This is a genomic window from Xylanimonas ulmi, from assembly GCF_004216535.1.
In the GTDB taxonomy this organism is placed as follows: Bacteria; Actinomycetota; Actinomycetes; order Actinomycetales; family Cellulomonadaceae; genus Xylanimonas; species Xylanimonas ulmi.
Window position 1 is genome coordinate 576088 of sequence record NZ_SGWX01000001.1, and the last position, 227305, is coordinate 803392.

The window sequence follows — 227305 nt, forward strand, 5'->3', positions numbered from 1 at the left end:
TGTCCGGGTCGCCGATCTCGGGCAGCTCCTGGAAGAGATCGGCCAACAGCCACATGAGGAACGTCGAGAACAGCGCGGGCCGGTCCCGCAGTTCGGGCAGCTCGAGCGCCGAGATGACGCCGCGCCCGTCCGCTGCGGTGCGCAGCAGGTCCGCCGTCGCGAACGCGGGCTCGCCGAAGAACACGTCGCCGCCCTGCGCCTCGAGCGCGACGATCTCGCGCAGGATGACGCCCGCCGTCGCCGCGGACAGGCCGCCGATGCCCTTGAGGTGCGCCTTGCCCTCGTCCGAGACGAGGTAGGCGATGGTGGCGCGCAGGTCCTTGAGGTCGAGCAGCGCGAGGCCCTGCTGGTCGGCCCAGTGGAAGACGAGGCCGAGCGAGCTCTCCTGCGTGTCGTTGAGGCCCAGCACCTTGCTCAGCAGGAGCGGTCCGAAGTCCGTGACGGTAGTGCGGATCGGCACGCCAGACCCCAGCCCGCCCAACGAGTAGAACTCGACCGGGAACGACGTCGCCGCCCATGCCTGCCCGACGCTGCGCGCGCGATCGACGACGGCGTCGCTCACCGCGCCCGGGACCGCGAGCCCCGACAGGTCGCCCTTGACATCGGCGAGGAACACCGGCACGCCGGCGAGCGAGAGGCCCTCCGCCATGGCCTGAAGCGTCTTGGTCTTGCCCGTGCCGGTGGCGCCTGCGACCAGGCCGTGGCGGTTGAGCGTCGACAGCGCGAAGCCCACCTGGACGTCAGGGTGCGGCGTGGGCGCGGCGCCGGGTTCGCCGTCGAGCAGGGCGCCGAGCGGGAGCGCGCCGCCCGGGGCGGCGTAGGCCGCGGCGACCTGCGCGGCGTAGCCGTCGAGAGCGGCGGCGGTCGGTTGCGTCGCTTCGGCGGCCTCGGCCGCATCGGCCGCATCGGCGGCCTCGGCGGCCTCGGCCGCGGCGAGCGCGGCCTGCGCCGCCGCCGCTCTCGCCTCCGCCGCATCAGCGGCCGCCTGCGCGGCGGCCGCGCGCAGCGCCGCGATCTCAGCGCTCGTCGAGACCTTGTCCTCGTGTGGCTCCGGCATGCGCGCAACCTAGCGCGCAGGTGCGGGCGCTGCCTGGTGGAGACTCGTTAGGGTGGCCGTGCCATGCGTCTCACCCAGCTCTTTCCGCACACGTCCCCGCGACGCGCCCAGGCGCCCGCGCCGGTCGCGCCGGTCGCGCCGTCGCCTGCCGTCCGCGTCGTCACCGACTCCACCGCCTGCCTGCCGCCGTCGGCCGACGAGCCCGACGGCGCGGCGGGCGGCCCCGTCGTCGTGCCGCTGCGCGTGCTGACGCCCGACAGCGAACTGCGCGAGGGGATCGACATCACGCCGGCGCAGGTCGCGGACCTCATCGCGTCAGGCGCCCGCCTGACGACGTCGCAGCCGCCCCCCGCGGACTTCGCCGACGTCTACCGCCGCCTGGCACAGGACGGCGCGCGGGCGGTCGTCTCGGTGCACCTGTCCGGCAGGATCTCGGGAACGGTCGACGCCGCCGCGCGCGCCGGTCAGCGGGCCATGCTCGCCGTGCGCACCGTCGACACCCAGACGGTGGCGATGGGCCTCGGGTTCGCGGCGCAGGCCGCCGCCGAGTGCGCCGCGCAGGGGCAGGACGCCGAGCACGTGGCCGCGCGGGCGGCGCAGGTCGCCGCGTCGAGCCGGACCCTCTTCCTCGTCGACTCACTCGACCACCTGCGGCGCGGGGGGCGCCTGTCGGCGGGCGCTGCCGCGCTCGGCACGGCGCTCGGGGTCCGGCCGATTCTCACGATCGAGGGCGGTGAGGTGCGCCTTGCGCAACGCGTGCGCACCCGCGCCGCGGCGCTCGAACGCATGCTGGACCTCGCCGTCCAGCACGCCGCCGGGATGGACCGCCCTGGCGTGGCCGTGCACCACCTCGGCGCGGCGCAGCGCGCTGGCGCGGCCGCGGCGAGCCTGCGCGAACGGCTCGGCGTGGAGCCCGTCGTGACGCCCGTGAGCGCGGTGCTCGGCACGCACGCAGGCCCGGGAGCCGTCGCCGTCGTCGTGGTGGAGCTCGGCGGCCACACGCACTGAGGCGGTCCCCAGGCCGTTCTGGGCCGACGTCGTCCACAGGCGCCGTGGCGCCGGCCGACGGGGCGGCGGGGTCGGCCTAGCGTCGCGGCCGTGAGCGAGTGGGACGAGGGACCGTACGGGGCGGCGCTCGGGCGGCTGCGGGCCGCGCGGCAGACCGGCCAGGACACCGACATCAGCCGCCGGGACGCGCCGGAGCCCGACCCCGGCGGCGCTGCGCCCGATCTCGCCGATGTCCGCGCCGATCTCGCCGAGGCCCCGCGCGCCGATCTGGCCGACGACCTGCGTGCCCGCCTCGCCGACCGCCGCGCGGTCACGGCCTCGGCGCGCCAGGCGGCGGCCGCGTATGCGGCGCTTCAGGGTCACGTGCCTGGAGGGGCCGAGTCCGAGTTGGAGCACGCCGGCGCGAGGCGATGGGCGCTGCGTCCACGGACGGCGATTGTCGCGGTCTGCGCGGTTCTCCTCCTGGGCGTCGGCGCCGCCGTCGTCTCGTGGCCGCGATCCGGCGTCGAGACACTGGGGACGGCAGGAGGCCAGACCACCGCGGAGCCCGATGCGCCAGGGGACGCCGCGTACCCGGCCCCGTCCACCGCGTTCCCCTCGCCGGACGCCGCATCTCCCGGCGACGCGCCCGCGGCGAGCGTCGTCGTCGACGTCGTCGGGCAAGTGCGCGAGCCGTGCGTCGTGACCCTGCCCGCAGGGTCGCGCGTCGCCGACGCCGTCGCGGCCGCGGGAGGGGCCAGCGACAACGCCGACCTCGCCGCCGTCAACCTCGCCCGGCCCCTCGTCGACGGCGAGCAGGTGCGGGTGCCCGCGCCGGGCGAGATGCTCGCGCCGCCCACGTCGGGACCTCCGTCCGACGGGGGCGGCCTCGCGCCATCAGACGGGGGACTCGTCAACCTCAACACGGCCGATGAGGCGACGCTCGACACGCTGCCCGGCATCGGCCCCGCGCTCGCGGCCCGGATCATCGCGTGGCGCGAGCAGAACGGAGCGTTCGCCTCGGTGGACGAGCTCGACGAGGTCTCCGGCATCGGACCCGCCCTGCTGGCTGGGCTCCGCGACCAGGTGACCGTGTGAAGGTCGACCTCCGCCTGGCCCCGACGGCGCTCGGGGCCTGGGCCACCGCATGGGCGCTGACCGGGATCGCGCGCGCCGACCCCGGCGCAGCCCTGCGAACGGTCGTGGTCGCGGCGTCCCTCGTCGCGGCGCTCGCGCTCGGACTCACGGCGGCCACCGAGCTGGTGAGGGCTCGTCGGGCGGAGCCGGGAGCGAGGGCGCATCGGCTGGTGCCGGGAGCGAGGGTGCGTCGAGTGGCGCCGTCAAGCGGGGCGCTCGGGCCGTGCCGTGCGCGGACGGCGTCCGCGCACCTGCTCCTGATCCTCGCGGCCGTCACGGCGGTCGCTCTCTCGGTCCACGTCCGCGCTGCGGGCGCGGCAACCCTTGAGGCGCTCGCGGCGGACCGCTGCGACGTCGTGCTGACGGGACGGGTCGTCGCCGACGGGAGCCCGGCGGCGTTCGGCCGTGGACAGACGTGGGCGCTCGCCGCCGACACGCTCACCGCGCGCGCCGTGACCTCGGCCGCGCGGGGCCGGGTGGCCGTGACGACATCGCAGGACGCGCCGCCGTACGGCGCGCGAGTCGTCGTCCGGGCACGACTCGCGCCTGCGCCGGTGGGCGCCGCGGAGGCCGCGCGGGCCACGGCCCAGGTCGCGGAGGTGACCCGGTCGCCGCCCGCCGTGGTGCGGGCGACCAACGCGATGCGCGCGGGGCTGCTCGACGTCACCGAGGGCCTGTCGGCGCAAGCGCGGGGGCTCGTGCCGGGCATGGCCGTGGGAGACACCTCGCGCCTGCCCACAGACCTCGCGGACGCCTTCCGGACCACCGGGCTCACGCACCTGACTGCGGTGTCCGGCGGCCACTTCGCGATCGTGCTCACCCTCGTCACGGCCTGCGCAGGGGCGGCGCGTGCCCCGCGGTCGGTCCGGATCGCCGTCGTCGCGCTCGTCGGGGCGGGGTTTGTGCTGCTGGTGCGGCCCGAGCCGAGCGTGCAGCGTGCCGCGGCCATGTGCGCGGTGACGCTCATCGGCCTCGTGCTGCGCCGGCCCGCGAGCTCCGTTCCGGCGCTCGCGGCATGCGTCGCCGTGCTGCTGTGCGCCGATCCGTGGCTCGCGCGCTCGTTCGGCTTCGCGCTCTCGTGCGCGGCGACCGCCGGGCTCGTGCTGCTCGCGCCGCCACTCCTGCGGCGACTGGAGCCGTGGCTGGGCAGAGCGTTCGCGTTCGCGCTCGCCGTGCCGATCGCGGCACAGGTCGCGTGCGGGCCCGTGCTCGTCCTGCTGTCGCCCGCGCTGCCGACGACGTCGGCGCTCGCCAACCTGCTCGCTGCGCCGGCTGTGGCGCCCGCGACCCTGCTCGGGCTCGCCGCGACGCTGGCCGCGCCGTGGTGGGCATGGGGCGCGCACGCGCTCGCATGGCTGGCCAGTGGCGCGACCTGGTGGATCGCAGGTGTGGCTCAGTGGTGCGCCGCCCTGCCCGGCGCGCTGCTGCCGTGGCCTGGGGGCGTGCCCGGCGCGCTCGGCCTGCTCGCGGCGAGCGCCGCCGTGCTGGCTCCGGTGCTGGCCCGCGCACCCGCCGAGGGCTGGCCACGGTCCTGGTCCGACGGGGTCGTGCGTGCGCGGCGCGGCGCGCACAGGCGTGGTCGCGCGACGCTCGCGCGGCTGCGCCACGGCGCGCTGACCCGCGGGGACCGGCGGCTGCTGGCGGCGCTCGCCACGGTGGCGCTCGTGGTCGCCGGCGCGACGACGGCGGTGGTGCGCGTCGGCGTGGGCGGAGGCGGCCTTCCGGCGGGCTGGCAGGTCGTGGCCTGCGACGTCGGGCAGGGCGACGCGCTCGTGGTGCGCACCGGACCGACGGCGGCCATCGTCGTCGACGTCGGACCCGAGGGCGACGCGGCGGGGCGCTGCCTCGACCGGCTCGGGGTGACGCGAGTCGACCTGCTGGCGCTGACGCACCACCACCTCGACCACGTCGGGGGCCTCGCCGGCGTGCTCGCGGGGCGTGAGGTGGGCGCCGCATGGGTGTCCCCGCTCGACGAGCCGGCCGCGAACGCGCGCCACTCTCAGCGCCTCTTGGATCGCGCCGGCGTTCCGCGCCGGGTCCCGGACCAGGGTGAGGCCCAGACCTGGGGCGAGGGGGAGTGGCGCGTCGAGGTCAGCGTCCTGTCCGCGGGCGTCGGCGCGGGCGGCCCGCCCGCCGCGGTCGCGGGCGAATCAGCGGAGGGCGACGGCGCCAACGACGCCAGCCTCGTCCTCGGGCTCACGGCGCAGGGCCCGGGCGGGAGCCTTGAGGTCATCGCGCTCGGCGACCTGGAGGAGCACGGCCAGCAGACGCTGCTCACCTCGCTGCGGGCCGCGGGGAGCATCGGGCCGGCTGACGGCGTCGATGTCGTCAAGGTCGCCCACCACGGCTCGGCGTCACAGTCAGCCGGGCTCGCGCGGCTGCTGCGTCCGCGCGTCGCGCTCGTGAGCGTGGGCGCGGACAACGCCTACGGGCACCCGACCGACCGGATGCTCGACCTGTACGCGAGCGTCGGGGCGAGGGCCGTGCGCACTGACCGGTGTGGCACGGCGGCGCTGGTCGTGCGCGGGGGCGAGATCGGTCTGGCGTGCGGCTGAGCGGCGCATGGACGCCCGGGCGCGTCGGTGGTCCGTGGCAGAGTGGGCCCGTGCCTCCCGCATCCCGTGCTCGTGCCCGCTCGGGCGCCCGTCCGCCCGCCGGCAACGTCCGCTCGTGGGACGAGCCCACGCTCGCGCCCGTGGTGCTTGTGCGCGGCCCCGAGGAGCTGCTGCGCGAGCGGGCCGTCGACGGACTCGTCGCGCTCGCCCGGGAGCGCGACCCGCAGACGGAGAAGGTCGTGCTGGACGGCGCCGCCTACGGCGTCGGCCAACTCCAGGTCGCGGCGAGTCCGTCGCTGTTCGGTGAGGCGAAGGTCGTCGTGATCACCGCGGCCGACGCCGGCGCCGACGACCTGTACGCCGACCTGATCGACCATGTCGCGCACCCCGATCCGGAGACGACCGTCGTCGTCGTCCACGGCAGCGGCCAGCGGGGCAAGAGGATGCTCGACGCCGTCATCGGGTCGGGCGCGCCCGTGCTGCAGTGCGACGCCCTCACACGCGACGCGGACAAGGCTGAGTTCGTCGCCCGCGAGTTGCGCGCCGCCCGGCGGCGGGCAGAGCCCGAGGCGGTGCGCGCCCTGCTCGACGCGCTCGGCGCCGACCTGCGCGAACTCGCGTCCGCGGTCGCGCAGCTCATCGCGGACACGACGGGGACCATCTCGGTGGGCGTCGTCGACCGCTACTACGGTGGACGCGTCGAGGCCACGGGGTTCAAGGTGGCCGACGCCGCCGTCGCCGGGGACGCGGGCGGCGCCGTCGCGCTGCTGCGCCACGCCCTGGCGACCGGGGCGGACCCGGTGCCGCTGGTCGCGGCGCTCGCGCTGCGTCTGCGCACCCTGGCCAAGGTCGCCGCGCTGCGCGGAGGCTCCGTCACTGCCCGCGAGCTGGGCTTGCAGGACTGGCAGGTGCGCAACGCGCAGAAGGACCTGCAGCGATGGACGCCCGAGGGGCTGGCCGGCGCCATCACCGCCGTCGCGCAGGCCGACGCCGACGTCAAGGGCGCGGGCCGCGACCCGGTCTATGCGGTCGAGACCGCGGTCCTCACGATCGCCCGCGCCGCGCGCCCCTCCCGCCCCACGAGATAGCCGTTCCCTCCGGGCCCACCCGCGCCCCCTCCCCGTGCGCGGGGGCGGGTACCCCGGGGACAGCGATGGGCGCCACCCCCAGGGGAGCGGCGCCCATGCGTGGTGTGCCCGGGCGGGCGTCAGGTCAGGCTCAGAGCGCGTTGACCAGCTTCGCGATGGCCGACTTGCGGTTCGCGGCCTGGTTCGCGTGGATGACGCCCTTCGAGACGGCCTTGTCGAGCTTGCGCGACGCGGCGGCGACGGCCGTGGTCGCGGCCTCCTTGTCGCCAGCGGCGACGGCGTCGCGCACGCGGCGCACGTACGTCTTCAGCTCCGACTTGACGGCCTTGTTGCGCAGACGAGCCTTCTCGTTCGTCTTGATGCGCTTGATCTGGGACTTGATGTTTGCCACTGGTGGACTTCCTGGTGTGTTCGCCTGCCAACCACGTGACAGAACGAGCGGATAGGTCGTAGAGGGCGGCCATAACTCCGGGACTGGGGGTGGGGAACCCTTGGAGAGGAGTTGTGGCTGTGCCCGCCGACCTGGGCGGACACGCAGCCACCCACAATACCAGAGGGGTGCGCGCCCGCCGGCGCCATCCCCGGACTCGCCGCATGGCGGTGCGCAGCCGTCAGCCGCGCGCCTTGGCCATCGCGGCCACGACCTGCTGGAACAGGGCGCGGGGCATGACGGCGCCCTCGCGCCGCACGCCGTCGGGGTCGACGCGGATCACTCGGTTGAGGCGGACCTCGCTCGGGCGTCCCTGCCGGTCCCACGGGCCTGAGCCGATGTCGATCCAGTACCGCCCTGCGCGCGCCTCCTGCGCGGCGTCGCGGTCGTGGTCCTTGCTGGTCAACTGCAGCGCGAGCAGCCACGGCCCGTCGTGTCCGACCAGCAGCACCGGCCGGTCTTTGCCCTGGGTGTGATTCTCCTCGTACGGCACGAAGGTCCAGACGATCTCGCCCGGGTCCGGGGCGCCGTCCGGGTGCGGGGCGTACTCGGCGCGGACGGCGCCTGTGTAGTCGCCCGGGTAGGCGCCCGGGGCGGAGGGGGAGGCGGAGGCCGCGGAGTTCGCGCCCGGCCGCGAGGCGGCGGACGCCCGCCGCGGGCCGGGGCGAGCCGACGTCGTCGCCCCTTTTCTGTCAGCGCGCCCGTCGGAGCGCCCTTCAGCAGAGCGCCCGTCAGCCCGTCGGTCAGCGCGCGTGCGGTTCGACACAACGGCGCGCGCCACGTCCGCCAGAAGATTCACCCATCGACTCGCCACGGCGCACAGCCTACGGTCCGCGCGCAGCGCCGGATCACGCCGCCACCAGGGCGCGCGCCCGCGCGCGCCCGGAACGCCGACGACGACGGAGCGGCGCCGCGACAGCCCCCTCAACTCCGGTCGCAGTCCCTGACATGAGACGGAAACACGACGGGAACCCGCCTGCCACATTCCAGGCCTTAGCGTGCGCCCATGGCGGACCTGTTCGACGATTACCCGCTCTCGGCGGCCTACGACGAGATGCTCGACCGTGACAACGGCGTGCGCCCTCGGTATGCGCCCGTGCACGGCACGCTGGCGAGCCTCACGGCCTCCGAGGTGGCGGCGCGCGCCGACGCGCTCGCCCGGTCCTACCTGGCTCAGGGCGTGACCTTCGACTTCGCGGGCGAGGAGCGGCCCTTCCCGCTCGACGTCGTGCCCCGCGTCATCGAGCCGGGCGAGTGGGACACCGTGGCCCGCGGCGTCGCGCAGCGGGTCCGCGCCCTGGAGGCGTTCCTCGCCGACGTGTACGGCCCGCAGCAGGCCGTCAAGGACGGCGTGGTGCCGTTGCGCCTGATCCTGTCGAGCGCCGAGTTCAAGCGGGCGGCGCACGGCATCGAGCCGCCCAACGGGGTGCGCTGTCACGTCTCAGGCATCGACATCGTGCGCGACGCGGCGGGCGAGTACCGCGTGCTGGAGGACAACGTGCGTGTCCCCTCGGGCGTGAGCTACGTGGTCTCCAACCGCCAGGCCATGGTGCGCACGTTCCCCGAGCTGTTCTCCTCGATGCGCGTGCGCCCCGTCGTCGACTACCCGCGGCGCCTGCTGGCCGCGCTGGCGGCAGCGGCGCCCGAGGGCGTGCCGGACCCGACCGTCGTCGTGCTGACGCCCGGCGTGTACAACTCGGCCTACTACGAGCACGCGCTGCTGGCGCGACTCATGGGCGTCGAGCTCGTCGAGGGCCGCGACCTGTTCTGCTCGGCCGGTCGCGTGTTCATGCGCACCACCGAGGGCCCACGTCGCGTCGACGTCATCTACCGGCGGGTCGACGACGACTTCCTCGACCCGCTGCAGTTCCGGGCCGACTCGGCGCTGGGTGTGCCCGGCCTGGTGGGCTGCGCGCGGCGGGGGCAGGTCACGCTCGCCAACGCGATCGGCAACGGAGTCGCCGACGACAAACTCGTCTACACCTACGTGCCCGACCTCGTGCGCTACTACCTCGGCGAGGAGCCTCTCATCAAGAACGTCGACACGTGGCGGCTGCAGGAGCCCGAGGCGCTCGCCGAGGTGCTCGACCGGCTCGACGAGCTGGTCGTCAAGCCCGTGGACGGCTCAGGCGGCAAGGGCATCGTCGTGGGGCCCGACGCGAGCCGCGCCGAGCTCGACGCGCTGCGGGCGCGACTGGTCGCCGACCCGCGGGGATGGATCGCCCAACCGGTGATCCAGCTCTCGACCGCCCCGACGTTCGTCGACGGCGGGTTCCGTCCGCGGCACATCGACCTGCGGCCTTTCGCCGTCAACGACGGCGAGGACGTGTGGGTGCTGCCCGGCGGGCTCACGCGCGTCGCGCTGCCCGAGGGCCAGTTGGTCGTCAACAGCTCGCAGGGCGGCGGCTCCAAGGACACCTGGGTGCTTGAGGGGCGTCCTCGCCGCGGACGCGCCGCCGCGCACCCCGCGACGTCGGAGAGCGGCCGTGGCGCGCACCCGGCCGGCGTCACGGCGGCGGGCGTGCCCCTGACCACCAACCCGGCCGACGTCCGCACGAGCCAACAGCAGCAACAGCAGCAATCCACGATTGACCTGAGGGGAGCCGTCCCGTGCTGAGCCGTATCGCCGAGTCGTTGTTCTGGATCGGACGGTACGTCGAGCGCGCCGACGACACCGCGCGCATCCTCGACGTCCATGTGCAGCGTCTGTCGGAGGACCCGTTCGCCGAGGAGCAGCTCGCGTGCCGCTCACTCCTGGCGATCATGGACCACCCCGCTCCGCCGACCGAGGAGCTCCTCGACCGCGAACTGGTGGTGCGGTTGCTCGCGCGCGACCTGGCCAACCCGTCGTCGATCGCCGGGTCGCTGGTCTCGGCGCGCGAGAACGCCCGGCGCGCCCGCGAGATCGTCTCGACCGAGTTGTGGGAGTGCCTCAACACCACGCGCAACGAGGTCTCGACCATGGCGCTGGCGCTCATCCCGCACGACTTCTTCGCCTGGGTGCGCCAGCGCGCCGCCGTCGTCGCAGGGATCATGGACTCCGCAACGAGCCGTGACGCGACGTGGCACTTCATGATCCTGGGCCGGTCGATCGAGCGCGCCGACATGACGGCCCGCCTGGTCACCACGCAGGCGCGCCTCGGGGTGGCCGGTCCCGGCTGGACGACGTTGCTGCGCTCGTGCGGCGCCCACGAGGCGTTCCTGCGCGCCTACCGCGGGCGCGCCGACGACGACCGCGCCGCCGGGTTCCTGCTGCGCGACCGGCTGTTCCCGCGCTCGATCGTCGCCGCGCTCACGCAGGCCGACGCGGCGCTGCGCGACCTGGAGCCGGCCGAGGCCGGCCGCGGCGCCGGCGACGAGGCGCGCCGGGAGCTCGGCATCGTGCGCACCGAACTGGAGTACGCGCGCCTCGACGACCTGCTCGAGCGGCTGCCTGAGGTCATGGAGCGCGTCCAGCACGCGTGCTCCCGGGCCAGCGACGCCGTCAAGGAGAGGTACTTCCTGGCCGCCGCGACGACGTCCTGGGTGGGGGAGGCGCTGTGAGCGTGCTGCGGGTGGTCCACACGACCTCGTTCGACTACGGCGGCCCGGTGCGCGCCTCCTACAACGAGGCGCGCATGCGGCCGGTCGACGACGAGGACCAGCATGTGCGCAGCGCGCGCGTCGACGTGCGCCCCCACACGTGGTTCGACGAGTACGTCGACTACTGGGGCACCGCGGTCACCGCGTTCGAGCTGCTCAGCGAGCACGAGCGGCTGACCATCGTCGCCGAGTCCGTCGTCGAGCGCCGTCCGGCCTCCGCGCCCGCGCTGACGTGGTCGTGGTCCGACCTGGGCGGCGAGGCCGTGCTGGACGCCCACGCCGCGTTCCTCTCGCCGACCTCGACCACCGAGGCGCCCGACGACGTCGCGGCGCTCGCGCTCGAGGCGGCGGGCGGCTTGGCCCCGACCGAGGCCGCTGAGGCGGTGTGCCTGGCGGTGCGCGACCAGCTTGAGTACGTCCCCGGCGTGACCGCGGTGCACACTCCGGCCGCTGAGGCGTGGGCCGCGCGCAAGGGCGTCTGCCAGGACATGGCGCACCTGGCGATCGGGGCGCTGCGCAGCGTCGGGATCCCGGCCCGGTATGTGTCGGGGTACCTGCACCCCAACAGTGACGCGCCGCTCGGGGAGACCGTGCGGGGGGACTCGCACGCGTGGGTCGAGTTCTGGACGGGCGCGTGGGTCGGGTACGACCCCACCAACCGCCGGTTCGTCAGCACCGACCACATCGTGGTCGCGCGCGGGCGCGAGTACGGTGACGTGCCGCCGCTCAAGGGCGTCTACGCCGGACGCGGCCCGGCGGCGCCGCAGGTCGAGGTGCGCATCACGCGCGTCGCCTGACGCGTCACGGGGTGACGCCCGCGGCGAGCGCGGCGGCGAGCGCGTCCTTGTCGCCGTCGACGACGACGCCGGCGTCCGCGGGCGTGACCCGGCGCCACAGCACCAGGTCGAGGGCGCGCGCGTCGCCGGTGGCGGTCGCCGCGGGCGTCTCGTCGGGCGACCGACCGGCCTCGTGCCCGCCGAGCGTCCAGGACGCCCCGGTCGCGGCGTCGCGCAGCGTGACCAGCCGCGCCAGCGGCGCCATCCGGCCGAGCCGCACCTGGCGTGGCTCGAACACCGTCACGACCTCTTCGACCCCGTCGGCCCACAGCCTGGGGTCGACGTCCGCCTCGGACGCGACGGCGTCGTACACCTCGGGCGTCCAGGCGCCCGCGCGCGCCGCGGCCAGGTCCCCCAGGTGGATGAGCGTCTCGTGCGTCTGGCGGCGGAACCAGAACGACGCCGTTCCCGGCCCGGTGAGCGTGCGCGCGGCGGCGTCGGGTCCGGCCGCGGCGAGCGTCGCGCGCAGCGCGTCGGCGTGCCCGGCGTAGAGCGCGGCGAGGGCGGCGGCGTCGAGCGCGGGATCACGCGTGCGGTCGCCGACGGCCATGCCCGCGGCCCAGTGGTGGATCCCGGCCAGGTGCGCCACGAGGTCGCGCACCCGCCACCCGCCCAGCCCGGGAACGGTGGCGTCGGGGTCGACCTCGGAGGTGAGCGCGGCGAAGGCGCCCTGGAGGCGTGCGAGCTGGGCGAGGAACGCGGCGGGCGTCATGGCGGCACGCTAGCGGCGGCCACGCGCGACGCGCAGCATGGGAGAATGTCGAGGCCCATCCCGCCGAGAACCTCGAAGAAGCGAGTACGCGTTGCCCATCCCCGGACCTGATCTCCGTGCGCGCATCGAGCCGAACGCCACCGCGCCCGAGCTGATCCGCAACTTCTGCATCATCGCGCACATCGACCACGGCAAGTCCACGTTGGCCGACCGCATGCTGCAGGCCACGGGCGTCGTGGAGGCGCGCGCGATGCGCGCGCAGTACCTCGACCGCATGGACATCGAGCGTGAGCGCGGCATCACCATCAAGTCGCAGGCTGTGCGCATGCCCTGGCAGGTCGGCGAGACCCCGTACGCGCTCAACATGATCGACACGCCCGGGCACGTCGACTTCACCTACGAGGTCTCACGGTCGCTGGCCGCGTGCGAGGGCGCCGTGCTGCTGGTCGACGCCGCGCAGGGCATCGAGGCGCAGACGCTCGCCAACCTGTACCTGGCGATGGAGAACGACCTGGAGATCATCCCGGTCCTCAACAAGATCGACCTGCCCGCCGCGCAGCCCGAGAAGTACGCCGAGGAGATCGGCGGCCTGGTCGGCGTCGACCCGGACTCGGTGATGCGCGTGAGCGGCAAGACGGGCGAGGGCGTCGAGGCGCTGCTCGACCGGATCGTCGAGCGCATCCCGTCGCCCGAGGGCGACGCCGGAGCCGCCGCGCGCGCCATGATCTTCGACTCCGTCTACGACATCTACCGCGGCGTCGTGACGTACGTGCGCGTGGTGGACGGCAACCTCAACCCGCGCGAGCGCATCGCGATGATGTCGACCGGCGCCACGCACGAGCTGCTCGAGATCGGCGTCATCTCGCCTGAGCCGATCCCGACCAAGGGCATCGGCGTCGGCGAGGTGGGCTACCTGATCACGGGTGTCAAGGACGTGCGCCAGTCCAAGGTGGGCGACACCGTCACGACCCAGAGCAAGCCGGCGACCACGGCGCTCGGCGGGTACGAGGACCCCAAGCCCATGGTGTTCTCGGGCCTGTACCCGATCGACGGCAGCGACTACCCGGCGCTGCGCGAGGCCCTGGACAAGCTCAAGCTCAACGACGCGGCGCTCAACTACGAGCCCGAGACGTCGGTCGCGCTGGGCTTCGGCTTCCGCGTCGGGTTCCTGGGGCTGCTGCACCTGGAGATCGTGCGCGAGCGCCTGGAGCGCGAGTTCAACCTCGACCTGATCTCGACGGCGCCCAACGTCATCTACGACGTCGACCTCGAGGACCGCACCACGGTGGTGGTGACCAACCCGAGCGAGTTCCCCGGCGGCAAGATCCGTGAGGTGCGCGAGCCCGTGGTGCGCGCGACCATCCTCACTCCGAGCGAGTTCGTGGGCACCGTCATGGGCCTGTGCACCGACCGCCGCGGGTCGATGCAGGGCATGGACTACCTGTCCGAGGACCGTGTCGAGCTGCGCTACACGCTCCCGCTCGCCGAGATCGTCTTCGACTTCTTCGACCAGCTCAAGTCGCGCACGCGCGGGTACGCCTCGCTCGACTACGAGCCCACCGGCGACCAGGCGGCCGACCTCGTCAAGGTCGACATCCTGTTGCAGGGCGACAAGGTCGACGCGTTCTCCGCCATCGTGCACAAGGACAAGGCGTACGACTATGGCGTGCAGATGACGGCGAAGCTCAAGGAGCTCATTCCGCGCCAGCAGTACGAGGTGCCCATCCAGGCCGCCGTCGGCGCGCGCGTCATCGCCCGCGAGACCATCCGCGCGATGCGCAAGGACGTGCTCGCCAAGTGCTACGGCGGCGACATCTCGCGCAAGCGCAAGCTGCTCGAGAAGCAGAAGGAGGGCAAGAAGCGCATGAAGACCATCGGGTCCGTCGAGGTCCCGAAGGACGCCTTCATCGCCGCCTTGTCGAGCGACGCGGGCGGCGGCAAGGACGCCAAGGCGAAGAAGTAGGCGCGGCGCGTGCCCCAGCTTCCCGAGGGCGTCCCGCTGCCCGACGACGGCGCCCTGCCGCCCTGGGTCGCCGACCGCCCCACCGCGCCGTCGCCCCTGCGCGGCCGCTTTGGCGTCTACGTCCACGTCCCGTTCTGCTCGGTGCGCTGCGGGTACTGCGACTTCAACACCTACACCGCGACCGAGCTCGGCGGCGGCGCCTCGCAGCACTCCTACGCGAGCACGGCGCTGCGCGAGGTCGCGCTCGCGCGCCGCGTCCTGGACGCCTCGGGGGTGACGCCGCGTCCGGTCTCGACGGTGTTCTTCGGCGGCGGCACGCCGACGATGCTCCCGGCCTCGGACCTCGTGCGGATCCTGCACGGCGTCCGCGACGCCTGGGGCCTGGCCGAGGCGTCGGGCGACGGCGAGGGCGCCGAGGTGACCACCGAGGCCAATCCCGACTCGGTGACCCCCGCCTCGCTGCGCGAGCTGGCCGACGGGGGCTTCACGCGCGTCTCGTTCGGCATGCAGTCGGCGGTTCCCTCGGTGCTGGCCACGCTCGACCGCACGCACGACCCGCGCCGCATCCCCGACGTCGTGGCGTGGGCGCGCGACGCCGGGCTCGAGGTGAGCCTCGACCTGATCTACGGCACGCCGGGGGAGACCCTGGACGACTGGCGGGCCTCGCTTGAGGCGGTCCTCGCCACGGGGGTCGAGCACGTGTCGGCGTACGCGCTCGTCGTCGAGCCGGGCACCAAGATGGGCGCCCAGGTGCGTCGCGGCCTGCTGCCGCTGCCCGACGAGGACGACCAGGCCACCAAGTACGAGCTCGCCGACGAGCTGCTCGGTGAGGCGGGGCTTGAGTGGTACGAGGTGAGCAACTGGTCCAAGCCCGGGCACGAGTGCCGGCACAACCTGGCCTATTGGCGCGGTGACGACTGGTGGGGCGTGGGGCCGGGCGCGCACAGCTACGTCGCGGCGCCGCGGCGGTCCGGCGACGCGCGGGGGGTCTCGACAGGCTCGACCGGCGGGATGGGTGCGACCGGCGGGATGGGTGTGACCGGCGAGCCCGCGTATGCCGGCGTGCGCTGGTGGAACGTCAAGCATCCGCGCCGCTACGCCGCGCTCTTGGAGCAGGGCCGCACGCCGGGCGCGGCGCGCGAGCTGCTGACCGCGCAGGACGACGCGCTCGAACGCGTGATGCTCGGCATTCGGCTGCGCGAGGGCCTGCCGCTCGACGCGCTCACGCGCACGGGCCGCGCCGCCGTCGCCGCAATGGTCGCGCGCGGACTGCTGGACGGGCCCGCGGCGTTGGGCGCCGACGGCGGCGTGCGTCGCGCGCTGCTGACGCTGCGCGGTCGGCTGCTGGCCGACGCCGTGGTGCGTGACCTGACCGACTGACGGACCGACTGCGAACCATGTGGCGGGCCGGAACCTGGCGGGCTGGGATCTCAGGCGAGCCGGCCGGGGCGGCCCCGCTCAGCGCACGAAGCGGATCGAGAGCGGGTACCGGTACAGGTCGCCGCGTGAGGCGGCGATCGCGCCCAGGATGCCGAAGACGATCGACAGCACCCACGCCGCGAGCATGATGACGGCGCCGACGAGCAGCACCAGCGTGATCAGCCCGACGACGTAGGCGATCGTCAGCGTGATCTGAAAGTTGAGCGACTCCTTGGCCTGGTCGTCGACGAGCGGGCTGCGGTGGCGGAACACCAGCCAGATCACGAGCGGCGCGAGCACCGGGGCGAGGCCCGCGCTGATCGGGGCGAGCAGGATGGGCGCCAAGTGGGCGGCCATCGACCAGTTGCGCGCCTCGTTCTCGGGCAAAGGCGGAGGCGGCGGCGCGGCGTACTGAGTCGGGCTCACAAAGCCCAGGTTAGGTCCGGACAGCGCCGCTGTCTGCGCCAACGTGGCGACACGCGACAGCGCGCGCCGCCCGTGTGGTGGCCATACGGCCCAGGACGCGCCAGGCTGGGCCCATGAGCGACCCCTTCGGAACCACGCCGACGCCCGACCCGAACGAGCCGCGGCCGCCAGCGCCGCCCACCGGGCCGCCCTCCGCGGCCGCGCCGCCGCCCTACGGCCAGGCGGCCCCACCGCCCTACGGTCCGCCAGCACCACCGCAGTACCCCCAGCCGGGTGGCTTCCCGACCGCCCCACCCGCCACTCCGTACGGCGAGTTCGCCGGCCCGCTGCTGCGCGTCGGCGACGCGCTGCGCTTCGCGTGGGCGAAGTTCCAGCAGAACGCGCTCGCGTGGGTCCTGTTCATGATCATCACAGCCATCGTGACGGCAGTCCTCAACGGGCCGAGTGTGAGCGCGTCGCTGCGTCAGGTGCAAAGCGCCTTCGACGGGGACGTCATCACCGGTGCGGGACCCGGCGCGGGTGCGCTGCTGCTGCAGTTGGTGGCCCTGATCGTCGGCGCGGCGGTGCAGGTGTTCGCGATGAGCACCGCGTTGCGCGAGGCCGACGGCTCGCGGCCGAGGCTCGGAGCGTTCTTCTCCGCCAGCCGTCTCGGCCCCGCGATCGTGGTAGCGGTCCTGGTGTCGATCGCCGCCTCGATCGCCGGGGCGCTGATCTTACTGGTCGGCGGGCTCGTGCTCTACCTCTTCGCGGCGTTCGCCGTGCCATTCGTGCTCGACCGGGGCCTGCCGGTGTTCGGCGCCATCGGCGAGAGCTTCCGCGTGGTCGGGCGCAACTTCGGCCCGATGCTTCTGCTCCTGCTGGCGCTGATCGGCATCAACATCCTCGGCGCCATCCCCCTCGGCCTGGGGCTGCTCGTCACGCTGCCGCTGTCCGCCCTCGCGCTGGCCTACGCCTTCCGGAGGCTGACGGGCGGCACGATCGTCTGACCGTCACGCCAGCCGCGTGCTGTGGCGCCGGGGGTGCAGAAGGCCGTGCAGGCGGTCTCGCAGTCCCGGCGCCGTGCGGGTGGGGATACCGTTCGCGGCGGCGTGCTGCCGGCGCTCCGCGCGGATCTCGCGAGCCATCCGCACCTGCTCCAGGTGGCGGCGCAGCGCCTCGTCCTCGGCCTGGCGGATGAGGCTCATGACGATCGGGTCCATGGTGGGGCTCCCTGCGTGTGTCGACTGGCTGATGCCAAGAGCCTCGTCGCTGAGGTGGCCCGCGGGCATCGGGCAGGCGCCCTATTTCTGCGGCCCGCCTCCGGCCCGGGGTGCGGCGCCCACCTCAGACGCCGCCGAGCCCGCCTCAGACGCGCGCCCCATCACGCTCACGCGGTCACGAAGTCGATGAGCTCCTCGACCCGGCCCAGCAGCGCCGGGTCGAGGTCGCGGTAGTCGCGGACCGAGCGCAGGATGCGCTGCCACGCCCGCGCGACGTCCTCCTGGGACGAGGCGGGCCAGCCCAAGGAGCGCAGGATGCCGCGCTTCCACTCGACGCCCCGTTCGATGACGGGCCAGGCGTCCAGACCCAGGCGCTGTGCGCGCACCGCCTGCCAGACGTCGACGTAGGGGTGTCCGAGCACCAGCGTCGTGCCGGCGGGGACGGTGCGCAGCGCCTCGTCGGCCAGCCGCCGCTCCTTGGAGCCGGGGACCAGGTGGTCCACCAGCACGCCCACGCGCCGCTGCGGCGTGGGGCGGAAGTCGGCGAGCGCCGCGGCGAGGTTGTCGACGCCGTCGAGCATCTCGACGACGACGCCCTCGACGCGCAGGTCGTCGCCCCAGACCTTCTCGACGAGCTCCGCGTCATGCTTGCCCTCGACCCAGATGCGCGAGCCCCGCGCGACGCGCGCCCGCCCCCCGTGGACGGCCACCGAGCCCGACGCCGTCCGGGTGGGCGGCGTCGGGGCTCGGGAGGTCATGGGCGCGGTCAGGACGACGGGACGCCCGTCGACCCAGAAGCCGGGTCCGAGGGGGAACGACCGGGTGCGCCCTGCGCGGTCCTCCAGCACCACCAGGTGCATGCCGCCGGACTTCTCGACACGGACCACGGCCCCCACCCACCCGGTCTGGACCTCCTCGACGACGAGGCCGCGCTCTGCTGCGCGGGGTTGCGACGCGGGTCTGCGGTGTGGGGCCGAGGTCAGGGCGTCAAGGCCGTAGCGGTCATGCACGACCGAGACTGTAGGGGCGCCTCAGCGCGCGCGGCGCACTGCCACGCCGAACCTGAGGTGCTTGCTGGGGCTCCAGTGGCGGCGGATCTGCTGCTCGGGCCGCTCGGCGGCCTGGCGGCGGTGCTCGGCCTCGATGGCGCGGAGCGTTTCGGCGGCGCGCCAGCTGGTGACGTACGACTGTGGATCCATGGGGGCTCCTTCACTCCCGGGCGAGCCGGGGTGTGGCCCGCCGTGCATCCGGCGATCCGTGGTGGCGTCATCGCCGGGCCGACGACCTGGCGTCGGCACCTCTATTGTGCCGTGGACGGGTGGCCCGAGCGGGGCGCGTGGCGCGGGGTGTCGGCGCGGTGACGGCCCCTGTCGGACGCTGGGGTGGCTCCCGCGCGTAGAATGGCACTCAGTGTCTGAGAGTGCTAAACGCGGCGGGCGAGAGCGGGAGGGGGCGTCTTGAGCGAGGAACGCCAACTTGACGTGCTGCGCGCGATCGTCGAGGACTACGTGGCGACGCGTGAGCCCGTCGGCTCGCGCGTGCTGACGGAGCGGCATGGCTTCGGCGTCTCACCGGCGACCATCCGCAACGACATGGCGACGCTGGAGGAGGCCGGGTACATCGCGCAGCCGCACACCTCGGCGGGGCGCGTGCCGACCGACAAGGGCTACCGCCTGTTCGTCGACCGGCTCGCCGAGGTCCGGCCGCTATCGGCGCCGCAGAAGCGCGCGATCGAGACGTTCCTGTCGCGCGCGGTGGACCTCGACGACGTCCTGGTGCGCGCTGGGCGGCTCATCGCCCAGCTCACGGGCCAGGTCGCCATCGTCCAGTACCCGTCGCTGCGGCTGTCCGGCCTGCGGCACCTGGAGCTCGTCCCCGTGGGCGAGACGCGGCTGCTCGTGGTCGTGATCACCGACACGGGCCGCGTCGAGCAGCGGTTCCTCGACGTCCCGGCGCCCGACGGCGGTGACGACGCGCCCGTCATCGACGAGGCGACCCTGGGCGAGCTGCGGGTGCGGTTGAACGCCGCGGCCGCGGGTATGCGCCTGTCCAGCCTTGCCGACGCGTTCGAGCGTGTGGTCGACGGAGTCGACCCGCGGTTGCGGCCGCTCGCGCGAGCCATCGCCGACCTGGTCGTCGAGACCCTGGACGAGGAGCGCGAGGAGCGTCTCGTCATGGTCGGCACGGCGAACCTCGCCCGCGCCGAGATGCGCTTCGAGCAGGGCCTGAGCCCCGTCTTGGAGGCCCTTGAGGAGCAGGTCGTGCTGCTCGGTCTGCTGACCGAGATGTCGACCAACCCCCGCAGCCCGCGCGACGGCCGGGACGACGAGCGCGAGCCGGAGTCCTGGGCCAGGGGCGGCGTCGCCGTGCGCATCGGGCACGAGAACCGCCTCGACGGCTTCACCGAGGTGTCGGTGGTCGCCTCCGGATACGGCTCGGACGGCGACACCGTCGCGACGCTCGGCTCCGTCGGCCCCACGCGCATGGACTACCCCGGAACGATCACCGCGGTCCGTGCCGTCGCCCGCTACCTGTCCCGCGTCCTTCCGAACTGAGCCCGCCTCGGCGGGCCCGCCCTGACCCCACCTGTCATGCCGTCATCGAAGAGAGACCTGTGACCGACTACTACGAGATCCTCGGCGTCGAGCGCGACGCCTCGCCCGAGCAGATCAAGAAGGCGTACCGCCGCCTCGCGCGTGAGCTGCACCCCGACGTCGCCGGCGAGGCCGGCGAGGAGCGCTTCAAGGACGTCGCACGCGCGTATGAGGTGCTGTCCAACCCCGACAAGCGTCGGCAGTACGACCAGGGCGTCGACCCGACCGCCCCGGGCGGCGGCGCCGGTGGCGGGTTCGGCGCGGGCTTCGGCTTCCAGGACATCTTCGAGACGTTCTTCGGCGGCGGCCAGGCCGCCCAAGGCCCCATCCCGCGCGCGCGGCGCGGCCAGGACGCCCTGGTGCGCATGGACGTCGACCTGGCCGAGGCCACGTTCGGCGCCAAGCGCGAGCTGCAGGTCGACACCGCCGTGGCGTGCTCGACGTGTGGCGGCAACGGCGCCCGGCCGGGCACGTCGCTGCGCACGTGTGAGGTCTGCGCCGGGCGCGGCAATGTGCAGCGTGTCGCGCGCTCGTTCCTCGGCCAGGTCATGACGACCGCGCCGTGCACCGCGTGCGGCGGCTACGGCACCGTCATCCCCGAGGCCTGCGCGGACTGCGCGGGCGAGGGCCGGGTGCGCTCGCGGCGCACCCTGACGGTCAACGTGCCCGCGGGCGTCGACACCGGCACGCGCATCAAGCTCACCGCGCAGGGCGAGGTCGGCCCGGGCGGTGGCCCGGCGGGCGACCTGTACGTCGAGATCCGTGAGCGGCCGCACGAGACGTTCGTGCGCCGTGGCGACGACCTGCACTGCACGCTGCCCGTGCCCATGACCGCCGCCGCGCTCGGCACGGTGCTCGAGCTCGACACGCTCGACGGCGCCCAGGAGATCGACCTGCGCCCGGGCACACAGCCGGGCCAGATCGTCACCCTCAAGGGGCTCGGTGTGGGTCACCTGCACGCGGGCGGCCGCGGCGACCTGCACGTGCACGTCGAGGTCGAGGTGCCCACCGGGCTCGACGACGCGCAGACCGAGCTGCTGCGCTCGCTGGCGACCCTGCGCGGCGAGGAGCGGCCCGAGCCGCGCCTGGCCTCGACGCACTCGGGCATGTTCGGGCGCCTGCGCGACAAGCTCAGCGGCCGATGACCCCGCCCGTGGCCGGGGGGTGACGTGAGCGCGCCCGTGTTCCTGGCTGAGACGTCGTTGGCCGCCTACCACGCGGGCGGCTCCTACCTCCTGGACGGCGCCGAGGGCCGGCACGCCGCCGTCGTGCAGCGCAAGCGCATCGGCGAGCGTGTCGACGTCGTCGACGGCGCCGGCGTGCGGCTGCGCTGCGCGGTCGCCGCGGTCGAGGGCAGCCAGGTGCGCCTGACGGTCACCGAGGCCGTCGCGGAGCCCGCCCCGGACGTCGTGGTGACGCTCGTGCAGGCGTTGGCCAAGGGTGACCGCGACGAGCTCGCGATCGAGGCGGCGGTCGAGACGGGTGTCGACGCCGTCGTTCCCTGGCAGGCGGAGCGCTCCATCGTCGTGTGGCGGGGCGAGCGCGCCGCCAAGTCGCGCGCGCGCTGGGCCGCGACGGTGCGCACCGCCGTCAAGCAGTCGCGCCGCGCCTGGCTGCCGCCGGTCGCCGACGCCGTGACGACGGCGCAGCTGGCCGCGCGCGTGCGCGAGGTCGTCGCGGCCGGGGGCGCCGTGCTCGTGCTGCACGAGGAGGCGACGACGGCGCTGGCCGACGCCCCGACACCGACCCCCGGCTCCGGCGAGCCCGCGCCCGAGCTGCTCGTCGTCGTCGGGCCCGAGGGTGGCATCGGCGACGGCGAGGTGCGCGCGCTGACCGACGCGGGCGCCGTCGCCGTCCGGCTCGGGCCGCACGTGCTGCGCACCTCGACCGCGGGGCCCATCGCGGTGGCGCTGCTGAGCCAGCGCCTCGGGCGTTGGGCGCGGAGCGATAGCCTGCCGTCATGACGAGCGACATTGCTGCCGACTGCCTGTTCTGCAAGATCGTCGCCGGGCAGGTCCCCGCCGACGTCGTCGCGACCTCGAAGCGTGCGATCGCCTTCCGCGACATCGCCCCCCAGGCCCCCCTGCACGTGCTCGTGGCGCCCAAGGAGCACCACGGCGACGTCGCCCAGCTCGCCGCGGTCGACCCGGCGCTGTTGGCGGACGTCGTGGCGCTCGCCGACCAGGTCGCCGGCGAGCAGGCCGACGGACAGTTCCGCCTGATCTTCAACAGCGGGCCGCGCGCGGGGCAGAGCGTCTTCCACGTGCACGGCCACGTCATCGGTGGGGCGCGGCTGGGGTGGACGCCCGCGTAAAATGGTCACTCCATGACTGCGACCAATCCCGATGCCCGCACCGAGCGTCCTGCCGAGCACCTCATCGTGGTGCCGGCGCACCTTCCGATGGTCGCGCTGCTGGGCAGCCGCGACTCGGTGCTGCGGGCCGTCGAGGACGGGTTCCCGCGCGTCGACGTCCACGCGCGCGGCAACGAGATCGCCGTGTCGGGACCCGAGGGCGACGTCGCCATCGTCTCCCGGCTCCTGGACGAGCTCATCGAGGTCGCGCAGGCCGGCACGCAGCTGACGCCCGACGTCGTGCGCCGCTCGGTCGCCATGCTGACCTCGCCCGCCGATCAGCGCCCGGCCGAGGTGCTGACCTTCAACATCCTGTCGAGCCGCGGGCGCACCATCCGGCCCAAGACGGTCGGCCAGAAGCGCTACGTCGACGCGATCGACGCCAACACGATCACGTTCGGCGTCGGCCCGGCCGGCACCGGCAAGACGTACCTGGCCATGGCCAAGGCCGTCCAGGCGCTGCAGTCGCACCAGGTCAACCGCATCATCCTGTCGCGGCCCGCGGTCGAGGCGGGCGAGCGGTTGGGCTTCCTGCCCGGATCGCTGTCGGAGAAGATCGACCCCTACCTGCGCCCGCTGTACGACGCGCTGCACGACATGGTCGACCCGGACTCGATCCCCAAGCTCATCGACGCCGGCACCATCGAGGTCGCGCCGCTCGCGTTCCTGCGCGGGCGCTCGCTCAACGACGCGTTCATCATCCTCGACGAGGCGCAGAACACCACGTCGGAGCAGATGAAGATGTTCCTCACGCGCCTGGGCTTCGGCTCGAAGATGGTCATCACCGGCGACGCGACCCAGATCGACCTGCCGGGCGGGACGCCGTCGGGCCTGCGCGTGGTGCAGGACGTGCTGACGGGGGTCGACGACGTCGAGTTCTGCAGCCTGACCTCGTCCGACGTCGTGCGCCACCGCTTGGTGGGCGACATCATCGACGCCTACGCTCGCTGGGAGCCACGGGCGCGCGCCAACCAGCGGCAGAACCGGAAATGAGCAGCGGTGTCCATTGAAGTCAACAACGAGTCCGGCTACGACGTCGACGGGCTCGACGAGGCTGAGTTCGCCGAGCTCGGCAGGTTCGTGCTCGACGCGATGCACGTGCACCCGCAGGCCGAGCTGTCGATCCTGTTCGTCGACACGGCGGTCATGACGGACCTGCACGTGCGGTGGATGGATGAGCCGGGGCCGACGGACGTGCTCAGCTTCCCGATGGACGAGCTGCGCCCGGGACGCGAGGGCGATCTGACGCCGCCCGGCACGCTCGGCGACATCGTGCTGTGCCCCGAGGTCGCGGCCAAGCAGGCCCTCGCCGCCGGGCACTCGACTGTCGAGGAGATGCTGCTGCTGACGACGCACGGCATCTTGCACCTGCTCGGGTACGACCACGCGGAGCCCGAGGAGGAGCGGGAGATGTTCGGCCTGCAGCGCCGCCTCCTGCTCACGTTCCTCGCTGGGCGGTGAGGCGCGGGTGACCGGAGTCCTGGTCCTCGTCGCCGTCGTCGGCCTGGCGCTGGCGGGCCTGCTGTCCGCGGGCGAGGCGGCCGTGCTGCGCGTGACCCGCACGGCGCTGGCCGACGCGCTCGCCGAGGCCCAGCAGGGTGAGGGGCTGCGGGCCGAGACGCGCGCCGACCGGGCGCGTGCGGCCCAGGCGCTCGTCGTCGACCCCACCGCCACGGTCGCGGCGGTCGCGACCGTGCGCGTCGCGGCTGAGCTGCTCGCGCTCGGCTCGGTCGCGCTGCTGCTGGAGGACCTGCTGCGCGACGGGTGGGAGGTGCTCGTCGCCCTCGGGGTGGTGGGCCTGCTCGCCGGCGTCGTCATGGTGCGCCTGAGCCCCCGCCAGTTCGGCTTCCGCCAGCCGCTGCGCGTCGTGCTCGCGCTCTCGGCGCTGCTGACCGCGACCCGCCGCCTGACGGGGTGGGCGGCGCCCCGCGGCGCCGGGAGCCAGGGCGAGACGCCCCCCACCGAGGCCGACCTGCGCGACCTCGTCGACCGGGTCGGGGAGTCCGACGTCATCGAGGAGGACGAGCGCGAGCTCATCCGCAGCGTGTTCGAGCTGGGCGGCACCCTCACGCGCGAGGTCATGGTGCCGCGCACCGACATGGTCACGGTCGACGCCGACACCCCGCTGAGCAAGGTCATGCGGCTGTATGTGCGCTCGGGGTTCTCGCGTGTGCCCGTCGTGGGGGAGTCGGTCGACGACCTGCTCGGCGTCGCCTACCTCAAGGACGTCGCGCGGATCCTCGACGCCGACCCGCGCAGCGCCGACCGGCCCGTGTCGTCGGTCGCGCGTCCGCCCGTCTTCGTGCCCGAGTCCAAACCGGCCGACGACCTGCTGCGCGAGATGCAGCAGAAGGCCACGCACATCGCCGTCGTGATCGACGAGTACGGCGGCGTCGCGGGCCTGGTGACCGTCGAGGACGTGCTGGAGGAGCTCGTGGGCGAGCTCGTCGACGAGCACGACCACGTGATCGAGGGCGAGCCTGAGCCCGTCACCCAAGGCGTGTTCCGCGTCCCGGCGCGACTGCCCGTCGACGAGCTCGGCGACCTGTTCGACCTGCGTTTCGACGACGACGACGTGGACACCGCGGGCGGCCTGCTCGCCAAGGCGATCGGCAAGGTGCCCCTGGCGGGGTCGGCGGCCGACGTCGGAGGGCTGCGCCTGGTGGCCGAGCGCGTCGAGGGCCGCCGCAAGCAGGTCTCGACCATCCTCGTCAGCCGCGCGCAGGCCGACACCCCGGCGCGCGCCGAGGCCGCGGCGCGCCAGGGCGGGCCCGACCGGACGACCGACCGCCAGACGCATGACAAGGACGTGACCGCATGACCGAGACCGCACCCCCGACCGAGCACCGCTCAGGCTTCGCCTGCCTGGTCGGGCGCCCCAACGCGGGCAAGTCGACCCTGACGAACGCCCTGGTGGGGGAGAAGGTCGCCATCATGTCGGCGCGGCCCCAGACGACGCGGCACACCATCCGCGGCATCGTCCACCGGCCCGACGCGCAGCTCGTGCTGGTCGACACCCCCGGGCTGCACCGGCCCCGCACGCTGCTCGGCCAGCGGCTCAACGACCTGGTCAAGGAGACGCTCGGCGAGGTCGACGTCATCGCGTTCTGCCTGCCCGCCGACCAGAAGGTGGGCCCGGGCGACCGGTTCATCGCCGCGCAGCTCGCGCCGCTCATGACGGGGCGGCGCGCGGTGCCGGTGGTCGCCGTCGTGACCAAGGCCGACCTTGTGGACCGCCAGACGCTCATGGAGCACCTGCTCGCCGTCGACGCGCTCGCGACCGAGCACGAGCGTGAGTGGGCGGCGATCGTGCCCGTCTCGGCCAAGGACGGCTACCAGGTCGACGAGCTCGAGGACGTGCTGGTCTCCCATCTGCCCGAGGGCCCCGAGCTGTACCCGGGCGGGGAGCTGACCGACGAGCCCGAGCACGTCATGGTCGCCGAGCTCGTGCGTGAGGCGGCGCTCGAAGGGGTGCGCGACGAGCTGCCGCACTCGCTCGCGGTCGTGGTCGAGGAGATCGTCGAGCGCGAGGGGTCGGGCGACTCCGCCAAGGGGCGCCCGCCGCTGCTCGACGTGCGCGTCAACCTCTACGTCGAGCGTGAGTCACAGAAGGCCATCGTCATCGGCCGTGGTGGCTCTCGCCTGCGCGACGTCGGCACGCGGGCGCGCCAAGGGATCGAGCGGCTGCTCGGCGCCCGGGTCTACCTCGACCTGCACGTCAAGGTCGCGCGCGACTGGCAGCGCGACCCCAAGCAACTGCGCAAGCTCGGCTTCTGAGGGTGCGCGCGCGGGCCGACTCCCGAGCGCAACCTCCCGGCGGGGCTCAAGAAGCGAGGTAGCCTCCCGACGTGGTGTTGCGGACCATAGCCTCAAGCGCGTCGATCCTGGTCGGCCTCGCGGTGGCCGGCGCCTTGGCCGGCCCCGCGTGGGACCCGGTGCCTGTTGTCGACCACCTGCGCCCGACGTCGTCGTCGACCGAGATCGGCGGGATCGAGGCCGGCGTCGCGGACGGGCGCGTGCACGAGGTGCGCACCTTCCCGGTGCGCTCGAGCGAGGTCGTCATCGAGCTCGACGGCGCCGAGGTCTCGGCCATCCTGCGTGAGCCGGTCGGGGCGGGTGGCGGACTGTCGGGCATGGTGTTCGTGCACGGCGCGGGCACGGGCCTGGCGAGCGAGGCGTTTCTGGAGCAGGCCGACCAGCTCGCGTCCGCCGGTGTCGTCACCCTCGTGCCCGACAAGCGACTCGACACCTACACGACCTGGCACCGCGACTACGAGGCCATGGCCGACGACTACCTGCGATCGGTCGACTACCTGCGGGGCGTGCCCGGCGTGGACCCCGATCGGGTCGGGGTCTACGGCGAGTCCGAGGGCACGTGGGTCGTGCCGATCATGCAGGTCAAGGACCCCCGCATCGCGTTCACCATCCTGGTCTCGGCGCCCGTCGTCGAGCCGCGCCAGCAGGCCGCGTTCGCCGTCGACAACTACCTGCGCAACACCAATGTGCCGCAGCAGGTGTTCCGCGCGATCCCGCGCGCGGTGGGCATCCAGCTGCCGACGGGCCTGCTCGACTACGCCGACTTCGACGTGCGTCCGTGGCTGGAGCGTCAGACGGCGCCCGTGCTGGTCGTCTACGGCACGGGCGACCCCTCGATGCCGATCGAGCAGGGCTCGCGCCAGATCATCGCCGACACCGCGGTGGGCGGCGGGGCGCCGGTGACCGTCAGGTTCTACGACGGCGCCAACCACGGCCTGCGGGTCGGGGAGACCCTTGTGGCGCAGTTCCCGCGCGACATGGCGGCCTGGGTCCAGGGACTGCCCGAGACGGCCACCGCCGAGCCGCGGATCGCCGGCGCGCAGCCCGAGCAGCTCTACCTCGCCTCGCCCGTGCCGCACCCGCGCTGGTGGGGCAACGGCGACATCATCATCGGCACCGCGCTCGGCGGGGTCGGCCTGCTGGTCGTCGGGCCGCTCGTGTGGGGCGCCGTCACCGTGGTGCTCCGACTCGCGGCCGTGGGGCGCGGATCGCTGCGGGCCCGGATCACGCCACGCCTGGCCCGCGGCGTCTGGCCCCTGCTGTTCGGCCTCGCCGCCGGCGCCGTGGCGACCACCGCGGCGCTCGTCGTCTACCTCATGGCGGTCGCGCGCCTCGCGCTCAACTACAAGCAGGACGACCTTGTCGTGCAGGGCGGATGGATCGGCGTGCGGCTGCTGGGCTTGGTGACCGTGGTGTGCGCCGCACTGCTCATCGGCCGGGCGCGCGATCTGCGCCAGGCGCGCCGCGCGGGCGACCGCGACGCCGTCGTCGCCGCGGGCTGGCCCGCCTGGCTGGCGCTGTCGACCATGCTGGCGGGAGCGATCTCGCTGCTGCTGTGGCAGACCTACTGGGGCGTTTTCCAACTCGGGATCTGAGCCACCGATCTGACACGAGCGGGTGACAGAGGGTAGAAACGACCGCGGGCGTCCGGCTGGGACGCCACGAGCACCGGAGGCATTGCCCATGACCGACGCCGTCACGACCACCGAGCGCACCCCGCGCGAGCCCTTCGCGGGCGTACCCGTGCGCGACCTGGTGCGCGACGTCGTCGCGGCGATCGCGCTGCTGGTTGGTGCGGTGCTGCCGTGGACCGTCGGCGCGCGAGGCAGCGACCGTGTCGAGGTCGTCCTGGCGACCCTTGTGGCCCTGGTGGCCGTCGCACTGCCCTACGCGCGCCGGGCCGGCCTCGTGACCGCGTCCTGGGCGACGGACGAGCGGCGCACTCGGGCGCTGGGCGCCGTGCCGATCGTCGTCGTCGCCCTGGTGCACATCGCGCTCGACGTCGTCCCTGGCGGCGAGTTCGGCGTGGGCGCCGGCCTGGGGCTCAGCCTCGCGGGGGCGGTCCTGGCCGCGGAGGTCGCCTGGTCGCGCCTGACGATCGCGATCGCGGGCGTGCTCGCGCTCGGGGCCGTCCTGGCGCCCGTCCTGGTCGTCGCCGACGGGGGACTCTCGGTGTGGCAGGTCGTCGCGGTCGCGCTCACGGCCGTGCTGGCGCTCGGGGTGTTGTGGCTGACCGCCTGGCGGTTCGAGCAGGGCGACGCCGCCGCGGGCGTGCTGCTGGTGGGCGTCGGGATCGCCGTCGCGCTCGGCGGCGCCTTCCTCGGCGGTCAGACGACGACGCCGTGGGTCGAGAGCGTCCGTGGCGCCTGGCTCGGGCTGGTGGTGCTGCCTGCGCTGGCCGCCGCGGCCGCGCCGCGCGTCGTCGGCCAGGCGGTCGAGGGGCACGAGCAGCCGCGCGTGTGGGCGCACACGGCCGTGCACGCGCTCGGGCTGGCGCTCGGACTGGGCGGGTACATCGCGCTCGTCGCGCTGGTGACGCTCATCGACGCGGGCCCCTCGTTGTCCTCGGTGTTGCGGCTCGTCTTCGGCGTCCTGATCGCCGTCGTGGCCTACTTCGCGCACCGCGCTCTGCGGCGCGACGTCGCCTCGGGGCATGCGACCGCCGTGGGCGCCGCGATCGTCATCGCCGTGCTCGGCACCGTGCTGGTCGTGGCGCGCGCGGGCGCGAGCACGCGGACCGGCTCGGTCGACATCCTGGTTGCTTACGGGCTGCCGGCCCTCGTGCTGTCGGTGCTGCTGGTGCCTCGGTCGCTGCGCGAGCTGCGGGAGCAGCCGCCCGCCGAGACGGACGCCGCGGCCGCGCCCGCCGTCGGGCAGGAGCCGGGCGCCGCGGCGACTGTGGAGACGCCGACCGGGGAGACGGTCGAGGTCGCCAGGCCTGTCGCGCCCGCGCGCCCCGCCCCCGTCTCGTACACGCCGGGGGGGACGGGCGCCGGGGCCGGGGCCGGCGCGGGGGCCTTGGGCGGTGGCGACGCGACGACGGTCATGGCGCCGGTCGGCGCGCACGCGACGGCGGCGCACGCGGCCGCGCCCGCCGACCCTCGTGGCGCAGCCGAGCCCGCAGGGCAGGCCGAGTCCACGGGGCAGGCCGAGTCAACGGGGGCAGCTGACGTGGCGGCCGCCGCGGTGGCGGCGGACGAGCCGGCCGCGGAGCCGCGCAGCGCCGCCGGCCCGTTCGGCGACGTCGGCTCGACGCAGGTGCTTCCGCTGGTCGCCGACGTCCCCGGGTCGCGGTGGTCCGCCGCGCAGGCCATCGACCCGGCGACGCCACTGGCCGACCTCGCGCTCATCGTGCAGGAGTCGCCCCACCTGCGCCCGCTCGTCGCGGCGAACCCGTCGACCTACCCCGCGCTGCTCGACTGGCTCGGCGCGCTGGGCGACCCCGAGATCGACGCGGCGCTGCGCAGCCGTGGGTGACCTGGCCGGCGAGCGTGGCGCGGCGCCGCGTCGGCGCGCTGGGCGGGCCGACGGCCAGATGGCGGCCCCGCGTGCGGCCGCGGGCCACGGCGGGAGTATGGTGACGGGGTGCGGCGCACGGTGAGCCTCCTCCTTGCGTGCCGCGGCGGGGCCCTTTGAGGCCGGTCCCTCGCCGCGGCTGACGTGGTGTGCCGGCTGACCACACCGAGCCCGAAGGAACCCCCGCATGATTCACGAGTCCACCCGCGGCATCGCCGCCCGCAACCCGCAGACGCCGTCGTCGATGCCGGTGCACAAATACGTCCCGTTCCACGAGCAGATCAAGGTCTCGCTCCCGGACCGCACCTGGCCCGACACCCGGATCACCAGGGCGCCGCGCTGGTGCGCCGTCGACCTGCGTGATGGCAACCAGGCCCTCATCGAGCCCATGAACGCCGAGCGCAAGCTGCGCATGTTCGAGCTGCTGGTGTCGCTGGGCTACAAGGAGATCGAGGTCGGCTTCCCGTCCGCCTCGCAGACCGACTACGACTTCGTGCGCCTGCTCATCGAGTCCGGTCGCATCCCTGACGACGTCGTCATCCAGGTGCTGACCCAGTGCCGCGACCACCTCATCGAGCGCACCTACGACGCGATCCGCGGCGCCAAGCAGGCGATCGTGCACATCTATAACTCGACGTCGATCCTGCAGCGCGAGGTGGTCTTCCGCTCCGGGATGGACGGCGTCGTCGACATCGCGCTGCAGGGCGCGCGGCTGTGCCGCAAGCTCGAGGAGACGGTGCCCGAGACGACGGTCTACTACGAGTACTCGCCCGAGTCGTACACCGGCACCGAGCTGGAGTTCGCGGCGCGCATCTGCAACGAGGTGCTCGACGTCCTGGAGCCGACGCCGGACCGCCCCGTCATCGTCAACCTGCCGGCGACCGTCGAGATGGCGACGCCCAACGTCTACGCCGACTCGATCGAGTGGATGAGCCGCCACCTCAACCACCGCGAGAACGTCGTGCTGTCGCTGCACCCGCACAATGACCGCGGCACCGCGGTCGCGGCGGCCGAGCTCGGCTACCAGGCCGGCGCCGACCGCATCGAGGGCTGCCTGTTCGGCAACGGCGAGCGCACGGGGAACGTCGACCTGGTGACGCTCGGCATGAACCTGTTCAGCCAGGGCATCGACCCGCAGATCGACTTCAGCGACATCGACGGCATCCGCCGCGCCGTGGAGTACTGCAACCAGCTGCCGGTGCACGAGCGTCACCCGTACGTGGGCGATCTGGTCTTCACCGCGTTCTCCGGATCGCACCAGGACGCCATCAAGAAGGGCTTCGAGCACATGGCGGGCCGTGCGGAGGCCGCCGGCGTCGACGTCGACGAGCTCACCTGGGGTGTGCCCTACCTGCCGATCGACCCGCGCGACGTCGGACGGTCCTATGAGGCCGTCATCCGCGTCAACTCGCAGTCGGGCAAGGGCGGGGTGTCCTACCTGCTCAAGACCGAGCACGCGCTCGACCTGCCACGCCGCCTGCAGATCGAGTTCTCGGGCGTGGTGCAGCGCGTCACCGACGCCGAGGGCACCGAGGTCACGGGCGACGACATCTGGCGCATCTTCACCGACGAGTACCTGCCCGTCGAGGCGGGAAACGCGGCGGGTCTTGAGCCGTGGGGCCGGCTCAAACTGCGCGAGACGCGCACCGTCTCGGCCGAGGACGGCGCCACGACCCTGTCGATCGACGTCCTGGACCGCGGCGAGGAGCTGACGCTCGAGGGCGTCGGCAACGGCCCGGTGGCGGCGTTCGTCGACGCGATCGCGCGCGTGGGCGTGCAGGTGCGCGTGCTCGACTACGCCGAGCACGCGCTGTCCGAGGGCGGCGACGCCTCCGCGGCTGCCTACGTCGAGGCGCTGGTCGGCGACGACGTCCTGTGGGGCGTGGGCGTCGACCCGTCGATCACGACGGCGTCGCTCAAGGCGATCGTCTCGGCGGTCAACCGCGCGGCGCGCGCCTGACGCTCTGGTTTCGACAGGCTCAACCACCGGCGGTTGAGCCACCCCCGGCGGTTGACCCGCCCCCGGCGGTTGAGCCACCCCGGGTGGTTGACCCGCCCCGGGTGGTTGAGCCTGTCGAAACCCCCGCGCCTTCTGCTGTCAGCGCAGACGCCTTCCCCGCCCGGGGCGTCGCGCGTACTGTCCAGGCATGACCACCGACGCTCAGGACCCGTTGTTGCGGCACGCGCTGGGGCAAGAGTTGCGCCGACTGCGCCACCGCAGCGGACGCACCCTGCATGAGGTCGCACGCCGCGCGGGGGTGTCGCCTCAGTACCTCTCCGAGATGGAGCGGGGGGTCAAGGAGCCGTCGAGCGAGATGATCGCGGCGGTCTGCGGCGCCCTGGAGGTGCGGCTCGTGGACCTGACGCTCGGCGTCGCAGCCGCGCTCGGCGCCGCGCGGCACGAGGCGGCGCAGCAGGAGGTGGCGCGCGGCCCGGTCGCCCTGTCGGCGCGTCGCCCCGCCGGTCCGACGGCGCTGGCGCTCGCCGCGTAAGCCTCCCGCCGCGCAGGGCCTGCCGTCGCTGCGCCCGGGCGTCGCCGCGTGACGCGGGCCGTGGACGCGCTCACCGCACCTCGATGACGTGGTCGACGATGCCGTAGTCGCGAGCCTGGGCGGCGGTGAGCACGCGGTCGTGGTCGGTGTCGGCGCGCAGTCTCGCGACCGCCTGCCCCGTGTGCCGCGCGAGCGCGTCCTCGAAGTCGGAGCGGATCCGCAGCACCTCGTCGGCCTGAAGGATCAGGTCGGGGATCGGGCCGCGCCCCTGCGCCGCGGGTTGGTGCAGCACGACGCGCGCATGGGGGAGAGCGGCGCGCTTGCCCGGCGCCCCGGCGGCCAGCAGCACCGCGCCCACCGCGACCGCCTGGCCGACGCAGGTGGTGGCGACCGCGGGCCGCACGTAGCTCATCGTGTCGTAGACGGCCAGGCCCGCGCTCGGGTCCCCGCCCTCGCAGTTGACGTAGAGCTGGATGTCGGCGCCGGGGTCGGCGGACTCGAGGAACAGCAGCTGGGCGATGAGCGCGTTGGCCACCCCGGCGTCGATCGCGGTGCCGAGGTAGACGATCCGCTCGGTGAGCAGTTGGGAGTAGACGTCCAGCACACGCTCGCCGCGCGGGTGGGCTGCGATGACGTTCGGGATCGTGTAGGAGCTCATCAGTGCGCCTCCCCGCCCTCGACAGGCGCCGACGGCTGCCCGAACCCGGCCCGGTCGCGCCGGGGCGGGGCGATGTCCGCGAACGATGCGACGACGGCGTCGACGAACCCGTACTCGCGCGCCTCGTCCGCGGTGAACCAGTGGTCGTGGAGCGAGTCCTCGAAGACCCGCTCGACGCTCTGGCCCGTGTCATCGGCGATGAGGCGCAGCACGGTGTCGCGGGTGTGGCGCAGGTCGTCGGCCTGCAGCGCGATGTCGACGGCCGCGCCGCCGATGCCGGCCGAGCCCTGGTGCATGAGGACGCGCGCGTGTGGCAGCGCCCGTCGCTTGCCGCGCGCTCCGGCCGAGAGCAGGAACTGGCCAGCGCTGCACGCGAGCCCGAGCGCGAGGGTCGACACGTCGTTGGGGATCGCGCGCATGAGGTCGCGGATGGCCAGCATCGCCGCCACCGAGCCGCCCGGCGAGTGGATCCACAGCGCGATGTCGGCCGGGTCCTCGGTGGCCAGCGTGACGAGCTGCGTGGCCAGCAGCGTGCCGTTGTCGTCGTCGAGCGCGCCGTCGAGGACCAGGACGCGGCGCTCGTACAGCTCGCGCCGAGCGCGGGCGTCGAATGCGGGTGTGGGTGTCTCGCTCATGCCTCCACCCTGCGCGACGCGTCGCGCGGAGAGACCCCGACGCCGCCCAGGGCGGATCTGCCCAGGGCGGCGTCGCGCCGGGGGAGAATGGTCCCCGTGCCCCTGTACCGAGACGACGCCATCGTGCTGCGCACGCAGAAGCTGGGCGAGGCCGACCGCATCGTCACGCTGCTGACGCGCGAGCACGGCAAGGTGCGCGCCGTCGGCAAGGGGGTGCGCCGCACGTCGTCGCGTTTCGGGGCCCGGCTGGAGCCGTTCATGGTGGTCGATGCGCAGTTGCATGTGGGCCGCTCGCTCGACACCGTCACGCAGGTCGAGACGGTGGGCGCGTACGCGCGCGCGATCTGCGAGGACTACGCGCTGTACACCGCGGGCGCCGCGATGCTTGAGGCGGCCGACCGGTTGGTCGAGGCCGAGCGCGAGCCCGCCGTCCAGCAGTTCTGGCTGCTGGCCGGGGCGCTGCGCGCGCTCGCCCAGCGCGACCACGCGCCATCGCTCGTGCTGGACTCCTACCTGCTGCGCGCGTTCGCCGTCGCGGGCTGGGCGCCGTCGTTCACCGACTGTGCGCGGTGCGGCGAGCCCGGCCCACACCACGCGTTCTCGGTGGCCACGGGCGGCGCGGTGTGCTCGCGCTGCCGCCCACCCGGCTCGACGGCGCCCGCCCCGGAGACGTTCGCGCTGCTCGCCGCGCTGTTGAGCGGCGACTGGGCGGCGGCCGACGCGTCCGATGAGCGACCCCGCAAGGAGGCCTCTGGCCTCGTCGCCGCGTACACGCAGTACTACCTGGAGCGCACCCTGCGCGCGTTGCGGCACGTGGACCGCGCCCCGCACCCGGCGGTCGAGCCTGTCGCGACCGCCCGACCGTCACGCCCCGGTGGTCTCGACAGGCCCGACCACCGCCACCAGGAGGCCTGATGCCCCGCACGTACGCCGAGCCCTACCCGCACCTGTCGGGCGCCACGCCACCGCCCATCCCGGCGGACCTGCTGCCCAAGCACGTCGCCGTCGTCATGGACGGCAACGGCCGGTGGGCCAACCAGCGCGGCCTGAGCCGGATCGAGGGGCACAAACAGGGTGAGAAGTCGCTGCTCGACGTCGTCGCCGGCGCGGTTCAGCTCGGCGTCAAGCACATCAGCGCGTACGCGTTCAGCACCGAGAACTGGAAGCGCTCGCCCGAGGAGGTCAGGTTCCTGCTGGGCTTCAACCGTGACGTCATCCGCTCTCGGCGCGATGAGATGGGGTCGTGGGGTGTGCGCATCCGGTGGGCGGGGCGTACCCCGCGCCTGTGGGGCTCGGTCATCAAGGAGTTGCAGGTCGCCGAGGAGATGACCAAGGAGAATGACCGCTGCACGCTGACGATGTGCGTCAACTACGGCGGACGGGCCGAGCTCGCCGACGCCGCCGCGGCCATCGCGCGCGACGCCGCGGCGGGTCGGCTCAACCCGGACAAGGTCAATGAGAAGACCGTCCAGAAGTACCTCGACGAGCCCGACCTGCCCGACGTCGACCTGTTCCTGCGCTCGTCGGGCGAGCAGCGGATCTCGAACTTCATGATCTGGCAGGCCGCGTACGCCGAGCTGATGTTCATCCCCGAGCTATGGCCCGACGTCGACCGCCGGCACCTGTGGCGCGCGTGCGAGGACTTCGCCCGGCGCGACCGCCGCTACGGCGGGGCGGTCGACAAGCCGACCGCCTGACAGAACCCGGTGGTTGAGCCTGTAGAAACCTCCGGTGGTTGAGCCTGTCGAAACCACTGAGTTGAGGGGTTTCGACAGGCTCAACCACCGGGGGGCTCAACCACCGGGGGCGGGGTTGGCTGGTGGGTCAGTTCCCCAGGGTCGTGGCGATCGAGTCGATCAGCGCCGGAAGGCCGCCCGACCACTCGAAGGTGAGCGCCGTGGGCGGGGACACCGACGAGACCGTCACCGGGTCGACGACCTTGACCACGTGGCCCGCGGCGACGGCGGGGATCGCCTGCAGCGCGGGCTTGGCGAGCGACGCGTCGACCTCCTCCTGGCTCGATCCGTACACGATGACGAAGTCGGCCGTGAGCTGGTCGAGCTTCTCGTACGACAGGTCGAAGTAGAACCCGCCGTCTGAGGTGTCGAGCTGCGAGACCGACGGCGCGATCTTCAGCCCGAGCTCCTCGAGGATCGCGACGCGCGCGTCGGCGGGCGTGTAGATCGAGACCGAGCCGTCGCCGTCCCAGATCCCGGCGAAGGTCTTGCCCGCGAAGTCGGGGTGGTCGGCGGCCTGCTGGGAGAGGAACGAGTCGATCCCGTCGAGCACCTCGTCTCCGGCCGCGGTGCGCCCGAGCGCCTTCGCGGTGATGCGGATGACGTCGTCCCAGCTCGTGGTCCAGGGGCCCTCGGGGAAGGCGACGACGGGCGCGATGTCGCTGAGCGTGTCGAACTGCTCCTGCGTGAGGCCCGAGTACGGGGCGAGGATCAGGTCGGGGTGCGCCGCGATGATCTCCTCGTAGGGCACCGAGGAGCCCGAGCCGTCGTCGGTCAGGAGGGCGGGGTGCTCGACTCCCGCCTTGTCGAACGCGTCCTCGACCCACGGGAGCAGGTTGCCGGCGCCCACGGTCCAGCGCTGCTCGCCGACTGCGACGGGGTAGACGCCCAGGGCGATGGCGGCCTCGGTCGAGCCCCAGCCCCAGGTGGCGACGCGCTCCGGCGCCTGGTCGATGGTGGCGTCGCCGAGCGCCGAGGTCACGGTGACGGGGAACGCGTCGGTCGCGCCGCTCGTGTCACCGCCGGCGGCGCCGGTCGGCGAGGGGGACGGGCTGGCGTCGTCGGACGACGAGCAGCCGGACAGGGCAAGGGCCGCCGCGGCCGCGAGCGCGACCAGGGCGGACAGGGGTCGGCGAGAACGCACGCACACTCCTAGGGAGACGCTCACGGCGGACCGCCGCGAGAGTGATGGATTGAGGTAAGGCTAACCTGACGCGAGGGGGTTCTGTCACGCCGGTGTGCGTTATCTCTCGACGGGCTCCACGGACGCCGCGCCCTGCCGCGTCCGGCCCAGGGGCACCACGAGCGGCGTCCCGGACACCGGATCGGGCACCACGCGCGCGGCCAGGCCGAACGCGTCGAGCACGGCGCCCTCCGTCAGCACGGCGCCCGGCTCGCCCTGCGCCACGACGCGCCCGCCCCGCATCACCACGAGGTGGTCGGCGTAGCGGGCGGCGAGGTTGAGCTCGTGCAGCACCATGACGACGGTCGTGCCGCGCTCGGCGTTGAGGTCGGCGAGCAGGTCGAGCAGGTCGACCTGGTGGGCGACGTCGAGGAACGTCGTCGGCTCGTCGAGCAGCACCACGTCCGTCTCCTGGGCCAGCACCATGGCGATCCACACACGCTGGCGCTGCCCTCCCGAGAGCTCGGCGACCGGGCGGTCGGCGAGGTCCGCGACGCCGGTGGACGACAGTGCGCGGGCCACGACGGCGTCGTCGGTCGAGGAGTGCCGCCCGAACCACCCCTGGTGCGGGTAGCGCCCGCGTGCGACGAGCTCGGCGACCCGCACGCCGTCGGGGGCGATCGAGCTCTGCGGCAGCACGCCCAGCAGGCGGGCGAGCTCGCGGCGCGGCATCGCGGCGACGTCGCGCCCGCCCAGCAGCACCCGCCCGGCGTCGAGCGGGTGCAGGCGCGCCATGCCCTTGAGCAGCGTCGACTTGCCGCAGGCGTTGGGCCCGACGATCGCGGTGACCTGACCGGCGGGCAGGTCCAGGTCGAGGCCGTCGATGACGGTGCGCCCGTCATAGCCGATGCGCACCCCCTCGGCGCGCAGCGCCGGGGCGGTCTGGGTGGTGGTCACGCGGGCGAGGTCCTTCGGTCGGAGCGGCCGCTGAGCAGCCACAGGAGGTAGGGGGCGCCGACCAGTCCGGTCACGACGCCCGCGGGCACGGAGACGGTGGGCACGGCGTGCTGCCCGAGCACGTCGGCGGTGAGCACGAGCAGGGCCCCGACGGCGCTCGACGCGGCCAGCGCGGCGCCGCCGTCGTCGAGCAGGCGCCGCGCGATCGCGGGGGAGACGAGCGCGACGAACGCGATGGGCCCGCACGCCGCCGTCGCGACCGCGACGAGCCCCACGGCGACGAGCAGCGCCGCGGGGCGCGCCGCGTGCACGCGCACCCCGAGCGCGGCGGCGTTCTCGTCGCCCAGCGCGAGCGGGCCGTGGGTGCGTACGAGCAGCGCGGCCGCGGCGCCGAGCACGCCGACGCCGATCGCGAGGATGGTCAGAGGGGCGCCGCGCACGTCGGCCACCGAGCCGATGGTCCACGTCAGCGCGGTCTGCGCCTCGCGCACGTCGGCGCGCGCCATGAGCCAGGCGAGCGTCGAGCCGCAGACGTACGAGACGCCGACGCCCACGAGCACGAAGCGGATCGAGTGCAGTCCGCGACGCCACGCCAGCAGCCAGATCGCGGACGCCGCGGCCAGCGCGCCGCCGAACGCCCACCCGGCCACGGTGACGCCCGTCGCGCCCAGCCCGAGCAAGGCCCAGACCGCGCCGAGGCTTGCGCCCGTCGAGACGCCGAGGATGTCGGGGCTGGCCAGCGGGTTGCGCAGCGTCGACTGGAACAGCGCACCCGCGAGCGCGAACGCGGCGCCGCCCAGCAGCGCGGCCAGGACGCGCGGCAGGCGCAGGCGCCGCACCACGAACACGTCGGTCGGGTCGCCCTGGCCGACGACGCCCGCGAGCGCCCGCCCGGGCGACAACCCCGCGGCGCCCAGCGTGAGCGCGAGGATCGCGAGCGCGAGCGCCGCGACCAGCGTGACGCCGAGCACGAGCGCGCGGCGACGGCGTCGGGCGTGGCGCAGGGTGGTGACGGCGAGCAGGGCGGTCGACGCGGTCATCTCACACCTCCGCCACGAGGCGTCCGCGGGCGACGGCCACGAGCACGGGCGCCCCGACGAACGCGGCGACGACGCCGGCCTCGAGTTCGGCGTTGGGCACGATCAGGCGCCCGACGACGTCGGCGCCCAGCAGCACCACCGGACCGAGCAGCGCGGCCACCGGGGCCAGGCGCCGGTAGTCGGGGCCCACGAGGCGCCGCGCGGCGTGCGGCACCACCAGTCCGACGAGCGCGATGGGGCCGGCGAACGCCGTCGCGACCCCGGCGAGCACCACGATCGCGACGGCGGCCATGGCGCGCGTGACCCGCACGTCCTGGCCGAGTGCCGCCGCGACGTCGTCGCCCATCGACAGCAGGGTCAGGCGTGGGGCGAGCAGCGCTGTCAGAGCCACCCCCACCGCGAGGAAGGGCCACAGCGCGCTGACGGTGTCGAGGCCGCGCGCCGCGAGCGACCCGACCGCCCAGAACCGGTACTGGTTGAACGCCTGCACATCGCTGAGCAGCAGCAGAGCGATGACCGGGGTGATGAACGCCGTGAGCGCGGCGCCCACGAGCGCGAGGCGCACGGGTTGTGCGCGGCCGATGGCGAACACGACGACCGCGGCCAGCGCGGCGCCCGCGAACGCGAACCAGACGAAGCCGAGCGGCGTCACCACCCCGAAGAAGGACACCCCGACGACGACGGCGAGCGACGCCCCAGGCGTGATCCCCAGCAGGCCGGGGTCGGCCAGGGGGTTGCGGGTGACGCCCTGGATGACCGTGCCGACGCAGCCCAGCGCGAGGCCGGCCAGCAGCCCGAGCACCGTGCGCGGCACGCGCAGCTGCAGCACGACGGCCTGGTCGGCGTTGGCCGGGGAGCGGCCCGCGGCGCCGGCCCCCAGCGCGGCCCAGACCTCGCCCGGGGCCACAGTCCGCACGCCGAGCAGCAGGCTGGCGACGACGACGAGCGCGAGCAGCGCGACGGCGGTCCCGAGGACGGCGAGGAAGCGCGCGCGCCTGCGGCGGACGGCGGCGGTGGGCGGGGTCGGCGCGGCTGCGGCGATCGGCGGGTCGTCCGCCGATGAGGTAAGCACAGCCTTACTTTCTCACGCCTCGCGGCAGTCCTGACACGTGCCCCACAACTCGACGGTGTGCTCGATCTCTGCGAACCCGTGCTCGGCGCCCACCTTGGCGGCCCACGACTCGACCGTAGGCCCGTCGATCTCGACCGTCTTGCCGCACACGCGGCACACCAGGTGGTGGTGGTGCTCGCGGCGCGCGCACCACCGGTAGAGCGACTCACCGTCGTCGGTGCGCAGCACGTCGACGTCGCCGCCCTCGACCAGCGCCTGCAGCGTGCGGTACACCGTGGCGAGCCCGACGGCGTCGCCCCGGGCGCGCAACACCTCGTGCAACTGCTGCGCGCTGCGGAACTCGTCGACGGTCTGGAGCGCGGCCGCGACCGCGGCGCGCTGGCGCGTCATGCGGACGGGGCCGGGCTGCGCCGTCCGTCCGGCGGCGCTCACGCGCACTCCTGCGCGCGCTCGGCAACGTCGACGTCGTCAGGGATGTCGGGGTGCGGGTCGTGCGGGGCGTCCGCCTGGCGGCGGTGGAGGATCGGGCGCACCAGCGACGCCACGAGGTACACGACGATCGCGAGCACCACGATGGTCGCGCCGGGGGAGACGTTGTGCCAGTAGGTGATGCTCAGCCCGATGACGCACACCAGGACGCCCACGACCGAGGCCACGGCCATGGTGCGGCGGAACGAGTGCGTCAACTGCTGGGCGACGGCGACGGGCACGATCATGAGCGCCGAGACCAGCAGCAGCCCCACCACGCGCATCGCGACGGTCACGGTCAGCGCCGAGACGACCGCGACCGCCATGTTCAGCAGCCACACCGGCATGCCGGAGGCGATCGCGAACTCCTCGTCGTGGCTCACGGCGAACAGCGCGGTGCGCAGCCCGATCCCGACCGCCAGGATGATGAGCGAGAGCACCACCGTGAGCCACAGGTCGGTCGTGGAGACCGTCGAGATCGACCCGAACAGGTAGGCCATGAGGTTGCCCGACGTGCCGCCCGCGATGCCAATGATGAGCACGCCGCCCGCGACACCGCCGTAGAACATCAGCGCGAGCGCCAGGTCACCCGAGGTGCGCCCGCGGCGGCGGACGACCTCGATCAGCACCGATCCGATGATGGCCGTGACCACGGCGCCGGGCACGGTGAGCACGTCATGGGGCCGCAGCCCCAGCAGTGAGCCGATGAGCCAGCCGAGCGCCACGCCGGTCAGGGCGATGTGGCCGATGCCGTCGCCGAGCAGTGACAGGCGCCGCTGCACCAGGTAGGTGCCGACGACGGGGGCGGCGGCGCCCACGAGCAGCGCCGCGATGAGCGCGCGCTGCATGAGCGGGTCGCCCAGCATGAGTTGCAGGTCCGCGAGCACGTCAGGCCTCCCTGAGCGGGGTGTGGTCGGTGAAGGCGCCGGTCGCGTCCTCGATGCCCGTGAAGCCGGACTCGCCGCTGCCGAGCGGCACCATGTCCTCGCCCGCGTGCGGGTGCACGTGGTCGTGGTCGGCGTCCGCGTGCCCGGCGCGCGGGCGCGGCGCGGCGCCGTCGTGCACCACGCGCCCGTGCCGCAGCACGACGGCGCGTGTGACGAGCGAGGCGAGCTCGCCCAGCTCGTGCAGCACCACGAGCACCGTGATGCCGCTGGCCACCAGGCGCGTCATGGTCGCGGCGAACTGCTCCTGCGACGGGTGGTCGACGCCCGCCACGGGCTCGTCGAGCACCAGCACCTCGGGCCGACGCACCAGCGCGCGGGCGATGAGCACGCGCTGCTGCTGGCCGCCCGACAGGTGGATCGTGGCCGTGTCGCCCCGATCGGCCAGGCCGACCAGGTCCAACGCCTCGGCCGTGCGCGCACGCCAGCCGCGCGGCAGGCGCAGGCGGCCCGGCAGCAGCAGGCCCGAGGAGACGACCTCGGTGGCCGTGGCGGGCAGGCCGCCGGCGGCCGCGACACGCTGCGGCACGTAGCCGACGCGCGCGGCGTCGGGCATGTGGACCACGCCGGCCGCGGGCTGGAGCACCCCCACGAGCGTGCGCACGAGCGTCGACTTGCCCGAGCCGTTGGCGCCGAGCAGCGCGACGACCTCGCCGCGGCGCACCCGCAGGTCGACGCCGCGCAGCACGTGGCTGGTGCCGAGGCGCACATGCACGCCCTCGGCGGTGATGACGACGTCGTCGGGGACGTCGGCGAGGTCGCCCGAGGGCCCGGCCGCCTGTCGGCGGTCGGGCCCTGGGGTCTGCGGAGAGGTGGCGCTCATAGGGTCACGAGTCGCCGGGCCGTGGGTCACGGGGCCACGAGTCCTTCCTGGAGCGTCTGGAGGTTGCGCCGCATGATGGAGATGTAGTCGTCGCCCGCCTTGTCGTGCTCGGGGTCGAGGCCTTCGAGCGTGTCGATCACGGCGGACTGCAGCCCCTGGTCGGTGGCGAGGGTCTGCACCACGCGCGGGCTCACCAGCGTCTCGTAGAACAGGGTCGAGACGTGGTGGTCACGGGCGATCTGGCCGATCTCGCGCAGGCGGGCCGGGGACGGCTCGGTGTCATGGTCGAGGCCGGTGATGCCGACCTGCTCTAGACCATAACGCTGCGCGAGGTAGCCGAACGCGGTGTGGTTCGTGATGAGCGTGGCTCCGGCGAACGAAGCGAGCCCGGCGGCCATCTCCTGGTCGAGCGCGCCGAGGCGCTCGACGAGGTCGGCGGCGTTCGCGTGGAACGTCTCGGCGTTGTCGGGGTCGGCCTTGGCCAGCGCGTCCGCCACGGGGTCGGCGACCTGGGCCAGCAGCGTCGGGTCGAGCCAGAAGTGCGGGTCGTTGCCGCCCATGTCGTGGTCGTGCTCGTCCGCGTCGGCGTCGGCGTCGTCGGCGTGGTCGTGCCCGTCGGCGTCGTCCGCGTGATCGGCGTCGTGCGCGTCCTCGTGGTCGTGCTCTTCGGCCTGGTCGCCGCCGGTGACCGACGCCGACAGGAGTTTGACGTGGTCGGCGGCGTCGACGAGGTTCGCCGGGGCGCGCTGCGCGATGGCGTCGTCGACGGCGGGCTGCAGGCCCGACAGGTACACCACGACGTCGGCGCTGCCGATCTCGCGGGCGCGGGCCGGGGAGAGCTCCAGGTCGTGGGGGTCGGCCGCGGCGGGCGTGAGGTTCTCGACGTCGACGAGGTCGCCGCCGACCTGCTCGGCGACGAACTGCAGCGGGTAGAACGAGGCGAGCACCTGGACGTGGCCGTCCGCGCCGCCCCCGCCGCCCGGACTCCCGCAGGCGGTCAGGGCGAGGGGGGTCAGCAGGGCGGCAGAGGTCACGACGGCGAGTCGTCTCAGTTGCATGAGAATGATTATCAGAAGGTGTGAGAATGATTGTCAAACCGGTCGGGGTCTGACGCCGCGTGCTCCACGCCGGGTGGGCCGCCCGGTGGCCAGGCGCGACGTAGGCTGGGACGCCGACGCCGACCGGCGTCGACGCACCGTCCGCCGGAGCCACCGGCGGCCGACCCCCAGGAGTGATCAGTGGCCGCTGCGCCGTCCGCCACCGCCCGTCTTGACGCCGTCGTCTCCCTCGCCAAGCGCCGAGGCTTCGTCTTCCCCTCGGGCGAGATCTACGGAGGCACACGCTCCGCGTGGGACTACGGTCCCCTCGGTGTCGAGCTCAAGGAGAACATCAAGCGCCAGTGGTGGAAGGCCATGACGCGGCGCGACGACGTCGTCGGCCTCGACTCGTCGGTGATCCTGCCCCGGCAGGTGTGGGTCGCCTCGGGGCACGTGGGCGTGTTCACCGACCCGCTGACCGAGTGCCTGAGCTGCCACAAGCGCTTCCGCGTCGACCAGATGCAGGAGGCGGTGTTCGAGAAGGAGGGCGAGAAGCGGGGCCTTGCGTCGCCCGACGACGTCGCGCTCGACACCATCGCCTGTCCGCACTGCGGCACCCGCGGCCAGTGGACCGAGCCGCGCGACTTCAACATGATGCTCAAGACGCACCTCGGCCCGGTCGAGGACGAGTCCGGCCTGCACTACCTGCGACCCGAGACCGCACAGGGCATCTTCGTGAACTTCGCCAACGTGGCCGCGGCCGCGCGTCAGAAGCCGCCGTTCGGCATCGCGCAGATCGGCAAGTCGTTCCGCAACGAGATCACGCCGGGCAACTTCATCTTCCGCACGCGCGAGTTCGAGCAGATGGAGATGGAGTTCTTCGTCGTGCCGGGCACCGACGAGGAGTGGCACCAGTACTGGATCGACCAGCGCACCGCCTGGTACACGGGTCTGGGCATCGCCGCGGACAACCTGCGCCACTACGAGCACCCGCAGGAGAAGCTGTCGCACTACTCGAAGCGCACAGTCGACATCGAGTACCGCTTCGGGTTCCAGGGCAGCGAGTGGGGCGAGCTCGAGGGCATCGCGAACCGCACCGACTTCGACCTGTCGACGCACACCCAGCACTCGGGCAAGGACCTGATGTACCGCGACCCGGTCTCGGGCGAGAAGTACTTCCCGTACGTCATCGAGCCCGCCGCGGGCCTGACGCGCTCGCTCATGGCGTTCCTGGTCGAGGCGTACGACGAGGACGAGGCGCCCAACACCAAGGGCGGCGTCGACAAGCGCACGGTGCTGCACCTCGACCCGCGCCTGGCGCCGGTCAAGGCGGCGGTGCTGCCGCTGTCAAAGTCGGCCGACCTGCTGCCGACGGCGGAGCGGCTCGCGACCGAGCTGCGCGAGCACTGGAACGTCGACTACGACGTCACGCAGGCCATCGGCAAGCGCTACCGCCGTCAGGACGAGATCGGCACGCCGTTCTGCGTCACCGTCGACTTCGACACGCTCGACGACCACGCCGTCACGGTGCGCCACCGCGACACGATGGCGCAGGAGCGCATCGCGCTCGACAAGGTCGCCGAGTACCTGGGAGCCCGACTGCTGGGCGCCTGACGTCGTCCCGATCTGAGGCGAGGGGGCGGGCTCACGTGGTGAGCCCGCCCCCTCGCGGCGTCAGTGCTCGACCTGGCGGGGGAGCGCGAAGACCAGGGCGAAGGCCAGGACGGCCAGGGCCGCCGAGACGGCCATCGCCATCGCCGCCGCGTGCGCGAACGTGTCGGCGAGCGCCGCGGGCGTCGGCTGCCCGGGCGGCAGGTCGATCGCTCCGAACAGCACCGAGCCGATGACGGCGATGCCCGCCGCCGATCCGATGCGCTGCGCCGTCCCGACCACGCCCGAAGCCGCGCCCGCCTCCGACCGGTCCACGGTCGCCACGATGAACTGCGCGTTGGGGGCGATGAACATGCCCGAGCCGATGCCGGCGACCAGCAGCGGGGGCAGCAGGATCCAGTGGGTGAGGTCGGCGGGGGCGACCGCCGCCAGGATGACCCACACCGCGACGAGCCCGAGCGCCACCAGTCCGGTGCCCACGATCAGGACGGTGCGGCCCAGGCGCGCGGCGAGGCGCGCGCTCTGCGAGGCGCCGAGGATCGAGCCGATCGCGAACGGGATCGAGACGAGGCCCGACTCGAGGGCGGTGTGGCCGAGCCCGGCCTGCCACAGGATCGAGATGGTGAAGAAGATGCTGGTGAACGCCGCGAAGTAGACCATCGCGAGGATGACGCCGCCGGTGAAGTGCCCGTGCGCGAACAGGCGAGGCGGCACGAGCGGAGTCTGTCCGCGGCGCACGACGGCGACCTCCCAAGCCCCGAACAGCGCCATGAGCGCCACGCCCCCGACGATCGACAGCCAGGTCCACAGCGGCCAGCCGGCGTCCTCGCCCTGGATGAGCGGCACGAGGATCGCGACGAGGCTGGCGGCCAACAGGCCCAGGCCGAGCGCGTCGACGCCGCGCGCATCGGAGCCGGCGACCAGGCGCGGCAGCAGCACGATCGCCGCGGTGACGGCGATGACGCCGAGCGGTAGGTTGACGAAGAAGATGCTGCGCCAGCCGTCACCGGCGCCGAACGCCTCGATCAGCAGGCCGCCCACGATGGGCCCGAGCGCCGTCGAGAAGCCGATCGTCGCGCCCATGACGGCGAACGCGCGCCCGCGCAACGGTCCGGGGAAGAGCAGTTGGATGAGAGCGGTCACGGCGGGGAAGAACGCGCCGCCCGCCAGGCCTTGGACCACACGCGCGACGATGAGCTCGGTCGGCCCGGTCGCCAGGCCGCACCACATGCTCGCGAGCGTGAACCCGGCCAGGCCCGCGATGAACACCCACGTGTGCCCGAACCGGTCGCCGATGCGCCCGGCGGGGATGAGCGCGAGGCCGAACGCGAGCGCGTAGCCCGAGATGATCCACGACAGCGTCGACTCGGACGCGTCGAGGCTGGTGCGGATCGTGGGCAGGGCGACGTTGACGACCGTCGTGTCGAGCAGCGCCATCGCGACGCCGAGCAGCAGCACCGACAGTGAGATCCAGGTGCGGCGGGGCACGGCGAACGGAGACGCCGTGGCGAAGTCAGTCATGGGGGTCCTTCCGGGAGAGCTCGTCGGCGACGATCTCGGGGACAGCGGCCAGCAGCCGCTCGTGGAAGACGATCTCGGCCTGGAGCCGGTCGGTCGTGTGGCTCAGCGTGACGCGCTCGGCGACGGTGAGGTACTGGTCGATGGCCAGCATCTGGCGCTCGTGCGCCGCGGCGAGTGCGCGCAGTTGGGTGAGGCGGTCGTTGACGACCGCCTCCAGGTCCGCGAGGCGGTCGGGCTGGGGTCGGGCCAGGGGGTAGTCGGCGGGGTCGGGGCGGAGCCCGACGGCGGTGAGCGCCTGCGCGTGCAGCTCGGCCAGGGCGGCGCGTCCGGCGTCGGTGACGTCGAGCACCCGCCGCCGCGGGTAGTTGCCCTCACGCTCGGTGCGCACGGCCCGCACAAGGCCCTCGGCCTCAAGGCGCTTGAGCGCGCCGTACAGCCCGCCGACGGTGATGTCAGTCCACTCGTCGATGTGCTCCTGCTCGGCCAGCGCGCGCATCTGGTGGCCGTGCATGGGGCCGTGGCGGGCGAGCGAGTCGAGGATGAAGAGTCTGATGGTTGACACGCGACTACTCTCGCACGAGTAGTGGCCTCAAACAACCACCCCGCCCCCGGTGGTTGAGCTTGTCGAAACCAGCCCGGCGAGACGAGCCCGCGGCGAACGGGGCACAACTCGCGCGCCCGCGCCCTCTGAGTCGTCAGCAGGTGGTGTCCCCGTTGAGGGTGTCGCAGTACAGGTGGGTGCGGGCCTCGGTGAGGGTGTAGGTCCCGGCGGGGCTGGTGGTGGTGAGGGTGTCGGGGATGGTGGTCCAGGTGGGGGCGCCGAGGATGCGGTATTGGCCTTGCCAGGTGGTGGTCAGGGTGATGGTGACGTTGGTGCGGTATTTGGCGCCGTTGGCGGCGCGGTGGGTTTCGGCGTTCTTGCCGGTGGGGGTGTGGGGGTCGCCTAGGCGGGTCCAGGCGTGCGCGATCCAGGTGTGGTCGACGTCGTCGTCGCCGGGGGTCCACGCCCTGCCGGGGTCGGTGGTGGTCAGGGTGGGTCCAGTGGGGGAGAACGGGTCGTCGAAGTCCCACACGAACTCGACCGGGACCGCGCGGACTTGGACGGGCACGCCGAGCAGGGTGGTCTCGCGCGTGATGGGGGTGGCGGTGGTGTGGGCGGGGTACCAGGCGTTGATCAGCAGGGTCGGGGACGCGGTCTGCAAGGTCAAGTCGGGGGTGGGCACGTGCAGGGTCGCGAACTCCCGACGGGCCTCGGCCCGCAGGTCCGCGACGGTCACGCACTGACGTCCCGAGACCAGCTCGGCCGATCCGTACGTCCCGTCCGGCCGCAGGCGTTGGACCCACAAGGGGGCGAGCTCGTAGGACCCGTCCGGGCAGGGCGGAAGCGTGAACTCATACAAGGCGTCCTCGCCACACGGGCCGCTCGGGGACGACTCGATCCAGTCCGACCCCGCAGAGGCGAGCGCGCAATAGGTCGCGTCCGCCCGGAAGAACACCTCCGACGCCAACTCCTGCTCCTTCTCCGTGCGACCACCGCCCGACGACTCCCACGCAGAACCCTCCGCCGAGACCGTGATTGACTTTGCCTCGTCGTCTGCCTGCGAGCCGTAGTCTCGGTCGCTGTGAGGTGCCGCGGACAGCGACAACGCGGCAGAGAGTCCCAGGCCGAGTTGAAGTAATGCTCTCATTGACCCGGAGCATTCGCGACGTTGATGACAACCCAGCGTCCTTCTCGTCGCGCCACTTCGACCCGTGCGAGATTTGTCCCCGCATCGTTCTCGAACGCCAGCACGCCGTCAGGCGTCATAATCGTCGAGCGTTCCTCTCTCACCTCAATGTCGATCGGCCAGATTCCGGTCGGAACGTCCTGTCGGTACGTGTGCAGAATATCGACGACGATCTCTCCTCCAGTGAATACGTCGCCCATCTCCATGATCATCTTGGCCTGATCAATCCGCGCAGAACAAAAGGTGCACACGTCATGGGACATCGCCTCGAACTCGGCGGTATCTCCGGTCGCCTGCATGTAGGGGTCCAACGCCAAGAAGTACACGGCCGCCGCCTCGGCGCCTGCGGGCCCGTCGTCGTCCATCGCGTCGGGGCGCGTGGGCTTGACCACGACTCGTGACGGCGTCGGGCTCGGCTCCGGCGCGGACGCCGATGCGGGGGCGCTGGAGTGCGGTCCCGCGAGGGGCGTGCCGGCGTCGGAGGTGCAACCCGCCGCGACCATCATCGCGACTGCCGCGAGCATGGCGGCTCCTGGAGGCGTGCGGTGAGGCATTCGCGTAGTCCCCTCGTCGACCGGCCGAAACAGGCGCCAAGGTAGCGGCCCGGGTGCGCGTCGGGAACAAGCCTGTGGATAACCCCGGAGGCCGTGCGGGCGCCTTGAGCGAGAGGGCGGCTTGGGGTGGTTTCGACGGGGCTCAACCACCGGGTGGGGATGACGGATGTCATGGTGAGGCGGTGACAGGCGGCGGCGCCGTCGCGCGGGCCGGACGGGGAAGATCGCCGGTATGCACACGTCAGCAGTCCCCGCGCTCGAACTGCGCGGGCTGGTCAAGGAGTTCGGCGCCCCCGCGGCGCCCATCCGCGCGGTCGACGGGCTCGACCTGAGGATCGAGCCAGGCGAGGTCGTCGCGTTCCTCGGCCCCAACGGCGCCGGCAAGACCACCACCATCGACATGGTCCTGGGGCTGACCGCCCCGACGTCCGGGACCGTCCAGGTGCTCGGCTCCACGCCCGAGGCCGCCGTGGCCGCCGGCCGCGTCGCGGCCGTGATGCAGACCGGCGGTCTGCTGCGCGACCTCACCGTCGCTGAGACCGTGGGCCTGACGGGAGCGCTGTTCGGCCGCGACGTCGACCCCACCGCCTACCTGGAGCGGGCCGGCATCGCCGACCTCGCCGACCGCCTCGTCGCCAAGTGCTCGGGCGGCCAGCAGCAGCGCCTACGGTTCGCGATGGCGCTGGTGCCCGACCCCGACCTGCTGGTCCTCGACGAGCCCACGACGGGCATGGACGTCGAGGGTCGCCGCGAGTTCTGGGCGGCGATCCGCGCCGACGCCGCGCGCGGGCGCACCGTCGTGTTCGCCACGCACTATCTCGACGAGGCCGACGCGTACGCCGACCGCGTCGTCATGGTCAGCCGCGGGCGTGTCGTCCCCGACGGCTCGGCCGCCGAGGTCAAGGCGCTCGCCTCGGGCCGCATGGTCTCGGCCCTGCTCGACGACGACGCCGCGCGCGCCGCCGCCGCGACCCAGGTCGCCGCGCTGGCCGGCGTCGAGGCGGTCGAACAGCGCGGCGCGCGCCTGCTCGTGCGCGCCACGGACTCCGACGCCGTCGCGCGCCACCTGCTCAACCACACCGCCGCGCGGGACGTCGAGATCGCCGCGCACAACCTGGAGGACGCGTTTGTCGCCCTCACGTCCGAAGGGAGCGCGCGATGAGCGCCACCACGAGCACGGCCGCCCCGGCCGCCGTCGAAACGGCGCGGCCGGCCCGCCCGGTCCCGCCACGCGGGCCGGGATCCCTCGTCAACGTCCGGTACCTGCGCGTCGAGTTGCGCCGCCTGGTCCGCAACCGGCGCACGATGGTCTTCTCGCTGGTCATGCCGCCGGTGTTCTTCCTCATCTTCGGAACCAACGCGGACTACCGCGCGCAGATGGTCGGCCCGCACGCGAACGTCACGGCGTACGTCGCCGTCTCGATGGCGCTGTACGGGGCCATGCTCGCGGCCGTCTCGGGCGGCGCGAGCGTGTCGGTCGAGCGCGCCCAGGGCTGGACACGGCAGTTGCGTGTGACCCCGCTGCGGCCCGCCGCGTACCTGGTGACCAAGGTGGGCAGCGCGATGGCGCTGGGCGCCGTGTCGGTCGCCGTCACGCTCGCCGTCGCGGCGTTCGCGCACGCGCAGATGAGCGCCGGGGCGTGGGCCGGATGCGCGCTGCTCGCGTGGGGCGGGTCGGTCGTGTTCGCCGCGTTCGGCCTGTTCATGGGCTACCTGCTGCCGACCGAGAACGTCATGCAGGTGCTCGGGCCGATCACGGCGCTCCTGGCCTTCGCGGGCGGCCTGTTCGTGCCGATCGACGACGGCTCGGTCTTCCACGCCATCGCCCAGCTCACCCCGACGTACGGGATGGCCGAGCTGGTGCGCTGGCCGCTCGGCGGCGACTTCTCCTGGGTGGCCGTCGTCAACGTCGTCGGCTGGGCCGCCGTGTTCGGCGCCGGCGCCGCGTGGCGGTTCCGGCGCGACACGGCGCGTGTCTGACGCGCTGACCGGACTGTGCGAGCGTGTGCACGTGACGAACCAGGCCCTCGCCAGCGCCCGCCCCGGACCGTGGCGGCGGTTCGGGCCGCTGCTCGGGTTGGTGTGGGTCGTGTTCCTCGCCGAGCCGCTGACCGCCTCGCTCGACGCGCCGTCGCCCGGGGCGCGCGTGGTCGGCGTCGCCGGGGTGCTCGGGGTGGGCGTGCTGTACGGCGTGTCCATCTTCGCGCTGCGCTTCCGGGACGCGCCGACCCGCGTCGTCGTGGGCGTCCTGGCGGTGCAGACGGCGCTCGTGGCCCTGACCACGCTCGCCGCCCAGCAGCACGGACTGGTCGGGCTGGTCTTCGTGGGTGTCACGTCGGTGTTCCTGCTGCGCCGTCAGGCCGCGCTCATCGTGGTCGGCGCCATCGTCGTGGCGCTCCTGGCCGTGCCGCGGTTGGTCCCCGGGTGGCAGGCCGAGGACTCGACCGCGCTGTCGGCCGTGCTGGCCGGGCTCGCCGTCTTCGGCTTCACCCAGCTCGTCGCGCGCAACCGCCAGCTCGTCGTCGCCCAGGAGGAGGTCGCCACGCTCGCCGCAGGCCAGGAGCGCGAGCGCCTGGCCCGCGACGTGCACGACGTCGTCGGGCACTCGCTCACCGTCGTCTCCGTCAAGGCCGAGCTCGCCGCGCGCCTGCTGCGGGAGGACACAGACCGCGCGGCCCACGAGCTCGCCGACATCCAGCGGCTGACACGGTCGGCGCTCGCGGACGTGCGCGGCATGGTCGCGGGCGCACGGGCCGTGACGCTGCCCGGTGAGCTGGCCGCCGCCCGTGCGGCGTTCGACGCGGCGGGCATCGAGGCGCGGCTGCCCGGCGCGGTGGACGCCGTGGCGCCCGAGCGGCAGACGCTGTTCGCGTGGGCGCTGCGCGAGGCGGCCACCAACGTGCTGCGGCACGCTGCCGCCCGCCAGGTCGTCGTCACGCTTGAGAACACGGGCGTCACGGTGGACGACGACGGACGGGGCCCGGACGCGGCGACTGGTGGGGGAGACGACGGCAACGGCCTGCGCGGCCTGGCCGAACGCGCCCGCGCGGCCGGCGCGACGCTCACCACGGGCCGCAGCCCGCTCGGCGGCTTCCGCCTCGCCGTCACGTTCGCAGGCGATGGCAGGATCGCCTCGTGATCCGCCTGCTGCTGGCCGACGACCAGGCCCTCGTGCGCGGCGCTCTCGCCGCGCTGCTCGACCTGGAGTCCGACCTGACGGTCGTCGCGCAGGTGGGCCGCGGAGACGAGGTCGTCGCCGCGGCGCTCGCCTCACGCGCCGACGTCGCGCTGCTCGACGTCGAGATGCCCGGCCTCGACGGCATCGCGGCCGCCGCCGCGCTGCGCGCGCAGGCGCCCGGGTGCCGCTCGCTCATCGTCACGACGTTCGGGCGTCCCGGCTACCTGCGCCGCGCGCTCGACGCCGGCGCGGCCGGGTTCGTGGTCAAGGACACCCCGGCCGAGCAGCTCGCCGACGCGGTGCGGCGCGTGCACGCGGGCCTGCGCGTCGTCGACCCGGACCTCGCGGTGCAGTCGCTCACGGTCGGCGACAGCCCGCTGACCGACCGTGAGCGCGACGTGCTGCGGCTGGCCGAGGGCGGTGACACGGTCGCCCAGATCGCGCGATCGGCGTTCCTGTCGGAGGGGACGGTGCGCAACTACCTGTCTGCGGCCATCGGCAAGACCGGGGCCCGTACCCGGGCCGAGGCCGTGCGCCTCGCACGCGACAACGGCTGGCTGTGAGGGTTCCCGCGCCGATGGGACAATAGGGGTCATGAACCCCACCGCCTCCGCGACGCTCCAGCGCGTCCTGCCGCCGCTGCGGCTCGGGCCGATCACGGTGGACACGCCCGTGGTGCTGGCGCCCATGGCGGGCGTCACCAACCGGGCGTTCCGCTCGCTGTGCCGCGAGGCCGGCGCCTCGACCGGCCACCACCCCGGCCTGTACGTCGCCGAGATGGTCACCTCGCGCGCGCTCGTCGAGCGCAACACCGAGGCGCTGCGCATCGTGACGTTCGGCGACGACGAGACGCCGCGCTCGGCGCAGGTCTACGGCGTCGACCCGGCGACCGTCGGCGCCGCCGTGCGGATCATCGCGAGCGAGGATCGCGCCGACCACGTCGACCTCAACTTCGGCTGCCCGGTGCCCAAGGTGACGCGCAAGGGCGGCGGCGGCGCGCTGCCGTGGAAGCGGACGCTGTTCACCGACATCGTGCGCGCCGCCGTCGAGGCGGCGACGCCGTACGGGGTGCCGGTGACGGTCAAGATGCGCGAGGGCATCGACGACGATCACCTGACGTACCTGGAGGCGGGGGCGATCGCCGAGGGGCTGGGCGTCGCGGCCGTCGCGCTGCACGCGCGCACCGTCGCCCAGCACTACTCGGGCGCGGCCCGCTGGCCGTCGATCGCGCGTCTGAAGGAGACGGTGACCTCCATCCCCGTGCTGGGCAACGGCGACATCTGGTCCGGCGACGACGCGCTGCGCATGGTGCGCGAGACCGGGGCGGACGGCGTCGTCGTCGGGCGCGGCTGCCAGGGGCGGCCGTGGCTGTTCGCCGACCTGGCCGCCGCATTCCACGGGGAGACCGTGCGCGTGCGCCCCACGCTGGCGCAGGTCGCCCAGACCGTCTACCGGCACGGCGAGCTGATGATCGACTACTACCGGGACGGCGACACGGCCGCGCACGCGGCCGAGGCCGAGGGCAAGGCCATGCGCGACCTGCGCAAGCACATGGCCTGGTACCTCAAGGGCTACGCCGTCGGCGGTGAGGCGAGGCACGCGCTCGCGCTGGTCTCGACGCTGGCGCAGCTGCGTGAGCGGCTCGACGCGCTGGGCGACGCCCCCTACCCGGGCGAGGCCGCCGAGGGGCAGCGCGGGCGGGCCGGGACGCCGAAGACGCCGCACCTACCCTACGGGTGGCTGGACTCGCGCGAGCTCGACGCCGCGTGGGAGGCCAAGCTGCGAGAGGCCGAGCTGAGCGTCTCGGGCGGCTGACGCGAGGCGCCGTGGCGGCACTGGCGGCGCCCGACACGAAGGGCGCGCAGGACTCGCCGCCAGAGCGGGACACGGGCGGCGCGCCGCGCGGGACGCGGCTGCGGGCGGCGCTCCTCGGTGGTGGCGCAGTGACGTCCGCAGGGCTGCGCCGGGAGCGGTGCGGGCGCGGGTTGCTCGGGCAGGTGCCGCCCGAATGGGCGACGCGGGGGCGGGGTCTGCATGGGTGCGGGCTGCGGGGGTGCGGGCTGCGCGAGCGGGGGCTGCGTGGGTGCGGGCGGCGCGGGCGTGTGCTGCGCGACTCGGTGTGGTGCGGGCTGGCGCGGTGGGCGCGACGAGCGCCGCGGGCGGAGCGCGAGGGCGAACGCCGACGGCACGCCGACGATGATCACGGCCCACCACGGGAAGCCCGGACGCTGGCCTGCCTCGGGGACGGCGAGCGACCCGCTGGCGGCGGCATTGGTCGCGATGCGCTCGCCGCGCACGAGCACCCGGTGGGAGTTGACGCCGATGGGCGTGCAGGTGACGAGGGTGATGTAGTCGCGCTCCGCTTCGGCGCGCAGCGCTTCGGTGTCGTTGGGGGTGACGACGAGGATCTGGTCGACCTCATAGGTCAGGATCTCGCCGAGGACGATGACGGTGAAGCGGTCGCCGGTCTGGAGCTTGTGCAGGTCGTCGAACATCTTGGCGTTCACGAGCCCGGAGTGCGCGGCGAGGACGGCGTGGGTTCCCGCGCCACCGACGGGCAGCGACGAGCCGAACATGTGGCCGACGCCGTGTGAGAGCGCCTCGTCGCCGGTGCCGTGGTAGATCGGCAGGTCGACGCCGATCGTCGGGATGCGCAGGCGGGCCATCGCCGAGGTCGAGGCGAGCGTGTCGAAGTACTGCGCGACGCCCTCGACGGAGGGGTTCGCCTCGGGACCGGGGTTGTAGGGGTCGCCCAGGGGCGAGCCGGGCAGGTGAGAGTTGTACTCCACCGCATCGGAGAGCTCAGCCTCTCTCACGGCGAGCGGGAGCCGGTCGACCTCCTCGCTGTAGCCGGTGACCTGTGACGCCTGGACGTGGGCGGTGAACCAGCTCACCGCGCTCGGGTACTGCAGCACGCCGACGCCCAGGACCGCGAGGATCAGCACGAACGCACGGTGGGTGCGCCCGCGGCGCCGGGTCCGCGGAGGGGTAGGCGGCGCGGATCGAGGCTGCGCGCGACGGGTGTGCGACGGTGGGCGGGGCTTGCGGAGGACATGTGCTGCCACGTTGCGCTCCCGGTCGGGGTGCGGCGGTGCGGGGGACGGGTGGGCCCGTCCCCCGCACCGGGGGAGTGACCGAGCGACGGGGCCCGGTCGGGACGAGAACGTCAGCTCTCGACGGTCTCGCGGCGGCGACGGCGGATCACCTGGAGCACGGCCGCGGAGATCAGCAGCGCGCCCGCGGCGGTCAGCGCGAGGGTGCCCGCGCCACCGGTCTTCGGGAGCACGAACTTCTTGGCGTTGTCCATCGTGACGTCGTACTTGGCGTCTGCGTCGTCGACCTCGACCTCGACCGGCGTCGCGTTGAGCGAGTACCCGTCCGGCGCTGCGATCTCAGCGATCCAGTACGTCTGCTTCGCGGTCGTCTCGGCGCCGTCGGCCCACCCGGAGTAGCGCAGGACCGTGAAGTGGGCGAGGCCGTCGTCGCCCGTCTTCTGGGTGTCGATGCGGCGCTGGTCGTTCTCCGCGTCGTCCTTCGTGGCGTAGATCGCGAACGTCGCACCCGGAAGGGCGGTCTGCTCCTCTGCGTCCTGCTTCAGGATGGAGACGTTGCCCCACTTCGTCACGACCTTCTCGGTGGTCACCGGCTCCACCTCGCCCTCGATGGCGGCGGCGTTCGGGTAGATGGACGCCTGGTTGCTGATGATGCCGCTGGCGGTGGGGTCAGTGACGTCGTCACCGGAGGCGTTGACGAAGGTCGTGATGACGACCTTGACCTGCCTGTCGGTGTTCTGCTCCAGCTTCTCGAGCCCGGCCGGGGTGAAGGTCACCTGGACCTTGGTGGCCTTAGAGTCCGTGTCGTCCGCCTCCACCGAGAGCGTGTAGTCGACGCCCGCTGACAGCACCGTCTCGGGGTCCGTGGTGAGCGAGACCGTCGTGGCGTCGGTGTCGTCGACGCTGGGAGTCTCCCCCGGGACATACGTGCCGTAGGTGAGCCGGGAGTCCAGAACGTCGACGATCCGGTAGCCGTCGATCTTGGCGCCCTCTGCGACGGTGTTGGTCTCCGGAATGTCGCCGAGGATGGTCCAGACGACAGCGTCGCCCTTCTTGGCGCTGTCGGCGTCAGACACGGTCTTGGAGGCGTTGGTCTGCGGGTTCTTCGGGTAGACGTGGACGTCGTACACCCACTTCGCGGGGGTTCCCGGCGTGTCGGGCGTGGCGGCTGTGCCCGGGTCCGTCACCGGCACGGTGACGATGAAGGGCGGCAGCGGTGTGGTCCCAGACGGGTACTCGGTCTCGGTGATCAGATACGCGCCGACAGGAAGATTCGCGATCTTCGCCCAGCCTTCCGAGTTGGTCTCGGCGCTTGAGACGGGAGCCTCGAGAGGGATCTGGTCATTCGCGATCTTCTGTGGCGTGAGGCCCGCGACCGCGGACCAGCCTGCGTTGGTCTTCAGGTCGTACGTCGCCGGGTCGATCTGTTCGGCGGTGAACACGACGCCTTCCAACGGCAGGGCGCCGGTCGGCGGGGCGAACGGGTCGATCTCCAACCCCGAACCGGGATCGCCGATCTCGCCGCCTGGGTGCGTGTACTTGTGGATCGTGAGCGACCCGGAGTCCTGGTTGATCAGGTTCACCGCGGGCGTCGCGCGCCCTTGAGGGCCGCCGCCCTCCGCCGGGTCGGCGAGGGCCGGTCCTCCGGACGCGCCGAGCGCGATGAGCGCGGCCGTCAAGGTGATGCCAGCGGCGCGGATGCCGCCTCGTGCTGTGCTTTTCACTTCCTGCTCCATCTGTGTGGTGGGACGAGCGGATGGGGGACGCGTCCTCGCGTCGTTCTCCTACATGTGCGCCTCCCTGTGCCTGTCTCGGTCGCCCACGCATTCCGGCGCGGGGAGAACGCAGCGCAAAGCGAACCGGCCGAAATCGCGCGGCTCCTTTGACCGCGGCAATGTCGGCGCGATATGTCGACGACCGCCGATGACCTGGCGTCCAGTGCGCTTTGCCTATTCCCGAGTTGATCGTGCGGTATGGCGTTCAGAAGCCTCGGGGAGAGGCGGGAGAGTTCACCTGTCGATTCACCCCAGCCCCGCCGTGTGGGGGCATGAGAAAACCGCGTGCGGCCGACATCGTCGGCCGCACGCGGTGGTGGGTGGTCAGGTCAGGCGGGGCGCTCGGCCTCGATCCAGGCGGTCGTGTCGGCGGGGAGCGCGCCATCGGCCGCCAGAGGCGCCGACGACAGCACGACGCGCGCCCCCGCGGGCAGCGGCGTGGCCGTCGAGCCCAGGTTGGCCACCACGACGAGGCCGCGCCCGTCGGCCCCCAGGGTGCGGAACGCGACGACGTCAGGCCCGGAGCCGTCGACCCACGCCAGGCCGTTGCCGCCGAGCCCACGCTCGCGGCGCTCGCGTAGCGCGGCACGGTAGAACTCGAGCGTCGATCCGGGGACGCCGCTCTGCGCGTCGGCCGCGTAGGCGGCCCAGCCGGAGGGCTGGGGCAGCCACGTCGCGCCGGTGGCGGAGAAGCCGAAGCCGGGCGCGCCGGCCTCCCACGGCAGCGGCACGCGGCAGCCGTCGCGCCCGGCCTCGGCGTGCTCGGTGCGGAAGTACGCCGGGTCCTCGCGGACGTCGTCGGGCAGCGTCGTATGCTCGGGCAGGCCGAGCTCCTCACCCTGGTAGACGTACGCCGATCCGGGCAGCGCCAGCATGAGCAGCGTCGCGGCCCGCGCGCGGCGCAGGCCCAGCGCCTCGTCGGGCTGCGGGTCGGTCGCGAACAGGCCGTTGGGCCGTGAGCCCGGCTCGGCCAGCCCGAGCCGGGACGTGTGGCGCACGACGTCGTGGTTGGACAGCACCCACGTGGCGGGCGCGCCGACGGCGTCGAGGGCCGTGAGCGACTCGGTGATCACGGCGCGGTACTGGGCCGCGTCCCACTTCGAGGTGAGGAACGAGAAGTTGAACGCCTGCTGCATCTCGTCGTCGCGCACGTACCGCGCGAGGCGTGAGAGCGGCTCGACCCACGCCTCGGCGACGAGCGCGCGCGCGTGCCGCTCGCCGTCGTCGAACTCGTCGAGCACCCGGCGCCAGGCGCGGTAGATGTCGTGCACGCCGTCCTGGTCGAACATCGGACCGCTGTCGGTCGCGGCGGTGGCGCCGTCCTCGGGGGCGCCCGGGTCGGCGCCGTCGACCATCGCGACCTGTCCGTCCCAATCGGGCAGACCCTCGGCCTTGACCAGACCGTGCGCGACGTCGACCCGGAAGCCGTCGACGCCGCGGCGCAGCCAGAACCGCAGCACGTCCTCGAACTCGGCGCGCACCTGCGGGTTGGTCCAGTCGAGGTCGGGTTGGGAGGAGTCGAACAGGTGCAGGTACCACTGGCCGGTCTGCGCGCCTGTGCGCGGGTCCGCGACGCGTGTCCACGCCCGCCCGCCGAAGATCGACGCCCAGTTGTTGGGCGGCAGCTCTCCGTGCTCGCCGCGCCCGTCGCGGAAGATGTAGCGCGCGCGCTCGGGCGATCCGGGCGCGGCGGCGAGCGCCTCCTGGAACCAGGCGTGCTGGGATGAGGTGTGGTTCGGCACCAGATCAACCAGCACCCGCAGGCCGAGCGCGTGCGCGCGCGCGATGAGGGCGTCGGCGTCGGCGAGCGTGCCGAACAGGGGATCGACGTCGCGGTAGTCGGCGACGTCGTATCCGGCGTCGCGCTGCGGCGAGCGGTAGAACGGGCTGAGCCAGACGGCGTCGACGCCGAGCGCGGCGAGGTGGTCGAGCCGCGCGGTGATGCCGGGCAGGTCCCCGACGCCGTCGCCGTTCCCATCGGCGAACGACCGCGGGTAGATCTGGTAGATCACGGCCGTTCGCCACCACTCGGCGGTGGGGAACGGAGCGTGGACGATCGTCATGGCTCTCCTTGCGGGACGTGCGGTGGGGTGGCGACCGCGCCGGTGGACGCGCGGACCACCAGTTCGGGCTCGACGAGCAGCTCGTCGCGCGTGACGCGCTCGCCGCGGATCTCGGACAGCAGCATGGACACCGCGACACGGGTGAGGGTCGCGACGGGCTGACGCACCGTCGTCAGCGGCGGATCGGTGAAGGCCATGAGCGGCGAGTCGTCGTAGCCCACCACCGAGACGTCGGCCGGCACACGCAGCCCGCGCGAGCGCGCGGCCCGCATGGCGCCGAGCGCCATGAGGTCGGAGGCGCACACGAGCGCCGTGTGCCCGCCGGAGAACAGCTCGTTCGCGGCCACCTGGCCACCCTCGACGGTGTAGAGCGTCGAGACCACATGCGTCGCCGCATCGTCGGCGTCGCGCGCGAGCCCCGCCTCGACCAGGCCGCCGACGAAGCCGGCGCGCTTACGCTGCGAGGGGACGAACCGCCGCGGACCGAGCGCGAGCCCGATCCTGCGGTGGCCCTGGGCGACCAGGTGGCGCACGGCCAGCCGGGTCGCGGTGGCCTCGTCGGTGGCGACCTGGGGGGCGTCGACGTCACGCGCGTAGCCGCCGACCAGGACGACCGGCAGGCCGCGCTCGCGCAGGCTTTGGTACCGCGTGGTGGTCGCGGTGGTGTCGGCGTGCAGTCCGGAGACGAACACGATGCCGTCGACGCCGTGCTCGACGAGGGTCTCGATGTACTCGTCCTCGGTCGTGCCGCCGGGCGACTGGGTGCACAGCAGCGGGGTGTAGCCGGCCTTGACGAGCTGGGACTCGGCGGCCTGGGCGATCGCCGGGAAGATCGGGTTGGTGAGCTCCGGGACCACCAGACCCACCAGCCCGGCGGATCGCGATGTCGAGGTGCGCGGGCGCTCGTAGCCGAGCACGTCGAGCGCGGCCAACACGGACTGGCGGGTGTCGCTCGACACGGTGCTCTTGCCGTTGAGCACGCGCGAGACGGTCGCCGTCGAGACGCCTGCGTACGCGGCGACGTCGGCGAGTCGGGGGCGCCCAGGGGCGTCGGCGATCGGGGCGTGGCCGGAGGCGTCAGTGGACACGGGACCTCCTTGTTCCGTGGTGGTCGGGCAGGTTGGTACCGGTCGATCCTGCCTCGCTGGCGCGATGTGTGCAACGGCGTCTGCAATTTTGCATCTCATGTTGCACCGCCCGATGGCCGGACCTAGCGTTGTTCGAGTCAACACCGAACCCCACCATCTGGAGTACCGATGCGACGTGGCATCCTTTTGACCGCCGCCGCCGCCGCGACGCTCGCCCTGACCGCCTGTGGAGGCGGCAACGGCGACGCCGGAGACGCGACCCCCACCCCCGACGACACCGCCGCGGAGACGCCGGCCGCGGCCGGCGCACTGACCGTCTGGGTCGACGAGACCCGCCTCGGCCCCGTCCAGGACGCCGCGAACGCCTTCACGGCCGAGACCGGCACCCAGGTCGAGATCGTCCAGAAGAACTTCGAGGACATCCGCACCGACTTCATCGCCCAGGTCCCCACGGGCGAGGGCCCCGACATCACCGTCGGCGCACACGACTGGCTCGGCGAGCTCACCCAGAACGGCGTGGTCGCGCCGATCGAGCTCGGCGACAAGGCCGGCGACTTCGAGGACGTCGCCATCGCGGCGTTCACGCAGGACGGCCAGGTCTTCGGCCTGCCGTACGCGATCGAGAACATCGCCCTGATCCGCAACACCGACCTCGCGCCCGAGGCTCCGGCGACGTGGGACGACGCGATCGCCGTGGCCACCGCCGCGGGCACCGAGTTCAAGGTGCTGGTCCAGACCGGCACCGAGGGCGACCCGTTCCACTACTACCCGCTGCAGACGTCGTTCGGCGCCCCGGTGTTCGAGCAGAACGAGGACGGCTCCTACAACCCCGTCCTCAAGCTCGGCGGCGAGCCCGGCCACAACTTCGCCAACTGGCTGGCCGAGCAGGGCCAGGCGGGCAACCTGTCGGTCGACATCACGTCGGACATCGCCAACGAGGCGTTCGCCGACGGCAAGGCGCCGTTCCTCATCGGCGGCCCGTGGACCCTGTCGAACTTCGAGGGCCTGAACATCTCGGTCGACCCGATCCCGTCGGCCGGTGGCGAGACCGCCGCTCCGTTCGTCGGCGTGCAGGGCTTCTACCTGTCCGCCCAGTCGCAGAACGCGCTCGTCGCCAACGACTTCCTCGTCAACTTCCTGGCGACCGAGGACGTCCAGACCGCGCTGTACGAGGCCGGCGGCCGTCCGCCGGCGCTGACCGCGGCCGCTGAGGCCGCCTCGGCCGACCCGATCGTGGCCGGCTTCCGCGCCGTCGGCGCCGAGGGCGTCCCGATGCCGTCGATCCCGCAGATGGCGTCCGTGTGGGCCTTCTGGGGCGTCACCCAGGCGCAGATCATCTCCGGCCAGGCCGCCGACCCGGCCGCCGCTTGGGACCAGATGGTCTCGGACATCCAGGGCGCGATCGACTGACATCGCCCGACCGACGGTGGCCCGCAGCCCGTGGGCTGCGGGCCACCGCTCGTGACAGCCACCCCCACCCGACCCCACACCCCAGGACCTCCTGGACCACGCGGAGGCACAGATGCCAACGACGGCACCCCAGCTCGACAAGGCGGAGCGCAAGCGGCTCAGGACGTCGCACGCCCGCGACTACGGACCCGGCTTCATCGTCAAGCTCGTCCTCATGGCGGCGATCAACGCCCTCGGCGTCTTCGGTCTGCTCGCCACCTGGAACTCCGGCGCCATGGGCCTGTTCTGGGGTCTGCTCGCGCTGCTCGTCGCCGCCGACTATGTCTACTTCTCCAAGCGCGCGCTGCCGCTGAAGTACATCTACCCGGGGCTCGCCTTCCTGTTGGTCTTCCAGATCTTCGTGGTCGGCTACACGGTCTATGTGTCCTTCACCAACTACGGCGACGGCCACAACGGGACCAAGGAGCAGGCCGTCACCGCCCTGCTCGCCCAGAACGAGCGGCGCGTCGAGGGTTCGGCGGCCTATCCGATCGCCGTCGTCGAGCGTGACGGCGAGCTCGGCTTCGCCGTCGTCGCGCAGGACGTGTCGATCTGCGAGGGCGCCCAGCCCGGCGACGTGTGCGTCGGCACCTCCGAGGACCCCCTGGCGCGCGTCGACGACGCCACGCACGACGGCGGCGCCGTCACGTCGGTGCCCGGCTGGAGCGTCCTGACCTTCCAGCAGATCGTCACCGAGCACCAGGCCGAGGTGACCTCGCTGCGGGTGCCCGTCTCGGACAACCCCGAGGACGGCTCGATCCGCACCACCGACGGCCGCAACGCCTTCGCCTTCAAGTCCTCCCTGGAGTGGGACGAGGACGCGGGCACCATGACCGACGTGACCACCGGCACAGTGTTCTCCGCCAACGACCGCGGTCTGTTCGAGGCTGAGGACGGCACGACGCTCAACGTCGGCTGGCGGGTCTCCGTCGGGTTCGAGAACTACATCACGGCGTTCACCGACGCGCGCTACTCGGGCCCGTTCGTGCGGATCCTGGTGTGGACGATCGCGTTCGCGTTCCTCTCGGTCGCCACGACGTTCCTGCTCGGCCTGTTCCTGGCGATCGTCTTCAACGACGCACGGCTCAAGGGCCGCAAGATCTACCGCACGCTCATGATCTTCCCGTACGCCATCCCGGGCTTCCTCGCGGCGCTGATCTGGTCGGGCATGCTCAACCGGTCCTTCGGCTTCATCAACCAGGTGTTGTTGGGCGGAGCCTCGATCGGATGGCTGACCGACCCCTGGCTGGCGCGGCTCTCGGTGCTCGGAGTCAACCTGTGGCTCGGGTTCCCGTACATGTTCCTCATCTGCACCGGCGCGCTGCAGTCGCTGCCCGGTGATGTGATGGAGGCCGCGAAGGTCGACGGCGCCGGCAAGTGGCGCCAGTGGCGCTCGATCACCATGCCGCTGCTGCTGGTCTCGACCGCGCCGCTGCTGATCAGCTCGTTCGCCTTCAACTTCAACAACTTCACGCTGATCTACATGCTCACACGCGGTGGGCCACGGTTCACCGACGTGTCGGTGCCGCTCGGCCACACCGACATCCTCATCTCGATGGTCTACTCGGTCTCCGGCCTGGACGGCACCGCGCCACGCAACTTCGGCCTCGCGAGCGCCTTGTCGATCGTCGTGTTCATCATCGTCGGCACGATCTCCGCGATCGGGTTCCGGCAGACGCGCAAGCTTGAGGAGGTCATGTGATGACCACACAGGTCACGACGCAGGGCGTCACCGCCCCGCCGCCCCAGGAGCTGCGCTCCCGGATGAGGCCGGGCCGCTGGGCCCGCGAGCTGGGCTGGCGCCACCTGGTCGGCGTCATCGCGGTCGTCTACGCGATGTTCCCGATCGTGTTCATCTTCTCCGCCTCGCTCTCCGAGCGCGGCACCATGACCGGGTCGAACCAGCTCTTCCGCACGATCAGCACGCACAACTTCGTCGCGCTGGCCGACACGCGGTTCTGGTCGTGGTTCGGCAACACGCTGATCGTCTCGATCACGACGGCGGTCGGCACGGTGCTCATGGGCGCCGCGGCCTCCTATGCGTTCTCGCGGTTCCGGTTCAAGGGCCGCCGCACGAGCCTCACGGCGCTGCTGGTCATCCAGATGTTCCCGCAGATGCTCGCGTTCGTGGCCGTGTTCCTGCTGGTCATGACCCTCGGCAACGTGTTCCCAGTTCTCGGGCTCAACAGCAAGCTCGCGCTGATCTGCGTGTACCTGGGCGGCGCGCTGGGCGTCAACACGTTCCTCATGTACGGGTTCTTCAACACGATCCCGATCGAGCTCGACGAGGCCGCGAAGATCGACGGCGCCACGCACTCGCAGATCTACTGGACCATCGTGCTGCGCCTGGTCGCGCCGATCCTGGCCGTCGTGGGCCTGCTGAGCTTCATCGCCTCGTTCGGTGAGTTCATCCTGGCGCGCATCATCCTGCAGTCGCAGGGCAACTGGACACTCGCGGTCGGCCTGTTCGGCTGGGTGTCCGACCAGCTCAACGCCAACTGGGGCCTGTTCGCGGCCGGCGCCGTGGTCGCGGCGCTGCCCGTCCTGGTGCTGTTCCTGATCCTGCAGAAGTACATCGTCGGCGGCCTCACCGCTGGGTCGGTCAAGGGATGAGCCTGCTCGACCAGCCGCACCACGACGGCTCGGCCGGCTATGTGCCGGCCGGGCCCGTCGCGGTCGGCGACCGCGTCCCGGTGCGCGTGCGCGTCCCGCACGCCTCCGCGGTCCGCGGCGTGTGGCTGCGCACCGTGCGCGACGGCGAGCCACGCGTCGCACCCGCCCGCCTCGACCACTCGGGCGAGCACGAGGACACCTACGTCGCCGACGTCGTCGTGCACAACCAGCCGACGCCCTACCGGTTCCTGCTCGACGCGCCCGACGCGCCCGCCGGGTACCGGTGGCTCAACGCGGCGGGCACACAGGACCACGACGTCCCGGACACGGGCGACTTCCGGCTCACGACGGCGCCGCCCGCCCCGGCCTGGCTCGGCGCGGGCGCCGTCTACCAGGTGTTCCCCGACCGGTTCGCGCGCTCGGCGCGCGCCGACGGGCGCGAGACGCCGGACTGGGCCGTGCCGACGGCGTGGGACACCGAGCCCGCGCCGCACGCCCCGCTCACGGCGCGGCAGCTGTACGGCGGCGACCTCGACGGCGTCGCCGAGCACCTCGACCACCTTCAGGATCTGGGCGTCACGACGCTCTACCTGACCCCGATCTTCCCTGGCCGCTCGAACCACCGGTACGACGCCTCGACGTTCGACGCCGTCGACCCGGTGCTGGGCGGTGACGCGGCGCTCGCGCGCCTGTCGGCCGCGGCGCACGCGCGCGGGCTGCGCGTCATGGGCGACGTCACCACCAACCACACGGGCGCGGGCCACGACTGGTTCACACGCGCAGCGACGGACCCGGGCTCGCCCGAGCACGACATGTTCCTGTGGGCCGGGTCGGGCGACGTGCCCGCCGTCGGCGCCGACATCGACCCGCACCCGCCGGCCTACGTGTCCTGGCTGGGCCACCGGTCGCTGCCCAAGCTCGACTGGTCGAGCCACGAGGTGTGGCGCCGCATGGTCGACGCCGACGACTCGGTCATCGCGCGATGGCTCCAAGCGCCGTACGACCTGGACGGCTGGCGCGTCGACGTCGCGAACATGACGGGCCGCTACGCCACCGCCGACCGCACGCACGAGGTGGCGCGGCGCCTGCGCGAGCGCATCACCGGCCTGCGGGCCGACGGGGCGCTGATCGCCGAGCACTTCCACGACTACACGGGCGACCTACCGGGCGACGGCTGGCACGCCTCGATGAACTACTCCGGGTTCTCCCGCCCCGTGTGGGGCTGGCTCGCCGACCCGCAGGCCGGTTACGACCAGTTCGGCCTGCCCGTGCCCTACGGGCGCGGCCCGGGCCGCGGCATGGTCGCGGCCATGCGCGACTTCGCCTCGCGTGTGCCGTGGCAGGTCGCCGCCGCGCAGTGGAACATCCTCGGCTCGCACGACACCCCGCGCGTGCGCACGCTGCTCGGCTCGGCGGCGACCGTCGAGGTCGCCGCGACGATGCTGTTCGCCTACCCGGGCACGCCCATGCTGTTCGCGGGCGACGAGACCGGCGCCGTCGGCTCCAACGGCGAGCACGCGCGCACCACCATGGCGTGGGACCAGGCCGCCACGGGCGGCCCGCGTTGGGACCTGGGGACCTACCAGGTCTTCCGCACGCTGGCGCGCCTGCGCCGCGACAGCGCCGCACTGCGTGACGGCGGCCTGCGCTGGGCCGTGGTCGACGACGACGCCGTCGCCTTCCTGCGCGAGTCGGCGCACGAGCGCCTGCTCGTGGTCGTCGCCCGCGGTCCGTGGGCCGGGGCCACGCTGCCGCCGTCCGTGCTGGGGCAACAGGCGCCCGAGCTGGTCTACGGCGGCTCGCTCGTCGGCACGCCGTCGCTCACCGTCGGGTCCGACGGCGTCCGGATCGGCGGCGACGGTCCGGCCGTGGGCGTGTGGCGCCTGGCCTGACCGAGGCTCACTCCGTCTCGGGCGACTCCGGGGCCGGCTGCGGCGTCGGCGCGGGAGCCGCAGGCGCGGGCTCCTCGGGCGCCGCAGGCGGCGCGGGCTCCTCGGGGGCGGGTGTCGCCGGCGCCACGGGAGCCGGGGGCGGCGCCTGGACGACACGCGGCGTGCCCACCATCGCCGGATCCGGCGCGGGGAACGTGAGCAGGGGCTCGTCGGCCAGCGCCCGGTCCATGAAGGACTGCCACATGGGCGCGGCGATCGTCGAGCCGAAGAGCGTGCGGATGAAGCGCCCGTTGACCGTGATGTTGAAGTTGGTCGTCTCACCCGAGGCCTCGCCGACCCACGCGGCCGTCGCGAGCTGCGGGGTGTAGCCGACGAACCAGGTCTGCGACGAGCCCTGCGTCGTGCCGGTCTTGCCGGCCGAGACGCGTCCGCCCGCCAGGCGGCTGTTGCGGCCGGTGCCGTCGGTCATGACGTGCTCCAGGGCGTAGGTGACGGTCGCAGCCACCTCGGGCTCCAGCGCGTCGGGGTCGCACCGCGGCGCCGGGACCGGCAGGTCCGCGCCGTCGGGGCCGACCACCCGGGTGATCGCGATGGGCTCGCAGAAGACGCCGCCCGAGGCGAGCGTCGCGTAGGCCGCCGCGAGCTGGAGGGGAGAGGTCGTCTGCGTGCCCATGATCATGGCCGGGGTGATCTCGATGTCCGCCGGCGTGGGGTCGAACAGCGTGACCGGCCCTTGGGGACCAGGCCGCGTCGTGGGGCGAAAGCCCATGTCCCACATCGTGTCGCGCAGCCCGCAAAGGTCGATCTCGGTCGACATCGTCGCGAACGCGGTGTTGACCGAGGCGTAGATCCCGCGCAGCACCGAGATGTTGCCGTGCGCGCGCCCCTCCGCGTTCCCGGGCCCCCACGGCGCCCCACCGAACTGCGCGCACGAGGCCGTCCACGCGCTCTGCGGGCGGCGCACCTGGGTGGCGTTGACGGTGTCGTGCAGCGTGCCGCCCTGCCGCAGCCACTCGGCGAGCTGGAACGGCTTGAACGTCGAGCCCGGCTGGAACCCGCGGGAGGATCCGTGCGCGGGACCGGCGGAGAAGTTCACCGCGGTGGTCCCGGGCGCGGGGTCGAGCGCGGCGTCGAACGGGGTGTTCTGCGCCATCGCGCGGATCTTGCCCGTGCCCGGCTCGACGGAGACGATCGCCGCCTCAAGCCCTGCGGAGTTGCCCGTGGGCACGTGCGCGACGACCTCCTCGACGGCGGCCGCCTGCATGTCCATGTCGAGGGTCGTGGTGATCCGCAGCCCGCCGCGGTGCAGCAGGTCGAGGCGGTCGGCCTGAGTCTCGCCGAACTCCGGGCTGTTGCGGATCGTCGCGACGACGAAGTCGCAGAAGAACGCCGCGCCGCCCGCCGCCTGGCAGCCCACCGGCACCGGCGTCACGTCGAGAGTGTCCTCGATCGGCGTCATGCGGGCCTCGTCGTGCTCCTCGTCGGTGAGGAAGCCCTGGGCCCACATGCGGTTGAGCACCAGGTTGCGGCGCTGCTCCGACAGGCGCGGGTTGACCGTCGGGTCGAACCGGCTCGGGGCGTTGGTGATGCCCGCGATCGTCGCGGCCTGGACGGGCGTGAGCTCGTACGCGGTGGTGTTGAAGAAGAACCGCGCGGCGGTCTCGACGCCGAAGATGCTGCGGCGCCCGAACTGCGCGATGTTGAGGTACCCCTCAAGGATCTCCTCCTTGGACAGGGTGTTCTCCAGCTCGATGGCCAGCCGCGCCTCGCGCGCCTTGCGCGCCATGCTCTGGTCGCGGGCCGCGTCGACGCCCTCGCGGTCGCCGGCCTGATAGGCGACGTCGATGAGCACGTTCTTGACGTACTGCTGCGTGATGGTCGACCCGCCCTGCGTGGGTCGGCCGAGCGTGTTGTTGACCGCGGCGCGCAGCAGCGCGCGCGTGTCGACCCCGTTGTGCTCGAAGAACCGCTCGTCCTCGATCGCGACGACCGCGTTGCGCATATGCGGGGAGATCTCCTCCAGCGGCACCACGATGCGGTTCTGGGCGAAGAACGTCGCCAGATGCCGCCCGTCGGCCGCGTACACCGTCGACGCCTGCGCCAACGGCGTGCGCTCCAGCACCGTGGGCATCTCGTCGAAGATCTCGCGCGACGTGTGGGTCACGGTCCTCAGCGCGTGCGCGGCGGGCAGCATGAGGCCCGCGGTGAGCACGCCACCGGTTCCGGCCAGGAGCAGCAGGGCCAGCAGGAGCGCGATGAGTTGGGTGGCGGACATGCGACGCGTGAGTCGCCGCGGCGCGGGGGCGTCGGACGGCTGAGGGGGCATGCGGCCACGCTAGGAGGACGACGAGGCCCGCAGCGCCGTCGGACGCGAATCGAGGCCGCCCCTGGCCGATCGGCGTCGCGACCAGCGCCCACGGCTCGCCCGGGCGGCGCGGCGTGTCGCGCGACGCCCGTAGCATTTGGGCGTGCAGACCTTCGAGCAGGGCGCCTTCGACCCCGACGTCGTCGGTGGCGTGCCGCGGCCCGCCGAGGGGGAGGAGGGCACACCGTCCTACGGCGACGCCGACGTCGAGCGCTACGTCAAGGAGCCGCCCAAGCAGAAGTCACGCACCCCGTTCGAGCGCGACCGGGCGCGCGTGGTGCACTCCTCGGCCATGCGCCGCCTGGGCGCCAAGACGCAGGTGCTCACCCCCGGCACCGACGACTTCGTGCGCACCCGCCTGACGCACTCGCTCGAGGTCGCCCAGATCGGGCGCGAGATGGGCCGCGCGCTGGGCTGCGACCCCGACCTCGTGGACACCGCGTGCCTCACCCACGACCTGGGGCACCCGCCGTTCGGGCACAACGGCGAGCGGGCGCTGGCGGAGGTGGCCGCCGACATCGGCGGGTTCGAGGGCAACGCCCAGACGTTGCGCCTGCTCGCGCGCCTGGAGCCCAAGGTCGACGGCGCCGGGCTCAACCTCACGCGCGCCTCGCTCGACGCGTCGGTCAAATACCCGTGGGCGCTCGGCGAGGGGCCGCGGCGCCCCGACGGCAGCACCACGCCCAAGTTCGGCGTCTACCCCGACGACGCGCCCGTGTTCGCCTGGCTGCGGCAGGGCGCCCCGGCCGGAGTCCGCTCGATCGAGGCCCAGGTCATGGACCTGGCCGACGACATCGCCTACTCGGTGCACGACGTCGAGGACGCCGTCGTCGGCGGGCGCCTGGACCTGGCCGTGCTCGATTCGGCCGACGAGCGGGCGCGGGTCGTCGCGGCCGTGCAGTCCTGGTACGGCGCCTGGCACACGGCCGACGCCGTCGAGGCGGCGCTGACCCGACTGCGCGAGTCGGAGCTGCTGGTCTCGGGCTTCGACGGGTCGCGGCGTGACCTGGCCCGGCTCAAGGACCTCACGAGCTCGCTCATCGGGCGGTTCAGCGGCGCGGCCCAGGCCGCGACGCGCGCCGAGTACGGGCCCGGCCCGCACACCCGGTACGGCGCGCGCCTCATCGTCCCGGACGAGACCGCGCTGGAGATCCTCGCGCTCAAGGGCGTCGCGGTCGCCTACGTCATGGCGCCGCGCGAGCGCGAGCCGGTCTATCTGGCCCAGCGCGAGATCGTCGCCGACCTGGTCGAGGTGCTCTTCGAGCGCGCGCCCGTCGCGCTCGAGGCGCCGTTCGCGGCCGACTGGCGGGCCGCGGGCGACGACGCCGCCCGGCTGCGCGTCGTCGTCGACCAGGTCGCCTCGCTCACCGACGTGTCGGCCACGCAGTGGCATGCGCGGATCGTGGGACGCTGACCGCGCGAGGGAGTGCGGACGCGGCCGTTCGCCCCGGGGTGAGCCCTAGACTCAGGGGGTGGCGGGGCTGATCAAGCGCGAGGACGTGGAGGCGGTCCGCGAACGCGCCCGGATCGAGGAGATCGTCTCGGCGCACGTCACGCTCAAGCCCGCGGGCGTCGGCTCGCTCAAGGGCTTGTGCCCCTTCCACGACGAGCGCTCGCCGTCGTTCCATGTGCGGCCCGGCGTCGGGCGCTACCACTGCTTCGGGTGCGGCGAGTCGGGGGACGTCATCGCGTTCGTGCAGAAGATCGACGGCATGAGCTTCACCGAGGCCGTCGAGCACCTCGCCGATCGCGTCGGCGTGGTGCTGCGGTACGAGGACTCGCGCGGTGGCGCGGTCGCGGCGGGGCGACGCGAGGAGCCCGGACGGCGCCAGCGCCTGGTCGAGGCCAACCGGGTCGCCGCCGAGTTCTACGCCTCCCAGCTCTTCGGCCCCGGGGCCGCTGCGGCCCGCAAGTTCCTCGCCGAGCGCAGCTTCGACCGCGCCGACGCCGAGCGGTTCGGCCTCGGGTACGCGCCCACCGGATGGGATGCGCTGCTGCGGCACCTTCAGGGCAAGGGCTACACGCGCGACGAGCTCGTCGCGGCCGGGCTCGTCTCCCAGGGGCAGCGCGGGATCTACGACCGGTTCCGCGGCCGGCTCGTGTGGCCGATCCGCGACACCACGGGCGCCGTCGTCGGCTTCGGCGCGCGGCGGCTGTACGACGAGGACCAGGGCCCCAAGTACCTCAACACCCCCGAGACCGTCCTGTACAAGAAGTCGCAGGTGCTCTACGGCATCGACCTGGCCAAGAAGGCGATCGCACAGTCCAAGCGCGTCGTGGTCGTCGAGGGGTACACCGACGTCATGGCGGCGCACCTGAGCGGCGTCGAGGTCGCCGTGGCGACGTGCGGCACCGCGTTCGGGCCTGACCACGCCAAGATCGTGCGGCGCCTGCTGGGCGACTTCGCGGCCGGGGGAGGGCTGCAGCTCGCGTCCGGGCAGTCGCTGGGCGGTGAGGTCATCTTCACGTTCGACGGCGACGCCGCGGGGCAGAAGGCGGCCGTGCGGGCGTTCGGCGAGGACCAGCGGTTCCACGCGCAGACCTTTGTGGCCGTCGCCGCTGGGGGCATGGACCCGTGCGAGCTGCGGCTCGCCCAGGGGCCCCAGGCGGTGCGCGCGCTGGTCGACTCGCGCATGCCGCTGTTCGAGTTCGTGATCCGCAAGGGCGTCGAGGGGCACGACCTGGACACCGTCGAGGGGCGCGTCGGCGCGCTGCGCGAGGCCGCGCCGCTCGTGGCGGGCATCCGCGACCGGGCGATGCAGCTCGGATACTCGCGCTCGCTCGCGCGCTGGATCGGCATCGACCCCGAGGATGTGCGGCGCGAGGTCGCGCGCGCCGCCGAGCGGCCCAGCCCGGCGCAGCGCCCAGCCCAGCGTCCCGTGGCGGGGCTCGACTCGGCTGAGAACGCCGGGCCCCCGGCCATGCCGATGCCCGACCCGCGCGACCCGGTCGCGCGCACCGAGCGCATGGCGCTGGTCGCCGCGCTCCAGTACCCCCAGCACGTCCCGCCCGCGTTCGACGCCCTGGGTGAGGACGCGTTCGGCGTGCCCGCGTGGCGGGCCGTGCACGCGGCGATCCGGGCGGCGGGGGGAGTCAGCGCGGGGCGGGGCCTGTCGGGCGCCGCGTGGGTGGGCGCCGTCGCGCAGCAGGCGGGCCAGACCGTCGCGCGGCTGGTCGACGAGCTCGCCGTGGCGCCGCTGCCCGAGGACCGCGAGGACGCCATCGGACGGTTCGTCGCCGACGTCGTGCGGGCGCTGGTGGACCTGGGCCTGACGCGGCGCATCGCCGACGCCAAGAGCCGACTGCTGCGCCTCGACCCCGACGGCGACGCCGCGGGGCACCGGCAGGCCCTTCACGCGGTGCTCGCGATGGAGCAGGAGCGCCGGGCGCTGCGCGAGAACGCGTAGGCGCCGGGCTCAGGCCCGGCGACGCCCGTAGCGGTGCACCAACAGCACCGTGAGCAGGCCGGCCGCCGCGCCCAGGGCGGTGTCGAGCGCGCGGTCGCGCGCAAGGGTGGCCGGGTCGGCCGCCTGGCCCAGCGTCGTCATCAGCAGCGCCATGGGCGCGATCGTCATCTGGGCCACGCCGTAGTTGCGGCCAACGACGACCTCCGTGGCCACCGTGAGCACGACGACGATGGCCGCCGTCGGCCAGAAGCCCGGGTGCGCCGACAACAGCGGGTACGCGAGCAGGAGAGCGCCCGCGGCGGTCCCGGCGGCGCGCTGCACCGCGCGCACGGCCGCATGTCGCGCGCTCGCGCCCTGGAGCACGGCGGTCGAGCCCATCACGGCCCACGCGGTGTGCCCGACGCCCAGACCCGAGGCGACCGCTGACGCCGTGAGACCCCCGATCAGCACACGCGCCGCCGCGAGGCGCCACCCTGGCCGAGAGGCGCCGGAGCGGAGTTGGTCGAGCAGGGACAGTCGATCCGGGAGCGGGGCGTCGACGGACGGGCGCTCGACGCCGGCCGCCTCGTCGAGCGCGCCCTGGAGCAGGCGGACGTTCTCGGCGAGCACCAGCGCGTCGGGGCGGGCGCGGGCCCAGGTGGCGTCGTCGGCGAGCGTGCGGCGTGCGCCGTCGAGCAGGTTCGCGGCGACGGCGCGGGTGTGCGCGTCACCCGCCCGCAGCGCGACGCGCACGGCGTCGGCCGCACGGCGCACCGCGAGGCGGGCCGGAGCCGTCGGGCGCACGACGGCGCCGGCCATGCACACGACCCAGGCGAGCAGCGCGCCGCTCGCGCCCGCGAGCGTGCGCGGCAGGACATCGGAGAGGCCCGGGGCGACGGCCATGCCGCCGCCGGCGCAGAAGATGAGGATCGTCGCGCCGGGCGCGCCCATGCGCAGCACCATCACCAGGGCGGTCGCGGCCGCGGCGAGCGCGGCCATGAGCGCGAACGCGGCGGCATCCGGCACGCCGAGCGCGGTGATCAGGCTGAACACTGCGATCGACCCGACGAGGACACCCGCGACCGCGGTCAGCAGCGTCGCGCGGCGGCGGTACGGGTCGTCGCGGCAATAGAGCGAGGTCAGCGCCCCGAGCGCGGCGAACGCCGAGGCCTCGCGATGGCCGACGAGCGCCGGGAGCGCGATCGCCAGGCCCGAGGCGAGTCCGACGCGCAGGGCCGGAGCGACCGTGCCGCGCAGACGTGCGAAGCGCACCGAGTCGCGCACGACGTCATGGTGGAGCACCTCACGCGCGGCGGCGCGGACGGGTGCGGGGGTGAACGAGCGGGGGAGGGAGAGCGACATGCTTGCCTCAGTCTACCGGCCGCTCGGGCGGCGGCCCCGTGCTCAGACGGTGACCTCGCTCGGCTCGGCCTCCTGCTCCGCGAGGCGCGCCCTGCGCGCCACGGCGGCTTGGCGATCGTGCGGCATGAGCGCGCTCGAGGCGAGCAACAGCGCGGCCGCGACGGCGATCGCGCCGAACACCAGGCGCATGGCGTTCATGATGCCCGGGCCGTGCGGCGCGCCGTCGGGGCCCAGTGTCGTGTGGGCGTTGACCACCGCGCCGAGCACCGCCACGCCCAGGGCCGAGCCGATCGAGCGGGCGAACATGTTGGTCCCCGTCACTGCGCCGCGCTCGGTGACCCCGGCTGAGGCCTGCGCCGCGATGAGCGTCGGCACCGCCGTCAGGCCCATGCCGGCGCCGATCACGAAGCAGAACACCCCGACCAGGACGAGCGGTGTGCTCCCGTTGAGGGCGAGCAGGAGCAGCCCGCCGACCAGCACGAGCGATGAGCCGATGACGGCGGTGAGGCGGAACCCGATGCGCAGGTAGAGGCGGCCCGCTTGGGCGGCCGACAGCGGCCAACCGAGCGTGAGCGCTGCGAGCGCGAATCCCGCCAGGAGCGCGCCGAAGCCCAGCACCTCCTGGGCGTAGATGGGCACGTAGGTCGACAGCCCCACGACCACGACTCCGACCAGCAGCGACACCGTGGTCGAGGCGCCCACCACGCGGCGGCGCAGGATCGACAGGTCGACGATGGGGTAGCGGACGCGGCGCGTGTGGCCGACGAACGCCGCCAACAGCACGACCGCCGAGGCCAGGACGCCGACCGTGGCGGGGGAGTCCCACGCCCACCGCGTGCCGCCCTGCAACAACCCGAGCAGCAGCAGCGTGCTGCCCGCCGTCAGGAGCGCCGCGCCGAGGTAGTCGATCGGCTCGCGCCGCGTGACCTGGCGCGACTCGCGGTAGCGCAGCGCGAGCATGATCGCGGCGACGACGGCGAGCGGCAGGTTGACCCAGAAGATCCAGCGCCAGGAGACGAACTGGCTGAACACGCCACCGAGCGTCGGCCCAACGACCGAGGAGATGCCCCACACCGAGGCGAGGTAACCCTGAACCTTGGCGCGCTCCTCCAGCGTGTACAGGTCGCTCGTGATGGTCATGGACACCGGCATGACCGCGCCGGCGCCCAGGCCCTGCACGGCGCGACCGACGATCAACACCGCCATCGACGGCGCGGCGCCGGCGAGGGCCGAGCCCACGAAGAACAGCCCGATGCCCACCAGCATGAGCCGCTTGCGGCCCACGATGTCCGCGAGGCGCCCGTACACGGGTGTGCTTACCGCCTGCGCGAGCAGGTAGGCGGAGAACAGCCAGGGAAGTTGGTCGAACCTGCCGAGCTCGCGCGCGATGGTCGACGACGCGGTGGCGATGATCGTCGCGTCAAGCGCGACCAGCGCCGTGGAGAGCATCAGGGACAGCAGGATCGGTCCGCGGTCGGACCGCAGTCCGACGGCGTGGGGGCGACGGGAGGGCACGAGTGGTGCAAGCGTCGCACGCCTCGCAAGATTCCCGGTGGAGTCCGGCCGGGTGTGACAGAGGGCGACGCGATGACGGGCGACGGCGGTGTCGTGGCCGAGAGGCGCGCGATTGTCTGCGCATTGTTTGATCGGACGAGAGCTCGCGAAGCGTGAGCCGCTCGAAAAAGGGTCTCCTATGTTGCGGCGGATCGACTCCCACTCGTGTCTCGAAGACTCCGCCGGCGGACTCGTTCGGTGACCCTACTTCGGCTTGCGGGCTGCCCGCCACATCAGGGCTGCGACGGCAATGAAGCCGACGATGATCAGGGCGACGGTGAAGTGCCAGGGTTGCACATCTTCCTCCAGGCGCGGGCAGGGTAATCGCTGTCCCACAACAGACGGGACCCTTGAGGTCGAAGCCGAGGTTACACGTCATGACACGTCACGCCGAGGCCTGCGATCGCTATTGACGGCTTCATGGTCATCGGCGCGCAGGTTGGCGTGTTGTCGATCCCGGGCTTGTCGGCGCGCACATTCTTGCCCGAAACGCTGGCGCCGCATTGGACGGGACTCGTGCGGACCCTTCGACGTCGGGTCGGGTCGGCGCCGCCGACGATGCTGTCGGCGGTGGGCCGAGCACCCACGCGGCCCGGGCGACGCAGGTCGATGGAGCAGCGCCGCTGTCGCGGTGGGGTGCGAGCGGCGCGGCCCCCAGCGACCCGAAGGCCCATAGCGGCCGAGAACGAGACAGCCCCTCGCCCGCATTGGTGCAGGTGAGGGGCTGTTTTTGCTCCCGCGGTAGGACTTGAACCTACGACCGTCCGATTAACAGTCGGATGCTCTGCCAGCTGAGCTACGCGGGATCGCTGACCCGTTTTGGGCCGGGCAGAAGACTACCAGGTGCCGAGGGGTGGTCGTGACACCCGGGTTGCGGTCCGCGCACGGTCGCGGCGCTCGCCGTCGTCGCGGCGCGACGCGTCCGACGGGCGGCGCCGTTCCCAGTCGCTACGGTGGCTCTCATGTGGTTGCGACGTCCTTCGCTGCCCGACGACGTGCGCGTGTCACTCGGGCTCACGCGCGCCGATCGGGTGCTGAGCGCCGCGGCGCTCGACGACGGCAGGTGGGCGGTTGCGACGAACGCCGGGCTGCTGGTGTCCGCGCCCGCAGCGGGCGGTGACGGTGTGGTCCGCCGTCAGTGGTCCGACGTCGACCGCGCCGCCTACGACCCCGCCCACGGCGCGGTGACCGTCCGGTGGGTTGACGCCGCGCCTGCGTTGCGGATGCGTCTCGCCGACCCTCGGCGCACGCGGCTGGCGCGAGTGATCCGCGAGCGCGTGGAGTGGTCCGTCGTGCTCAGCGAGCAGGTGCCGTTGCCCGATGGTCGCGCGGCGTCGGTGGCGGTGAGGCGAACAGTCGACGGGGACTTGTTCTCCCAGGTGATCGCCGAACCCGGGGCGGACCTCCGCGATCCGCAGATCGCTCGCGTCCTCGGCGACGCGGAGCGGAGGGTGCGTTCCGCGGCGGGCCTGTGACGACGCGCGCCGACGCTTGAGTGGTGCCCCGTGCAGGACTTGAACCCGCGACCGAGAGATTATGAGTCTCCTGCTCTGACCAGCTGAGCTAACGGGGCGCGGCGCGCAGTCTACCGGAGCGCCCCCGCGTCGCTGGGATGATCAGGCCTGGGCCCCGGCGTCGGACTTCGCCCATGGAGCGCGTGGCCCGCGGACGATTCGTCGCGCATGTGGCACGTTTGACCCCGTGTGGTGGCTGATCGTCGGGGGGACGTTGTTCGTTGTGGGGCTTGCGGTCGCCGTGCGTGTCGCTGTGAACGCCGTTGGCGAGCGGTCGGGCGCCGCAGGCGGACTCGCGCTCGCGATCGGCGCGAGCCTGGCGTTTTGGGGCCTGGCCGCGGTCGTCGTCGGGCTGGTGGTCACCCACCGCTGAGGCGCGGCGGGCATGGAAGAATGCCGGTCATGGCGATGCGAGAGATCCGGGTGATCCCCGACCCCGTGCTGCGGACCGTGTGCGACGAGATCACCACGATCGACGACGGCGTGCGTGGCCTGGTCGCGGATCTGCTCGAGACCGTCGACGCCGAGGGCCGCGCCGGCCTTGCCGCGAACCAGATCGGCGTCAACCTGCGCGCGTTCTCCTGGAACATCGACGACGAGGTCGGCTACGTCCTGAACCCACGCATCGTCGAGCTCTCCGACGAGCTGCAAGACGGTGACGAGGGCTGCCTGTCGGTTCCCGGGCTCTGGTTCCCGACGGCGCGGGCCTGGTATGCGCGTGTCGAGGGCATCGATCTGGACGGCGAGTCGGTGGTGGTCGAGGGCACGGGGCTCATGGCCCGCTGCCTGCAGCACGAGTGCGACCACCTCGACGGCAAGCTGTACCTGGACCGGCTTGAGCGCAGTGTCCGTTCGAAGGCGATGCGGGAGCTGCGCGCGCGTCTGTAGCGACGTGCCCTCGCGCTGGCACGCGCGATCGGGCATCATGGCGCAAGACAAAGCCACGCCGCAGGTGACACACCGCACATGCTGACCTGATCCGAGGACGTAGGGGAAGACGGACCTCGACTCAGGGAGGAACAATGTCCGGCGCCATCACACGCGGTGTCCTTTTCGTGCATTCGGCGCCCCGCGCGCTGTGCCCCCACGTCGAGTGGGCGGCCGGCAACGTGCTGGGCTCGCGCGTCTCGCTCGAGTGGACGGCGCAGCCTGCCGCGCGCGGGCTGCATCGTGCGGAGTACTCGTGGCAGGGCCTGCAGGGCACGGGCGCGCGCCTGGCGTCCGCCCTGCGCGGGTGGGACCACCTGCGCTATGAGGTCACGGAGGAGGCCAGCCACGGGGCCGACGGCGCCCGCTGGTCACACACGCCCGACCTCGGGATCTTCCACGCCATGACCGACGTGCACGGCAACGTCGTCATCCCGGAGGATCGGGTGCGCGCTGCGCTCGACCTCGCGCACGACCCGCGTGCGATGCAGGACGCGCTCGACCTCGCCCTCGGCACGGCCTGGGACGACGAGTTGGAGGCCTTCCGGTACGCGGGCGCGGGCGCGCCGGTTCGCTGGCTGCACCGCGTGGGGTGAGCGACCAGTCCCCATCTCAGATTGTGAGATGGGGACTGCCGGAGACCGCTCTCGTTCATCAGGATGAGCCCAACCGATGGCCAGCGAGACGCGGAGGCGACGATGCCCAAAGTCCTGATCGTGACCGGCGACTTCGGAGAGACCCTCGAGGTGCTCTACCCGTATGAGCGGCTGCGGGAGGAGGGATACGAGCCGGTCATCGCGGCGCCGACCAAGAAGCGACTCCAGTTCGTCGTCCACGACTTCGAGGGATACGACACGTTCACCGAGAAGTTGGGGCACGGGTGGCCGGCCGACATCGCGCTGGCCGACGTCGACCCCGCCGACTACGTCGCCCTCATCATCCCCGGCGGCCGAGCCCCCGAGTACCTGCGCAACAACGAGGACGTCAAGCGCATCGTCCGGCACTTCTTCGGCGCGTCAGCGCCGGTCGCCTCGCTGTGCCACGGCCCGATCGTCCTGGCCAGCGCGGGCGTGCTGGCCGGCAGGACCAGCTCCGGGTTCCCGGACATCGCGCCCGACGTCGCGGCCGGCGGCGGGACCTACCAGGAGTCTCAGGCCCTCGTCGACGGCAACCTGGTGACCGCGCGGGCGTGGAATGACAACGGCCCGTGGTTCGGAGCCTTCATGGCCCTCCTGAGGCAGGCCGCCCCGCTCGACGCACAAGCGGACGCGCACGCGTGAGCGGCGCCGGCCCCGCAGATCGTGTGGCCACCCGCCGATCGTGAGGTGTGCCAGTGTCGGTCCTGGGGCGCGCCATCTCGGCACGCCCCGGGAGCGAGGCCCACTGTTACGGCAACGGAAGCGAGCACCTATGGTCCAGCGGCAGCTACCCCGTCCCGCCGCGCTGTTCGAGCTGCTGCGGTCGCAGCCGACGCCGCGCGGCGCCATGCCCCGACGGCTCGAGGCGGCGCTGACGATCGAGGACCTGCGCGCCGTCGCGAAGCGGCGCACCCCCAAGGCGGCGTTCGACTACACCGACGGCGCGGCGGAGGGCGAACTGTCGATGGCGCGCGCCCGCCAGGCGTTCCGCGATGTGGAGTTCCACCCGTCGATCCTGCGTGACGCGTCATCCACCGACACGAGCGTGACGGTCTTCGGCGGGCCGTCCGCACTGCCCTTCGGCATCGCGCCCACCGGCTTCACCCGGCTCATGCACACCGAGGGCGAGGTCGCGGGCGCCGCCGCAGCGGGCGCCGCGGGCATCCCGTTCACGCTCTCGACCCTGGGCACCACCTCGATCGAGGACGTCAAGGCCGCCAACCCCGCGGGCCGCAACTGGTTCCAGCTCTACGTCATGCGGCAGCGGGAGGTCTCCTACGGGCTCGTGGAGCGCGCCGCCGCCGCGGGCTTCGACACGCTGTTCTTCACCGTCGACACCCCGATCGCCGGAGCCCGGCTGCGCGACCGGCGCAACGGCATGTCGATCCCCCCGCGGCTGACCGTCTCGACCATCCTCGACGCGATCCCGCGCCCCTGGTGGTGGTTCGACTTCCTCACGACCGCGCCGCTGGAGTTCGCCTCGCTGACCTCGACGGGCGGCACCGTCGGTGAGCTTCTCGACTCGGCGATGGACCCGACGATCAGCTACGACGACCTCGCCGTGATCCGTGAGATGTTCCCAGGCCGCATCGTGGTCAAGGGTGTGCAGACGCTCGACGACGCCCGCACGCTCGTCGAGCACGGCGTGGACGGCATCGTCCTGTCCAACCACGGCGGGCGCCAGCTCGACCGCGCGCCCGTGCCCTTCCACCTCTTGCCCACTGTGGTGCGCGAGGTCGGGGCCCACACCGAGGTGGCGCTGGACACCGGAGTCATGAACGGCGCCGACATCGTCGCCGCGCTCGCGCTCGGCGCGCGCTTCACGCTCGTCGGCCGCGCCTACCTGTACGGCCTCATGGCTGGGGGGCGCGCGGGCGTCGACCGCGCGATCGCGATCCTCGCTGAGCAGGTCACCCGCACCATGCGGCTGCTGGAGGTCGGCTCGGTCGCCGAGCTCACGCCGCAGCACGTCACGCAACTGCGTCGGCTCGCGCCGCGGCCTGAGGGCTGAGTGGGCGGTGGGCTGAGCGGGCGTCGCCAGGCGCCGCGCGGCCTCAGGCGTTGGTGACCGCGAGGGCCACGTTGTGCCCGCCGAACCCGAACGAGTTGTTGAGCGCGAGTACGTCGCCCGCGGGCAGCGCGGCCGGCGTGTCGCGCACCAGCGGCACCTGGAGCTCGGGGTCGGGGTGGGCGACGTTGATGGTCGGGGGAGCGAGACGCTCGTGCACCGCCTTGACGGCGAACAGCGTCTCCAGGGCGCCCGCGCCGCCGAGCAGGTGCCCGGTCATGGACTTGGTGGCCGACAGCAGCACGTGGTCCGCCTCGCCGCCCAGCAGCGTGCGGATGGACGCCGTCTCGGTCAGGTCGCCGACCTTGGTCGAGGTGGCGTGCGCGTTGACGTGCACGACGTCGCGGCCGGTGGCGCCCGCGTCGGCGAGCGCCCGGCGCATCGCGGAGACCTGGCCGCGGCCCTCGGGGTCGGGCGAGGTGATGTGGTAGGCGTCCGAGGAGAGGCCGACGCCGGCGATCCTCGCGTAGACCCGGGCGCCGCGGGCCGCGGCGTGCTCGGCCGACTCCAGCACGAGCACGGCCGACCCCTCGCCGATGACGAACCCGTCGCGGTCGACGTCGTACGGGCGCGAGGCTCCCTGCGGGTCGTCGTTGCGCAGCGACAGGGTGCGCGAGGCGGCGAACGCGGCGATGGGCATGGGGTGGATCGTGGCCTCGGTGCCGCCCGCGACGACGACGTCGGCGCGCCCGGTGCGGATCATCTCGACGCCGTAGCCGATGGCCTCGGCGCCCGACGCACAGGCCGACACCATGGCGTGCGCCCCCGCGCGCGCGCCGATCTCGAGCTCGACGTAGGCGACGGGGGAGTTGGGCATGAGCATCGGCACGGTCATCGGGAGCATGCGGCGCGCGCCGCGCTCACGCAGGGTGTCCCAGCCGTCGAGCGTCGTCCAGATGCCGCCGATGCCGGAGGAGACCACGGCGCCCAGGCGTTCGCCGTCGACCTCGGGGGAACCGGCGTCGGCCCACGCCTCGCGCGTGGCGATGATGGCGTACTGCGCCGAGGGGTCCATGCGCTTGATCTCGGGCCGCGCGAGGACCTCTTCGGGCTTGACCTTGATCGTCGCGGCGAAGGTCACCGGCAGGCCGTACTTCTGCGCCCAGTCGTTGTCGAGCGTGCGCGCGCCCGACTCGCCCGCCAGCGCGGCCGCCCACGTGGATGCGGCGTCACCGCCGAGCGGCGTGGTGGCGCCGAGTCCGGTGACGACGACCTCGGGGGTGCCGGTGCGTGGTGCGGTCATGGCGGGGGCTCCTGGGTGGGGGTCGGGGGCTGTCGCGGCGGTCGCGACGGGCCGGGCCCCCTAGTGGAGCCCTGGCCCGTCGCGACCGGCGGGAGGGTGATCAGGCCTGCGCGCCGACGATGAACGAGACGGCGTCGCCGACGGTCGCGAGGTTCTTGACCTCCTCGTCCGGGATGCGGACGGAGAACTTGTCCTCAGCGTGCGTGACGATGGTCATCATCGACAGCGAGTCGATGTCGAGGTCGTCGGTGAACGACTTGCCGAGCTGGACGGCGTCGGTGGGAAGGCCGGTCTCCTCGGCGACGATCTCGGCGAGGCCTTCGAGGATCTCGGTGTCGGTGTAAGCCATGGGTGTGTTCCTTCTGTGTGAGGTGGGTCCGGGCCGACGGCGCCGGGAGGGAGGACAGGGCGAGGCTACGGGAGCACGACGACCTGGGCGGCGTACACCAGCCCCGCGCCGAAGCCGATCTGGAGCGCGACATCGCCCGACTTGGCCTGGCCCTCGGCCAGGAGGCGGTCGAGGGCCAGCGGCACCGACGCGGCCGAGGTGTTGCCGGTCTCGGCGATGTCGCGGGCGATGACGACGTCCTGCGGCAGCTTGAGCTGCTTGGCCATCTGGTCGATGATCCGCATGTTGGCCTGGTGCGGGGCGAACACGTCGATGTCCGCCGGGCCCACGCCCGCGGCGTCCATGGCCGCCTGGGCGAACTTGCCGACCTGGAAGGACGCCCACTTGAAGACGGTTGGGCCGTCCTGGCGCAGCGTCGGCCAGCCGAGCGAGGCGTCGGCGCGCAGGTCCGTCCACGAGTGCGTCTGGCGGATGGTCGCGGCGCGCGAGCCGTCCGAGCCCCACACGGTCGGGCCGATGCCGGGGGTGTCGGAGCGCCCGACGACGGCGGCGCCCGCGCCGTCGCCCAGCAGGAACGAGATGGAGCGGTCGGTGGGGTCGATGAGCTCCGAGAGCTTCTCGGCGCCGACGACCAGCACGTTGCGCGCGACACCCGAGCGCACCAGCGCGTCGGCCTGGCCGATGGCGTAGCAGTAGCCCGCGCAGGCCGCCGAGATGTCGTAGGCGGCGGCCGGGTTGGCGCCGACGCGGTCGGCGAGGATGGCGGCGGCGGACGGCGTCTGCACAAAGTGCGAGACGGTCGAGACGATGACGGCGTCGATCTCGTCGGGCGCGACGCCCGCGGCCGCGATCGCCTTGGTCGAGGCGACCTCGGCGAGGTCGAGCACGTCGCGGTCGGCGCCCGCGCGCCGGCGGGTGACGATGCCGGTGCGCTGTCGGATCCACTCGTCCGAGGAGTCGATGGGGCCCGCGATGTCGTCGTTGGTCACGACGAGCTCACCACGCTCGGCCCCGATGCCGAGGATGCGCGAGTGCGCGACCGGCTGGGCCTGCTTGAGGACGGTCATGCTCGGGCTCCGTTCGTGCTGGCGGCTGCGCCGCGGAGGGACTCGCTGTGGCGCGCGACCAGGTCGCGTGCGGCCTCGACGTCGTCGGGCGACTTGACCGCGACCAGTTCGACGCCCTTGAGCGCACGCTTGGCCAGCCCGGTCAGGACGCCTCCGGGCGCCAGTTCGAGGATCGCGGTGACGCCGCGCGCGGCGAGGGTCTCCATGATCAGGTCCCAGCGCACGGGCGCGGTGACCTGCGCGGCGATGCGGGCGAGCGTCTCGGCGCCGGTGCGGTGCGCGGCGCCGTCGGCGTCGGCGAGGAACGGCACACGCGGGTCCGCGGCGCTGGCCCCGGCCGCCTGGGCGACCGGCTCGAACGCCTCACGCGCCGTGTCCATGAACGGGGTGTGGAACGCGCCGGCGACCTGCAGCGGGATGACCCGCGCGCGGCCGGGCGGGTTCGCGGCGAGCGTCGCGAGGCCCTGCGCCGACCCTCCGGCGACGACCTGGCCGGCTCCGTTGACGTTCGCGGGCCACAGACCCGCCGTCTCGATCGCGGCGAGCACCTCGTCCGGGTCGCCGCCGACGACGGCGCTCATGCCTGACGGCGCGGCCGCCGCGGCCTGGGCCATGGCCTGCGCGCGGCGGGTCACGAGGGCGACGGCCCCGGCGTCGTCGAGCACGCCCGCGACGGCCGCCGCGGTCACCTCGCCGACCGAGTGGCCGGCGGTGACGTCGACGACCTCGGCCACATCCCGCCCGGCCAGGGCACCGCCGTCGAGCACGACGCGCAGCGCGAGCAGCGAGGTGGCGACGATGAGCGGTTGGGCCACGGCGGTGTCCCGGATGGTCTCGGCGTCCGACGTCGTGCCGTGGGCGGCCAGATCGAGGCCAGCGGCCTCGCTGAGGGAGGCGAGACGCTCAGCGACGCCGGGCAGGTCGAGCCACGGCGTGAGCATCCCGGGGGTTTGAGAGCCCTGTCCAGGGCAGACGACGGCGAGCACGGGTCCACGGTGTCAGACGGCCGCACGCGCGGCGCGTACCGACGGGCACGAACCTGCCCGAGGCGTCTTGTGGGAATCCCACAAGACGCCTGTCGGCACGCGGCCCATGGACGCGGCGACGCCGGCTCAGGCGAGCTGGCCCAGGGCCAGGGCGACCTGGAGCACGAACGACTCACGCGCGTCCAGCGGGTCCCAGCCGGTGATCTCCGAGACCTTGCGCAGCCGGTAGCGGACCGTGTTGGGGTGCACGTAGAGCTGGCGCGCCGCCGCCTCAAGCGACCGTCCGGCGCCGAGGTAGGCCGACAGCGTCTCAAGCACCGCGCCCGACGCCGCCTCAAGCGGACGGTAGGCCACGTCGACGAGCGTGCGGCGGGCGGCGTCGTCGCCGATGAGCACCCGCTCGGGCAGCAGGTCGTCGGCCAGCACGGGGCGCGGCGCCTGGGGCCACGCGGGCGCCGCGGCAAGGCCGGCGAGCGCCGACGCCGCCGAGCGTGAGGCGTCGGCGATCGACGCGACGACCTCGCCGATGACGACGCTTCCGGGGCCGAAGCGGGGCAGCAGGCTCGTGGCGGCCGTGACCAGGTCGCCCTCGCCGCCGAGCACCAGCACGACGCGGTCGCCGTGGATGCCGACCAGCGCGTCGCCGGCGGCACGGCGGGCCGCGCGTCGCAGGTCGGCGGTGTGCAGCTCGTCGAGCCCGCCCGGCGTCGAACCGACCATGACGAGCGCCTGACCGCGGCTGGTCCAGCCCAGCGCCGAGACGCGCGAGCGGATCGAGTCGTCGCTCTCGGCCTCGCGGTCGCCGCGCACCAGGGCGTCGACGACCAGCGCCTCCAGGCGGGCGTCCCACGCGCCGCGCAGCTCGGCGGCCCGCGCGTAGACCTCGGCGGCCGAGAACGCGACCTCGCGCGAGTAGCGCAGCACGGCCTCGCGCACCTCGCGCTCGGCGCCCGGGCCCGCGATCTGGTCGGAGTGCGTCTCGACGACGTCGACCATGAGGCGCACAAGCTGCAGCGCCTGTTGCAGCGAGATCGACTGCGTCAGCTCGCGGGGCGCGGCGGCGAACATCTCCCCGACACCGCTGGGCGGCGCCGACGGGTCCGCGAACCAGGTGACGAACGACGCGATGCCCGACTGCGCGACGAGCCCGACGTAGGAGCGGTCCTCGGCCTGCAGCTCGCGGTACCAGGCCAGCTCCTCGTCGAGGCGACGCAGCGCGGCGGCGACCAGGAACCCGGTGCCCTCGCGCACGCGACGCACTGTCGCGGCGCGATGCTCAAGACTGCGATCGGAGTGTGTCGTGGGGTGGGGCACCCGACCGAGGATACGTGGGTCGGGGCGCTGAGGACCAGGCCGGGTTGTGGGGAAGGCACAAAGCGGTCGCCGCGTCGATCAGACGCCGCCGCCTGGCTGCCGCGCGCGCCGAAGCCCCCTCCGGACGTCCAGTTGGCTCCCTTGCGGGGCCCCGTTGTGGTTATGGTCATGGCATGGCTCTGATGCCCAGGCTCCGTGCTCTACTCCGTCGGCCGTTCTCGGCCTCGACCGTCGGCGCTCGCCGGCCGACGTCGTCGGCGCGGCGTCGTGGCGACACGGTCCAGGAGGACGCACTGCGCGCGATGCTCTTGGACGACCCCAACGACATGCAGGCGTTCAACGCGCTCGCCGAGGTGGTGCGGCGCAGGGCGGCCGAGTCGACCAACCCCGAGGACCCGCTGACCGCGACCGCCGATGAGGAGACGGCCGCCGCTCAGCGCGCGCGGGCCGCCGACCTGGCCGTCTGGTCGCTCGCCGAGGAGTTGGCCGGCCACCCGCGCGGTTGGTACCCGCTGCTCGAACTCGGCCGGCTGTCGCTGGCATCCGACCCCGAGGGCGCCGTGCGGCGCCTGGCGACCGCCGCGGAGCGTGACCCTGAGGGGCGCGCGCTCGCCGGGGGCATGGAGATCCTGCGCGGGGCTGGGATGCCCGTGGAGGCGCTGGGCCTCGGCGTCGGGCACTGGCGGGCGCGCGAGCACACCCCGGTCGTGGGCCAGCACCTGGTGCTCGCCGCGCTTGAGGCGGATCGCGCGCTGGAGGCCCGCCAGCACCTGGCCAACCTCGACGCGCACCCCGACCAGGCCGAGGTCGCCCGCATCCGGCCGGACCTGGAGCAGGCGATCGCCGCGTATGAGGCCACCCAGCAGCGCACGCCCTGACCCATCGCCTCGCCCGAGCTCGGCTCCGGCGAGGTGGATGACACGAAGGCCTCCGCCCCCGGTGAGGGAGCGGAGGCCTTCGCCGTGCGAGCGGCTTGTCAGCTCTCGCCGCCCGCGTTGCCCGAGGCGCCCGCGGTGACGTCCAGCAGGCGGTACTTCTCGATCGCGTGGCCGACGACGTCGGGCGAGATCTCGCCGCGGCGGGCCAGCGCCTGCAGCGTCTTGACCACCATCGACGGGCCGTCGATGAGGAAGAAGCGGCGGGCGGCGGCGCGCGTGTCGGAGAAGCCGAAGCCGTCCGCGCCCAGCACCTCGTAGTCGCCCGGGACCCACTTGCGGATCTGGTCGGGGACCAGGTGGTCGTAGTCGCTCGTGGCGATGAACGGGCCCGGGGCGCCCTGGAGCCGTTCGGTCACGAACGGCGTGCGCACCGGCGCCGACGGGTCGGTGAACGCCGCCCGCTCCGCGGCGAGCGCGTCGCGGCGCAGCTCGTTCCAGCTCGTCACCGACCAGACGTCGGCCGACACGCCCCAGTCGTCACGCAGGAGCTGCTGGGCCTCCAGAGCCCACGGCACACCCACGCCCGAGGCGAGCAGTTGGGCCTTGGGGCCCGGAACGTCGGAGACCGCGATGCGGTGGATGCCGCGCTTGATGCCCTCGACGTCGACGTCCTGCGGCTCGGCCGGCTGGACCATCGGCTCGTTGTACACCGTCAGGTAGTACATGACGTTCTGGTCGCGGCCCTGCTCGTCGTGCGCGCCGTCGGCCGACGGGCCGAACATGCGCTCGATGCCGTCGCGCACGATGTGGCGGATCTCGTACCCGTACGCGGGGTCGTAGGCGACCATCGCCGTGTTGGTGCCCGCGATGAGCGGCGAGTGGCCGTCGGCGTGCTGCAGGCCCTCGCCCGTGAGCGTGGTGCGGCCTGCCGTCGCGCCGATGATGAACCCGCGTGTCATCTGGTCGCCCGCGGCCCAGAACTGGTCGCCCGTGCGCTGGAACCCGAACATCGAGTAGAAGATGTAGACGGGCACCATGTGCTCGCCGTGTGTCGAGTACGACGTCCCCACCGCCTGGAACGCGGCGGCCGAGCCGGCCTCGTTGATGCCGGTGTGCATGATCTGCCCGGCCTCGGACTCCTTGTAGGAGAGCATGAGGTCGCGGTCCACGGCGAGGTAGTGCTGGCCGCCGGTGTTGAAGATCTTCGCGCTCGGGAAGATCGAGTCCAGGCCGAACGTGCGCGCCTCGTCGGGGATGATCGGCACGATGCGCTTGCCGAACTCCTTGTCCTTGATGAGGTCCTTGAGCAGGCGCACGAAGGCCATCGTGGTGGCGATCTCCTGGTGGCCCGAGCCCTTCTTGAGCAGCTCGTATGCCTTGGGCTCCGGCAGCGTGATCGCCTTCGGGGCGTGTCGCCGCTCGGGCACGAACCCGCCGAGCTGACGGCGGCGCTCGAGCATGTACGCGATCGCCGGGTCCTCGACGCCCGGGTGGTAGTACGGGGCGCTGTACGGGTCGTCGAGCTGCTCGTCGGGGATCGGGATGCGCAGCGAGTCGCGCAGCGTCTTGAGCTCGTCCGACTTGAGCTTCTTCATCTGGTGCGTGGCGTTGCGGCCCGCGAAGCCCGAGCCGAGGCCGTAGCCCTTGACGGTCTGGGCGAGGATGACGGTCGGCTGGCCCTGGTGGGCGCGGGCCGCGGCGTAGGCGGCGTAGATCTTGCGGTAGTCGTGGCCACCGCGCTTCATGTTCCAGATGTCCTCGTCGGTCATGTTCTCGACGAGGGCCTTGGTGCGCGGGTCGCGGCCGAAGAAGTGCTCGCGGATGAACGCGCCCGACTCGGCGCGGTAGGTCTGGTAGTCACCGTCAGGGGTGACGTTCATCAGGTTGACCAGCGCGCGGTCCTTGTCGGCGTTGAGCAGGGCGTCCCACTCGCGGCCCCAGATGACCTTGATGACGTTCCAGCCCGCGCCCTTGAACTGGGCCTCGAGCTCCTGGATGATCTTGCCGTTTCCGCGCACCGGGCCGTCGAGGCGCTGCAGGTTGCAGTTGACGACGAACGTCAGGTTGTCGAGGTTCTGGTGGGCCGCGAGCTGCAGCATGCCGCGCGACTCGGGCTCGTCCATCTCGCCGTCGCCCAGGAACGCCCAGACGTCCTGCTGCGAGGTGTCCTTGATGCCGCGGTTGTGCAGGTACTTGTTGGTCCACGCCTGGTAGATCGCCGACGCCGGGCCCAGGCCCATCGAGACGGTCGGGAACTCCCAGAACTCGGGCAGCAGCCGCGGGTGCGGGTAGGACGGCAGGCCGTGGCCGGCCTTCGACTTCTCCTGACGGAAGCCGTCGAGGTCCTCGGCCGCCAGGCGCCCCTCCAGGTAGGCGCGGGCGTACATGCCGGGGGAGGAGTGCCCCTGGAAGTACACCTGGTCGCCGCCGCCCGGGTGGTCCTTGCCGCGGAAGAAGTGGTTGAGGCCCACCTCGGTCAGTGTCGCGACCGAGGCGTAGGAGGAGATGTGCCCGCCCACGCCGATGCCCGGCTTCTGTGCGCGGGTCACCAGCACGGCCGCGTTCCAGCGGATCCACGAGCGGTACTTGCGCTCGAGCGACTCGTCGCCCGGGAAGTACGGCTCGTCGTGCACGCCGATCGTGTTGACGTACGGCGTCGCGAACGACGCCGGGATCGACACGTTGCGCTCGCGCGCGCGCCGCAGCAGGTTGAGCATGACGTAGCGCGCGCGGGGCCCGCCCTTGTCGTCGATCAGGCCGTCGAAGGACTCGACCCACTCGGCGGTCTCGCCGGGATCGATGTCGGGGACCGAGCTGAGCAGACCGTTGATCAGTGGTCCGGTCTCGTCGTACGAAGCCACCAGCACCCTCTCTCTGTTCGTGACTGGGGGTGAGTGCGCACACCGCAGTCACGCCTGTCGTCGATTCACCCCCATTGTGTCCCCTGGTGAACGCCACGCACACTGGTTCTCACCGCCTGGCCCCGTGACGTCGGTCATGCTGTTGCGGGATCAACAACGCTCGATAGGCGGCTTGCGGCGTCGGCTGTGGACGCGTTGACCGCCGTCGTCGTGCCCCAGACAAGGCGTAGGACGCCACGGTGGACTACGTTGACCACCAACCCGGGCCGCGCCGCGGACCGGGTCGACTTTGCCGAAGAAGGGAACGGACAGACCACGTGGGTACGCAGATGGATCCCCAGGCCAACCGCCTCGGGTTCACGCCCGGCCAGGTGGTACAGGAGTTCGGCTGGGACGACGACGTCGACGACGCGCTGCGCGTCGCGATCGAGGAGATCACCGGCGCCGAGCTCGTGGACGAGGACTATGACGACGTCACCGACGGCGTGATCGTCTGGTGGCGCGAGAGCGACGGCGACCTGACCGACATGCTCGTCGACGCGCTCACCGTGCTCGACGACGGCGGCCCCGTGTGGCTGTTCACCCGCAAGCCCGGACGCTCCGGGCACGTCGGCCACGACGAGATCCAGGAGGCCGCGACGACGGCGGGGTTGCACGCCATGACGACATTCGCCGTCGCGGACGACTGGTCGGCGACCCAGCTCGCAAACCGCGGACGCGGACGCTGACACCGCCGACGGCCCGATTCGGGCACGATGGGGCCATGACGCTGCGACCCGGTGACCCGGCCCCCGACTTCACGCTGCCCGACACGCACGGCACGCCGGTGCACCTGGCCGACCTGCGCGGGGAGCCGGCGCTCGTCGTGTTCTTCCCGTTCGCGTTCTCCGGCATCTGCACCGGCGAGCTGTGCGAGCTGCGCGACAACATCGAGGAGTTCGAGTCCGCCGGGGTGAGGCTGCTCGCCATCTCGACCGATCCGGTCTTCGCGCTCAAGGCCTGGCAGCAGCAGGAGGGCTACGGCTTCGACCTGCTCAGTGACTTCTGGCCGCACGGCCAGGTCGCCCGCGCCTACGGCGTGCTCGACGAGGAGCGCGGCCACGCGCTGCGCGGCTCGTTCCTCATCGACGCCGACGGCGTGGTGCGCTGGGCCGTGGTCAACCCCCGCGGCCAGCGGCGCGATCTTGAGGCGTACCGGACCGCGCTCGCACAGATCTGACTCCCGTACCCTGGGGGGTCGCACCCCCAGGGTGCGCAGGGGCCTGTAGCTCAGTTGGTAGAGCGCCACGCTTACACCGTGGATGTCGTCGGTTCGAGTCCGGCCGGGCCCACCACCATGGCAATGGGGACCGGCATCGCCCACGAGACGACGTGCGGTTTCGGCGATGATCAGCACGCCGGCGCGAATGGCCTGACTGCGGTCACGACTGTGGTGGGCAACGACGCCAACGGGCTCCACGACCTCGCCGCGTTCGTCGAGTCGCTCGCGATGGATTGGCGAGGCTGGTCGGGGACGCGGCGGTGGGCGGAAGTGATCGCGCGTGCTTGTCTCGGGGTGGAGGCCTACGACGTCGGCTCGGCGCAGATGATCGCGACGCCTGAGTCCAGGTCGATCTCACCGTTGGGGCCCCCGGTCGCCGGATGCTGGACGATGTCCAGGCGCTGCCGTTCGCGCTCCGCGGTGAGGTGTTGCTGTGACGGCTGGAACGGGTCGATGAGCTGGCCGAAGGCGCCCGCAGCACCACCGCCGCCGGCGCCCAGGTACTCGCCGTTCGGTCCGTACGCCGACTTGTCCACGCCCACGCATCCAGAGTAACGACGGCGCGCCCCGGGGCGAACGCGCGAGCCGGCGCCGCCGACGCCGATGCTCCGCCGTCCGGCGCCGCGCCCTTGCCGCGTCGCCGGCCAGCGCCTCTGCCGTGTGATGGGATGCGAGCATGGCGATTCTGCACCAGGCGACGCTGACCCCGACGAAGACCGAGCTGATCGCGGCGTGGCTGCCCGGCCAGCCCTGGTTCGACGGCGACGCCCCCCTGGTGACGCCGGTGGGCGCCTACCGGTTCGACGACCCGGCCGGAGAGGTCGGCATCGAGTCGCACATTGTCGACGTCGGCGGTCGCACGGTCCATGTCCCGCTGACCTATCGCGGGGCCGAGCTCGATGGCGCGGACTCGTTCCTGGTCGGCACGATGGAGCACTCGGTGCTCGGAGCCCGTTGGGTCTATGACGCCGTCGGCGACCCGGTCTACCGGGCCGAGCTGGTGCGGGTCGTTGCGGAGGCGGACACGCAGGTCGAGTTGGTCGTCCAAACGCCGGACGGTCCCGTGCTCCGCGACCCGAACATGCAGGTTCGCGGCAGCGGAGGGACCGTGCCCGACGACGCCGAGATCGTCGTCGTCAGGGAGCCCCTACGCGACCAGGCGCCGTTGTCGGGCCTGACGTTGACCGGGATCTGGGCGGGCGCCCCGGCGCCGGCCGTCCTGGCGTACATCACGTGAGCGACCGCTCGTGGGAGACATGGCCTAGCCTCCGGAGGTGAGTTCGCCCCATCGGGCCAGAGCGGTCGGGCTGGTGATCTCGTCGACGCCGAGGCTGAGGGCGCCCAGAACCGGACCTTCGTCTCCGTGAAGGCCATCCAGGATGGCTGGCGTCTCGCGGCGGTGGAAGGTCATGAGCCCGTTCTGGTATCCGCGATCGAACGCCTCCGGGGCCGCGTGGCGGATGAGCGGCGCGACACCGGCGATCGTGATCAGCTCCGGATCGTGGAGGTTCACGAGCCCGGCAATGCCTGCGCCCAGATCGTGCGCGACGAGCTCGATCGCGTGCCGCGCCGCGGGATCACTGATGACGCCGCGGGTCAGGTCACCGAGCAGCCTGGTCGCGTAGGCGACGGGGTCGTCCGGAGGCGGGTCGCCGCGGTGTCGCGCGAGCGCTCGCCCGTCGACCATGAGGTCCCAGCATCCGCGCGCGCCGCACGGGCACACGAGCTCGGGGTCTCCGAACGGGAGATGCCCATACTCTCCGCCCGCTCCTCGGGCGCCGGTCATCGGCTGCTCGTCGACCAGGAGAACGCCTCCGACTCCGACTGCGACAAGGATGTGAAGGGCCACGCGCGCCCCGCGTGCCGCGCCGGTGCGGGCTTCGGCCAGGCCGCCCAGAGTGGCGTCGTTGCCGGCGAGCAGTCGGAGCGGGGAGCTGGCGGGAAGGCCTTCGGTCAGCATGCCGAGGTCGGCCTCGCTCCATCCACGCGTCGCGAACTGCAGCAGTCGGCTGCCCGTCACCGTGCCCGCGACGACGACGGCGACCGCGCGCGCTCGTCCGCGGCTCTGCTCGGCGGCGCGAGTGACGCTCCGGGCGATCCTCGGCAGGAATTGCGCGGGCTGCTCGTCTCCGTAGAAGCCGGCCTCCACCTCGGAGGTCTCTCCGGCGAGGTCGCCGAGCAGCACCCGCCAGCCAGCGGTCCGCAGGTCGACGACGATCACGAGTGGCCCGAGCGGGTGGGCATGAAGGCTCGTCGTGGGGCGCCCTGGGCCGGACCGCGGCGCCGGATGCTCTCCGAGCAGTCGGGCGCCGCGCAGACGCTCGATCAGCTCCGTTGTCGCACCGCTCGCAAGAGACAGCCGATCCGAGGCCTCTGTCCGTGTGATCCCCGGCTCGGAGTGGACGAGGCGCAACAGTTCGGAGCCCGTAGACCAGCGTAGGCGCGCCGAGCGCGACACGGGTGAGCGAGGCGCAGCTTTCGATCGGGCCATCATTCGAATATACTCGGCAAGCGAGGAAACGGCGAGAGGCTCGCATCACGCCAGGAGTTGTCCATGACATCACAGCCACCCCTGCCAGGCTCTGTCGACGTCGACGCGGTGCTCTTCGACATGGACGGCACTCTCGTCGACTCGACGCGTGTGGTCGAGCGCCTGTGGCAGCAGTTCGCGACCCGGTTTGGCGTCGACGTCGCCGAACTCCTCGCGTACGCGCACGGGAGGCAGACCCAAGACACCATCGCGCGCTTCCTGCCTGCCGGCCATGACCCGGCATCCGTGACTGCGGACTTCCTGCGCGGGGAGTTGGTCGAGACGCGGGGGATCGTGGAGGTGGCCGGGGCTCGCCAACTGCTACGCGCCTTGGCTCACGCCCGTGTCGCGCTCGTGACATCGGCGCCGCGTGCGCTCGCGGAGGTGCGGATGAGCGCTGCGGGCATCCCGACTCCGGCGGTCATGGTCTGCGGTGACGATGTGGGTCGGGGCAAACCCGACCCGGAGGGATATGAGACGGCCGCCCGCCGACTCGGCACGCAACCTCGGCGGTGCCTGGTGGTCGAGGATGCCGAGGCGGGCATCCTCGCCGGGCTCGCGGCGGGTGCGCAGGTGGTGGTCGTCGGCGACCACGCCTCGCCGACGACGACGGCACTGCCGCGGGTGCGCGACCTGACGGCTATCGCCGTCACCACGCGTGGCGGCCGCGTCCAGGTCCGCTGGAACCACCCGACTACAAGCGCGAGGACGCACGCCTGACCGAGGTCCGCCTGGCAACCGAGTGAACCGTCACTGCGGCGCCGTGGTCCTCGTCGTCAGGTCTGCGTCGGTGATCGCCCTGAGCACGCGGGCGGGGACGCCGACGGCGACCACCATCGGTGGCACGTCGCGGCTGACGACGCTGCCGGCGCCGATGACCGACCCGTAACCGATGCGCACCCCCGGGAGCACGACGACGTTGCTGCCGATCCAGACCTTGTCCTCGATCACGATCGGCTCGGAGAAGCGAGCGAAGTCCACCCGGCGCGCCGGGTGCACCGGATGCCCCGTGGTCGTCAAGGTGACATTCGGGGCGATCATCACGCCGTCGCCGATCCGGATCTCCACGTCGTCGACGAAAGTGACGTTCACATTTCCGTAGAAGTCGTCGCCGATGTGCACGTTGCCTCCGAACGCCGCGCTGAACGGCGAGTTCAGGATCGTGCGCTCGCCGACTGAGGCGAAGATCGACTCCAGCAGCCCCCGCCTGCGAGCGCCATCGCTAGGAGGCGTCTGGTTGTATGCGAACACCAGGTCTGCCCGGCGTAACGGCGCCTGGAACGCCGCCTCGGACTCCGAGTAGATCAGCCCGCGCCCGATCCGCTCCAGGACCTCACGCTCATCGGCAGTGCTCACTTCTCGCCCTCCTGCTCATCAGAAGCTCGGCGGCAGCGTCGACCGTCTGACGGCGACTCAACCTCGTGTCCCTTCACGGCGCCCTCCGACGAACCAGGGAACTCGCTACGGTGTCCGGCGCGGACCCGCAACGCTCGAACTCCTCACGGGACCGTGTGCAGGGCGCCGGGGCCGCGTACGCGCCGTTTTCTCGTTGGGCGAGTATATAGGTCCGGCGAGTGTGTCGCCAGATGCGCGGCGGGCCCCGCGAGGCCGTGTGCTCGCGCGGCAGGTTCACCCTTGACCGCCTCGGCACGGGCGAGCGAACCTGAGGGTGAGGATCGGGGGGACGATGCTTCTCGCCCTTGTTGCCGCAATGGCCCTGCTGAACCGCGTGACCCCGCGTTTCGGGTGGGAGGAGGCCTCGCTGGAGGAGATGCACGACGACGTCTACGTGCATCAGAACCTCACCAACCGCGCCTACCGCGAGTACGCGGCCGGACGGCCGGGTTACAACGCGTCACTGGCGCTGGAGTGGCACACCGACTACATCGACAGCTATCTGTACAACCCCTTGTTCTGGGCGGGCGGGTTCGGGTCTGGGGACGGTCTGGATCGCCTGAAGGTCGCCACCGCATTGACGCATGAGCTGGAGTCGCTGCATTTCGACGACCTGACGTCGGGCGAGCAGGTCGCGAGCATGTGGACGCGCTACCTGAGCGGGTGCGTGGCGGGGCTGTACTGGGCCGCGGAGAACGACGACGTGGCGGCGGCGCACAACATCCTCGGCGCGGCGTTCCACGCGATGCAGGACTTCTACTCGCACTCGAACTGGGTCGACAACGCCGACCGCCGGACGGTGACCTGGCACGGCGCGACGGCGCAGGTGCGGGGCGCGGGGCCGCTGTACACCGGGTCCTACGAGACGCCGAAGCACCTGACGCAGAAGCCGCACGGGCGCGTGTCGTTCGAGTGCTCACTGCTGCAGGCGTCGGGCGTCGGGCCGCTGGTCGACCTGGTCTGCGGGCCGCTGTCGCCGCTGTACCGGCAGTCGCCGTGCCAGGTGTACGAGCGGTGCGGTGACGCGGCCGCGGTGCGCACGAGCGTGCTGGGCGTTGAGCTGCCGCGCGGCCTGGTCTACCTCGACCCGCCGGGGATCGCGCTGGACAGCTCCTGGCAGGCGGAGATCGGACGCCAACTGCGCGACATCCCCCAGGGCGACCCGATCACGGCGCGCGAGCTGTTCGCGCGGGCGAAGGATCTGGCGGTGGAGTCCACCGTGTGGTGGCTGCGCAGCCTGGAGGGGGAGCTGGGCCGCGACCCGGTGACCAAGGCGTTCTGGCAGCGGGTGGTCACGGCGGACACCTACGGATCGCGCCGAGCGCAGTTCGAGGACTTCTCCCGGCTGCCGCTCCTGTTCGTGGGTCACGGCGAGTACCCGCCCTCCGGGCGCGGCTCGGACTGGGATTGGTATCTGCGCCTGCAGATCCGCACGAGCAGCGAGACGGACTCGGGCACCAACGGATCGGTCAAGGTCCACGCCGACGGGCAAACATTTCTGCTCGACTACGCCAAGAACTCCCAGGCGATCGTCGAGTACAACGACTTCTCCACCGGAGACGTGCAGAGTTACGTCGTCGGGCCGCTGCGGCGCCTGCCGTCGTCGATCACGTTCGAGGTGGAGGGCAATGACGTCGGCGACATCCTCGGGGTGATCTGGGATGGTTTCGTCGGGGCGCTGGAGACCGTCGTCGACGCCGTGGGCGACCTGCTGCTCACCCTCATCGGCGGCCACGCCGACCACGTCGCCACGCGCAAGCTGCTGTGGGGCCCGGACGAGCTCGCCGGGATCGGGCCCGAGCCACGGCCGTTCTCCGTGTTCCTCGACGGCGATAGCGAGGGCCAGTACAACGTCTACGGGACGATCCGGCGCGGGCCCGACGACGGGCTGCCGCACCGCCATCACCGGTACGTCGTGCGCCTGGACGAGCTGGAGTGCTGGGAGGAGTCGTTCCTGCACCTGGGCCAGGGCGCGAGCGAGGAGCCGTTCCTCCTCGCCGCGCTCGTCAACCTCGCCGACCCCGACCCGCAGACCCGCGTGAACGCGTTCCGCACCCAGCCATACCCCGGCGTCGGCCGCCGTGATCGCGTGGCCATCGGCCACGAGTTCACGGCTGTGGTGCCCGACGCGGTCGGCATGCTCGCTCTGCCGATGTCGGTGTGGGAGTCCGACCACGAGACGGCGGCCGAGCGCGACCGGATCCTGCGTGAGTTCGCCGGACACACCGAGCAGGACACGCGCTCGTGGAGCGACCGGCTGATCGAGACCGTGGGCGCCACGTTCGGGTCCGACTGGAAGCTCGGCGGGCTCCGCGCTTTCGCGTTCACCCGTGCGCCCTTCGGGTCGCGAGCCGCCACCGTGTACCCGCCACCGGGCGACGCCGAACCCATCGAGCGGTGGGTCGACGCCGGGTCACGGCTGGAGATCGCGCTCAACACCACCCCGCAGTGGCGCACCTGGGACCTGCCCGACGGCGCGCAGACGATCCTGGACTTCTCCGCACTGGCCGAATCGGCCTTCGCGGCCGGGGACCTGGACGATGCCACCGGCCTGGTCCAGGCGGGCGCCGACCGCCTGCGCGACATCTGGGCGCGGCACCCCGACGTGCCGTTCACGCCGGTTCTGGCGGCGGTCGCCGCGTGGCGCGGACATGCGTCACGACACCACCCGCACGACGTGCCGGGGCAGGTGGCCGCCGCCCGCAACGCATGGCTGCTCGCCGAACTCGTCGGGAGGCACCTGGTGAGCCAGCCCACACCACCGCAGGCCGAGTTGACCGCGCTGGCCGCGTCGCTGGGGCCGATCGCCTCGCTGCTGACGTTCGGCACGCCCGACGCCGAGCCCAGCGCGGTGGCCACCCGGCTCTTGTGCGACGTCTATGACCGGATGGACGGCGATCACCGGATCGACATCGGCGTGGCGTGGGCCACACTGTCCCTGCGCCGCCACGAGACCGCGTTCCACCCCGCCGTGGCTGACCGGGACGCCGAGCTGCGCCGGCAGCGCGAGGCCGCAGGCGAGGCGCTGGCCGTCCTGCGGCCGGTCGTGACCGGGCCCGGGCTCGCATCCCATCCCGCACCGCAGTTACGCAGCGCGGCCCGTTCACTGCGCCTCCTGGTCGGCACCGCAACCTTCGGCAGTGGCGACTCCACCGACTCGGTCGAGGCCAACGACCTGGCCCAGGCGGTGTGGCCGCTGCTCGACGGCGACTTGCGGGTCGAGGCGGCCGAGACCTGGATGGGGCTCGCCCTGCGCCACCACGAGGTCTCCTTCCACCCCGCGTGCCCCGACGCGAAGGCCGAACAGGCCCGCCAGCGGGCGGCCGCCGCCCGGTCGTTGGCCATTCTCGAGCCCGTCGTCGAGCACCTGCCCAACCCCGCGATCAGCGACGCCCAGGTCCTGCAAGCCGCCGCCACGCTGAGGCGACTGATCGGCCTGGCCACCTTCGGCGCTCCGACGTCGGAGCCGAGCGAGCGAGCCAACGCGCGCGCACAGCAAGCCTGGCGCCTCGTCGCCGGCGACCGCCGCATCGACCGCGGCGCCACCTGGACCGACCTCGCGCTGCGCCACCACGAGATCTCCGTGCACCCCGACTGCCCCGACCCGCGAGCCGAACAGCGCAAACAGCGCGAGTCCGCCGCACACGCCGTGACCCTCCTGCTCGACGTCGCCGCCGACGCCGCCGTCACCGCCGACGCCGCCGTGGCGACCGCGCAGCGGCGCAGGCTCGACGACGAGCTCCGGCGCGTCCAGGGACTGCTGATCTGGGGCCTTGCCGACGGGGACCCGGACGCGGCACGGCTGCGTCGGCTGCACGAGCGGGTCGGCGCGCACCTGGCGGCCCCAGGAGGCCCGCAGGGCTGACGCGCGCAACCGCCGTCCGTCCTCGGATGCGAGGAGGCGCTTGCTGGACGTCGCAGGGATGGCTTGCGAACGCCGCCCGGGGGCGAGCAGGACTCGTACTGTTGCCCGAGAGAACAGTTCGTGTCGTTCTGACGAACTCTCAGGAAACTTGCCCGGGGCAGCGTTATCGCCGTCGTAACTTCTCTCCGGCGCGGCCTTGAGGCCCGCAGGCGAGGGGAGACGGACACGATGAGGGCACGCGCAGCGCGAAGCCGACCCGGACTCCCGCGCACCGTGATCGTCCTGTCCGCCTCGGCCGCGGCCCTCTGCCTCGGCGCGTGCGGCGGGCCCGACGACGCCGCCGCGGTCGCCACCAGCGCCCCCGCCGTGGCGGGCACGCCCGTCGCCGCGGGCCCGGACAACTGCGGCGAGGGCTGGACCGGCGGCGCCGCCGGCGATCAGACGTTCGCCATCACGAACACGGCGACGACCAGCATGGCGGTGTACCTCCAAGACGCCCCGGCCGGCGACGCCGACGCCCGCACGTACCTCGTGGTCGACGCGATCGGCGCGGGCGCGACGACCTCCGCGTCAGTGCGACTCAACGGCGGCGCCTACCGGTTCGTGTGCCTGCAGGTGGACGAGGACATGGTCGCAGGCAAGCCCGTGACGGTCACCGGCGGCAAGGTCGCCGCAGCGACGCCCAGCATCGTGCTGCTCAGCCAGCAGGACCTCATCCCGCCCACGCAGGCCTACTCGGCGTGGGCGCTGGGCCGCGCGAGGACCCTCGCGCAGCAGGTCGCCGCTCTCGACGCCGACGCCGCGGCCGGCGACCTGGCGGCGGCCCGCCGCGACTGGCTCACCGCCCACACGACCTACGGCACGCTCGGCGCCGCCTACGGCGCGTTCGGCGACCTGGGCGACGCCATCGACGCGCTCCCGCCGCGCGGCGCGAGCGCAGCGCAGGACGAGGACCTGACCGGCTTCCGCAAGATCGAGGCGCTGCTGTGGCCGGAGCCCGGCGTGGGCTCGGGCACCGACGTCGCCCGGGCCGCGCGCCCCGCGACCCGGCAGCTCGTGGCCGACGTCGCGAGCCTGGTCACCCTGCTCCAGGACCCGCGCATGGACCCGCTGGAGCTGGGCCTACGCGCCCACGAGATCCTCGAGGACGTCCAGCGGATCACGCTCTCCGGCCGTGCCGACGGCCCATCGGGCACCACGCTCGCCGAGGTCGCCGCCGCGGTCGACGGCTCGCGGGCCGCGCTCGAGCAACTGCGCCCGCTGCTGACGGCGCAGGGCTTCGACCTCGCGCCCGACGACGACGCCCTGAACGGGCTCGCCGACACCGTCACGACCTTCGAGCACGACGACGCGGACGGTCCCGTGTGGACCTCGCGCGCCGACCTCACCCCGGCGCAGCGCGAACAGCTCGACGCGCGCCTCGACGCCGCCTTGGAGCCGCTGGCCCGGGTGGCTGCCACCACGGAGCCCAGGAGGCACTCATGACCAGCGAGAACGACGGCGCCTCGGGCTGTCCGGCGCACGTCGGGCGGCGCGGGTTCCTGCGCGGCCTGATGGGCGCGGCCGGGGCGATCGGCGTCGGCGCCGTCGTGGGCGCAGCGCCCGCCGCGGCGTCCGGCGCCGCCCCGGCCGGAGCCGTGGGCGCGGCGACCGACGACACCGCCGAGCGCGCCACGCGCCCGCGCGCCGTCGTCCCGTTCCACGGGGAGCACCAGGCCGGCATCGTCACGCCGTCGCAGCGCGCCGCGCAGTTCGTCGCCCTCGACGTCGCCGCACCCGGGCGCGACGGCCTGGAGGCGACGCTGCGCACGCTCACCGAGAGGGCGCGGACGCTGGCGGCCGCGACCCCGGCGCCGTCCGCCGGGCCCGGGGCGCCGCCGTCGGACGACGGGATCCTCGGTGCCGAGGCGAGCGGTGGCGCCGACTCCCTGACGATCACACTCTCCGTCGGCGTCTCGCTGTTCGACGACCGGTTCGGCCTCGCGGACCGCCGACCCGCCCGGCTGCGGGTCATGGACACGTTCCCCGACGACAACCTCGACCGGGCCATCTGCGACGGCGACCTGCTCGTGCAAGTCTGCGCCGACGAGCGCGACACCGTGCTGCACGCCGTGCGCGAGCTGCTGCGCGCGACCCGCGGCGACCTGGTGGTGCGCTGGCGGCAGGACGGGTTCCTGCCCCCGGCCCGCCCCGGCGGCGCGCCGCGCAACCTGCTCGGCTTCAAGGACGGGACCGCCAACCCGCCCACCGCCCAGGCCGACCAGATGGACGCGATCGTCTGGACGCACGCCGGCCCCACCCCCAAGGTCGACGACCAGGCCGCCCGCGCGTTCGGCCTCACGCTTCCCGACGACCTGCCCGACGCCGTCGAGCCCGCGTGGGTCGAGGGCGGCAGCTACCACGTGGTGCGCACGACCCGCATGTACGTCGAGTTCTGGGACCGCGTGACCCTCGACGAGCAGGAGCAGATGATCGGCCGCCGCCGCGACTCGGGCGCCCCGCTCACCGGCGCCCACGAGGACGACGTCCCGGACTTCGCCTCCGACCCGACCGGTGACGCCATCAAGCTCGACGCGCACATCCGCCTCGCCGGTCCGCGCACCCCCGGCGCTGAGGCGATGCGCATGCTGCGCCGCCCGTTCTCCTACGACAACGGCACGGACCCCGCCGGGACGCTCGACGTCGGGCTGGTGTTCGTGTGCTTCGTCCAGGACCTCGACAGGCAGTTCGTCGCCGTCCAGCGGCGCCTGACCGGCGAGCCGCTGGTCGACTACATCTCCCCGGTCGGGGGCGGGTACTTCTTCGCCCTCCCCGGGGTGCGGGACAAGGACGACTGGTACGCCAGCGCCCTGTTCGCCTGACAACCATGCCGCTCCCACGCCACGGCGGCCGCGGCACAAACGAACAGAAAGGCACACCCATGCAGGGTCTGCTCTCCACGCCTCGCGGGCGTTCCCTGTCCGCGGGGACGGCGGTCGTCGCGGGCATCGCCCTCACCGCCGGCGGTCTCTTCGGCACGGGCCTCCCGGGCCACGGCTTCGGCCACGATCAGGGTCACCCGGGCCAGACGCAGGTCGTCAAGCCGCCCCAGGCCACCACCCCGATCCAGCACGTCGTCGTCCTCTTCGATGAGAACGTCTCGTTCGACCACTACTTCGGGACGTACCCGAACGCCGCCAACACCGACGGCACGCGGTTCACCGCCGCCAAGGGGACGCCGAAGGCCAACACCATGGCCGCCGCGAACCTCATCACGGCCAACCCGAACTCCTACACGCCACAGCGCCTCGATCGCTCGTCGGCGGTCACCTGCGACCAGAACCACGGCTACACGGCGGAGCAGAACGCGGTCAACGGCGGCGCCATGGACAAGTTCGTCCAGTACGTCAACGTCGACGCCTGTTCGGGCCTCTTCGGCGAGCCGGGCCTGGTCATGGACTACTACGACGGCAACACCGTGACCGCCATGTGGAACTACGCCCAGCACTTCGCGATGAGCGACAACAGCTGGGACGCGACGTTCGGCCCCTCCACCCCCGGCGCCCTCAACGTGATCTCGGGCCAGACGCACGGCGCCATCGCCTACAACCCGAAGACGGGCGAACAGGTCGCCGACTCCTACGCCGACGTCGACCCCGACGCCAAGGGCGTGGGCACCGTGACCGGCGACCCGGACCCGGTCTACGACGACTGCTCGGACAACGACCACACCTCGGCCTCGGCGCTCGTGGGCATGCAGGGCAAGAACATCGGCGACCTGCTCAACGCGAAGGGCCTGACCTGGGGCTGGTTCCAGGGCGGCTTCACCCCGTCGACGACGGCCGCCAACTCCGCCACGGGCTACGCCCTGTGCGACACGACCCACGTGAACGTGGTCGGCGGCGCCTCGAAGGACTACTCACCGCACCACAACCCGTTCGCGTACTACAAGTCGACGTCGAACCCGCACCACCTGCCCCCGACGTCGGCCGCGAACGTCGGCAAGACGGACCAGGCCAACCACCAGTACGACCTGTCGTACTTCGAGCAGGCCGCCACGTCGGGCAACCTGCCCGCCGTGTCCTACGTCAAGGCCGCCGAGTACCAGGACGGCCACGCCGCCTACTCCGACCCGCTGGACGAGCAGGACTTCCTGATCCGCGAGATCAACCTGCTCCAGCAGTCGCCCCAGTGGTCCTCGACCGCCGTCGTGATCGCCTACGACGACTCGGACGGCTGGTACGACCATGTCGCCCCGAAGATCTCCAACGGCGGCGACGGCTCGGCGGACACGACGGTCTGCTCCTCGGTCAAGACCGAGCTCGGTGGCTACGCCGACCGCTGCGGCCCGTCCCAGCGCCTCCCGCTGCTCGTGATCTCGCCCTACGCCAAGACGAACTTCATCGACCACACCGAGACCAACCAGGCCTCGATCGTGGGGTTCATCGAGCAGAACTGGCGCTTGGGCGGCATCGGCGACGCCTCGTTCGACAAGACCGCGGGCTCACTGAACAACCTGTTCGACTTCTCGCAGAGCGAGAAGAAGCTCGCCCCACAGGTCATCCTCAACGCGGACGGCTCGGTCAAGTCGGTCAAGGCCATCGAGGCGGACCACGGCAACGGCAAGGGCAACGGCCACCAGAAGTAGCCGGTCTCCATCCGACCAGGCGAGGGGGCGCCGTCGCGCGAGCGGCGGCGCCCCTACGCGCGCGCGTCGCGGCGCCAGCGTTGCGGCGTCGTGCCGTGCCAGGCGCCGAACCGGCGCGCGAGGTAGGCCGCGTCGCGGAACCCGGTCCGCGCGGCGATCGCGGCCAGCGGCAGATCGGTCTCGGCGAGCAGGCGGCGAGCCTCGGCCATGCGGCGCTCGGTCAGCCAGTCGAGCACCGTCCGCCCGGTGCGCTCGCGCATCACCGTGGTCAGGTGCCCACCCGTGTAGCCGAGCTCGCGGGCCACCGACGCCGTCGAGACCGGCTCCGCGAAGCGCGCCTCGACGACGGCGAGCACACGCCGCACCAGCGGGTCCGTCGTCGGAGTCTCGCCGTCCTGCCCGACGGCGCGGGCCAGCTCCACGAGCATCCGCGTCAGCAGCGCCCGCGTCGCGTCCCCCGCGCCGACGCGATCCGGATGCGCGGTCTCCTCCCGCAGCTCCGCCAGCCAGCCCACCCACGCAGCGCGCCGCTCGGCGGGCGCCGGCACGCGCCGGACGCCGTCGAACGCGGCCAGCAGCGGGTGCCCCGCCCACGCAAGAGGCGGCAGGCCCGCGAGAGCCGGGACGGCGTCGGGCGTGAAGGACACCGCCCATGCTCGGCTGTCCGGAGGCTGCGGCTCGCCGGCGCCGATGACGCGCCCGGGCGGGACGGTGACGAGCTCGCCCGCTCGCAGCGGCTCGGTGGCGCCGTCGAGGCGGACCTCGCCGCCGCCGTCCTCGGCATAGACGAGCACGTGGAAGTCGTGCGCGTGCCGCTGGTCGGCGGGCAGGACGCCCTCGGCGTGGGCGCCGTCGAACCGGGTCACCCACACTGGCGGCACGCCCGGCGGGCCGTCGAACCGGTAGACGGGCGTGCCGTCCGCCCGCACCGCACGCAGGCGCGCACGCGGGCCGGGCACGTGTGATCGCACCGGTCCCGCTCCTGCCGACGAACGTGCCATCCTCACCGACTTCCGTCCTGCCCGGGCGTCGACGCGCGCCGCAGGCTGATCCATGGACACCCCTCCCGGGTATATCACCTGGAGGCCCGACCGGAAAGGACGGCCCATGACCGACACCCGCGAGACTGGCCTGCTCGACGACGTGGCAGGCGAGCGCGACTTCATCCCCGGCGCGGGCAAGGCCGGGCTCATGTGGAGCTACGACCTCATGACCGCGGCGATGGGGATCGGCAAGCACCTCGACCGGCAGGTCGCCGTCGCCGGCATCCGCCCCGGCCAGCAGGTCCTGGAGATCGGCTGCGGCACCGGGAACCTGACACTGCGCGCGGCGGCGGCGGGCGGCGTCGTCACGGGGCTCGACCCCGACCGCGGAGCCCTGGAGCGCGCCGCCCGCAAGGCGCGCCGACGCCGCCTCGGCGTCACTCTGGTGCGCGGGTACGCCGACCACCTCCCGGCACAGGACGCGAGCGTCGACCACGTGATCAGCTCGTTCGCGCTCCACCACGTCCCCACCGACCAGAAGGCCGCGATGGCGACCGAGTTGCTGCGCGTCCTGCGCCCGGGCGGCCAGGTGACGATCCTCGACTTCACCGGATCGCACACCGACCACGACGAGCACCAGCACCCGCACCAGCATGCCCGGCACGGGGGAGGGGGCGGCTGGCTCGCGCGGCGGCAGGGCTCGATGGCCTACGTCGCCGACAACGTCGACCACGGCGTCGCACACCTGCTGGAGGGCGCCGGGCTCGTCGACGTGCGCGAGACCGCCGCCCGCGCCGTGCTGCGCCGGGTTCCCGTCGCCTTCGTGCAGGCCCGGCGACCGTAGTGCGACGCGGTCGGGCTCGCGACGGTACTCATCGAGCAGTCCTTGGCGAGCACACCAGACGGCTCACCGAACGGCGTCGGGGCTAAACCTCGAACCGGTACCCAGCTCCCGGGTGCGTGAGGATGTGACGCGGGTGGGCGGGGTCCGCTTCGAGCTTGCGCCTCAGTTGGGCGGAGTAGACGCGCAGGTAGTGCGTCTCGGACTCGTACGCGGGGCCCCACACCTCGTGCAGCAGCTGGATCCGCCCGACCATCCGGCCGCGGTTGCGGACGAGCACCTCGAGCATGGCCCACTCGGTGGGGCTGAGGCGAACCTCGGCCCCCGCCCGTTCGACGACGCGGCGGGCCAGGTCGATGCGCAGCTGCCCGGCCTCGACGATCGCGTCGCCGTCCTGCGCGACCGGCGCCGCGCGTCGCACCGCGGCGCGCAGCCGCGCGAGCAACTCGTTCATCGCGAAGGGCTTGGTGACGTAGTCATCGGCGCCGGCGTCGAGGGCGTCGACCTTGTCCTCGCCGAGCTGGCGTGCCGAGAGCACGACGATGGGAACGTGGCTCCAGCCGCGGATCCCGGCGATGACGTCGAGCCCGGGCAGGTCGGGCAGGCCGAGGTCGAGGAGCACGACGTCGGGGTGGGTGGCCGCGGCGGCGTCGAGTGCCGCGGCGCCGGTGGCTGCGGTCGTGACGTCCCACCCGTGGGCGCGCAGGTTGATCGCGAGCGCGCGGGCCAGGCCGGCGTCGTCGTCGACGACGAGGACGCGGTTGCCGGTCACGACCTCGCTCCGGATGGCTCGGCGTTCGCCGTGGACGCGCGCGGCATGGTCACGACCATGGTCAGGCCACCGCCGGGGGTGTCCTGCGCGGCGACGGTCGCGCCGACGGCGCGCGCGAGGCCGTCGGCGACGGCCAGACCGAGGCCGAGGCCGTCGCCGGTGGTGTCTCCGAGCCTCTGGAACGGGGCGAACATGGTCGGCTTGCGCTCGTCGGGCACGCCGGGGCCGGTGTCGACGATGCGCAGCTCGACGTCGTCGTGACCGGCCGTCGCGGCCAGGAGCACGCGGGGCCTGCCTGGCGCGTGGCGCACGGCGTTCGAGACGAGGTTCGCGACGACGCGTTCGAGCAGTCCGGGGTCGGTGTGGACGAGCGGCAGGTCCTCGGGAACGTCGAGCACGACGCTCGCCAGCCACGGCTCGACGGCGAGGGGCACGACCTCCTCCAGGGAGGCGTCGCGCAGGATCGGCCGCACGGCGCCGGTCTGCAGCCGAGACAGGTCGAGCAGGTTGTCGATGAGCCGTTCGAGCCGTCGGGTCGACTCGGCGATGGTGCGCTGAAGGGCCTCGGTGTCCTGGGCGTCCAGCGTCACCTCGGGCGCGGTGAGGCCGTCCACTGCGGCGCGGATGGAGGCGAGCGGGGTGCGCAGATCGTGGGAGACGGCGGCGAGCAGGGCCGTGCGGGTCGCCTCGGCCTGCTCGAGCGTGTCCGCCTGCGCCGCGGCTTCGCGCAGGCGGCGGTGCTCGAGCACGATCCCGGCCTGGGCGCCGAACGCCTCGACGGCCCACCGGTCGCTGGCGGGCAGGGCGCGGCCGCGCAGTATGAGCCGATGGCGGTCGTCGACGCTGATCAGCGTCTCGTCGCCGGGGCGGGCGGTCGCCGCGGCCGCGGGGGTGCGGTGGGCTGCGGCGACAGTCTCCCAGTCGCGCTGCTCACCCGCGCGCACCTCCAGGAGGACGGCGTCGAGTCCGAACGACTCGGCCAGGCGCTCCACGATGGCCTGCGCGGTGTCGTCGCCCGACAGCACGGAGCGCGACAGCGCCGCGAGGGTGGAGGCCTCGGCTCGGGCCCGGTAGGCCTCGACGGTGCGTCTCGCCGCCACGTCGACGACCGACGCGACGGCGACGGCGACCACCACGAACACGCCGAGCGCGAGCAGCTCGCTCGGGCGGGCGACGGTGAACCGTCCGGTGGGCTCGGTGAAGAACCAGTTCAGGCACGCGAACGAGATCACTGATGCGGCCAGCGCCGGCCACAGCCCACCCACGATCGCGACGCCGACCACGAGCGCGAGGAAGAACATCAGCGGGCTCGACAGGTCCTGCGGCGCTCGGTCGACCGCCACCAGCAGTGCCGTCAGCGCGCACGGCGCGGCGAGCGACCCGGCCCAGCCGAGCGCTCGGCGCGCGGGGGACAGGGTCGACCAGGAACGGGAGCGCCGGCCCGCGCCAGCGGTCTCGTGGTCGACGAGGTGAACGTCGATGCCGTCCGAGAGCCGGGCGATCTCGGCGCTCGTGGAGCCGAGGAACGCCTGGCGCCAGCGTGAGTGCCGCGAGACTCCGACGACGATCATGGTCGCGTTGACCGCCCGCGCGAATTCGGCGACGGCGGTGGCGACGTCCTCTCCCACGACTGTGTGGAACGTGCCGTCGAGGGACTCGGCGATCTCGCGTTGGCGGGCGACCGCGGCGGGGGTGGCCGAGGGCAGGCCGTCGGTCGGCAGCACGTAGACGGCCAGGAGTTGCGACCCGGCCGCCCGCTGCGCGATGCGCGCGCCGCGGCGCAGCAGCGTCTCGCCCTCCGGGCCGCCGGTGACGGCGACGACGACGCGCTCGCGCGTGGGCCAGGCGCCGGTGATCGCATGGTCGGAGCGGTAGCGGGTCAGGGCGTCGTCGACCCGGTCGGCGAGCCACAGTAGGGCCAGTTCGCGCAGCGCCGTGAGGTTGCCCTCCCGGAAGTAGGAGCGCAGCGAGGCGTCGATCTGCTCGGGCCGGTAGACGTTGCCGTGCGCCAGCCGTCGGCGCAGTTGCTGGGGGGACAGGTCGACCAGTTGGATCTGGTCGGCGTCGCGCACCACTTGGTCAGGGACGGTCTCCTGCTGTCGCACGCCGGTGATCGCCTCGACGTCGTCGACCAACGACGCCAGATGCTGCACGTTGACGGTGGTGATGACGTCGACGCCCGCGTCGAGCAGGTCGTGCACGTCCTGCCAACGCTTGGCGTGGCGCGACCCGGGCGCGTTGGTGTGGGCGAGCTCGTCGACGAGCGCGACCTGCGGCGCGCGCGCGAGCACCGCCGCGATATCCATCTCAGTCAAGGTGGCGCCGCGGTAGGCGACCTCGCACCGCGGTACGACCTCCAGGCTCCCGACCTTGGCCGCGGTGGCCGCGCGCTGGTGGGTCTCGACGAGGCCGACGACGACGTCGGTGCCGCGGGCTCTGCGCCGCTCGGCCTCGTCGAGCATCGCGTAGGTCTTTCCGACGCCGGGAGCGGCGCCGAGGTAGACCGTCAGCCGCCCGCGTCTCGCGCGCGGTGGCGTCGCCTGCCCTGGTCCGTCCGCGCTCGTGCCGTGCCCCGCCGGGCTCTCGGGCGGCGCGTCGTTCGTGCCCACGGTGTGATCGTGCCTCACCCGAGCCCGCGCAGGGCGAGGTTGACGGCCAGCACGTCGACCCGCGGCTCGCCGAGGACGCCGAGCGTGCGTCCCTGGGTGTGCTGTTCGACGACCCGCCGCACGACCTGCGGGTCCAGGCCGCGCGCAGCGGCGACCCGCGCCACCTGCAGTTGCGCGTACGCGGGCGAGATGTCGGGATCGAGGCCTGACGCGGAGGCCGTGACGGCGTCGGCGGGCACGTCCTGCGGCGCCACGCCGTTCTCCGCGGCGACGGCGGCTTGGCGCTGCGCGATCGCGCTGACCAGGTCGGGGTTGTTCGGTCCCAGGTTGGAGCCGCCGGAGGCGAGGGTGTCGTAGCCGTCGCCCGCGGCGGAGGGGCGGGCGTGGAGCCACTCAGGGCCGGTGAACCTCTGCCCGACAAGTGCCGAGCCGACGGCGCCGGCGGGGGTTGTGGTGCGCTGGCCCGAGGCGTCGAGCAGGGAGCCGTGGGCCTGCCACGGGAAGACGGCCTGCGCGACGCCGGTCACGGCCAGCGGATACGCCAGGCCGAGCACGACGGTGAACGCGAGCAGCACGCGCGCTCCGGCCAGCGAGTGCCGCCACAGAGCGGCGAGGCCAGAGGCGACGGTGGGGGTGGGCGTGGTGGTCATGGGTCAGACTCCGGGGATCAGGGAGACGAGCAGATCGAGGAGCTTGATCCCGACGAACGGGGCGATCAGGCCGCCGACGCCGTAGATCAGCAGGTTGCGGCGCAACAGCACGTCAGCCGCCGCGGGTCGGTAGCGCACGCCGCGCAGGGACAGCGGGATGAGCGCGACGATGATCAGCGCGTTGAAGATGACGGCCGAGAGGATCGCCGACTGCGGCGAGGACAGTCGCATCACGTTGAGCGCGTCGAGCTGCGGGAACAGGCCCACGAACATCGCGGGCAGGATCGCAAAGTACTTGGCGACGTCGTTGGCCACCGAGAAGGTCGTCAGGGCGCCGCGGGTGATGAGCAGCTGTTTGCCGATCTCGACGATCTCGATGAGCTTGGTCGGGTCGGAGTCGAGGTCGACCATGTTGCCGGCCTCCTTGGCTGCCGACGTGCCGGTGTTCATGGCCACGCCCACGTCCGACTGCGCGAGGGCGGGCGCGTCGTTCGTGCCGTCGCCGGCCATGGCGACCAGTCGCCCGCCGGTCTGCTCGCTCCTGATGTACGCGAGCTTGTCCTCGGGAGTCGCCTCGGAGAGGAAGTCGTCGACACCCGCCTCGGCCGCGATCGCCTGCGCCGTGAGCCGGTTGTCGCCCGTGACCATCACCGTGCGGATGCCCATCGCGCGCAGCGCGTCGAACCGCTCGCGCATGCCCTCCTTGACCACGTCCTTCAGGTGCACGACTCCCAGGACCCGGGCTGGGTGCTGGCCGCTCTGCTCGGCGACCACGAGCGGGGTGCCCCCGCTGCGCGAGACCTCCTCGACGAGCTCGTCGAGCCGCGCCCGCGTGTCCTGGGGCAGGATCGCGCCGGTCGAGCGCAGCCATCCCCGCACCGCCGAGCCGGCGCCCTTGCGCAGCCGATACGGCTCACCGTCGAGGTCGAGGTCCACGCCGGACATGCGGGTGTGGGCGCTGAACGGGACGAACACGGCGTCGGCGGGCAACGCGGCCCCGGGGCCGACGGCGTCCTCGACCAGGTCGACGATCGATCGGCCCTCCGGGGTGGCGTCGGCGAGCGACGCGAGCCGCGCCGCGGCGGCGAGCTCAGACTGCGTCACCCCGCCGACCGGCTCGAGCCTCGCGGCACGCCGGTTGCCGTAGGTGATGGTGCCCGTCTTGTCGAGCAGCAGGATGTCCACGTCTCCGGCGGCCTCGACCGCGCGCCCCGACATCGCGAGCACGTTGCGCTGCACGAGCCGGTCCATGCCTGCGATGCCGATCGCGCTCAGCAGTGCGCCGATCGTCGTCGGGATGAGGCACACGAGGAGGGCGACGAGCACCAGCACGGGCTGTCTCTGCCCCGAGTACACGGCGAACGGCTGCAGCGTGGCCACGGCCAGCAGGAACACGATCGTCAACGTGGTCAGCAGCACATTGAGCGCGATCTCGTTGGGTGTGCGCTGCCGCTCGCTGCCCTCGACCAGCGCGATCATCTTGTCCACGAAGGTGGACCCGGCTGCCGCGGTGATGCGCACGACGATCCGGTCCGAGAGCACCACGGTGCCGCCGGTCACGGCGGACCGGTCGCCGCCGGACTCGCGGATCACCGGCGCGGACTCCCCGGTCACGGCGGACTCGTCCACGGACGCGACACCCTCGATGACGTCGCCGTCCCCCGGGATCGTCTCGCCGGCCTCGACCACGACGACGTCCCCTACCCGCAGCGACGCCGACGGCACGACGGCGGTCTCCAGCAGGTCCAGGCGGCTGCTCGCAGTCAGGGTGTCCTGCCCGGCCAGCACCTTGCGCGCCGTCGTCTGCCGCTGCGTGGCACGCAGGCTCGACGCCTGCGCCTTGCCGCGCGCCTCGGCGACGGACTCGGCGAGCGTGGCGAACAGGACGGTGAACCACAGCCAGACCGTGACCCACCAGGCGAAGACCGCCGGCTGGAGGACGGCCAGCACGGTTGTGAACAGCGCCCCGACCTCGACGACGAACATCACCGGCTGATGGCGCAGCGCGCGTGGATCGAGCTTGCGCACCGCGCCTGGAAGGGCGGCGCGCACCTGCGTCCAGCTCAGGGCGCGGCCCGCGCGCGCCCGCGGTGAGCGCTGGCGGGCGCCGACGTCGGCGCGGCCGGCGAGGGCTGGTGTGGTCTGGGCGGCGATGGCGGTGCGGTTCACGACAGCGACTCCACGACGGGACCGAGGGACAGGACGGGGACGAAGGTCAGGCCCACCACGACGAGCGTCACGGCGCCGACCAGCCCCATGAACAGCGGCCGGTGGGTGGGCAAGGTGCCGGCGCTCGGGGGGACGGCTCGCTGGCTGGCGAGCCGTCCCGCCAGGGCGAGCACCAGCGTGATCGGCACAAACCGGCCGACGAGCATGGCCAGGCCGAGCAGCGTGTTGTAGAACGTGGAGTTCGCCGCCAGGCCGGCGAAGGCCGAGCCATTGTTGTTGCCCGCCGACGCGAAGGCGTAGACCACCTCGGACAGACCGTGCGGGCCGGGGTCCTGAACGCCGGCCAACCCCTGCGGCGCCAGCACAGCCAACGCGCTGCCGACGAGCACTACTGCTGGCGTGGCCAGCACATACAGGGCGACGAGGGTGATCTCGCCCTGCCCGATCTTCTTGCCCAGGTACTCAGGAGTGCGGCCCACCATGAGCCCTGCGACGAACACCGCGAGGATCGCGAGCACGAGCATCCCGTAGAGCCCGGAGCCCACACCTCCGGGCGCGACCTCGCCCAGCAGCATGGTGAACAGCGCCACACCTCCGCCAGGCGCGGTCATCGAGTCGTGCATGGCGTTGACCGCGCCGGTCGAGGTGCCTGTGGTCGACGCCGCGAACAGCGCGGAGGCCGCGAGACCAAACCGGGTCTCCTTGCCCTCCATCGCGGCCCCGGCGACGGTGGGCGCCAGGCCCGGTCCGGCGAGCTCGGCCCAGGTCGCCAGGCCCACGGCCGTGGCCCAGAGCCCACCCATCACGCCGAGGATCGCCCAGCCCTGGCGCCGGTCGCCGACCAGCAGCCCGAAGGTGCGCGGCAGTGCTGACGGAATGAGCAGGATCAGGAAGATCTCCACGAGGTTGGTCAGCGGGTTGGGGTTCTCCAGCGGGTGGGCGGAGTTCGCGTTGAAGAACCCGCCGCCGTTGGTGCCCAGCTCTTTGATGGCCTCCTGTGAGGCGACGGGCCCGCCCAGCGCGTGCTGCGTCCCGCCGCTGAGGGTGGTGATCGCCGTGTGGGGGTCGAGGGACTGGATGACGCCGTTCGCCACCAGCACGAGTGCGGCCACTGCGGCGACCGGCAGCAGAATGCGCACGACGCCGCGCGTCAGGTCGCTCCAGAAGTTGCCGATGCGCCCGTCGGCGCCCGACCGCGCGAACCCGCGCACCAGCGCGATCGCGACCGCCATGCCGACTCCGGCCGAGACGAAGTTCTGCACGGTCAGGCCGGCCATCTGCAGCAGATGTCCCGCTGTCGACTCTCCCGAGTACCACTGCCAGTTGGTGTTGGTGGTGAAGCTCACCGCGGTGTTCCACGCGCCAGCCGGGTCCAGGCCCGTGAACCCGAGGTTCCACGGCAGGTGTGCCTGAAGGCGGCCCAAGGCGTACAGCAGGAGCACCGAGGCGAGGGAGAAGCCGAGCAGGGACAGCAGGTAGGCGCTCCAGCGCTGCTCGGCGTCGGGGTCCACCCGCAACAGTCGGTACCAGACGCGCTCCGCGCGGGTGTGGCGGGGGGAGGAATAGACGCGGGCCATGTAGGCGCCGAACGGGACGTGCGCAGCGCCCAGCGCGATCAGCAGGATGCCTACCTGTCCGACGGCGGCCCAGAGGGTCGTGGTCATCGGCGATCACCGGACCTTGTCGCTGTGCAGCAACGCCCACAGCAGGTAGCCGAGAAGGGTCAGGGTCACCACCAGGGCCGCGAGGTCGAGGCCGCTCATGAACGGCTCCCCTCGTGGCGGCGGGCGATCACGGCGATCGCGGCGAAGAACGCCACGGTCAGCGCGGTGTATGCCAGGTCGGTCATGCCTCTGGTCTACGCGCCCGGCCAGCCCTGTCCCGCCGCTCTGACGGAACCTTGACGCCGCCCGCCGCGTCGCTGACGGGACTCTGACGGCGCCCGCGTGGTCGGGTTCGAGGCGATCCGGACCAGTGGCAGCGACGGCCTCGAACGCGTGGTGCTCAACCTCCGTCGCCGCTGGGTCGCCGTGTAGGCGGCGCGAGACGCCGTGGTCCGTAGACTTGACCGCGCCCCACGTCAGAGGGCGCCCGTCCGGGTGAAAGGCCCCGTGTGACCGTCGTCGCGATCCAGGACCAGGTGGAGGCGGCCGTCAGGGCCGCCCTGACTCGGGTGCTGCCGGCCGAGCTGGCCGGCGCCGACCCGGTGGTCCGACGATCCGACCGCGCCGACTTCCAGGCGAACGGTCCACTCGCCGTCGCGAAGCGGGCTGGCCGGTCTCCGCGTGACATCGCCCAGGACGTCGTCGCGGGCCTGCGCGAATACCGAGCCGAGGTCTCCGGGCCGGGGTTCGTCAACGTGACTGTGCCCGACGATGTCGTGTGGCTCGCCGTGGCCGCGCGAGCTGCGGACGATCGGTTGGGCGTCGCCACACCCCGCTCGGGTGAGCGTGTGGTGGTGGACTACTCGGCCCCGAACGTGGCCAAGGAGATGCATGTCGGCCACTTGCGCAGCTCCGTGATCGGTGACGCGTTGGCGCGCGTGTTCGCGCACCTTGGCTCGGATGTGATCCGCCAGAACCACATCGGTGACTGGGGCACGCAGTTCGGGATGCTGATCCAGTACCTCGACGAGCACCGCGAGGTGAGCTGGCGCGGCCAGGGTGCGCAGACGATGTCGGCTCTCGACGCGCTCTACAAGTCGGCCCGCGCGCAGTTCGAGGCTGACCCCGCGTTCGCGGACCGGTCGCGCGCCCGCGTCGTGGACCTGCAGGCGAGCGAGCCCCGTACCGTCGCCGCGTGGCGCGACCTGGTCGCTCAGTCGCAGAGGGCGTTCGAGGCGATCTACGCCCGCCTCGGCGTCCTGCTGGACGACGGCGACTTCGATGGCGAGTCGCGCTACAACGACGCCCTGCCCGCCGTGGTCGACGAGCTGCTCGCAGCCGGGATCGCCACCGAGTCCGACGGCGCCGTGGTCACCTTCACCGACGGCGTCGACGGACCGGACGGATCGCCGGTCCCGCTGATCGTGCGGAAGAAGGACGGCGGCTACGGCTACGCGGCAACCGACCTCGCCACGATTCGCCTGCGCGTCGAGGCCTACCAGGCGGATCGCATCCTCTACGTCGTCGACGCCCGCCAGGGCCTGCACTTCCGCATGGTGTTCGACGTCGCGCGCCGGGCCGGCTGGCTGCCCGACGCCGTGCGCGCGCAGCACGTCCAGTTCGGCACCGTGCTCGGCGCCGACGGACGCCCGTTCAAGACCCGCTCCGGCAAGACGGTGCGCCTCGCGGACCTGCTCGACGACGCCGAGGCGGCCGTGCGCGGTGTCCTCGGGGAGCGCGATCACGGCTTCACCGCGGCCGAGCTCGACTCCGTGGCGCACGCCGCGGGGATCGCGGCGGTCAAGTACGCGGACCTCAGCAACACGCGCACGAAGGACTACGTGTTCGACGTCGACCAGATGGTCGCGACGACGGGGAACACCGGCGTCTACCTGCAGTACGCGCACGCACGCGTGTGCTCGATTCTGCGGAGGGCGACGGATGGCTCCACGCCGCCGATCGCCGACGCAGCTGGCCACGTTGACGGCAGCCTCCCGCTGCACCCAGCGGAGCGGGCGCTTGCGTTGGCGCTCGACGCCTTTGAGCGGGCCCTGCGCGATGTGGCCGACACCCTCGAGCCGCACCGCTTGTGCGGCTATCTCTACGACCTGGCCACGGCGTTCACCCGGTTCTACGACGCGTGCCCCGTGGTGAGGGCGGACGGCGCGACACGCGCCAACCGGATCGTGCTGTGTGCCCTGACGGGCCGCACTCTCGCCGCTGGACTCGGCCTCCTGGGCATCGCGGCGCCTGAGCGCATGTGAGCGATCCGGTCGCCGGAGGCGACGGGCACGGGGCGCAAAGCGCCACGCGGTGGCGCGCCTCGCCCTTCCTCTTGCGCGCGCGCCCACTTCAGTGGTTCATTAGTCGAGTAACGAACCACTGAACGACGCAGATGCGGTGGTGGGAAGGAGTCCCGTGTTCGACGGTCCCGAGCCGATCTACGTCCAGATCGCCCAGATGGTGCGCGCCCAGATCCTGGCCGGCGAGCTCAAGGAGGAAGACCAGGTCATGTCCACCACGCAGTTCGCCACGCAGTTCCGCATCAACCCGGCCACCGCTCAGAAGGCGTTCTCGAACCTGGTCGATGAGGGCGTCCTCTACAAGCGCCGGGGGCTGGGGATGTTCGTCGCTCCGGGGGCGCGGGAGCGCCTGCTCACGGCGCACCGCAAGGACTACTTCCAGCAGGTGCTGGCCCCTGCCCTCGCCCAGGCCGGCCTGCTCGGCATCCCGACCGACGACATCGTCGCCTACGTGCTCGGCTCCGGCAGGACCGCAGCCGCCGGCGGCGGGACGGAGACCCGATGACCACGCTGCCGCCCTTCGCCGCCCGGCTCGACGCCGTCACCGTGCGCTACGGCCGCGCCCGCGCCGTCACGACACGCCTCGGCGTCCCGGGCCTCGACGCCCGCACGCAGGCGGTCGACGCCCTCGACGACGCCACGCTGACCATCCGGCCCGGCGCGATCACCGGCGTGCTGGGCCGCAACGGCGCCGGCAAGACGACGATGCTGCAGCTGCTCGCCGGGTACGCCCGGCCCACCTCCGGCAGCGTCGTCGTCGGCCCGGACGGTCAGGAGGAGAACCCCTGGGAGAACCCCTGGATCACCTCGGCCACACAGCTCGTGCGCGAGTCGGGCGACCTCATGAACGACGAGCGCGTCAAGGTCAGCCTGTGCCATGTCGCGGACCTACGCCCGGACTGGGACGCCGACCTGGCGGGGCGACTGCTCGACCTGTTCGAGATCGACACCCGCCGCAAGCCGCAGGCGCTGTCCCGCGGCAAGCGTTCGGCGCTCGGCGCCACCATCGGGCTCGCCTCGCGGGCCCCGCTGACCATCTTCGACGAGGTCTACCTCGGCATGGACGCGCCCACGCGGTACGCGTTCTACGACGCGATCCTCGCCGACTACGCCGAGCACCCGCGCACGATCCTGCTGTCCAGCCACCTGGTCGAGGAGGTCGAGCGCCTCTTCGAGGACGTCGTCGTGCTGCACCGTGGCCGCGTGCTGCTCGCCGAGCCCGCCGACACGATGCGTGAGCGCGGCCACAGCCTCACAGGCCCCGCGCCCGCCGTCGAGCGGCTCGCCGCCGGACACCGGGTGCTGCACCGCCAGCAGCTCGGCGGCACCGCCCAGGTCACCCTCGAAGGACCGCCCGACGTCGCCGCGGCCCGGGCGGAGGGCGTCGACGTCGGCGCCGTCCCCCTCCAGGACCTCTTCGTCCACCTGACCGCGAACGACCACGCCGCCCCGAAGGGAGCCGCGCGATGAGCGCCACCGTCACCGCCGCGGAGCGCGCCGAGCGGACAGCCCGAGCGCGGCGCACCGCGACGCGGGCCGCGGCACGCTACGCCGGCACCGGCCACCTGATCTTCGCGGCCGCGTTCTGGGTGCTGTTCGGCCTCGTCGTGGTCCTGGTCCCGGTTCTCATCCACGCGGCAGGCGGGCAGATGCGCGGCGGCGTGACGCACGCCGTCGGGTATAGCGCCCGCTGGACCGCGTTCTCCCTCGCCATCGGCACCACCTACAACCTCGCCGCGCCGCACCTGGCCGCGGGCGGCACCCGCCGCACCCTGTGCCGGGGCGTGGTCGCCGGCGCCGTCGTCGCAGGGCTCGCCTACGGACTCCTGGCAGGCGCCGCCCGGCTGGGCGAGCGGGCGCTCTTCCACAGCCTCGGGTGGGGCTGGCAGTCCCCGGACGGGCACTCCACCGCAGGCAGCCTCGGCGGGGACGCGCTCGCCGCCCTCAGCGAGGGGATCGCCATCACCGGCTACGCCCTCATCGGAGCGGGCGTCGTCGCGGCGTTCCTCGGCCTGCGGCGGCTGGGCCCGGCCGTCCTCGCGATCCTCGTGGCCCTGCTGACCGCGGCCGCCGTCGAGACCCTCACCCGCACCGGCACGGGCGGGCAGACCCTGGGCCGGTGGGTCGCCCAGCACGCGCTGCCCGCCGGGGCGGCCGGAGTCACGGTCAGCCTCCTCGCCGCGCTCGCCGTCGTCGCCCTCGCCGCGGGCTGGCTGTGGCTGCGACTGCGCCACGTCCAACTGCGCCCACCCGCCTGACCGGCGCCACCACCATCCACCGGAAGGAAGAGCCATGACCACCCCCGTCGTCGAGGTCCGCGACCTCCGCAAGGCGTACGGCGCCGCCCCCTCCGCCCCGGGGAGCGGCGAGGGCCCCGGGGTGCACGGCGTCAGCTTCGCCGTCACACCCGGCGAGATCTTCGGGATCCTCGGCCCCAACGGCGCCGGCAAGACCACCACCGTGGAGTGCCTCGCCGGCCTGCGCGACACCGACGGCGGCGCCTTGATGGTGCTCGGCGTCGACCCGCAGACCCACCCCGAGCGGGTCCGCGAGGACCTGGGCATCCAGCTCCAGGAGTCGCACCTGCACGACAAGATCACGGTCGAGGAGGCGCTGCGCCTGTACGCCGCGTTCTACTCCGACCCCGCCGACGTCGAGGAGCTCCTCACCCTGCTCGACCTCCAGGACAAGCGCCGCACGCAGTTCGCGAAGCTGTCCGGCGGGCAGAAGCAGCGCCTGTCGATCGCGCTCGCCCTGGTCGGCAGGCCTAAGGTCGCCATCCTCGACGAGCTCACCACCGGCCTCGACCCGGCCGCACGCCGCGCCACCTGGGACCTCGTCGAACGGGTTCGCGCCACCGGCGTCACCATCCTGCTCGTCACCCACTTCATGGACGAGGCCGAACGGCTCTGCGACCGCCTCGTCATCATCGACCGCGGCCGCGTCGTCGCCACCGGCACCCCCGGCGAGCTCATCGACCGGCTCGACGACGCTCGCGCCGTGCGCCTGCGCGTGGCGCCCGACGCCCGCCGGCGCGCCCTCGCGGCGCTCACCCCGCTCGTCGGCACGCCCGACGTCGCCGCCGTCGAGACCGACGGCGACGAGATCGAGGTGCGCGGCACCCGCCGCGTCCTGTTCGCCGTCGTGCCGGCGCTCGCGGCCGCCGACGTCGTCCCCGACGACGTGCGGACCGTCTCACGCACACTCGAGGACGTGTTCGTGGCCGTGACCGGCCGGGCCTACGACCCCGACGCCGCCCCGGGCGCGACCGATCCGGACCTGAGCCTCACGAACACCATGGATGGAGCAGACCGATGAGCGCCTCGACCCTCGCACCGACCCGGGCCAGCGGCTGGCGCGGGTTCCCCACCCTGCTGCGCACCGAGACGAAGGTGTGGCTGCGCGACGGCGCCGGGGTGTTCTTCGGCCTGATCTTCCCCACGGTGCTGCTCGTCGGCGTCGGCCTGGTCATCCCCGGCATGCGCGACGTCATCACCGACGCCCCGCCGTCGTCGCCCTGGTTCGGGCTCACCCCCGTGGCGCTGTACGTCCCCACCGTGCTGGCGATGGCCCTGGCCACCGCGGCGCTGACGATCCTGCCCGCCACCTTCGGCGCCATGCGCGAGAAGGGCGTGCTGCGCCGCCTGGCCACCACACCGATGCGGCCGCAGGGCCTCATCGCCACGCACTACCTCATCAACCTCGGCGCGACGATCGCGTCCTCGGTCATCGCGCTGGTCGCCGGGCAACTCGTGTTCGGCATCGTGGCTCCCCGCCAGGTCGGCGTCGTCGTGCTGGCGTTCGTGCTGGGGCTGGCGGCGATGTTCGCCGTCGGCACCGCGATCGCCGCGCGGGTGCCGCGCGCGCAGACGGCGTCGGCGATCTCGATGCCGGTCTACTTCCCGATGCTGCTGCTCGCCGGCATGTGGACGCCGGGCCCGATCATGCCCGAGGTGCTGCGCGTGGTCGGCCGGTTCACCCCCCTGGGCGCCGCCTCGCAGGCCATGACCATCGGCTGGTTCGAGCAGGGCTTCCCGCTGCTGCAGATGGTCGTCATGGCGGCCTGGACAGCCGTGCTGCTGCCCGTCGGGATCAAGCTGTTCCGCTGGGTCTGACCGGCGTCAGGCGGCCGCTGGCCGGTAGCGCAGGGCGAGTGCGCCCGACGGCAGCTCGCGGCGATCCACGAGTTCGAGCTGGACGCGTTCGCGCAGGCCGGCGAGCAGCGTCGGCCCGTGTCCCGCGAGGACCGGCTGCACCAGGAACTCGTACTCGTCGATCAGCCCCAGATCCGCCAGGGCACGGGGGAGCGTGACGCCGCCGACCCAGAGGCCCTCGCCGGGCTCCCGCTTGAGTCGGCGAACCGCCTGCCCCAGGTCGCCGCGCACCAGTTCGGCGTTCCAGTCGACCGCGCGCAGGGTGCCCGACACGACGTGCTTGCGTGCCCGGTCGATGGCCTCGGCGAACGGGATCTGCCACCGGGCCATCCAGTCGGGCCATGCGCCCGTGGTCGGCCTGCGCCACACCGACTCCATCATCTCGAAGGTCACGCGGCCGAACAGCAGGGCGTCGGCCCGCGCCATCTGGTCTGTCCAGTAGCGCATGGACTCCTCGTCGGGAGCGAGTCCCGCCTCGTGATGGACGCAGCCGTCGAGCGTGACGTTGATCGAGTACCGAAGCGGTCTCATCGTGTCGCCTGCGGCGGGAGTGTTCGGCTCATGGGCCGACCGTGATCGGCGCCGAGCGGCCCCCGGCGACCTCGATCACGACGCTCGTTCCGGCGGCGACGTCGTCCGGCAGCGCGAGCCCGAGTGACAGGGTGCCGTCGTCGTCCGCGTCGAGCGGCTCGACGTGGTCGAAGGTGTGCTCCACGCCGTCCACGATGACCTTCGGGATCACGCCGGTCAGTGGTCGTGCGACGAAGTCGGTCTGTCCGGTGTCGTTGCAGTCGGCGAAGAGGTGGCGGACGCTCACCTCGACGACGCCACCCGCCGGGGCCGCGGTCGGCGCGGTGACCTCGGGCGCGGCGCATGACGCCGCGCCCGTCGAGTGACCGGAACAGCCGACCACGACTGCGACCACGAGTGCGACCGCGCCGACGCAGACCGCGCCCTTCGCGAGTCTCATACGGCCAGGTATACCGCGAGCGCGGGGGACGGGCACGTGGCGCCCCGTCGCCCCGCTGCGCGACGGCTACGACTGCGCCGCCTTGATGATGAGGTTCGCGACAGGTGCGGGGTGGCTCATCATCACGACGTGGGAGCTGTTCACCTCGATGGTTTGGGCGCCGGCCCGCGCGGCCATGGCGCGCTCCGCCTCGGGCGGAATGATCCGGTCCTTCTTGGCGACGACGTACCAGCTCGGGATGTCGGCCCACGCGGGCGCCGCGGAGGGTGTGAACAGCGCCGCGAGCGCGCCAGGGCGTTGGGACGCCGCCATGAACCTCGCCGTGTCGGAGGGCAGGTCCTGGGCGAAGAGTCGGTGGAACCACGCCGGGTCGATAAAGGCGTCCGCATCGCCCTCGGCGGCGCCGGGGAAGGGCCGCAGCACGAGGTGGTCGGTCACGTCGGTGTGTCCGCCGCCGAGGGCGTTCATCGCGACGACGTTCTCGCCCTCGGCCGGCGCGTAGGCGGCGACGTACACGAGCGCCTTGACGTCCGGGTCGCCGGTGGCGGCGTTGGTGATGACGGCGCCGCCGTAGGAGTGCCCGACGAGCACGACGGGCCCGGTGATCGTGTCGAGGAACTGCCGCAGGGAGGCGGCGTCGTGGTCGGGGCCGCGCAGCGGGTTGGAGAACGCCAGGACGGGGTATCCACGGTCGGCGAGCCGGTCGGCGACGTCGGCCCAGCCGCTGGAGTCGGCGAACGCGCCGTGGACCAGGACGATCGTCGGCTGTGGGTCCGGGGCGGGCCGGGGGCGCCCATGGGCGGTGGCGGGGCCGGTCGCCGGCGTGAGCGCGATCAGGGCTGCCACGGCGGCTGTCACCACGGCGGACGGACGGAACCTGTTCACTGGAGTGCCTTCCTTCGGGGAGCATGACGCTCGATCGTCGGACGGGTGGCGGCGTCGGCGAACCACGTGCGGTGCGTAGTTCCCCACGTTGACCGCGGGCCCCGCCCGAGCGAGGTCGGTACTGTCGGCGCCATGGGCGGGTTCCTCGGTCGCCACGCCGAGCAGGAGCGGGTGCGGGCCCTGGCCGGGCGCGCGCGGAACGGGCGAGGAGGCGCGCTGCTGATCGTCGGGGAGCCGGGGATCGGCAAGACGGCGTTGCTGGACGTGACGACGACAGGCCTGGCCGGGCTTCGAGTGCTGCGCGTGGACGGCTATGAGGCGGAGTCCACGATCCCCTTCGCCGGCGTCCAGCGGCTCGGTCTGCCGCTCGTCGAGTACCTCGACGACCTGCCCCGGCGGCACCGGCGGGCGCTCGCGGTCGCCGCCGGTGTTGCGGAGGGCACACCATCGGACAGATTCCTGGTCGGCCTCGGGGTGCTGGGGCTGTTGGCCAGGGCCGGCGAGTCGACGCCCCTTCTGTGCGTGGTCGATGACGCGCACCTCCTGGACCCCGAGTCGCTCGACGTCCTCGCCTTCGTCGGCCGGCGGCTCCAGGCGGAGTCGGTCTCCCTGGTCCTCGCTGGCCGGAGCGCGCAGGGGATCGAGGCGCGGGCGGCGGGCATCGAGACGCTCCGCCTGGGCGGACTGGATCAAGAGTGGGCGGTGCGGCTGCTCAAGGGATCCGTCCCGGACATCGACCCGTCTGCCGCGGTGCGGATCGTCGCCGCGGCAGGCGGGAACCCGCTCGCCCTGATCGATCTCGCCACGGAGCTCACCGGCCGGCAGCTCGCCGAGTCGACCTTCAGCGACGAACCGCTGCCCGTCGGCCACCACCTCGAGGCCCACTACGTGCGCCAGGTGCGCCAGCTTCCGCCGGACGCGCAACTCTGGCTGCTGGTCGCTGCGGCGGACTCCACGGGGAACCTCGCGCTCGTCCTGGCGGCGGGTCAGGCGCTGGGGCTCAGCGCGGAGCGTCCAGTCGACGCTGCCGAGGCCGCCGGGCTCGTGCAGGCCGGCCCGCAGATTCGGTTTCGCCATCCGCTGGTGAAGTCGGCGGTGTACGGGGCCGCGCACGGCGCGGCACGACGCCAGGTGCACCGCGCCCTGTCCGCAGCGGCGGACCGGCTCGGGCTTGTCGAGTTGGAGGCGTGGCACGCCGCGAAGGCGACCCTCGGCGTCGACGCCGCCGTCGCCGACCGGCTGGAACGGGTCGCCGACATCGCCGGGCGTCGGGGTGGGTTCTCCTCCCGGGCGGGTGTGCTCGCCCAGTCCTCGGCCCTGACCCCACCTGGTCCGTTGCGGTTCGCGCGGCTCGTGTCCGCGGCGGAGGCGGCCCTCGCCGCGGGAGTCGCACAACTCGCCACCACGTATCTCGACGACGTCGATGAGGGGGCGCTCGACCCGGTCGCGCGCGGGCGGCTGATCTCGACTCGGGCCAGCATCGCGATGTTCATCGGCGACCCGGCTCTGGTGGGCGCCGGCGCCGACATGCTGGCCGCGGCCGAGGCGTTCCACGGGCACGACGCCGCTCTGGAGCAGCACGCGTTGATCAGGGCCTTCGAATGCACTCTGTCGTCGGAGCGGCTGGCGCGCGGAGTGACCTTGGCCGAGATCGGCGCGCGGCTGCGCCAGGGGTCGCAGGTCGGGCAGGGGCTGGCGTCGACCATCTTGCGCGGGCTGAGCGCCCACATCCTGCTCCCGTACGCGAAAGCCGTCCCCGAGATGCGCGCGGCGCTGGAGGCCATCCGTGGGCTCGGCACGGAGGACCTGCTGCGCTACGGGGCGACGAGCGTCGCCCTGAGCACCGCGCTGTGGGATGCGCAGGCGCGCAAGGAGTGCTTGGAGCGCACCGTCGAGGCGGCCCGGGACACCGGTTCCCTCCAGGTCCTCGACACGTCGTTGTGGATCCTGTCTCTGGCCGAGCTCTCCGGCGGCACGCCCCGGCGCTCGGCGCAGTACGTCGAGCAGGTGCGCGAACTGCGGCGCGCCATCGGGTACGACGCCGAGAACGTGATCAACGTCGCCCTGCTGGCGTGGATCGGCGCGCCTCGCGCCCAGGTCGAGATGATCGCGGACGGCGCCGCGGCGATGGGATTCGGCGGGGTGCACGCCTCGGGCGTCGCCGCGCTCGGCATCCGCGACCTTGCCGAGGGGCTGTACGCCGACGCCTACCGGCGCCTCAAGACCCTGGTCGACGACCCGTTCCTCCAGGTGACTCCCTTGGAGCTGCCCAGCTTTGTGGAGGCGGCCACGCGCAGCGGCCACGCCGAGGAGGCGGTCGCCCACGTCGAGCGGCTTGAGGAGCTCGCCGACGCGAACGGCTCGGCGTGGGCTCGCGGCGTCGCCCAACGCTCTCGGGCGCTGATCGCGGACGAGCCGCAGGAGCACTTCGTGGCCGCGGTCCGAACGCTCGCCCAGGGCGTCGGGTACCCCATCGAGCTCGCCCGTGCCCACCTCCTCTACGGGGAGTGGCTGCGCCGCGTTCGACGACGTCGGGAGGCGCGCGAGCACCTGTACGCCGCCTTGGAGATCTTCGAGCGTGAGCTCGCGCCGGTGTTCGCCCAGCGTGCCCGGAACGAGTTGGCCGCCCTCGGCGAGCAGTCGCCGCAGGTCGGCGGGCGCGGTGACCTGGGTCTGACCCCGCAGCAGATGACGGTGGCGGAGATGGCGGCCGCGGGCCAGACCAACGCGGAGATCGCGGCCGCCCTGTTCCTCAGCGCGAACACCGTGGACTACCACCTGCGCAAGGTGTTCCAGCGGCTCGGGATCTCCTCTCGCCGGCAACTCGCGGAGCGGCTCGTCGCCGGCTGACCGCGGCGGGCCCCGTCGGGCGTCATGACGGACCACGTGGACCACGTGGTCCGGCCGCGAGGCGCCCACAGGCAGGCTCGGGACTGCCAGGTCCCACCCGACCACGGAGGTCACGATGCCCTTCATCACCACCGACGACGGCGCCCAGATCTTCTACAAGGACTGGGGAGGCGGCGGCGCCCCCGTCGTCCTGAGCCATGGCTGGCCGCTGAACTCCGACGCGTGGGAGGCGGCGGCGCTGTTCCTCGCCGAGCACGGCCACCGCGCGATCGCCCACGACCGTCGCGGGCACGGCCGGTCCACCCAGACGTGGGACGGCAACGAGATGGACACCTACGCCGACGACCTCGCGTGCCTGATCGAGACGCTCGACCTGCACGACGCCACGCTCGTGGGGCACTCGACCGGTGGAGGCGAAGTCGTCCGCTACGTCGGCCGGCACGGGACGGCGCGGGTGGCCAAGCTCGCGCTCGTCTCGGCCGTGCCGCCGCTCATGCTGCGCATCGACGACAACCCGGACGGCCTCCCGATCGAGGTGTTCGACCAGATCCGCGCGGGGGAGCTCGCCAACCGCTCCCAGCTGTACCGCGACCTCGCCGACGGACCGTTCTTCGGGCACAACCGCAACCAGGACGTGCCACAGGGCTTCCGCGACGCATTCTGGCTGCAGAGCATGGCGTGCGGCCACCGCGCCGCATTCGAGTGCATCGCCGCGTTCTCGGCGACCGACTTTCGCGCCGACCTCGCCAAGGTCGACGTCCCCACGATCGTCATCCACGGGGACGACGACCAGATCGTCCCGTTCCCGGTCGGTGGCGAGCGCTCCGTGAGCCTCATCGACGGCGCCGTGCTCAAGGTCTACGAGGGCAGCGGCCACGCGCTGCCCGACACGGACCGCGCGCGGCTCCACGCCGACCTGCTCGCATTCATCGACGGATGACCGCCCGAACCGCACCCTTGAGAGGAATCGCACGATGAGCACTCCGGACACCATCGTCCTGATCCACGGCTTCTGGGTCACGCCGCGCTCGTGGGAGGGCTGGAGGGCCCGCTTCGAGTCGCAGGGCTACACCGTCCACACGCCGGGCTACCCGGGTTTCGAGGGCGAGGTCGAGGCCCTGCGCGCCGACCCGACCCCGATCGCCGATCTGACCGTCGAGTCGATCGTCAGCACCCTGGAGGCATTCTTGGACACGCTCGACACCGTGCCCATCCTCATGGGTCACTCCGCTGGCGGCGCCTTCATGCAGGTCGCACTGGACCACGGATACGGGTGCGCGGGGGTCGCGCTCAACTCGGCCCCGACCGAGGGCGTCCGGGTCACGCCCTGGAGCCAGCTCCGGTCCGTGTTCCCGGCGCTGAAGAACCCTCTCAACCACCATCGCGCGGTGGGGCTCGACGAGCAGCAGTGGAAGTACGCGTTCACCAACACCTACACCGACGAGCAGTCTCGCGACTTCTACGAGCGGTACCACGTCCCGGCGTCGGGCCGCGTGCTGTTCGACTCGGTCTTGGCGAACTACCAGCCCGGCCACCAGGATGCGTGGGTCGACTTCAACAATGCGAGGCGGGCGCCCCTGCTGTTCCTGTCCGGCTCGGAGGACCACATCATGCCCCCGTCCGTCCAGGCGTCGAACGCCAAGCACTACAAGGCGGTGGGCACCGTGACCGAGCACGAGACGTACGACAGGCGCCCCCACCTCATGGTCGCGGGCCCTGGCTGGGAGGAGATCGCCGACCACGCCCTGGCGTGGGCGCTGGCCCACGCCGCTGTTCGAGACACGATCGGATGACCACGCCCGGCATCGGGGACGGCTCGCCCACGCTGCGCGTCACACACGTGGGCGGGCCCACCGTCCTGATCGAGGCGGCGGGCTGGCGCATCCTCACCGACCCCACCTTTGACCCGCCGGGTCGCGCTTACGGGTTCGGGCTGGGCGCCAGCTCAACCAAGACCGCCGGCCCGGCGCTCACGCCTGAGCAGATCGGTCCGATCGACGTGGTGCTCCTCAGCCACGACCAACACGCCGACAACCTCGACGACCGAGGCCGGGCGCTTCTGCCCTCTGCGGGCACAGTCGTCACCACGGTTCCGGGAGCCCGCCGGCTGCGCGCGGCCAACGTCCGGGGACTTCGCCCCGGGCAGAGCACCGTGGTGTCTGATCAAGGCCGCTCGGCGCTCACCATCCGTGCGACGCCGGCGAGGCACGGGCCCTGGGGCTCGCGCCCACTCGTCGGCGCCACGATCGGCTTTGCGCTCTCCGCGACTCCCGGCGCACGTGCCGCCGTCTGGATCACCGGCGACACGGTCCTGCACCGGCCACTGCTGCGGACCGCGCGCGCCCTCGACGTCGACGTGCTCATCCTCCATCTCGGCGCCGTCCGGCTCGCGCCCACCAGGCGGGTGCGCTACACGATGGACGCGGCCGAGGGCGCCGTCTTGGCCGAGGTGGCCGGTGCGCGGGTCGTCGTCCCCGTCCACTACGAGGGCTGGTCGCACTTCTCCGAACCCGAACAGAAGGCTCGCGACGTCCTGGGGACCACCCGCGTGGCGCCCTCGGCCACCATCACGTGGCTGCAGCGCGGCTGGCGGACACCGATCGGCTGATCCCACCCTGAGATGATGTGCGCCGTGACTGTGCGACTGAATGGACTGCTCGTCTGCGCCGACGATGTCCAGGCCCACGTGGTCCGAGCCCACCTGGCGCAGCATGTCGAGCTGACCCGAGCGGAGTCGGGCTGTGTGTCGTTCGCCGTCGAGCCGACCGCCGACCCGCTCATCTGGACGGTCGACGAGGAGTTCGCGGACGCCGACGCCTTCGCCGCGCACCAGGCCCGCGTCGCCGCGAGTGCGTGGGGCATCGCCACAACAGGTATCGAGCGCCGCTACGTGACCGAAGGACTCGACGAGCGACCGGCCCCGTTCGCCGTCTAGAGGTCTCGCGCGGCGTACAGCCGGATCGACAGGGCCGCGGACGCTCCCAGGAGAAGGACGGCGCCGATCGCGGCGCTGGCCAGGACGGGCCAGGTGGCGAGGCGGTCGAGCGCCGTCAGGGTGAGTTCGCTCCTGCCGCCGAAGGCGAAGAAGAGCGCCGCGAGGCCGACGAGCGGGGCGATGAACGCGAAGGGGCGTGCGCGGGAGAAGCCCAGCGAGAAGAAGAACGGGAGTTGCACGGCCGTGAAGAGGCAGAAGGCTGCGAACCCGCCGAGGGTGAGCATGCCGAGCGTGCCGGCGTCGGGGCTCTCACCCAGGAAGGGCGCGGCGGCGAGCGTGACGAGCACTGAGGCCGCCGCGAGGATGAGGGCGACGGCGACCATGGTGGCGTAGCGGCCCAGGACGACGGACCGCCTGCTCAGCGGCAGCGTGGCGTACAAGGTGTCGAGGTGGGAGCGCTCGTCGAGGTTGAACGGGTACTGCGGCCCGATCGTCGCGGCGAAGAAGAACGTCGCGGTCAGCACGCCGTAGACACTGCGCGAGGGCAGGACGATGGCGACGGCGGCGATGGCCAACGACAGGAGCGCCGGTCGGGCGTAGGGGCGCAGGGCGCGAAGGTCCAGGGCGGTGAAGGCAAGAGGGTTCATGCGGCGGCGCTCCTGTGCTGCGGGTCTGCGAGGGCCGTGGAGTGGCGTGTCGGTCCGCGCCCGAGTCGCGCGACGACGTCGTCGATGGTGGGTGTCTCCATGACGACGCCGGGGCCGAACGCGGCCGTGTCGGTGGTCGCAATGAGCGCCTCGAAGCCGGTCGGCGTGCGGCGCAGGCCGTGGGTCAGGCGCTCGCTGGCTGGTGTGAGGTCGTCGGGGCCGCCGCGTGCCATGGCGTAGGACTCCACCAGGTCGTCGCGAGCGCCGGTGAAGTGAATGACGCCGTCGTGGATCACCACAACCTGGTCGGCGAAGGTCTCCAGGTCGGTGGTGATGTGGGTCGAGAACACGACGCTGTGGCGTTCGTCGAGCATGAACTCGCGCAGCAGGTCGATCAGGTCCAGGCGCGCTGCGGGGTCGAGCCCGGCGGTGGGCTCGTCGAGGATGAGCAGGTCGGGGTCGTGGGCGAGGGCCAGGGCGACCATGAGCTTGGTGCTCTCGCCGCGCGAGAGGTCCTTGACCTTCTGGTGGGGGCGCAGCCCGAACCGGTCGGTGAGCGCGGCGAACTGGCGCTCGTCCCATCGTGAGTACAGCGGCCGCAGCGCGCGTGCGGCCTCGGTGACCCGCCAGTCGGGCACGAGGAAAGGCGCGTCGAGGACGACGCCGATCCGGTCGCGGTCCGGGACGCGGACGGTCCCAGCGTCGGGCCGGACCATGCCGAGCATCGCCTTGATCGTCGTCGTCTTGCCGGCGCCGTTCGCGCCGACGAACCCGGTGACGAAGCCGACCGGGACCCGCAGGTCGAGCGGGCCGAGGTGAAAGGCTCCGCGGCGCTTGACCAGGCCGCGGACCTCTACCGCGGATGGGGTGTGCGCCGCTGGGGCGGTTGGCTCTGGGCGGTCACTCATGCTCGTGCCACTTCCTCGTGAGGAGTTCGTGGAGCGCCTCGAGCGAGACGACTCCGGTCTCGCGGGCCGAGGCTGTCGCGCGTTCGAGGTCGGACTCGATCGCGCTGAGCACCCGTTCCCGCACGAGCGCAGGGTCGACGTCGGCGACGAAGCTCCCCTTGCCCTGGACGTTGACGATCAGGCCTGCGGCGGCCAGATCGTTGTACGCCCGCGTGGTGGTGATGAGGCTGACCCGCAGGTCATGCGCCAGCCGCCGCAGCGACGGCAGCGCCTCGCCCGGCGCGAGCCGCCTCGACAGGATCGCGGCGCGCACCTGCTCGACGATCTGCTCGTAGAGCGGGACACCGGAGCCCTCTGACACAACGATCCGCACGGCACACCTCCTGCGCATACTGTACATGCGCAGCATGTACACCGCTCGGGTGGCGTCGAACGCACGGCGGGGAACGTTGTCGTCGGCCCCGGCGCCCGTCCCCGCCTCGCCTGGCCGCGCCGGGCGAGAGCTCGCGTCAGCGCTCTACCGGCAGCCATAGTTCGCAGGTTGCGGTGGTGAAGTCGGGTGTGTGGTCGAGGATGGCGACGATGGAGGGTCCGGGGCGCAGCCTCCAGGGGTTGGACGGGAGCCACTCGGTGGCGGTGGCGGCCCAGGCGGCCTGGAGTGTGGCGGGGTGGGGGCCGCAGGTGCGGAAGATGGCCCATTGCCCGGCGGGCACGTCGATCACGTCCAGGTCCTCGGGCGCGGGGGTGTGGGCGTTGACGGCGACCGCGTGCAGGTAGGTCACCTCGGAGCCCTGCGTGTAGTCGGGGTCGACGTCGGCGCTGACCTGCAGCAGTCCGGCGGGCTCGGTGTCGCTGAGGGCTTTGAGGCGTTGGTGCTCGCTGGCGGGCAGGGACGCGATGTGCGCCTGGATGTGGGGGTTGACGCCCTGGTGGATCAGCGGGACGCGGGCGGCGTGGCCGATGAGGCGGAAGGCGGGGCGGTCGATGACGCGGGTGTCCATGGGGGTGCTTCCTTCGACGGTCAGGCGGAACCTGAGCGGGGCTTGAGGGGTGAAGGGGGCCGCCGTCGCGTCGCACGTCGCTGAGGGCGGCGCCTTGCGCACCGTCCTGAAACTCCGACGCGTGGGACTCTCACTACCCGAGGTGATCGCCGCGATGGCGCCGAAGAAGTCACCGGCCCATGCGATCGTGACGGCCAAGATCGCGGCCCTCGAGGTTGAGATCCTCCGCCGGCAAGAGGCGATCACCTTCCTGCAGCACACTGCGGACTGCCGCCACCGGTATCTTGACGACTGTCCAGATTGCGCGAGCTTCGTACGCGAAACCCCAAGAGATCCAGAGGACGCCGCCAGCGTCAAAGGTCACCTCCCCGGGGCCGCGGAGGTCTTGAAGCATCCGAACCCGATTCTGGCGCGCCTCAGAATCGGTCAGTTCTGGAGCGTCAGACCCCGTTGTCGATGACCGACAGGTGTGCGCCCTCCGACAAAAGTACGGCTCGAAAACCTGTAGTCACCAGGCGCGTGCTGGATGCCAGAATGTCTGCGTGAGCAACTACATGATCCGCCCGGTCCGGGCGCACGAATGGCGTGAGATCCGCGCGCTCCGCCTGGAAGGCGTACAGGGTGACGTCGACAGGCTCGCCTTCGCCGAGACGTTCGAGCAGGAGGCTGCGAAGCCGGACGAGTTCTGGCAGGAGCGAGCTGCCGGATCGTCGCTCGACGCCGGGGCCGACGCCGGCGCACGTCAGTTCGTCGCGATCGCCGATGACGGCACCTGGGTCGGATCGTCCGTCGTGCTCATCGAGTCGGCCGGCGGCGAGGACTACGAGGACCGAACCATCGAGCAATCCGGCGGCCACATCGTAGGCGTGTACGTGAACTCGGAGCATCGCGGGACCGGCCTGGTCGAGGAGCTGTTCAACGCGTGCCTGGAGTGGGCACGTGAGCGGGGCCTCGGCCGCGTTCGGCTCTACGTCCACCAGGACAACGCTCGCGCTCAAGGCGCCTACAGGAAATGCGGCTTCGAGCCGACGGGCGTCCTCATCGAAGGGGATTCGCTGGGCTGTGAGGTAGAGATGGCGCGAGCGGTTTAGCTCCCGGTCACCCCGAACAACCGCGGCCCGGGGCGCCTAGCCCCGGGCCGTGCCCTCGTTCGTCCTGAGGCGCCTGGCATCCGGTACTCGTACGGGGACACTGTCGAGGTCAGCGTCCCGACCAGACCGTCTGGCGAGGCGAGGTCGACGCGCATCAGCGGGTGGTTGTGGGGCGAGTCAAGCGGCTGGGGCACCGAGCACCGACCAGGGTGAGTTGTTCGATGTCGACCGCCACCACGCCTTCATCACCAACACCACTCTGGACAAGGTGGGGGCCAACGCCTGGCATCGCCGCCAACGACCGCCAACGATCGTCGACCGCGGATGAGGGATGAGCCAGTGCAGCCTCACGCCCTCGCGTGTCCATCTGCGACGAGAGTGTTCTGGCGACGCAGGATCCACCAGCGGCCCTCACGACGTACGAAGGTGTAGTGGGCGTTCATCTCGGGCGACGCACCTCGGCGCGCGTCCTCGGCGCTCGACCACGCGCTCTTGTGCGCGACGATCACATCGGGGGCGACGAGCGCGATGTCGCTCAGGCGGTAGTGGGCCGTCGCGGTCTGGAGCGGCCCTCGGGCAAGCCCTTCTCTCGTGGCGGACTCGACGGCGTCGCGCCCGCGAAGGACGATGCCGACGGCGTTCACGATCACCGCATCCGGTGCGACATGACGCAGAAGCAGATCCGCGTCGTTCTCGTTGAACCCGCGTTCGGCATCCGCTATCACGCGGTGAACCGCCTCCGCGTCCTCCCGAGCCAACTCTGGTTGGCCAAGGTCGCCTGCGGGTTCTGGGGAGGGCATGGACTTGTTGGTCATGCGATGAAGTCCACTTCATCAAGTGCACTTGATGTCAAGATGCGCGGTGACACGCGTTCGGCCGTGCCGAGAGGCGTCGTCCTCGCTCGCCTCCACCGCCGTGCTCCCGTCTACCATCGGCTCCGTGGTGATGATCGAGCTCGACGCGGCGCAGTTGTCCCGGGTGAGGTTCGCGGTGTCGCCGCTGTGGGAGGTCGGACTCGCCGCGCTGGTGCTGCGCCGTGCCGATCCGGGGGCGCTCTTCCGGCGCTGGGCCGAGCAGGCGCGCCAACGGGTCGACGCGACGGCGCTGGACGGAATGCTGACGTTGACCGCTGGTCGCGACTTCGTGCCCGACATCTTCAGCGCCCTGCCGGGTAACGACCAGCCCGACGTCTCCGACGTGCAGGCTCACCTGCGCGGGCTGCCGGATGAGCTGCTGGCGCGTGATCTCGCCCGGCTCGACCGCGCGCATCGCGGCGGCCACGGCTGGATCCGGGCGTTGATGGACGACCACGCCCGCGCGCGTGAGGAGATCGCGGACGTCGTCGCTGAGTTCTGGCGTGGGGCGATCGCACCGCACTGGCGGGCGTTTCGGAGGCTGGCGCGCGCCGACATCGCGCGCCATGCGATGAGCGCCGCAGACGAGGGACAGGGGGCGATGCTCGACGAGTTGCACCCTGGCGTGGCCTGGAGTGGCGCGGCGCTGAGCATCGTCGGGGCATGCGAGACGAGCTTCGGTCCCACGCCGGCACAGGACGGCGTCCTGCTGACGCCATCGGCGTTCGCATGGCCGCGCGCGCACGTCATGTCAAACGCGCCGTTTCAGCCCGCCATCGCCTACGGGGTGCGGGGATTCGCCACGTTGTGGGAGAGCCCGAACGAGGACGCGCCATCGCCCGCAATAGAGAGGCTCGTCGGAGCAGGCCGGGCCCGGGTGGCTGCCGCGATTGCGACACCGGCCACGACGACGGAGCTCGCGCACGCGCTCGGCGTCGCCCCGGCCACGGTGAACGAGCATCTGCGCACGCTGACGGACGCGCGGCTCGCGAGCGCAGTGCGGGACGGGCGCGTCGTCGTGTACACGTTGACGGACCTCGGACGCGGGTTGCTGTTCGCGCAGGCGCGCTAGGCGATGGATTCGGCGGTGGCCGAATCCGCGCACGACTCGTCCCGTGGCGCCGAGACTACGGCTGTCCTTGAGGAGGCCCCATGTCCGCACGCTCACGTCAGCTTCATCTCGTCCGGAGGCCTCACGGCCTGCCCGTGCTACGGGACTTCGACATCGTCGAGGTCCCGCTCGCTGCCCCGGATGCGGGGGAGGTCCTGGTGGAGAACCTCTGGGTCTCCGTCGATCCGTACCACCGTGAGGTCTTCGACAGCGTCACGCTCGGCACGGCGCTCGAGGGCCGCGCATTGGGCCGCGTGCTCTCCTCGCGGAATCCCGAGATCGCGGTGGACGACCTGGTCATCCACCGCGACGGGCTGCGCACACATACGGTCACCGCGCAGGCACGGGTCATCCGCCCGCCGGCAGGTGTGCCACCCGAGGCCTACCTCGGAATCCTGGGTGGCACGGGGCTGAGCGCCTGGGTCGGACTGACGACGATCGGTCGGCTCGAAGCAGGTGAGTCCGTGCTGATCACGGCCGCAGCCGGGGGCGTGGGCACCGCAGCAGGTCACATCGCCAAGGCGCTCGGCGCCGCTCCGATCATCGGCGTGACCAGCACTCAGGCCAAGGCGGACCGTCTCCTCGCGGGCCCGTTCGACGAGGTGATCGCGTACCGCGACACCACGCTGCTCGGCCAGCTTGCTGGCCGCGACATCCCGCTCGCTCTTGAAGGCGTCGGGGGCTCCCACCTGGAGGCCGTGATCGGAGGGATGGCCGAAGGTGGGCGAATCGCTTGGGTCGGCGGCATCTCCGGCTACAACGCGCACACGCCCCCGGGTGCGCCGGGGAACCTCTTCGATCTGGTGCACCGCGAGATCAGGCTGCACGGGTTCCTCGTGCGCAATCACATGGATGAGCGCGACGGCTACGAGGCATTCATGACTCCCCGCGTCGCCGACGGGATCGTGCCCGTGGAGCAGACCGTCGTCGACGGCCTCGACGCGGCCCCCTCTGCGCTGATCGGAGTGCTCACCGGCGCCAACTTCGGCAAGCACCTGGTGCGCGTCGCCGAGTGATCGGTGGGCAGCCAGCAGCGCGGCGCGCCGTGCCGGATGCCCAAGAGCCGTCCGGGGAACCCCGCCATCCGGGTCCCCTCTTGTCCGAGCCTGCGTCAAAGCCCACTCGATCCGCGCGAAGGCGCCTGCGCGATCAGCGCTGCGATGTGCGCCCCCCACGCCGTCGCCTGCAACGCCTCACCCGGCGGACACCGCGACCGCGCGCCTTGACCCGCCCGACCAGGTCGGTACGGTCGAGGCAATCGCGATCGGCTGAGGGGACGACGAGATGACGGGACGACGCAGCCTGCGCTCCGTGGCGTTGCTGGCCGGGCTGACGCTGGCCCTGGGGGCGTGTACCTCTGGCGACGGGTCGACGGGCGCCGACGACACCCCCTCGGCCTCGTCGGAGGCCGTGCCCACGGCGGACCCGGAGGCCGTCGTCGAGTCGTTCGGCGTCGTCGTCGGCGGCGGCGAGGCCACCGTCGACGTCCACCCACTGGTGCGCTCCGGAGAGCATCTCGTCCTGACGTTCGACCTGCGCCCCGTGACGCTCCCGGACGGCGACGACGACCTGGCGATCCTCGGCCTCCTCGTCGCCGACGTCACGTCGCGTCCCGCGGCCGGGGGCGCGGTGCGACTGGTCGATCTCGGCGACCGATCGGTGTTCCTCCCGGGTGTCGACAGCGAGGGGTGGGCGGTTGGCGAGCCGAGCGACCTCTGGACCGTTCCTGCCGAAGGCCTGCGCGTGCAGCGCGCGTACGCCGCGCCGCCTGACGACGTCGAGGCGCTCGGCCTGCTCTTCCCCGGCCACTACGTGCCCATCATGCCGATCATCGACGCCGAGGCGCCGGCGCCGGCGCTCACCGACGACGGCGCGTCGCCCCTCGACCTCGCGTCCGTCGCCGACGCACCCCAGCTCGCCCTCCACCGGTACACCACCGAGCTCGACGACGCGGTCCGGGTGCTCGAGTCGACCGAGAGCGTCGAGGTGAGCCTCGGCGGTGACGTCCTGTTCGCCTCGGACTCCGCGGACCTGGGCCCGCAGGGCCAGGCGGCGCTCACCGCCGCCGTCGCGCACCTCGACGGGCGCGCGGGCGGGGTGATCGACGTCGTGGGGCACACCGACGACGTCGGCGACGACGCGTCCAACCAGGACCTGTCCGAGCGGCGCGCGGCCGCCGCCGTCGAGGCGCTGGCGGGCCTGGTCGACACGGACAGGTTCGAGCTGAGGCCAGCGGGCCGCGGTGAGTCCCAGCCGCTCGTGGCCAACGACAGCGCCGAGAGCCGGCAGCTCAACCGCCGGGTGGTGCTCACCCTGACGTCCCAGGTCACGACCAGGACACAGGTCCCCTCCGACGGCGAGCTGCCGCCGTTCGAGGGCGGCCCGACCGCCACGGGCGCCGAGGGTGTCGAGGTGGACGGGCCCCGTCCGTTCCGCATCACCGCCCCCGAGGCGGTCCGCGTGGGCGACTGCCTGCTGGTCACCGTCGAGGCCGAGGCGCTGGACACCGAGGTCGACTCCAGCTTCGGCGTCGGCGGCCTGTCCGCGGTCGGCTCGTATCGGGGCGACAGAACCGTCCTGCCCCAGCATGCGCTGAGCGTCGCGGTCGTCAGCGGGACGACGGCGGTCTACCCCTACGACTACCCGCTCGGGGACGGCTCGTCGGGCCTGCAGGCGTGGCGTCCGCTCGCGGACCTCGACACGCTGCGCCGGATCGACGGCGGCCAGACGCTCACCTTCGTCGGCCTCTACCCGGCGATCGCCGACACGGACACCATCGCCGTCCAGGTGCGTCAGGCACTGGGCGCCTTCGCGTTCCGGCTCACCGACATCCCCGTCGCCGCGGAGTTGGAGACCCGTGAGCGCTCCGGAGCTGCGTCGTGACGACGCACAGGGTTCCGCTGCGGGCGTCGGGCTGGCTCGCACTGGTCGGGGTGGTCCTGTTCGCGACCGTCGGCACGGTGATGATCACGGTCGGCGACACGCCCCAGGGCCCCGTCCCGGCCGCCCTCGTCGCGGCGGGGGCCGGCGACTCGGTCCCCGCCGGCGTTCAGAGGGTCGTGTGGGGGACGGGGGCCGCGCTGGTCCCGGCCGAGGTGTCCTGCGCCGTCGTTCTGGAGTCTGGCGACAGGCGCGAGGTCGACACGGCGTCGGGCGTCGAGGGCTCCACCGCGCAGGTCGCGGGCGTGGGCCGCGCCGTCGTGCTGGGCGTGACGCCGCGGACGCAGGCCGGTGAGGTCGTCTGCTCGGGCGGCGGGCTCGAGCGGTTCGCCACGACCGGTCAGCGCGGCGGTCCGCCCGGCGCCGTCGTGGGGGTCTTCTTCTATGTCGGCGCGGCGGTGGCGGCGGTCTGGGCGCTGGCCACCCTCACCCGGCGCCGGCCCGCGGCATGAGGCCTGACGCCCCGCTGGGTCGCCAGGTTGCGGCCACCGTCGGCATCGCGGCCGCCTGTGCCGCGATCCCTTCGCGATCCTCATCGGGGTGGAGGTCTCGGCCCGCCCGAGGACGGCCAGCCTCGGCGGCCGCCGGAATGCTGACCGGCCTCGCGTGGTCAGGGGCGCGCCGCGGCTCTGGCAGGATCGGGCCATGCTTCGATTCCCGGCGCCGCTGCGACCAGGCGACACCATCGCGGTGACCTCACCATCGGCGGGCGTCAGCGGCCTGGGCGCCGAGCGAGTCGCCTTCTGCGTGGACTGGCTCCGCCAGGCGGGATACGAGGTGGTCGTCGGCGAGTGCATGGACGGGTCCGGCATCACGGCCGGGCCGGCCGAGCGGCGTGCCGCCGAGCTCACGGCGATGCTGTGCGACCCCAAGATCCGATGCGTCCTGCCGCCGTGGGGCGGGGAGACGGCCATCGACCTGGTCGACCTGCTCGACTGGGACGCGCTGGCCCAGGCTGAGCCCACCTGGCTGGTCGGCTACTCCGACATGTCGACCGTCCTGCTGCCCCTCACGACGAGGCTCGGCTGGGCGACGATGCACGGCGACAACCTGGCCGACACCCCCTACGCGCAGCCCGCCGGCCTGCTGCCGTGGACCGAGCTCGCCTCCGGCCCGGGACCGCACGTGCAGCGCGACTCCGGCCGTATCGCCACCTGGGCGCGCTTGGACGAGGACACGCGCGCGGTGCGGTGGCGGGACGTCGGCGAGGGGACGTGGCGGCTGCACGGCGCCGACTCGCTCCACGCGCGCGGCCGCCTGATCGGCGGCTGCGTCGAGACGGTGACCAACCTGGCCGGGACGCCGTATGGAGACGTGGCCGCGTTCGGGCGCCGACACGCCGACGACGGCCTGATCGTCTACCTCGAAGCGGCGGAGGATGAGGCGGCGACCATCTGCCGCAACCTCCACGCGCTGCGGTTGGCCGGGTGGTTCGAGCACGCGACGGCGATCCTCATCGGACGGACCAACGCGGCGGACAACGCGAAGATGACCCAGGAGCAGGCGGTGCTCGACGCGCTGGGCCGCCTCGGGCTGCCCCTCGTGTTCGACGTCGAGATCGGACACGTGCCGCCGCATCTGCCACTCGTCAACGGCGCCATGGCGACCGTGACGGTCACCGCGGACGTCCGGCAGATCACCCAGGAGTTGCGGTGAGCTGATCGCGGCGCGCGGGAAGGGTGAGGCGAGCGCGCAGACCGCCGCCAGGTCGTGCGGCCAGGCTCAGGGCGCCGCCCGACGCGGTCGCCACGGTGTCGACCAGAGCGAGCCCAAGGCCGAGCCCCTCGCCCGCCAGTCGCGAGGCCGTGCCGCGGTGGAACGGCTCGGTCAGCGCCTCGACGTCGGCGCCGGTGAGGTCGGCGCCGTCGTTGACGACCTCGACCCAGACGCGCCCGGCGGGCTCGTCGCGGCCGGTGCGCACCGCGAGGGCTCCGCCGTCGGCGTTGTGCCGGATGGCGTTGTCGAACAGGTTGCCGAGGGCGAGCAGCGTGAGGTCGGGGGCGACGGCGGCGATCGCGTCGTCGCCCGCGGGCGGGCTCACGCGCAGCCCACGCGCCTCGGCGGCGTCGGACCTCTCGGCGAGGATGCGTGCGGCGAGCGCGCCGAGGTCCGTCTCCCCGGCGGCGAGGGACGCCGGGGTGCGCGATCGCGCGAGCGTGAGCAGGGCGCCGACGAGGCGCTCGGAGCGTTCGTTGGCGTCCAGAGCGCCGCGCACGGACGGCACGAGGTCCGCTGGGACGCGGCCCTGCGTCAGGGGGATCTCCAGCAGCGTGCGGGTCGTGGTCAGCGGGGTGCGCAGCTCGTGCGAGGCCCCGGCGATGAAGCGGTCCTGACGTTCGAAGGCGTCCTCCAGGCGGTCGAGCATCGAGTCGATCGTGTCGCCGAGCTCGCGGATCTCGTCGCGCGGCCCGGCGAGGGCGAGGCGCCGGTCGAGGCCCTCGACGCCGATCGCGCGCGTGGTCGCGGTGATGCGGGCGACGCGTCCGAGCGAGCGGCGCGAGAGCCAGCGGGCGGCGAGCACGGCCAGTCCGGTGAACGCCGCGAGGATGACGACGGACCACACGACGAGGCCGCGCAGCACCTCGCGCGAGACCCGGGTGGTGGTGAGCGTCGTCGACTCGTGGATGAGCTGCTGGACGGTGGCGGCCCGCTCCTGAGGGCTCGCGTCGGGGTCGACCGCGCCGCGCAGCACCGTCGCGCCGTCAGCGGAGACGCACTCGATCCACCACCACCCGTCGTGCGTGTCGATCAGGTGACCAGTGGTCGCCGGGGGGCAGTGCCACGCCGTGATCGCCTCGGACGACGACGACGGCGCGGTCGGCGCCGGCGCCGTCGTGATCTCCACGGGCGTGGTCACCACCCTCTCATCGACCTGCTGCTCCAGCAGGTGCTGGACGAGCAGGAACTGCACGCCGAGCAGTGCGGCGCCGCCCAGCACGAACACGCTGGCGATGAGCGCGGTCAGGCGCGCGCGGAAGCTCATGCCCGAGGCCCGATCCGGTAGCCGAACCCGGGCGCCGACTCGATGGGGTCGGGCACGCCGAGCTTGCGCCGCAGCGTGTGCACCGTGGCCTTGACGACGGTGCGGCGGCGCTCGTCGGGCTGCTCCCAGACGTCCTCGACGATCTCGTCCACGCTCACCCAGGCGCCGTCGGCCGCGAGCAGCACCTCCAGGACGCCGTGCTCCTTGGGGGTCAGTGCGAGCGGCGTGCCGTCGCGCTCGGCTGTGCGCCGCACGGTGTCGAGGCGTATGCCGCCGGCCTCGAACACCGCCATTGGGCCCGACGGCGTCAGGCGGCGCCCGAGTGCGCGCAGCCGGGCGAGCAGCTCGACGTAGGCGAAGGGCTTGGTCAGGTAGTCGTCGGCGCCGAGGTCGAGGCCCGCCACGCGGTCGTCGAGGGCGCCGGCCGCGGTGAGCATGAGGATGCGCACCGGGTGACCCTGCGCGCGCAGCGTGCGGCACACGGCGTCCCCGCTGAGCACGGGCAGGTCGCGGTCCAGGACGAGCACGTCGGTGTCGGCGGCGCCGAGCGCGACGAGGGCGGCCGCGCCGTCGTAGGCGACGTCCACGAGGTAGCCCTCGCGGCGCAGGCCGTCGGCCAGCCCGTCCGCGAGCGCCCGCTCGTCCTCGGCCAACAGGATGCGCATGCGTGGGACCTCTCTCGTGTCGGTGTCCTCCAGCATGGCGGTCCTCGGTTCGATTCCGGTTCGGTCGGCGTGAACCCGCCCCGGACCAGGCGCCCACGAGGGTGGTCGCCATGAGAGCCTCGCACCCCTCACCCGCCTCCGCTCCACCCGCCGGGCGCGCACGCCACGGCGCCGTGGCCGCCTTCATCGCCGTCGCGGGCGCCGCCGCGCTGACCGGCTGCGGCGCCGACGCCGCCCTCGGCGGCGCCACCACTAGCGCCGGCGTCTCCGGTGCGACCGGGCCCGCGGCGCCCGCGGACGGGCAGGCCACCGCGTCCGACGCCGCCACCTCACGCTTCCTCGCGTGCCTGGCCGCAGGAGGGGTGACCGCGCGCAACGGCATCCCCGGGGATCCGACGTCGGACGGGCTGGTGTTCGTCCAGGTCGATCCCGTCCCGCTCGTCGAGGGCATGGAGGGCGGCGTCATCACGTCGAGCGCCGCCGCAGGCGTCGACCCCGCCGAGCTGCCCGAGGAGCTGCGCCACCTCGTCCTGACGACGTCCGACGAGTCCGGGACCTGGCACGCCGCCGTCGGCGCCGAGCACTTTGAGGCCACCGGGCGCCTGAGCATCGCCGACGTCTACGCGGCGTGCCTGGCCGACCACCCGGACTTCGCGCAGGCCGAGTGGGAGACCATGGACGAGGCCCAGTGGCAGGCGTTCATCGCCCGCACGATGGCGGCCGGCCTCGACCTCGCTCGCGCGGCCCGCGCCGAGGGCCTCGCGTGGGTGGCCGACCCCACCCCGGACGACGCCGGAGCCATCACCCTGCCCCAGCACGTCACGGAGGCCGACCTGCGCGCCCTGCTCACCCTGGCCGTCGAGGGCGGCCACGACGGCGTCTGGCTGCGGATGGCCCATGACCGTGACACCGGGTTCGACGTGGCCGCGGTGTTCGGCCAGGTCGTCGGCGACGACCCGGGCATCACGCTCAGCTTCGGCTGACCGCTCCAAGGAGTCCTTCGATGAGTCACGCCCGTCCGCCTCGCGCGCCTGCCGCCGTCGCCGTCACACTCGCCCTCGCGGCGACACTCGCCGCGTGCTCCCCGGAGGGCACGCGCGCGGGGGAGGAGTCGCCCCTCAGCCTTCCACCGTCACCGTCACCGCCCGCCGTGGACGTCGACGTACCAGCGGGTGCCGACGACGACACGGCGCGCTTCGTCGCCTGCCTGGTCGCGCGCGACGTCGCGGCGAACGTCGACGAGCGCGGCTTCGTCGTCGTGCGCGACGTGTCGCTCGACGGCGGCGCGCGGCCCGCCGACGCGGTCGCCCACGCGCGTTTCGCCGACGATCTGGTCCACGCCTCGGTGGACGCGCCGGGGCGCGGCTGGGTCGCGCCGCTGCGCGCCGCCTTCTTCACCGACCCCCACACAGCCCAGGCCTGGGAGTCCTGCCACGCCGAGCACCCGGGCTTCAGCCCGCTCACCTGGGACGACGTCGCCGCCCGCGACCCGATCCTGAGCGGCGACGCCGCGGTGGCCCAGCAGGCGGCGGTCGACTTCGCCCGGCGCGCCCGGAACGACGGGTTCGGCTGGGTCGTCGACCCGGGCGCCGACGGGGTCGTCGAGCTGCCCGCGTGGCTCCGTGAGGCCGAGCTGCGCGACCTGCTCGCCGCGGCGCTCGACCCGGGTGGCCCCGTGGTCACCTTCGACGCCGCCTCCGAGCCCGCCTTCGACTGGAGGGCCGTGGTCGGCGAGTTCGCCGGCGGCGGCCTCGGCTGACCCTCACCCCTGACTGGAGTCCCATGCACCCCCACACCCACCCGCGCCGCCCCGACCGCAGCCACCGGCGCCGCCGTCGCGTGCGGGCCGGCCTCACCCTGACCCTCGCCGTCGGCCTGCTCGCCGGGTGCGCCGGCGCGCCCGGCGGGACGCCTGTTGACCCGGGCCCGAGCGCGCAGCCCGTCACCGCGCCGGCCGTCCACACGACGCTTGTCGACGAGCTGCGCCTGGCGGGCCAGCTCACCTTCGGCGAGGCCACGCCGCTGCCCCCCGTCGAGGGCATGCTCACCGCGCTGCCGGTCGCGGGCGCGGTCGTCTCCGTCGGCGAGCAGGTCTTCGAGGCGGACGGCGAGCCCGTGGTGCTGCTGGCCGGCGAGCGTCCGTTCTGGCGCGACCTGTCCGTCGACTCGATCCCGGGCGCCGACGTGCGCCAGCTCGAGGAGAACCTGGCGGCGCTCGGGTTCCTGCCGCGCCCGCCCGGCGAGCGCTTCGACTGGCGCACCCGGCAGGCCGTGCGCGACTGGCAGCGCGCCCTCGGGCTCGCGCGCACAGGTGAGTTCGCCGCGGCCTCCGCCGTCGTCGCCGCCACGGCGAGCGTCCGTGTCGACCAGGTGACCGCGCGCCTCGGCGACACCGGGGTCTCTCCCGCGACCGTGGGCGCCACGACCCTGCACGCCACCGCGAACCTCACTCAGGCGCAGGCCCGCGAGCTCGCCCCCGGCGCGCCCGTGACGGTGACCCTGCGCGACGGCGCCCACGTCGAGGCGACCCTCACCACGGTGGACCCGGGCGGCCTGCCCACCGACGACGGCGGCCTCACCCCACCGCAGGTGACCATCGGGTTCGACGACCCGGAGGCGGCGGCGCTGCTCGCCGCCGTCGGTCCGTCGCCGGTGCGCATCACCACGCGCGACGCCGGTGCGGGCGAGGCCGCGACCCTCGTCGTCCCCGCAACGGCGCTGCTCGCCACGCCGGGCGGCGGCTACGCCGTCGAGGTGTGGGACGGCGCGGCCATCACCACGGTGCCGGTCGAGATCGGCCTGGCGGCCGACGCGCGCGTGCAGATCCTCGGCGGCGACCTCGCCGAGGGCGACCTGGTGGTGCTCGCCCGATGACCGCCGTCCTGACCGCGCCTGTCCCGACCGCTCCCGTGCTCGAGGTCCGGGACGTGACCAAGACCTACCCGGGCTCCCCGCCGCTGACCGTGCTGCATCCCACGACGCTCGCGATCGCGTCTGGCGACCAGGTCGCCGTCGTCGGCCAGTCCGGGTCGGGCAAGTCCACGCTGCTGTCCATCCTCGGCACGCTCGACGCGCCGACGTCGGGGCAGGTGCTGGTCGACGGCGTCGACGTCACCGCGCTGCGCGAGCGCCAGCGCTCCGCGATCCGCGCGGAGCGCATCGGGTTCGTGTTCCAGCAGTTCCACCTCATGCCCACGCTCACCGCGCTCGACAATGTCGCGACCGGACTGCTCTACTCCGGGGTCCGCCACGCCGAGCGCCGCGCCCGGGCCGCCGCGGCGCTCGACGCCGTGGGCCTCGGGCCGCGGCTGCGGCATCGGCCCGGACAGCTCTCGGGCGGCGAGCAGCAGCGCGTGGCCATCGCCCGTGCCCTGGTGCGCGCCCCGGGGGTGCTCCTCGCCGACGAGCCGACTGGCGCGCTCGACTCGGCCACGGGCGCCGCGATCGTCACGCTCCTGGCCGACGTCGCCGCGCGCGGCACCGCCGTCGTCGTCGTGACGCACGACCAGGACATCGCCGCACGCTTCGCGCGGCGCGTCCACCTGCGCGACGGCGTCGCGACCCCCGCCCTCACGACACCCCAGGAGGCCTCGTGCCCCGCCGCCTGACCCCCGCCGACCTGCTGCGCACCGCCGGACTCGGCGTGACCGGGCGCCCGCAACGCACGGGGCTCGCCGCGCTCGGCGTCGCGCTCGGCATCGCCTCGCTCGTCGCGCTCACCGGCGCCGCCGCGTCGAACCACGCCGAGCTCCTGCGCGCATTCGACGCCCTGGGCGCCGACCTGGCCGTGGTGCGCCCGGGCGTGGGCCCCGACCGCGAGCCGGTGCCGCTGCCCGACGCCGCCCCCGAGGCCATCGCGCGGCACGACGGTGTCGACCTCGTCGGCGTGTTCGAGACCGCCCCGCCCGGCGCCGACGTGCGTCGCACCGACCTCGTGCCCGCCACCGAGACCGGCGGGCTCACCGTGGCGGTCGCCCGCCCGGACGTCCTGGCCGCCGTCGGCGCCGAACTCGACTCGGGCCGCTGGTTCGACGACGCCACCAGGGCGATGCCCGTCACCGTGCTCGGCTCGACCGCGGCGTCACGCCTCGGCGTTGAGCAGGCCGGCGGGCGTGTGTGGATCGCCGGGCAGTGGCACGGCGTCCTCGGCGTGCTCGCGGACTCCGGCCTCGCCGGGGGCGTCATCGACACCGCCGCGATCCTCGGAGACCGGTGGGTGCGCGACGCGTTCGGTGACGAGGACGGCGTCGGGCAGATCGCCGAGGTCTATGTGCGCGCCGAGCCGGGGCGCGTCGAGGAGGTGCGCGAGGTCCTCGCGTCCGCCGCGCGGCCGGGCGCCCCGCACCTGGTCAGCGTCACCGGGCTGTCCGACCTGGTCACCGCGCGCGAGACCACCGACGACGCGCTCGCCGCGCTCGGCCTCGCGCTGGGCGGGATCGCGCTCCTCGTCGGCGGGGTGGGGATCGCCAACACCATGGTCGTCGCGGTCCTCGAACGCCGCGGCGAGATCGGCCTGCGCCGCGCGCTCGGCGCCCGGCCCGGGCAGATCGCGGCCCAGTTCGTCACCGAGGCCGTCGCCCTGTCCGCGCTGGGCGGCGCGGCCGGCCTCGCGCTCGGGGTCGCCGCCGCCGCGGTCATCGCCTGGTCGTCCGGGCAGTCGGTCGTCATCCCACAGGCGGCCCTGCTCGCCGGCCCGGCGGCCTCGATCGCGGTGGGGGCGCTGGCGGGACTGCACCCCGCCGTCCGCGCCGCCCGCGTCCCGCCGACAACGGCGCTGCGGGCGACCTGAGCCTGCGGCCCTACGACGCGGGCCGCCGCCGGACCTGATAGCGCAGGTGCAGGACCCGGTCGCCGCGGATCACCGCGTCGGGGTCCTCCAGCAGGTGTTGCCCGTCGAGGCTCCCGAAGTAGCGCTTGCCGGTCCCCAGCACGACGGGCACCACGTCCATGCGCACCTCGTCGACGAGCCCCGCCGCCAGCGCCTGGCCGCCGACGTCGCCCGCGGCGACCTCCACGATCCGGTCGCCCGCCAGGTCCCGCGCCAGCGCCACGGCCGCCGCGACGTCGTCGACGAAGTGGAACGGCGTGGTGCGGTCCCAGCCCTCGGGAGGCTGCCGGTGCGTCACGACGATGACGTGGTCGACGCCGCTGGGAGGCTGCCCCTCCCAGCCGTCGGTCAGGTCGAAGACGTGGCGTCCGACGACGGTGGCCCCGATCCGATCCCAGTACGGCCGGGTGTACTCGTAGGACGGCTGTGACACTCGGAGCGCGCCGCTGGCGTCCAGCGGGACGTCGCCGTTGGTCAGCCAGTCGAACAGCGGTCCGGGCTGGTCGGCGGCGTCTGCGATGAAGCCGTCCACCGACACTGAGGCGTACATGACGACGGCGCCCACGAGGTCCTCCTTACCTCTTGGGCCCTGACCGTTGCGCTCGGCGCGCGCGGTCGGTCAGGGCGCGATGATGCGCGTGACGGACCGGCGTACGTCGGCGGCGGTCTGCTCGACGTCGGTCCCGCTGGCGAGCAGACCGAAGGCGGCCCCGTGGACGACGGCGAGGACCTGGCCGAGCAGCCGCCCGGCGGGCTGCGTCCGGTCGAGGTCGTCTCGGCGCGCTTGAGCGGCGGTGAGCGCCGTGACCTTGGCGGCGGTCGAGGTCGCGCCGGGTTCGCGCGTGCCGAGCAGGGTGGGCCGTTCGAGCACGTGCCACAGCAGCAGACGGGTCAGGTCGGCGCGCTCGACGGTGAAGCGGAACAGGCGCTCGGCGTAGCCGGGCAGGTCGTCGGCGTCGAACGGGACGGTGTCGAGCAGTTCGGCGATGCGGGCGGCGAGCACCGTGTCGAACAGCGCGTCCTTGGCGCCGTAGTAGGCGTAGATGCGCTCCTTGTTGGCGCCGGCGCGAGCGGCGATGCGGTCGACGCGCGCCCCGGCGAGGCCGTGCTCGGCGAATTCGTCGCTGGCCGCGCTCAGGATGCGTTCGGCGGTCGGGCGTGCGTCGGCGAGCATGCTCTCACCTTAGGACGCTGGGAGCGCCGTCCCGGTGATCTCCTCGGCCGCGGCCCACAGGCGGGCGGCGGCGCTCTCGTCACGCATGCGGCGGCTCAGGCGCGCGGGCGCGGGGTCGCCGACCAGGCCGAAGCGTCCGCCAGGTCCGTAGTAGGCGCCGGTGACGGCGTCGGGGTCGGCCGCGGCGAGCAGGATCGACCCGGCGCCTTCGGGCGGCTGCATCGAGGGCATGACGCGCATGCCCTGCAGGGGGCTCCAGCGCGGCTTGTCGCGCCCGAGGTTCGGGCCGACGCTCTGCAGGTTGGTGCGCGTGAAGCCGGGGTGGGCGGCGGTCGAGACGAGCGCCCACCGGCGCTGTCCGGCCACGTGGGCGAGGTGGCGGGCGAGGTGCAGGTCGGCGAGCTTGGAGGCGGCGTAGGCGCCCGACGGCGAGTAGCGCCGCCTGGTCCAGTCGAGGTCGGAGAGGTCGATCCGGCCCCAGCTGGCCGTACCGGAGCTCATCGTCGCCACGCGCGGGGCGGGGGAGGTGAGCAGCAGCGGCAGCAACCGGGTGGTCAGCGCGAACGGGCCGAGGAAGTTGGTGCCCCACTGCAGTTCGTGCCCGTCGATGGTCTCGTGCCGGTGCGGCACCGCCATGACGCCCGCGTTGTTGACGAGCGTGTCGAGGCGGTCGAGGTCGCGTGCGAGGTCATCGGCGAAGGCGGTCACTGACCCGAGGTCGGCGAGGTCGAGGATCCGCACTTCGGCGGCGGCGCCCGGGTGGGCCTCTCGCAGGCGCGTGAGAGCGGCGTCGCCGCGGCTTTGGTCGCGCACCGCGAGGACGACGTGGGCGCCGGCGCCCGCGAGGCGGATCGCGGCCTCACGTCCGGTGCCGGAGCTGGCTCCGGTGACGACGACGGTGCGCCCGGTCTGGTCGGGGACGGTGTACATGGCTCCTCCTGGGCTCGTGGGACGACCACATCGAGCAAACCAACTAGTTGGTTTGTTGCCCCATCGTGCGTCCTCGACCCGCGGAGCGCAAGGGCGCGTCGTCTCGACACCGGGCGCCCGGGCGTGACCCTCACATGGCGGGCGCCTGCGCGGCGACGTCGTCGAGCACCGAACGCAGGATGGCCAGGCCCTCGTGGGCCTCCTGCGCGGTGATGACGCACGGGGGGACGACGTGCACACGGTTGTCGGCCGTGAACGGCAGCAGGCCGCGCTCCAGACACAGAGCGCGTACCCGTGCCATGACCGCTGGCGGGACCGGCTCACGCGTGCCGCGGTCTGCCACCAACTCGATCGCCCAGAACACCCCCGTGCCGCGCACTTCGCCGACGAGCGGATTGGCCGCCGCCAACTCGCGCAAGGCCGGCCCGATGACCTCGGCTCCGATGCGAGCGGCGTTCTCGACGACGCGCTCATCCTCCATGGCGGTGATCGTGGCGACGATCGCGGCCATGGCCAGGGGGTGCCCGGAGTAGGTGAGCCCGCCGGGGAAGACCTGGTCATCGAACGTCCGGGCGATCGCGTCGCAGATGAGGACGCCGCCTGCGGGAACGTAGCCGGAGTTAACGCCCTTGGCGAACGTCACCAGGTCGGGCACGACGTCATGGTCCTCGAACGCGAACCAGGAGCCGGTCCTGCCGAACCCTGCCATGACCTCGTCGAGGATCAGCACGATCCCGTACCTGTCGGCGATCTGCCGCACCCCGCGCAGGTATCCCGGAGGCGGTACGAGGACGCCGGCCGTGCCTGGCACGGTCTCCAGCAGGATGGCCGCGATCGACGCCGCGCCCTCCGACTGGACCACCCGCTCCAGATGCTCGAGCGCGCGCGCAGACTCCTCGCCCTGGGTCGTGGCCCAGAACTCGGAGCGGTACAGGTAGGGACCGAACGCATGCACGTGCCCGCGCGCGTACTCGTTGGGCACCCGACGCCAGTCGCCCGTGGCCACGACCGCGGCCGCGGTGTTGCCGTGGTACGACCGGTAGGCGCTGACCACCTTGTCCCGGCCCGTGTGGACGCGGGCCATGCGGATGGCGTTCTCATTGGCGTCCGCTCCACCATTGGTGAAGAACACCTTGGTGAAGCCCGCGGGTGCGTGCGCCAGGATCTTGCTGGCCGCCGCGGCGCGTGTCGCGTTCGCCGTCGCGGGGGCGATCGTGGCCAGCAGCCCGGCCTGCTCCTGGATCGCCGCGACCACCGCTGGGTGCTGGTGGCCGAGGTTGGTGTTGACCAGCTGCGACGAGAAGTCGAGCCAGGTCCGCCCGGCGTGGTTCCAGACCCGGCAGCCGCTGGCGCCGGCCACGACGAAGTCCGGCAGACGTCCTTGGGCGGACCATGAGTGAAAAACGAGGCCGTGGTCGGCCGCGAGGACCGTCGCGTCCGTCCAGGAGCCGTCGGCGGGAGCGCCGCCCGGCGCCGGCGAGACGTGTTCGACGCTGGTGGGGGAGGTCATGGGTGTCTCTCCGATCACGGGTCGGCAGGGTGAGCGGCGATCAGTTGCCGCCCTCGCGGAGCGTGACGGTGAGTGGCTCGAAGCCCGCGCCCATCACGTCGACGCCCTCCGCCTTGAGCTCGGCGAGCGCCTTGTCGACGTACTCGTTGGAGTAGGCCGTGGCCGGTGGCGCCGCGGTGATGATCGTGGCGCCGGTCTCGTTCTTGGTGCCCATCGCGATGTCGACCGTCTGGTTCCACTGGTCGGCGTTGATCGTGCCGATCCCGCTCGTGGACGGCCAGATGAGTTTGTTGACCTCGTTCGTCTGCCACAACTGGTGGCTGGAGCCGAGCGTGGAGCCAGCCGCGGTCACGATGTCCGCGGCGTCCTGGGCGTGGTCGCGCGCGAACACCCAGCCCTTGATGGACGCCTTGATGAAGCGCACCGTCGTGTCGGCGTACTCCTCGTCGTCCGCGAGCCGAGCGGCGTCCGCCCAGATGGCGTCTTGAAGCATCGCGGCGCCCGCGTCGTTCCAGTCGATGACGGAGAGGTCCTCCGGCTGGTACAGCTCGCCGGTCTGCGGGTTCACGGTCTCGAGCACCTGGGCGTACTCGTTGTACGTCATCGCCTGGGCGGCGTCGATGTCTCCGGAGAGGAAGCCGTTCATGTCGAACGCCTGCTGGACGAGGTCGATGTCGTTGCTGGTGTCGACTCCGGCCGCCTGCATGCCCGCGAAGAGCTCCCACTCGTTGCCGTATCCCCAACTGCCGACCTTCTTTCCGGCGAGGTCCGCGGGTGTGGTGATGCCGGCGCCGGCGAACGAGATCTGCAGCGTGCCCGACCGCTCGAAGATCTGGGCGACATCGGTCACGTCGGTTCCCTGCTCGATCGAGCCGAGGACCTTCGGCACCCAGGAGATGGCGTAGTCGGCGTCGCCGGCGGCCAGCACGTCGATCGGCACCGTGTCGGTGCCGGCCTCCTGGATCGTGACGTCGAGGCCCTCGTCGGCGTAGTAGCCCTGGTCGAGGGCGGCGTAGTACCCGGCGAACTGCGCCTGGGCCACCCACTGGAGTTGCAGTGTGACGGGGGTGAGGTCGGCGTCGTCGGTGTTGCTCGCGCTCGAGGTGCTGGCGCAACCGGTCAGGGTGACGGCGACGACGGCGCCGGCGGCCGCCATCCGGCGGTGGGCTCGGGTGATGGGCATGGGAGTCCTCTCGAAGCAGGGGGATGGCAGGAGGCGGGAGTGGGGGCTCACGCCGGGCGACCGCGCAAGACGGCGCGCTCGACGAGGTAGGTGGCGCAGTAGAAGACCAGGCCGATCACGACGGCGCCGACCACGTAGGCCCAGGCGAGCGCGTACCGGCTGGACGAGACGGCTGACGTGATGGCTTTGCCGAGCCCGTCGACCGGTCCTCCGAAGTACTCGGCGACGAGCGCCGAGATCACGGCGACCGACGACGCGATGCGCAGGCCCGTGCAGAAGTAGGGGAGCGCGCCGGGAAGGGTGACGGTGCGCGTCGCCTGCCACGGCGTGGCCGCGTACGCCCGCAGCAGGTCTCGGTGGATGGGCGCCACCGTGTTCAGACCCCGCAAGGAGTTGACGTAGACGGGGATGAACGCGGTGATCGCCGCGACGACCACCCGCGCGCTGCGGTTGTCCGTGCCGAACGCGGTGTACAGCACGGGCGCGAGCGCCACGATCGGCACCACAGAGGCCGCCGTGACCAGTGGCGCGGTCGCCCGGTCGACAACCCGCACCGCCGCGGCGAGCGCCGCGCCGCCCACCGCGGCCAGCACGCCGACGACGAAGCCGATCAGGGCGTTGCGGGCCGTGCCGAGCGCCGCATCGCCGATCACCTGGACGTTGCCGCTCAGTTCCGCGGCGATGGCCGAGGGACTGGGGACGACGAACGGGCGCACGTGGAACGCGACGACGACGCCCTGCCACGCTGCGATCGCGAGCGCGCCCAGCAGAACTGGGGCGACGACGGCTCTGAGCGTCGCTGTCGACGGAATTGATGCGGTCGCCCTCATCGCACGTCCATCCCACGGGCTGCGACCGCGGCTCCGTGCAGCGCCTCGCGCACGGCCGAGACCCGGTCGTAGAACGCGGCATCCTCACGCAGACCCTCTGACCGCTCCCCAGCGGCCCCGAGCGTCACCGGCACGATCTGTCGCACACGCCCAGGGCGGGGCGACATGATCACGACGCGGTCGGACAGATAGACCGCCTCAGGGATCGAGTGGGTCACGAAGATCACCGCCGCCTGGGTGCGCTCGCGGATGCGCAGGAGTTCGGACTGCATCCGCTCGCGGGTCATCTCGTCGAGGGCGCCGAACGGCTCGTCCATCAACAGCAGGCTGGGGCTGCGGGCCAACGACCGGGCGATCGCGACGCGCTGCTGCATGCCGCCAGAGAGCTGATGCGGGTGGTGACCGGCGAACTCGCGCAGCCCGACGAGGTCGAGCAGCTCGTCGGCGCGCGCGGCCCGGGCCCGGCGCGGCTCGCGGGTCAGCTCCAGGGGCAGCTCGACGTTGCCGCGCACCGTGCGCCAGGGCAGGAGTCCGGCTTGCTGGAACGCGATGCCGTAGTCCTGGGCCCGGCGGGCCTGCTCGGCGTCACGACCGAAGACGCGCAGGGCGCCGGCGCTGGGCTGCTCCAGGTCGGCGACCAGGCGCATGAGCGTCGACTTTCCGCACCCCGACGGCCCGATGAGGGAGACGAACTCGCCCGCGTGGACGGTGAGGTCGACATCGTGCAGGGCGACGACCTCGCCCGCGCCCGTGCGGTAGACCTTCCCGAGCCGTTCGGCGACGACGGCGGGCGCGGGGCCGAGGGTGGGTGCGGCCGCCGAGCCGGTGGCCGCGGTGAGGGCAGAGGGCGTGCTCATGAGACCTCCGTGGAGTGGTACCTGCGCAGGGCCAGGGCGATGAGCCGGACGACGCCGGTGGCGAGCAGTCCCAGCAGGACGGCGCCGGCGATGGGCGACCACTGCTTGGCGGGGTCGCTGGAGCCGCTGGCGCCGAACTCGACGATCATGCGTCCGACGCCGCCGCGCAGGCCGGTGGAGACCTCCGCGACGATGGTCCCGACGACGGCGTTGGCCGCAGCCAGGTAAAGGGCCGGCAGGAGGTGCGGGACGCTGGCCGGCAGCCGCACGGTGAGCAGAGTGCGCCACCAGCCGACCCCATAGGAGCGCATGAGGTCGATGTGTACGGCCTGCGCTGAGGCGAGTCCGCGCAACGCTCCGACCGACACCGGGAAGAACGCGAGGTAGGAGGCGATGACGGCCACGGACATCCAGTCCTGCCAGTCGACGGGTCCGAGTTGGAGTTGGGCGCCCCAGCGCTTGACGAGGGGCGCGAGCGCGATGAGCGGGACGGTCTGGCTGAGCACCACCCACGGCGCCAGCGCGGACTCGGCGGTGCGGAAGCGCTGCATGAGCGCCGCGACGCCGAGCCCGACGACGACGCCGACGAGCCAGCCGACGGCGGCGACGCCCAGTGAGAACAGGCAGGCGCCGAGGACGGCGAGCCACAGGGGCTGCGCCGTCGGCGAGGAGTTCACCGGCTCCAGGGCGCGCGTGACCATGTCCCACAGGTGCGGCATCGCCACGTCGCTTGAGCGGGGCAGCACCCGCGCTCCGCCGACGACCACGCCGTCGGCGGGCGCGACGGCCTTGTACGCCTCCCAGGCCAGGGCGAGCGCGAGCACACCGGTGGCGCCCAGGGCCGCCGAGCGCATGCGGCGCTGCGGGAGGCGCCGCCGCGGGCGGTCGGGCGCCAACACGCTCATGCGGTTGCCACCAGCGACTCGGCCATGGCGGGGATCACGTGCTCGCCGTACCGGCGCAGGGTCTCCTCCTTGTTGTCGTGCTGCACATAGGCGGCGAACTGGTCCACGCCGAGCTCGCGCAGCGCGCTGAGCCGCTCGACGTGCTCGTGCGGCGAGCCCAGGAGGCAGAACCGCTCGACGATCTCGTCCGGCACGAACGCGGCGTGTGTGTTGCCCGCGCGGCCGTGCTGGTTGTAGTCGTAGCCCTCGCGCTCCTTGATGTAGTTCGTCAAGGCCGCAGGCACGGCGGAGTCGGTGCCGTACCGCGCGACGATGTCCGCGACGTGGTTGCCGACCATGCCGCCGAACCATCGGCACTGCTCGCGCATGTGGGCTCGCGCCGAGGGCGAGGACCCATCGCCGACATACGCGGGCGCCGCCACGCAGAACGTGATGGCGTCCGGGTCGCGTCCGGCCGCCTCCGCCGAGTCGCGCACGGCGCGGATCATCCACGCGGCGATGTCGGGGTCCGCGAGCTGCAGGATGTAGCCATCGCCGACCTCGCCGGCCAGCTGCAGCGCCCTAGGCCCGTACGCGGCCACCCACATCTCGAGGCTCGAGCCCTTGGACCAGGGGAACCGCACGGTGCGCCCGTTGACCTCGGCCGCACGCGAGCTGGCGAGCTCACGGATCACCTGAACGGCGTCGCGCAGGGTGGCGAGGTTTGACGGGCGGCCGTTGATGGTGCGGACCGCCGAGTCCCCGCGACCGATGCCGCACACCGTGCGGTTGCCGTACATCTCGTTGAGCGTGGCGAACATCGACGCGAGCACGGTCCAGTCCCGGGTGGCCGGGTTGGTGACCATCGGCCCGACGATCACCTTGCGCGTGGCCGCCAGGATCGCCGAGTACACGACGAACGGCTCCTGCCACAGCAGGGGCGAGTCAAACGTCCACACGTAGTCGAAGCCGTGGTTCTCGGCCTGGACGGCCAGGTCGACGACGCGTGAGGCGGGCGGGTCGTTCTGGAAGACCACACCGAAGTCCATGGGGTTCTCGCTCTCGGTCGGGGCTCACAGGAGGTACTGGGACAGACCGCGGCGGACGTACTGGCCGTGACCGGGCCTGCCGTGGAACGCCCCGTCGGAGACGAGGACCGTCCCGCGGGACATGACGAGGTCGACGTGGCCGTCGACCTCGAAGCCCTCCCAGGCGGAGTAGTCCATGTTCATGTGGTGGGTCTTGCCCACCCCGATGCTCGTGTGCCCCGCCGGGTCGTAGACCACGACGTCGGCGTCGGCCCCCGGTGCGATGACGCCCTTGCGCCCCCACATCCCGAACATGCGGGCCGGGGTGGTCGAGGTGATCTCCACCCATCGCTCGAGCGAGATCTGCCCAGAGACGACGCCCTGGTACATCAGGTCCATCCGGTGCTCGACCGACCCGATGCCGTTGGGGATCTTGGCGAAGTTGTCGAGTCCGAGCTCCTTTTGGTCCTTCATGCAGAACGGGCAGTGGTCGGTGGAGACGAGTTGTACGTCATTGGTCCGCAGCGCCTGCCACATGTGGTCCTGGTGCCCTTCCGCTCGGGAGCGCAACGGCGTCGAGCACACCCATTTGGCGCCTTCGAACGCGCCCCACCGCTCGCTGTGCGCCGCGAGCTGCTCCTCAAGCGAGAGATAGAGGTACTGCGGGCAGGTCTCGCCGAAGACGTTCTGGCCTTTGTCGCGTGCGATCGCGATCTGCTCGACCGCCTGCTTGGCGGACACGTGCACCACGTACAACGGGGCGCCGGTGAGGTCGGCGAGCATGATGGCCCTGCTGGTCGCCTCCGCCTCGGCCTGCCACGGGCGGGTGAGCCCGTGATGGTAGGGCGAGGTGTTGCCGGCTTCGAGCGCCTGGCGGACCAGGACGTCGATGACCGAGCCGTTCTCGGCGTGCATCATGATCATCGCGCCGTTGTCCGACGCCTTCTGCATCGCCCGCAGAATCTGTCCGTCGTCGGACAGGAAGACGCCTTGGTATGCCATGAAGAGCTTGAAGCTGGTGACGCCCTCTGCGACGAGCTCGTCCATCGCCTTGAGCGAGGAGTCCTGCACATCCGACAGGATCTGGTGGAACCCGTAGTCGATCGCACACTGCCCAGCGGCCTTGTCATGCCACAGCGCGTACTGCTCCAGCGGGTTCTGGTCGGGGTACTGGACGACGAAGTCGACGATCGTCGTCGTGCCTCCCCACGCCGCGGCGGTCGTACCGGTCTCGAAGGTGTCGGAGGCGAACGTGCCGCCGAAAGGCATCTCCATATGCGTGTGGGCGTCGATGCCACCGGGGACCACGTACTTGCCGCTCGCGTCGATCACGCGGTCGACCGACGTCGCGAGGTCGACGCCGAGGGCGGTCGATCCGGGGGCGAGCACCGCTGCGATCGTCTCTCCGTCCACGAGGACGTCAGCCACGGTTCGTCCGGTGGAGCTGACGACCGTGCCGCCGCTGATGAGGGTCTTCACTGTTGGTCCTTTCGCTGGTGCGGGTCCACCGGGGCTGCGTGAGGCTCAGGGCGCGACGATCGGCCCGTACGCCTCCGGGCGGCGGTCGCGGAAGAACTGCCAGCGCTCACGCACGACGCGCATCTGGTCCAGGTCCAGATCGCGGATGAGCAACTGGTCCTCGGTGGACGATCCGACCTCGCCGACATAGTTGCCGTCGGGGCCGACGGCGTAGGAGGAGCCGTAGAACGGCACGGCCTGCGCGCCGTACTCGTTGTCCTCAAGGCCGACGCGGTTGTTCGCGACGATGAACACGCCGTTGGCGACGGCGGCGGCGGGCTGCTCGATCTCCCAGAGCTTGTTCGAGATGCCCGGCGCCGTGGCGTTGGGGTTGAAGATGATCTGCGCGCCGTGGAGCGCGAGGATGCGCCACCCCTCGGGGAAATGGCGGTCGTAGCAGATGTTGACGCCGATCCGGCCGTACGCGGTCTCGAAGACGGGATAGCCCAGGTTGCCCGGCCGGAAGTAGAACTTCTCCCAGAACTTGGGCAGGTTGGGGATGTGGTGCTTGCGGTACTTGCCGAGGAAGGCGCCGTCGGCGTCGATCACGGCGGCGGTGTTGTAGAGGACGCCGGGCTGCTCCTCTTCGTACACCGGCAGCACCATGACGATGCCGAGCTCTTTGGCGAGGGCGGCGAATCGCTCCGTCGTCGGTCCCGGCACCGACTCCGCGTAGTCGTAGTACGCGGTGTCCTGGGTGATTCCGAAGTACGGGCCGTAGAACAGCTCCTGGAAGGCGATGATCTGGGCGCCGGCCGAGGCCGCCTGGCGGGTCCACTCCTCGTGGAGGCGGATCATCGACTCCTTGTCACCGGTCCATCGTGCCTGGGTGAACGCGACGCGCACGACGCTCATGTTCTGCTCCTCCGTACCTGCCGGGTGATCGAATGAATGTGACTATCGAGGTTGAACATTTCTGCGGCGTAACCCCGCCGAGGCCGCCAGTGACCAGGAGGTAAAACGTGGAGGTGCAGCCCGGGCGCCCGGCACGGATGGACGCGGGGACGGTCGCGGAGCACGCGCGCGGGACCGACCCCAGCGCGATCGCCGCCACGGTGTCGTGGCTGGTGCGCTCGGGGCGGCTCCAACCCGGCGACCGCCTCCCGACGGTGCGCGCGCTCGCGAGCGCGCTCGGGGTCAGCCCCGGGACCGTCAGCGCTGCGTTCCAAGCGCTGTCCGCGGTCGGGTTGATCGCCTCGCGCGGGCGTGCCGGCACGCATGTGCTGCCCCCGGCCGCGACGTGGCTGCCGCCGCGCTACCAGCGCCTGTCGGGCAGCGCCGACGAACCCGGTCGGCAGACGCCTGAGCCTTGGCTCGACCTGTCCTCCGGCACGCCTGACCCGCTGCTCCTGCCGTCGATGCGGAAAGCTCTCGTCCGGGCGGCTGGACTCGCGCCGGTCGCCGACACCCACCGCTACGTCGACGTGCCGCTCCTGCCCGAGCTCGAAGGCCTGCTGCGCCAGTCGTGGCCGTTCCAGGCCCAACGTCTGACGGTGGTCAACGGAGGGATGGACGCGATCGCGCGGACGCTGGAGCAGGTGGTGAGGTTTGGCGACCCGGTCGCAGTCGAGGATCCGGGTTTCCCGCCCTTCTTCGACCTGCTCGACCAGCTCGGAGCCGTGCGGGCGCCTGTCGCCCTCGACCGCGCGGGGGTGCGGCCGGGCTCCCTCGCGAAGGCGCTCGATGCGGGGGCCCGCGTGCTCGTGCTGCAGCCGCGGGCGCAGAACCCGACAGGAGTCGATATGTCACCCACGCGCGCGCGTGAGCTGACCCGGGTGTTGCGTGCGCACCCGCACGTGCTCGTGATCGAGGACGACCACTCAGGCCAGATCGCCTCGGCGCGTGACGTGACGCTCGGCGGCTTCCTCCCGGACCGGGTCGTCCACGTGCGGTCCTTCTCCAAGTCGCACGGTCCGGACCTGCGCATCGCCGCGGTCGGCGGGCCGGCCAGGGTGCTCGACGCCGTCGTGCGACGCCGCATGCTCGGGCCGGGGTGGACGAGCCGGCTCGTGCAGCGGATGCTCGCCGACATGCTCGACGACGGTGAGGTGATCGACGTCGTCTCGCACGCACGACGCGTCTACCACGCCCGTCGCCGTGCGCTGCTGGGGGCGCTGGCCGAGCATCACGTGGACCTGCCGCTCGGCGACGGCATCAACCTGTGGCTGCCGGTGCGTGACGAGCAGCGCGCGGTGGCGCAATTGGCGGCCGCCGGCATCCGCGTCTCACCCGGCGCACCGTTCCACGCGACGGCGCAGCCACGCGGGGGCGACCACGTGCGCGTGTCGCTCGGACTGCTCCGTGACGAGGTGCCCGCGGTCGCCGCTGCGCTGGCACGCGCCGCGGCCGCATGACGCGGTGGACGCGTGTGCCCTCGAGGACGGCGAGCCGATCCGTGACTGACGTTGGGTAGCCTCGGCCCCGTGACGACGTGGCCAGCGCAGCGAGTGCTCCAGGCCGCCGCGGACTGGTCGTGGATCCCCGACGACGCTCAGAGCGTTGAGTCGGACTTCCGGATCATCCGCTACCCGCAGTGGTCGGGCATCGGTGTCATCGCCAGCCGCGCCGACTCGACGCGCGACGCAGCGGCGCTCCTCGACGCGTCCCTCGACCAGACGCGCCTCTGGGGCCGCCCGAGCGTCGGATGGTGGGCCACCGATGACGACCGGCCCGCCGACCTGGAGCAGACGCTGATCCGCCGCCGGGCCACGCTCGAGGACACCGTGGACGTGCTCGCGCTCCGCCTCGACACACTTCCCGACCTCGCCGTCCCGACGTCGGTGACCGCCGAGGTCGTCACCACGCGCGAGCAACGCCTGGCGGTGGACGCCGTGGACGTCGCCGTCTGGCGGCAACAGCCGTTGACGCAGGAGCGGCTCGAGGCCGACCTGGGTGAGGGCGAACGCGACCTCGCCGCCCGGGCGGGCTTCCGCGTCCTCGGCCGGGTCGGCGACGGGCTCGCCGCAGCGGCGGGCGGATGCACGCTTGCGGCGGGGCCGGAGGCAGCGGCGGGCAAGGTCGCGCGCCTGTGGGGCGCTGGCACCCTGCCCGACCAGCGCGGCAAGGGCGCGTACCGGGCGGTGCTGGCCGAGCGGCTGCGCATCGCGCGGGAGTGGGGCGCGACTCTCGCGCTGGTGAAGGGCCGCATCGAGACGTCGGGCCCGATCCTTGCCCGCTGCGGGTTCACCCGTTACGGCGGCGAACGCCTGTATCGGCTCCACGTCTAACCGGGCGTCCTCCGGCGCGACGAGTCCCGGTTGGGACTATCGCCGCGGCAACCGGAGCGTGAGGAGCCGGGTGCGCGGGGCGAGGCGGCGGGCGAGGTCGAACACGCCCTCGGTGCGGGCGCCGGTCGGGTCGATGACGGAGAACAGGTTGGCGCCGAGGTAGTAGGTGATCGCGGCGTTGGCGACGTCGCGCGCCGGGAGCAGCCGCGCGAGGGGTGTGCCGACGACGACGCGCTGCCAGTGCTCCTCGACGAACGCGACCCAGGGCTCAGCGCGGGCGTTGATCTCCGTGCGCAGCGCGGGTTTGGTGACCGCGGCGGCCACCAACTCGCTGAACTGCGCGAGGTAGCCGTCCTCAAGATCCGCGCGGTAGATCGTGACGGCTGCCTCGACGAGCTCCTCGACCGTCCGGGCGCGGGCCGCCGTGGCGCGGTGCGCCTGCATGCGCCGGGCGGACGACCGGTCCAGGGTGGCGAGCAGGAGCTGGTCGACGCCGCCGAAGTGGTAGAAGACGAGCGCCGCGTTCACCCCGGCGGCCGCGCCGATCGTGCGGGCGGACGCTCCCGCGTACCCGCTCCTGCGCAGGACGGCCTCCGCCCCGTCGAGGAGCCGCCGCCGTGTCTGCGCTCCGCGCGCGCTGGCCTGCTCGTTCCCCTCCGTCATGAGGGCATCGTATGGTTCACTCAGGTGATTTGATCAGTCGATCAACTTCGTGGGGCCGACGGCGAGCGGCCCGAGGCGGGAGGCGGCCGATGTCCACCGTGCGGGTCGATGAGACCTTCGTCAGCAGGACGGCGACGCTGCGCGTCCTCGCGCGTCTGCTCGGCGTGAGCGCGGCCGCGGGCACGCTGCTCGGGCCGAGCGCTCTGCTCGCTGCGGCGTGGCTCGCCGGAGGCGGCTCCCTCGCGACCTTGGGCGCCTCAGACGCCTTGGGCTGGGCGCCGCCTGCCGCGACCATCGGACTCTTCGCTGGGGTGGTCGCCGGACTCCTTAACGCATGCCTCGTGTTCGCCGCCCCTCGCCGGTGGCCCGTCGCCGTCGTGCGCTGGATGCTCGTCCCGATCCCCGTGGTCGCGGCCGGGGCGGCGGCCCTCCTGACCAGGTCGGCGCCCGCCGCCCTGGTGAGTGGGTGCGGCGCGCTCGTCGTCGCCCTCGCGCTCGGCCCCTGGTGCCTCGCCCCCGCCTGGCGGACGCGGACCCGCGCATGACCCTCGGCAGGCTGGTCACACGATGGGCCGTGCGTGTCGTCCTGGGCTACACGATCGGGAGCGTGCTGCTCGTCGCCGCGTTCGCGCCGTTCGCGCCCGGCGGCTGGAGCCAGGTGGGCGACCCCGTCATGGCGTTGGCGATGACGTGCGTCATGGTCTCCGCCACCCCGCGCGGGCTCGACCTGCTCGGATACGCCGGTCTCAGCGCGGCGATCGGCGCCCTCGTCGGTTGCGTGACACTCCGGGATCGCCGGGCGTGGCCCCAGGCACCGAGCGCTTCCACAGCGCCCGGGCGCCCGCTACCGTGACGGCATGAGCACGAACGCTCCGGCGCGTCGGCGCGTTGCGAGGATGATCGCCGTCGCCATGATCGTCGTCGGCGTCATTCTGACCGCGTTGGGCGTGTGGCTGGGTTGGCGGTGGCACCACAGCGCGGCATTCGGCTGGTTCGCGTACGCGCCGCTGAGCGACCAGGCCTTCACGATCAGTTGGCCCGCACCCTGGCTGACGCTGAGCGTCACGGCGCTCGGCGCCCTGCTCGTCGGTTCCGGGGCGGGCTACCTGCTCGGCGCGCGCCCCCGCAGGCCGGATCGGAGCGGGGAGGCGCCGGCGGATCCGGACGCCGGATGACGACGTCGTCCCAGATCGCCGTGGTGGGCCTGTACGTTGCGGTCGGCTCGTGCGCTGCGGCGGGCCTGTGAAGGTTCGGGGCACGTCTGGACGCACGACGCCGCCGCACCCGTGAGGCGCTCATCAGCCCGCCACCATGACGGCGTGCCCCTGCCCGAAGAGCCGCCCGCGCCGCGGCCCGGCCCCACTGCGCTGCGTGTCGCCGCGCACGCGCTCTGGATCGGCCCGGTGACCACGGCCGTGGCCCTGACGATCGGGTCGACGCTCGTAGTCGCGACCGACCACGACCCTGACTTCCCCGGGGTGATGGGCGCGCTCTGGCTCACCGCGATCGCCCTCGTCGTCGGCCTGCCGATCTCGCTGCTTTGCAGCGGAGCCGCCGGTCTTGCCGCCGGTGGCGTCGCCCGGGCCCTGTGCGGCGCCCGGGCCCCACTCGCCGTCAGCGCCCTCGTCGGCGGACTCGCCGCGACGGCGGCGGTCGGCCTGCCCCTGGTGGTGTTGACCACGTGGCCGCTCGGTGTTCCGGTGTTGGCGATCTGCGCCGTGACGGGAGCGCTCTCGGTGCTGGTCGCGGGGCGCCGGCAGGCCACCCGTCCTCATGCGCCCGACGACGTCGCCACGCCGCGCCGCGGTGGCGTGTGGCTCGCCGCGGCGACCACCGCGGGTCTGGCGACCTGGACCGCACTGCTCTGGAGTTGGGTCGAGAACGGCTTCGCTCTGGAGCCGACCGAGTTGTGCGCGTCGCGTCTGGGCGTCACCGAGTCGCGCACCGTGTACGTCGGCGGTCAGGGCTTCCCACCACGGTCCTGGTGTCTGGCCGGCGACCGCGTCGAGCGGCTGGGGACCCCGTGGCTTGCCGTCGTGACTGTCGGCCTCCTCGTGGCGGGCGTGGGGTGCGCCCTCATCTGGCTGGTGCGGCGGTTCGGCCTGGCGCGGGGGGCGAGCGGCCGCTGGGCGTTCGGGCTCGTGCTGGCCGCGGTGGGTGTTCTCGGCGGCTGGTGGGCACTGGCGACGGACGCCGCCGAGCCGCCTGCGCAGGCGCGGGCGCAGGCCGCTGAGCGAGACGCACAGGCTGACACGGCCGAGGCTGAGGCCGCCGCAGCGGCGCGGATACCCGCACCCGGAGCGACGTCGTCGCCCAGCCCCACACCGGCGCCAGCCCCTGTCTCGCTCGACCTGGCCCGCGCCGAGTTGGCCGTGCTTCAAGCGCAGGCCCAGGACGTCGGCGGTCCGAGTCTGCTGTGGCAGCAGCCGATGGCCATCACCGAGGCGCCCTGCGCCGACGTCGTCGGAGGGCCGGGCACAGCGCTCGAGCTCTACGGCCGCTTCACGACGCGGGACCTGGCCACCGCGTCAGACAACGTCGACTTCCTGCTTATCACCCAGGCCAACGAGGACGTCGCCGAGGCGATCGTCAGGGCCTGGAACGGTGGCGGCGTCGACGGCGTCGACGTCATGCGGGGCGAGTACTGGCTCACCCCCGAGGCGACGTCCACGGTCGCCTCGGCCCACGTCGGCTTCGACCAGGGCGTCGGTGAGGTGCGCGTGACGACCGCGTGCGCGGTGTCCGAGTCCGGCCGCCCGAGGTAGGCGAGAGAGCGACGACGCGCGGGGTCAACGCCGCGCCGTCGTGGCGCCGCAGGTGACCCGGTGTGCGAGCCGGTATGCGAGGCCGTGTGGAGAGGGCGGGCGTTCGCGGGGCCTAGCCCGAGATCCGCACGGGGTTGATGCGTCCGCCGCCCACGGAGAGCGGGCGCAGCGCGCGGGTCATGACCCAGCCCTCGCGTCCCACCTGGTCGCGGCACCAGGTCCACCCGGAGTCGGTGTCCTCTTCGACCGCGGCGACGCGGTCACCCACCTGGGGCATCAGGACGGTCGTGTCGTAGGCGCGCAGGACGGCGGCGGCCGGGCGCGCTCCGTCGAGGTGTCGGCGCGGCACCCAGCCCTCGCCCCTGGGCGTGGTGACGTGCACGAACGCCGGGAACTCCGTCGCCGTCTCCTGGGTCACCGTCACAACCTGCCCGGGGAGGATCCGGATCGGCGCGGGGTCGTCGTACTGCGGGTCGGACTCGATGACGACGTGTGTCAGCGGCGCGGGCTCGGTCATGCGCCCAGCCTCCCGCACCCCCGGCGGAGCCTGCGGCGGGGAGCCTTGCGACGCCGCACACCCTGGCGTCGCGCGCGACATCAGGGTGCCAGCCTGGTCGGAAGGGTGGGTCGTTGTCGGGGCTCAGTCTCGTGAGGCAGTCGATGGTCGTCGTCGCGCATCCCCGGCCCACGAGCTTCGCGCACGCGCTCGCCCATTCGTGGCCCACCCGAACTGGTGGGGAGAGCCGCTGCGGTCAGCCTGCTGCGGCGCCGTCGCCTCGCGATGCTCAACACGAGTGACACTGAGCCGCGGCGCGAGGTCGAGGCCTTCGGCGACCCGCTCGCTGCGACTTGGGAGCGGTGCGTCGGGTCGCATCTCGGGGTGCCGCCGTCGTCCGACTCCTGGCCAGTCCCACGGTCGCTGGGCCTACGGGGCGTCCTCCTCCGGCGACGGCGCCGGGGCGGCTGGCGTGGGGCGAGGCGCCTCGCCGTCGTCCGGGCGCTCGCGCAGGTGTCCGACGACGTCGCGCAGCATGACCACCAGGGGAGCGGACAGCGTCGCGCCGAGCAGGCCGGCGAACACGGTGCCCGCGACGGTCGAGCCGAGGTTGACGATGGGGTGCAGGCGCAGCCGATCGGAGGAGAGCTTGGTGAGGATGAGGGTCTGCAGCAGGTTCTGCATCACCAGGATCACGCCGAGCAGGACGAGCGCGTGGACCGGGCCGCGCGACCCGAGCGCGATGAGCACCGCGAACGCTCCGGAGAAGATCGCTCCGAGGAACGGGACATAGGAGGTCACGAAGGTCACGAGCCCGATCGAGAACGCCAGCGGCACGTCCATCAACGCGGCGGCGAGCGCGATGAGGACCGCCGCGATCAGGTTCGAGAGGGTCATCGCGCCGAAGTAGCGGCGCAGCGTGATCGTGGCCTCCTCGACGACGTCGTGGCCTGACGTCGCGCCGATCGCGGTGTACCGCATGACGAAGCCCTTGACGCGGGCCCAGTCCGCCAGGATGTAGAACAGGAAGAACACGGCGATGAACGTCCCCATCGCGAACGCCGCCGCGCCTGAGAACACGCTGCCGAACAGCGACGCGATCCCGCCGCTGATCGCCTGGGTCGCCTCGCCCAGGTCGACCACCGACAGGTCCACCGCCGCGCCCGCGAACTGCACCTCAAGCGAGGCGAGCTCCGTCAGGCCGACGGTCAGGCGGTCGACGATCTCCGTGGACTGCTCGATGACGCCGACGACGGTGACCCACACCGCGACGCCCACCACGACGGCCAGCGCGACCAGCACCAGTGACGCGCCGATCCCGCGCGGCAGGCCGCGCCGTTCGAGCCAGTCGACCACCGGGTGCAGCAGGACACCCAGCACGACCGCGACCACCAGGGGGACCGCGAGGCCGCTGAGCATCGACACGGCCGAGTAGACGACGACCACCGCGGCCGCGATGCCCACCACGGCCCACCCGACGCGGCCAAGGCGCAGCACGCGCTCACGCAGCGGCGCTCGGTGGCTGTTCTTCGGCAAGGACGCTCCTTCGATCGTGCGTCCGAGCATCATCGCCCGAGCACACCGATCTCGCCCCGCCCGCCGACGCGACCCGTCGCGCGACGAGGCTCATAGGGCTCGGCGGAGGCGTGGCGGGCCGCGCCCGGGGGAGCGTTCCGCTACCGCGACCCGGCCGGCCGCCGGATCACATCGTCGTCACGGCCTGCGCGGGGGACCAGGTAGAAGCCGTCGGGGGTGTCGGGGTCGTAGAGGACGACGACGCCGCGCTCGGCGAGGTCGCCCAGCCAGGAGTCGAGCCGGCGGACCTCCAGCGCCGAGAGCGGGAGGCTCGCGCGCCGTCTGCTCTCCAGGCGCAGCATCGCGAGCGGGTATTGCCCACGGTGCTCCTCCTTGACCTGCCACGGGATGAGGTCTGCGTCGCGGCGGCTCGCCGGAACGTCGTGGGGCTCGTTGCGTCGAGGGGTGCTGTGCGTCATCTGCGCCTCCGTGGAGGGCTCGCCCCGCCCGACGGCGGGGGTCAGCCCGGCTTGGCTGACGCTGTGGGGGCGTCGACCCGGGTCTTCTCCGGAGGGCACCGTGTCGGGCGACGCGGTTGCCGTCAGCCCACGTCCGGAGGCGTGCGGGCTGAGCTCGTGACCTGGCCGGGACGGTAGAGGACGCGTCGGCGCAGGTCAAGACCGCGCGGTGATGGCAGACGCCGGGAGCAGGGCCGCTGACCTGGGGCCGGCCCGGTCGCAGCGGGTGATCTCGGGGGGTGAAACCCCCGCTGAGTGCCGGGAACACGCCCTCGGCGCTCCGGCGACCCGGGATCCTTCCGACGACGCAATGTGTGCGATCCCGACGAAGCGCGCCGACGAGGCGGCCGAACGCAGCGGGATCGGCACAGCCACCCAGCGCCGTCGGCCGCTCGCGCGCAGCGGCCCAGACCCGAGGAGACGCGTATGTCGCCCGCCTTCGACAACGACACCATCGCCCAGGTGGCGAGCGACCTGCGCGACCTGCGCATGGGCGCGGGCAACCCGACGCTCGAGGCTCTCGCCCACCGCACGGGCGTGTCGAAGACCGTCCTGTCGGACGCGTTCGCCGGCAAGCGCCTGCCCAGCGAGCGCACGGTCACGGCCGTCGTCGGGCTGTTCGGCGGCGACGTCGCCTCGTTCGCCGCTCGGCGGGCCGCGCTCGAGGCGAACGTCCGACTCCCGGAGGCGCTCGCGGCGATGGCCGCAGGCGCGCCGTCCGGGGACGCCGCAGCGCCCGAGCGCGCGCGCCGGACCGTGAGCGCGGTCGCCGCGACCTGGCTCGCCGTGGCGGCGGCCGTGGTCGGCGCCGCCGTCGGCGGGTGGGGTGTCCACCTCGCCGCCGGCCCGGCCGGCGCCGCGGCGGCCGCTGCCGACCAATCGCAGGCCCCGGCGGTCTCCGCCGAGGCGCGCATCGCGGTGACCACGGGGCAGGACCCCGCCCTGACCGACTGCGTGAGCGACGCCGCGGTCGCCGCCGCCGAGACGCGCGCGAACGACACCCTGCTGGAGATCGTCTGGTCGGACGCGTGCCAGGCGGGGTGGGCGCGCATCACGCGCTACGACGGCAAGGCCGCGGGGAACCTCGTCTCGGCGAGCATCTTCCGCCAGACCGGGCCAGAGGCGGACGACCGGCAGGACACGACCGAGCCGGACGCCCAGAGCGCCTACACCACGCTGCTGGTGCGGCCCACGCCGGACACCCGGGTGTGCGCCGTCGGCGAGATCACCGTGGACGGCGAGCACATCAGCCTGGGAGATCCGATGTGCCTGTGAGCGTCGGCGGGCCGCAGGCCGCGGGTCCGCGCGGTTCGCCGCTCCGTCCGGATCCGGACGGAATCCGCGACCGCGCCCAGGCGGGGTTCGGCCGGGCGCGCTTGGCCAGGATGTGCGGTGTGGGCTCGATCCGGCAGCCCGCCCGCGCGGCGGCCCAGAACGAGGCCCGCGCGCACCGTCTGAGCTCAAGGAGCGCGACCATGTCCTGCGCGCAGTGCCACCGTCCGTTGCACGACTGCCCCTCCTGCAACGGGGGGCGTGCGAGCGGCCTGCTCGGCAAAGTCACCTGCGCGCGGTGCCGCAACGTCGGGCTGGTGTGCGACGAGCACGGCGGCCACTGGCGGGTCGTGGGCCACGCCGCGGACACGCTGCGGGCGCCAGGACTCACCCCGAGGCGACCCTGAACTTCCCCTGAACTCTCGCCGTCACGCCTTCCGCGGCGCGCCGCGCGGCACTACGGTCGGCCCGTGCCCGTCATCACAACCCACCAGCTCACCAAGCGCTATCCGCGCGTGACCGCCCTCGACCGGCTCACGGTCGAGATCGGCGCGGGCGTGACCGGGCTGGTCGGCGCCAACGGCGCGGGCAAGTCCACACTCATCAAGATCCTCCTCGGCGTCGAGGACCCCACCGGCGGGGGCGCGAGCGTGCTCGGCCACGACATCGCCTCCGACGGCGCCGCGCTGCGCCGGCGGGTCGGCTACATGCCCGAGCACGACTGCCTGCCCGGCGACGTCTCGGCGACCGAGCTGGTGGTGCACCTGGCGCGCATGGCGGGCCTCCCGCTCGACGCCGCACGCGAGCGCACCGCCGACACGCTGCGCCATGTGGGGCTCTACGAGGAGCGGTACCGGCCGATCGGCGGCTACTCGACCGGCATGCGCCAGCGCGTCAAGCTCGCCCAGGCGCTCGTGCACGACCCCCAGGTCGTCTTCCTCGACGAGCCCACCAACGGCCTCGACCCCGTCGGGCGCGACGAGATGCTCGCCCTCGTGCGCCGCGTCTACGACGACTTCGGGATCTCCGTCCTGGTGACCTCGCACCTGCTCGGCGAGCTTGAGCGCGTCTGCGACGACGTCGTCGTCCTCGACGCGGGGGTGCTGCTGCGCTCTTCGTCGGTCGCCGAGTTCACGCAGGCCAGCGCCCAGCTCGCGGTCGAGGTCACCGCCGACGCGGGCATCGCCGTCGCGGCGCTCGCCGCGCGCGGCCTGCGGGCGGTGCGCGAGGGGAGCCTCGTCCTGGTGGACCTGGCCGGTGAGGAGACGTACGACACGGTGCGCGACGTCGTCGCCGAGCAGGGTTATGGCCTGGTCCGCCTGGAACGCCGCCGCCACCACATCAGCGAGGTCTTCGACGAAAGGACGGCCGATGTCGTCGTCTGAGGCGCCCGGACCCGGTGTCATCCATGACATCGGCTACCGCGGCTACACCGGTCCACGGCTCGATCGCCGCGCCATCACCTTCGCGCTGTTCACGCACACGTTGCGCGGCGTGTTCGGTCTGGGGCGCGCCGCCCGATCCAAGGTGGTGCCGTTCGGGATGGCCACCGTGATGCTGCTGCCCGCGGTGGTGCTCGCGGCGGTCTCGGTGGTCGGGGCACGGCAGGGGCTGACCGAGCCCGTGCTGCCCTACACCCGGTTCGCCATGGTCACCCAGGGCGCGCTGGCGATCTTCCTCGCCGTGGCGGCTCCGCAGGCCGTCTCGCTCGACCTGCGCTATCACACGCTGCCGCTGTACCTCTCGCGGCCGCTGGCGCGCGCCGACTACGCGCTGGCCAAGCTCGCCGCCGTCGCGGCGGCGGTCTTCATCCTGCTCGCCGCGCCCCTGCTGCTGATGTACCTGGGCGCGCTCGCCGCCCAGTTCGACGCCGGGGAGCAGACCGCGCAGGTCCTCCAGGCGCTGGCCGGAGCCGCGCTCTTCGCGCTGGTCCTGGCGTCGATCGCGACGGTGATCGCCTCGCTCACGGGGCGTCGCGGGTTTGGGATCGCCAGCGTCATCACGGTGCTGACGCTCAGCTTCGCCGTCGTCTCCGGGCTGCAGGACGTCGCCGCCGTGCAGGCCGGCGACCCGACCCTGGCCGGATGGCTGGGGATGCTGTCACCCATGACCCTGGTCGACGGAGTGCAGGTGTGGGCGTTCGGCGCCGACGCCTCGACGGCGGCGGGTCCGCCCGACGGCGTGGCCGGCGCCGTCTTCCTCCTTGCGGCGCTCCTGGTCGTGGCCGCGAGCTACGCCGCGCTGCTGCGCCGCTACCGGAAGGTCAAGGCCTGATGTCCACCCTGGAGGTCGCCGCGTGCTCGCGGTGGTACGGCAACGTCGTGGCCGTCAACGACGTCACGATGCGCGTCGGGCCCGGGATCACCGGGCTGCTGGGGCCCAACGGCGCCGGCAAGTCGACGCTGATCCACATGCTGGCGGGCTTCCTGCCGCCGTCGGCCGGAACGGTGACGCTCGACGGCGCGGCGGTCTGGCGCCACCCGGAGGCCTACCGCACGCTCGGCCTCGTCCCGGAGCGTGAGGCGACCTTCGACTACCTGACCGGCGGGCAGTTCGTCCTCGCGAGCGCCGAGCTGCACGGGCTCGCCGACCCGGGCGCCGCCGCGCGCCGCGCCCTGGAGACGGTCGCGATGCTCGACGCGGCGGACCGCAAGATCGGCGAGTACTCCAAGGGGATGAGGCAGCGGGTCAAGATGGCCGCCGCGCTCGTCCACGACCCGGCCGTGCTGCTGCTCGACGAGCCGTTCAACGGCATGGACCCGCGCCAGCGGTTGCACCTGATCGGCCTGCTGCGCGCCATGGGCGAGGCCGGGCGCACCGTGCTGTTCAGCTCGCACATCCTGGAGGAGGTCGAGCAGCTCGCCCACCACATCGAGGTGCTCGTCGCGGGCCGGCACGCGGCGTCGGGCGACTACCGCGAAATCCGGCGGCTCATGACCGACCGCCCGCACCGCTACACCATCGCCTCGGATGACAACCGCGCGCTCGCGGCGGCGCTCGTGGCCGACCGCGCGACGGCGGGCGTCAGCCTCGACGGCGAGACGCTGCGGGTCGAGGCGACCGAGTTCCTGCACTTCGCCGAGCTGCTGCCACGGGTCGCGCGCGACGCCGGCGTGCGCCTGTACGACGTCACACCGCAGGACGAGTCGCTCGAGAGCGTCTTCTCCTACTTGGTCCAGAGGTAGGAGAGCCCTGTGAACCGCACGATCCTTCGACTCACCGCCCGCGCCGTGCTGGGCGGCAAGCGCGTCTGGCTGCTCGTCGCGCTCGCGGCGGTGCTGGTCGCCATCGCCGTCCTGACCCGCCTGCTCGCCCCGGCCGACGAGACGAGCGCCGTCTCCCTGCTGCGGGGCGTGGCCTTCGCGACCTTCCTCCCGCTGCTCGGCCTCATCGTCGGCACCGGAGTGATCGGACCCGAGATCGACGACGGGTCGATCGTCCACCTGCTCGCCAAACCCCTGTCGCGGCACACCATCGTGCGCAGCAAGCTGGCCGTGGCGCTGCTCGCGATCCTCGCCTTCGCCGTCGTGCCGACGGTGGCGGCCGCGCTGATCCTCGGCGCGAGCGCGCGCACCGTGGCCGCCTTCGGGGTGGGCGCGCTGTGTGCGGGCGCGGTGTACGGGGCGCTGTTCCTGCTGCTGTCGATCCTGACCCGGCACGCGGTCGTCGTCGGACTGGTCTACGCGCTGGTGTGGGAGAGCCTCGTCGGCAACCTCGTGCCCGGCGCCCGCAACCTGAGCGTGCAGCAGTGGGCGCAGTCGGTGACCGGATCGATCGCGCCGCAGGGCCTGGTGCCGGCCTCCGTCGGCGTCGGCCTCGCCTGGACCCTCATCGCGGGGGTGTTCGTCGCGGCCACCTGGTACGCGGGCAGCCGCCTGCGCGTGCTCGTGCTGGCCTCGGGGGACTGAGCCGCCGAGGGGCTCTGGTGCTCGCCTGGGGCGGTCGGTAGTCTCGCTCACCATCCGGGCCGAGCGCGCGCCCGACCCGCAGCGCGAAGGGCGACGACGTCGATGACCAGCACGAACCCGACCAACGCGCAGCGGCGCGACGCCGCCCGCGCGCAGGCGCAGGCCTTGCGCGCGCGGCAGGAGGCGAGCGAGCGCCGCATCCGAGTGGTGACGTTCGGCGTGTTGGCGCTCGCGGTGATCGCGCTCGTGGTGATCGCCGTGCTGCTGTTCGTGCGCGCCCACCGCGACGACGCCGCGAACGCGGTCGAGGACCTGCCGCTGAGTCAGGTCGCCGACGTGCCGTCGACGGCGCGCGCCGACGGCGCCATCCCGGTCGGCGCTGATCGATCGGCGGGCGGAGAGGCCGCCGAGGGTGTGCCCGAGGTGGCCATCGTCGTGGACTACATGTGCCCGTACTGCGCCGACTTCGAGCGGGTCAACAAAGACGCGATCGAGGGCTTCCTCGCCGACGGCACGGCCGACGTCGTCGTGCGCCCGATCTCGATGCTCGACGGCGCCTCGCAGGGCGCCGCCTACTCCACGCGTGCGGCGTCGGCCTCGGCGTGGGTCGCGGACCGAGACCCGGCGCACTGGCTCGACTTCCACGAGGCGCTGTTCGTCGACCAGCCCGCCGAGGGCTCGCCGGGGCTCACCGACGACGAGCTCGCGCGGCGCGCGACGGCGGTCGGCGTGCCCGCCGACGTCGCTGACGCGATCGCCTCGGGCCAGGCGCGCCGGACGTTTGGGCAGTGGGTGGCCTCGGCCTCGGCCGCGGCGAGCGCCGACCCCGCGTTCCGGGGCACGCCGACCATCACGATCGACGGCCAGCGGTGGGAGGGGGCCTGGACGGACCCGACGGCGCTGCCGCAGGCGGTCGCCGACGCGTCACGGTAGCCCGTGGGGCGCGGCGCCACGGGGGACGCGGGGCCGTGGGGCTGCGGTGACGTGGGGCCGTGGGGACGGGCGCGGCCCGGCGTCGGACGCGGTCGGTAGGCTCGCGGGCGTGAGCATCGAGACGGCGCCCGGCGCCCGGCCCGCCAGTGCGGGCGACGTGCTGCGGCGGGTCTTCGGCTACGACTCCTTCCGCGGCGAGCAGGCCGCGATCATCGACACCGTGATCGCGGGCGGCGACGCGCTCGTGCTCATGCCCACGGGCGGCGGCAAGTCGCTGTGCTACCAGATCCCCGCGCTGGTGCGCCCCGGCACGGGAGTCGTGGTCTCACCGCTCATCGCGCTCATGCAGGACCAGGTCGACGCGCTCGCGGCGCTGGGCGTGCGCGCGGCGTTCCTCAACTCGACGCTCGACGGCGAACGGCGCCGCGCGGTCGAGCGGGCGTTCGAGGCGGGCGAGCTCGACCTGCTCTACCTCGCGCCCGAGGGCCTGCGCACGAGGGCCGCCGTCGACCTGCTCGACCGCGGGACGATCTCGCTGTTCGCGATCGACGAGGCGCACTGCGTCTCGCAATGGGGCCACGACTTCCGGCCCGACTACCTCGAGCTGTCGATGCTGCACGAGCGTTGGCCGCACGTGCCGCGCATCGCGCTGACCGCGACCGCGACCGCGGCCACGCGCCGCGAGATCGCCACGCGGCTGGATCTGGAGGGCGCGCGGCACTTCGTGTCGAGCTTCGACCGCCCCAACATCCAGTATCGGATCGTGCCCAAGGACCGCCCCGAGCGGCAGTTGCTGGAGTTGCTGCGCACCGAGCACGCGGGCGACGCGGGCATCGTGTACTGCCTGTCCCGCGCGTCGGTCGAGCGGACGGCGGCGACGCTGGTCGACAACGGGATCGACGCGCTGGCGTACCACGCGGGCCTGCCCGCGGCGGTGAGGTCGGCCAACCAGGCGCGGTTCTTGCGCGAGGACGGCCTGGTCATGGTCGCGACCATCGCGTTCGGCATGGGCATCGACAAGCCCGACGTGCGGTTCGTCGCGCACCTCGACCTGCCCAAGTCGGTCGAGGGCTACTACCAGGAGACGGGCCGCGCGGGGCGCGACGGGCTGCCCGCGACGGCGTGGCTGGCCTATGGGCTCGCCGACGTCGTCCAGCAGCGGCGGCTCATCGAGACCTCCGAGGGCGACGCCGCGCACAAGCGCAACCTCAACCAGCACCTCGGGGCGATGCTCGCGCTGTGCGAGACGGTCGAGTGCCGCCGCGCGCAACTGCTCGCCTACTTCGGCGAGCAGCATCCGGGCGGCTGCGCCGCGTGCGACACCTGCCTCGACCCGCCTGAGGCGTGGGACGGCACGATCGCCGCGCAGAAGGTCCTGTCGACCGTGCTGCGTCTGGCGCGCGAGCGCGGCCAGAGCTTCGGCGCCGGGCAGGTGGTCGACATCCTGCTGGGCCGCGACACCGAGAAGGTCCGACGGTCTCGCCACCAGGAGCTGTCGGTGTTCGGCGTGGGCGCCGACCTCGCCGAGTCCGAGTGGCGGGCCGTGGTCCGCCAACTGCTGGCCCAGGGGCTGCTCACCGTCGAGGGCGAGCACGGCACGCTCGTGCTGACCGAGGCGAGCGGCGACGTGCTGGCGAGACGTCGGCAGGTGCGGATGCGGCACGAGCCGGCGCGCCCGGCCCGTGCCGCGCGCTCGCGCAAGGCGAGCCCGGCGGCCGACCTCGCCGAGGCCGACGTGCCGCTGTTCGAGGCGCTGCGGGCCTGGCGCGCGGGCGAGGCCAAGGAGCAGGGCAAGCCCGCCTACATCGTGTTCGCCGACGCCACGCTGCGCTCGATCGCCGCGGCCCGCCCGACGACGTCGGGCGAGCTCGCGGCGATCAGCGGGGTCGGGGAGGCCAAGCTGGACCGCTACGGCGAGGCGGTGCTGGCGGTGGTCGCGGGGCCGGCCGCCGCATAGCCGCACTCGTCGAGCCGGCGCCTCAGGACCGGCGCCTCAGGACCGGCGTCGCAGCGCCCGGCACGCGCCCGCGACCGCGGCGGCGCACCACACCGCGAGCACCACGACGGTGCGCGGCGAGACGCCGAACTCGTCGCTGACGAGGCTGGCCCGCATGACCTCGGCCATGGGCTGCACAGGCAGCCACTCGTGGACGCCGGCGAGCCAGCCGGGCATGCGCGCGGCGGGGTAGCTCACGGGCGAGAACAGCAGCACCACGAACACGATGACCTGACTGAGCAGTTGGGCGACCTGCGGGGGCAGCAGCGTCGCCATGGAGTAGCCGACCGTCGCCGCGGTGAGCGAGACGACGGGCGCTGCCAGCAGGATCCACGGGCTGACGGACAGCGCGATGTCGAACCGCCACGCCCCGACGACGACGCCGAGCACCGTGCCGGGCAGCGCGACCAGCGACCAGACCGCCAGGTCCGCCGTGAGGAACGTCCAGCGGGGGACCGGCAGGGTTCGCATCCAGTCGAGGCTGCCCTCGGTGCGCGCCTGGGCGACCTGCTGGGGCGCCATCACCAGGCCGACCATGATGAGCGTGATGGTGGGCGCGCCCGTGGCGAGGTAGAGCGCCGCCTCGCGCGGCGGTGACCCGACCAGCAGCCCGTAGCCGAACACCGTGGTCACGGCCAGGAGCACCTGGATGACCACGAGCAGCGGCAGCCACTGCGACATGCGGCGCGCCTGCCACTGCATGAGCAGGCCGAGCTGGCGCAGCGACGACGCCGGTGTGGTCGCGCCGGGGGTGACGGTGGTGAGGGTGGTGCTGGGGGCGCTCATCGTGCCGTCTCCTGCCGCTGGGGACCGGCGGCGTGGGTCTCGCCGACCAGGTGGATGTAGGCGTCCTCAAGCGAGTCGCCGGGGTTGTCTGCGACGAGGCGGGCGGGTGCGCCGTCGGCGACGACGCGCCCACGGTCGAGCACGGTGACGTGGTCGACGACGGTCTCAGCCTCGAGCACGTTGTGCGTCACGAGCAGCACGGCCGCGCCGTCGTCGGCGATCGAGCGGATCTCGCGCCACAGCAGGCGGCGGCGCACGGGGTCGACGTCGTTGGTCGGCTCGTCGAGCACGACGAGGCGGCCGGGGGCGACGGCGGCCATGGCGAACGCCGTCAGGCGCGCGACGCCGCCTGAGACCTTCTCCGCGGGGACGTCGGCCCACTGGCCGAGGTCGAGCGCGTCGAGCAGGTGCGCCGTGCGGCGGCGCACGTCGCCGCGCCGTCCGCCGCGGATGCGCCCCACCAGGTCGATGGCGCGGCGTGGGGTCAAGCCCGTGATGGGCACGTTCGCCTGGGCCTGGACGCTGGCGAGCGCTCGCGCCTGGGCCGGGTGCGCGACGGCGTCGACGCCCGCGAGCCGGATCGTGCCGGCGTCGGGGGCGGCGATGCCCACCACCTGGTTGACCAGCGTGCTCTTGCCGGCGCCGTTGTGGCCCAGCAGGCACACGACCTGGCCGGCGCGGGCCGTCAGGTCGACGCCGTCGTTGGCCTGCACGGCGCGCGTGCCGGAGCCGTAGCGCTTGCGCAGGTCCTGGACGGTCAGGACGTCGTCGGACATGGGATGCCTCTCGGTCGTGGCGGCACGACGGGGAGTACCGCTCGGTATGGACAGGACGGTATGACATGCCGAACGGTACGGCAAACCGTTCGGCATGTATCGTTGCGGTCATGGTGAACGACAACGACGACCTGCGCTCGGCCTCGCGCGGACTCAAGGACGCGGTGGCGGCGCTGAGCAAGGCGCTGGGCCAGACGCTCGGCGAGGCCGGCGCCGAGGCGCGCCGGGAGATCGCCGACGAGCTGACCCAGGCGTCGCGTGAGTTGAGCCGCGAGCTCGGCGACGCCGCAGCCGAGCTCTCAGGACGAGCCTCGGCCCGCGCGGCCAAGGCCGAGCGGACCCGCGCCGACCTCGTCGAGGCGGCCCGCCGAGTCTTCGCCGCCCAGGGCTACGAGGGCGCCTCCGTCGCCGACCTGGCCGCCGCGGCCGGGTACACCAAGGGCGCCCTGTACGCGAACTTCGCCTCGAAGGAGGACCTGTTCGTCGAGGTCGCACGGCAGCTCGAAGCGCGTGGCGAGGGGGTCGACGACGGCGTCGCGCCCTCCGAGGCCACGCTCGACGACATCCTGCTGGCCCTGGAGGTCTACCTCTTCGCGCTGCGCCACCCCACGGCCCGGCCCGAGCTGCGCGAGCTCGTCGCCCGCGCACACGTCGCGCTCGCGCGCGAGGCACGCCGCCTGCGCACGGGACACGAGGGCGAGCCCGAGCCGGAGGATCTGGACATCGCCCTCGGCCTCGCCGCGGTCCACAACTACTGCGCGATCCTCAGCCCGCTCCTGCCCGGCTTCGACGTCGACGGCGCCGCCGCCCGGCTCCGTGACCGGATCGTCGGCGGCGACGCGCCGTCGTCCTCGACACGCCCGACCAGGTGACGGCGCGCATCGGCGCTGAAAGACTGGTGCCGACTCGGCGCGCCGCCGAGTCCACCATGAGGAGGTCGGCCTGTGCCCACTCGTGAACCGCGCCGCCTGCGCGTCGTCGTGGCGGGAGGCCACGGCAAGGTGGCGCTCCACCTGACCCGGTACCTCGCCGCGCGCGGGCATGACGTCGTCGGCCTGGTGCGCAACGCCGACCACGTCGCCGACGTCGAGGCGGCGGGCGGCGCCGGCGTCGTGATCGACCTCGAGCACGCCTCGGCGGCCGACGTCGCCGCGCAGTTCGACGGCGCCGACGCCGTCGTGTTCGCGGCCGGCGCCGGCCCCGGCAGCACCGTCGAGCGCAAGTACACCGTGGACCGCGACGGCGCGGTCCTGGTGACCGCGGCGGCGCGCGAGGCGGGCGTGCGCCGGATCGTGCAGGTCTCGACGCAGGGCGCCGGCGCGCCCGCGCCGAGCGGCTCGACGCCCGTGTGGGCCGCCTACCTCGACGCCAAGACGCAGGCCGAGGACGACCTGCGCGCCTCCGGACTCGACTGGACGATCCTGCGTCCGGGCCAGTTCACCGACGCCCCCGGCACGGGCCGCGTCACGCTCGCGGGCGAGCGCGTCACGCGCGGCACGGTCCCGCGCGAGGACGTGGGCGCCGTCGTCGCCGAGCTCGTCCTGTCGGGCGCGGCGGTGGGCCGCACTCTCGCCCTGACCTCGGGCGTGGTCCCGATCCCGACGGCCGTGGCCGCCACCGGCTCCTAGGCCCTGGGGCTCCCGCCGTGTCAGGGGCCTGCCGTGTCAGGGGCGGCGGGCAGGATGGGGGCGTGCGGCGGGTACTGGGCGAGGACGATCGAGGGGTCGGCCTCGCCGCGCTCGTGCGCGACGGCGAGAGGGCGACGCCACCGGTGCGGTGGGCCTGGGACGACACCAACCGCTGGTACCCGGACCTGCTCGACGCCGGGGTGCGCGTCGAGCGCGCGCACGACCTGCGGCTCGCCCACGCCATCCTGCGCCGATCGCCGCTGACCGCGCACACCCCGTTCGCCCGGGCACCGGCCGGACCGTGGGACGCCCTGGAGCCCGAACCCGCCGGGCCGCCGCCTCTCGTGCCGGGCGCGCATCCCGCGGCGCTGGGCCTGTTCGACCTGGGCCTGATCGAGCTCGGCGACGCCGCAGGAGGCCGGCGCGCGGGCAGAGCGGACCTCGACCCGCACACCGAGGACGCCGCGCAGGACGCCGCGCTCGCCGACGCCACCGCGCCCGGCCGCCTGCGGTTCCTGCTGGCCGCCGAGTCCGCCGGCGCGCTCGTCGCCGCCGAGCTGCACCACACCGGGCTGCCCTGGCGCGCGGACGTGCACGAGGCGATCCTCACCGAGCGGCTCGGCCCCCGGCCCGCCCCCGGGCAGCGCCCCGAGCGGCTCGAGGCGCTCGCGGTCCGCATCCGCGAGGCGCTCGACGCGCCGCCCACCCTCAACCCCGACTCGCACCCGAGCCTGCTCAAGGCCATGCAGTACGCGGGTGTGGGGACCAAGAGCCTGAGCAAGTGGGAGCTGGCCGACGTCGACCACCCGGTGGTCGCCCCGCTCCTGGAATACAAGAGCCTCAGCCGCCTGCTGACCGCCAACGGCTGGAACTGGCTCGACACCTGGGTGCGCGACGGGCGGTTCCGCTCGGAGTACGTGGTGGGCGGCGTCGTGACAGGCCGGTGGTCGAGCGTGGGCGGGGGAGCGCTCCAACTGCCCAAGCAGGTGCGCCGCGCCGTGGTCGCCGACCCGGGGTGGACCCTTGTCGTCGCCGACGTCGCGCAGCTCGAGCCGCGCGTGCTCGCGGCGATGAGCGGCGACGAGGCGATGGCGGCGGCGGGCCGGGGCGGCGACATGTACGCGGGCATCGTCGCCTCGGGCGCGGTCGCCACGCGCGAGCTCGCCAAGGTCGGCATGCTCGGCGCGATGTACGGGGGGACCACGGGCGCCAGCGCGCAGGTGCTGCCGAGCCTCGCGCGGGCGTTCCCCCGCGCGATCGCCCTGGTCGAGGACGCCGCACGGGCCGGCGAGCGCGGTGAGGTCGTGGCCACGTGGCTCGGGCGTGGCTCGCCGCGTCCGGGGGAGTCGTGGGCCCAGGCGCAGGCGGGCGCCTACGCCGCCGACCCGTCGGCCGGACCGGGGGCGTCGGGTCGGGCCGCCGCTGACGCCGCGGCCCGTGCGCGCTCCGTCACGCGCTCGTGGGGCCGGTTCACCCGCAACTTCGTGGTCCAGGGCACGGCCGCGGAATGGGCGCTCGCGTGGCTCGCGTCAGCGCGCCGGCGGCTGTGGGCGCTCGGGGAGTGCGACGACGCCCCGTCCGCGGGCGACGGCGTGTTCGCGCGCCGCCCGCATCTGGCGTTCTTCCTGCACGACGAGGTCGTGGTGCACACGCCCGCGGCGTGGGCCGACGACGTCGCGCGCGAGCTGCGCGAGGCCGCCGCCGAGGCGGGACGGCTGCTGTTCGGCGACGCCCCGGTCGAGTTCCCGTTGACGGTCGCGACGGTCGCCTCCTACGCGGACGCCAAGTAGGCGACGGGCCCGTCCCGCTCGGGAGCTCAGCGCAGCCCGCGCAACTGCGGCACGTCCTGGCCCCGCTCGGAGCGGCGCACGTGCGAGCGCGCGTGCTCGACGGCGTCCTCAAGCGTCTCGAACAGGTGCCGCTCGTCGCGCAGCTCGTCGAGCACGCCGACGTTGCGCAGCAGGCCGACGTGCCCGGGCTGCACGCCCTTGACCAGCACGGTGACCCCGCGTCGCTCCAGCTCGTGCACCAGGTCGCCGAGGGCTTTGGCGCCGGTGGCGTCGACCATGCGCAGCCCCGACAGGCGCAGGACGACGACGCGCACGCCGTCGCGGATCGAGTCCTGCGCCACCTGCGTGAGCACCCGGTCGGAGGCGCCGAAGAACATGGCGCCCTCGAGCCGGAACAGCGCGACGTGCTCGTCGCCCGGCTGCGCGTGCCCGGGCAGCGGCTCGCGGTGCACGCCCGCGGCCCGCGCCACGGCGCGCAGCGCGAAGAACGCCGCCACCAGCACGCCGATCTCGACGGCCTCGATGAGGTCGAACGCCACGGTGATGACCGCCGTGACGACGAACGTGGTGGCCGTGGAGCGGCTCGCGCGCACCACCGTGGCGACCGTGCGGCCCGGGATCATGCGGAACGCCGTGACCATGAGCACCCCGGCCAGCGCCGCGAGCGGGATGCGGGACACCGGGCCGGTCGCGAGCGCGATGACGGCGAGGATGACGACGGCGTGCACGACGGCGGCCAGCCGCGTGCGCGCCCCGGAGCGCACGTTGACGGCGGTGCGGGCGATCGCGCCTGTGGCAGGCATGCCGCCGAACAGGCCGCTGGCCACCGACGCGAGGCCCTGCCCGACGAGTTCGCGGTCGGGGTGGTAGAGGCTGTCGGTCGTCGACATGGAGGCGGCGACGCGCGCTGACAGCAGCGACTCGATCGCGGCGAGCGCGGCGACTGCGAGCGCCGCACCGCCCAGCTCGCGCAGCGCCCCGGCGCTGGCGGACGGCAGCACGGGCAGGGGCAGCGAGTCGGGCAGCGCGCCGATGCGCGGCAAAGGCGCGTGCAGCGCCTCGGCGAGCACGGTGACGAGGGCGACGGCGACGAGCGAGGCGGGGATGAGGCCCGACAGGCGCGGCAACGTCAGCATCACGAGCGCGACGACGGCGACCACGCCGAGGGTCCAGACGGTCGCGGCGCCGGCGCCGGACGCCGCGTCTGCGACGGCGCGCGCCGCGGCCACGGCAGTGTTCCCTCCGGCGGTCGCCGAGACGCCCACCGCCGCGGGCACCTGCTGCAGAAAGATGATGCAGGCGATGCCGAGGGTGAAGCCCTCGACCACGGGCCAGGGGATGTAGGTGACGATGCGGCCCAGGCGCAGCGCGCCCGCGGCGATCACGACAACCCCGGCGATCACGGTGACCAGCGCGACCGACCCGAGGCCGTGCGTGGCGACGACGGGCGCCAGGACGACGGCCATGGCCCCCGTCGGTCCCGAGACCTGCAGCCCCGAGCCGCCGAACACCGCCGCGACGATCCCCGCCACGACCGCCGTGACGAGTCCCGCGGCGGCCCCGACGCCCGAGCTGACGCCGAAGGCGAGCGCGAGCGGCAGTGCGACGACGCCGACGGTCAGGCCTGCGACGAGGTCGGCCAGGACGCTGCGCGGGCGCAGGTCGTAGTCGGCGCGGGCGGGAAGCAGGTCGCGGATCATCGGGCCACGCCCTCGAATGCGGCCTCGGCGGCCTCGAGCACGCCGCGCGCGGAGGCGCCGGGCAGCGGTGGGAGCTGGCGGACGGCGTCGAGCTGGGCGCCGGTGGCGGCGTCGGCGAGGCGGGTGAGGAGGAACGCGCGCGCCACGACGAGCAGCTCGGCGACCAGCGGCTCGGTGAGCCGGTAGTCGACGAGGTTGCCGGTGCGCGCGGAGTCGACGACGCCGACGCGCTTGAGCACCGCCAGGTGCTGCGACAGCGCCGAGGGCTCGGCGCCGGTCACCTCGAGCAGGCGCGCGACGGGAGCGGTGAGGTCCGGGTCGGCGGCCAGGACCTCCAGCACCTGGAGGCGGGCGGGATGGGCGAGCGCCTTGAACAGCTCCGCCTTGATCGCGTACAGGGGCTGGGTGTGCACGAGGGGCCACTTTAGCAGTTGCTGAAACCACTTCGGACGAGAGGCCGCCGTAGTCTCGCCCCATGACCGCCCCCACGCTCGCTGACGTCGTCGCCGTGCTCGACGGCCTGTACCCGCCGGACACGGCCGAGGCCTGGGACTCGGTCGGACTCGTGGCCGGCGACCCCACCCGCCCGGTGCGCCACGTGCTGCTCGCGGTCGACCCGGTCGCCACCGTCGTCGACGAGGCGCTCGAGGTGGGCGCCGACCTCGTCGTCACGCACCACCCGCTGTTCCTCAAGGGCGTCCACTCGGTCGCCGCGACCACCTTCAAGGGGTCGGTCGTGCACCGCCTGCTGGCGGCCGGTGTCGGGCTGTACAACGCGCACACCAACGCCGACGCCGCCCCGCGGGGCGTCGCGGACGCGCTCGCCGACGCCGTCGGGCTGGTCGACCGCGAGCCGCTCGTCGCGCACGCCGCAGGCGCCCAGACCGGCGTCGGCCGGGTGGGCCGCCTCGCCGAGCCGACCACGCTGGGCGCGTTCGCCCGGCGGGTGGCCATCGCGCTGCCCGCCACCGCGCAGGGCGTGCGCGTCGCCGGCGACCTCGACGCGACGGTGCGCACCGCCGCCGTCGTCGGCGGGTCGGGTGACTCGCTGTTCGACGCCGTGCGCTCGGCGGCCGTCGACGTCTACGTCACCTCCGACCTGCGCCACCACCCGGCCTCCGAACTGCGCGAGCGCGCGCTGTTCGAGGACGGCACGCCCTTCCTCGTCGACACCGCGCACTTCGCCTCCGAGTGGCCGTGGCTGCGCTATGCGGCGGCGGACCTGACGGCCGGCGTCACCGCACGTCTCGCGGCGCGGGGCGAGGAAGGTAGCGTGACCTGCACAGTCTCCACGCGCGTCACCGACCCGTGGACGACGACGGTGACAGCTCCATGACAGCCCTCAGGCCGCGCAGCAGGCCCGACAGGAAGGACCCGCGGTGACCACTGCAGCCCCCGAGGACCAGCTCCGGCTGCTGTCCCTGCAAGCCCTCGACACGCGCGCGCAGCAGCTCGCCCACACACGGCGCACGCACCCGTCCCTCGCGCGGATCGCCGAGCTCGACAAGCGCATCGCTGACCTGCGCGGCTCGCTCGTCGACTCGCGCACCGCGGTGAGCGACCTGGAGCGCGAGCTCGCCAAGTCCGAGGCCGACGTCGCCCAGGTGGTCGCGCGCGCCGCCAAGGACCAGCAGCGGATCGACGCGGGCGCCCTCGGCGCCAAGGACGCGCTCGCCGTGACCGAGGAGCTCGCCTCGCTCGGCCGTCGCCAGTCGGCTCTCGAAGAGGTCCAGCTCGACGTCATGGAGCGGCTCGAGGCCCACCAGGAGGCGCTCGACAAGGTCGAGGCCGCCCACCAGGAGCTCGTCGACGCCAAGAGCGCGGCCGAGGCCGAGCGGGACGCCGCCTTCGCCGACCTCGGCGCGCAGGCCGCGGCGCTCGCGGCCGAGCGCATCGAGGCCGCCGGCGGGATCGACGCCGCGCTCGTGACGCTCTATGACCGCCTGCGCGCGCGCCTGGGAGGGACCGGAGCGGCCGCGCTGCGCGGCGGGCGCTGCGAGGGCTGCGGGCTCGAGCTCAACCCGGGCGACCTGGCCGCCGCGCGGTCGGCGGCGGCCGACGAGGTGGTGCGGTGCGAGGAGTGCGGTCGCATCCTCGTGCGGGTCACCGAGTGACGGCGCCTGTCGGCGGGCCGGTCGGCGACCAGGGCGCGCGGGAGCTGGTGGTCGAGGCCGACGGCGGCTCGCGCGGCAACCCCGGGCCCGCGGGCTACGGCGCGTTGGTGCGCGGCGTCGACGGCGCCGTGCTCGCCGAGCGGGCCGGATACCTCGGCGTGGCCACCAACAACGTCGCCGAGTACACCGGGCTGCTGGAGGGACTGCGGGCGGCGCGCGAGGTCGACCCCGCGGCGCGGGTGCGCGTGCGCATGGACTCGCGGCTCGTCGTCGAGCAGATGACCGGCGCGTGGCAGATCAAGCACGCGGCGCTGCGGGCGATCGCGACGCAGGCGCGCGCGGTCTTCCCGGCCGGGCAGGTCGAGTACACGTGGGTGCCGCGCGCGGAGAACTCGGCGGCCGACGCGCTCGCCAACGAGGCGATGGACACGCGCGAGCCGCGCATCGTCCGCGATCACGCCACGGGACCCGCCGGCGCCGGGCATGCGACGGCCGAGCCGGGCGAGACGCTGGGGGCGCGGACGGACGACGAGCCGGGGTGGCGCCCCTCGGGCGCGTTCTCGGCGCTCGACCCCGCCGACGCCCTGACGCTCGTGCTGGTGCGCCACGGCGTCACCCCGCTGACGCTGGTCGGCGGGCTCTCGGGTGGCCAGGTCCCCGGCCCGCCGCTGACCGCCGAGGGCCGCACGCAGGCGGCCCGCGCGGCCGACGCGATCCACCGGCTGCGCGAGGCGTGGCCCGACCTGCCTCGCCCGAGCCACATCGCCGCCTCGCCCATGGTGCGCACCCAGGAGGTCGCCGCCGCGGTCGGACGCCGCCTGGGACTGCCGGTGACCGTCGACGAGCGCCTGCGCGAGATGGAGTTCGGCGACTGGGAGTCGCTGACCCCGGCCCAGGTCGAGGAGCGCTGGCCCGGCGACTTCGAGCGCTGGTTCGCCACGGGCACGTTCGCGCCGCCCGGCGGGGAGTCGTACGAGCAGGTGGGCGTGCGCGTCGCGGCTGCGATCGAGGACCTGCGCGCCGCCGGGACGGGTCGCACGGTCGTGGTCGCAGGGCACGCGGCGATGATTCGCACGGTTGTCGGGCGCGCGCTGGCGATGCCCCCCGCGCGGTGGTCGAGCCTGCGTGTGCCCCCGTGCTCGCTGACGATCCTGCGCTACTTCTCGGCCTCGACCGAGGTCGTCACGGTGGCTCACCCCACGTGACCGCGCCGGCGACGGGGGCCCTCAGGCGATGACCAGCTCCAGCGTCGCGGGCGCCGTGCGGGTGCGGGCGGGGTGGAGTGCGGCGGCCACCAACCGGTAGCTCAGGCCGCTGCCGACCTGCGTGCCGATGACCGCGCCCTCCAACTCGCGCGCCGCGGCAAGCAGCGCGTCGGCGCTTGGCGGCGTCGCCCCGGCGCGCCGCAGCAGGTGGCCCGTCAGGACGCCGCGTGTGTGCTTGGCGTTGTGCGAGACGACGGTCCGGCGCCCGTCCGCCTCGCGCACCACCCGCACACTCACCCACTCGGCCGTGCCGGGGCGGGGCCTCCACGCTGCGGCGTAGGTGGCCGAACGGCAGTCGACGACGACGTCGCCCGCCGCGCGCGCGTCGAGCGCGTCGCCGAGCGGTCCGCGCCAGGTCGCCGCGAGCTTGCCGACGCCGGGCAGGTCGACGCCCATCGACAGCCGGTAGGCGGGGATGCGGTCGCCCGGCGCGACGGCGCCCCACAGGCCTGAGAGCACGCGCACGTCGTCGGTCGCCGCAAGGCCGTCGCCCACCGCCCGGCCGAGCCCGGCCGCCGCGTACAGCACACCGGTGTAGACGAGCGCGGCCGGCGCCGCGGGCTCGGCGCGCAGCCGGGTGTTGCGGGCGACCTCGGCGGCGAGCGACGCTCCCACGCCGAGCGTCGTGGTCGCCTCGGGCTCCGCGCTGGCGCGGGCCAGCGCGTCCAGCACGCGCGCGCGGTGGGCGCCGAGCGCGTCGTCGTGCGAGAGCGCGGCGAGGTCGACGGGCGCGGCGCCGTCGGGAGCGGCGGTCTTGCCCTCGGACGGGGGAAGCAGCAGGAGCACGGCGCACCACCCTACGTGTCCGCCGTGCTCCCGCTGCGCGGGCGCCGGTCAGCGCCGGCGGTGATCGGTCACGATGCGCTGCGGTACGCCCGGAACGCCGCGGTCGCGAGCCCCGTCATCACCACGGCGAGGGCCGCCAGCAGGCCGAGCCGACCCCAGACCAGTCCCCAGTCGGGGGAGGCCGTCAGCGCCTCACGGCCCGCGACCACCGCCCAGTCGAAGGGGTTGACCCTCGCCGCCGTGGCGACCCAGCCCGCAGACAGGCGCGTGTCCATCACCGCCGAGGACAGGAACATCAGCGGGATGGTCAGCCCCTGCGAGATGCCGATCAGCGCCTCCTGCTGCCGGGTGACCAGCGCGACGGCGTTGGACATCGCCGCGAACACGCACGTCAGCAGCACGACGCCGAGCAACAGCACGAGCAGGCCCGCGCCGCCGCCGTCGAACCGCGCCCCGCACGCCCACGCGACGGCGAGCACCACGAGCGCCTGCGCCACCGCGACCGCCGAGAACCAGACCAGGCTCGCGACCTGGATCGACATGCGGCTGGCGGGTGACGCGAGCAGGTGGTCCATGACCCCGCGCTCACAGTCCTCGACGATGCCCGTGCCCGCCCACGCGGCGCCGAACATGGCGGTCATCATGACCACGCCGGGCGTGATGAACTCCAGGTAGGTCGCGCCGGGCGCGACGAACCCCGGGATGTCGACGACCGCCTGGAAGAGCTGCCCGAACAGCAGCAGCCAGATGAGCGGCTGGACCACCTGCATGGCCGCGAAGACCGGGACACGCAGGGTGCCGCGCGCCGCGCGTGCGGCCAGCATCGCGGTGTGGGTGACGGCGCTCATGCCCCGACCGCCAGGCGCGCGGAGTCGGTGTCGAGCGGGCTCCCGGTGTCGCGCGGATGTCCGGTGTCGAACGCATGCCCGGTGTGGTGCAGGTACACGTCGTCGAGGCTCGGGCGCGCCAGCCCGGCGGCCCGCACGCGCACGCCCGCGGCATCGAGCGCCGCCAGCAGCGTGGGCAGCGTCACGGCGCCCGACGCCGCGCGCGCCCGCAGGAGGCGACCGTCGACGCCGACCTCGCTGAGCCCGTCGACGCGCGCGGCGACGCCCGCGGCGCGCGCGGCGTCGTCAGCCTCGTCCAGGTCGACCGTGAGGCCGTCACCGTGGAGCTGGTCCTTGAGCGCGTCGGGCGTGCCGCTGGTCACGACGCGCCCGCGGTCGACGATGACGACCTGGTTCGCGAGGTGGTCGGCCTCGTCGAGGTAGTGGGTCGTGAGCAGCACGGACATGCCGGCGTCCGCCGCGAGGCGCGACACGAGCGCCCACAGCTCCGCGCGCGCCTCGGGGTCGAGGCCGGTGGTGGGCTCGTCGAGGAACAGGACGGCGGGGGAGTGCATGAGCCCGACCGCGACGTCGAGCTTGCGGGCCATGCCCCCGGAGTAGGTGCGCACCAGCCGGTCGGCCGACGCGCCCAGGCCGAAGGCGTCGAGCAGCTCTCCGGCGCGCGCCCGCGCCGCGTGGCGGCTCAGGCCGTGCAGCCGCCCCGCGAGCTCGAGGTTCTCGCGGCCGGTGTCCAAACCGCGCGTGACGGGCCGCTGCGAGACGTAGCCGATCTCGCGCCGGACCGCCGCGGCGTCGCGCACGACGTCGTGGCCCGACACGCGGGCCGTGCCGGCGTCGGGCAGGGAGAGGGTGGCCAGGATGCGCACGGTGGTGGACTTGCCGGCGCCGTTGGGGCCCAGCAGGCCCAGCACCGCGCCCGGCTCGACGACGAGGTCGACGCCGTCGAGGGCGCGCACCACGCCATGGCGCGAGCGGTAGGACTTGGTCAGCCCTGCGACCTCGATCGCGGGGCCGGGGGACGTGCGGGGGCGCTGCGGCAGCGCTGTCGTGATGGGCATGGGGTCTGCCTCCTGGAGTGGCTCATGGACGAAGCCCGGCGCCCCCGTAGGGTGGGAGTGCGTCTCGGATCCGGCGGAGTGCCGGGCTTGGGTGCGGTCCCCGGGCGGTGGCAGCCGCCCGGGGACTTCTGTGTCAGCGCGGGTTGTCAGCGCTGCGTGTCTTTGCCGAACAGCATCTGGGCGAGCAGCAGCATCGTCACGGCCCAGGCGGCGACGAGTGTGAGCCACGACCACCGCCAGGTCCACACGACGCCGAGCACGGCCGTGACGACGAACGCCATGACCCAGATCACGGCGGTGTACATCCCGAAGCGGGCGGCCGCGGCGGGGTCCTGCGAGAACCGGTCGTCGCCGTGGTGCGCGCGGGCGGCCTCGCGCGCCCATGCCTTGGTGCGGTTGGTCTGGGTGACGCCGAGCCAGGTGAGAGCGAGCGCGCCGAGCACGAGCAGCACGGCGCCGCCCAGCGGCCAGGCGGCGCCGGCGTCGAGGTCTGCGTCGAGCAGTGACGTGGTCACGACGCCGCCTCCGGCCACCGCGAGCGCCGTCGCCGTGCCGTAGCCGGCGGCCCGGCCCGCCGGGACGGGGTGGTTGCGCGTGGTCTCCTGGCGCAGCGACGACCCCACGATCCATCCCGCGGCGATGGCGGCGAGGGCCGAGAGCCCGAACGTCGCGGCGGTCCCGGTCAGGGCGAGCACTCCCGCGAGCACGAGGGCGAGCGCCGCGACGGCGCCTGCGGCGACGAGCGCGGCGAGCGTGACGGAGACGACGAACGACGGGCGGGGCCGGACGTGGTGCAGGGCGCGCAGGCGCTCGGCGACGGCCCAGGCGGGCGAGCCCTCGTCGGCCACGGGGTCGGGCGCGGTGTCGGGCGCGGGGTCGGCGGCGCCGCGGCGGCCGGCGGACGCGCCGGACACCTCGGCGACGAGCGCTCCGACGTCGCCCAGCTCGGCGACGGCGCGGCGTGCGGCGTCGTCGGCCGACAGGCCCGAGGCCTCGAGCTCGGCGGCCCGGTCGAGCAGGCCGGCGCGCATCTCCTCCTTGAGGTCGGCGACCTCGGGGGACTGGGGCACGCCCGCGAACGCCTCGTCGAGCAGGCGGTGGACGGTGGTCATCGGGGCTGACCCTTTCGGTGAGTGTCGGAGCGCGTCTCAAGCAGTTCGTCGATGACGTCGCGGGTGGCGACCCACGCGGCCACGCTCGAGCGGTAGACGGCGCGGCCGGCGTCGGTGATCCGGTAGTACTTGCGGCGACCGCCCTGGGACTCGTCGCCCCAGTACGCCTCGACAAGGCCGTCTTTCACGAGGCGGCGGTAGGTGGCGTAGAGGGTGGCCTCCTTGATCTCGTGGGCCCCGCCGGTCGCGTCACGGATCGTCTTGTAGATCTCGAAGCCGTAGCGATCGCCGGAGCGCAGCGCTCCGAGCACGATCGTGTCGGTGTGCCCGCGCAGCAGGTCGGCGGCGAACGCGTCGTCGGCATGGTCCGGGGGAGGCTGTGTCACAGCAAGTACTGTATGTCATCAAGTACTCGACCACAACACCCTTCGCGGTGCCGGGCGCACGCGCCGAGGCCACTACACTTCGAGGCGCGGACGAGTCGGTCGGACGGTCGCGTGGCCCGGAGACGGGCCCCGAGGAACGTCCGGGCTCCGAAGGGCAAGGTGGTGGCTAACGGCCACCCGGGGCGACCCGCGGGACAGTGCCACAGAGAACAGACCGCCACCCGGCGCGAGCCGGGCGGTAAGGGTGAAACGGTGGTGTAAGAGACCACCAGCGCGCCTGGTGACAGGCGCGGCTCGGTAAACCCCACCTGGAGCAAGGTCAGACAGACTGCGGTTGAGGGCGGCCCGCCCGACTCCCTCGGGAGACGCAGTCGGGTAGACCGCTTGAGCCCTGCGGCGACGCAGGGCCTAGATGGATGACCGTCACCCGCCTCGGGGCGACCTGAGGCGGGCACAGAACCCGGCGTACAGACCGGCTCGTCCGCACCCACCCCGCACTCACCCCACACCCGCGCGGGCCGTCTCGCGGCGCCTCGACGCCGCCCGGCACAGTCGCCGTCGGCCCCGGGCGCACATCGGCGTGTGTGGCCCGCCGTTGTCGCCGTTCGGCACTCACCGTGCCCTCGGCGCCCACTCAGATGGCCGTCGACGCTCTCAGGTGTGCCCACGTTGAGTCGGAGTGTCGTCCTCGAACCCGAGGAGGACGACCCCGATGACGACGACCACCGCAGCCCCCACGACGCTTCGAGAGCTCGACGACGTCGCGACCGCGCTCGCGCGCACCGCGGCAGCCCCCACGGCCGCGCGACGCGCCCTCGCCCGCCCGCTCATCCTGGGCGCGATCTTCGGCGTCGTGCTCTGCCTGCCGATCTTCACCGTCGGCTGACCCCGCGATCGCGTCGGCGCGAGGCCCCGGCGCGCCGCCCGCGGCTTTGTGGCCTGTCCGCACCGCCGCAGGATGCGACACGAGACGCTGACCAGCGTCCATGTCGCCGTGCGGCAGGGCACGATGGTCCGCGGAGGTGGTGGCCCTGTGACGGTCCTGACGCTGCTCGGCGGCTTGGTGTTCCTCATCGGCGGAGCCGAGTTCGTCGTGCGCTACGGCACGCGCCTGGCGCGCCGACTCGGCATCTCCCCGCTCATCATCGGCCTCACCGTCGTCTCGATCGGGACGTCGGCGCCCGAGCTCGCCGTCGGCATCGACGCGATGTCCCGTGGGCAGGGCTCGCTGGTGCTCGGCAACATCGCCGGGACCAACATGGTGAACCTGCTGCTCATCCTGGGCCTGGCGGCAGCCATCCGCCCCATCACACTGCAGCGCCAGACCTTCCGGCTCGACCTGCCGGCCATGGTCGGCTCGGCGGTCCTCCTGCTGCTGCTGTCGCTCGACGGCGCCCTGTCGACGTGGGAGGGCGTGCTCCTGCTCGCCATCGCGATCGGCTATACGACCCTGCTCCTGGTCACCGCACGGCGTGAGGCGTCGTCGGGGGTCGCCGCCCGCGTCGAGGCGGCCCACGCCGACGAGGAGGCGCTGCCGTCCACCATGCGGTCGACGGCGGCCGACCTGGCGCTCCTGCTGGCGGGCATCGCGGTCATCGTGCTGGGGGCCGACTGGCTGGTCACGGCCGCCGTCGAGATCGCCGAGGTCTTTGGGGTCTCGGAGACGCTCATCGGGCTGACGGTCGTGGCCATCGGCACCTCGCTGCCCGAGCTCGCCACGACGATCACGGCGACGGTGCGCGGCGGCCGGTCGATCGCGGTGGGCAACCTCATCGGGTCGAGCACCTACAACCTGACGTTCATCCTCGGAGGCTCGCTGCTCTTCGGCCCCTCGGTCGTCGACGTCGACCCGCAACTGGTGAGCGTGGACCTGCCGCTCATGGCGGGCGCGGCGCTCCTGTGCGTGCCGGTCTTCCTCACGGGGCGGCGCATCTCCCGGGTTGAGGGCGTCGCGTTCGTCCTGCTCTACGGCGCCTATCTGACGTACCTGATCGCACTGCGCGGCTGAGCGACCCGTACGTCGCCGCGCCCGTTCGCGCAGGGCGAGATGGGATGAAAACTGCGGGTCTTGCGCCAACAGGTCGCAAAGCACTGTTCCGTGATGTCCCATCTTGGGTGTACGGTCGCAAACACGCGGCAAGGACGCCGCCCGCCCGCACGGTCGACAATCCGGCCGGGGCAAGGACTGGAGGGACAGGCAATGACTGTCATAGGCACGCGCGTCGGAGGCATCGACCTCGTGCGCGGCGCTGAGGCGAGCGTGGTTCAGATGTGGGGCGAGATCGACGCGGCGCTGCGCGCCGAGGCGGGCCAGGCGCTCGCCGGCGCGCTGGAGCGAGATCTTCCCGTGGTGGTCGACGCGACGCGCATCGGCTTCATCGACTCCGCCGGTGTGGCGTTCTTGGTTCAGATGTGTCGGCTCGGCCGCGACGAGGGGCTGGCTGTGACGGTGCGCAACCCGCCGGCCGCCGTGGCCGACGTGCTGCGCATGGTCGGGGTCGACGGCGTCATCCGGGAGGACCGGGCGCGCATGCGGTGACCCTCGCCGCCCGGCGGGCGCCTCAGCGCTTGCGCCGCTTCTTCTTCGCCCGCTCGGCGTCCGACGCCGCCAGCGCCGCCGCCCCGACGATGCCGGCGGCGTTGCGCAGTTGCGCCGGAATGATCTCGGCGCGCAGGTTGAGCAGCGGCAGGAACTGAGCGTGCTTCTTGGAGACACCGCCGCCCACCACGATGAGGTCGGGCGACAGGAGCATCTCGACGGTCTCGAAGTACCGCTGAAGGCGCTGCGCCCACGCGGGGAAGTCGAGCCCCTCGCGCTCGCGGGCGGAGTCGGCCGCCCGCGACTCGGCGTCGAACCCGTCGATCTCCAGGTGGCCCAACTCGGTGTTGGGCACGAGCACGCCGTCGACGAGGAGCGCCGAGCCGATGCCGGTGCCGAGCGTGACGACCAGCACCGTGCCGTCCTTCCCCTTCGCGGCGCCGTACCGCTGCTCGCCGATGCCCGCGGCGTCGGCGTCGTTGACGGCGGTGACCTCGCGTCCGGTCGCCTCGTGCAACAGCGCGGGCAGGTCGACGCCCTTCCACGACTGGTCGAGGTTCGCGATGAAGCGCACCACGCCGTGGTCCATGGGTGCGGGGAACGCGACGCCCACGGCGGCCTTCTTCGGCAGGTCGAACGACCCGACCAGTTCGGCGAGCACCTCGGCGACCGCCTCGGGGGTGCTGCGCTCGGGCGTCGGGATGCGGACGCGACCAGCCGCGAACGCGCCGGTCTCCAGGTCGACCGGAGCGCCCTTGATGCCCGAGCCGCCGATGTCGATGCCGAAGGCGAGATGCTGTGCCATGGGCACATAGTGGTGCAGGATCGAGACATGAGCGAGGAGAGCGATCCGGTGATGTCGCCGGAGTACTGGTTCAACACGCGCACCGGCGAGGTCGAGCAGGGGCGGCAGTCGTCGTGGAGCCACCTCATGGGCCCCTACCCGACGCGTGAGGAGGCCGCGCGCGCCCTGGACAGCGCGCGCCGCCGCAGCGACGCGTGGGACCAGGAGGACGCCGACTGGGCCGACGGCGGCGACGACGCAGGCCGGCGCGCATGACCGTGTCACTCGCCCGCAACAGTTGTCGGGCAGGATAGGCGCATGGACAGGCAGCAGGAGTTCGTGCTCCGCACGGTCGAGGAGCGCGACATCCGCTTCATCCGGCTCTGGTTCACCGACGTCCTCGGGGTGCTCAAGTCGGTCGCGGTGGCGCCGGCGGAGCTCGAGCAGGCGTTCGGTGAGGGCATCGGGTTCGACGGGTCGGCCATCGAGGGCCTGACCCGCGTGTACGAGGCGGACATGATCGCCAAGCCCGACCCGACGACGTTCCAGGTGCTTCCGTGGCGCGGCGACCGGCACGGCACGGCCCGCATGTTCTGCGACATCCTCACGCCCGACGGCGAGCCGTCGCTCGCGGACCCGCGCAACGTGCTCAAGCGCGCGCTGGCCCGCGCGAGCGACAAGGGGTTCACCTTCTACACCCACCCCGAGGTCGAGTTCTACCTCTTCGAGCAGATGTCGGGCCCCGACGCCCCGCTCGTGCCCGTCGACAACGGCGGATACTTCGACCACCTGGCCCGGGGGTCAACGCACGACTTCCGCCGCGCGGCGATCTCGATGCTGGAGTCGATGGGCATCTCGGTGGAGTACTCCCACCACGAGGCCGGCCCCGGCCAGAACGAGATCGACCTGCGCTACGCCGACGCGCTGACCACGGCCGACAACCTCATGACCTTCCGCACCGTGGTCAAGGAGGTCGCGCTCGAACAGGGCGTCTTCGCGACGTTCATGCCCAAACCGCTGGCGGCGCACCCCGGCTCGGGCATGCACACGCACGTCTCGTTGTTCGAGGGGGACCGCAACGCGTTCCACGAGCCCGGCGCGCAGTTCGAGCTGTCCAAGACGGGCCGCCAGTTCATCGCGGGCCTGCTCGTCCACGCGGCCGAGGTGACCGCCGTGACCAACCAGTACGTCAACTCCTACAAGCGGCTGTGGGGCGGCGCCGAGGCGCCGAGCTATGTGTGCTGGGGGCACAACAACCGCTCGGCCCTGGTGCGCGTGCCCATGTACAAGCCGGGCAAGGGCAACTCCTCGCGGATCGAGTACCGCGGCATCGACTCGGCGGCCAACCCCTACCTGGCCTTCGCGGTCATGCTCGCGGCCGGGCTCAAGGGCGTCGAGGAGGGCTACGAGCTGCCCGACGCGACCGAGGACGACGTCTGGGAGCTGACCGACGCCGAGCGGCGCGCGCTCGGCATCACGCCGCTGCCGCAGAACCTCGACGCGGCCATCGCGGTCATGGAGCGCTCCGAGCTCGTGGCCGAGACCCTGGGCGAGCACGTGTTCCGGTACGTGCTGGCGAACAAGCGGGCCGAGTGGGACGCGTACCGCGCGCAGGTCACGCCCTACGAGCTGCACCGCTTCCTGCAGTTCCTGTGACGCGCGCCGGTCGCCGCGAGAGCCCCACGCGCCGTCTGCTGCGGGCGGGGTTCGCGGACCTGAGCAGGTCGGCCGGGCTATGGGACGACGCCGCGCTGGTCGCCGTCCTGCCGGACGACGCCGACGGGGTGCTCGACGCGATCGGCGCGAGCGCCGACCCGGACCTCGCGCTGCTCCAGCTCGTGCGCCTCGCGGCGACGCCGGGCGCGCCCGAGCTCGCCCGGGTGCTCGCGGACGCCGGGGAGCGCCGACGCCGGCTGCTCGCCGTCCTGGGCGCCTCCGCCGCGCTGGGCGACGAGCTCATCCGCCGGCCTGAGCTGCTGGCGCACATCGGCGAGCCCGGCGTCGGCGCGGACCCCGTCGCCGTGCGCGCCGAGCTGCTGACCGCCGTCGGCGCCGACGCCCACGCCGCGGCGCCGGTGGCCGGCGCCGCGCCGGGACAGTGGCCCGACGACGGCGCCCGCACCGCGACCGACGCCCTGCGGCGCGCCTACCGCGCGCGCCTGCTGGACCTCGCGGCCGACGACCTGACGGCCACCGAGCCGCTGTCGCTGCTGCCGTCGGTCGCCGCCTCTCTCGCCGACCTCGCCGCGGCCGCGCTCGAGGCCGCGCTCGCGATCGCCCGCGCGCAGCACCCCGACCACGCTGCCGCTCGCCTGGCCGTCATCGGCATGGGCAAGACGGGCGGGCGCGAGCTCAACTACGTCTCGGACGTCGACGTCATCTACGTCGTCGAGCCGGGCGTCGGCCCCGACGGCGCCGCGGCGCCGGAGGAGCAGGCCCTCGCCGTGGGCGCCCGACTGGCCGCCACGCTGCAGAAGGTGTGCGGCGGCCCCTCGGCCGAGCCGGCGCTGTGGCAGGTCGACGCGGCGCTGCGACCCGAGGGCAAGGCCGGGCCACTGGTGCGCACGCTGTCGAGCCACCTCGCCTACTACGACCGCTGGGCCGCGACCTGGGAGTTCCAGGCGTTGCTCAAGGCGCGGCCCGTGGCGGGCGACGTCGAGCTGGGGCGCGCCTACCGCGCCGCCGTCGACCCGCTGGTCTGGCGGGCGGTCGCGCGCGAGCACTTCGTCGAGGACTCGCAGGCCATGCGCCGACGTGTCGAGCAGCACGTGCCCGCGGCCGAGGCGGACCGGCAGATCAAACTGGGTCGCGGCGGCCTGCGCGACGTCGAGTTCACGGTGCAACTGCTCCAACTGGTGCACGGGCGCTCGGATGAGGCGATCCACTCGCCCAACACCATCGCCGCGCTGTCCGCGCTCGCCGCGGCGGGGTTCGTGGGCCGTGACCACGCCGCACGCCTGGCGGTCTGCTACCGGTTCCTGCGCGCGCTCGAACACCGCGTGCAGCTGTTCCGACTGCGCCGCACCCACCTGCTGCCCACGTCCGAGGAGGACCTGCGCCGCCTCGCCCGCGCGCTCGGCCTGCGCGCCGACGGCGCACAGGGGCTGATCGAGCGCTGGCGCTCCACCCGCCGCGAGGTCCGCTCGCTGCACGAGGCGGTCTTCTACCGCCCGCTGCTTCCGGCCTACGCGCACCTGTCCGACGACGAGGTGTCGCTCGCCCCCGAGGCCGCACGACAGCGCTTCGCCGCCATCGGCTACCGCGACCCGGACGGAGCCACACGGCACGTCGTCGCGCTGACCGAGGGGACCTCGCGCCGGGCCGCGCTGCAACGCCAGCTCCTGCCGGTGCTGCTGGGATGGTTCGCCGAGGGCGCGGACCCGGACGCCGGACTGCTCGCGTTCCGCAGACTGTCCGACGAGCTCGGCTCGACCCACTGGTACCTCAAGCTGCTGCGCGACTCCGGCTCGGCCGCACAGTCGCTCGCGCACGTGCTGGCCTCCTCGCGCTACCTGGCGGACGCCATCGGACGCTCACCCGAGTCGGTGCAGTGGTTCGACGACCCGTCGGGGCTCGAACCGCGTGGGCCTGAGCGGCTGGCCGCGGAGGCCGACGCCATCCTGCGGCGCGCGCAGGAGCCCAAACAGGCCGCGACCAGCCTGCGCGCGGTGCGCCGCCGCGAGCTGGCCCGCACCGGGGCGGCCGAGCTGCTCGGCTTGCTCGATCCGGTCGGCGCCGCCGCCGCGATCTCCGACGCCGCCGACCTCGCGCTGCGCGGCGCGCTGCGGGTCGCCGAGCACGTCGCCCGCGACGAGCTCGGGATGGAGCAGGACCCGGCGGCGAACCCGACGCACATGCTCGTGGTGGCTATGGGACGCCTGGGCGGGCGCGAGATGGGCTACGGCTCGGACGCGGACGTCATGTTCGTGCACGACCCCGTGCCCGGCGCCGACCCGCAGGTCGCGGGACGGTTCGCCCTGACGACGGCGACCCGGGTGCGCGAGCTGCTCGGCGCCGTCGGGCCCGAGCCCACGCTGCCCGTGGACGCCGACCTGCGGCCCGAGGGTCGCCAAGGTCCGCTGGTGCGGACGTTCGCCTCCTACGCCGAGTACTACGAGCGTTGGTCCTCGGTGTGGGAGGCGCAGGCCCTCCTGCGCGCGCGGCCCGTCGCGGGGGCCGCGGTGGGGGGCCCCGCGAGCGAGCTCGCCGAGCGGTTCGTGGAGCTGGTCGACCCGGTGCGCTATCCGCAGGGCGGGTTGCCGCTCGCCCAGGTGCGCGAGGTGCGGCGCATCAAGGCGCGTGTCGAGGCCGAGCGCCTGCCCCGCGGCGTGGAGCCCGAGCGGCACCTCAAGCTGGGGCGGGGCGGGGTCTCCGACGTCGAGTGGACCGCTCAGCTCCTGCAGTTGCAGCACGCGCACGAGACGCCGTCGCTGCGCACGACCGGAACCGTCGCCGCGCTCGACGCCGCCGAGGCGGCCGGGCTGCTCACCGCCGACGACGCGCGGGCGCTGCGCGACGCGTGGGCGCTGGCCTCGCGGCTGCGCTCCGCCGTCGTGCTGTGGTCGGGCCGGGTCACCGGGGTGGCGACCGACGTGCTGCCGCACGACCGGCGCGATCTGACGGGCGTCGCGCGCGTGCTGGGCGACGTGGACAACGGCGCCGAGCTTGAGGAGCTGTACCTGCGCACGGCACGCCGGGCGCGCGCCGTCGTCGAGCGCGTCTTCTACGGCCAGGAGTAGCCGTCGCGCGCTACGCCTCGGCGGTGACCGGGTGGATCCAGCCGCCGTCCGCGGGGACGAAGCCGACGCGGGTCAGGTAGCGCTCGTCGGCGCGCGCCGTGGGTGGGACCAGGAGCCGGGTGAACCCCTGCGCCGCGAACACGCCCGAGCGGCGGTAGACGAACTCCCCGGGAGTGAAGTCGCGGAAGCGCCGTGACACCCAGTCCAGCAGGACGACGCCCGTGCCGTTCCCGGCGTCGCCCACCTCGACCACGCCCACGGTCTCGTCGCCGCGCTGGACCAGGAACGCCGAGCGCCGTTCGCCGTCGCCGGGCACGGCCGCGAACGCGGGGGCGAAATGCGCGATGTCCTCGGCGTGTGTGCGCAGCACGTGCAGCAGATAGGCGTCGTCGGGCGCGACCTCGACCACCTCGTACGTCGCAGCGTCGTGGCGGGTGCGGTGCAGCCGCCACAGCCAGTACACGTTGATGAGCGCGATCGCCGCGTTCATCGCGACGAACGGCCAGATGCCGACGACGGCGTTGTACACCGTCGCGATGACCGAGCCGGTGAGGTTGAGCCATCGAAAGCGCAGCACGCGCGCCTGCGTGAGGGACAGCACGACGAGGATGGAGCCGAGCCAGCCGATCGCCTCAAGCCAGGGGTTCATGGACGGACCCTACGAGGCGGGGTGGGCGACGACCATCCGGCGCGGCGTGTCGCCTCGGGCCCGGCCCGGTCAGTGCGAGCCTGTCGCCGCTGTGGCGCTTCGCTGGCGTACGGCCGTGGGGCTCAGACCCGTGGCTGTGCGCACCACCCGCCGCATCCGCGCGACCGAGCCGAACCCCGCCCGGAGCGCGATCCTCTCGATCGGCGTCTGTCCGAGGCTCGGATCGCTCAACAACGCGAGCGCGTGTTCGAGGCGCGCCGCCGCGATGTGCTCGGCGACGCCCTGGTCGGCGGACTCGAAGAGGCGGTGGAGCGAGCGCATCGAGATGCCCAGGTCGCGCGCGATCGTGACCGGCGAGAGATCGGGGTCGGTGTGCCGCGCGGCGATGTGCTCCAGCACGCGGGTCCGGTTGCGCTCGCGCGCCGGGGTGGGCGCGCCGCCGGGCGGCGACGCCAGCACGGCGAGCAGCACCGACTGCGCCAGGCGCCCCATCGAGCCGCGGGTCGCCGAGCTGACGCCCCCCTCGTCGTGCCGGACGATCTCCGCCAGTGCGGCGCCGGCGGCGCGCAGCACGGGGCAGTCCCCGGCCCACACGAGGGCGGGCACGTTCCGCAGCGCGTCCGCGAACGGCGGCCCCTCGACGTCGGCGTCGAGATGGACACGGGAGACGTCGCCCGCGCTCTCGTACACGTACTCGTCCCACCCGTGCAGGAGGGCGCCTCCGCCGGGGCCGACGCGGACCGAGCCCCCCGCCACGCTCAGGCGGACCTCTCCCTCGAGCATGATGAGCAGGCGCACGGCGCGCCCCGGGCGGCCGAAGTTGTCACCCTCGCGCAGCACGGCCACCGCGGTGTGTCGGGCGTGCGCCACCGTGAGCCCGCCGAACCGCGACAGGGCGAGCGTCAGGCGGAACCGCTCACGGTCGGCTCGTGTGCGCGCCGTGCCGCCGAAGGCGACCAGACCTGGCGTGCCGACCAAGCGCATGAGCGTCCGGGCGTCGGCCGGGGCGTCGGTGGTCGTCGCAGGCGGGTGCGGGGATGGGCGCAGACCGACCTCCTCCTCGCTCCCGAACTGATGGTCGGTGGGCGGACGGTGGGTGGGGCCGGCGTCGGGCACGCTCGGAGGCTGGCACAGATGGCGTGATATCGCTCTCGACCGGCAGAAAATGGACGTGCGGTGACGCGCGGTGGCCAAGGCGCCGACGCCAAACGTTCGCATCCGGCGCCCCGCCACGAGAGTCGCCACGACACCGAGTGGTCCGTGACCTGCGAAGTCATCGCGGCCCCGCGCGCCCTAGCGCCCCTTGCGGCCCACCGCATGTCCAGTCGGCCGTCCGTCGGGCATGCAGCGCCAACCCACACTCAGTCGCGTCCGCACCCATCCGTGCGGATCAGGACGACGAGGGAAGGTGGCAGATGAAGGTCTCCTGGCGGCGGTTGCGCTCCACGACCCGGCTGATGGCGTGTGCGGTGGCGGCTTCGCTCGTCGTCGCGTTCGGGTGGGGGGCGGCGCCCGCCCGTGCTGACGTCATCGACGACGCCATCAAGACGGTCACCGTCACGCCCGCCAACCCGAAACCCGGTCAGAGCCTGCGCCTCGATCTGACCTGGGCGGTTCCGGACAGCGCGACGGCCGGCGACACCTTCACCCTGGCGCTGCCCGGAGAGCTCGTCCGCATCACGACGGCCTTCGACCTGCCGGCCGTGGACGAGCACGGCGATCCGGTCCGGGACGCGAACGGCGCGCCGGTCGTGGCGGCGCGAGCCGTCGTCGAAGACGGCCTGGTGACGTTCACCCTCACGCAGTACGCCGACGAGCGGCAGAACGTCCGCGGCACCGCGTTCTTCGAGGTCCGGCTCTCCTACGACGCGCAACCCGGGTCGACGGTCGTGGTCGAGTACGGGCTCGAGTCGACCATCGAGATCGAGGTCGGCTCCTCGGGCGGCTCGGTCGAGAAGATCGACCGGACCAAGCCGTACAAGGGCGGCACATGGCGCGACCCGGGAAGCGGGATCACCGGCGCCGAGGGTGACTACCTGCAGTACTACGTGTCCTCGCCCGGCGGACCGCTGCAGACCGTCACGGTGGTCGACACGCTCGGGCCAGGGCAGGAGTTCATCTGCCCCGGCGACGACACGGCCCCGAAGGTCACCATGCCGCGGGTCTTGTTCTACGCGTTCGACCCCGCCACGGGCATGGTCCCGACCGGGACAGCGCCCGAGACGCCGGAGCAGGTCGGCTCCGCGGTGACCATCGCGTGCGGCGCTGAGGCGGGCGCACAGCAGATGACGTTCACCGTCTCGCCGGTCCCGTCGGGCAGGTACGCGCAGTTCGTGTACTGGGTGCGCGTCACCGACAAGACCCTCACGTCCTACTCGAACGCGGCGTCGGTGCGCACAAGCACGACCCAGGAGGGCGTGACGACGACGATCGTGCGCAAGGACGCGGGCGGAACGGGGCTGGGGGACCAGTTCCCCTCGGCCGCCGTCACCGTCGACAAGACCGCTGACCCCGCGTCCGGGACCACGGTGGGTCCAGGGCAGGTCGTCACCTACCGGCTCGCCTTCGACCACAGCGGGACGGGCGAGGCGCAGGTGGACTTCACCGATCGGCTCGGCGCTGTGCTCGACGACGCCGACTTCGTCGGGATCATCGACGACGGCGGCCTGAGCGTCGAACGCCTGGCCGACTCGCTCCACATCACGGGCGTCCTGAGCGCGGACACACAGGTCGCGTACACGGTCCGGGTCAAGCCGGTCGGCGACGGCGCGGGCGACCACCTGCTGCGCAATGTCGTGGTCGCAGGCGACGAGCCCGACGGGCCCGGGACCGAACACCCCGTGCGCTATCTGTACGTCGCGAAGGTCGGCGATGACGGCGCGGCGCTCGCGGGCGCCCAGTTCGTGTTGAGGGCCGACGAGGCCCACGCGCCGGGCGCCGTGCTCACGGATCCGACGCTCGTCGCGGTCGAGGGCGAGACCGGCCTGTTTGTGACCGGCGCGATCGAGCCGGGCGCGTACTGGCTCGAAGAGGTCGCGGCGCCCGACGGGTTTGACCTTCTCGCGGCTCCGGTGCGCTTCGAGGTGGCCGAGGACGGCGGCGTGACGCTGACGGATCCCGCGGCGAGCACGCAGATCGCCGTCTCCGACTCCGGCGACGGCATGGGTCTGATCACCGTGACGGACCGGCGCACCCTCACGCTCCCGTTGACCGGCGGACCCGGAGACCTGGCCTTCTGGCTCTGCGGAGGCGCCGTACTGGCGCTGGTCGCCGCGGGACTCATCGCCGGACGCCGCACGGCGGGCGGCGGCTCCCGTCGCGCCCAGGCGGCGGACCGATGAGCCGCGCACGCCGTGCTCCCCAGCCACACACGCCCGATCCGAAGGAGAAGAAGGTGCATATGACGATCCGCCGCGGTCTGCGCAGCGCCGCCCTCGCCACGCTCATGGGCGCGCTCGCGCTCACGCTCGGTGCGGGGACGGCCCGCGCCGCGGACCCGAGCCCGGTGATCGACCCGAAGGCGAAGGGCTCGATCACGATCCACAAGTACGCGACGACGACCACACCGACGACGCCGGGGGATGGCGCCGTCCAGGAGGAGCCGGATGGCGTCGAGCCGATGGACGGGGTCACGTTCACGGTCGCGCAGGTCCTCGGCGTGGACGGGGCCTACGACCTGACCACGAACGCGGGCTGGCGGGCGCTGTCCGGGCTCACACCTGAGGTCGCCCAGGCAGAACCGTTCGGGGTCGTGAGGCAGGTGACCACCGGGACGGACGGCCCGCAGGGCGTGGCGGTCGCCGCCAACCTGCCGGTGGGCGTGTACCTGGTCACCGAGACCGTCTACCCCGCCGGCGCCACCGCCGCGAGCCCCTTCCTGATCACGGTGCCGATGACCGACCCGGGCGAGGGGACGGCGTGGCTCTACGACGTCCACGCGTATCCCAAGAACTCGATCGTCGGCGCGACCAAGACGGTCGACGACGACCCCTCGGCGCTGTTCCACGACGTGATGTGGACCATCGTCGCGGACATCCCCGACGTGCCCGTGATCGACACGTACCTGATCGTCGACATGCTGGACGCGCGCCTGGACTATCAGGACGCCACGGTGTCCCTGACCGGGCAGGCGCCGCTGGCGCCCGAGGACTACACGGTCGAGTTCCATCCGGCGACCAGCACGGTGGTCGTGGCGTTCACCGCGCAGGGTCTTGCGACGCTCGCGGACCGCAGCGCCGAGCAGGTCAAGGTCGTCATCGCCACCAAGGCGAATGCCACGGGGCAGATCCCCAACACCGCCATCGTCTACCCGAACGCGGCGAGCCTTCAGGCCGCGCCGGGCGAGCCCGGCGGCCCGGTCACAACCCCCGAGGTCGAGACCAAGTGGGGCTCGATCACGCTCGTCAAGCGGGCCGAGACCGAGCAGGGCGCCGTGCTCCCCGGAGCGCAGTTCGCGGTGTACCTCACGCAGGCTGACGCCCGCGCGGGGGTCAACGCGATCGCGACGGGCACGACGGGCGCCGACGGCTCCCTGACCTTCACCGGCCTGCGGTACTCCGACTTCAGCGACGGCGTCCCGGTGGCGGTCGGCGACCCGGGCTACCAGTCGTACTGGATTGCGGAGACCGCGGCGCCGGTCGGGTACACGCCGCTCGCGGAGCCGTTTGAGGTCGCTGTCGTCAGCGAGGGCGAGACGGTCCGCACCATCGTGAACCTGCCTGTCACGACGGGCTTCGGGCTCCCGCTGACTGGTGGGGCGGGGACGGGGATGCTCCTGCTCGCGGGCGCGCTCATCATCGTCGGCATGGCCCTGCTCGTGACGCGTCGCCGTCGCCCGTCGGGCGAGGTCTGACGGCCTGGGGGTGGGGGACCGGTGACGGGTCGGTTCCCCACTCCCCGGTCCCCCCGCACTCCGGCAGGAGGGCCCTGAGTTGGCATCGCGATCGAGTGGGGCCCACCACGCTGCGCCCCACCCGCGGCGGCAGGCGGGGCGACCGCACGCCCGGCGGCGCCTGCTGACGCTCGTGGGGGCGACGCTCGGAGCCGGGATCCTGTTCTTTCCGGCCGCGGCGGCATGGCTGTCCGCGTGGGCGCACGGCGCCGAGGTCGCGGGTTACGTCGAGAGCGTCACCCGCCTTCCCGAGCAGGCCAAGGCTGACGCGCTGCGCCGCGCGCGGGAGTTCAACGCGAGCCTCGCGCGCGCCTCGCTCGACGACCCCTACGCGCCGGGCTCCACCGCGCCCGGCGCGGACTACCTGGGCCAACTCGACGCGACGCAGGTCATGGCGCGTGTGAGCATCCCGGCGGTCGGCGTGGATCTTCCCGTCTACCACGGGACGAGCGAGCAGGTCCTCGCCCGCGGCGTGGGCCACCTGGTCGGCAGCTCACTGCCGGTGGGCGGAGCCGGCGCCCATGCCGTCCTGACGGGGCACTCCGGGCGGGTCGAGGCGGACATCTTCGACGCCTTGCACGAGGTGCGGCTCGGCGACCGCTTCACCATCAGCGTGCTGGGCGAGGTGCTCACCTACGAGGTCGATCAGATCCGCACGGTCGAGCCCACCGACACCGCGTCGCTGCTTCCCATCGCGGGCGAGGACCACGTGACCCTGGTGACGTGCACCCCGATCGGGGTGAACTCGCACCGGCTCCTGGTGCGCGGCGTGCGCGTTCGAGGCCCGGACGCCCCCGTGGACCCGACCCTGACACTGCCCGCCGCAGGGCGCTCGCCGGGGTTCCCGTGGTGGGCGCTCGGCGTGATCGCCGTGCCCACGGCATTCGCCGCGGGATCGCGGCTGCGCGACGAGCCGGCGCCGCGCGGCCTGGCGGGGCGCCATGGTGGCCGTCGCGGCCGGCCGGCGCCACCCCGTCACGTCGGTGGGGGGCGCGGCCCGCGACACGGCGGCGCTCAAGGAGCGCGGCCTCACGCCAGTCGCCTCACAGCGCCGCGCGCCGTCGCGCCCCGACACCGATGAGCCGCATGGTGGTGGCGGCGGCCTGCTCCAGGTTGGCCGGGCCTGTCGCGAGCGCCTCATCGAGGCTCATGGCGGATCGCGTGATGGGGACGATGGCGCTGACCCCGTGCTCGAGCAGGCGGTGCGCGCCGGGGCCGACCCGGCCGGCGAGCACGACCGTCGGGACTCCCTGCGCGGCCGCCGCGCGGGCCACCCCGAACGGGGTCTTGCCGTGCAGGCTCTGGGCGTCGACCGAGCCCTCTCCGGTCAGGACGAGATCGGCCCCCGCGAGGGCCGCGGGCAGCCGCGCCGCCTCCAGGACGACGTCGACCCCCGGACGCAGTTGGGCGTGCGCGCACGCCAGGAGAGCCGCCCCCAAGCCGCCGGCGGCCCCGGCCCCGGGCGCCTCGCACACCGGCCGCCCCGCGAGCTGGTCGAGCGCGGGGGCCAGGCGGGCGAGGACGGCGTCGAGCAACGGCACCTGCTGCTCCGTGGCGCCCTTCTGAGGGCCGTAGACCGCACTGGCCCCCGACGGTCCGAGCAGCGGATTGGTGACGTCGCACGCCACCAGCACGTCGACGGCGCGCAAGCGTGGATCAAGGCCCGAGGCGTCGGTGGCCACGAGGCTGCGCAGGCCGGCGGGGCCTGGTGCGACGTCGTGCCCCGCCTCGTCGAGCAGACGCACGCCGAGGCACTGGAGCAGGCCGGCTCCACCGTCGTTGGTCGCCGAGCCCCCGAGGCCGACGATGACGCGTGCGGCGCCGCTGTCCAACGCGTGGGTCAGCAGTTCGCCGACGCCGCGCGATGTCGCGTGCCACACGTCCCGCCGGTCGCGGGGCACGAGGTCGAGGCCCACCGCGGCCGCGACCTCGATGATCGCGAGCCGCTCGTCGGCGACCCAGCCGTAGGAGGCCTCGACGGGCGCGCCCATCGGGCCGGTGACCCGCGCGGTGACGAGCGTGCCGCCCAGTGCGGCGACGAGCGCGTCGGTGGTGCCCTCGCCACCGTCGGCCATGGGCACGAGCACGCACTCGGCGTCGGGGACGGCGGCCAGGACCCCGCGCCGCATCGCGTCGGCGGCGTCGGCGGCGGACATGGACTCCTTGAACGAGTCCGGTGCGATCACGACCCTCACGGTCGCCTCCTATCGACGAGCGGGCCGCGGCGGCCGGGTGGAAGGTGGGAGCACAGTTCCCGGCCGCCGCGACGTCGGTGTCAGCGCACGAGCGCGGGCCGCTTGTTGTCGAACGTCCACCCGGGGATGAGGTACTGCATCCCGACGGCGTCGTCACGGGCGCCCAGGGCGTGCTCCTTGTACAGCTTGTGCGCGGCCAGGACCTGGTCGAGGTCGACCTCGACGCCCAGCCCCGGCGTGTCCGGGATGGCGACCTCGCCGTCGACGATCTGCGGCGGATCGACCGTCAGGCGCTCAAGGCCCTCCTGCCAGATCCAGTGCGTGTCGAGCGCGTTGTACTCGCCGGGGGCCGCGGCCCCGCAGTGGGCGACCATCGCAAGCGAGATGTCGAAGTGGTTGTTGGAGTGGCAGCCCCAGGTGAGCCCGGTGTCGTGGCAGAGCTGGGCCACGCGCACCGAGCCCTGCATCGTCCAGAAGTGCGGGTCGGCCAGGGGAATGCTGACCGACTGCAGCAGCAGCGAGCTGGTCATCTGCCGCCAGTCCGTCGCGACCATGTTCGTCGCGGTCGGCAGTCCGGTCGCACGGCGGAACTCGGCGAGGATCTCGCGGCCCGAGAACCCGCCCTCGGCGCCGCACGGGTCCTCGGCGTAGGCGAGGTCGCCGACCAGAGGCTTGCACAGGCGCACGGCCTCGTCCAGCGACCAGGCGCCGTTGGGGTCGATGGTGATCCGGGCGTCGGGGAACCTGCGCTTGAGTGCGAGGACCGCCTCGATCTCCTCCTCGCCCGGCAGCACGCCACCTTTGAGCTTGAAGTCCTGGAAGCCGTACTTGTCGTAGGCCGCCTCGCCGAGCCGCACGATCGACTCGGGGGTCAGGGCCTCCTCGTGCCGCAGCCGGTACCAGTCGGTGTCGCTGTCGGGCTCGCGCTCGTAGTCGAGGTCGGTCTTGCCGGGGTCGCCCAGGTAGAACAGGTAGCCGAGCGTCTTGACCGACGTGCGCTGCTGACCGTCGCCCAGCAGCGCCGCGACGGGCACCCCCAGATGCTTGCCGAGCAGGTCGAGGTAGGCCGACTCGATCGCGGTCACCGCGTGCACGGTGGTGCGCAGGTCAAAGGTCTGCAGCCCGCGGCCGCCACTGTCGCGGTCGGCGAAGCGTCCGCCGATGGCGCTCAGGACGTTCTTGTACTGCCCGAGCGACGAGCCGATCACGAGGGGGAACGCGTCGGAGATGGTCGAGGTGATCTTCTGCCCGCCGGGCACCTCGCCGACGCCGCGGTTGCCGGCGGAGTCCTCAAGGATGACGACGTTGCGGGTGAACCAGGGGCCGTGCGCCCCCGAGAGGTTGAGCTCCATGCAGTCGCGACCCGCGACGGGGTAGACGTCGGCCTTGACGATCGTTGGTGTGGTCATGAGAGGTGTCCTCCCCGGCGCAGCTGCGTCGCTGCGGCCGACTCGTAGGTGCGGAGCAGGGCCGAGTGGTCCTCGGCCTCGTAGCCGTGTGCCTTGAGCTCGGTCATCAGCTCGAACACGGCGGCGGTCAACGGCATCGGCGAGGCGTGCTCGTGCGACGTGGCGATGACGTTCGTCAGGTCCTTCAGGTGCAGGTTGATCCGGAATCCGGGGGCGAAGGAGCGGTCGAGCATCATGGGCGCCTTGGCGCTCATGACGTTGGAGCCGGCCAGGCCGCCGGAGATGGCCGAGACGACGGCCTCGGGGTCGACGCCGGCCTTCTGCGCCATGACGAGCGCCTCGGCGACCGCGGCGATGTTGACGGCGACGATGGCCTGGTTGGCGAGCTTGGCGATATTGCCCGCGCCGATGTCGCCGACCCTGACCACCGAGGAGCCCATCGCGCCCAGCACGTCACGGCAGGCGTCGAACGTCTCCTGCGGCCCGCCGACCATGAACGACAACGTCCCGGCGACGGCGAACGGCTCGCCGCCCGAGACCGGTGCGTCGAGCATCGGCACCCCCCTCGCGGCGAGGGCGCGCGCGACCTCTCGCGAGACGGCAGGGGCGATCGAGCTCATGTCGACGAAGGCCAGGCCAGCGTGGACGCCCTCGATGACGCCGCCGTCGCCGAGCACGACCTCGGTGACCTGAGGGGAGTTCGGGAGCATGGTCAGCACGAGGTCGGTCCGTTCGGCGACCTCGCGGGGGGTGGTCGCCGCCGTCGCGCCGAGTGCGACGAGCTCGGCGACCGCCTGGGCGTTGGGGTCCCTGACGACCAGGTCGTGCCCGGCGGCCAGGAGATTCTTCGCCATGGGCTTGCCCATGATGCCCAGGCCGATGAATCCGATCTTCACGGTCTTCTCCACTTCGGGGTCGGGTTCAGACGAAGAGGTCCAGCAGCAGGACGCCGCCGAGCCCGAGGATCGCCAGAACGGTCGTGTAGCTGGTGCGGGACTTGAGGGCCTGCGTGACGGTCAGGCCGAAGTACTCCTTGAACATCCAGAAGCCCGGGTCGTTGACGTGGGAGAACGCGATCGAGCCGCACGAGGTGGCGAGCACCATGAGCTCGGGGGAGGCGCCCGTGGCGCCCACGAGCGGGGCGGCGACTCCGGCGGCGGTCACGACCGCGACCGTGGCCGAGCCGAGCGCCACACGCAGGATCACCGCGATGAGCCAGGCGAGGATGATCGGGTTGATGGCCCAACCCCCGGTGACGTCGGCGATGTAGTCCGCGATGCCGGCCTCGACCAGGACCTGCTTGAACGCGCCACCGGCGCCGATGACCATGAGGATCATGGCCATGGCCTTGGCCGACGACGAGCATGAGTCGGCGACCTGCTGCAGCGAGCGGCCGGCGCGCGGGCCGAACATGTAGATCGCGATGAGCAGGGCCAGGAGCATCGCGATCGGCGCGGCGCCGAAGAACCGCACGACGCCGATGCCGGCCGCGTCCGGCGCGATCAGCTCGACGATCGCGGCGCCGGCGATGAGGACGACGGGGAACAGCGCCACGGCCACGGAGATCCCGAGCTTGGGCATCTCGTCGTCGCCGAAGAGCTTCTCGGAGACCAGGCCGGTGGGGATCTCGGGGTTCATCTTGCGGATGAACGCCAGGCGGGGCCACACGAGCGCGATGAAGGCGCCGATGGGCACGGCGAAGATCAGCCCGTAGGCGAGCGTCATGCCGACCGAGGCCTCGTACATGCCCGCGACGGCGGTCGGTCCGGGGTGCGGCGGCAGGAAGCTGTGCATCGTCGACAGGGCGATCGACATCGGCAGGCCGACCCACAGCAGGTTCGCCTTGGTGGCGCGCACGAGCGTGAAGGCCACCGGCACGATGATCACGAAGGCGACCTCGTAGAACATGGTGACGCCCACGAGCATGGCCGTGACCACCATCGCGACCTGGACGCCGCGCGGGCCGAACGCGTCGACCATCTTCAGCGCGATGCGCTGGGCGGCGCCGGCGTCGCCCATGACGCGGCCGATCATGGCTCCGAGTCCGATGACGAGCAGGGTGCCGCCGAGTTGGCCGCCGATTCCGTTCTCGAGGATCTCAGGGATTTCTTCGATCGAGATTCCCTCGATCAGACCGACGCCGATGGCGACGAGAAGCAGGGCGATGAAGCCGTTGAACTTGAGCTTCGTCATCAGGACGAGCAGGACCGCCACAGCGATCGCGACAATGACGAGGGGCATGGCTCACGCTCCTTTGCGTGTCAGGGGGACTGGGGTGCTGGGGAACTGGGGTCGGGGGCGCAACGCGGCGTTCAGGCGGGCAGGGCGCGGACGACCTCGGCCAGGGCCTCGCGGTGTGCTGGGGCCAGCTCCCGCGCGGGGGCCAGGCACACACCGGCGTCGACGCCGAGCATGCGCAGGGCCTCTTTGATGACCACCGGGAAGGTGGCGACGTCCACGAGCGAGCGCAGCGGAGTGAGGCGGCCTTGCAGGTCGAGCGCGCCGGCGAGGTCCCCGCGCTGGTAGGCCTCGTAGATGTCGGCGACCAGGCGGGGGGCGATGTTGGCGGTGGAGGCGATGGCGCCGTCGGCCCCGTGGCACAGGCCCGCGTAGATGAGCGTGTCCTTGCCGATCAGGACCTTGAAGTCCGCGGGGGTCTCGCGGATGAGGTCAGCGGTCAGGGACATGTCGCCCGCCGAGTCCTTGACGCCGACGATCGTGTCGATCTCGGCGAGCCGCTGGACCGTGGGCACGGTGAGGCCGACCTTGGTGCGCCCGGGGTTGTTGTACAGCAGGATCGGCAGGTCGGTGGCGGCGGCGATGGCGGTGAAGTGCGTGACCAGCTCCGACTGGGTCGGGGTCATGAAGTACGGCGTGAGCACCGACAGCGCCGCGACGCCGCCGACGTCGGCGGCCATGCGCGCTGTGGCGACGCAGTCACGCGTGGTGATCTCGCTGGCGCCGGCGTACACCGGGACGCGGGCGGCCACGTGCTCGACGGTGATCTCGACGACGCGGCGCTTCTGGGCGTCGGTCAGGCCGTAGATCTCGCCTGAGGAGCCGAGCACGAAGACGCCGTGCACGCCGCCGTCGATCACGTGGTCGAGCAGGGTGCGGAGGTTGCCCTCCAAAAGGTTGCCGTCCTCGTCGAGCGGCGTCACGAGGGCAGGGATCACTCCCTGGGGTGTGAACATCGTCGTCCCATCCGTCCACATACGTGGACAACCGACTAGACATGCGAACAGCCGCCAGTATGTTGGATGGGCGAGGGTGCGGCAACTCGCCGGTGCGTGGCCGGCGCCGCACAGCGGTCGCGCCAAGGCGTCGGGTTACCCTGACCAGCAACATCGAGCGTCGCTCGACGATGGAGGAGACAATGGGGACCGGCATGTCCGCAGAACAGGACGAGCTCACGGCGCCGGGGCGCCGGCTCGGCGACGTGAAGTCGGCGGTGCGCACCATGCAGGTGTTGGAGCTGCTGGCAGACCGCGGCGGCGTCCCTGCGCGACTGCGCGACCTGTCGGACCAGCTCGACGCGCCACGCTCGTCGGTGCACGCGCTGCTACGCACCCTCGAGTCGCACGGATGGGTGCGCAACGACGCCTCGGGGAGCCTGTACGCGCTCGGCATCAAGTCGCTCGTCGTGGGCACGGCGTTCCTTGACGCCGACCCGTACGTCCGCGTCGTGCGCCCCGTGCTCGCCCGACTGCGGGAGAGGATCGACGAGACCGTGCATCTGGCGCGCATCGACGGTGAGCGCGTCGTCTACCTCAGCACACATCAGTCGAGCCGTGACGCGCGGCCGATCTCGCGCATCGGGCGCTGGCTTCCGGCGCACTCCTCGGGCCTGGGCAAGGCCCTGCTCGCCGCGCGGCAGGACCCGCTGCCCGCCGAGCTGGTGGCGCTGACGCCCCACACCCTGACCGACCCGGCCGCGCTCGGCGCCGACATCGAGGAGACGCGGCGGCGCGGCTATGCCCTCGACGTCGAGGAGAACGCCCCCGGCCTGCGCTGTCTCGGGTTGGCGCTGCGCTACACCGACCCCGTCCAGGACGCCATCAGCTGCTCGATCCCGACCGAGCGCCACACCCCCGAGCGCGAGGCGGCGATCCTGGACGCGCTGCGCGCCGCGCGAGCCGAGATCGAGGACATCGCGCCCAAGCAAGGCACGTTCTAGACCGCAACGGCTCCGCGAGGGCCCGGGTTGGTCACCCGACGACGACGGCGGCCGCCGTCGAACGCGTGAGGCGCTCGACGGCGGCCGCCGTCATGTCGTGCGGGGTGGACTCGTCGGGCCAGACCACCCCGGTGGACGTCAGATGTCGTAGTACTAAGCATGCACCCAGGTCAGAGGCTCACGGAGGCGTCGGGGTACACAACGGGTACACATGACAGAGCGGCGTCCACCGCCTTCTTGGTCCTGTCGCCCGAAGCGGGCATCAGGTGCGTGTACGTGCGCAGCGTGAACCCGGGGTCTGAGTGGCCGAGGTGTTCGGCGACCACCTTGATCGACTCACCGGCATCGAGCAGCACCGATGCGTAGAAGTGCCGGAGTTGGTGCATGCCGCCCTCCTGCCCCTCCGTGAGCTTCACGGCGTCGGCGACAGCGTGCCAGTGATAGGTGTTGAAGTGGTTGCGGTTGAGCGGCTTCTTCTCCCGCGACGTCGTCACGAGCGGCACCGTCAACGTCTCCCCATGCTTCGCGTCGCCCGGTTCGCCGTCCCACGGAAGCGACACCGCGACCGCTGGGTGTCGCTTCAGGTGCAACGCCAGCGCCGCGCGCACCGACGGCGGCAAGGGCACGTCGCGGGTCTTCTCGCCCTTCGGCAGAGAGAAGACGAGCTTGTTCCCCGCCAGCACCTTCACCTGCCGGCGCACGTGGACCTCGCCGCGCAGGAAGTCGACGTCGTCGGGGGAGAGGCCGAACAGCTCGCCCTGCCGCATCCCGAGCCCGGCGCCGAGCGTCACGAGGATCCGGTACTGCTCGGCGAGGGCCCGGTGCGCCGCGGCGACCTGCTCGGCCGACCACGGCACGATCCTCCTGCGTGCGACCTTCCCCGGCCTGGACGCCTTCGTCCTCGCGGCGTTCTTCGCGACCTTCTCGTCCTCGACGGCCGCAGCCAGGATCGACGACACGTTCGCGTGGATCGTCCGGGCGTAGGACTTCGACACCTTCAGCCCGGCCAACCACGCCTTCACCGTCGAGGGCTTGATCTGTGCGAGCTGCTTGCTTCCGAGCACCGGGTACACGTGCTTGACCAGGCGGTGCTCGACGACCTCGCGCGTCGACGTGTTGAACGTCTGCATCGCCAGCCACGCCTCGGCGTGAGCCCGGAACGTCTCGCGCCCGGCGTCCGGGTCGAGGTACGTGCCACGACGCACTGACACGACCGTCTCGTCCAGGAACGTCTGGGCGTCGACCTGGCGGTCGAACGTCTTGCTGCGCTGCTTGCCCTCAGGGTCGCGGTACCGCGCCAGCCAACGGGTCTTGCCGTTGCGGGTGCGCTTCTCAGGAGCGGGCATCGGGATCTATCAGCGATAGGAAGGTCTGTTGATCAGGGTCCAGGCCTAGGAGCGAGAGCGATGTGGCGTCCTCGTGCGTGATGTGAGCGAGCTCGACATCGTCGCCACCGAGTGCTGCGTACGCCTCAACGATCCGTGGAGGCAGGGGCCCGGGGTCCACTCCCTGTCGACGCGCCAAGCAGCGCCATCGCTGCAGGTCCCTGAGGCTCCTGTGTAGTGACCGTTCCCAGGTTTCGGCGATGTCACCCCACGTGAGCCCCTCTCCGATCTGCGCGCCGACGAGCGTCACCCGCGTGGGGTCCTCTGCTCCAAGCCGAGCCGCTGCGAGGTTGCGCATGGCTTCGTCGGCGACTAGGGCCATCCGGAAGGCTGTCCGGGCAACCAGGAGGTCGCTCTTGCCCGCAGCCCGCGGTCCCGGGAGCCACTCCTCGGGCGCATAGGGGTCCCCGATGTACCTATTGCCCACCTTGCGGTCCGATCCCGCGAACCACTCAAGGGCGAGTACAGGGTATGCGGACCGGTTCGGGAGCGCCTCTACGGGTTTCGAACCGCTCAGGACTGGGAACAGGAGTTCCACCGGCGAAGACCCGAGGGCGGCGGCAAGCACTGCCACCTCCTGAACCGGAACGTCGCGCTTCCGACCGTTCTCTATGTTGGCGATTGTGTTCCTCGCGATCGGGTACCCGATGGTCGCGCAGCGCTCCGAAAGCTGCTGAGCAGAGACGCCACGGAGCTTCCGAAGGCGCTGGAGGCTCTCGCCGATGCTCTCCGCCCACTTCTGTGCCCACTCGGCTCCTTGTGTCATGAGTACACGATATGCGCCGCGCCGGGCGGCGTCTTGCGCTCCTGCGAGACACGTGTCAGGCTGTGTACGCATCAACCAGAACCGGTTGATCGTGAAGGACAAACTGTGTCGCAGCAACACAGGAGGGACCGTGAAACTCATCGACAAGAAGGCTGTCGCAGCGCTTACGGGCACTAGCGACGCCACTGTCACCGACTGGGTGTACCGGGGCGTCGAGCTCGGGCCGCTCAGCATCAAGCTCGGCCGCAGGCGGGTGTGGGACGAGGAGCGCGTACTGCGCTGGCTCAACGACCGCTTCGCCGAGGCCGAGAAGCGGGCGTCGTGACGCCCGCAATGACGAAGGCCACCCCGGCAAGGGTGGCCTCCGAGCCCAAGACCCGCGGCAACGGGTCGTCGAGCAGTGCACTCAACACAGGAGTCAAGTTGCAGAACCAGACTACTCGGGCAGACAAGCCCGAGGGCTTCGCCCTCACCGTGCGGGGCTTCGTCATCGGCGACAGAGTCGTCTCGACGTCGCCCTACGGTTCGGCCGGCAAGACCGGCACCGTGCGGTCCGTCGAGCACCACCCGATGCGCTACAGCGTGGCGGGCGGGCCAGTCGCCCCGCGGGACGTCGTGACGGTCGACCTCGACGAGGGCGGCAGCACGGCGTTCATCGCTGACGGCGACGAGCGGTTGCACTTGGCACCGCTAGCCGGGATGCCCAAGCCGCTGTGCCCTCCGTGGTGCGACCGCCGACACGGCGGCTTCGACGCGGTGACGTCCTTCGGTGACATCGCCGTGCAGCACACGGCCGAGCGCGGCGAAGTGGTCATGGGCACGATCGAGTTCCTTGAGCCCGACGGCTCACGCACGACGACGTCACTCTCCCTCGACCTACCGAACAGCGCGGGCGACTACGAGGCTGCGTCTCCCGCCGAGCTCGCCGCGGACGTGCGCGGGCTGATGGCCGACCTCGCCGCACTCGCCGACGTGCTCGACGGCAAGGCGGTTGACCGGTGAGCCGCCGGTACACAGGGAGTGACCCGACCGCGAACAGGGCGATCGGCGCCGCGGACAAGGGCAGCCGCAAGCGGCACGCCCAGGGCTGCTCGGTGGATGGAGGCCCCCGTCGTCACAACCTGCGCGGGTTCTTCTGCCCGGCGTGCGCCTCCGACGTCGACGACCGGCTGGAGAGCGCCTTGATCATCCTGGACGCGCGGAGGCCGCTGTGAGCGACGACGTCGACGAGACCATCGCCGAGATCGACCTGCTGGCCGTCGCGGACGCCGTCGGCGTCTACAAGAGCGGCCCGGTCGAGATGCCGTCCGCCGAGCAGTGGGCGCGGCCCCTGCCCAACCACCGGCCGTACGACGACCGTCACGTCACCGAGGTGCGGCGGCTGGCCCGCCGGTTCGAGGACGCCCACCGGGCCGAGCGCGACGAGCGCATCGGGTCGGCCGGAAAGTTCAACGGCGACGCCAACGCCGACCGTCACAACTTCGTCAACTGGCTCGTCGAGCGCCTGAACGCCGCCGAGCGCCGCAACCGGAGGATCGCATGAAGATCACGTTCGCAGAGTTGTCCGACCTCTTCGGGATGATCAAGCCCGGAGAGCCGGGCGCCGAGCACGCCCAGGCGATCATCGGATCGCTCACCTGGGAGGTCTTGGACCGCTTCGAGAAGGTCGCGGAGTGGAGGCTGGAGACCCACGAGGCGATCGACGCGCTGATGCAGGAACTGTGGTCGATGATCGACGGCCTCGGCGACAGCACCACGCCGGTCATCGAGCAGATCGCGATGGTCACCGGGACGCTCGCCGACGGCCGCGACCGCCGCGAGTACGCCCGCTGGCTGTTCAGCCAGATGGTCCGCCTGCACGTCGCCTTCGAGGCCGCCGGTGGGCTCGACCTCGCCGACCCGCAGTTCGTCGCCCCTGGTGAGCGGAGCGTGGCATGACCAACGAACCCGCGTTCCCGAGCATTCCTCGCAACTCCGGGCAGTGGCTGCCGCTGGCCAGCGAAGGAGGGCAGGCCTGCCGCACGTGCGGCCACAAGCTGCCGGTGCACCACGTGCTCGACCTCAGCGGCGACATGCGGCCCATCTGCGTCTGCTGCGTCGAGCGCTACGTCGAGGACAACGAGGAGCGGCTGCAGTTCTGCCGGTTCTTCGCCGTCGCGGACATCTACGCCAGGTTGGACGACCTCTTCAAGGACGTGGACAACGTCAACGAGCGGCAGGTGTTCCTCGACCTCGTCTCAAGCCACGCCGAGTGGATGGCCAACTGGCGCTGGCCCGAGGACCTGGCCTGCAAGCTCCCGCCCGCCGGCTTCGACGGCGACGACGACTGACAAGGCCCGAGGGCCCCGCCAACCGGTGGGGCCCTCGGCATACCGGAGGAAGGAGGGGAGCGTGACAGACGGGGTGCCGGACTACTTCGCCTCAGAGACCTATGACAACCCGTTCTCGGCCGAGGAGATGGCGCAAATGGTCTACGGGGACGAGGCACCGCAGCCGGAGCGGATGACGAACGGCGCGGCGTTCATCTTCGACCCAGACCTTGACGTCGATCCGGTGTGGGGGACGCCTGAGCAGGCACTCTGGGCGTCGGGGGAGTCGACCATGATCTCGGCCTCGCCTGGCGTCGGGAAGACGACCGTCGCGCAGCGCGTGGTGCTCAGCATGATCGGCCTCGGCGGTGACGTGCTGGGCTTCAAGGTGCGGCCCGCCCGGCGTGTTCTCTACTTGGCCATGGACCGCCCGAAGCAGATCGCCAGGTCGTTCCGGCGCATGGTGACGGACCGGGACCGCAACGCCCTTGAGCACAAGCTCAGGGTGTGGAAAGGTCCACCGCCCGCGGACATCGCCCGGATTCCCGGGACCCTGCTCAGCCTCGTCACGGCGGCTGACGCGGACGTCGTGGTCATCGACTCTCTGAAGGACGCAGCGCTTGGCCTCTCGTCCGACGACGTCGGCTCTGCGGTCAACAGGGCCATCCAAGAAGTCCTCGTCCACCGCGTAGAGGTCCTGATCCTGCACCACCAGATCAAGCGCGGCGGGGACGGCAAGGCACGCCCAACGACGCTCGCCGACGTCTACGGCTCGACGTGGATCACCTCGGGTGCCGGCTCGGTGATCCTGCTGGACGGCGAGGCGGGATCCGACACGGCGACTCTCCACCACCTCAAGCAGCCCTCCGAGCCTGTCGGACCGCTCAAGCTGGAGTTCGACCGCTTCGGAGGCAAGGTCGTCATGGCCGAGCAGTTCGACCCGCTGGCATGGCTCCGCTCGCAGCACGGGCGAGTCACAGCGGCCGGCATGGCGATATCGCGGACCGGTGAGGAGCGCCCCGCCAAGGACGTCGTCGAGCAGTGCCGGCGCGACCTTCGGCGGCTCACCCGCAGCGGCCTCGCGCGCGAGTTCGAGGGCTCTCGGGGAGGGCCCGGGGGCAGCGCCCCAACGTCATGGGAGGCGGTCCGCGACGAGGGGTTGATCGCGGCATGAGAGCAAACACGCGAGCAAACACGCGCCCCTCCTCGCGAAACCGTGCACGAACCAATCACGAGCAATCACGCGGTTGGCGAAACCGCAGGTCACAGCAGACACGGACCAAACGCGGGCAGACACGCGCCTAGCAATCACGTTCCCACCCCCCTCTATAAGGGGGTGGGACGCGAGAGGGGGACCAGATGAAGACCTACAGACAGCACCGCTGCGCCAGGAAGCACCGTACCGAGCGCGCCTTCATGCGCTGCGCACTGCCTCGGGCGGTGTGGGTGGTCGGAGAAGGCGCATACGCCGTGATCGCGTGGTGTCGCGTCACGACCGTCTCGCTCCACGAGGAGCTCGACAGCGCCGAGGCGTCCAAGCGGCTGATCGATAACCACGGTTGCGGCGGCGCTTGCCGTGGGGCCCACGAGATCGTGCTGGTTGAGCGATGACCGACCGAGACGCCCTGGCGATCTCCAGGCTGAGGGCTCAGGTGCTGGAGCGGACCCGGCTGCTGGCCGCGGCTCGGGCACGGGTGCGGGACCTGGAGGCCGAGCTCGCGCGCACACGCGTGGACCATGCACAAACCGCACCAACGGAGGAGCCGTGAGGGTCTGCGTGGTCGACGTGCCCGGACTGGTCATCTGGCAGGAGATTGAGGAGGAGTCATTGTGGCCGAGTGGGACTGGCGAGAGCTGCTCGACGACCCTGACGTCACCGACGTCGTACACCGCGTCTGGTACTACGCCGAGCGGACCTTCTACAACGGACCGAACGACGCGCTCGCGCTCGACGACCTCTCGTCCTGGCTATGGGAGCGGGCGGCCGAGGTCGCGATGAAGTACGACGCCAGCGTCATGGACGCCCGGGACCTGAGGGCCCCGGAGAGGTACTGGCAGGCGTTCCTATACAAGGCGCTCAAGCAGCATGGGCTGCCGGCGCATAGGCGGCTGTGGTTCGGCCGCGCGAGCAGTGCGCGGGCGGCGCTGATTCCGCGCGGGAGCCTCGACGAAGAGCGCGGCGACCCGGCGAGTGGCGACGCCCCGACGAAGGACATCTTCGGCAACCGCAGGCTCCAGGCCGTCGACCCGTTGGCGGTCGTGCTGCTGCTCGAGCGACTCGAGGAGAAGATCGCCTCGGGCGAGCCGATCGAAGAGTGCGAGCCCGTGGTTGACGGGGTCTGTGTCCACGCGGGTTGCGACCGTCCGCCGCGCAAGGGGACACGAGGGCTGTGCGCCGTCCACTACCGGGCGGACCTCGACCGCAGAAACCCCGACTGCGGCGTCGAGGGCTGCACGAACCCGATGAAGTGCAAGGGGCTGTGCGCCAACCACTACGAGGCGCTGAGGCGGCAGTTGAAGAGAGCGGGCGCGGCGTGAGCGCCAAGCGGCAGTGGGCTGGGGAGAGCGTGCGGCGGGCTCGGGCGGTGATGCGCCCCCGGCTGCCGTTGCCGTGCTGGTGGTGCAAGCAGCCGGTGCTGGCTGACGCGGCGTGGGTCGTGGAGCACATCGTGGCTCGCTCGGTGCGGCCTGACCTGGCGCACGATCCGAGCAACTGGTGGGTGTCGCACCGTCGCTGCTCGGACGCCTCCGGGGGGCGGTTGGGCGCCAAGCGCAAGGCGGCGGTCGTCGAGGCGACGACGAGGTTGGAGAGGGACGTGAGACCGTGGTGAGTGACGGGCTTTTGAGTGGCGGGACAGACCCACGCTTGACGTCCCCTCCGTTTGTGCGCGTCGTTTCCGCAGGTCAGAGCGTTGCGGAGGCTGCGCCGAGGTTCGTCTCGCCGATTCCTGACGACGTCGACATCAGCGCGGCCGAGGTGGGCGCGCGGTTGCTGGGCTTGGAGCTGCTGCCGCAGGGCGTCCGTGAGGCGCAGTTGTTGGAGGCCAGGAACGCTGAGGGTGGGGCGTCGTTCTCGTCGGTCGTGATCCAGATGCCTCGACGCTCCACGAAGACGACGGCGATCTGGGCGACGATCCTGGGCAGGGCTGCGACCCGGGAGGGCTACCGGTGCGTGGTGACGGCGCAGTCCGGGTACATCGCCAGCCGCATCCTGCTGGAGCACGCCGAGCGGATGCTGCGGGCGGGCAACCTGGTGGAGTCGCGTGAGGTCCGCTTTCAGGACGGGGTCGACAAGCCGGTGCTGTTCCGCTCGGGTGGGCGTGAGCGCATCGACTTCCCGAACGGCAGCCGTGTGTGGGTGGTGCCGCCGGACCCGGGGTCGGTGCGCTCGGCGGCCGCGGACGACATCGTGATCGACGAGGCCGGGGAGTTCGAGGGCGACAAGGGCGAGCAGTTCATGTTGGGCGTGCTGCCGTTGATGGACACCCGTGGGCCGCTGGCCCAGCTGGTGGTGGCGGGCACGCCGGGGCGCACACGCTCGGGCATGTTCTGGGGCATGTTGGAGGACGCGCGGCGCGGTGACGACGACGAGTTGGGGATCCTGGACTACAGCGCGGCGGACTCCGACGACCCGGAGGACCGGGCGGTGTGGGCCAGGGTGCATCCGGGTCCGTCGTCGGGACTGACGCCGATGAAGGTGCTCGAGCGGCGGTTCGCGAAGCTCGGCGCGGTCGGCTTCGCCCGGGAGTACCTGTGCATGTGGCCGGCGGACGCCTCGACGAGCGCGATCGACATGGAGTCGTGGGCGAACGCGGAGGTCGAGAGGACCGCGCTGCCCGATCGGTTCGGGCTGGCGCTCGACATCGCCGTGGACGGGTCGTCGGCGGCTCTGGTGGCGGCGTGGCGCGACGCGGACGGTGTGGCCTACGTGGAGGTTGTCGAGCACCGCATGGGTGTGTCCTGGCTGGCCGCGAAGGCGCACGCGATGGGCAAGAAGTACCGGGTGCCGGTGCGCTACGACGACATCGGCAACAACAGGAACGTGGCCGAGGAGATCGACCGCAGGCGCGGGGTCCGGTTGGCGAAGGGCAACCTGAAGGACGTGGCCGGGGCGGCGCAGCGGCTGGTGTCGGACCTGGCTGAGGGCAGGCTGAGGCACTTCGGGCAGGCGTCCCTGACTGCGGCCGCGGAGGGTGCCGCGTGGCGTCAGACGGAGGGGGCGCGGGCGTTCGGCCGCAACACCTCCCGGCACCCGATCGAGCCGCTGGTGGCCGCGTCCCTGGCGATCTGGCAGTACGACCAGCAGCCCGCGCGGCCAAGGGTGGTCTCGTCGTACGCATCGTGACACAAGGGCCTGACACGTCGTCATCATCGTGACATCGCGTCAGAAACCTGAGAGAATGCGCATGTGGGACTGCTGGAGCGCATCCGAGGAGCCGTCTCCCTGGGCATGCCGGGGGACGGCACGACCTGGTCGACCGCTCGGCGCCCGCTGCGTGTCGGGTCGCCGTGGGGCGGGGGCGGCTCCATCCAGCGGGCGGTCATCGCCGACGTGTTCGGGGCCGCGAGCCTGCCGATGACCCGTGAGGTCGCGATGCGGGTGTCGTCGGTCAAGAAGGGTCGGGCGCTGATCGCGGGCACGCTCAGCCGCTACCCGCTCAAGGCGTACCGGGCCGAGGCCGAGCTCGCGGCGCAGCCGACGTGGCTGTACCGCACCGACACCGGGCAGTCCCCGCAGCAGCGGATGCTGTGGACGCTCGACGACCTGATCTTCCACGGCTGCAGCCTGTGGGCCGTCCAGCGTGGGGCCGGAGACCGGATCACCGACGCGGTGCGGGTGCCGTTCGACGAGTGGGAGGTCAACGACGACCTGCAGGTGCTCGTGCAGGGGCGCGTGGTCTCGCGCGAGGAGGTCGTCTACATCGAGGGCCCGCAGGACGGGCTGCTGGACACCGCGGCCGACGACATCAGGGCGTCGCTGTCGATGCAGGCGGCGTGGAAGGCGCGCGTGGACACGCCGGTCCCGATCGTCGAGCTGCATCAGACGGACGACGTCGAGTTGGACGACGCCGAGCTGGCGGGCCTCATGGACGACTGGGCCACGGCCCGCCGCAACGGCGGGGTGGCCTACACCCCCAAGGCGATCGAGGCCCGCGAGCACGGGCAGGCGCCCACGGACCTGTTCGTCCAGGGCCGCAACGCCGCGCGCATCGACTTCGCCAACCATCTCGCGCTGCCGGTGGCGCTGCTGGACGGGTCCCCGGCCACGGCGTCGCTGACGTACTCGACCAAGGGCGACTCGCGCAACGAGCTGGTCGACCTGTCCCTGTCGTACTGGTCGGGACCGATCGCCGCGCGGCTGTCGATGGACGACGTCGTGCCGCGCGGGACCTCGGTCGACTTCGACATCTCCTGGCTGGCCACACCGACCCAGCCCACGACCGCGAACCCCGCACGGGAGGACTGATGGCCCGCACCACGAAGAGGGAGCCCACGCCGCGGCGCATCTGGCCGACCGGGTGGGACGACGTCGTCACGCTCGAGCCGCAGGCCGAGCCCGAGAAGAAGGAGGCCCAGGGTGCCTGAGCCCATGAAGGTGCTCGGCCAGCTGCTGGCCGCCTCGGCCGAGGACCGCACGCTGACCTACCGGCTGCTGCCGTTCGGGCAGCCCGGGCGCACGAACCGCGGCACGATCACCGCCTCGGCGGGCGCCGTCACGATCCCGGCGGTCGAGGAGCTGCGGGCCGTCAACGACGCCCACGACCGGGAGCGTCCGCTGGCGAAGTTCACGTCGGTGGTCGAGGGCCCCGAGGGCATCGAGGCCACGGTCCGGGTGCTGGCCACCACGGCGGGCGACGACTTCCTGGTCGAGGCGTCCGAGGGCGCCAAGACGGGGATCAGCGTCGAGATCGACGCCCCGGTGATCCGTGACGGCGCGCTCCTGGCGGGGGCGCTGTCCGGGGCCGGGTTCACCACGACTCCGGCCTTCCCTGGCGCACAGCTGGTGGCGGCCGACGCGGGCGAGCTGCCCGAGGACGCCACCGACGAGGTGCGCGACGCGCTGGAAGAGGCCCTTGAGGTCATCGAGGACAACACCGAGGGCGACGAGCCCGACAACAAGGAGGAGGCCGCCGTGCCCGAGGAGAGCCAGACCGTCACCGCGAGCGTCCCCGCTGGGTCGCTCGCAGCCCGCAAGACCAAGAGGGTGTCCGCGTTCGACCTGATCGCCTCGCGCGTCGCAGGCGGCGACCTGAACCAGCTGCAGGCCGCGCTCGACGAGGCCAACCAGGCCGACCTGCTGCCCTCGGGCCAGCCGTCGTGGCTCGGCGAGGTGTGGAAGGCGCGCACCTTCGCCTCGAAGTTCGCCCGGTTCTTCACCGACGCGCCGCTCAACGCGCTCAACGGTGTGGGCTGGAAGTTCGAGGTCGACGAGGACGGGGTGACCTCGACGCCCACGGTCGACGCCTACGCCGGCTACCCGGCCCAGCCGCACTCCTCGGAGGTCAAGACCAAGGCGGTGTCGTGGACCGCGGACCGCGTCGCGGGCGCCAACGAGTTCGACCTGGCGTTCACCCACTTCCAGTTCCCCGAGTTCTGGCAGGCGTTCTTCCGTGAGGTCGCCGACGACACCGAGCGCAAGCTCGACGCCAAGCGCCTGGTCCACCTGACCACGACCGGCAACTACGTCCCGGTGACCTCGGCGGTGCCCGCCGCGACCGACCACAAGACCCTTCCGGGCCTCGTCGTGGAGGGTGTGCTCGCGATCCAGGAGCGCACCGAGCTGATCGGCGCGATCGTCGGCGCTGACATCTACCGGGCGTGGATGATGACCGAGGACTCGGAGAAGCTCGCCTACCTCGGCGCGGCGATCGGCGTCGACCCGGCCACGGGCAGCCTCGCCAACCAGTTCGCGATCGTCCCGACGTCGGCGACGGCGCTGGCGGGCAAGGCGCTGGTCGTGGGCCGCGGCGCGCACACCTTCTACGGTCCGAAGCTCGCCTCGGCCTCGGCGCCGGAGATCGCCAAGGGCGGCCAGGTCGAGGCGCTGTTCGCCTACTACAAGACCTTCGCGAACGACTCGTTCTCGTCCGTGCTGGTCTCCAAGGCCGCGGCCTGACGATGGCCGAGCCTGTGACCGAGCTGTGGCCCGTGACGCTGTATGCGGCGTCATGGGTCGACACCGCCGACGTCGCCGAGCAGTGGCCTGACGCCGTGGACCTCGAGCCGACGCTCGTGGCCCGCGTCCTGGCCGCGGCCCAGGAGCAGTGCGAGGCGTTCGCCCCGGCACTGGCCCCGGGCCAGGAGGTCCCGGCCTCGTGGAAGGTCGCCGTCGTCATGCAGGCGCGGGCGATCTACCGGGCCACGATCGCGGGCTCGAACGACCAGATCGGCGCGGACGGGCTGACGGTCACCGTGTTCCCGATGGACTGGACCGTGCAGCGGCTCCTTCGTCCCAAGCGGGGGAGGATCCGGGTCGCATGAACGTCCGCACGCAACTGTCGAACGACCTCAAGGCGGCGCTGTCCGGGTTCCGCGTCGTGGGGTACAACACCCAGATCGACCCGCCGACCAAGCCCACGGTCATGCTGTGGGCCTCCCAGATGGTCAAGGGCGAGACGCTCAAGCGGCCCATGGTCACGGTCACGTTCGACATCTGGGTGCTGGTCGGGCAGGAGAACACCGGGGCCGCGGACAACGCACTGGACGCCGCCCTGGAGAAGGTCCTGGCCGCCCTGCAGCCGCTGGGCTGGGTCGACTGGACCACCGCCGAGCGCGGCATCTTCGCCGACGCGCTGCACGGCTGGAGGGTCACCGCGACCGCGGTCGCCTTCATCGACACCGAGACCGAGGAGGTCGCCTGACATGTCCACCGTTCCCCTGACGTCGTACTTCTCGCTGAAGAACGCGACGATGCAGATCGACGCCGACAACTTCGAGGACGCGATCACGAGCGTCAACTTCTCGCCCTCGACGTCCGCCTCGACTGTGCGGACGATCAACTCGAACGTGCTGCGCGAGCAGAACACCGCCGAGTGGGGCTGCGAGATCGGCCTGGTCCAGGACCTGGCGCCCGCCGGGCTGCTGCGCTACCTGCTCGACCACGAGGGCGAGCGCAAGGACGTGAAGTTCGTCCCGGTCGTCGACGGCCCCACGATCGAGGCGAAGCTGATCATCAGCCCGGCCGGGATCGGCGGGGCGAACGACGGCACACCGGCGACCGGCTCGGTCACCCTGGCCGTGGTCGGCAAGCCGACCTTCGTCGACCCGGCCTGAGGGGAGTAGGACGTGGCCGACACCCTGGCCGCGCCCTTCGCCCTGCGTGACGCCCGCCTGATCGTCGGGCCCGGCACGGGCGAGGAGCGCGAGTTCTCCTCGTCCGTGTCACACGTGATGTTCGAGCCCCGGGTCGCCTGGGCCCCGGCCGTCGGACTCAACGACGTCGGCGGGAACTACGCCGTCGAGCGCGTCGAGTGGTGGCTCGCGCTGGAGTACCCGCAGGACTGGGCCGAGGCCGCCTCCCTGAGCCTGTTCCTGGCCACCCACGCCGGGCAGAAGCGCGAGATGCTGTTCGTGCCCTCACAGCGGTTCGCCACCCATCAGGTGCGCACCACGGTCGTTCTGGCCCCGGGGCCGATCGGCGGGGACGCGGGGCCGCTGCTGACCGGGATCGTCGCCATGCCGGTGGTCGGCTGGCCCGACGTCGAGGAGCGCTGATGCTCAGCCCGTCGGTGCGAGACGACCGGGCGCTGGCCGCCGTGGTGCTCGCCCTCAAGGCCGCCGACAAGCAGCTCAAGGCCGACATCAACAAGGCCACCCGCGACACCATGAACCCGGTTTGGCGCACCCTGACGGCCGCCAACGCCCGCAGGCCGCTCGACCAGGCCGTGCTGCTCAAGGGCGTGCGCATCGCCGCCGGGAATCCGCCAGCGGCCGTCGCGGCCACGTCCAAGCGCCTGCTCGGTGGGCACGGGCAGGTCCCCGCCGAGTGGTGGGCCGCGGTCGAGTTCGGCGTCACCGCCGACCACCGCCAGACCTACTCGCGGCGCGGGCGGCGCGGATCCCACCAGGTCACCCGCAACGTCACTGCGAACCTGCCACCGCGCTACCGCACCGGGCGGGTGCTGTACCCCGCGTTCGCCGAGCTCAGCCCGCGCATGGGGTCCCTGTGGGCGCAGATCGTCGTCAAGAAGTACGCCGAGGCCATCGAGGCCGGCGGGAGGGAGTAGGCCATGGCCGGCGGCTTCAAGATGCAGTTCGTCGCGGACGTCGCGCCGTTCCTGCGCGGCACCAAGGACGTCGAGGGCGCCCTCGGGGACGTCGCAGGGGCGCTGGACGACCTGGCAAGGGACGCGACCAAGTCCGGGGGCAAGGCCGCCGACGCGATGGACCAAGTCGGCGAAGCCGCCGACACCGCGGCCCGCGACGTCGACCGGGCGTCCGACACCGCGTCCGACTCCCTCAAGGGCATCGGGGACGGGGCGAAGTCCGCCGCCAAGGAGGTCGACGCCCAGACCGACAAGGCCGCCGACTCGGTCGAGGAGATCGGCGACAGCGCCAAGCGCACCCGCAAGGTCGTCGACACCGAGACCGACCAGATGGGCAAGTCGTTCAAGGACGTCTTCGACGACGCGAAGACCGCCGGGCGCACATCGCTCAAGTCCCTCGCCGACGACGTCAAGGACGGCGCCAAGGACGTCTCGGAGGGCACCGAGACGATGAAGGAGAACGCGGCCTCCAACGTCAAGGAGATGGCCGCCTCCTTCCAGGACGCCGGGTCCGTGGTCGACGGAGCCGCGGGGTTCGCCGCCGAGGCCCTGGAGGGCTTCGGAACCGCGGGCGTCGTGGCCGGCGCCGGACTGGCCATCGGCCTGAACGTCGCCTACAACAAGCTCCAGGAGCTCGCGGACAAGGCGAACGAGTTCAAGGAGAACGTCGGCGAGCTCGGCAAGGCGATCGCGCACGGGGAGTACGACCCCGCCGAGGCGTTCGACGAGTGGGCCACCCAGCTGCAGGACGCCAAGTCCTGGTTCGAGCTGTGGCAGGACGAGGCCGTCAACAACATCGAGCACGTGCGCGACGCGGCGAAGAAGGCCGGGCAGGACCTCGGGGACATGGTCGCCCCGCTCGTGTCCGGCGACGTCGAGGAGGCCAAGGCCAACCTCGCCGACCTGCGCAAGGAGCAGGAGCGCCTGACCCAGGTCATCGCCGACTCGATCGAGGTCAACGCCGACGGGTACGAGGTCGCCACCGACGCCACCAAGGCCGCCGAGAGCCAGCGCGACGGCGTCGAGGACCTCATCGACGTCTACGAGGACGAGATCAAGACGCTGGAGGCCGCCCACGAGCAGGCCGTCCTGTACAAGATGGCCACCGAGGACCTCACCGAGGCCGAGGCCGAGCTCGCCCTGAAGATCGACGACGTCAACCGCGCCCGAGACGAGCGCGTCGACGCCAACCGGTCGGCGGTCCAGGCCGAGTGGGACATGGAGGACGCCGTCAAGGCGACCACCGACGCGATCGCCGAGGGCGTCACCAAGGGCCGCGACGCGGAGAAGACCCTGTTCGACCAGGCCGGGAAGGCCCGAGATCTCGCCGCCGCGCAAGAGGACCTGTCCGGGGACACCGACGACTACAACAAGGTCATCGACGCGCAGAAGCGCAAGTTCATCGAGAACGCCACACAGATGGGCTACACCCAGCAGGAGGCCGAACTCCTGGCCCAGAAGTACGGGCTGATCCAGAAGGTCGTCGACACCCAGGTCAACGCCCACACCGCCGAGGCCAAGGCCGCGATCGACGACGTCAAGAGCCGCCTGGACTCCCTGCCCCTGGCGAAGTACATCACCGTCGGAGTGCTCGACAACCAGGGCAGCGCCGCGGCCACCTACTCAGCCAGCGGCGGCATGGGCGGCGGCACCGCGACCAAGCGCGGCAAGGCGACCGGAGGCATCATCCCCGGGCAGCCCTCCACGATGGACAACACCTACACGCCCACCGCCTCAGGTGAGTTCGTCGTCAACGCCCCGGCCACCGCCAAGCACCGTGAGCTGCTGGAGGCCATCAACCAGGGCCGCCAGGTCCGAGCACCCCAGGCCGCCTCGCCCGTCACCGTCCAGGCCCTCAGCGACGCCCAGATCAGCGCGCTCGTCACCGGCATCGCGAGGGTGGTCAAGGCCAACTCTGACGCCGTCGTCGCTGCCCGGATCGAGTCGCTGCTGCAGGGGTGAGCGCGCGCGGCCGGGGGAGGCGCTACGCGTCGGGCAGCGACTCCCACCACTCGATCAGGTCGGCGACCCGGATCGAGTACTTGTACCCCGCATACTTCGCGCGCAAGGGTGGCGGGAAAGAGACGGGGCTCGTCGTATGGATGGCGCGCTTGATCGTTTCGGGCGACATGTCGACCAGGCGGGCGGCCTCGCGGACGCCCACGGCGATGCGGTCCTCGGGGAGCAGCATGGCGGAACGGTAGCGTTGACCGCCGATGCCGGAGGCTCGTGGGAGGCTCTGGGCATGACGACCGCGGCTGACATCGACCTGCTCATCGCCAACCTGGCCGACGACGGCTTCACGGTCGACGCACTGATCACCAGATACCGCGGCCAGTTCCCGGACCGGCCCGCCGCGGTTGTCGACGGCCATCGTGTCTCCCTCAACGCGCGGCGCCCGATCACGGAGCAGGCGGAAGCGCTGCGGATGGCGCGGGCTCTTGGGCCGACCGAAGGTCCGGTCGCGATCACGCCGGGCGAGTGACCGTGAGCGAGATCATGACCGTCGCCGAGGTCGCTGAGTACCTCAAGACCTCTCCCGACACCGTGCGCAGCCTCGCTGCTCGCGGCGAACTCCGAGGGTTCCGCCTCGCCGCGCGAGGTGCGTGGCGCTTCGATCGCGAGGACGTCGACGCCTTCGTCGAGTTCCGCAAGTCGATGCAGGCGGGCCCACGGACCGGAGCCGGATCCAGAGGGGTCGGGCCGTTCGGGCAGACATCTCGGTCCGCGGCGATCGCAGCCGGTAAGCGGATCCGGGACTTCAGGGGCTGAGCCAGTCCGCAGCAGGTCTATCGGGTACACATCGGGTACACATGACACTCCGTGTGGCCCGTCCGTGGCCCGACGCGCTCAGAAGGCAAACGGCCAGGTCGGACGGCATTTCCGGAACTACTCGGAACCCGTCGGACCTGGCCGTTTCACCAACTCCTAGATGTCGTAGTACAGCTCGAACTCCTTGGGGGTCGGCTGCAGCTGCACCGGCTCGACCTCGTTCTTGCGCTTGTACTCGATCCAGGTCGCGATGAGGTCCTCGGTGAACACGTCGCCGTGCGTGAGGAACTCGTGGTCGCGCTCAAGGTTGTCGAGGACGGCGGCGAGCGAGCCCGGCACCTGAGCGATCTGCGCGTGCTCCTCGGGCGGCAGCTCGTACAGGTCCTTGTCGATCGGCGCGGCCGGCTCGATGCGGTTCTTGATGCCGTCGATGCCGGCCATGAGCTGGGCGGCGAAGGCGAGGTACGGGTTGGCCGACGGGTCCGGAACGCGGAACTCGACGCGCTTGGCCTTGGGCGAGCTGCCCGTGATCGGGATGCGGATGCACGCCGAGCGGTTGCGGGCCGAGTAGACCAGGTTGACCGGGGCCTCGTAGCCCGGCACAAGGCGGCGGTAGGAGTTGACCGACGGGTTGGTGAACGCCAGCAGCGACGGGGCGTGCTTGAGCAGACCGCCGATGTACCAGCGGGCCATGTCCGACAGGCCGCCGTAGCCCTTCTCGTCGTAGAACAGCGGGTCGCCGTTCTGCCACAGCGACTGGTGGGAGTGCATGCCCGAGCCGTTGTCGCCGTACAGCGGCTTCGGCATGAACGTGACCGTCTTGCCCGCCTGGTAGGCGACATTGCGGATGACGTACTTGAACTTCATCAGGTCGTCGGCCGCGTGCAGCAGCGTGTTGAAGCGGTAGTTGATCTCCTGCTGGCCGGCGGTGCCCACCTCGTGGTGCGCGCGCTCGACGTCGAGCCCGACCTGGGCGAGCACGTCGCACATGTCGTCACGCAGGTCGGCGAACTTGTCCGACGGCGAGACGGGGAAGTAGCCGCCCTTGACGCGGGTCTTGTACCCGAGGTTGCCGCCCTCCTCCTCGCGCCCCGTGTTCCACGCCGCCTCGACCGAGTCGATCGCGTAGAACGAGCCCTGCATGGAGGTCTGGTACTGGACCGAGTCGAACAGGTAGAACTCGGCCTCGGGGGCGAAGAACGCGGTGTCGGCGATGCCGGTCGAGGCGAGGTAGGCCTCGGCCTTGGCGGCGATGGTGCGCGGGTCGCGCGAGTAGGCCTCGTCGGTGAACGGGTCGACGATCGAGAAGTTCATGACCAGCGTCTTGCGCTTGCGGAACGGGTCGATGAAGGCCGTCTTGACGTCCGGGACGAGCTTCATGTCCGACTCGTGGATCGCCTGGAAGCCGCGGATCGACGAGCCGTCGAACATCAGGCCCTCGGTGAAGGAGTCCTCGCTGAACTGGGAGGTGGGGATGTTGAAGTGCTGCCACACCCCGGGCAGGTCGACGAACCGGACATCGATGAACTCCACCCCTTCGTTGCGGGTGAAGGCGATGGCCTCCTCGGCGTTGTTAAACATCCATGCTCCTTAGAAGAGGGTGCGCCGTCCTGTGCTGGTCAACGGCCTGCGTCACTCGGCTGGCCACGAACGTAGGACGTCGCCGTTACTCTCGCATGCCACCCATGTTTCGGGCGTGTAACCGAAGCCGTGTGCGCTCGCCCACTGAGATTTCCTGCCCTGGTCACAGGGCTGGTGCGGCGCATGTCACAGCCGAGGACCCCGCCGTCGTGCGCGAGGGGGCCGGCCGAGGCGCTCGGACGCCTAGCCTGGAGGCGTGGCGTCACGAGAAGACATCGGTTCCTGGCTTGAGGGCGGCGCGACCGCCGCCGGCGGCGCGAAGCGCCTCGGGCTGCCCGAGTCGGGCCGCGGGTCGATGGCGCCGCTGGGGCGGCGCGTCGTCGCGCTGTGCCTCGACTGGGCGATCTCCTGGGGGATCTCGACGCTGTTCGCGCCGGGCAACACCTGGGCGCCGCTCGTCGCGCTCGCCGTCATGAACATCGTGCTGGTGGGCTCGGTCGGGTCGACCATCGGCCACCGGCTGCTCGGTGTGCAGGTGCGCGTGCTCGCCGCGCCGGGCGAGGGCGTCGCCGCGGGGGCGTTCGTCGGCTTCTGGCGCTCCGCGGTGCGCACCGTGCTGCTGTGCCTGGTGATCCCCGCGGTCGTGTGGGACGGCGACGGTCGCGGCCTGCACGACAAGGCGGCCGGGACCGTGATCACCCGCCGCTAGGGCGTCCGCGAGGCGCCGAGCCCGAGGCTCAGCGCCTCGCGGCTCAGCGCTCAAGGCTCAGCGACCGCGCATGCCCTTGCGGTCCGGCCGCGCCTTGAACGGGTCGACGCCCTTGGGCACCGGAAGGCGCTGCCCGCCGAGCGCCTTGAGGCGCTTGCCCACCTCGGCCGTCTCGGGGCGGGTGAGCTTGGGCTTGAGCTTCGTGACGGCGCGGGCGAGCTTGGTGAGCTGGACCTGTCCGTCCTCCTCGCCCATCTGGATGAGCGTGATCGGCACGTTCGGCAGCACGCGGGCCACACGCCGGCGCTCGTCCTCAAGCATGCGGCCCACGCGGTGGGCCGGGCCCTCCGAGACCAGGACGACGCCGGGACGCCCGACGCCGCGGAACACGAAGTCCTGCGTGCGCGCGTTGACGGCCACGGGCTCGTCCTCGAACGTCCACCCGCCGCGCACGGTCCCGAGGGCGGCGCGAGCGGCACCCGGCTGGCCGGAGATCTGGGTGTAGGCGGCTCGCTCGGCGCGGCGCGTGAGCATGTACATCGTGGCCAGCAGCGCGAACGGCAGCGCGACGATGGTGACGTAGACCGGGTGGTCGATGAGCAGCCCGATGACCAGGCCCAGCAGCACCACGCCGACGAAGACGCCGAGCAGCAGCCACGTCACCGACGGGTCCTGGCGGCGCGTCATCTGGTACGCGGCCCAGACCTGGTGGTACCAGCGCTGCTTCTTCGGCTTCTTGGTCTTGGGGGTGGCGTCCGAGGACGCGTTCGAGCGGGCCATGGGTCCAGATCCTAGCGGCGTTGCGGGTGTCGGGGATCAGCGCGCGAGCAGGCTCGCGGCCTCCTGGCGCGCTGTCGTCGGCTCGGCCAGGTGTGCGAGCGCGGCGGGGATCTCCAGTCCGCGCTTGCTCATGGCCTGGCCCCACAGACGCCCGGCGCGGTAGGACGAGCGCACCAGCGGCCCTGCCATGACGCCCAGGAATCCGGTCTCCTGCGCGAACTGGGACAGCTCGACGAACTCCTCGGGGCGCACCCATCGTTCGATCGGGTGGTGGCGCAGCGACGGGCGCAGGTACTGGGTGATCGTGATCAGGTCGCAGCCGGCGTCGTGCAGGTCGACCAGGGCGGCCTTGATCTCCTCGATGGTCTCGCCCATGCCGAGGATGAGGTTCGACTTGGTGACCAGGCCGGCCTCGCGGGCCCGCGTCAGCACCGCGAGCGAGCGGTCGTAGCGGAACGCCGGGCGAATCTGCTTGAAGATGCGCGGCACCGTCTCCAGGTTGTGCGCGAGCACCTCGGGCCGCGACTCGAAGACCTCGTCGAGCAGCTCGGGGATGCCGTTGAAGTCGGGGATGAGGTTCTCGACTCCCGTGCCCTGGTTGAGCTCGTGGATCTGGCGCACGGTCTCGGCGTACAGCCAGGCGCCACCGTCGGGCAGGTCGTCGCGCGCGACGCCCGTGATGGTCGAGTAGCGCAGGCCCATCGCCTGGACCGACTCGGCGACCCGGCGCGGCTCGTCGCGGTCGAGCGCCTGCGGTTTGCCCGTGTCGATCTGGCAGAAGTCGCACCGGCGGGTGCACTGCTCGCCGCCGATGAGGAACGTGGCCTCGCGGTCCTCCCAGCACTCGAAGATGTTGGGACAGCCCGCCTCCTCACACACCGTGTGCAGGTTGCCGCCTTGGACGAGTTGTTTGAGGTCGCGGTACTCCGGTCCCATGACGGCCCGGGTCTTGATCCACTCGGGCTTCTTCTCGATGGGGGTGGCGGCGTTGCGGGCCTCGATCCGCAGCATGCGGCGGCCCTCGGGCGCGATAGTCACGCGTTCACCCTACGACGGCGCTCGCGGGCGCCGGCCGGCCGTCCGGCCTCTGGCCGGTGAACTCGGTCACTGCCGGCGCCGCCAGCAGCGGGGCGAGGTGGCGGCGCAGCGCCTCGGCCAGCAGCGGCCGCACCTCATCGACGGTGACGTCGCGGCCGAGCTCGGCCGACAGCGACGTCACGTCGGCGTCGTCGATGCCGCACGGCACGATGAGGCCGAACGCGTCCAGGTCGGGGTCGCAGTTGAGCGCGAGGCCGTGCATCGTCACGCCCTTGGCCACCCGCGCCCCGATCGCGCACACCTTGCGCTCGCGGCGGCCGAGCCCGGCGGGCGCGTCGTCGGCGGCGACCCAGACGCCGCTGCGTCCCTCGACGCGCATGGTCTCGACGCCGAGGCGCGCGCACACGTCCATGACGGCGGCCTCCAGCGTGCGCACGTACCGCACGACGTCCACCGGCTCGGCCAGCGCCGCGATCGGGTAGGCGACCAGCTGACCCGGCCCGTGCCAGGTGATCTTGCCGCCGCGGTCGACGTCGATGACCCGTGTCCCGTCGGTCGGGTACTCGTCACGGCGGGTGCGTCGACCCGCGGTGTAGACGCTCGCGTGCTCCAGCAGGTAGGCGACGGGCGCTCGCTCACCCGCGCCGACGGCGGCGTGTGTGCGCCGTTGCAGGGACCACCCCTCGTGGTAGTCGACGTGCCCCGACAGGTGCTGGATCTCGATCAACGGTGCGGTGCCCACGACGTGTCAACTTACGCCCGCACGCGTGCGTGGTGGCAACCGGCTCAACGCGTGGGCAGCGGCTCGGCTGGGCAGGCGGACAGGACGTGGGCGATCGCCGCATACTCGGCGGGCGTCACGGACAGGTCGTACGCCGTCTTGACGGCCACCTGCCGGGCGACGTACGGGCAGCGGCTCGCCTCGTCGGGCGGCAGCCACCTCGCGGCGTCCCGTGAGCCCTTGCCCATGTTGGCGGGGCCGTCGGACGCGAGCAGGTTCAGCGGGTCGTTGGCGAGGTGGGCGCGCTCGGCGGAGTCCCACTGCGCCGCCCCGGTGCGCCAGGCGTCCTCGAGCGCGACGACGTGGTCGATCTGGACGGCGCCCGACGTCGCCACACCGCGCACGAACTCGATCCGCGCGCCCGTGTAGGGGTCGTCGAGCACCCCGGTGGCCACGACGCAGCGGTCGACCAGCACGACGTCGCTCAGGTCGCGGGCCAGGATGTCGTTGCGGGTGTCGCAGCCGTTGCCGTCGATGTCGGCCCATGCGGGGCCGAAGGCGTCTCGCGCGTAGCCGCTCACCGAGGAGTCGTCGCTGAGGGCCTCACGGATGGGCAGCGCCTCCAGCGCCTCCAGCGCGCTGCCCGGCGCGGGCGCGCCGGCGCGGTCGCGCTCGGCCAGCCACGCGTTCGAGATGATGACGGCGAGCGCGACGGCGATCATCGCCCAGCGCAGGAGCGCGCGACGCGGCCGGCGGGGGCGACGCGCGGCGGCCTCGACGTGGGGCGCAGCGACGTGGTCGCGGTCCAGAACCACCATGGGTGAGCAACTCCATTCCGGACGGAGCGCGTGATCCGCACACTTCGGGCAAGGGGGAGATAGCGCACATTGTGGCATTACCAGGCGCCGAGTCAAGGCGGCGTCCCTCAGCCCTGAGCAGGCCGTTCGCGCCTGTCGGGGCGCGCCCAGCCCGCGCCCGGACGGTGCGCAGGGCAGCATGGGGCCATGACTGCGCTGC

At 72.8% G+C, this 227305-nt stretch carries 220 protein-coding genes, 3 tRNA genes, 1 other RNA gene, 1 pseudogene and 1 riboswitch (2 of these 226 running past the window's edge); of the genes and pseudogenes, 129 read left to right on the top strand and 96 right to left on the bottom strand.

Translation table 11 applies throughout. From position 1 onward, the window contains the following. On the bottom strand, positions 1-1057 hold the 5' portion of the coding sequence (locus tag EV386_RS02495; protein WP_130412014.1) for a helicase HerA-like domain-containing protein. It extends 794 nt beyond the left edge of the window; the window shows 1057 of its 1851 coding nt (coding positions 1-1057); its start codon is at positions 1055-1057; its stop codon lies off the left edge, out of view. A gap of 63 nt (positions 1058-1120) precedes the next feature. On the opposite strand from EV386_RS02495, the gene EV386_RS02500 reads away from it, so the two are divergent. From EV386_RS02500 to holA, 4 genes are all read left to right on the top strand, one after another. Beyond that, positions 1121-2065, top strand: a complete 945-nt coding sequence (locus EV386_RS02500) for a DegV family protein (protein WP_130412016.1) — start codon at positions 1121-1123, stop codon at positions 2063-2065. Positions 2066-2155: 90 nt separating this feature from the next. Further along, positions 2156-3142, top strand: coding sequence for a ComEA family DNA-binding protein (locus tag EV386_RS02505; protein ID WP_242607802.1), 987 nt, complete (start codon positions 2156-2158; stop codon positions 3140-3142). After that, the gene (locus tag EV386_RS02510) at positions 3139-5736 is read left to right on the top strand and encodes a ComEC/Rec2 family competence protein (protein ID WP_130412018.1); all 2598 of its coding nucleotides are present in this window, start codon (positions 3139-3141) and stop codon (positions 5734-5736) included. Before EV386_RS02505 ends, EV386_RS02510 begins: the two co-directional genes overlap by 4 nt. 50 nt (positions 5737-5786) lie before the next feature. Continuing rightward, positions 5787-6824 carry a DNA polymerase III subunit delta gene (holA, locus tag EV386_RS02515; RefSeq protein ID WP_130412019.1) on the top strand — a complete coding sequence of 346 codons (1038 nt, stop codon included), beginning with the start codon at positions 5787-5789 and terminating at the stop codon, positions 6822-6824. Between the two features lie 130 nt (positions 6825-6954). Here the strand turns inward: holA and rpsT are convergent, their stop codons facing one another. Further along, positions 6955-7215 (bottom strand): 30S ribosomal protein S20, encoded by a 261-nt coding sequence (rpsT, locus tag EV386_RS02520; RefSeq protein ID WP_130412027.1) that lies wholly within the window; start codon positions 7213-7215, stop codon positions 6955-6957. A 220-nt stretch (positions 7216-7435) separates the two neighbouring features. Beyond that, the gene (locus EV386_RS02525) at positions 7436-8035 is read right to left on the bottom strand and encodes a type II toxin-antitoxin system PemK/MazF family toxin (protein WP_242607803.1); all 600 of its coding nucleotides are present in this window, start codon (positions 8033-8035) and stop codon (positions 7436-7438) included. 225 nt (positions 8036-8260) lie between these two features. Here EV386_RS02525 and EV386_RS02530 point away from each other — a divergent pair, with 225 nt between their 5' ends. From EV386_RS02530 to EV386_RS02540, 3 genes are read left to right on the top strand one after another with little or no spacing between them, the layout of a single operon-like run. Then, the gene (locus EV386_RS02530; RefSeq protein ID WP_130412031.1) at positions 8261-9871 is read left to right on the top strand and encodes a circularly permuted type 2 ATP-grasp protein; all 1611 of its coding nucleotides are present in this window, start codon (positions 8261-8263) and stop codon (positions 9869-9871) included. After that, positions 9865-10797: an alpha-E domain-containing protein gene (locus EV386_RS02535; RefSeq protein ID WP_130412033.1), complete on the top strand. Its 933-nt coding sequence runs from the start codon at positions 9865-9867 to the stop codon at positions 10795-10797. Before EV386_RS02530 ends, EV386_RS02535 begins: the two co-directional genes overlap by 7 nt. Next, on the top strand, positions 10794-11633 hold the full coding sequence (locus EV386_RS02540) for a transglutaminase family protein (protein WP_207216455.1): 840 nt from the start codon (positions 10794-10796) through the stop codon (positions 11631-11633). The genes EV386_RS02535 and EV386_RS02540 overlap by 4 nt, the downstream gene beginning before the upstream one ends. A gap of 4 nt (positions 11634-11637) precedes the next feature. Here the strand turns inward: EV386_RS02540 and EV386_RS02545 are convergent, their stop codons facing one another. Then, positions 11638-12384: a maleylpyruvate isomerase N-terminal domain-containing protein gene (locus EV386_RS02545; RefSeq protein ID WP_130412035.1), complete on the bottom strand. Its 747-nt coding sequence runs from the start codon at positions 12382-12384 to the stop codon at positions 11638-11640. Between the two features lie 91 nt (positions 12385-12475). Between EV386_RS02545 and lepA the strand changes: the two genes are divergently transcribed. Together lepA and hemW are read left to right on the top strand one after the other, a co-directional pair. After that, positions 12476-14347: a translation elongation factor 4 gene (lepA, locus tag EV386_RS02550; RefSeq protein WP_130412037.1), complete on the top strand. Its 1872-nt coding sequence runs from the start codon at positions 12476-12478 to the stop codon at positions 14345-14347. 9 nt (positions 14348-14356) lie between these two features. After that, positions 14357-15727, top strand: coding sequence for a radical SAM family heme chaperone HemW (hemW, locus tag EV386_RS02555; protein ID WP_130412039.1), 1371 nt, complete (start codon positions 14357-14359; stop codon positions 15725-15727). 78 nt (positions 15728-15805) lie between these two features. Here hemW and EV386_RS02560 read toward each other — a convergent pair whose 3' ends face one another. Then, the gene (locus EV386_RS02560; RefSeq protein WP_242607804.1) at positions 15806-16192 is read right to left on the bottom strand and encodes a DUF4870 domain-containing protein; all 387 of its coding nucleotides are present in this window, start codon (positions 16190-16192) and stop codon (positions 15806-15808) included. Positions 16193-16305: 113 nt separating this feature from the next. Between EV386_RS02560 and EV386_RS02565 the strand changes: the two genes are divergently transcribed. Then, a complete protein-coding gene (locus EV386_RS02565) occupies positions 16306-17178 on the top strand; it encodes a DUF2189 domain-containing protein (RefSeq protein WP_130412041.1) in 873 nt (290 codons plus the stop codon). A gap of 3 nt (positions 17179-17181) precedes the next feature. Here EV386_RS02565 and EV386_RS02570 read toward each other — a convergent pair whose 3' ends face one another. The 3 genes from EV386_RS02570 to EV386_RS18180 all read right to left on the bottom strand — a co-directional run bounded on the left by EV386_RS02570 (position 17182) and on the right by EV386_RS18180 (position 18590). Next, the gene (locus tag EV386_RS02570) at positions 17182-17391 is read right to left on the bottom strand and encodes a hypothetical protein (protein WP_130412043.1); all 210 of its coding nucleotides are present in this window, start codon (positions 17389-17391) and stop codon (positions 17182-17184) included. 167 nt (positions 17392-17558) lie between these two features. Then, entirely contained in the window at positions 17559-18401 is an 843-nt protein-coding gene (locus EV386_RS02575; protein WP_130412045.1) for a DUF3097 domain-containing protein, read from the bottom strand. A 21-nt stretch (positions 18402-18422) separates the two neighbouring features. Further along, positions 18423-18590: a hypothetical protein gene (locus EV386_RS18180; RefSeq protein WP_165399811.1), complete on the bottom strand. Its 168-nt coding sequence runs from the start codon at positions 18588-18590 to the stop codon at positions 18423-18425. A gap of 258 nt (positions 18591-18848) precedes the next feature. On the opposite strand from EV386_RS18180, the gene hrcA reads away from it, so the two are divergent. The 12 genes from hrcA (at position 18849) to EV386_RS02640 (ending at position 32162) form a co-directional block, all read left to right on the top strand. Next, positions 18849-19946 carry a heat-inducible transcriptional repressor HrcA gene (hrcA, locus tag EV386_RS02580; RefSeq protein ID WP_130412047.1) on the top strand — a complete coding sequence of 366 codons (1098 nt, stop codon included), beginning with the start codon at positions 18849-18851 and terminating at the stop codon, positions 19944-19946. A 59-nt stretch (positions 19947-20005) separates the two neighbouring features. After that, entirely contained in the window at positions 20006-21130 is a 1125-nt protein-coding gene (gene dnaJ / locus EV386_RS02585; protein WP_130412049.1) for a molecular chaperone DnaJ, read from the top strand. A 24-nt stretch (positions 21131-21154) separates the two neighbouring features. Beyond that, complete coding sequence (locus tag EV386_RS02590) at positions 21155-21949, top strand: 16S rRNA (uracil(1498)-N(3))-methyltransferase (protein WP_130412051.1); 795 nt, start codon at positions 21155-21157, stop codon at positions 21947-21949. Continuing rightward, positions 21946-22299: an HIT domain-containing protein gene (locus EV386_RS02595; protein WP_130412053.1), complete on the top strand. Its 354-nt coding sequence runs from the start codon at positions 21946-21948 to the stop codon at positions 22297-22299. Before EV386_RS02590 ends, EV386_RS02595 begins: the two co-directional genes overlap by 4 nt. 12 nt (positions 22300-22311) lie before the next feature. Beyond that, the gene (locus tag EV386_RS02600; protein WP_130412055.1) at positions 22312-23331 is read left to right on the top strand and encodes a PhoH family protein; all 1020 of its coding nucleotides are present in this window, start codon (positions 22312-22314) and stop codon (positions 23329-23331) included. A 6-nt stretch (positions 23332-23337) separates the two neighbouring features. After that, complete coding sequence (ybeY, locus tag EV386_RS02605; protein ID WP_130412057.1) at positions 23338-23799, top strand: rRNA maturation RNase YbeY; 462 nt, start codon at positions 23338-23340, stop codon at positions 23797-23799. Positions 23800-23806: 7 nt separating this feature from the next. After that, on the top strand, positions 23807-25159 hold the full coding sequence (locus EV386_RS02610) for a hemolysin family protein (RefSeq protein WP_130412059.1): 1353 nt from the start codon (positions 23807-23809) through the stop codon (positions 25157-25159). Continuing rightward, positions 25156-26115, top strand: coding sequence for a GTPase Era (gene era / locus EV386_RS02615; protein ID WP_130412061.1), 960 nt, complete (start codon positions 25156-25158; stop codon positions 26113-26115). Before EV386_RS02610 ends, era begins: the two co-directional genes overlap by 4 nt. 71 nt (positions 26116-26186) lie before the next feature. Further along, the gene (locus EV386_RS02620; protein WP_165399812.1) at positions 26187-27749 is read left to right on the top strand and encodes an alpha/beta hydrolase family protein; all 1563 of its coding nucleotides are present in this window, start codon (positions 26187-26189) and stop codon (positions 27747-27749) included. A gap of 88 nt (positions 27750-27837) precedes the next feature. Beyond that, a complete protein-coding gene (locus EV386_RS02625; RefSeq protein ID WP_130412063.1) occupies positions 27838-29631 on the top strand; it encodes a DUF7937 domain-containing protein in 1794 nt (597 codons plus the stop codon). A gap of 226 nt (positions 29632-29857) precedes the next feature. Further along, complete coding sequence (gene leuA / locus EV386_RS02630) at positions 29858-31630, top strand: 2-isopropylmalate synthase (RefSeq protein ID WP_130412065.1); 1773 nt, start codon at positions 29858-29860, stop codon at positions 31628-31630. Between the two features lie 187 nt (positions 31631-31817). Continuing rightward, entirely contained in the window at positions 31818-32162 is a 345-nt protein-coding gene (locus tag EV386_RS02640) for a helix-turn-helix domain-containing protein (RefSeq protein ID WP_130412067.1), read from the top strand. Between the two features lie 70 nt (positions 32163-32232). Here EV386_RS02640 and EV386_RS02645 read toward each other — a convergent pair whose 3' ends face one another. Both EV386_RS02645 and EV386_RS02650 read right to left on the bottom strand, forming a co-directional pair. Continuing rightward, complete coding sequence (locus tag EV386_RS02645) at positions 32233-32820, bottom strand: ClpP family protease (RefSeq protein WP_130412069.1); 588 nt, start codon at positions 32818-32820, stop codon at positions 32233-32235. After that, positions 32820-33455 carry a ClpP family protease gene (locus EV386_RS02650; protein WP_130412071.1) on the bottom strand — a complete coding sequence of 212 codons (636 nt, stop codon included), beginning with the start codon at positions 33453-33455 and terminating at the stop codon, positions 32820-32822. The genes EV386_RS02645 and EV386_RS02650 overlap by 1 nt, the downstream gene beginning before the upstream one ends. A gap of 96 nt (positions 33456-33551) precedes the next feature. Here EV386_RS02650 and recO point away from each other — a divergent pair, with 96 nt between their 5' ends. Continuing rightward, entirely contained in the window at positions 33552-34370 is an 819-nt protein-coding gene (gene recO, locus EV386_RS02655) for a DNA repair protein RecO (protein WP_242607805.1), read from the top strand. Continuing rightward, positions 34370-35152: an isoprenyl transferase gene (locus tag EV386_RS02660; RefSeq protein WP_130412075.1), complete on the top strand. Its 783-nt coding sequence runs from the start codon at positions 34370-34372 to the stop codon at positions 35150-35152. The genes recO and EV386_RS02660 overlap by 1 nt, the downstream gene beginning before the upstream one ends. Positions 35153-35279: 127 nt before the next feature. On the opposite strand, the gene EV386_RS02665 is transcribed toward EV386_RS02660, so the two are convergent. The 8 genes from EV386_RS02665 to EV386_RS02700 all read right to left on the bottom strand — a co-directional run bounded on the left by EV386_RS02665 (position 35280) and on the right by EV386_RS02700 (position 42676). Further along, positions 35280-36335, bottom strand: coding sequence for an iron-siderophore ABC transporter substrate-binding protein (locus EV386_RS02665; RefSeq protein ID WP_130412077.1), 1056 nt, complete (start codon positions 36333-36335; stop codon positions 35280-35282). A gap of 99 nt (positions 36336-36434) precedes the next feature. Further along, on the bottom strand, positions 36435-37271 hold the full coding sequence (locus EV386_RS02670; protein ID WP_130412079.1) for an ABC transporter ATP-binding protein: 837 nt from the start codon (positions 37269-37271) through the stop codon (positions 36435-36437). After that, the gene (locus EV386_RS02675) at positions 37268-38311 is read right to left on the bottom strand and encodes a FecCD family ABC transporter permease (protein WP_130412081.1); all 1044 of its coding nucleotides are present in this window, start codon (positions 38309-38311) and stop codon (positions 37268-37270) included. The genes EV386_RS02670 and EV386_RS02675 overlap by 4 nt, the downstream gene beginning before the upstream one ends. Before the next feature lies 1 nt (position 38312). After that, positions 38313-39383 (bottom strand): FecCD family ABC transporter permease, encoded by a 1071-nt coding sequence (locus tag EV386_RS02680; RefSeq protein ID WP_242607806.1) that lies wholly within the window; start codon positions 39381-39383, stop codon positions 38313-38315. A 12-nt stretch (positions 39384-39395) separates the two neighbouring features. After that, positions 39396-39773, bottom strand: a complete 378-nt coding sequence (locus EV386_RS02685) for a Fur family transcriptional regulator (protein WP_130416733.1) — start codon at positions 39771-39773, stop codon at positions 39396-39398. A gap of 38 nt (positions 39774-39811) precedes the next feature. Continuing rightward, positions 39812-40717: a metal ABC transporter permease gene (locus tag EV386_RS02690; RefSeq protein WP_130416734.1), complete on the bottom strand. Its 906-nt coding sequence runs from the start codon at positions 40715-40717 to the stop codon at positions 39812-39814. 22 nt (positions 40718-40739) lie between these two features. Next, positions 40740-41618, bottom strand: a complete 879-nt coding sequence (locus tag EV386_RS02695; protein ID WP_130412083.1) for a metal ABC transporter ATP-binding protein — start codon at positions 41616-41618, stop codon at positions 40740-40742. Positions 41619-41644: 26 nt separating this feature from the next. Next, complete coding sequence (locus tag EV386_RS02700; RefSeq protein ID WP_130412085.1) at positions 41645-42676, bottom strand: metal ABC transporter substrate-binding protein; 1032 nt, start codon at positions 42674-42676, stop codon at positions 41645-41647. 180 nt (positions 42677-42856) lie between these two features. On the opposite strand from EV386_RS02700, the gene EV386_RS02705 reads away from it, so the two are divergent. Next, a complete protein-coding gene (locus tag EV386_RS02705) occupies positions 42857-44269 on the top strand; it encodes a glycine--tRNA ligase (RefSeq protein WP_130412087.1) in 1413 nt (470 codons plus the stop codon). 60 nt (positions 44270-44329) lie between these two features. Here the strand turns inward: EV386_RS02705 and EV386_RS02710 are convergent, their stop codons facing one another. From EV386_RS02710 to EV386_RS02725, 4 genes are all read right to left on the bottom strand, one after another. Continuing rightward, on the bottom strand, positions 44330-45787 hold the full coding sequence (locus EV386_RS02710; protein WP_130412089.1) for an MFS transporter: 1458 nt from the start codon (positions 45785-45787) through the stop codon (positions 44330-44332). Further along, positions 45780-46349 carry a PadR family transcriptional regulator gene (locus EV386_RS02715; protein WP_130412091.1) on the bottom strand — a complete coding sequence of 190 codons (570 nt, stop codon included), beginning with the start codon at positions 46347-46349 and terminating at the stop codon, positions 45780-45782. Before EV386_RS02715 ends, EV386_RS02710 begins: the two co-directional genes overlap by 8 nt. 133 nt (positions 46350-46482) lie before the next feature. Then, the gene (locus tag EV386_RS02720) at positions 46483-47295 is read right to left on the bottom strand and encodes a hypothetical protein (protein ID WP_130412093.1); all 813 of its coding nucleotides are present in this window, start codon (positions 47293-47295) and stop codon (positions 46483-46485) included. Between the two features lie 176 nt (positions 47296-47471). Continuing rightward, on the bottom strand, positions 47472-48038 hold the full coding sequence (locus tag EV386_RS02725) for a DUF6318 family protein (protein WP_130412095.1): 567 nt from the start codon (positions 48036-48038) through the stop codon (positions 47472-47474). Between the two features lie 262 nt (positions 48039-48300). Between EV386_RS02725 and EV386_RS02730 the strand changes: the two genes are divergently transcribed. Genes EV386_RS02730 through dusB form a run of 5 tightly spaced genes read left to right on the top strand, consistent with a single transcriptional unit; the run spans position 48301 to position 53061 of the window. Continuing rightward, a complete protein-coding gene (locus EV386_RS02730) occupies positions 48301-49230 on the top strand; it encodes an ABC transporter ATP-binding protein (RefSeq protein ID WP_130412097.1) in 930 nt (309 codons plus the stop codon). Further along, positions 49227-50048 carry an ABC transporter permease gene (locus EV386_RS02735; protein ID WP_130412099.1) on the top strand — a complete coding sequence of 274 codons (822 nt, stop codon included), beginning with the start codon at positions 49227-49229 and terminating at the stop codon, positions 50046-50048. Before EV386_RS02730 ends, EV386_RS02735 begins: the two co-directional genes overlap by 4 nt. A gap of 31 nt (positions 50049-50079) precedes the next feature. Further along, on the top strand, positions 50080-51207 hold the full coding sequence (locus EV386_RS02740) for a sensor histidine kinase (RefSeq protein WP_165399813.1): 1128 nt from the start codon (positions 50080-50082) through the stop codon (positions 51205-51207). Beyond that, positions 51204-51809, top strand: a complete 606-nt coding sequence (locus EV386_RS02745; protein WP_130412103.1) for a response regulator transcription factor — start codon at positions 51204-51206, stop codon at positions 51807-51809. Before EV386_RS02740 ends, EV386_RS02745 begins: the two co-directional genes overlap by 4 nt. A gap of 31 nt (positions 51810-51840) precedes the next feature. After that, the gene (gene dusB / locus EV386_RS02750) at positions 51841-53061 is read left to right on the top strand and encodes a tRNA dihydrouridine synthase DusB (protein ID WP_130412105.1); all 1221 of its coding nucleotides are present in this window, start codon (positions 51841-51843) and stop codon (positions 53059-53061) included. Here the strand turns inward: dusB and EV386_RS02755 are convergent. The 4 genes from EV386_RS02755 to EV386_RS02770 all read right to left on the bottom strand — a co-directional run bounded on the left by EV386_RS02755 (position 52977) and on the right by EV386_RS02770 (position 59225). Further along, entirely contained in the window at positions 52977-54191 is a 1215-nt protein-coding gene (locus EV386_RS02755) for a class C sortase (protein WP_165399814.1), read from the bottom strand. The genes dusB and EV386_RS02755 overlap by 85 nt on opposite strands. Positions 54192-54412: 221 nt before the next feature. Further along, positions 54413-56023, bottom strand: coding sequence for a SpaH/EbpB family LPXTG-anchored major pilin (locus EV386_RS02760; protein WP_130412109.1), 1611 nt, complete (start codon positions 56021-56023; stop codon positions 54413-54415). Positions 56024-56403: 380 nt separating this feature from the next. Next, positions 56404-58137, bottom strand: coding sequence for a glycoside hydrolase family 13 protein (locus tag EV386_RS02765; protein WP_130412111.1), 1734 nt, complete (start codon positions 58135-58137; stop codon positions 56404-56406). Continuing rightward, a complete protein-coding gene (locus tag EV386_RS02770) occupies positions 58134-59225 on the bottom strand; it encodes a LacI family DNA-binding transcriptional regulator (protein WP_242607807.1) in 1092 nt (363 codons plus the stop codon). The genes EV386_RS02765 and EV386_RS02770 overlap by 4 nt, the downstream gene beginning before the upstream one ends. Before the next feature lie 168 nt (positions 59226-59393). Between EV386_RS02770 and EV386_RS02775 the strand changes: the two genes are divergently transcribed. From EV386_RS02775 to EV386_RS02790, 4 genes are all read left to right on the top strand, one after another. Continuing rightward, the gene (locus EV386_RS02775) at positions 59394-60635 is read left to right on the top strand and encodes a sugar ABC transporter substrate-binding protein (protein ID WP_130412115.1); all 1242 of its coding nucleotides are present in this window, start codon (positions 59394-59396) and stop codon (positions 60633-60635) included. Between the two features lie 112 nt (positions 60636-60747). Continuing rightward, complete coding sequence (locus EV386_RS02780) at positions 60748-62376, top strand: ABC transporter permease subunit (RefSeq protein ID WP_130412117.1); 1629 nt, start codon at positions 60748-60750, stop codon at positions 62374-62376. Beyond that, positions 62376-63287 carry a sugar ABC transporter permease gene (locus tag EV386_RS02785; protein WP_130412119.1) on the top strand — a complete coding sequence of 304 codons (912 nt, stop codon included), beginning with the start codon at positions 62376-62378 and terminating at the stop codon, positions 63285-63287. The genes EV386_RS02780 and EV386_RS02785 overlap by 1 nt, the downstream gene beginning before the upstream one ends. Beyond that, complete coding sequence (locus EV386_RS02790; protein WP_130412121.1) at positions 63284-65179, top strand: glycoside hydrolase family 13 protein; 1896 nt, start codon at positions 63284-63286, stop codon at positions 65177-65179. Before EV386_RS02785 ends, EV386_RS02790 begins: the two co-directional genes overlap by 4 nt. Before the next feature lie 7 nt (positions 65180-65186). On the opposite strand, the gene EV386_RS02795 is transcribed toward EV386_RS02790, so the two are convergent. Beyond that, positions 65187-67505, bottom strand: coding sequence for a transglycosylase domain-containing protein (locus tag EV386_RS02795; protein WP_130412124.1), 2319 nt, complete (start codon positions 67503-67505; stop codon positions 65187-65189). Positions 67506-67695: 190 nt separating this feature from the next. Between EV386_RS02795 and EV386_RS02800 the strand changes: the two genes are divergently transcribed. Together EV386_RS02800 and dnaG are read left to right on the top strand one after the other, a co-directional pair. After that, a complete protein-coding gene (locus tag EV386_RS02800; RefSeq protein WP_242608046.1) occupies positions 67696-68958 on the top strand; it encodes a deoxyguanosinetriphosphate triphosphohydrolase in 1263 nt (420 codons plus the stop codon). Between the two features lie 58 nt (positions 68959-69016). After that, a complete protein-coding gene (gene dnaG, locus EV386_RS02805) occupies positions 69017-70951 on the top strand; it encodes a DNA primase (protein WP_130412128.1) in 1935 nt (644 codons plus the stop codon). Positions 70952-70960: 9 nt separating this feature from the next. Here the strand turns inward: dnaG and EV386_RS02810 are convergent, their stop codons facing one another. From EV386_RS02810 to EV386_RS02820, 3 genes are all read right to left on the bottom strand, one after another. Next, the gene (locus EV386_RS02810) at positions 70961-72292 is read right to left on the bottom strand and encodes an FUSC family protein (RefSeq protein ID WP_130412130.1); all 1332 of its coding nucleotides are present in this window, start codon (positions 72290-72292) and stop codon (positions 70961-70963) included. A 42-nt stretch (positions 72293-72334) separates the two neighbouring features. Next, a complete protein-coding gene (locus EV386_RS02815) occupies positions 72335-73741 on the bottom strand; it encodes an MFS transporter (RefSeq protein WP_130416735.1) in 1407 nt (468 codons plus the stop codon). A gap of 838 nt (positions 73742-74579) precedes the next feature. Beyond that, a tRNA-Asn gene (locus tag EV386_RS02820) sits at positions 74580-74652 on the bottom strand. A gap of 156 nt (positions 74653-74808) precedes the next feature. Here EV386_RS02820 and EV386_RS02825 point away from each other — a divergent pair. Beyond that, complete coding sequence (locus tag EV386_RS02825; RefSeq protein WP_130412132.1) at positions 74809-75321, top strand: hypothetical protein; 513 nt, start codon at positions 74809-74811, stop codon at positions 75319-75321. Positions 75322-75342: 21 nt separating this feature from the next. Here the strand turns inward: EV386_RS02825 and EV386_RS02830 are convergent. Next, positions 75343-75419: transfer RNA gene (locus EV386_RS02830), tRNA-Ile, on the bottom strand. 343 nt (positions 75420-75762) lie between these two features. Here EV386_RS02830 and def point away from each other — a divergent pair. From def to EV386_RS02850, 4 genes are all read left to right on the top strand, one after another. After that, entirely contained in the window at positions 75763-76248 is a 486-nt protein-coding gene (def, locus tag EV386_RS02835) for a peptide deformylase (protein ID WP_130412134.1), read from the top strand. A gap of 134 nt (positions 76249-76382) precedes the next feature. Beyond that, on the top strand, positions 76383-76883 hold the full coding sequence (locus tag EV386_RS02840) for a DUF3145 domain-containing protein (protein ID WP_130412136.1): 501 nt from the start codon (positions 76383-76385) through the stop codon (positions 76881-76883). A 102-nt stretch (positions 76884-76985) separates the two neighbouring features. Further along, positions 76986-77567 (top strand): DJ-1/PfpI family protein, encoded by a 582-nt coding sequence (locus EV386_RS02845; protein WP_130412138.1) that lies wholly within the window; start codon positions 76986-76988, stop codon positions 77565-77567. Positions 77568-77697: 130 nt separating this feature from the next. Then, positions 77698-78936, top strand: coding sequence for an alpha-hydroxy acid oxidase (locus tag EV386_RS02850; RefSeq protein ID WP_130412140.1), 1239 nt, complete (start codon positions 77698-77700; stop codon positions 78934-78936). A gap of 43 nt (positions 78937-78979) precedes the next feature. Here EV386_RS02850 and EV386_RS02855 read toward each other — a convergent pair whose 3' ends face one another. The 5 genes from EV386_RS02855 to EV386_RS02875 all read right to left on the bottom strand — a co-directional run bounded on the left by EV386_RS02855 (position 78980) and on the right by EV386_RS02875 (position 83952). Beyond that, positions 78980-80236, bottom strand: a complete 1257-nt coding sequence (locus tag EV386_RS02855; RefSeq protein WP_130412142.1) for a beta-ketoacyl-[acyl-carrier-protein] synthase family protein — start codon at positions 80234-80236, stop codon at positions 78980-78982. 100 nt (positions 80237-80336) lie between these two features. Further along, the gene (locus tag EV386_RS02860; protein ID WP_130412144.1) at positions 80337-80585 is read right to left on the bottom strand and encodes an acyl carrier protein; all 249 of its coding nucleotides are present in this window, start codon (positions 80583-80585) and stop codon (positions 80337-80339) included. Between the two features lie 65 nt (positions 80586-80650). After that, positions 80651-81652, bottom strand: a complete 1002-nt coding sequence (locus tag EV386_RS02865; RefSeq protein WP_130412146.1) for a beta-ketoacyl-ACP synthase III — start codon at positions 81650-81652, stop codon at positions 80651-80653. After that, positions 81649-82638 carry an ACP S-malonyltransferase gene (locus EV386_RS02870; RefSeq protein ID WP_130412148.1) on the bottom strand — a complete coding sequence of 330 codons (990 nt, stop codon included), beginning with the start codon at positions 82636-82638 and terminating at the stop codon, positions 81649-81651. Before EV386_RS02870 ends, EV386_RS02865 begins: the two co-directional genes overlap by 4 nt. Before the next feature lie 126 nt (positions 82639-82764). Then, positions 82765-83952 carry a PucR family transcriptional regulator gene (locus EV386_RS02875; RefSeq protein ID WP_130412150.1) on the bottom strand — a complete coding sequence of 396 codons (1188 nt, stop codon included), beginning with the start codon at positions 83950-83952 and terminating at the stop codon, positions 82765-82767. 173 nt (positions 83953-84125) lie between these two features. Between EV386_RS02875 and EV386_RS02880 the strand changes: the two genes are divergently transcribed. Then, positions 84126-84830, top strand: a complete 705-nt coding sequence (locus EV386_RS02880) for a hypothetical protein (protein ID WP_130412152.1) — start codon at positions 84126-84128, stop codon at positions 84828-84830. 98 nt (positions 84831-84928) lie between these two features. On the opposite strand, the gene aceE is transcribed toward EV386_RS02880, so the two are convergent. Further along, the gene (gene aceE, locus EV386_RS02885; RefSeq protein ID WP_130412154.1) at positions 84929-87691 is read right to left on the bottom strand and encodes a pyruvate dehydrogenase (acetyl-transferring), homodimeric type; all 2763 of its coding nucleotides are present in this window, start codon (positions 87689-87691) and stop codon (positions 84929-84931) included. 329 nt (positions 87692-88020) lie between these two features. On the opposite strand from aceE, the gene EV386_RS02890 reads away from it, so the two are divergent. The 4 genes and pseudogenes from EV386_RS02890 to EV386_RS18950 form a co-directional block, all read left to right on the top strand. After that, positions 88021-88419 (top strand): DUF3052 domain-containing protein, encoded by a 399-nt coding sequence (locus EV386_RS02890; protein WP_130416736.1) that lies wholly within the window; start codon positions 88021-88023, stop codon positions 88417-88419. A gap of 35 nt (positions 88420-88454) precedes the next feature. Next, positions 88455-88910 carry a peroxiredoxin gene (locus EV386_RS02895; protein WP_130412156.1) on the top strand — a complete coding sequence of 152 codons (456 nt, stop codon included), beginning with the start codon at positions 88455-88457 and terminating at the stop codon, positions 88908-88910. 39 nt (positions 88911-88949) lie between these two features. Continuing rightward, positions 88950-89025, top strand: a tRNA-Val gene (locus EV386_RS02900). Between the two features lie 8 nt (positions 89026-89033). After that, a pseudogene (locus EV386_RS18950) lies at positions 89034-89207 on the top strand (hypothetical protein); the annotation flags it as partial. 47 nt (positions 89208-89254) lie between these two features. Here the strand turns inward: EV386_RS18950 and EV386_RS02905 are convergent. Then, positions 89255-89494, bottom strand: coding sequence for a DUF6191 domain-containing protein (locus tag EV386_RS02905; RefSeq protein ID WP_130412158.1), 240 nt, complete (start codon positions 89492-89494; stop codon positions 89255-89257). Between the two features lie 134 nt (positions 89495-89628). Here EV386_RS02905 and EV386_RS02910 point away from each other — a divergent pair, with 134 nt between their 5' ends. After that, positions 89629-90189, top strand: coding sequence for a CG0192-related protein (locus tag EV386_RS02910; RefSeq protein ID WP_130412160.1), 561 nt, complete (start codon positions 89629-89631; stop codon positions 90187-90189). A gap of 24 nt (positions 90190-90213) precedes the next feature. Here the strand turns inward: EV386_RS02910 and EV386_RS02915 are convergent, their stop codons facing one another. Continuing rightward, on the bottom strand, positions 90214-91173 hold the full coding sequence (locus tag EV386_RS02915; RefSeq protein ID WP_242607808.1) for an ROK family protein: 960 nt from the start codon (positions 91171-91173) through the stop codon (positions 90214-90216). Between the two features lie 333 nt (positions 91174-91506). Between EV386_RS02915 and EV386_RS02920 the strand changes: the two genes are divergently transcribed. Further along, on the top strand, positions 91507-92202 hold the full coding sequence (locus EV386_RS02920; protein ID WP_130412164.1) for an HAD-IA family hydrolase: 696 nt from the start codon (positions 91507-91509) through the stop codon (positions 92200-92202). Between the two features lie 30 nt (positions 92203-92232). Here the strand turns inward: EV386_RS02920 and EV386_RS18810 are convergent, their stop codons facing one another. Continuing rightward, positions 92233-92838 (bottom strand): sugar O-acetyltransferase, encoded by a 606-nt coding sequence (locus EV386_RS18810; protein WP_130412166.1) that lies wholly within the window; start codon positions 92836-92838, stop codon positions 92233-92235. 355 nt (positions 92839-93193) lie between these two features. Here EV386_RS18810 and EV386_RS02930 point away from each other — a divergent pair, with 355 nt between their 5' ends. From EV386_RS02930 to EV386_RS02945, 4 genes are all read left to right on the top strand, one after another. Continuing rightward, positions 93194-96742, top strand: a complete 3549-nt coding sequence (locus EV386_RS02930; protein ID WP_130412168.1) for a hypothetical protein — start codon at positions 93194-93196, stop codon at positions 96740-96742. 228 nt (positions 96743-96970) lie between these two features. Next, a complete protein-coding gene (locus EV386_RS02935; RefSeq protein ID WP_130412170.1) occupies positions 96971-98227 on the top strand; it encodes an EfeM/EfeO family lipoprotein in 1257 nt (418 codons plus the stop codon). Continuing rightward, positions 98224-99603, top strand: a complete 1380-nt coding sequence (gene efeB, locus EV386_RS02940; RefSeq protein WP_130412172.1) for an iron uptake transporter deferrochelatase/peroxidase subunit — start codon at positions 98224-98226, stop codon at positions 99601-99603. Before EV386_RS02935 ends, efeB begins: the two co-directional genes overlap by 4 nt. Before the next feature lie 59 nt (positions 99604-99662). Further along, positions 99663-101369, top strand: coding sequence for a phospholipase C (locus EV386_RS02945; protein WP_130412174.1), 1707 nt, complete (start codon positions 99663-99665; stop codon positions 101367-101369). Between the two features lie 53 nt (positions 101370-101422). Here EV386_RS02945 and EV386_RS02950 read toward each other — a convergent pair whose 3' ends face one another. Continuing rightward, complete coding sequence (locus tag EV386_RS02950) at positions 101423-102340, bottom strand: helix-turn-helix domain-containing protein (RefSeq protein ID WP_242607809.1); 918 nt, start codon at positions 102338-102340, stop codon at positions 101423-101425. Positions 102341-102476: 136 nt separating this feature from the next. Here EV386_RS02950 and EV386_RS02955 point away from each other — a divergent pair, with 136 nt between their 5' ends. Further along, a complete protein-coding gene (locus tag EV386_RS02955) occupies positions 102477-103196 on the top strand; it encodes a class I SAM-dependent methyltransferase (protein WP_165399815.1) in 720 nt (239 codons plus the stop codon). An 82-nt stretch (positions 103197-103278) separates the two neighbouring features. Here the strand turns inward: EV386_RS02955 and EV386_RS02960 are convergent, their stop codons facing one another. From EV386_RS02960 to kdpA, 5 genes are all read right to left on the bottom strand, one after another. Then, entirely contained in the window at positions 103279-103965 is a 687-nt protein-coding gene (locus tag EV386_RS02960) for a response regulator (RefSeq protein ID WP_165399816.1), read from the bottom strand. Next, entirely contained in the window at positions 103962-106427 is a 2466-nt protein-coding gene (locus EV386_RS02965) for a DUF4118 domain-containing protein (RefSeq protein ID WP_242608047.1), read from the bottom strand. Before EV386_RS02965 ends, EV386_RS02960 begins: the two co-directional genes overlap by 4 nt. Before the next feature lie 161 nt (positions 106428-106588). Continuing rightward, the gene (gene kdpC, locus EV386_RS02970) at positions 106589-107224 is read right to left on the bottom strand and encodes a potassium-transporting ATPase subunit KdpC (RefSeq protein ID WP_130412178.1); all 636 of its coding nucleotides are present in this window, start codon (positions 107222-107224) and stop codon (positions 106589-106591) included. 3 nt (positions 107225-107227) lie between these two features. Next, entirely contained in the window at positions 107228-109393 is a 2166-nt protein-coding gene (gene kdpB, locus EV386_RS02975; RefSeq protein WP_130412180.1) for a potassium-transporting ATPase subunit KdpB, read from the bottom strand. Continuing rightward, positions 109390-111057: a potassium-transporting ATPase subunit KdpA gene (gene kdpA, locus EV386_RS02980; RefSeq protein ID WP_130412182.1), complete on the bottom strand. Its 1668-nt coding sequence runs from the start codon at positions 111055-111057 to the stop codon at positions 109390-109392. The genes kdpB and kdpA overlap by 4 nt, the downstream gene beginning before the upstream one ends. A 449-nt stretch (positions 111058-111506) precedes the next feature. On the opposite strand from kdpA, the gene argS reads away from it, so the two are divergent. The 6 genes from argS (at position 111507) to EV386_RS03010 (ending at position 117415) form a co-directional block, all read left to right on the top strand. After that, a complete protein-coding gene (gene argS / locus EV386_RS02985; protein WP_130412184.1) occupies positions 111507-113261 on the top strand; it encodes an arginine--tRNA ligase in 1755 nt (584 codons plus the stop codon). A gap of 154 nt (positions 113262-113415) precedes the next feature. After that, the gene (locus EV386_RS02990) at positions 113416-113805 is read left to right on the top strand and encodes a GntR family transcriptional regulator (protein WP_130412186.1); all 390 of its coding nucleotides are present in this window, start codon (positions 113416-113418) and stop codon (positions 113803-113805) included. Continuing rightward, entirely contained in the window at positions 113802-114770 is a 969-nt protein-coding gene (locus tag EV386_RS02995) for an ATP-binding cassette domain-containing protein (RefSeq protein ID WP_130412188.1), read from the top strand. The genes EV386_RS02990 and EV386_RS02995 overlap by 4 nt, the downstream gene beginning before the upstream one ends. Then, a complete protein-coding gene (locus tag EV386_RS03000; RefSeq protein WP_130412190.1) occupies positions 114767-115558 on the top strand; it encodes a hypothetical protein in 792 nt (263 codons plus the stop codon). Before EV386_RS02995 ends, EV386_RS03000 begins: the two co-directional genes overlap by 4 nt. A 34-nt stretch (positions 115559-115592) precedes the next feature. Then, positions 115593-116618 (top strand): ABC transporter ATP-binding protein, encoded by a 1026-nt coding sequence (locus EV386_RS03005; RefSeq protein ID WP_130412192.1) that lies wholly within the window; start codon positions 115593-115595, stop codon positions 116616-116618. Beyond that, a complete protein-coding gene (locus EV386_RS03010) occupies positions 116615-117415 on the top strand; it encodes an ABC transporter permease (RefSeq protein WP_130412194.1) in 801 nt (266 codons plus the stop codon). Before EV386_RS03005 ends, EV386_RS03010 begins: the two co-directional genes overlap by 4 nt. Before the next feature lie 6 nt (positions 117416-117421). Here the strand turns inward: EV386_RS03010 and EV386_RS03015 are convergent, their stop codons facing one another. The 3 genes from EV386_RS03015 to EV386_RS03025 form a co-directional block, all read right to left on the bottom strand. Beyond that, a complete protein-coding gene (locus EV386_RS03015; RefSeq protein ID WP_130412196.1) occupies positions 117422-117985 on the bottom strand; it encodes a dihydrofolate reductase family protein in 564 nt (187 codons plus the stop codon). 28 nt (positions 117986-118013) lie between these two features. Beyond that, a complete protein-coding gene (locus EV386_RS03020) occupies positions 118014-118424 on the bottom strand; it encodes a hypothetical protein (RefSeq protein WP_130412198.1) in 411 nt (136 codons plus the stop codon). 66 nt (positions 118425-118490) lie between these two features. After that, on the bottom strand, positions 118491-119270 hold the full coding sequence (locus EV386_RS03025) for an alpha/beta fold hydrolase (protein WP_242607810.1): 780 nt from the start codon (positions 119268-119270) through the stop codon (positions 118491-118493). A 171-nt stretch (positions 119271-119441) separates the two neighbouring features. Between EV386_RS03025 and EV386_RS03030 the strand changes: the two genes are divergently transcribed. The 5 genes from EV386_RS03030 to EV386_RS03050 all read left to right on the top strand — a co-directional run bounded on the left by EV386_RS03030 (position 119442) and on the right by EV386_RS03050 (position 125094). Next, on the top strand, positions 119442-122159 hold the full coding sequence (locus EV386_RS03030) for an AAA family ATPase (protein ID WP_130412202.1): 2718 nt from the start codon (positions 119442-119444) through the stop codon (positions 122157-122159). Positions 122160-122274: 115 nt separating this feature from the next. Next, complete coding sequence (locus tag EV386_RS03035; protein WP_130412204.1) at positions 122275-123099, top strand: alpha/beta fold hydrolase; 825 nt, start codon at positions 122275-122277, stop codon at positions 123097-123099. A 34-nt stretch (positions 123100-123133) separates the two neighbouring features. Then, positions 123134-123952, top strand: coding sequence for an alpha/beta hydrolase (locus EV386_RS03040; RefSeq protein WP_130412206.1), 819 nt, complete (start codon positions 123134-123136; stop codon positions 123950-123952). Further along, complete coding sequence (locus tag EV386_RS03045; protein ID WP_130412208.1) at positions 123949-124767, top strand: MBL fold metallo-hydrolase; 819 nt, start codon at positions 123949-123951, stop codon at positions 124765-124767. Before EV386_RS03040 ends, EV386_RS03045 begins: the two co-directional genes overlap by 4 nt. A gap of 24 nt (positions 124768-124791) precedes the next feature. After that, a complete protein-coding gene (locus tag EV386_RS03050; protein WP_242607811.1) occupies positions 124792-125094 on the top strand; it encodes an antibiotic biosynthesis monooxygenase in 303 nt (100 codons plus the stop codon). Here the strand turns inward: EV386_RS03050 and EV386_RS03055 are convergent. The 4 genes from EV386_RS03055 to EV386_RS03070 form a co-directional block, all read right to left on the bottom strand. Beyond that, on the bottom strand, positions 125091-125741 hold the full coding sequence (locus tag EV386_RS03055; RefSeq protein WP_130412212.1) for an ABC-2 transporter permease: 651 nt from the start codon (positions 125739-125741) through the stop codon (positions 125091-125093). The genes EV386_RS03050 and EV386_RS03055 overlap by 4 nt on opposite strands. Continuing rightward, complete coding sequence (locus tag EV386_RS03060) at positions 125738-126649, bottom strand: ABC transporter ATP-binding protein (protein ID WP_130412214.1); 912 nt, start codon at positions 126647-126649, stop codon at positions 125738-125740. Before EV386_RS03060 ends, EV386_RS03055 begins: the two co-directional genes overlap by 4 nt. Further along, positions 126642-127022 carry a GntR family transcriptional regulator gene (locus tag EV386_RS03065; protein ID WP_130412216.1) on the bottom strand — a complete coding sequence of 127 codons (381 nt, stop codon included), beginning with the start codon at positions 127020-127022 and terminating at the stop codon, positions 126642-126644. The genes EV386_RS03060 and EV386_RS03065 overlap by 8 nt, the downstream gene beginning before the upstream one ends. A gap of 136 nt (positions 127023-127158) precedes the next feature. Continuing rightward, on the bottom strand, positions 127159-127650 hold the full coding sequence (locus EV386_RS03070; protein WP_130412218.1) for a GyrI-like domain-containing protein: 492 nt from the start codon (positions 127648-127650) through the stop codon (positions 127159-127161). A 94-nt stretch (positions 127651-127744) separates the two neighbouring features. Here EV386_RS03070 and EV386_RS18455 point away from each other — a divergent pair, with 94 nt between their 5' ends. Both EV386_RS18455 and EV386_RS03080 read left to right on the top strand, forming a co-directional pair. Next, positions 127745-128110: a MerR family transcriptional regulator gene (locus EV386_RS18455; RefSeq protein WP_207216456.1), complete on the top strand. Its 366-nt coding sequence runs from the start codon at positions 127745-127747 to the stop codon at positions 128108-128110. Positions 128111-128192: 82 nt separating this feature from the next. After that, positions 128193-128741, top strand: a complete 549-nt coding sequence (locus EV386_RS03080; protein WP_207216457.1) for a GNAT family N-acetyltransferase — start codon at positions 128193-128195, stop codon at positions 128739-128741. A gap of 347 nt (positions 128742-129088) precedes the next feature. Here the strand turns inward: EV386_RS03080 and EV386_RS03085 are convergent, their stop codons facing one another. After that, on the bottom strand, positions 129089-129556 hold the full coding sequence (locus EV386_RS03085; protein WP_207216458.1) for an SgcJ/EcaC family oxidoreductase: 468 nt from the start codon (positions 129554-129556) through the stop codon (positions 129089-129091). A 211-nt stretch (positions 129557-129767) separates the two neighbouring features. Here EV386_RS03085 and EV386_RS03090 point away from each other — a divergent pair, with 211 nt between their 5' ends. The 5 genes from EV386_RS03090 to EV386_RS03115 all read left to right on the top strand — a co-directional run bounded on the left by EV386_RS03090 (position 129768) and on the right by EV386_RS03115 (position 135302). Continuing rightward, positions 129768-130667: a helix-turn-helix domain-containing protein gene (locus EV386_RS03090; RefSeq protein ID WP_165399817.1), complete on the top strand. Its 900-nt coding sequence runs from the start codon at positions 129768-129770 to the stop codon at positions 130665-130667. Between the two features lie 80 nt (positions 130668-130747). Continuing rightward, positions 130748-131722: an MDR family NADP-dependent oxidoreductase gene (locus EV386_RS18815; protein ID WP_130412222.1), complete on the top strand. Its 975-nt coding sequence runs from the start codon at positions 130748-130750 to the stop codon at positions 131720-131722. 268 nt (positions 131723-131990) lie between these two features. After that, a complete protein-coding gene (locus EV386_RS03100; RefSeq protein ID WP_130412224.1) occupies positions 131991-133589 on the top strand; it encodes an OmpA family protein in 1599 nt (532 codons plus the stop codon). Continuing rightward, on the top strand, positions 133586-134098 hold the full coding sequence (locus tag EV386_RS18185) for a hypothetical protein (RefSeq protein ID WP_165399818.1): 513 nt from the start codon (positions 133586-133588) through the stop codon (positions 134096-134098). Before EV386_RS03100 ends, EV386_RS18185 begins: the two co-directional genes overlap by 4 nt. Positions 134099-134291: 193 nt before the next feature. Further along, positions 134292-135302 (top strand): S66 family peptidase, encoded by a 1011-nt coding sequence (locus EV386_RS03115; protein WP_130412230.1) that lies wholly within the window; start codon positions 134292-134294, stop codon positions 135300-135302. On the opposite strand, the gene EV386_RS03120 is transcribed toward EV386_RS03115, so the two are convergent. Both EV386_RS03120 and EV386_RS03125 read right to left on the bottom strand, forming a co-directional pair. Beyond that, complete coding sequence (locus EV386_RS03120; RefSeq protein WP_130412232.1) at positions 135283-136629, bottom strand: ATP-binding protein; 1347 nt, start codon at positions 136627-136629, stop codon at positions 135283-135285. The genes EV386_RS03115 and EV386_RS03120 overlap by 20 nt on opposite strands. Further along, positions 136626-137294 carry a response regulator transcription factor gene (locus EV386_RS03125; protein ID WP_130412234.1) on the bottom strand — a complete coding sequence of 223 codons (669 nt, stop codon included), beginning with the start codon at positions 137292-137294 and terminating at the stop codon, positions 136626-136628. The genes EV386_RS03120 and EV386_RS03125 overlap by 4 nt, the downstream gene beginning before the upstream one ends. A gap of 110 nt (positions 137295-137404) precedes the next feature. On the opposite strand from EV386_RS03125, the gene EV386_RS03130 reads away from it, so the two are divergent. Genes EV386_RS03130 through EV386_RS03150 form a run of 5 tightly spaced genes read left to right on the top strand, consistent with a single transcriptional unit; the run spans position 137405 to position 142083 of the window. Continuing rightward, the gene (locus EV386_RS03130; protein ID WP_130412236.1) at positions 137405-138277 is read left to right on the top strand and encodes a hypothetical protein; all 873 of its coding nucleotides are present in this window, start codon (positions 137405-137407) and stop codon (positions 138275-138277) included. Positions 138278-138297: 20 nt separating this feature from the next. Beyond that, positions 138298-139053: a hypothetical protein gene (locus tag EV386_RS03135; protein WP_130412238.1), complete on the top strand. Its 756-nt coding sequence runs from the start codon at positions 138298-138300 to the stop codon at positions 139051-139053. A gap of 23 nt (positions 139054-139076) precedes the next feature. Then, complete coding sequence (locus EV386_RS03140) at positions 139077-140168, top strand: peptidoglycan-binding protein (RefSeq protein WP_130412240.1); 1092 nt, start codon at positions 139077-139079, stop codon at positions 140166-140168. Continuing rightward, positions 140165-140902: an ABC transporter ATP-binding protein gene (locus tag EV386_RS03145; RefSeq protein ID WP_130412242.1), complete on the top strand. Its 738-nt coding sequence runs from the start codon at positions 140165-140167 to the stop codon at positions 140900-140902. Before EV386_RS03140 ends, EV386_RS03145 begins: the two co-directional genes overlap by 4 nt. Continuing rightward, positions 140887-142083, top strand: coding sequence for an ABC transporter permease (locus EV386_RS03150; RefSeq protein WP_130412244.1), 1197 nt, complete (start codon positions 140887-140889; stop codon positions 142081-142083). Before EV386_RS03145 ends, EV386_RS03150 begins: the two co-directional genes overlap by 16 nt. Before the next feature lie 10 nt (positions 142084-142093). On the opposite strand, the gene EV386_RS03155 is transcribed toward EV386_RS03150, so the two are convergent. From EV386_RS03155 to EV386_RS03205, 11 genes are all read right to left on the bottom strand, one after another. Continuing rightward, positions 142094-142687 carry a dihydrofolate reductase family protein gene (locus EV386_RS03155; RefSeq protein ID WP_130412246.1) on the bottom strand — a complete coding sequence of 198 codons (594 nt, stop codon included), beginning with the start codon at positions 142685-142687 and terminating at the stop codon, positions 142094-142096. Positions 142688-142741: 54 nt separating this feature from the next. Next, complete coding sequence (locus EV386_RS03160) at positions 142742-143296, bottom strand: TetR/AcrR family transcriptional regulator (RefSeq protein WP_130412248.1); 555 nt, start codon at positions 143294-143296, stop codon at positions 142742-142744. Positions 143297-143305: 9 nt separating this feature from the next. Further along, entirely contained in the window at positions 143306-144226 is a 921-nt protein-coding gene (locus EV386_RS03165; RefSeq protein WP_130412250.1) for an SDR family NAD(P)-dependent oxidoreductase, read from the bottom strand. A gap of 130 nt (positions 144227-144356) precedes the next feature. Next, positions 144357-145736 (bottom strand): aspartate aminotransferase family protein, encoded by a 1380-nt coding sequence (locus EV386_RS03170; protein WP_130412252.1) that lies wholly within the window; start codon positions 145734-145736, stop codon positions 144357-144359. Between the two features lie 40 nt (positions 145737-145776). Continuing rightward, positions 145777-146919: an ABC transporter substrate-binding protein gene (locus tag EV386_RS03175; protein ID WP_130412254.1), complete on the bottom strand. Its 1143-nt coding sequence runs from the start codon at positions 146917-146919 to the stop codon at positions 145777-145779. 47 nt (positions 146920-146966) lie between these two features. Next, complete coding sequence (locus tag EV386_RS03180; RefSeq protein ID WP_130412256.1) at positions 146967-147749, bottom strand: ABC transporter permease; 783 nt, start codon at positions 147747-147749, stop codon at positions 146967-146969. Further along, on the bottom strand, positions 147746-148606 hold the full coding sequence (locus EV386_RS03185; protein ID WP_130412258.1) for an ABC transporter ATP-binding protein: 861 nt from the start codon (positions 148604-148606) through the stop codon (positions 147746-147748). The genes EV386_RS03180 and EV386_RS03185 overlap by 4 nt, the downstream gene beginning before the upstream one ends. Next, positions 148603-149511, bottom strand: a complete 909-nt coding sequence (locus EV386_RS03190; RefSeq protein WP_130412260.1) for an ABC transporter permease — start codon at positions 149509-149511, stop codon at positions 148603-148605. The genes EV386_RS03185 and EV386_RS03190 overlap by 4 nt, the downstream gene beginning before the upstream one ends. Next, positions 149508-150539 carry a TIGR03842 family LLM class F420-dependent oxidoreductase gene (locus EV386_RS03195; protein ID WP_130412262.1) on the bottom strand — a complete coding sequence of 344 codons (1032 nt, stop codon included), beginning with the start codon at positions 150537-150539 and terminating at the stop codon, positions 149508-149510. Before EV386_RS03195 ends, EV386_RS03190 begins: the two co-directional genes overlap by 4 nt. Before the next feature lie 24 nt (positions 150540-150563). Next, the gene (hydA, locus tag EV386_RS03200) at positions 150564-151997 is read right to left on the bottom strand and encodes a dihydropyrimidinase (protein ID WP_130412264.1); all 1434 of its coding nucleotides are present in this window, start codon (positions 151995-151997) and stop codon (positions 150564-150566) included. Positions 151998-152042: 45 nt separating this feature from the next. Beyond that, the gene (locus EV386_RS03205; RefSeq protein ID WP_130412266.1) at positions 152043-152891 is read right to left on the bottom strand and encodes a nitrilase-related carbon-nitrogen hydrolase; all 849 of its coding nucleotides are present in this window, start codon (positions 152889-152891) and stop codon (positions 152043-152045) included. A 107-nt stretch (positions 152892-152998) separates the two neighbouring features. On the opposite strand from EV386_RS03205, the gene EV386_RS03210 reads away from it, so the two are divergent. Together EV386_RS03210 and EV386_RS03215 are read left to right on the top strand one after the other, a co-directional pair. After that, positions 152999-154390, top strand: a complete 1392-nt coding sequence (locus EV386_RS03210) for an aminotransferase-like domain-containing protein (RefSeq protein WP_242607812.1) — start codon at positions 152999-153001, stop codon at positions 154388-154390. 69 nt (positions 154391-154459) lie between these two features. Continuing rightward, on the top strand, positions 154460-155263 hold the full coding sequence (locus EV386_RS03215) for a GNAT family N-acetyltransferase (RefSeq protein ID WP_130412268.1): 804 nt from the start codon (positions 154460-154462) through the stop codon (positions 155261-155263). Between the two features lie 36 nt (positions 155264-155299). On the opposite strand, the gene EV386_RS03220 is transcribed toward EV386_RS03215, so the two are convergent. After that, positions 155300-155926 (bottom strand): TetR/AcrR family transcriptional regulator, encoded by a 627-nt coding sequence (locus tag EV386_RS03220; RefSeq protein WP_130412270.1) that lies wholly within the window; start codon positions 155924-155926, stop codon positions 155300-155302. 89 nt (positions 155927-156015) lie between these two features. On the opposite strand from EV386_RS03220, the gene EV386_RS03225 reads away from it, so the two are divergent. The 4 genes from EV386_RS03225 to EV386_RS03240 all read left to right on the top strand — a co-directional run bounded on the left by EV386_RS03225 (position 156016) and on the right by EV386_RS03240 (position 158691). Next, complete coding sequence (locus EV386_RS03225) at positions 156016-156471, top strand: hypothetical protein (RefSeq protein ID WP_130412272.1); 456 nt, start codon at positions 156016-156018, stop codon at positions 156469-156471. Further along, the gene (locus tag EV386_RS03230; RefSeq protein WP_130412274.1) at positions 156468-156779 is read left to right on the top strand and encodes a hypothetical protein; all 312 of its coding nucleotides are present in this window, start codon (positions 156468-156470) and stop codon (positions 156777-156779) included. Before EV386_RS03225 ends, EV386_RS03230 begins: the two co-directional genes overlap by 4 nt. Positions 156780-156783: 4 nt before the next feature. After that, positions 156784-157101 (top strand): hypothetical protein, encoded by a 318-nt coding sequence (locus EV386_RS03235; protein ID WP_130412276.1) that lies wholly within the window; start codon positions 156784-156786, stop codon positions 157099-157101. A 144-nt stretch (positions 157102-157245) separates the two neighbouring features. Next, on the top strand, positions 157246-158691 hold the full coding sequence (locus EV386_RS03240; protein WP_130412278.1) for a hypothetical protein: 1446 nt from the start codon (positions 157246-157248) through the stop codon (positions 158689-158691). Between the two features lie 112 nt (positions 158692-158803). Here EV386_RS03240 and EV386_RS03245 read toward each other — a convergent pair whose 3' ends face one another. The 3 genes from EV386_RS03245 to EV386_RS03255 form a co-directional block, all read right to left on the bottom strand. Continuing rightward, positions 158804-159208: an SH3 domain-containing protein gene (locus EV386_RS03245; RefSeq protein WP_130412280.1), complete on the bottom strand. Its 405-nt coding sequence runs from the start codon at positions 159206-159208 to the stop codon at positions 158804-158806. 408 nt (positions 159209-159616) lie between these two features. Further along, a complete protein-coding gene (locus EV386_RS03250; protein ID WP_165399819.1) occupies positions 159617-160723 on the bottom strand; it encodes an AI-2E family transporter in 1107 nt (368 codons plus the stop codon). 140 nt (positions 160724-160863) lie between these two features. Further along, the gene (locus tag EV386_RS03255) at positions 160864-161181 is read right to left on the bottom strand and encodes a hypothetical protein (RefSeq protein ID WP_130412284.1); all 318 of its coding nucleotides are present in this window, start codon (positions 161179-161181) and stop codon (positions 160864-160866) included. Between the two features lie 42 nt (positions 161182-161223). Continuing rightward, a riboswitch (SAM riboswitch) is annotated at positions 161224-161343 on the bottom strand. A 303-nt stretch (positions 161344-161646) separates the two neighbouring features. Here EV386_RS03255 and EV386_RS03260 point away from each other — a divergent pair. From EV386_RS03260 to recQ, 7 genes are all read left to right on the top strand, one after another. Further along, a complete protein-coding gene (locus EV386_RS03260) occupies positions 161647-162495 on the top strand; it encodes a DUF2690 domain-containing protein (RefSeq protein ID WP_130412286.1) in 849 nt (282 codons plus the stop codon). Positions 162496-162962: 467 nt separating this feature from the next. Further along, positions 162963-163877 (top strand): ABC transporter ATP-binding protein, encoded by a 915-nt coding sequence (locus tag EV386_RS03265; protein ID WP_130412288.1) that lies wholly within the window; start codon positions 162963-162965, stop codon positions 163875-163877. Next, positions 163864-164766 (top strand): ABC transporter permease, encoded by a 903-nt coding sequence (locus tag EV386_RS03270; RefSeq protein WP_130412290.1) that lies wholly within the window; start codon positions 163864-163866, stop codon positions 164764-164766. The genes EV386_RS03265 and EV386_RS03270 overlap by 14 nt, the downstream gene beginning before the upstream one ends. Then, positions 164766-165677 carry an ABC transporter ATP-binding protein gene (locus EV386_RS03275; protein WP_130412292.1) on the top strand — a complete coding sequence of 304 codons (912 nt, stop codon included), beginning with the start codon at positions 164766-164768 and terminating at the stop codon, positions 165675-165677. The genes EV386_RS03270 and EV386_RS03275 overlap by 1 nt, the downstream gene beginning before the upstream one ends. 9 nt (positions 165678-165686) lie before the next feature. Beyond that, on the top strand, positions 165687-166400 hold the full coding sequence (locus EV386_RS03280; RefSeq protein WP_130412294.1) for an ABC transporter permease: 714 nt from the start codon (positions 165687-165689) through the stop codon (positions 166398-166400). Positions 166401-166502: 102 nt separating this feature from the next. Continuing rightward, complete coding sequence (locus EV386_RS03285; RefSeq protein ID WP_130412296.1) at positions 166503-167333, top strand: DsbA family protein; 831 nt, start codon at positions 166503-166505, stop codon at positions 167331-167333. A 109-nt stretch (positions 167334-167442) separates the two neighbouring features. Continuing rightward, positions 167443-169290, top strand: coding sequence for a DNA helicase RecQ (recQ, locus tag EV386_RS03290; protein WP_130412298.1), 1848 nt, complete (start codon positions 167443-167445; stop codon positions 169288-169290). A gap of 36 nt (positions 169291-169326) precedes the next feature. Here the strand turns inward: recQ and EV386_RS03295 are convergent, their stop codons facing one another. Then, positions 169327-170115, bottom strand: coding sequence for an ABC transporter permease (locus EV386_RS03295; RefSeq protein ID WP_130412300.1), 789 nt, complete (start codon positions 170113-170115; stop codon positions 169327-169329). After that, a complete protein-coding gene (locus EV386_RS03300; RefSeq protein ID WP_130412302.1) occupies positions 170112-170891 on the bottom strand; it encodes an ABC transporter ATP-binding protein in 780 nt (259 codons plus the stop codon). The genes EV386_RS03295 and EV386_RS03300 overlap by 4 nt, the downstream gene beginning before the upstream one ends. 110 nt (positions 170892-171001) lie before the next feature. Between EV386_RS03300 and EV386_RS03305 the strand changes: the two genes are divergently transcribed. The 3 genes from EV386_RS03305 (at position 171002) to EV386_RS03315 (ending at position 174309) form a co-directional block, all read left to right on the top strand. After that, on the top strand, positions 171002-171763 hold the full coding sequence (locus EV386_RS03305) for a TetR/AcrR family transcriptional regulator (RefSeq protein ID WP_165399820.1): 762 nt from the start codon (positions 171002-171004) through the stop codon (positions 171761-171763). Between the two features lie 72 nt (positions 171764-171835). Continuing rightward, positions 171836-172519 carry an SDR family oxidoreductase gene (locus EV386_RS03310; RefSeq protein WP_242607813.1) on the top strand — a complete coding sequence of 228 codons (684 nt, stop codon included), beginning with the start codon at positions 171836-171838 and terminating at the stop codon, positions 172517-172519. Between the two features lie 62 nt (positions 172520-172581). After that, positions 172582-174309, top strand: coding sequence for a bifunctional 3'-5' exonuclease/DNA polymerase (locus tag EV386_RS03315; protein ID WP_130412306.1), 1728 nt, complete (start codon positions 172582-172584; stop codon positions 174307-174309). Positions 174310-174335: 26 nt separating this feature from the next. Here EV386_RS03315 and EV386_RS03320 read toward each other — a convergent pair whose 3' ends face one another. Both EV386_RS03320 and EV386_RS03325 read right to left on the bottom strand, forming a co-directional pair. Beyond that, positions 174336-176009, bottom strand: coding sequence for a SulP family inorganic anion transporter (locus tag EV386_RS03320; protein WP_130412308.1), 1674 nt, complete (start codon positions 176007-176009; stop codon positions 174336-174338). Next, on the bottom strand, positions 176006-176422 hold the full coding sequence (locus EV386_RS03325) for an ArsR/SmtB family transcription factor (RefSeq protein ID WP_130412310.1): 417 nt from the start codon (positions 176420-176422) through the stop codon (positions 176006-176008). The genes EV386_RS03320 and EV386_RS03325 overlap by 4 nt, the downstream gene beginning before the upstream one ends. A 62-nt stretch (positions 176423-176484) precedes the next feature. Here EV386_RS03325 and EV386_RS03330 point away from each other — a divergent pair, with 62 nt between their 5' ends. Genes EV386_RS03330 through EV386_RS03340 form a run of 3 tightly spaced genes read left to right on the top strand, consistent with a single transcriptional unit; the run spans position 176485 to position 179328 of the window. Next, a complete protein-coding gene (locus tag EV386_RS03330) occupies positions 176485-177345 on the top strand; it encodes a Nif3-like dinuclear metal center hexameric protein (RefSeq protein WP_130412312.1) in 861 nt (286 codons plus the stop codon). A 43-nt stretch (positions 177346-177388) separates the two neighbouring features. Next, the gene (locus EV386_RS03335) at positions 177389-178123 is read left to right on the top strand and encodes a zinc ribbon domain-containing protein (protein WP_130412314.1); all 735 of its coding nucleotides are present in this window, start codon (positions 177389-177391) and stop codon (positions 178121-178123) included. Continuing rightward, entirely contained in the window at positions 178120-179328 is a 1209-nt protein-coding gene (locus EV386_RS03340) for a bifunctional RNase H/acid phosphatase (RefSeq protein WP_130412316.1), read from the top strand. Before EV386_RS03335 ends, EV386_RS03340 begins: the two co-directional genes overlap by 4 nt. A 21-nt stretch (positions 179329-179349) precedes the next feature. Here the strand turns inward: EV386_RS03340 and EV386_RS03345 are convergent, their stop codons facing one another. The 5 genes from EV386_RS03345 to EV386_RS03365 all read right to left on the bottom strand — a co-directional run bounded on the left by EV386_RS03345 (position 179350) and on the right by EV386_RS03365 (position 183578). Then, a complete protein-coding gene (locus tag EV386_RS03345; RefSeq protein WP_130412318.1) occupies positions 179350-180174 on the bottom strand; it encodes a YaaA family protein in 825 nt (274 codons plus the stop codon). Positions 180175-180242: 68 nt separating this feature from the next. Next, entirely contained in the window at positions 180243-181022 is a 780-nt protein-coding gene (locus tag EV386_RS03350) for an ABC transporter permease (protein WP_130412320.1), read from the bottom strand. Continuing rightward, positions 181019-182080 (bottom strand): ABC transporter ATP-binding protein, encoded by a 1062-nt coding sequence (locus EV386_RS03355; RefSeq protein ID WP_130412322.1) that lies wholly within the window; start codon positions 182078-182080, stop codon positions 181019-181021. Before EV386_RS03355 ends, EV386_RS03350 begins: the two co-directional genes overlap by 4 nt. A gap of 146 nt (positions 182081-182226) precedes the next feature. Beyond that, positions 182227-183192, bottom strand: a complete 966-nt coding sequence (locus EV386_RS03360) for a permease prefix domain 1-containing protein (protein WP_130412324.1) — start codon at positions 183190-183192, stop codon at positions 182227-182229. After that, complete coding sequence (locus EV386_RS03365; protein ID WP_130412326.1) at positions 183189-183578, bottom strand: PadR family transcriptional regulator; 390 nt, start codon at positions 183576-183578, stop codon at positions 183189-183191. Before EV386_RS03365 ends, EV386_RS03360 begins: the two co-directional genes overlap by 4 nt. Before the next feature lie 91 nt (positions 183579-183669). Between EV386_RS03365 and rnpB the strand changes: the two genes are divergently transcribed. The 4 genes from rnpB to EV386_RS03380 all read left to right on the top strand — a co-directional run bounded on the left by rnpB (position 183670) and on the right by EV386_RS03380 (position 186117). After that, positions 183670-184062: RNase P RNA component class A (gene rnpB, locus EV386_RS03370), an RNA gene on the top strand. Between the two features lie 228 nt (positions 184063-184290). Beyond that, entirely contained in the window at positions 184291-184464 is a 174-nt protein-coding gene (locus EV386_RS18190) for a hypothetical protein (protein ID WP_165399821.1), read from the top strand. Positions 184465-184611: 147 nt separating this feature from the next. Further along, the gene (locus EV386_RS03375) at positions 184612-185586 is read left to right on the top strand and encodes a calcium/sodium antiporter (RefSeq protein ID WP_130412328.1); all 975 of its coding nucleotides are present in this window, start codon (positions 184612-184614) and stop codon (positions 185584-185586) included. A gap of 192 nt (positions 185587-185778) precedes the next feature. Then, positions 185779-186117, top strand: coding sequence for an STAS domain-containing protein (locus EV386_RS03380; RefSeq protein WP_130412330.1), 339 nt, complete (start codon positions 185779-185781; stop codon positions 186115-186117). A 22-nt stretch (positions 186118-186139) separates the two neighbouring features. Here EV386_RS03380 and ppgK read toward each other — a convergent pair whose 3' ends face one another. Next, complete coding sequence (ppgK, locus tag EV386_RS03385; RefSeq protein ID WP_130412332.1) at positions 186140-186922, bottom strand: polyphosphate--glucose phosphotransferase; 783 nt, start codon at positions 186920-186922, stop codon at positions 186140-186142. A 27-nt stretch (positions 186923-186949) separates the two neighbouring features. Here ppgK and EV386_RS03390 point away from each other — a divergent pair, with 27 nt between their 5' ends. The 3 genes from EV386_RS03390 to EV386_RS03400 are packed head-to-tail and all read left to right on the top strand — an operon-like array spanning position 186950 to position 191640. Further along, complete coding sequence (locus EV386_RS03390; protein WP_130412334.1) at positions 186950-187177, top strand: SPOR domain-containing protein; 228 nt, start codon at positions 186950-186952, stop codon at positions 187175-187177. 42 nt (positions 187178-187219) lie between these two features. After that, on the top strand, positions 187220-188557 hold the full coding sequence (gene glnA, locus EV386_RS03395; RefSeq protein ID WP_130412336.1) for a type I glutamate--ammonia ligase: 1338 nt from the start codon (positions 187220-187222) through the stop codon (positions 188555-188557). After that, positions 188554-191640, top strand: a complete 3087-nt coding sequence (locus EV386_RS03400) for a bifunctional [glutamine synthetase] adenylyltransferase/[glutamine synthetase]-adenylyl-L-tyrosine phosphorylase (protein WP_130412338.1) — start codon at positions 188554-188556, stop codon at positions 191638-191640. The genes glnA (EV386_RS03395) and EV386_RS03400 overlap by 4 nt, the downstream gene beginning before the upstream one ends. Positions 191641-191650: 10 nt before the next feature. Here the strand turns inward: EV386_RS03400 and EV386_RS03405 are convergent, their stop codons facing one another. Next, on the bottom strand, positions 191651-192289 hold the full coding sequence (locus EV386_RS03405; protein ID WP_130412340.1) for a YgjV family protein: 639 nt from the start codon (positions 192287-192289) through the stop codon (positions 191651-191653). 69 nt (positions 192290-192358) lie between these two features. Then, positions 192359-193405 carry an AraC family transcriptional regulator gene (locus EV386_RS03410; RefSeq protein WP_165399822.1) on the bottom strand — a complete coding sequence of 349 codons (1047 nt, stop codon included), beginning with the start codon at positions 193403-193405 and terminating at the stop codon, positions 192359-192361. 299 nt (positions 193406-193704) lie between these two features. Here EV386_RS03410 and EV386_RS03415 point away from each other — a divergent pair, with 299 nt between their 5' ends. The 3 genes from EV386_RS03415 to EV386_RS03425 all read left to right on the top strand — a co-directional run bounded on the left by EV386_RS03415 (position 193705) and on the right by EV386_RS03425 (position 198261). Beyond that, positions 193705-195630 (top strand): DUF7927 domain-containing protein, encoded by a 1926-nt coding sequence (locus EV386_RS03415; protein ID WP_130412344.1) that lies wholly within the window; start codon positions 193705-193707, stop codon positions 195628-195630. A gap of 59 nt (positions 195631-195689) precedes the next feature. Then, a complete protein-coding gene (locus EV386_RS03420) occupies positions 195690-197141 on the top strand; it encodes a SpaH/EbpB family LPXTG-anchored major pilin (protein WP_165399823.1) in 1452 nt (483 codons plus the stop codon). A gap of 172 nt (positions 197142-197313) precedes the next feature. After that, complete coding sequence (locus tag EV386_RS03425; RefSeq protein ID WP_165399824.1) at positions 197314-198261, top strand: class C sortase; 948 nt, start codon at positions 197314-197316, stop codon at positions 198259-198261. Here the strand turns inward: EV386_RS03425 and EV386_RS03430 are convergent. The 5 genes from EV386_RS03430 to dapA all read right to left on the bottom strand — a co-directional run bounded on the left by EV386_RS03430 (position 198224) and on the right by dapA (position 203978). Next, entirely contained in the window at positions 198224-199375 is a 1152-nt protein-coding gene (locus EV386_RS03430) for a glycerate kinase family protein (RefSeq protein ID WP_130412350.1), read from the bottom strand. The two genes, EV386_RS03425 and EV386_RS03430, sit on opposite strands and share 38 nt — an antisense overlap. Positions 199376-199455: 80 nt before the next feature. After that, positions 199456-200784, bottom strand: coding sequence for an enolase C-terminal domain-like protein (locus EV386_RS03435; protein ID WP_130412352.1), 1329 nt, complete (start codon positions 200782-200784; stop codon positions 199456-199458). Next, a complete protein-coding gene (gene garR, locus EV386_RS03440) occupies positions 200781-201680 on the bottom strand; it encodes a 2-hydroxy-3-oxopropionate reductase (protein WP_130412354.1) in 900 nt (299 codons plus the stop codon). The genes EV386_RS03435 and garR overlap by 4 nt, the downstream gene beginning before the upstream one ends. Positions 201681-201705: 25 nt before the next feature. Next, positions 201706-203025 carry a gluconate:H+ symporter gene (locus EV386_RS03445; RefSeq protein WP_130412356.1) on the bottom strand — a complete coding sequence of 440 codons (1320 nt, stop codon included), beginning with the start codon at positions 203023-203025 and terminating at the stop codon, positions 201706-201708. Positions 203026-203096: 71 nt separating this feature from the next. Next, positions 203097-203978, bottom strand: coding sequence for a 4-hydroxy-tetrahydrodipicolinate synthase (dapA, locus tag EV386_RS03450; RefSeq protein ID WP_130412358.1), 882 nt, complete (start codon positions 203976-203978; stop codon positions 203097-203099). A gap of 194 nt (positions 203979-204172) precedes the next feature. On the opposite strand from dapA, the gene EV386_RS03455 reads away from it, so the two are divergent. Next, positions 204173-204961, top strand: a complete 789-nt coding sequence (locus EV386_RS03455; RefSeq protein WP_130412360.1) for an IclR family transcriptional regulator — start codon at positions 204173-204175, stop codon at positions 204959-204961. Between the two features lie 170 nt (positions 204962-205131). Here the strand turns inward: EV386_RS03455 and EV386_RS03460 are convergent, their stop codons facing one another. Then, positions 205132-206307 carry a tyrosine-type recombinase/integrase gene (locus EV386_RS03460; RefSeq protein WP_130412362.1) on the bottom strand — a complete coding sequence of 392 codons (1176 nt, stop codon included), beginning with the start codon at positions 206305-206307 and terminating at the stop codon, positions 205132-205134. Next, entirely contained in the window at positions 206294-207112 is an 819-nt protein-coding gene (locus tag EV386_RS03465; protein WP_165399825.1) for a helix-turn-helix domain-containing protein, read from the bottom strand. The genes EV386_RS03460 and EV386_RS03465 overlap by 14 nt, the downstream gene beginning before the upstream one ends. Positions 207113-207242: 130 nt before the next feature. On the opposite strand from EV386_RS03465, the gene EV386_RS18195 reads away from it, so the two are divergent. The 19 genes from EV386_RS18195 (at position 207243) to EV386_RS03550 (ending at position 220649) form a co-directional block, all read left to right on the top strand. Continuing rightward, on the top strand, positions 207243-207437 hold the full coding sequence (locus tag EV386_RS18195) for a helix-turn-helix transcriptional regulator (RefSeq protein ID WP_165399826.1): 195 nt from the start codon (positions 207243-207245) through the stop codon (positions 207435-207437). 98 nt (positions 207438-207535) lie between these two features. Continuing rightward, entirely contained in the window at positions 207536-208114 is a 579-nt protein-coding gene (locus tag EV386_RS03470) for a hypothetical protein (RefSeq protein WP_130412366.1), read from the top strand. Continuing rightward, the gene (locus EV386_RS03475; protein WP_130412368.1) at positions 208111-208326 is read left to right on the top strand and encodes a hypothetical protein; all 216 of its coding nucleotides are present in this window, start codon (positions 208111-208113) and stop codon (positions 208324-208326) included. Before EV386_RS03470 ends, EV386_RS03475 begins: the two co-directional genes overlap by 4 nt. Beyond that, complete coding sequence (locus EV386_RS03480) at positions 208323-208655, top strand: hypothetical protein (RefSeq protein ID WP_130412370.1); 333 nt, start codon at positions 208323-208325, stop codon at positions 208653-208655. Before EV386_RS03475 ends, EV386_RS03480 begins: the two co-directional genes overlap by 4 nt. Continuing rightward, positions 208652-209050 carry a hypothetical protein gene (locus EV386_RS03485; protein ID WP_130412372.1) on the top strand — a complete coding sequence of 133 codons (399 nt, stop codon included), beginning with the start codon at positions 208652-208654 and terminating at the stop codon, positions 209048-209050. Before EV386_RS03480 ends, EV386_RS03485 begins: the two co-directional genes overlap by 4 nt. Next, positions 209047-209442: a hypothetical protein gene (locus tag EV386_RS03490; RefSeq protein WP_130412374.1), complete on the top strand. Its 396-nt coding sequence runs from the start codon at positions 209047-209049 to the stop codon at positions 209440-209442. The genes EV386_RS03485 and EV386_RS03490 overlap by 4 nt, the downstream gene beginning before the upstream one ends. Positions 209443-209503: 61 nt before the next feature. Continuing rightward, positions 209504-210595 carry an AAA family ATPase gene (locus tag EV386_RS03495; RefSeq protein ID WP_130412376.1) on the top strand — a complete coding sequence of 364 codons (1092 nt, stop codon included), beginning with the start codon at positions 209504-209506 and terminating at the stop codon, positions 210593-210595. A gap of 185 nt (positions 210596-210780) precedes the next feature. Next, entirely contained in the window at positions 210781-211032 is a 252-nt protein-coding gene (locus EV386_RS03500) for a hypothetical protein (RefSeq protein ID WP_130412378.1), read from the top strand. Further along, positions 211029-211190: a hypothetical protein gene (locus EV386_RS18200; protein WP_165399827.1), complete on the top strand. Its 162-nt coding sequence runs from the start codon at positions 211029-211031 to the stop codon at positions 211188-211190. The genes EV386_RS03500 and EV386_RS18200 overlap by 4 nt, the downstream gene beginning before the upstream one ends. Before the next feature lie 61 nt (positions 211191-211251). Beyond that, positions 211252-211959, top strand: a complete 708-nt coding sequence (locus tag EV386_RS03505; protein ID WP_130412380.1) for a hypothetical protein — start codon at positions 211252-211254, stop codon at positions 211957-211959. Positions 211960-212305: 346 nt separating this feature from the next. Continuing rightward, positions 212306-213766, top strand: a complete 1461-nt coding sequence (locus tag EV386_RS03510) for a hypothetical protein (protein WP_130412382.1) — start codon at positions 212306-212308, stop codon at positions 213764-213766. 63 nt (positions 213767-213829) lie between these two features. Beyond that, positions 213830-214888: a phage portal protein gene (locus tag EV386_RS03515; protein WP_130412384.1), complete on the top strand. Its 1059-nt coding sequence runs from the start codon at positions 213830-213832 to the stop codon at positions 214886-214888. A 111-nt stretch (positions 214889-214999) separates the two neighbouring features. Continuing rightward, entirely contained in the window at positions 215000-216538 is a 1539-nt protein-coding gene (locus EV386_RS03520; protein ID WP_130412386.1) for a hypothetical protein, read from the top strand. Between the two features lie 2 nt (positions 216539-216540). Next, the gene (locus EV386_RS03525; protein WP_165399828.1) at positions 216541-216903 is read left to right on the top strand and encodes a hypothetical protein; all 363 of its coding nucleotides are present in this window, start codon (positions 216541-216543) and stop codon (positions 216901-216903) included. Further along, a complete protein-coding gene (locus EV386_RS03530; protein ID WP_130412390.1) occupies positions 216900-217283 on the top strand; it encodes a hypothetical protein in 384 nt (127 codons plus the stop codon). The genes EV386_RS03525 and EV386_RS03530 overlap by 4 nt, the downstream gene beginning before the upstream one ends. Position 217284: 1 nt before the next feature. Next, on the top strand, positions 217285-217695 hold the full coding sequence (locus EV386_RS03535; protein ID WP_130412392.1) for a hypothetical protein: 411 nt from the start codon (positions 217285-217287) through the stop codon (positions 217693-217695). 12 nt (positions 217696-217707) lie between these two features. Further along, positions 217708-218136 carry a hypothetical protein gene (locus EV386_RS03540; protein ID WP_130412394.1) on the top strand — a complete coding sequence of 143 codons (429 nt, stop codon included), beginning with the start codon at positions 217708-217710 and terminating at the stop codon, positions 218134-218136. Further along, positions 218136-218648: a hypothetical protein gene (locus EV386_RS03545; RefSeq protein ID WP_130412396.1), complete on the top strand. Its 513-nt coding sequence runs from the start codon at positions 218136-218138 to the stop codon at positions 218646-218648. The genes EV386_RS03540 and EV386_RS03545 overlap by 1 nt, the downstream gene beginning before the upstream one ends. A 3-nt stretch (positions 218649-218651) precedes the next feature. Continuing rightward, entirely contained in the window at positions 218652-220649 is a 1998-nt protein-coding gene (locus tag EV386_RS03550) for a hypothetical protein (RefSeq protein ID WP_130412398.1), read from the top strand. Positions 220650-220671: 22 nt separating this feature from the next. Here the strand turns inward: EV386_RS03550 and EV386_RS03555 are convergent, their stop codons facing one another. Beyond that, positions 220672-220878 carry a hypothetical protein gene (locus EV386_RS03555; RefSeq protein ID WP_130412400.1) on the bottom strand — a complete coding sequence of 69 codons (207 nt, stop codon included), beginning with the start codon at positions 220876-220878 and terminating at the stop codon, positions 220672-220674. A gap of 54 nt (positions 220879-220932) precedes the next feature. Here EV386_RS03555 and EV386_RS03560 point away from each other — a divergent pair, with 54 nt between their 5' ends. After that, positions 220933-221172 carry a hypothetical protein gene (locus EV386_RS03560; RefSeq protein WP_130412402.1) on the top strand — a complete coding sequence of 80 codons (240 nt, stop codon included), beginning with the start codon at positions 220933-220935 and terminating at the stop codon, positions 221170-221172. 14 nt (positions 221173-221186) lie between these two features. Continuing rightward, on the top strand, positions 221187-221459 hold the full coding sequence (locus tag EV386_RS03565; protein ID WP_130412404.1) for a helix-turn-helix domain-containing protein: 273 nt from the start codon (positions 221187-221189) through the stop codon (positions 221457-221459). Positions 221460-221615: 156 nt separating this feature from the next. Here the strand turns inward: EV386_RS03565 and glnA (EV386_RS03570) are convergent, their stop codons facing one another. Further along, positions 221616-223040 (bottom strand): type I glutamate--ammonia ligase, encoded by a 1425-nt coding sequence (glnA, locus tag EV386_RS03570; RefSeq protein ID WP_130412406.1) that lies wholly within the window; start codon positions 223038-223040, stop codon positions 221616-221618. 256 nt (positions 223041-223296) lie between these two features. Between glnA (EV386_RS03570) and EV386_RS03575 the strand changes: the two genes are divergently transcribed. Further along, positions 223297-223749 (top strand): RDD family protein, encoded by a 453-nt coding sequence (locus EV386_RS03575; RefSeq protein WP_130412408.1) that lies wholly within the window; start codon positions 223297-223299, stop codon positions 223747-223749. Positions 223750-223806: 57 nt separating this feature from the next. On the opposite strand, the gene EV386_RS03580 is transcribed toward EV386_RS03575, so the two are convergent. The 4 genes from EV386_RS03580 to EV386_RS03595 are packed head-to-tail and all read right to left on the bottom strand — an operon-like array spanning position 223807 to position 227106. Further along, on the bottom strand, positions 223807-224529 hold the full coding sequence (locus EV386_RS03580) for a DUF4191 domain-containing protein (RefSeq protein WP_130412411.1): 723 nt from the start codon (positions 224527-224529) through the stop codon (positions 223807-223809). A 36-nt stretch (positions 224530-224565) separates the two neighbouring features. Beyond that, entirely contained in the window at positions 224566-225567 is a 1002-nt protein-coding gene (lipA, locus tag EV386_RS03585) for a lipoyl synthase (RefSeq protein ID WP_130412413.1), read from the bottom strand. A gap of 4 nt (positions 225568-225571) precedes the next feature. After that, positions 225572-226309 carry a lipoyl(octanoyl) transferase LipB gene (gene lipB / locus EV386_RS03590; protein WP_130412415.1) on the bottom strand — a complete coding sequence of 246 codons (738 nt, stop codon included), beginning with the start codon at positions 226307-226309 and terminating at the stop codon, positions 225572-225574. Positions 226310-226353: 44 nt separating this feature from the next. Beyond that, positions 226354-227106, bottom strand: coding sequence for an HNH endonuclease family protein (locus tag EV386_RS03595; RefSeq protein ID WP_242607814.1), 753 nt, complete (start codon positions 227104-227106; stop codon positions 226354-226356). 186 nt (positions 227107-227292) lie between these two features. Between EV386_RS03595 and EV386_RS03600 the strand changes: the two genes are divergently transcribed. After that, positions 227293-227305 carry the start of a Gfo/Idh/MocA family protein gene (locus EV386_RS03600; protein WP_130412417.1) on the top strand. 1028 nt of this gene lie beyond the right edge of the window, so only the first 13 of its 1041 coding nucleotides appear in the window; its start codon is at positions 227293-227295; its stop codon lies beyond the right edge, outside the window.

Excerpts from the sequence above, each read along its gene's own strand:
- EV386_RS02500 (WP_130412016.1), top strand. The coding sequence starts at position 1,121 with ATGCGTCTCACCCAGCTCTTTCCGCACACGTCCCCGCGACGCGCCCAG.
- EV386_RS02530 (WP_130412031.1), top strand. The coding sequence starts at position 8,261 with ATGGCGGACCTGTTCGACGATTACCCGCTCTCGGCGGCCTACGACGAG.
- EV386_RS02545 (WP_130412035.1), bottom strand. The coding sequence starts at position 12,384 with ATGACGCCCGCCGCGTTCCTCGCCCAGCTCGCACGCCTCCAGGGCGCC.
- EV386_RS02565 (WP_130412041.1), top strand. The coding sequence starts at position 16,306 with ATGAGCGACCCCTTCGGAACCACGCCGACGCCCGACCCGAACGAGCCG.
- EV386_RS02570 (WP_130412043.1), bottom strand. The coding sequence starts at position 17,391 with ATGGACCCGATCGTCATGAGCCTCATCCGCCAGGCCGAGGACGAGGCG.
- EV386_RS18180 (WP_165399811.1), bottom strand. The coding sequence starts at position 18,590 with ATGGATCCACAGTCGTACGTCACCAGCTGGCGCGCCGCCGAAACGCTC.
- EV386_RS02595 (WP_130412053.1), top strand. The coding sequence starts at position 21,946 with ATGACGAGCGACATTGCTGCCGACTGCCTGTTCTGCAAGATCGTCGCC.
- EV386_RS02600 (WP_130412055.1), top strand. The coding sequence starts at position 22,312 with ATGACTGCGACCAATCCCGATGCCCGCACCGAGCGTCCTGCCGAGCAC.
- era (WP_130412061.1), top strand. The coding sequence starts at position 25,156 with ATGACCGAGACCGCACCCCCGACCGAGCACCGCTCAGGCTTCGCCTGC.
- EV386_RS02625 (WP_130412063.1), top strand. The coding sequence starts at position 27,838 with ATGACCGACGCCGTCACGACCACCGAGCGCACCCCGCGCGAGCCCTTC.
- leuA (WP_130412065.1), top strand. The coding sequence starts at position 29,858 with ATGATTCACGAGTCCACCCGCGGCATCGCCGCCCGCAACCCGCAGACG.
- EV386_RS02640 (WP_130412067.1), top strand. The coding sequence starts at position 31,818 with ATGACCACCGACGCTCAGGACCCGTTGTTGCGGCACGCGCTGGGGCAA.
- EV386_RS02645 (WP_130412069.1), bottom strand. The coding sequence starts at position 32,820 with ATGAGCTCCTACACGATCCCGAACGTCATCGCAGCCCACCCGCGCGGC.
- EV386_RS02650 (WP_130412071.1), bottom strand. The coding sequence starts at position 33,455 with ATGAGCGAGACACCCACACCCGCATTCGACGCCCGCGCTCGGCGCGAG.
- EV386_RS02660 (WP_130412075.1), top strand. The coding sequence starts at position 34,370 with ATGCCCCGCACGTACGCCGAGCCCTACCCGCACCTGTCGGGCGCCACG.
- EV386_RS02675 (WP_130412081.1), bottom strand. The coding sequence starts at position 38,311 with ATGACCGCGTCGACCGCCCTGCTCGCCGTCACCACCCTGCGCCACGCC.
- EV386_RS02685 (WP_130416733.1), bottom strand. The coding sequence starts at position 39,773 with ATGACGCGCCAGCGCGCCGCGGTCGCGGCCGCGCTCCAGACCGTCGAC.
- EV386_RS02690 (WP_130416734.1), bottom strand. The coding sequence starts at position 40,717 with ATGCTGGGCGACCCGCTCATGCAGCGCGCGCTCATCGCGGCGCTGCTC.
- EV386_RS02695 (WP_130412083.1), bottom strand. The coding sequence starts at position 41,618 with ATGAGCGCCACCTCTCCGCAGACCCCAGGGCCCGACCGCCGACAGGCG.
- EV386_RS02700 (WP_130412085.1), bottom strand. The coding sequence starts at position 42,676 with ATGCAACTGAGACGACTCGCCGTCGTGACCTCTGCCGCCCTGCTGACC.
- EV386_RS02710 (WP_130412089.1), bottom strand. The coding sequence starts at position 45,787 with ATGACTGACTTCGCCACGGCGTCTCCGTTCGCCGTGCCCCGCCGCACC.
- EV386_RS02725 (WP_130412095.1), bottom strand. The coding sequence starts at position 48,038 with ATGCTCGCGGCAGTCGCGATGATGGTCGCGGCGGGTTGCACCTCCGAC.
- EV386_RS02730 (WP_130412097.1), top strand. The coding sequence starts at position 48,301 with ATGCACACGTCAGCAGTCCCCGCGCTCGAACTGCGCGGGCTGGTCAAG.
- EV386_RS02735 (WP_130412099.1), top strand. The coding sequence starts at position 49,227 with ATGAGCGCCACCACGAGCACGGCCGCCCCGGCCGCCGTCGAAACGGCG.
- dusB (WP_130412105.1), top strand. The coding sequence starts at position 51,841 with ATGAACCCCACCGCCTCCGCGACGCTCCAGCGCGTCCTGCCGCCGCTG.
- EV386_RS02765 (WP_130412111.1), bottom strand. The coding sequence starts at position 58,137 with ATGACGATCGTCCACGCTCCGTTCCCCACCGCCGAGTGGTGGCGAACG.
- EV386_RS02775 (WP_130412115.1), top strand. The coding sequence starts at position 59,394 with ATGCGACGTGGCATCCTTTTGACCGCCGCCGCCGCCGCGACGCTCGCC.
- EV386_RS02780 (WP_130412117.1), top strand. The coding sequence starts at position 60,748 with ATGCCAACGACGGCACCCCAGCTCGACAAGGCGGAGCGCAAGCGGCTC.
- EV386_RS02785 (WP_130412119.1), top strand. The coding sequence starts at position 62,376 with ATGACCACACAGGTCACGACGCAGGGCGTCACCGCCCCGCCGCCCCAG.
- EV386_RS02790 (WP_130412121.1), top strand. The coding sequence starts at position 63,284 with ATGAGCCTGCTCGACCAGCCGCACCACGACGGCTCGGCCGGCTATGTG.
- EV386_RS02795 (WP_130412124.1), bottom strand. The coding sequence starts at position 67,505 with ATGCCCCCTCAGCCGTCCGACGCCCCCGCGCCGCGGCGACTCACGCGT.
- EV386_RS02810 (WP_130412130.1), bottom strand. The coding sequence starts at position 72,292 with ATGTCGCTCTCCCTCCCCCGCTCGTTCACCCCCGCACCCGTCCGCGCC.
- EV386_RS02815 (WP_130416735.1), bottom strand. The coding sequence starts at position 73,741 with ATGCTCTCCACGGCGCTGGTCGCGCTTGACGCGACGATCATCGCCACC.
- EV386_RS02825 (WP_130412132.1), top strand. The coding sequence starts at position 74,809 with ATGTGGTTGCGACGTCCTTCGCTGCCCGACGACGTGCGCGTGTCACTC.
- def (WP_130412134.1), top strand. The coding sequence starts at position 75,763 with ATGGCGATGCGAGAGATCCGGGTGATCCCCGACCCCGTGCTGCGGACC.
- EV386_RS02840 (WP_130412136.1), top strand. The coding sequence starts at position 76,383 with ATGTCCGGCGCCATCACACGCGGTGTCCTTTTCGTGCATTCGGCGCCC.
- EV386_RS02845 (WP_130412138.1), top strand. The coding sequence starts at position 76,986 with ATGCCCAAAGTCCTGATCGTGACCGGCGACTTCGGAGAGACCCTCGAG.
- EV386_RS02850 (WP_130412140.1), top strand. The coding sequence starts at position 77,698 with ATGGTCCAGCGGCAGCTACCCCGTCCCGCCGCGCTGTTCGAGCTGCTG.
- EV386_RS02855 (WP_130412142.1), bottom strand. The coding sequence starts at position 80,236 with ATGACCGCACCACGCACCGGCACCCCCGAGGTCGTCGTCACCGGACTC.
- EV386_RS02860 (WP_130412144.1), bottom strand. The coding sequence starts at position 80,585 with ATGGCTTACACCGACACCGAGATCCTCGAAGGCCTCGCCGAGATCGTC.
- EV386_RS02865 (WP_130412146.1), bottom strand. The coding sequence starts at position 81,652 with ATGACCGTCCTCAAGCAGGCCCAGCCGGTCGCGCACTCGCGCATCCTC.
- EV386_RS02880 (WP_130412152.1), top strand. The coding sequence starts at position 84,126 with ATGGCTCTGATGCCCAGGCTCCGTGCTCTACTCCGTCGGCCGTTCTCG.
- EV386_RS02890 (WP_130416736.1), top strand. The coding sequence starts at position 88,021 with ATGGATCCCCAGGCCAACCGCCTCGGGTTCACGCCCGGCCAGGTGGTA.
- EV386_RS02895 (WP_130412156.1), top strand. The coding sequence starts at position 88,455 with ATGACGCTGCGACCCGGTGACCCGGCCCCCGACTTCACGCTGCCCGAC.
- EV386_RS02910 (WP_130412160.1), top strand. The coding sequence starts at position 89,629 with ATGGCGATTCTGCACCAGGCGACGCTGACCCCGACGAAGACCGAGCTG.
- EV386_RS02920 (WP_130412164.1), top strand. The coding sequence starts at position 91,507 with ATGACATCACAGCCACCCCTGCCAGGCTCTGTCGACGTCGACGCGGTG.
- EV386_RS02930 (WP_130412168.1), top strand. The coding sequence starts at position 93,194 with ATGGCCCTGCTGAACCGCGTGACCCCGCGTTTCGGGTGGGAGGAGGCC.
- EV386_RS02935 (WP_130412170.1), top strand. The coding sequence starts at position 96,971 with ATGAGGGCACGCGCAGCGCGAAGCCGACCCGGACTCCCGCGCACCGTG.
- efeB (WP_130412172.1), top strand. The coding sequence starts at position 98,224 with ATGACCAGCGAGAACGACGGCGCCTCGGGCTGTCCGGCGCACGTCGGG.
- EV386_RS02945 (WP_130412174.1), top strand. The coding sequence starts at position 99,663 with ATGCAGGGTCTGCTCTCCACGCCTCGCGGGCGTTCCCTGTCCGCGGGG.
- EV386_RS02955 (WP_165399815.1), top strand. The coding sequence starts at position 102,477 with ATGACCGACACCCGCGAGACTGGCCTGCTCGACGACGTGGCAGGCGAG.
- EV386_RS02965 (WP_242608047.1), bottom strand. The coding sequence starts at position 106,427 with ATGCTCGACGAGGCCGAGCGGCGCAGAGCCCGCGGCACCGACGTCGTC.
- kdpC (WP_130412178.1), bottom strand. The coding sequence starts at position 107,224 with ATGACCACCACGCCCACCCCCACCGTCGCCTCTGGCCTCGCCGCTCTG.
- kdpA (WP_130412182.1), bottom strand. The coding sequence starts at position 111,057 with ATGACCACGACCCTCTGGGCCGCCGTCGGACAGGTAGGCATCCTGCTG.
- EV386_RS02995 (WP_130412188.1), top strand. The coding sequence starts at position 113,802 with ATGACCACGCTGCCGCCCTTCGCCGCCCGGCTCGACGCCGTCACCGTG.
- EV386_RS03000 (WP_130412190.1), top strand. The coding sequence starts at position 114,767 with ATGAGCGCCACCGTCACCGCCGCGGAGCGCGCCGAGCGGACAGCCCGA.
- EV386_RS03005 (WP_130412192.1), top strand. The coding sequence starts at position 115,593 with ATGACCACCCCCGTCGTCGAGGTCCGCGACCTCCGCAAGGCGTACGGC.
- EV386_RS03010 (WP_130412194.1), top strand. The coding sequence starts at position 116,615 with ATGAGCGCCTCGACCCTCGCACCGACCCGGGCCAGCGGCTGGCGCGGG.
- EV386_RS03015 (WP_130412196.1), bottom strand. The coding sequence starts at position 117,985 with ATGAGACCGCTTCGGTACTCGATCAACGTCACGCTCGACGGCTGCGTC.
- EV386_RS03020 (WP_130412198.1), bottom strand. The coding sequence starts at position 118,424 with ATGAGACTCGCGAAGGGCGCGGTCTGCGTCGGCGCGGTCGCACTCGTG.
- EV386_RS03030 (WP_130412202.1), top strand. The coding sequence starts at position 119,442 with ATGGGCGGGTTCCTCGGTCGCCACGCCGAGCAGGAGCGGGTGCGGGCC.
- EV386_RS03035 (WP_130412204.1), top strand. The coding sequence starts at position 122,275 with ATGCCCTTCATCACCACCGACGACGGCGCCCAGATCTTCTACAAGGAC.
- EV386_RS03040 (WP_130412206.1), top strand. The coding sequence starts at position 123,134 with ATGAGCACTCCGGACACCATCGTCCTGATCCACGGCTTCTGGGTCACG.
- EV386_RS03045 (WP_130412208.1), top strand. The coding sequence starts at position 123,949 with ATGACCACGCCCGGCATCGGGGACGGCTCGCCCACGCTGCGCGTCACA.
- EV386_RS03055 (WP_130412212.1), bottom strand. The coding sequence starts at position 125,741 with ATGAACCCTCTTGCCTTCACCGCCCTGGACCTTCGCGCCCTGCGCCCC.
- EV386_RS03060 (WP_130412214.1), bottom strand. The coding sequence starts at position 126,649 with ATGAGTGACCGCCCAGAGCCAACCGCCCCAGCGGCGCACACCCCATCC.
- EV386_RS03070 (WP_130412218.1), bottom strand. The coding sequence starts at position 127,650 with ATGGACACCCGCGTCATCGACCGCCCCGCCTTCCGCCTCATCGGCCAC.
- EV386_RS03085 (WP_207216458.1), bottom strand. The coding sequence starts at position 129,556 with ATGACCAACAAGTCCATGCCCTCCCCAGAACCCGCAGGCGACCTTGGC.
- EV386_RS18815 (WP_130412222.1), top strand. The coding sequence starts at position 130,748 with ATGTCCGCACGCTCACGTCAGCTTCATCTCGTCCGGAGGCCTCACGGC.
- EV386_RS03100 (WP_130412224.1), top strand. The coding sequence starts at position 131,991 with ATGACGGGACGACGCAGCCTGCGCTCCGTGGCGTTGCTGGCCGGGCTG.
- EV386_RS03115 (WP_130412230.1), top strand. The coding sequence starts at position 134,292 with ATGCTTCGATTCCCGGCGCCGCTGCGACCAGGCGACACCATCGCGGTG.
- EV386_RS03120 (WP_130412232.1), bottom strand. The coding sequence starts at position 136,629 with ATGAGCTTCCGCGCGCGCCTGACCGCGCTCATCGCCAGCGTGTTCGTG.
- EV386_RS03125 (WP_130412234.1), bottom strand. The coding sequence starts at position 137,294 with ATGCGCATCCTGTTGGCCGAGGACGAGCGGGCGCTCGCGGACGGGCTG.
- EV386_RS03130 (WP_130412236.1), top strand. The coding sequence starts at position 137,405 with ATGAGAGCCTCGCACCCCTCACCCGCCTCCGCTCCACCCGCCGGGCGC.
- EV386_RS03135 (WP_130412238.1), top strand. The coding sequence starts at position 138,298 with ATGAGTCACGCCCGTCCGCCTCGCGCGCCTGCCGCCGTCGCCGTCACA.
- EV386_RS03140 (WP_130412240.1), top strand. The coding sequence starts at position 139,077 with ATGCACCCCCACACCCACCCGCGCCGCCCCGACCGCAGCCACCGGCGC.
- EV386_RS03145 (WP_130412242.1), top strand. The coding sequence starts at position 140,165 with ATGACCGCCGTCCTGACCGCGCCTGTCCCGACCGCTCCCGTGCTCGAG.
- EV386_RS03160 (WP_130412248.1), bottom strand. The coding sequence starts at position 143,296 with ATGCTCGCCGACGCACGCCCGACCGCCGAACGCATCCTGAGCGCGGCC.
- EV386_RS03165 (WP_130412250.1), bottom strand. The coding sequence starts at position 144,226 with ATGTACACCGTCCCCGACCAGACCGGGCGCACCGTCGTCGTCACCGGA.
- EV386_RS03170 (WP_130412252.1), bottom strand. The coding sequence starts at position 145,736 with ATGACCTCCCCCACCAGCGTCGAACACGTCTCGCCGGCGCCGGGCGGC.
- EV386_RS03175 (WP_130412254.1), bottom strand. The coding sequence starts at position 146,919 with ATGCCCATCACCCGAGCCCACCGCCGGATGGCGGCCGCCGGCGCCGTC.
- EV386_RS03180 (WP_130412256.1), bottom strand. The coding sequence starts at position 147,749 with ATGAGGGCGACCGCATCAATTCCGTCGACAGCGACGCTCAGAGCCGTC.
- EV386_RS03185 (WP_130412258.1), bottom strand. The coding sequence starts at position 148,606 with ATGAGCACGCCCTCTGCCCTCACCGCGGCCACCGGCTCGGCGGCCGCA.
- EV386_RS03190 (WP_130412260.1), bottom strand. The coding sequence starts at position 149,511 with ATGAGCGTGTTGGCGCCCGACCGCCCGCGGCGGCGCCTCCCGCAGCGC.
- EV386_RS03195 (WP_130412262.1), bottom strand. The coding sequence starts at position 150,539 with ATGGACTTCGGTGTGGTCTTCCAGAACGACCCGCCCGCCTCACGCGTC.
- EV386_RS03205 (WP_130412266.1), bottom strand. The coding sequence starts at position 152,891 with ATGAGCGTCGTGCGCGTCGCGTTCACCCAGGCACGATGGACCGGTGAC.
- EV386_RS03220 (WP_130412270.1), bottom strand. The coding sequence starts at position 155,926 with ATGACGGAGGGGAACGAGCAGGCCAGCGCGCGCGGAGCGCAGACACGG.
- EV386_RS03225 (WP_130412272.1), top strand. The coding sequence starts at position 156,016 with ATGTCCACCGTGCGGGTCGATGAGACCTTCGTCAGCAGGACGGCGACG.
- EV386_RS03230 (WP_130412274.1), top strand. The coding sequence starts at position 156,468 with ATGACCCTCGGCAGGCTGGTCACACGATGGGCCGTGCGTGTCGTCCTG.
- EV386_RS03235 (WP_130412276.1), top strand. The coding sequence starts at position 156,784 with ATGAGCACGAACGCTCCGGCGCGTCGGCGCGTTGCGAGGATGATCGCC.
- EV386_RS03245 (WP_130412280.1), bottom strand. The coding sequence starts at position 159,208 with ATGACCGAGCCCGCGCCGCTGACACACGTCGTCATCGAGTCCGACCCG.
- EV386_RS03255 (WP_130412284.1), bottom strand. The coding sequence starts at position 161,181 with ATGACGCACAGCACCCCTCGACGCAACGAGCCCCACGACGTTCCGGCG.
- EV386_RS03260 (WP_130412286.1), top strand. The coding sequence starts at position 161,647 with ATGTCGCCCGCCTTCGACAACGACACCATCGCCCAGGTGGCGAGCGAC.
- EV386_RS03270 (WP_130412290.1), top strand. The coding sequence starts at position 163,864 with ATGTCGTCGTCTGAGGCGCCCGGACCCGGTGTCATCCATGACATCGGC.
- EV386_RS03275 (WP_130412292.1), top strand. The coding sequence starts at position 164,766 with ATGTCCACCCTGGAGGTCGCCGCGTGCTCGCGGTGGTACGGCAACGTC.
- EV386_RS03285 (WP_130412296.1), top strand. The coding sequence starts at position 166,503 with ATGACCAGCACGAACCCGACCAACGCGCAGCGGCGCGACGCCGCCCGC.
- EV386_RS03295 (WP_130412300.1), bottom strand. The coding sequence starts at position 170,115 with ATGAGCGCCCCCAGCACCACCCTCACCACCGTCACCCCCGGCGCGACC.
- EV386_RS03300 (WP_130412302.1), bottom strand. The coding sequence starts at position 170,891 with ATGTCCGACGACGTCCTGACCGTCCAGGACCTGCGCAAGCGCTACGGC.
- EV386_RS03305 (WP_165399820.1), top strand. The coding sequence starts at position 171,002 with ATGGTGAACGACAACGACGACCTGCGCTCGGCCTCGCGCGGACTCAAG.
- EV386_RS03320 (WP_130412308.1), bottom strand. The coding sequence starts at position 176,009 with ATGATCCGCGACCTGCTTCCCGCCCGCGCCGACTACGACCTGCGCCCG.
- EV386_RS03330 (WP_130412312.1), top strand. The coding sequence starts at position 176,485 with ATGACCGCCCCCACGCTCGCTGACGTCGTCGCCGTGCTCGACGGCCTG.
- EV386_RS03350 (WP_130412320.1), bottom strand. The coding sequence starts at position 181,022 with ATGAGCGCCGTCACCCACACCGCGATGCTGGCCGCACGCGCGGCGCGC.
- EV386_RS03355 (WP_130412322.1), bottom strand. The coding sequence starts at position 182,080 with ATGCCCATCACGACAGCGCTGCCGCAGCGCCCCCGCACGTCCCCCGGC.
- EV386_RS03360 (WP_130412324.1), bottom strand. The coding sequence starts at position 183,192 with ATGACCACCGTCCACCGCCTGCTCGACGAGGCGTTCGCGGGCGTGCCC.
- EV386_RS18190 (WP_165399821.1), top strand. The coding sequence starts at position 184,291 with ATGACGACGACCACCGCAGCCCCCACGACGCTTCGAGAGCTCGACGAC.
- EV386_RS03380 (WP_130412330.1), top strand. The coding sequence starts at position 185,779 with ATGACTGTCATAGGCACGCGCGTCGGAGGCATCGACCTCGTGCGCGGC.
- ppgK (WP_130412332.1), bottom strand. The coding sequence starts at position 186,922 with ATGGCACAGCATCTCGCCTTCGGCATCGACATCGGCGGCTCGGGCATC.
- EV386_RS03390 (WP_130412334.1), top strand. The coding sequence starts at position 186,950 with ATGAGCGAGGAGAGCGATCCGGTGATGTCGCCGGAGTACTGGTTCAAC.
- glnA (WP_130412336.1), top strand. The coding sequence starts at position 187,220 with ATGGACAGGCAGCAGGAGTTCGTGCTCCGCACGGTCGAGGAGCGCGAC.
- EV386_RS03405 (WP_130412340.1), bottom strand. The coding sequence starts at position 192,289 with ATGAACCCCTGGCTTGAGGCGATCGGCTGGCTCGGCTCCATCCTCGTC.
- EV386_RS03415 (WP_130412344.1), top strand. The coding sequence starts at position 193,705 with ATGAAGGTCTCCTGGCGGCGGTTGCGCTCCACGACCCGGCTGATGGCG.
- EV386_RS03420 (WP_165399823.1), top strand. The coding sequence starts at position 195,690 with ATGACGATCCGCCGCGGTCTGCGCAGCGCCGCCCTCGCCACGCTCATG.
- EV386_RS03435 (WP_130412352.1), bottom strand. The coding sequence starts at position 200,784 with ATGACCACACCAACGATCGTCAAGGCCGACGTCTACCCCGTCGCGGGT.
- EV386_RS03445 (WP_130412356.1), bottom strand. The coding sequence starts at position 203,025 with ATGCCCCTCGTCATTGTCGCGATCGCTGTGGCGGTCCTGCTCGTCCTG.
- dapA (WP_130412358.1), bottom strand. The coding sequence starts at position 203,978 with ATGTTCACACCCCAGGGAGTGATCCCTGCCCTCGTGACGCCGCTCGAC.
- EV386_RS03455 (WP_130412360.1), top strand. The coding sequence starts at position 204,173 with ATGTCCGCAGAACAGGACGAGCTCACGGCGCCGGGGCGCCGGCTCGGC.
- EV386_RS03460 (WP_130412362.1), bottom strand. The coding sequence starts at position 206,307 with ATGCCCGCTCCTGAGAAGCGCACCCGCAACGGCAAGACCCGTTGGCTG.
- EV386_RS03465 (WP_165399825.1), bottom strand. The coding sequence starts at position 207,112 with ATGACACAAGGAGCCGAGTGGGCACAGAAGTGGGCGGAGAGCATCGGC.
- EV386_RS03485 (WP_130412372.1), top strand. The coding sequence starts at position 208,652 with ATGAAGATCACGTTCGCAGAGTTGTCCGACCTCTTCGGGATGATCAAG.
- EV386_RS03490 (WP_130412374.1), top strand. The coding sequence starts at position 209,047 with ATGACCAACGAACCCGCGTTCCCGAGCATTCCTCGCAACTCCGGGCAG.
- EV386_RS03500 (WP_130412378.1), top strand. The coding sequence starts at position 210,781 with ATGAAGACCTACAGACAGCACCGCTGCGCCAGGAAGCACCGTACCGAG.
- EV386_RS18200 (WP_165399827.1), top strand. The coding sequence starts at position 211,029 with ATGACCGACCGAGACGCCCTGGCGATCTCCAGGCTGAGGGCTCAGGTG.
- EV386_RS03525 (WP_165399828.1), top strand. The coding sequence starts at position 216,541 with ATGGCCGAGCCTGTGACCGAGCTGTGGCCCGTGACGCTGTATGCGGCG.
- EV386_RS03530 (WP_130412390.1), top strand. The coding sequence starts at position 216,900 with ATGAACGTCCGCACGCAACTGTCGAACGACCTCAAGGCGGCGCTGTCC.
- EV386_RS03535 (WP_130412392.1), top strand. The coding sequence starts at position 217,285 with ATGTCCACCGTTCCCCTGACGTCGTACTTCTCGCTGAAGAACGCGACG.
- EV386_RS03545 (WP_130412396.1), top strand. The coding sequence starts at position 218,136 with ATGCTCAGCCCGTCGGTGCGAGACGACCGGGCGCTGGCCGCCGTGGTG.
- EV386_RS03550 (WP_130412398.1), top strand. The coding sequence starts at position 218,652 with ATGGCCGGCGGCTTCAAGATGCAGTTCGTCGCGGACGTCGCGCCGTTC.
- EV386_RS03555 (WP_130412400.1), bottom strand. The coding sequence starts at position 220,878 with ATGCTGCTCCCCGAGGACCGCATCGCCGTGGGCGTCCGCGAGGCCGCC.
- EV386_RS03560 (WP_130412402.1), top strand. The coding sequence starts at position 220,933 with ATGACGACCGCGGCTGACATCGACCTGCTCATCGCCAACCTGGCCGAC.
- EV386_RS03565 (WP_130412404.1), top strand. The coding sequence starts at position 221,187 with ATGACCGTCGCCGAGGTCGCTGAGTACCTCAAGACCTCTCCCGACACC.
- glnA (WP_130412406.1), bottom strand. The coding sequence starts at position 223,040 with ATGTTTAACAACGCCGAGGAGGCCATCGCCTTCACCCGCAACGAAGGG.
- EV386_RS03580 (WP_130412411.1), bottom strand. The coding sequence starts at position 224,529 with ATGGCCCGCTCGAACGCGTCCTCGGACGCCACCCCCAAGACCAAGAAG.
- EV386_RS03595 (WP_242607814.1), bottom strand. The coding sequence starts at position 227,106 with ATGGTGGTTCTGGACCGCGACCACGTCGCTGCGCCCCACGTCGAGGCC.